Raw genomic sequence first — 197,157 nt, 5'->3', positions numbered from 1 at the left:
GAGCCTACTTTGTTAGGTGACTGCGTACCTTTTGTATAATGGGTCAGCGACTTATTTTCAGTGGCGAGCTTAACCGAATAGGGGAGGCGTAGCGAAAGCGAGTCTTAATAGGGCGTCTAGTCGCTGGGAATAGACCCGAAACCGGGCGATCTATCCATGGGCAGGTTGAAGGTTGGGTAACACTAACTGGAGGACCGAACCGACTACCGTTGAAAAGTTAGCGGATGACCTGTGGATCGGAGTGAAAGGCTAATCAAGCTCGGAGATAGCTGGTTCTCCTCGAAAGCTATTTAGGTAGCGCCTCATGTATCACTGTAGGGGGTAGAGCACTGTTTCGGCTAGGGGGTCATCCCGACTTACCAAACCGATGCAAACTCCGAATACCTACAAGTGCCGAGCATGGGAGACACACGGCGGGTGCTAACGTCCGTCGTGAAAAGGGAAACAACCCAGACCGTCAGCTAAGGTCCCAAAGTTATGGTTAAGTGGGAAACGATGTGGGAAGGCTTAGACAGCTAGGAGGTTGGCTTAGAAGCAGCCACCCTTTAAAGAAAGCGTAATAGCTCACTAGTCGAGTCGGCCTGCGCGGAAGATGTAACGGGGCTCAAACCATACACCGAAGCTACGGGTATCACGTAAGTGATGCGGTAGAGGAGCGTTCTGTAAGCCTGTGAAGGTGAGTTGAGAAGCTTGCTGGAGGTATCAGAAGTGCGAATGCTGACATGAGTAACGACAATGGGTGTGAAAAACACCCACGCCGAAAGACCAAGGTTTCCTGCGCAACGTTAATCGACGCAGGGTTAGTCGGTCCCTAAGGCGAGGCTGAAAAGCGTAGTCGATGGAAAACAGGTTAATATTCCTGTACTTCTGGTTATTGCGATGGAGGGACGGAGAAGGCTAGGCCAGCTTGGCGTTGGTTGTCCAAGTTTAAGGTGGTAGGCTGAGATCTTAGGTAAATCCGGGATCTTAAGGCCGAGAGCTGATGACGAGTTACCTTTTAGGTGACGAAGTGGTTGATGCCATGCTTCCAAGAAAAGCTTCTAAGCTTCAGGTAACCAGGAACCGTACCCCAAACCGACACAGGTGGTTGGGTAGAGAATACCAAGGCGCTTGAGAGAACTCGGGTGAAGGAACTAGGCAAAATGGCACCGTAACTTCGGGAGAAGGTGCGCCGGTGAGGGTGAAGGACTTGCTCCGTAAGCTCATGCCGGTCGAAGATACCAGGCCGCTGCGACTGTTTATTAAAAACACAGCACTCTGCAAACACGAAAGTGGACGTATAGGGTGTGACGCCTGCCCGGTGCCGGAAGGTTAATTGATGGGGTTAGCTAACGCGAAGCTCTTGATCGAAGCCCCGGTAAACGGCGGCCGTAACTATAACGGTCCTAAGGTAGCGAAATTCCTTGTCGGGTAAGTTCCGACCTGCACGAATGGCGTAACGATGGCGGCGCTGTCTCCACCCGAGACTCAGTGAAATTGAAATCGCTGTGAAGATGCAGTGTATCCGCGGCTAGACGGAAAGACCCCGTGAACCTTTACTATAGCTTTGCACTGGACTTTGAATTTGCTTGTGTAGGATAGGTGGGAGGCTTTGAAGCGTGGACGCCAGTTCGCGTGGAGCCATCCTTGAAATACCACCCTGGCAACTTTGAGGTTCTAACTCAGGTCCGTTATCCGGATCGAGGACAGTGTATGGTGGGTAGTTTGACTGGGGCGGTCTCCTCCTAAAGAGTAACGGAGGAGTACGAAGGTGCGCTCAGACCGGTCGGAAATCGGTCGTAGAGTATAAAGGCAAAAGCGCGCTTGACTGCGAGACAGACACGTCGAGCAGGTACGAAAGTAGGTCTTAGTGATCCGGTGGTTCTGTATGGAAGGGCCATCGCTCAACGGATAAAAGGTACTCCGGGGATAACAGGCTGATACCGCCCAAGAGTTCATATCGACGGCGGTGTTTGGCACCTCGATGTCGGCTCATCACATCCTGGGGCTGAAGCCGGTCCCAAGGGTATGGCTGTTCGCCATTTAAAGTGGTACGCGAGCTGGGTTTAGAACGTCGTGAGACAGTTCGGTCCCTATCTGCCGTGGACGTTTGAGATTTGAGAGGGGCTGCTCCTAGTACGAGAGGACCGGAGTGGACGAACCTCTGGTGTTCCGGTTGTCACGCCAGTGGCATTGCCGGGTAGCTATGTTCGGAATAGATAACCGCTGAAAGCATCTAAGCGGGAAACTAGCCTCAAGATGAGATCTCACTGGAACCTTGAGTTCCCTGAAGGGCCGTCGAAGACTACGACGTTGATAGGTTGGGTGTGTAAGCGCTGTGAGGCGTTGAGCTAACCAATACTAATTGCCCGTGAGGCTTGACCATATAACACCCAAGCAATTTGACTACTCTAACGAGCATCAGATTGCGGTGTGTGAAGACGAAATGAACCGAAAGTTCGACGTTCACAAAACACCGAAAGCTGTCACATACCCAATTTGCTGAAGCGAGGCCCAGGCCGCGACTCAGTACCCGAATTTCTTGACGACCATAGAGCATTGGAACCACCTGATCCCATCCCGAACTCAGTAGTGAAACGATGCATCGCCGATGGTAGTGTGGGGTTTCCCCATGTGAGAGTAGGTCATCGTCAAGATTAAATTCCAGAACCCCTGATTGCTAACGCAGTCAGGGGTTTTGTTTTGGGCGGTCGGAAAGTGCGCTGAGTGTGGCCTCCAGCTCTAAAGTCCAGCCTTTCTATGCAATGACCCTGCGCATGGCTATCATGCGTGCCTCATTGTAAGGCGATGCTTGCATGCTGACGTTGTTGAAACTTCTGAAAGATGGCCGATTCCATTCCGGAGAAGCACTGGGTGCCGCCCTTGGCGTCAGTCGCAGTGCTGTATGGAAGCAGCTGCAGCACCTGGAAGCAGAGTTGAATCTGCCAATTCATAAGGTGCGAGGCAAGGGGTATCAGCTGGCATCCCCATTGGTGTTCTTGAGTGCTGAAGAGATTTCGCGGAGTGCGCCATCGCTAAGATGGCCCGTTCATATCTCCGACTCCATTGACTCCACTAATGCTGAAGCTTTGCGGCTGGTAGACGCTGGATGCGCGGCGCCGTTCCTGGTGCTCGCGGAGCAGCAAACTGCGGGAAGAGGTAGGAGAGGGCGAAAGTGGGTCAGTCCGTTCGCGCAAAACGTTTATTACAGCCTCGTATTGCGTATTGAGGCGGGTCTGCGCCAACTGGAGGGACTAAGCCTGGTTGTGGGTTTGGCGGTTGTGCAGGCCTTGCGCGAGTCTGGTGTTCAGGGCCTGGCCTTGAAGTGGCCGAACGATGTTTTGGTAGGGCAGAAGAAAATTGCTGGAATTTTGCTGGAATTGGTAGGTGATCCCGCGGATATCTGCCACGTGGTCCTGGGAATAGGTATCAACGTGAATATGCAGAGGGCTGACGAGGTCGATCAACAATGGACCTCAGTGCAGCTTGAGACGGGGGTTCGGGTGGATCGCAACCTTCTGGTGTCGCAACTGGGGCGGCAGCTGCAAGGCTACCTTGAGCGGCATCGGGAAGGCGGTTTTGTCGCGCTTCAGGGAGAGTGGGAGCAAAATCACGCTTGGCAGGGGCGGCCGGTCTCCCTTATCGCGGGTGTCCACCAGGTCGATGGGGTTGTGTTGGGTGTAGATCGTCAAGGGGCATTGCGCTTGAGTGTTGATGGCGTTGAGAAAGTATACAGTGGTGGTGAGTTAAGCCTGAGGTTGCGTGATGATTCTTGAGCTCGACTGTGGGAATAGCTTTATCAAATGGCGTGTACTAGCTGATAGTCCCGGTGCCTCGTCGGAGGGGGTGGTTGGTTCGGACCTGGCATTGATTGAAAGCCTGTTAGCCCTTCCTGGATTGTTGCTGACGCGCTGTCGCTTGGTGAGCGTTCGTGCGCTGGAAGAAACCAGCAAGCTGGTCGCGGCTCTGCATGAGGCATTCGGTATTGCTGTTTCGTGCGCTGCTCCCGCGCGTGAAATGGGCGGAGTGCGCAACGGTTACGAAGATTTCGAGCGGCTCGGCCTTGACCGCTGGTTGGCGATGCTAGGTGGATTCAAGCTAGCGCGAGGCGCTTGCCTGGTGCTTGATTTTGGTACGGCAGCCACAGCGGATTTCATTGCGGCTGATGGCGAGCACTTGGGCGGGTTCATTTGCCCGGGTATGCCTCTCATGCGCAATCAACTGCGAACTCACACGCGTAAAATACGCTACGACGACGCAGCTGCTGAAAGGGCGCTTGAGCGCCTCTCCCCTGGCCGTACGACCGTCGAGGCAGTGGAGCGCGGATGCACACTGATGCTGAGAGGGTTTGTACTCACTCAGTTAGAGTTGGCGCGAAGCTACTGGGGTGATGACTTCATCGTGTTCCTGACTGGGGGGGATGCTGATTTAGTGGCTGATGCAGTGCCGCAGGCGCGGCTCGTGCCCGATCTGGTGTTTGTCGGTTTGGCGATGGCTTGTCCTTTGTCCTGAGGTGGTTATGCGTTGGTTGTTTTTGCTTTTGCTTGTCCTCAACGCCTTCTATTACATTTGGCATCAGCAAGAAGCGCCGCTGCGCGCCAAGGATGTCACGCCTCTAAGCCTGTACAGGGGGGCGCAGCAGGATATTCGGCTTCTCAGCGAATCTTCTGATGCCGTGGTGCGCAGAGACCGCGTAAAAGCATCTGAAGCGCAAAATACTTGCTTGTACATCGGTGGTTTTGCGGATCAGCGTCAAGCACAGTCTGTTGAGCAGCGGCTCACAAGTCTGGATATAAAGGTCAAGCTTCTATTGCTCAATACTACGGACGCCTCCGGCTATTGGCTTCGAGTAGCCCCTGAAAGCCGACGCCTGGCTGACGATCTGCCCTTTGAAAACCTTGCTAAGGAATTCAATGAGTTAAAACATAAAATAATGTTGTGCGAAGGCGTTGCAACTCTCGAATAGTTTGCATAGAATGGCGCCCGCTTCGCAGTGAAGACCTTATAGGTCAGCAGTGTGAAGCGAAGGTCAATGCAGCTAACCTCATATTTTTAAATGAGAAAATGCTTGACAGAAGGTCGGCGTAATGTAAAATGCCGGCTCGCTTAGGAGGGGTTCCCGAGCGGCCAAAGGGATCAGACTGTAAATCTGACGTCTACGACTTCGAAGGTTCGAATCCTTCCCCCTCCACCATTTTTAGCGTGAGCTGCAAGCTCCGCGGGTATAGTTTAGTGGTAGAACCTCAGCCTTCCAAGCTGATGATGCGGGTTCGATTCCCGCTACCCGCTCCAAGTTTGCAGGTTGTGCAGGTGTTTTGCTCTTGTAGCTCAGTTGGTAGAGCACACCCTTGGTAAGGGTGAGGTCAGCGGTTCAAATCCGCTCAAGAGCTCCATATAACAAGGCAGATATGAAAATATCTGCCTTTGTTTTAACAGCTGCCTCGGCTTGAAGGTGTTGAGTCTGGCGTTATTGTCAGGTGATTTCAGGTCTAGTGGGGTTGGTTGTTGTAAAGTCTTTTTCAGGTCTGCATAATGGTCGGCCTGATTTTGTTTTAGGTCAGTAGCTCAATTGGCAGAGCGACGGTCTCCAAAACCGTAGGTTGGGGGTTCGATTCCCTCCTGACCTGCCAGATTCACGTGGTGTGTCTGGCTTTCTTTTCACAGGATCTTCATAGATGACTCCTAAGGCTGAAGCTCAAAGCTCTCGTTTCGATCTGGTCAAGTGGCTTGCTGTAGTCGCCTTGGTGGTCGTAGGCGTTGTTGGCAATCAGTACTACTCTGCTTCGCCGATCCTGTACCGCGTGCTCGCATTACTTGCCCTTGCTGCTGTGGCTGCCTTTGTGGGCCTGCAGACCGCCAAAGGCAAATCTTTCGCGATCCTGGTAAAGGAAGCTCGCACCGAAATTCGTAAAGTCGTTTGGCCGACTCGCCAAGAAACCACGCAGACCACGTTGATCGTTGTGGCTGTTGTTCTGGTTATGGCGTTGCTGTTGTGGGGGCTTGATTCCCTGCTCGGCTGGCTTGTTTCCTTGATTGTTGGCTAAGGGTGTCCCGTGGCTAAGCGTTGGTACGTTGTTCATGCTTACTCGGGTTACGAGAAGCATGTTATGCGCTCTTTGCTGGAGCGCGTAAAGCTGGCAGGCATGGAAGATGGCTTCGGCGAAATTCTGGTTCCCACTGAAGAAGTGGTTGAAATGCGGAATGGCCAGAAGCGCAAAAGCGAACGCAAGTTCTTCCCTGGCTATGTGCTGGTTCAGATGGACATGAATGAAGGTACTTGGCACTTGGTCAAGGATACCCCTCGTGTCATGGGTTTCATTGGCGGTACCGCTGATAAGCCTGCTCCTATCACCGACAAAGAGGCAGAAGCGATTCTGCGCCGCGTTGCTGATGGTAGCGACAAGCCTAAGCCGAAGACGCTTTTCGAGCCGGGTGAGGTTGTTCGTGTCACAGATGGTCCGTTTGCTGATTTCAACGGTACTGTCGAAGAAGTTAACTACGAAAAGAGCCGGATCCAAGTGGCAGTGCTCATTTTCGGTCGCTCTACTCCGGTAGAGCTGGAGTTCAGCCAGGTCGAGAAGGTCTAGCTGACCAAGCATCCCAACCCCGCAGCCTTAGGCTGTGGGGTTTTGTCGTCACTGGGATAAACGCGCAAGTAACCGGGGAGCCTTTCGAGGCGTTTGAACCCGTAATTGGAGTGCCTCATGGCCAAGAAGATTACCGCTTACATCAAGCTGCAAGTGAAGGCCGCTCAGGCCAACCCTAGCCCACCCGTCGGTCCAGCTCTGGGTCAGCACGGCGTGAACATCATGGAATTCTGCAAGGCCTTCAACGCCCGTACTCAGGGTCTTGAGCCAGGTCTGCCGACTCCAGTGATCATCACTGTATACAGCGACCGTAGCTTCACTTTCGAAACCAAGTCGACTCCGGCTTCGGTTCTGTTGAAGAAAGCTGCTGGTCTGACTAGCGGTTCCGCTCGTCCTAACACCGTTAAGGTTGGCACCGTAACTCGTGCTCAGCTGGAAGAAATCGCGAAAACCAAAAACGCGGATCTCACTGCAGCTGATATGGATGCAGCCGTGCGTACCATCGCCGGTTCTGCTCGTAGCATGGGCCTTAACGTGGAGGGTGTGTAATGGCTAAGCTGACCAAGCGCCAAAAGGCTATCGCCGGCAAAATCGAAGCAGGCAAGGCCTACAACTTTGTAGACGCCGCTGCCCTGCTGACCGAGCTGTCGACTGTCAAGTTCAGCGAGTCTGTTGACGTTGCTGTAAACCTGGGTGTTGACCCACGTAAATCCGACCAGGTCGTTCGTAGCGCTACTGTGCTGCCACACGGTACTGGCAAGACTGTACGTGTAGCTGTCTTCACCCAAGGCCCAGCAGCTGAAGCTGCTCTGGCCGCTGGCGCTGACCGCGTTGGCATGGACGACCTGGCTGCCGAAATGAAAGGCGGCGACCTGAATTACGACGTAGTTATTGCATCCCCGGATGCAATGCGCGTTGTAGGTCAGTTGGGTCAGATCCTGGGTCCACGTGGCCTGATGCCTAACCCTAAAGTCGGCACCGTAACTCCAGACGTAGCTACCGCGGTTAAAAACGCCAAGGCTGGTCAGGTTCGTTATCGCACCGACAAAAACGGCATCATTCACACCTCCGTTGGCAAAGTCGGCTTCGATGCCGTCAAGCTGAAGGAAAACGTTGAAGCCCTGATCGCTGATCTGAAGCGTATCAAGCCAGCTTCTTCGAAAGGTATCTACGTCAAGCGCGTTACCCTGAGCACTACTATGGGCCCAGGTCTGGTCATCGACCAAGGCTCACTGGACGTATAAGACACAGATTGGTGCGAGCGATCGCGCCAATTGAAAAAAATTGGGGTCCCTGCCTGGCGGGGGCTATCCAAGACCGTAGGCGACGCAAGTCTTAAACCACAAGCCTACGCAGATGGTGCTCCCGGTTCCTTACCGAATCAGACACCAAAACGACATCCGGCTCCGGCCAGATGAAACGGTAACAAGCAGGAGTTAAACCCGTGGCAATTAATCTCGAAGACAAGAAGGCCATCGTCGCTGAAGTCAACGAGGCTGCCAAAGCTGCTCTGTCCGCTGTCGTGGCTGATGCCCGTGGTGTGACAGTAGGCGCTATGACCGGACTCCGTAAAGAGGCTCGTGAAGCTGGCGTATACGTACGTGTTGTACGTAACACCCTGCTCAAGCGCGCTGTTGCTGACACTGAATACAGTGTCCTCAACGACGTGTTCACCGGCCCGACTCTGATCGCGTTCTCCAAGGAACATCCAGGCGCTGCTGCCCGTTTGTTCAAAGAATTCGCCAAGAGTCAGGATAAGTTCGAGATCAAGGCAGCTGCGTTCGAGGGCAAGTTCCTCGCAGCTAACCAAATCGACGTACTGGCAACACTGCCGACCCGCGACGAAGCCATTTCGCAGCTGATGAGCGTGATTCAAGGCGCTACCAGCAAGCTGGCTCGTACTCTGGCCGCAGTTCGCGAGCAAAAAGAAGCTGCCGCAGCCTAAGGCTGAGCGACTTCTCTCGCGTATTTTTGTTTATTTCGATGGCCGAGTAGGCCGTCCCCCAATTCAGGAAATACAGCAATGTCTATCTCCCAAGACGATATCCTCAACGCCGTAGCTGAAATGTCGGTTCTGCAGGTTGTTGAGCTGATCAAAGCTTTCGAAGAAAAATTCGGCGTTTCCGCTGCCGCTGCTTCCGCTGGCCCAGCTGTTGCTGCTGTTGCTGCTGAAGAGCAAACCGAATTCAACGTCATGCTGGTAGAAGCTGGCGAGAAGAAAGTAAACGTGATCAAGGCAGTACGTGAACTGACCGGTCTGGGCCTGAAAGAAGCCAAGGCTGTAGTTGACGGCGCTCCTGCCCAGGTTCTGGAAGCAGTGTCGAAAGACGCCGCTGACAAAGCTAAAGCAGTGCTGGAAGAAGCAGGCGCTAAAGTCGAGCTGAAGTAAGCATCGACCTTGCGTCTCCAGCCCAAGCGTTAAGCTGAAGGCTGATGGCTGGTGGCTCTTGCCACCGGCCTTTTTCCGTTCTTGGCTGTCGACTCGGTCGCCGCCACTAACGCGCTGTAACCACCCGATGCGGTGGTGCAAACCATGGGGTTTGCAAGATTTTCTGGCTGCTCCCGTCGGAGGGGCCAAACAAGCAGGTGACCAAGCTGGGGAACGCTGATGGCTTACTCATATACTGAGAAAAAACGTATCCGCAAGGACTTTAGCAAGTTGCCGGACGTCATGGATGTCCCGTACCTTCTGGCTATCCAGCTGGATTCGTATCGTGAATTCTTGCAGGCGGGAGCGACCAAAGATCAGTTCCGCGACGTGGGCCTGCATGCGGCCTTCAAATCCGTTTTCCCGATCATCAGCTACTCCGGCAATGCTGCGCTGGAGTACGTCGGTTATCGCCTGGGCGAACCGGCATTTGATGTCAAAGAATGCGTGTTGCGCGGTGTTACTTACGCCGTACCTTTGCGGGTAAAAGTGCGCCTGATCATTTTCGACAAAGAATCGTCGAACAAAGCGATCAAGGACATCAAAGAGCAAGAAGTCTACATGGGCGAAATCCCATTGATGACCGAGAACGGTACCTTCGTTATCAATGGTACCGAGCGTGTGATCGTTTCCCAGCTGCACCGTTCCCCGGGCGTGTTCTTCGACCACGACCGCGGCAAGACGCACAGCTCCGGCAAGCTCCTGTACTCCGCGCGGATCATTCCGTACCGTGGTTCGTGGTTGGACTTCGAGTTCGACCCGAAAGACTGCGTGTTCGTGCGTATCGACCGTCGTCGCAAGCTGCCGGCCTCGGTACTGCTGCGCGCGCTCGGCTACACCACTGAGCAAGTGCTGGACGCTTTCTATACCACCAACGTGTTCAGCCTGAAGGATGAAACCCTCAAGCTGGAGCTGATCGCTTCGCGTCTGCGTGGTGAAATTGCCGTCCTGGACATCCAGGATGAAAAAGGCAAGGTCATTGTTGAAGCTGGCCGTCGTATCACTGCGCGCCACATCAACCAGATCGAAAAAGCCGGTATCAAAGAGCTGGAAGTGCCTCTGGACTACGTCCTGGGTCGTACTACCGCCAAGGTCATCGTTCACCCGGCTACAGGCGAAATCCTGGCTGAGTGCAACACCGAGCTGAACACCGAGATCCTGGCCAAAATCGCCAAGGCTCAGGTCGTTCGCATCGAGACCCTGTACACCAACGACATCGACTGCGGTCCGTTCATCTCCGACACACTGAAGATCGACTCCACCAGCAACCAATTGGAAGCGCTGGTCGAGATCTATCGCATGATGCGTCCTGGTGAGCCACCAACCAAAGACGCTGCCGAGACCCTGTTCAACAACCTGTTCTTCAGCCCTGAGCGCTATGACCTGTCTGCGGTCGGCCGGATGAAGTTCAACCGTCGTATCGGTCGTACCGAGATCGAAGGTTCGGGTGTGCTGTGCAAGGAAGACATCGTCGCGGTACTGAAGACCCTGGTCGACATCCGTAACGGCAAAGGCATCGTCGATGACATCGACCACCTGGGTAACCGTCGTGTTCGCTGTGTAGGCGAAATGGCCGAGAACCAGTTCCGCGTTGGCCTGGTACGTGTTGAACGTGCGGTCAAAGAGCGTCTGTCGATGGCGGAAAGCGAAGGCCTGATGCCGCAAGACCTGATCAACGCCAAGCCAGTAGCTGCGGCGGTGAAAGAGTTCTTCGGTTCCAGCCAGCTGTCCCAGTTCATGGACCAGAACAACCCGCTCTCCGAGATCACCCACAAGCGCCGTGTCTCCGCACTGGGCCCGGGCGGTCTGACCCGTGAGCGTGCCGGCTTTGAAGTGCGTGACGTACACCCGACGCACTACGGTCGTGTTTGCCCGATCGAAACGCCGGAAGGTCCGAACATCGGTCTGATCAACTCCCTGGCCGCTTATGCGCGCACCAACCAATACGGCTTCCTCGAGAGCCCGTACCGCGTGGTGAAAGACGCCCTGGTCACCGACGAGATCGTGTTCCTGTCCGCCATCGAAGAAGCTGATCACGTGATCGCTCAGGCTTCGGCCACGATGAACGACAAGAAAGTCCTGATCGACGAGCTGGTAGCTGTTCGTCACTTGAACGAGTTCACCGTCAAGGCGCCGGAAGACGTCACCTTGATGGACGTTTCGCCGAAGCAGGTAGTTTCGGTAGCAGCGTCGCTGATCCCGTTCCTGGAGCACGATGACGCCAACCGTGCGTTGATGGGTTCCAACATGCAGCGTCAAGCTGTACCGACCCTGCGCGCTGACAAGCCGCTGGTAGGTACCGGCATGGAGCGTAACGTAGCCCGTGACTCCGGCGTTTGCGTCGTGGCTCGCCGTGGCGGCGTAATCGACTCCGTTGATGCCAGCCGTATCGTGGTTCGTGTTGCCGATGACGAAGTTGAAACTGGCGAAGCCGGTGTCGACATCTACAACCTGACCAAATACACCCGCTCGAACCAGAACACCTGCATCAACCAGCGTCCGCTGGTGAGCAAGGGTGATCGCGTTCAGCGTAGCGACATCATGGCCGACGGCCCGTCCACCGACATGGGTGAACTGGCGCTTGGTCAGAACATGCGCATCGCGTTCATGGCATGGAACGGCTTCAACTTCGAAGACTCCATCTGCCTGTCCGAGCGTGTTGTTCAAGAAGACCGTTTCACCACGATCCACATTCAGGAACTGACCTGTGTGGCCCGTGACACCAAGCTTGGCCCAGAGGAAATCACTGCAGACATCCCGAACGTGGGTGAAGCTGCACTGAACAAGCTGGACGAAGCCGGTATCGTCTACGTAGGTGCTGAAGTAGGCGCAGGTGACATCCTGGTCGGTAAGGTCACTCCGAAAGGCGAGACCCAGCTGACTCCGGAAGAGAAACTGTTGCGTGCCATCTTCGGTGAAAAAGCCAGCGACGTTAAAGACACCTCCCTGCGTGTACCTACCGGTACCAAAGGTACTGTCATCGACGTACAGGTCTTCACCCGTGACGGCGTCGAGCGTGATGCTCGTGCACTGTCCATCGAGAAGACCCAGCTCGACGAGATCCGCAAGGATCTGAACGAAGAGTTCCGTATCGTTGAAGGCGCGACTTTCGAACGTCTGCGTTCCGCCCTGGTAGGCCATAAGGCTGAAGGCGGCGCAGGTCTGAAGAAAGGTCAGGACATCACCGACGAAATCCTCGACGGTCTTGAGCACGGCCAGTGGTTCAAACTGCGCATGGCTGAAGACGCTCTGAACGAGCAGCTCGAGAAGGCCCAGGCCTACATCGTTGATCGCCGCCGTCTGCTGGACGACAAGTTCGAAGACAAGAAGCGCAAACTGCAGCAGGGCGATGACCTGGCTCCAGGCGTGCTGAAAATCGTCAAGGTTTACCTGGCAATCCGTCGCCGCATCCAGCCGGGCGACAAGATGGCCGGTCGTCACGGTAACAAAGGTGTGGTCTCCGTGATCATGCCGGTTGAAGACATGCCGCACGATGCCAATGGCACCCCGGTCGACGTCGTCCTCAACCCGTTGGGCGTACCTTCGCGTATGAACGTTGGTCAGATCCTTGAAACCCACCTGGGCCTCGCGGCCAAAGGTCTGGGCGAGAAGATCAACCGTATGATCGAAGAGCAGCGCAAGGTCGCCGACCTGCGTAAGTTCCTGCACGAGATCTACAACGAGATCGGCGGTCGCAACGAAGAGCTGGAAACCTTCTCCGACCAGGAAATCCTGGATCTGGCGAAGAACCTGCGCGGCGGTGTTCCAATGGCGACCCCGGTGTTCGACGGTGCCAAGGAAAGCGAAATCAAGGCCATGCTGAAACTGGCGGACCTGCCAGAAAGCGGCCAGATGCAGCTGTTCGACGGCCGTACCGGCAACAAGTTCGAGCGTCCGGTTACTGTTGGCTACATGTACATGCTGAAGCTGAACCACTTGGTAGACGACAAGATGCACGCTCGTTCTACCGGTTCGTACAGCCTGGTTACCCAGCAGCCGCTGGGTGGTAAGGCTCAGTTCGGTGGTCAACGTTTCGGGGAGATGGAGGTCTGGGCACTGGAAGCATACGGTGCTGCTTACACTCTGCAAGAAATGCTCACAGTGAAGTCGGACGATGTGAACGGTCGGACCAAGATGTACAAAAACATCGTGGACGGCGATCACCGTATGGAGCCGGGCATGCCCGAGTCCTTCAACGTGTTGATCAAAGAAATTCGTTCCCTCGGCATCGATATCGATCTGGAAACCGAATAACACGTGACGCGAATCGAGAGCGGGGCTGTTTAGCCCGCTCTCTGCTCCGCCAGGAGGAAAGGCCTTGAAAGACCTACTGAATTTGCTGAAAAACCAGGGTCAAGTCGAAGAGTTCGACGCCATCCGTATTGGGTTGGCATCGCCAGAGATGATCCGTTCGTGGTCGTTCGGTGAAGTTAAAAAACCGGAAACCATCAACTACCGTACGTTCAAACCTGAACGTGACGGCCTGTTCTGCGCCAAGATCTTTGGCCCGGTTAAGGATTACGAGTGCCTGTGCGGTAAGTACAAGCGCTTGAAGCATCGTGGTGTGATCTGCGAGAAGTGCGGCGTTGAAGTTGCACTGGCCAAGGTTCGTCGTGAGCGTATGGCGCACATCGAACTGGCTTCGCCGGTTGCTCACATCTGGTTCCTGAAATCGCTGCCGTCCCGTATCGGCTTGCTGATGGACATGACCCTGCGTGATATCGAACGCGTTCTCTACTTCGAGAGCTATGTCGTTATCGATCCAGGCATGACCACCCTTGAAAAAGGTCAGTTGCTGAACGACGAGCAGTACTTCGAAGCGCTAGAAGAATTCGGTGACGATTTCGATGCCCGCATGGGTGCCGAAGCTGTCCGCGAACTGCTGCACGCTATCGACCTGGAACACGAGATTGGCCGCCTGCGTGAAGAAATTCCGCAAACCAACTCCGAAACCAAGATCAAGAAACTGTCCAAGCGTCTGAAGTTGATGGAAGCCTTCCAGGGTTCCGGCAACTTGCCAGAGTGGATGGTGCTGACCGTTCTGCCGGTTCTGCCGCCAGACCTGCGTCCGCTGGTACCGTTGGACGGTGGTCGTTTCGCGACGTCCGACCTCAACGACCTGTACCGCCGCGTGATCAACCGTAACAACCGCTTGAAGCGCCTGCTTGATCTGTCCGCTCCAGACATCATCGTGCGCAACGAAAAGCGTATGTTGCAAGAAGCTGTCGATGCCTTGCTCGACAACGGTCGCCGTGGCCGCGCTATCACCGGTTCCAACAAGCGTCCTCTGAAATCCTTGGCTGACATGATCAAGGGTAAGCAAGGTCGTTTCCGTCAGAACTTGCTCGGTAAGCGTGTTGACTACTCTGGTCGTTCGGTAATTACCGTAGGCCCGACCCTGCGTCTGCACCAGTGCGGTCTGCCTAAGAAGATGGCACTTGAGCTGTTCAAGCCATTCATCTTCGGCAAGCTGGAAATGCGCGGTCTTGCGACCACCATCAAAGCGGCCAAGAAAATGGTCGAGCGCGAACTGCCAGAGGTTTGGGACGTTCTCGCTGAGGTGATCCGCGAACACCCGGTTCTCCTCAACCGTGCACCGACCCTTCACCGTCTGGGTATCCAGGCGTTTGAACCGGTACTGATCGAAGGTAAGGCTATCCAGCTGCACCCGTTGGTCTGTGCTGCGTACAACGCCGACTTCGACGGCGACCAAATGGCCGTGCACGTACCGCTGACACTGGAAGCCCAGTTGGAAGCACGTGCATTGATGATGTCGACCAACAACATTCTGTCGCCAGCCAACGGTGAGCCAATCATCGTTCCGTCGCAGGACGTTGTATTGGGTCTGTACTACATGACGCGTGAAGCGATCAACGCCAAGGGCGAAGGTCGTGTGTTCGCTGACCTGCAAGAAGTTGACCGTGTGTTCCGTGCCGGCGAAGCCGCATTGCACGCCAAGGTCAAAGTGCGGATCAACGAAACCGTCAACGACCGTGATGGCGGCAGCGTGACCAACACTCGTATCGTCGACACCACTGTCGGCCGTGCGCTGTTGTATCAAGTTGTGCCAAAAGGTCTGTCGTACGACGTCGTCAACCTGCCGATGAAGAAAAAGGCGATCTCCAAGTTGATCAACCAGTGCTACCGCGTGGTTGGTTTGAAAGAGACCGTGATCTTCGCTGACCAGTTGATGTATACCGGTTTTGCTTACTCGACCATTTCCGGCGTTTCCATCGGCGTTAACGACTTTGTTATCCCGGATGAAAAAGCCCGCATCATCGGTGCTGCCACCGAAGAAGTGAAAGAAATCGAAAGCCAGTACGCCTCCGGCCTGGTAACCCAGGGTGAGAAGTACAACAAGGTAATCGACCTTTGGTCCAAAGCGAACGATGAAGTTTCCAAGGCGATGATGGCCAACCTCTCGAAAGAGAAAGTCATCGACCGTCATGGCGACGAAGTTGACCAAGAGTCCTTCAACTCGATGTACATGATGGCCGACTCGGGCGCACGGGGTTCTGCTGCGCAGATCCGTCAGCTCGCCGGTATGCGTGGCCTGATGGCCAAGCCGGACGGTTCCATCATCGAAACGCCGATTACTGCGAACTTCCGTGAAGGTTTGAGCGTACTTCAGTACTTCATCTCGACTCACGGTGCTCGTAAGGGTCTTGCGGATACCGCGTTGAAAACCGCTAACTCCGGTTACCTGACTCGTCGTCTGGTAGACGTTGCACAAGATCTGGTTGTAACCGAGATTGATTGCGGCACCGAGCATGGCCTGCTGATGACGCCGCACATTGAAGGCGGTGACGTTGTAGAACCGCTGGGTGAGCGTGTATTGGGTCGTGTGATTGCCCGTGACGTATTCAAGCCAGGTACCGAGGAAGTTATTGTTCCTGCCGGCACCCTGGTAGACGAGAAGTGGGTCGAGTTCATCGAACTCAACAGCATCGACGAAGTGATCGTTCGCTCGCCGATCAGCTGCGAAACCCGCTACGGTATCTGCGCCAAATGCTACGGCCGTGACTTGGCTCGTGGTCACCAGGTGAACATCGGTGAAGCGGTCGGCGTTATCGCTGCCCAGTCCATCGGTGAGCCGGGTACCCAGCTGACGATGCGTACGTTCCACATCGGTGGTGCGGCAAGCCGGACCTCCGCAGCCGACAGCGTTCAGGTGAAGAATGGCGGTACCGTCCGTCTGCATAACCTGAAACACGTTGAGCGAGTGGATGGCCACCTGGTTGCTGTGTCCCGTTCCGGTGAGCTGGCAATCGCTGATGACTACGGTCGTGAGCGCGAGCGTTACAAACTGCCGTACGGTGCTGTGATTTCGGTTAAAGAAGGTGACAAGGTCGACGCTGGCGCAATCGTGGCCAAGTGGGATCCGCACACTCACCCAATTGTTACCGAAATGAAAGGTACCGTGACCTACGTGGGCATGGAAGAAGGCATCACGATCAAGCGTCAGACTGACGAATTGACCGGTATGACCAACATTGAAGTACTCGACGCGAAAGATCGTCCAGCTGCCGGTAAAGACATCCGTCCTGCCGTGAAGATGGTCGATGACAACGGCAAGGACTTGTTGCTGCCAGGCACTGACGTAATCGCTCAGTACTTCCTGCCAGCCAACGCCCTGGTCGGTGTAGCGGATGGTGCGAAGATCGCGATCGGTGATGTTATCGCGCGTATCCCGCAAGAAACTTCGAAAACCCGTGACATCACCGGTGGTCTGCCGCGTGTTGCCGACTTGTTCGAAGCTCGTCGTCCGAAAGAAGCGTCGATTCTGGCTGAAGTCAGCGGCACCATCGCATTCGGTAAAGAGACCAAGGGCAAGCGCCGTCTGGTCATTACGCCGAACGACGGTAGCGATCCGTATGAAGAGCTGATTCCGAAGTGGCGTCACCTGAACGTGTTCGAAGGCGAACAGGTAAACCGCGGCGAAGTTATCTCCGACGGCCCGAGCGATCCACACGACATCCTGCGTCTGCTGGGTGTGAGTGCGCTGGCCAAGTACATCGTTAACGAGATCCAGGACGTTTACCGCCTGCAAGGCGTGAAGATCAACGATAAGCACATCGAGACCATCCTGCGTCAGATGCTGCGTAAAGTTGAAATCGCTGAATCCGGCGATTCCAGTTTCATCAAGGGCGACCAGATGGAACTGACTCACGTGCTGGTGGAAAACGAGCGCTTGGCGACCGAAGACAAATTCGTGTCCAAGTTCACTCGCGTGCTGCTGGGTATCACCAAGGCGTCGTTGTCGACTGAATCGTTCATCTCGGCGGCCTCCTTCCAGGAGACCACTCGCGTACTGACCGAAGCAGCGGTAACCGGCAAGCGCGATTACCTGCGCGGCCTGAAAGAAAACGTGGTTGTGGGTCGTCTGATCCCAGCCGGTACCGGTTTGGCTTACCACAGCGAGCGTAAACGCCGCCGTGATGCTGACAAGCCGTTGCGCGTAAGCGCCAGTGAAGTGGAAGCTGCACTGACCGAAGCGCTGAACTCCAGCGGTAACTGAGTTCTGCGATAAATAAGTCCGGGCCCTGGTAGCCCCCATTCGTCGGATCGAGGCAGTTTTGTCCCGGTTCGATGAGAGGGGATGTCGGGGCCTTGCCTTGACTGGGGGCAAGATCCTCTTTAGACTCTTGTACCCCTAAATTTGGCGGGAATTCGTTCCTGCCATTTTGCTTTTCTTGCAAGACAATAGCGTCGCAAGACAACAGTGGAGCTAGTAGATGGCAACTATCAACCAGCTGGTACGTCAGCCGCGTAAGCGTATCGTCGAGAAATCCGACGTGCCTGCGCTGCAGAACTGCCCGCAACGTCGTGGCGTATGCACTCGCGTGTATACCACTACGCCGAAAAAACCTAACTCGGCACTGCGTAAAGTATGCCGTGTGCGCCTGACCAACGGTTTCGAGGTTTCCTCGTACATCGGTGGTGAAGGTCACAACCTGCAAGAGCACAGCGTGGTACTGATCCGCGGCGGTCGTGTAAAAGACTTGCCAGGTGTTCGTTATCACACCGTTCGCGGCTCCTTGGATACTTCCGGCGTTAAAGGTCGTAACCAGGGTCGTTCGAAGTACGGTACCAAGAAGCCTAAGTAGTAGCGGCTTTTTGTAACACTGAATCATCTTATTTTCTGAGTCGATAAGAGTAAGGTCGGAGGCGTCCCGAAAGGGCACCGATTCCGAGCGAACCTGAAGACCGTTTGAGGGCTTATCCATGCCAAGAAGACGCGTAGCAGCCAAGCGCGAAGTGCTTGACGATCCAAAATACGGAAGCCAAATTCTGGCCAAGTTCATGAACCACGTAATGGAGAGCGGCAAGAAAGCCGTTGCCGAGCGTATCGTTTATGGCGCGCTGGAAAAGGTTAAAGAACGCAAGAACAGCGACCCCCTGGAAATCTTCGAGAAAGCTCTCGACGCCATCGCTCCGCTGGTCGAAGTGAAGTCGCGCCGTGTAGGCGGTGCTACTTACCAGGTTCCGGTTGAAGTTCGTCCGTCCCGTCGTAACGCTCTGGCAATGCGCTGGTTGGTAGACTTCGCCCGTAAGCGCGGCGAGAAGTCTATGGCTCTGCGTTTGGCCGGCGAGCTGTTGGACGCTGCTGAAGGTAAGGGTGCTGCTGTTAAGAAGCGTGAAGACGTGCACCGTATGGCTGAAGCTAACAAAGCTTTCTCGCACTACCGCTTCTAATCTTAGCTTCACTAATTTTGCGAGGGCTTTATGGCTCGTACTACTCCGATTAGCCGCTACCGTAACATCGGTATCGTTGCTCACGTGGATGCTGGTAAAACCACCACCACCGAGCGCGTACTGTTTTACACCGGCAAAAGTCACAAAATGGGCGAGGTGCATGACGGCGCCGCGACCACAGACTGGATGGTTCAGGAGCAGGAGCGTGGTATTACCATTACTTCTGCTGCTATTACCGCCTTCTGGAAGGGTTCCGAGAAGCAGTACAAAGACGAGCATCGCTTCAACGTAATCGATACACCGGGCCACGTAGACTTCACCATTGAAGTTGAACGTTCCTTGCGCGTACTCGACGGCGCTGTCGTTGTGTTCTGCGGTACCTCGGGTGTTGAGCCTCAGTCGGAAACCGTATGGCGTCAAGCCAACAAATACGGCGTTCCACGTCTTGTTTACGTAAACAAGATGGACCGTGCTGGCGCCAACTTCCTGCGCGTGATCGGTCAGATCAAGCAGCGTCTGGGTCACACCCCGGTGCCAATCCAATTGGCTATCGGTTCCGAAGACAACTTCCAGGGTCAGATCGATCTGATCAACATGGAAGCGGTTTACTGGAATGACTCCGACAAAGGCATGGTGCCTGTTCGTAAGCCTATCCCTGCAGAGCTGCAGGAGCTGGCTGACGAGTGGCGCAACAACATGGTCGAGGCTGCGGCCGAAGCCAGCGAAGAGCTGATGAACAAGTACCTCGAGGGTGAAGAACTCACCAACGTGGAAATCAAGGCTGCTCTGCGTCAGCGTACTATCGCTGGTGAGATCGTCCTGGCTGTTTGTGGTTCTTCCTTCAAGAACAAGGGTGTTCCCCTGGTTCTCGACGCCGTTATCGACTACCTGCCGGCTCCAACCGACATTCCTGCTATCAAGGGTACCAACCCTGATAACGAGGAAGAAGAAATGGAGCGTCACGCCGATGACAGCGAGCCGTTCTCGGCTCTGGCGTTCAAGATCGCTACCGACCCATTCGTGGGTACTTTGACCTTCGTCCGCGTTTACTCGGGCGTGTTGGCCTCCGGCGATGGCGTGATCAACTCGGTTAAAGGCAAGAAAGAGCGCGTGGGTCGTATGGTGCAAATGCACGCAAACGCCCGTGAAGAGATCAAGGAAGTACGCGCTGGTGACATCGCGGCCCTGATCGGCATGAAGGACGTCACCACGGGTGAGACTTTGTGCGACGCTGCCAAGCCAATCATCCTGGTTCGCATGGACTTCCCGGAGCCGGTTATTTCGGTTGCCGTAGAGCCTAAGACCAAGGATGACCAGGAAAAAATGGGTATCGCTCTGGGCAAGCTTGCTCAGGAAGATCCATCTTTCCGCGTCAAGACTGATGAAGAGACTGGTCAAACGATCATCTCCGGCATGGGCGAGCTGCACCTGGACATCCTGGTTGACCGGATGCGCCGTGAGTTCAACGTCGAAGCCAACATCGGTAAGCCTCAGGTTTCCTATCGTGAGCGCATCACGAAGAACTGTGAAATCGAAGGCAAGTTCGTTCGTCAGTCCGGCGGTCGTGGTCAGTTCGGTCACTGCTGGATCCGTTTTGCTCCTGCTGACGAAGGTCAGGAAGGTCTGCAATTCGTGAACGAAGTGGTAGGTGGTGTGGTTCCTAAGGAATACATCCCTGCTATCCAGAAGGGTATCGAAGAGCAGATGAAGAACGGTGTTGTTGCCGGCTATCCGCTGATCGGCCTGAAAGCAACCGTTTTTGACGGTTCTTACCACGACGTCGACTCCAACGAGATGGCGTTTAAGGTGGCTGCTTCCATGGCAACCAAGCAACTGGCCCAGAAGGGCGGTGGTGAGTTGCTTGAGCCAATCATGGCGGTAGAAGTTGTTACACCTGAAGACTATATGGGTGATGTCATGGGCGACCTTAACCGTCGTCGCGGCATGATCTTGGGTATGGAAGACACGGTTTCCGGCAAAGTGATTCGCGCCGAGGTTCCGTTGGGTGAGATGTTCGGTTACGCGACCGACGTTCGCTCCATGTCCCAGGGTCGCGCAAGCTACTCTATGGAATTCAAAAAATACAACACAGCTCCGGCGCACATCGCTGAAACTGTATCCAAAAAACAAGGCTGATTCAGTCCTTTAGGCAAGGAGTTAATTGTCGTGGCTAAAGAAAAATTTGATCGTTCCCTACCGCACGTAAACGTTGGCACCATCGGCCACGTTGACCACGGTAAAACTACTCTGACCGCTGCTCTGACTCGCGTCTGCTCCGAAGTTTTCGGTTCGGCTCGTGTTGACTTCGACAAGATCGACAGCGCACCAGAAGAAAAAGCTCGTGGTATCACCATCAACACCGCTCACGTTGAGTACAACTCGACTATTCGTCACTACGCTCACGTTGACTGCCCAGGTCACGCTGACTACGTGAAGAACATGATCACTGGTGCTGCCCAGATGGACGGCGCGATCCTGGTTTGCTCGGCCGCTGATGGTCCGATGCCACAAACCCGTGAACACATCCTGCTGTCCCGTCAGGTAGGCGTTCCGTACATCGTGGTTTTCCTGAACAAGGCTGACCTGGTAGACGACGCTGAGCTGCTGGAACTGGTTGAGATGGAAGTGCGCGATCTGCTGAGCACTTACGACTTCCCAGGTGACGACACTCCGATCATCATCGGTTCTGCTCGTATGGCTCTGGAAGGCAAAGACGACAACGAAATGGGCACCACTGCCGTTCGTAAACTGGTTGAGACTCTGGACAGCTACATCCCAGAACCAGTTCGTCTGACCGACAAGCCGTTCCTGATGCCAATCGAAGACGTATTCTCGATCTCCGGTCGCGGTACTGTTGTGACTGGTCGTATCGAGCGCGGTATCGTTCGCGTTCAAGATCCACTGGAAATCGTTGGTCTGCGTGACACTACCGTCACCACCTGCACCGGTGTTGAAATGTTCCGTAAGCTGCTCGACGAAGGTCGTGCTGGCGAGAACTGCGGTGTTCTGCTGCGTGGTACCAAGCGTGACGACGTTGAGCGTGGCCAGGTTCTGGTTAAACCAGGTTCGGTTAAGCCTCACACCAAGTTCACCGCAGAAGTTTACGTTCTGAGCAAGGAAGAAGGCGGTCGTCACACTCCGTTCTTCAAAGGCTACCGTCCACAGTTCTACTTCCGTACTACTGACGTGACCGGTAACTGCGAACTGCCAGAAGGCGTTGAAATGGTAATGCCAGGCGATAACATTCAAATGACTGTTACCCTGATCAAAACCATCGCAATGGAAGACGGTCTGCGCTTCGCTATCCGTGAAGGCGGCCGTACCGTTGGTGCTGGCGTTGTAGCTAAAATCATCGAGTAATTATCTCTTCTGAGATAGCTCGGTTTTTTTGAGAAGGCCCCCGCTTAGCGGGGGCCTTTTTTATTGGGTTGACACCCATCGGGGGCGTCTATAGAATTGCGCCTCCTTTTAACGGGCGCATTGCGCCCGGTGGGAATAGCAGCCGGAGTCTGAAATCCAATGCAAAATCAGCAAATCCGTATCAGGTTGAAGGCTTTTGACCATCGCCTGATCGACCAATCCACCCAGGAAATCGTGGAAACCGCGAAACGTACTGGTGCTCAAGTGCGTGGTCCAATTCCACTGCCTACCCGTAAAGAGCGGTTCACCGTTCTGGTCTCCCCGCACGTCAACAAAGACGCGCGTGACCAGTACGAGATCCGTACTCATAAGCGCGTACTGGACATCGTCCAGCCAACGGATAAAACCGTTGATGCACTTATGAAGCTCGATCTGGCGGCCGGTGTGGAAGTACAGATCAGCCTCGGCTAAGACTCGGGTCTTAGTCGTGTAACGCTCTGAAATGGGCGGCCATAGCGGGTGAAAGCCCCGTACACTCATGAGGTTTACAACATGACTATTGGTGTAGTCGGTCGTAAATGCGGTATGACCCGTATTTTCACCGAAGAAGGTGTCTCCATTCCGGTCACGGTCATTGAGATCGAGCCGAATCGCGTCACCCAGTTCAAAACTGAAGAAACCGATGGCTATCGTGCAGTGCAAGTCACTGTCGGCGAGCGTCGTGCTTCGCGTGTGACTGCTGCTCAAGCAGGCCACTTCGCTAAAGCAAACGTTGCAGCTGGTCGCACCGTTATGGAGTTCCGTCTTGAAGACGGCGACTACCAGGCTGGCGATCTGATCAACGCTGAAATCTTCGCTGCTGGTCAACTGGTTGATGTAACCGGTCAGTCCAAAGGTAAAGGCTTCCAGGGTACGATCAAGCGTTGGAATTTCCGTGGCCAAGACAACACTCACGGTAACTCCGTTTCCCACCGCGTCCCGGGCTCTATTGGCCAGTGCCAGACTCCTGGTCGTGTATTCAAGGGCAAAAAAATGTCCGGTCATATGGGCGCTGAGCGCGTGACCGTGCAGTCCCTCGAAGTAGTGCGCGTCGACGCTGAACGCAATCTGTTGTTGGTCAAGGGTGCTGTTCCTGGCGCTACTGGCGGCAACCTGGTTGTACGTCCAGCGGCCAAGGCTCGCGGTTAAGGGGAAGCTGACATGCAATTAAATGTAAATGACGCTCAAGCGATCGAAGTTTCCGAACTGACATTTGGCGGCGAATTCAACGAGACGCTGGTTCACCAAGCAGTCGTGGCCTACATGGCCGGCGGCCGTCAAGGTAGCAAGCAGCAAAAGACCCGTTCCGACGTACGTGGTGGCGGTAAGCGCCCTTGGCGTCAGAAAGGTACTGGCCGTGCTCGTGCCGGTACTATCCGTAGCCCAATCTGGCGTGGCGGCGGTACCACTTTCGCAGCTCGTCCGCAGGATCACTCGCAGAAGCTCAACAAGAAGATGTACCGCGCAGCTCTGCGCTCCATCCTTGCTGAACTCGTGCGTACTGACCGTCTGGTCGTGGTTCAGGACTTCGCTGTTGAAAGCCCGAAAACCAAAGATCTGCTGGGCAAGCTGAACAACATGAGCCTGACCGACGTTTTGATCGTGTCGGAAGCTGTTGATCAGAACCTGTACCTGGCTGCTCGTAACCTGCCACACGTTGATGTACGTGACGTGCAAGGTTCCGATCCAGTTAGTCTGATCGCATACGACAAGGTGTTGATCACCGTGTCGGCCGTGAAGAAATTCGAGGAGCTGCTGGGATGAACCAGGAACGCGTATTTAAAGTTCTGCTTGGCCCGCACGTTTCCGAAAAGGCTACGGTTCTGGCTGACAAGAAAGGCCAGTTCGTTTTCAAGGTTGCAACTGACGCAACCAAGCTGGAAATCAAGAAGGCCGTCGAAAGCCTGTTCAGCGTGAAAGTAGAGCGTGTTACTACCCTGAATGTTCTGGGTAAGAGCAAGCGCACTGCTCGCGGTCTGGGCAAGCGTAATGACTGGAAGAAGGCAGTTATCTCCCTTCAGCCAGGCCAAGATCTCGATTTCAGCAGCAGTGCTGAGTAAGGAAGGGGTGCATCATGGCAATCGTTAAATGCAAACCGACTTCCCCTGGCCGCCGTTTTGTGGTCAAGGTGGTCAACCAGGAGCTGCATAAAGGCGCTCCTCACGCACCGCTGCTCGAGAAAAAATCGAAGTCTGGTGGTCGTAACAACAATGGTCGCATTACCACTCGTCACATCGGTGGTGGCCATAAGCAGCATTATCGTCTGGTCGACTTCCGTCGCAACGACAAAGATGGCATCGCTGCCACTGTCGAGCGCATCGAATACGATCCAAACCGTACTGCTCACATCGCTCTGCTGTTGTACGCAGATGGCGAGCGTCGCTACATCATCGCCCCTAAAGGCGTGAGCGCTGGCGACCAGCTGATCGCAGGTGCCCTGGCACCGATCAAGCCGGGCAACGCTCTGCAACTGCGCAACATTCCAGTTGGTAGCACCGTACACGGCATCGAATTGAAGCCAGGTAAAGGCGCGCAAATCGCTCGTTCCGCTGGTGCTTCGGCTCAGCTGATCGCTCGTGAAGGTGTCTACGTGACCCTGCGTCTGCGTTCTGGTGAGATGCGTAAAGTGCTGGCTGAATGCCGCGCGACCCTGGGCGAAGTCTCGAACTCCGAGCACAGCCTGCGTTCGCTGGGTAAAGCTGGTGCCAAACGCTGGCGTGGCGTTCGCCCAACCGTTCGTGGTGTTGCCATGAACCCGGTTGACCACCCACACGGTGGTGGTGAAGGTCGTACCTCTGGTGGTCGTCATCCGGTATCGCCATGGGGCTTCCCGACTAAGGGCGCGAAGACTCGTGGTAATAAGCGTACCGACAAAATGATCGTCCGTCGTCGCAAGTAAATAGAGGGATACGACAGTGCCACGTTCTCTGAAAAAAGGTCCTTTTATTGATCTTCACCTACTGAAGAAGATCGAAGTGGCGGCGGAAAAGAACGATCGCAAACCAGTTAAGACCTGGTCGCGTCGTTCGATGATCCTGCCACAAATGGTCGGTCTGACCATCGCTGTACACAACGGTCGCTTGCACGTCCCAGTTCTCGTGAACGAAGACATGGTCGGCCACAAACTAGGCGAGTTTGCCGGTACCCGCACTTATCGTGGGCACGTGGCAGACAAGAAAGCCAAGCGTTAAGGGGTAAGGAAATGGAAGTAGCCGCTAAGTTGTCGGGCGCTCGAATCTCCGCCCAGAAAGCCCGCTTGGTCGCCGACCAGATCCGCGGGAAGAAGGTGGGCGAAGCGCTCAACCTGTTGGCTTTCAGCAGTAAGAAAGCCGCCGAGATCATGAAGAAAGTGCTGGAGTCGGCCGTAGCCAACGCCGAGCATAACGAAGGCGCAGACGTTGATGACCTGAAGGTCAGCACCGTTTTCGTCAACGAAGGGCGTTCGCTGAAGCGCATCATGCCACGTGCCAAAGGCCGTGCTGATCGCATCGTCAAGCGGTCTTGCCATATCACTGTCAAGGTTGCTGACAAGTAACGGAGTCGAAGAGATGGGTCAGAAAGTACATCCCATTGGCATTCGCCTGGGAATCGTCAAGGAGCACACCTCCGTCTGGTACGCAGACGGTCGGACTTATGCGGACTACTTGTTCGCTGATCTGAAGGTGCGTGAGTATCTCCAAGACAAACTAAAAAGCGCGTCCGTAAGCCGTATCGATATCCATCGTCCGGCGCAAACTGCACGTATCACCATCCACACCGCTCGTCCAGGTATCGTTATCGGGAAGAAAGGTGAAGATGTTGAGAAACTGCGTCAGGACCTGACCAAGCAAATGGGTGTGCCTGTGCACATCAATATCGAAGAGATCCGCAAGCCGGAGCTCGACGGTATGCTGGTTGCGCAGAGCGTAGCTCAGCAGCTGGAGCGTCGCGTAATGTTCCGTCGCGCTATGAAGCGCGCTGTACAGAACGCCATGCGCATTGGTGCCAAAGGCATCAAAATCCAAGTGAGCGGTCGTCTCGGCGGTGCTGAAATCGCACGTACTGAATGGTATCGCGAAGGTCGTGTGCCACTGCACACCCTGCGTGCCGACATCGACTATGCCAACTACGAAGCTCACACCACTTACGGTGTGATCGGTGTAAAGGTTTGGATCTTCAAAGGCGAAGTAATTGGTGGTCGCCAAGAAGAACTGAAACCACAAGCACCAGCGCCTCGTAAAAAAGCTGCTAAGTAAGGGGTACGCCAAATGTTGCAACCTAAGCGTACGAAGTTCCGCAAGCAGATGACAGGCCACAACCGTGGTCTGGCTCAGCGCGGTAGCAAAGTCAGCTTCGGCGAGTTCGCGCTGAAGTCTGTAGCTCGTGGTCGTCTCACCGCTCGTCAGATCGAGTCAGCGCGTCGTGCTCTGACCCGTCACGTAAAACGTGGCGGCAAGATCTGGATCCGTGTATTCCCGGACAAGCCGATCTCCAAAAAACCTCTCGAGGTTCGGATGGGTAAAGGTAAGGGTAACGTGGAGTACTGGGTAGCCCAGATTCAGCCAGGCAAAGTCCTGTATGAAATCGAGGGTGTTTCTGAAGAGCTGGCGCGTGAGGCTTTCGCCCTGGCTGCTGCAAAGCTGCCGCTCGCCACCTCCTTTGTTAAACGGACGGTGATGTGATGAAAGCGAATGAACTTCGTGAAAAATCCGCACAGCAGCTGAACGAGCAACTGCTCGGCCTGCTGCGCGACCAGTTCAATCTGCGTATGCAGAAAGCAACTGGCCAGTTGGGGCAGTCTCATCTGCTCTCGCAAGTTAAGCGTGACATCGCTCGCGTGAAGACTGTGCTCAACCAGCAGGCAGGTAAGTGATCATGGCTGAAGCCGAAAAGACTGTCCGTACGCTGACTGGCCGTGTTGTCAGCGACAAGATGGACAAAACCATCACCGTTCTGATCGAGCGTCGCGTTAAGCACCCGATCTACGGTAAATATGTTAAGCGTTCGACTAAGCTGCACGCGCACGACGAAACCAATCAGTGCCACATCGGCGACAAAGTCACTATTCGTGAAACTCGTCCGCTGGCCAAGACCAAGTCTTGGGCACTGGTTGATGTTCTCGAACGCGCTGTGGAAGTCTAAGGACTAGGGGTCGGAGAAATTATATGATTCAGACTCAATCCATGCTCGATGTGGCCGATAACAGCGGCGCTCGCCGTGTTATGTGCATCAAGGTGCTGGGTGGCTCCCATCGTCGTTACGCTGGTATCGGTGACATCATCAAAGTTACCGTGAAGGAAGCAATTCCTCGCGGTAAAGTGAAAAAAGGCCAAGTGATGACTGCTGTTGTAGTCCGCACTCGTCACGGCGTACGTCGTGCTGATGGCTCCATTATCCGCTTTGATGGCAACGCTGCTGTTCTTCTGAACAACAAGCAAGAGCCGATCGGCACCCGTATCTTTGGGCCAGTGACCCGTGAGCTTCGTACTGAGAAGTTCATGAAGATCGTCTCGCTCGCCCCAGAAGTGCTGTAAGGAGATCCGACATGCAAAAGATTCGTCGTGACGACGAGATCATCGTGATCGCCGGCAAAGACAAAGGTAAGCGCGGTAAGGTGCTTAAGGTTCTCGCTAATAACCGTCTGGTTATCGGTGGTCTGAACCTGGTCAAGCGTCATACCAAGCCTAACCCGATGTCGGGCGTGCAGGGCGGTATCGTCGAGAAAGAAGCTCCGCTGGACGCTTCTAACGTCGCCATCTTCAACGGCGAAACCAACAAGGCTGACCGCGTTGGTTTCAAAGTAGAAGACGGTAAGAAAATTCGTGTCTTCAAGTCGACCCAAAAAGCGGTTGATGCTTGAACACTGCTAGGTAGATTAGACCATGGCACGACTACAAGAGATTTACCGGAAGGAAATCGCCCCTAAGCTTAAGGAAGAACTTAAGCTTGGGAACGTGATGGAAGTTCCGCGCGTTACCAAAATCACCCTGAACATGGGTTTGGGCGAAGCGATCGGTGACAAAAAAGTCATCGAGCACGCTGTTGCTGACCTGGAAAAGATCACCGGCCAGAAAGTCGTTGTGACTTACGCTCGGAAATCCATCGCTGGCTTTAAAGTCCGTGAAGGTTGGCCGATCGGCGTCAAAGTGACCCTGCGCCGTGAGCGTATGTACGAATTCCTGGATCGTCTGCTGTCGATCTCCCTGCCTCGGGTTCGCGACTTCCGCGGCCTGAATGCCAAGTCCTTCGATGGTCGTGGTAACTACAGCATGGGCGTGAAAGAGCAGATCATCTTCCCGGAAATCGACTACGACAAGATCGATGCTCTCCGCGGTCTGGACATCACCCTGACCACCACTGCCAAGAACGATGATGAAGGTCGCGCCCTGTTGCGTGCTTTCAAATTCCCGTTCCGCAACTGATTGGAGTAGGACCATGGCCAAGATGAGCATGAAAAACCGCGAGCTGAAACGTCAGCTCACGGTTGCCAAGTACGCCAAGAAGCGTGCAGCACTGAAAGCAATCATCGTTGATCTGAACGCAAGTCCAGAAGCGCGTTGGGAAGCTACAGTTGCTCTGCAGAAGCAGCCACGTGATGCAAGCGCTTCGCGCATGCGTAACCGCTGCCGCCTGACTGGTCGTCCACACGGCGTTTACCGCAAGTTCGGCCTCGGCCGTAACAAACTGCGTGAAGCGGCAATGCGTGGTGACGTACCTGGTCTGGTTAAAGCCAGCTGGTAAGTACTTTCAACGTCCAGGTGGTCGATGTCGCAAGATACTGACCGCCGGTGACCTTGAATCTGGAACAAGCCCCTTTTGGGGCTTGTTTCATTTCTGGAGTGTGTCTAAAATACGCGGCTCGCCTGAGCCCGTGTGTTTTACCCGGAGATTCTCGGCGACATATGTAGCCGCAAGGCTAATTTTTTTGTATTAGGAGCGTCTAGCCCATGAGTATGCAGGACCCGTTAGCGGACATGCTAACTCGTATCCGTAATGCCCAGATGGCTGAAAAGTCCGTCGTAAGCATGCCATCTTCCAAGTTGAAGGTTGCTGTTGCCAAAGTCCTGAAAGACGAAGGCTACATTGCGGGTTATCAGATCAGCAGCGATGTAAAAGCACTGCTGTCCATCGAGCTGAAGTACTTCGAAGGCCGTTCGGTCATCGAGGAAGTGAAGCGCGTTAGCCGTCCAGGCCTGCGTCAGTACAAGTCCGCTGAAGATCTGCCGAAAGTTCGTGGCGGTCTGGGCGTGTCTATCGTCTCCACCAACAAAGGTGTGATGACGGATCGTGCTGCGCGCGCTGCCGGTGTCGGCGGCGAAGTTCTTTGCACTGTGTTCTAAGGGGGGATAAGCATGTCTCGCGTCGCTAAGAACCCCGTTAAGCTGCCAGCCGGTGTCGAAGTCAAATTCGCAGGCCAACAGCTTTCGGTGAAGGGTGCCAAGGGTACTCTTGAACTGAACATCCATTCGTCCGTTGAGATCGTTGAAGAAGCGGGTGAGCTGCGTTTTGCTGCTCGCAATGGCGATCAACAAACTCGCGCAATGGCCGGTACCACGCGTGCGTTGGTAAACAACATGGTCCAAGGCGTAAGCCAAGGCTTCGAGCGTAAGCTCCAGCTGGTCGGTGTTGGTTACAAAGCGCAAGCAAAAGGCACGGTTTTGAACCTGGCCCTTGGCTTCTCGCACCCTGTGGATTACGAACTGCCAGCGGGCATCACTGCTGAGACCCCTAGCCAGACCGATATCCTGATCAAGGGCATCGACAAGCAGCTGGTAGGTCAAGTGGCCGCTGAGATCCGCGACTTCCGTCCACCAGAGCCGTACAAAGGCAAAGGTGTGCGCTACGCGGACGAAGTCGTCCGTCGTAAAGAAGCCAAGAAGAAGTAGGGCATAGCAAATGACCGACAAAAAAGTTACTCGACTGCGTCGCGCTCGCAAAGCACGCCTGAAAATGCACGAACTCGAAGTCGTGCGTCTCTGCGTGTTCCGCTCGTCGCAGCACATCTACGCCCAGGTCATCTCGGCCGACGGCAACAAAGTCCTGGCAAGCGCCTCGACTTTGGATAAAGAACTGCGTGATGGTGCCACCGGCAACATCGACGCGGCCACAAAGGTTGGCCAGCTGGTCGCTACGCGTGCTAAGGCCGCTGGCGTCTCGCAAGTGGCTTTCGACCGCTCTGGCTTCAAGTACCACGGTCGCGTGAAAGCGCTGGCTGATGCTGCTCGTGAAGCTGGGCTGGAGTTCTAAGTTATGTCAAATAACGACCAAAAGCGCGACGAAGGCTACATTGAGAAGCTGGTTCAAGTTAACCGCGTAGCCAAAACCGTTAAAGGCGGCCGTATCTTCACTTTCACCGCGTTGACCGTGGTAGGTGATGGTAAAGGGCGTGTTGGCTTCGGCCGTGGCAAGTCACGTGAAGTGCCTGCTGCGATCCAGAAAGCAATGGAAGCTGCTCGTCGCAACATGATCCAAGTTGATCTGAACGGCACCACGCTGCAGTACGCAATGAAGTCCGCCCATGGCGCTTCGAAGGTGTACATGCAGCCTGCTTCTGAAGGTACCGGTATCATCGCTGGCGGCGCTATGCGTGCTGTCCTCGAAGTTGCTGGCGTTCAGAACGTTCTGGCCAAGTGCTACGGCTCGACTAACCCGGTTAACGTGGTTCACGCCACTTTCAAAGGTTTGAAAGCTATGCAATCTCCTGAGTCCATCGCTGCCAAGCGTGGTCTGACTGTCAAGGAGATCTTCTGATCATGGCTACCGTTAAAGTAACGCTGATCAAAAGCATGACCGGCCGCATCCCTAACCACAAACTGTGCGTTAAAGGTCTGGGTCTGCGTCGCATCGGTCACACTGTAGAAGTCCAGGATACTCCCGAGAATCGCGGGATGATCAACAAGGCTTACTACATGCTGCGTGTAGAGGGTTAATCGATGAAACTCAATGATCTGAGTCCAGCGCCGGGTTCCCGTCGCGAAAAGCATCGTCCGGGCCGTGGTATCGGTAGCGGTTTGGGTAAGACTGGTGGCCGTGGCCACAAAGGTCAAACCTCCCGCTCCGGTGGCACCATTGCTCCAGGCTTTGAAGGCGGTCAACAGCCGCTGCATCGTCGCCTGCCTAAGTTCGGTTTCGTATCCCTGAAAGCCATGGATCGCGCAGAAGTGCGTCTGTCCGAGCTGGCTAAAGTGGAAGGCGACATCGTTACTGTGCAGACCCTGAAAGATGCCAACGTGATCAACGTCAACGTACAGCGTGTGAAAATCATGCTGTCCGGTGAAGTGACTCGCGCTGTCACTATCGGCAAGGGAATCGGCGCCACCAAGGGTGCGCGTTCGGCTATCGAAGCAGCTGGCGGCAAGTTCGAGGAATAAATGGCTAAGCAAGGTGCTCTCTCAGCGCTCGGCAAAGGCGGTATGTCTGAACTTTGGGCTCGTCTGCGTTTTCTGTTCCTGGCGATTATCGTCTACCGAATAGGCGCACACATCCCGGTTCCAGGTATCAACCCGGACCGACTCGCAGACCTGTTTCGACAGAATGAGGGGACCATTCTTAGCTTGTTCAACATGTTTTCCGGCGGCGCGCTGGAGCGGATGAGCATCTTTGCACTGGGGATCATGCCGTACATCTCGGCATCGATCATCATGCAACTGATGACCGCCGTCAGTCCGCAGCTGGAGCAGTTGAAGAAGGAAGGTGAAGCTGGCCGTCGCAAGATTAGCCAGTACACCCGCTACGGCACTGTCATCCTCGCCCTGGTTCAAGCTATCGGCATGTCCGTTGGCCTGGCCGGGCAGGGTGTTGCGTTCACTGGTGACTTTGGCTTCCATTTCGTCGCGGTATCCACGTTTGTGGCTGGTGCGATGTTCATGATGTGGCTGGGTGAGCAGATTACTGAGCGTGGTGTTGGCAACGGTATCTCGATGTTGATTTTCGCAGGTATCGTCGCCGGTCTTCCGAGAGCGATTGGGCAGTCTTTCGAGTCTGCACGTCAGGGTGATATCAATATCTTTGCCTTGGTTGCCATCGGTTTGCTGGCAGTAGCGATTATCGGTTTTGTGGTGTTCATTGAGCGTGGTCAGCGTCGTATTGCTGTTCACTACGCCAAGCGTCAGCAGGGCCGTAAGGTTTTTGCTGCGCAGACCAGCCACTTGCCGCTGAAAGTGAATATGGCCGGTGTTATTCCGGCAATTTTCGCGAGCAGCATTTTGCTGTTTCCGGCTTCGTTGGGTACCTGGTTTGGTCAGTCTGAAAATATGGGCTGGCTGCAGGACCTCTCTCAGTCGATCGCTCCTGGTCAGCCGTTGAATATTCTGCTGTTTAGTGCAGGGATTATTTTCTTCTGCTTCTTCTATACGGCGTTGATGTTCAATCCGAAAGACGTAGCGGAAAACCTGAAGAAGTCCGGTGCCTTTATTCCGGGCATCCGTCCAGGTGAGCAGTCTGCGCGCTACATTGATGGCGTTCTGACTCGTTTGACCCTGTTCGGTGCTCTATATATGACGGCCGTGTGCTTGTTGCCCCAGTTCCTGGTGGTTGCAGCAAACGTTCCGTTCTACCTTGGCGGGACCTCGTTGCTGATCGTGGTCGTGGTTGTGATGGACTTCATGTCCCAAGTACAATCGCACCTCGTTTCGCACCAGTACGAATCCCTGATGAAGAAAGCCAACCTGAAGGGCTACGGCAGCGGCATGTTGCGCTGAGTACCCCATAAGGTTCGAGGAGTTGGTGATGAAAGTTCGTGCATCGGTGAAAAAGCTGTGCCGTAACTGCAAGATTATTCGCCGCGAAGGTGTTGTTCGAGTAATTTGCAGCGCGGAACCGCGTCACAAACAGCGCCAAGGCTGAGTGTGATCCGCTTGAAGCCCGGCAGCTAGTGCGCTGCCGGGTTGATTATTTGTTATTACAGCGATATTATCTCGCGCCCTATTTCTTGGCTTCCGGGGCGTAGGTAGCTGTCAATTGGAGTCCCACTGAATGGCCCGTATTGCAGGCGTTAACATTCCAGATAACAAGCACACTGTTATCTCGCTGACCTACATCTATGGTGTTGGTCGCACTACTGCGCAGAAAATTTGCGCAGTCGCTGGTGTAAATCCAGCCGCTAAGATCAAGGATCTGAGCGACGAGCAGATTGAACAGCTGCGTGGCGAAGTGGCGAAGTTCACCACTGAAGGTGACCTGCGTCGCGAAATCAACATGAAAATCAAGCGTTTGATGGACCTCGGTTGCTATCGCGGTCTGCGTCATCGTCGTGGTCTTCCAGTACGCGGTCAGCGTACCAAGACTAACGCGCGTACCCGTAAAGGTCCGCGTAAGCCGATCCGCAAGTAATCGCCCCAGCGAATCGACAGGAAAATTATCATGGCAAAACCTGCTGCTCGTCCTCGTAAAAAAGTTAAAAAGACAGTGGTTGATGGCATCGCCCACATCCATGCTTCTTTTAACAACACCATCGTGACCATCACCGACCGTCAAGGTAACGCGCTTTCTTGGGCTACCTCCGGTGGTTCGGGTTTCCGCGGTTCCCGCAAGTCCACCCCGTTTGCTGCTCAAGTAGCTGCTGAACGTGCTGGTCAAGCTGCGCTGGAATACGGCCTGAAAAACCTCGACGTTAACGTCAAAGGTCCAGGTCCAGGTCGTGAGTCTGCTGTCCGTGCTTTGAACGGCTGTGGCTATAAGATCGCCAGCATCACCGACGTGACGCCAATCCCGCACAACGGGTGCCGTCCGCCGAAGAAGCGCCGCGTGTAATCCAGGAGATTGTAAAGAATGGCTCGTTACATTGGTCCAAAATGCAAACTCGCTCGTCGCGAAGGCACCGATCTCTTTCTGAAGAGCGGCGTGCGCGCGATCGAATCGAAGTGCAACATCGAAGCAGCACCTGGTATCCACGGCCAACGCCGCGGTCGCCAGTCCGACTACGGCACCCAACTGCGTGAAAAGCAGAAGGTCCGTCGTATCTACGGCGTTCTCGAGCGTCAGTTCAGCGGCTACTACAAAGAAGCTGCTGGCAAGAAAGGTGCAACCGGTGAAAACCTGCTGCAACTGCTCGAATGCCGTCTGGACAACGTTGTATACCGTATGGGCTTTGGTTCGACTCGTGCCGAATCCCGTCAGCTGGTATCGCACAAGTCGATCAGCGTTAACGGTCAGACCGTAAACGTTCCGTCCTACCAGGTTCGTGCTGGTGACGTGGTCGCAGTTCGCGAGAAAGCAAAAAACCAACTTCGCATTGTCCAAGCTCTCGATCTGTGTGCCCAACGTGGCCGCGTAGAATGGGTAGAAGTAGACACTGAGAAGAAGTCGGGCGTTTTCAAGAACGTTCCTGCTCGCAGTGATCTGTCCGCCGACATCAACGAAAGCCTGATTGTCGAGCTCTACTCCAAGTAAGGGCTAGAAAATAGGTGCATCCATGCAGATTTCGGTAAATGAGTTCCTGACACCCCGCCACATTGATGTGCAGGTTGTCAGTCCAACCCGCGCTAAGATCACTCTCGAGCCTCTCGAGCGTGGTTTTGGCCACACCCTGGGCAACGCGCTGCGCCGCATCCTGTTGTCCTCAATGCCCGGCTGTGCAGTAGTCGAGGCCGAGATTGACGGTGTGCTCCACGAGTACAGCGCCATCGAAGGTGTACAGGAAGACGTAATTGAAATCCTGTTGAACCTTAAAGGTCTGGCTATCAAGCTGCACGGCCGTGACGAAGTTACGCTGACCTTGTCGAAGAAGGGTTCGGGGGTGGTTACCGCTGCCGATATTCAGCTGGATCATGATGTCGAGATCGTTAACCCCGATCACGTAATCGCTAACCTGGCGTCTAACGGCGCCCTGAACATGAAGCTCACCGTAGCTCGTGGTCGTGGTTATGAACCGGCCGACTCGCGTCAGAGCGATGAAGACGAAAGCCGCAGCATTGGTCGCTTGCAGCTTGACTCTTCGTTCAGCCCGGTTCGCCGCATCGCATACGTGGTGGAAAACGCCCGTGTCGAGCAGCGTACTAACCTGGACAAGCTGGTTATTGATCTGGAAACCAACGGTACTCTGGATCCTGAAGAGGCTATCCGCCGCGCTGCAACCATCCTGCAACAGCAGTTGGCTGCGTTCGTCGACCTCAAGGGTGACAGCGAACCAGTGGTAATCGAGCAGGAAGACGAGATCGATCCGATCCTGCTTCGCCCGGTTGACGATCTGGAACTGACTGTACGTTCGGCTAACTGCCTTAAGGCGGAAAACATTTACTACATCGGCGACCTGATTCAGCGTACCGAAGTAGAACTGTTGAAGACTCCGAACCTGGGCAAGAAATCCTTGACTGAAATCAAGGACGTTCTGGCCTCCCGCGGTCTGTCCCTCGGCATGCGCCTCGACAACTGGCCGCCTGCAAGTCTTAAGAAGGACGACAAGGCGACTGCCTGATCGTCGTAATCACCGAACGTGAGTTTGGTAAGGAATGAACCATGCGTCATCGTAAAAGTGGTCGTCACCTGAGCCGTACCAGCTCGCACCGCAAGGCCATGTTCCAAAACATGGCGGTGTCGCTGTTCGAGCACGAGCTGATCAAAACTACACTGCCGAAAGCTAAAGAACTGCGTCGCGTTGCTGAGCCGCTGATTACTTTGGCCAAGACAGACAGCCTGGCTAACCGCCGTCTGGCTTTCGACCGTACTCGTTCGAAAGCTATCGTTGGTAAGCTCTTCAACGACCTGGGCAAGCGTTACGCTACCCGTGAGGGTGGCTACCTGCGCATCCTCAAGTGCGGTTTCCGCGCTGGCGACAACGCGCCTATGGCGTACGTCGAGTTGGTTGATCGTGCTACTGCTGGCGAAGCTGTAAGCGCCGAGTAAGACGACAAGCTGTAACGAAGAACCGGGCCTAGTGCCCGGTTTTTTGTGCGCGTTAGAAAAGCGCGATTTGTACAAGCTTCCGTCGATTGTGCTTGGCACTATGCACGAGGGGAGTTTGGTAGTTATTTTCTATCGAGGCCTACAATTTAATGAATTTGTAGGCGTCATGTTGATGATCAATACTCCCTCCAAGCCGATTAGCCGGCAGTTTCAAGTCCGACCTGAGGGAAATTGAGCATGAGCCAGAATAAAATCCTTACGACCGCCAGCGGTGCTCCCGTTGCGGACAACCAGAATTCCCGTTCCGCAGGCCCGCGTGGCCCGTTGCTCCTCGACGATTTTCACCTGATTGAGAAGCTCGCTCACTTCAACCGTGAAAACATCCCTGAGCGCCGCGTACACGCCAAAGGCTCGGGTGCCTATGGCACTTTCACGGTCACCAAAGACATTACCCAATACACCAGTGCTAAGTTGTTCGAGTCAGTCGGCAAGCAGACGCCGACTTTCCTGCGCTTTTCTACGGTAGGTGGTGAGCGCGGTTCGGCTGATACCGAGCGCGACCCACGCGGGTTCGCCCTTAAGTTCTACACCGAAGAAGGCAACTGGGACATCGTGGGTAACAACACCCCTGTGTTCTTCATTCGCGATCCATTGAAGTTTCCTGACTTCATCCATACCCAGAAGCGCTTGCCGCAAAGCAACCTGAAAAGCGCGCAAATGATGTGGGACTTCTGGTCTCACTCCCCTGAGGCGTTGCACCAGGTCACCATTCTGTTTTCCGACCGTGGCATTCCCGATGGCTACCGCCATATGCACGGTTTTGGCAGCCACACCTATAGCCTGATCAACGCCAAGGGCGAGCGTCACTGGGTCAAGTGGCACTACAAAACCAAACAGGGCATCAAGAACCTTGCGCCGGCCGAAGCTGCACGTTTGGCCGGTACTGACCCTGATTACGCCCAGCGCGATCTCTTTGGCGCGATCGAGCGCGGTGACTTCCCGAAATGGCGCGTGTGCATCCAGATCATGACCGAGGCCCAGGCCAACGCTCATTACGAGAATCCTTTCGATGTGACCAAAACCTGGTCGCAGAAGGAATTCCCTTTGATCGAAGTCGGCGAACTGGAGTTGAACCGCAACCCGCAGAACTACTTTGCTGAAGTGGAGCAAGCCGCATTCGGTCCGAGCAATATGGTTCCAGGCGTAGGCCTGTCGCCAGACCGCATGCTGCAAGGTCGTGTATTCGCCTACGCAGATGCCCACCGCTACCGCGTTGGTACCAATCACCAGCAACTGCCGGTGAACGCCCCACGTAGCCCAGTAAACAGCTACCAGCGTGATGGCTCGATGGCATTCGGCAGTAACGGTGGTGCGGCGCCTAATTACGAGCCGAACAGCTACGCCGATGCACCGAAGCAAGCGCCACAGTATGCAGAGCCTGCACTGGCACTTAATGGCGCGGCTGACCGCTACGATCACAGAGAGGACACTGATTACTACAGTCACGCAGGTGCGCTGTTCCGCCTGATGAGCGATGAGCAGAAAGCGTTGCTCACCAACAACATTGCCGGCGCAATGGGTGGCGTTTCCAGCGACGTGGTTCAGCGCCAGCTGCAACACTTCTACAAGGCTGATCCTGCTTATGGAGAAGCAATCGCAAAGGCGTTGGGTGTATCGCTTAACTGACTCTAAACGATAAGCAGAACCGCCCTCATTTGGGCGGTTTTTGCGTTAAATCCGCTACTTTTCTCGGGAAATCTTCACTTTTCTGCCGTTGGTCCCGTGACCTTCGAGTCATCATGGTTCAAACTACAGACTTTCAAGCAGGGAGATGTAGGGCGATGCAAGGTCACCCCGACGTAATCGATTACCTCAACACGTTGCTGACGGGCGAACTGGCGGCTCGTGACCAATATTTCATCCATTCGCGCATGTACGAAGACTGGGGCTTTACCGAGCTCTACGAGCGTATCAACCACGAGATGGAAGAAGAGGCACAGCACGCCGACGCACTGATGCGCCGTATCCTCATGCTCGAAGGCACGCCGCGCATGCGTCCGGATGACCTGGATGTGGGTACTACGGTCCCTGACATGCTCGCTGCCGACCTGCGCCTCGAATACAAGGTCCGTGCCGCGCTTTGCAAAGGCATCGAGCTCTGTGAACAGCACAGCGACTTTGTCACTCGGGAAATCCTGCGGGTGCAGTTGAATGATACCGAAGAAGATCACACCTACTGGCTGGAAAAGCAGCTGGGCCTGATCAAGTTGATTGGCCTGGAGAATTACCTGCAATCGCAGTTCTGATTCCCGGCAGCAAAAAGCCCCTGTCACTGCAAAGTGACAGGGGCTTTTCATTGGGCCCGAAAAAGTCAGGCCCGGTCGCGTTCCAACAGTGGTTTCAAGTAGTAACCAGTGTGTGACTGCGGCATTTCGGAAACCTGCTCCGGCGTGCCCACGGCGATAATCTGACCGCCCTTGGAACCACCTTCCGGCCCCAGGTCTACCAGCCAGTCGGCCGTCTTGATCACATCAAGGTTGTGCTCGATCACCACCACGGTATTGCCGTGGTCGCGAAGGCGGTGCAGCACGTCCAACAGTTGCTGGATATCCGCGAAGTGCAGGCCGGTGGTCGGCTCATCGAGGATATACAGGGTCTTGCCGGTGTCGCGCTTGGACAGCTCACGAGACAACTTCACCCGTTGTGCTTCACCACCAGACAGCGTCGTAGCTGACTGCCCCAGCTTGATATATGAAAGGCCTACATCCATCAGGGTCTGTAGCTTGCGCGCCAGCGCCGGAACCGCGTCAAAGAACTCACGCGCTTCCTCGATGGTCATCTCGAGGGTTTCATGGATGCTCTTGCCTTTGTATTTGATCTCCAGCGTCTCGCGGTTATAGCGCTTGCTCTTGCACACATCGCACGGTACGTAGATGTCCGGGAGGAAGTGCATCTCCACCTTGATCAAGCCATCGCCCTGGCACGCTTCACAGCGGCCGCCCTTGACGTTGAACGAGAACCGGCCCGGTCCGTAGCCCCTTGAGCGTGATTCCGGAACGCCCGCAAACAGCTCACGAATCGGTGTGAACAGTCCGGTGTAGGTCGCCGGGTTGGAGCGTGGTGTACGGCCAATCGGGCTTTGGTCGATATCGACCACCTTATCCAGGTGTTCCAGGCCCTTGATGCTGTCATGGGCCGCCGCTTCCAGGGTGGTCGCGCCATTCAGCGCGGTGGCACTCAGCGGGAACAGCGTGTTGTTGATCAGCGTCGACTTGCCCGAGCCGGAAACACCGGTCACGCAGGTCAGCAGGCCCAGTGGAATTTCCAGGTCGACATTGCGCAGGTTGTTGCCACGCGCGCCCTTGAGGTGCAGCGCCAGCTTTTTGTTGCGTGGCGTACGTTTGGCGGGTACTTCGATCTTCACGCGGCCGGACAGGTACTTGCCGGTCAGCGAGTCCGGGTGCGCCATGACTTCGGCAGGCGTGCCCTCGGCGACAATATGCCCACCATGCACACCCGCACCCGGGCCGATGTCGACCACGTAATCCGCCAGGCGAATCGCGTCTTCATCGTGCTCGACCACGATCACCGTGTTACCGATATCCCGCAGGTGTTTCAACGTACCCAGCAGGCGATCGTTGTCACGTTGATGCAAACCAATCGACGGCTCATCAAGGATGTACAGCACACCCACGAGGCCGGCACCAATCTGGCTGGCCAGGCGAATCCTTTGGGCTTCGCCGCCGGACAAGGTATCGGCGCTGCGATCCAGCGACAGGTAATCCAGGCCTACGTTGACCAGGAACTGCAGCCGCTCGCGAATCTCCTTGAGGATCTTGTCGGCGATCTCCCCACGGCGACCGGTCAGTTTGAGCACGCCAAAGTATTCGCAGGCATCGCCGATCGGCAGGCTGGTCACCGCCGGCAGGGTCTTTTCGCCCACCCATACATGCCGCGCCTCACGACGCAGGCGCGTGCCGCGGCAATCCGGACAAGGCTGGGTGCTGAGGAATTTCGCCAGCTCTTCGCGCACGCTGGCCGATTCAGTCTCGCGGTAGCGACGCTCAAGGTTCGGCACAATGCCTTCGAACGGGTGGGAGCGCTTGACGATATCGCCACGGTCGTTCAGGTACTTGAAGTCGACGTTCTGCGAGCCGCTACCATGCAGGATGACCTTCTGCTGGTCCGCCGGCAGTTGGTTGAAAGGCACTTCCAGGCTGAATTTATAGTGCGACGCCAACGACCCCAGCATCTGGAAGTAATAGACGTTGCGCCTGTCCCAGCCGCGTATGGCCCCCTCCGCCAGCGTCAGGTCACCGTTGACCAGGCGCTTGATGTCGAAGAACTGCTTCACGCCCAGGCCATCACAGGTCGGGCAGGCGCCGGCCGGGTTGTTGAAGGAAAACAGCTTGGGTTCCAGCTCGCTGATGGCGTGGCCGCAGATCGGGCAGGCAAACCGGGCGGAGAAGATGATCTCTTCGCCTGGCTCGTCGTCCATCGGCGCCACCAGCGCAATACCGTCGGCCAGTTTCAATGCGGTTTCGAAGGATTCCGCCAGGCGCTGCTGCAGGTCGGCGCGCACCTTGAAGCGGTCGACCACGACATCGATCGAATGCTTCTTCTGCTTGTCGAGCTTCGGCGCTTCGTCCAGCTCATACAGCTTGCCGTTGATCCGCGCACGCACAAAACCTTGCGCACGCAGCTCTTCGAAAACGGAAAGATGTTCGCCCTTGCGCTCACGGATCACCGGTGCCAGCAGCATCAGCTTGGCACCTTCCGGCTGGGCCAGCACCAGGTCGACCATCTGGCTGACGGTCTGGGCTTCCAGGGGAATGTCGTGGTCCGGGCAACGAGGAATACCCACGCGTGCATACAGCAGGCGCAGGTAATCGTAGATTTCGGTAATGGTGCCCACGGTGGAACGCGGGTTATGGGAGGTCGACTTCTGCTCGATGGAAATGGCCGGCGACAGGCCTTCAATGGTGTCGACGTCGGGCTTCTCCATCATCGACAGGAACTGCCGGGCATAGGCCGACAGGGATTCCACATAGCGGCGCTGGCCTTCGGCATACAGCGTGTCGAACGCCAGCGAAGATTTGCCGGACCCGGACAAGCCGGTGATGACGATCAGTTTGTCCCGGGGCAGGGTCAGGTCGATGTTCTTCAGGTTGTGGGTTCTAGCCCCACGAATCAGGATCTTGTCCAAGATGGCCTCGCACGGCGGGCGTAAATAATGCCGGAGTATACGGCGAAAGACTGGATGAATATACACTGTCAAAAGGCCGCTTGCAGCCTTAGATGAAAGCTGCGCGGCAAAGCGCCGCATATACCCTCTCAATCGATGGGACTGGTAGAATCGCCGCCGGTTCACACGAGGTTTTTCCATGCACGATCCCCACAGCGAACGCATGAGTAGCGGCGAGACCCGAGCGGCAAGCGGTCTGGCCCTGGTGTTCGCCTTCCGTATGCTGGGCATGTTTATGGTGTTGCCGGTGCTGGCGACCTATGGAATGGATCTCGCAGGCGCAACCCCCGCGTTGATCGGCCTGGCGATTGGCGCCTATGGCCTGACCCAGGCGATTTTCCAGATTCCGTTCGGGATCATTTCCGACCGCATCGGTCGCCGCCCTGTGATCTACCTGGGGCTGATCGTGTTCGCCCTCGGCAGCGTGCTCGCGGCTCAATCCGATTCCATCTGGGGCGTGATCGCCGGGCGCATCCTGCAAGGCGCGGGCGCGATTTCCGCTGCGGTCATGGCGTTGCTGTCCGACCTGACCCGCGAACAACATCGCACCAAGGCCATGGCCATGATCGGCATGACCATCGGCCTGTCGTTTGCCGTGGCCATGGTGGTGGGGCCCTTGCTGACTCGCGCGTTTGGTTTGCACGGGCTGTTCCTGGCCACAGGCGGTATGGCACTGTTCGGCATCGTGATCGTGGCCTTCATGGTGCCGCGCTCCACTGGCACGTTGCAGCACCGTGAGTCAGGCGTTGCGCGCAAGGCCCTGTTGCCGACGCTCAAGCACCCGGACCTGCTGCGCCTGGATTTAGGTATCTTCGTATTACACGCCATGCTGATGTGCAGCTTTGTCGCCTTGCCTCTGGCCTTGGTAGAAAAAGCCGGCCTGCCCAAGGAGCAGCACTGGTGGGTCTACCTTACTGCGCTGCTGATTTCGTTCTTCGCCATGATCCCCTTCATCATCTACGGCGAAAAGAAACGCAAAATGAAACGAGTTTTGCTCGGCGCCGTCGCGACGCTGATGCTCACTGAGCTATTCTTCTGGCAGTTCGGCGACAGCCTGCGGGCGCTGGTAATCGGCACGGTGGTGTTCTTCACCGCGTTCAACCTGCTGGAGGCGTCGCTGCCTTCGCTGATCAGTAAAGTTTCACCGGCCGGCGGCAAAGGGACGGCGATGGGGGTGTATTCCACCAGCCAGTTCCTGGGTTCCGCACTGGGCGGCATCATGGGTGGCTGGATGTTCCAGCATGGCGGTTTGTCGGTTGTGTTCCTTGGATGCGCAGGTCTGGCTGCCCTCTGGCTGGCCTTTGCTGTTACCATGCGCGAACCTCCCTATGTGACGAGTCTGCGCTTGCCGTTATCGCCCGAAGCGATCCGCGAAGCCGGTCTGGTCGAGCGCCTTAAGGCCGTTACTGGGGTTACCGATGCCGTGGTTGTTGCTGAAGAAGCCGCCATCTACATCAAATTGGACACCGAATTATTGGATCGCGCGACGCTCGAGCAACTGGTCAACCCAGTGCCGACAGCGCGCCCAGCCTAGGAGAACGTTATGGCCCGTGGGGTTAACAAAGTCATATTGGTCGGTACGTGCGGCCAGGATCCCGAAGTTCGCTACTTGCCTAACGGTAACGCCGTGACCAACCTGAGTCTGGCGACCAGCGAACAGTGGACCGACAAGCAGACCGGCCAGAAGGTCGAGAAAACCGAATGGCACCGTGTGTCGATGTTCGGCAAGGTCGCAGAGATCGCCGGCGAGTACCTGCGCAAAGGTTCGCAGGTCTACATCGAAGGCAAGCTGCAGACCCGCGAGTGGGAAAAAGACGGCATCAAGCGTTACACCACTGAAATCGTGGTCGACATGCAAGGCACCATGCAACTGCTGGGCGGCCGTCCACAGGGCGACCAACAGGGCCAGGGCGGCATGTCCAACTCCGCTCCGCGTCCACAGCAGTCGCGCCCGCAGCCAAGCCAGCAGCCACAGCGTGAGTCGCGTCCAGCGCCACAACAGGCCGCGCCGCAACCGGCTCCGGATTTCGACAGCTTTGATGACGATATCCCGTTCTGAGGTTTAACACCCGGAACACACAGAACCCCCGCTGGCTCAGGCCTCGGGGTTTTTTTATCACCCGTGATCAGCTTCAGTCGAGGCGGCGGTGACAACCATCTCCTTGAACCGCTGCAGCATCGCCGAACCGTCATCGATCCGCGTCGCCAAATGCAACGGCGCCACCAGGCTGCGGCACTCCGTCAATTCCCGATAAACGATGCCATCCCCGCGCAAGCGCTGCATCGACGCTGGCACGATGGACACCCCAAGTCCAGCAGCCACCAGGCTTAGTGTGGCGGTCATGCGCGGAGCTTCCTGCACCACCTGCGGGCTGAACCCTGCTTCACGGCAGGCCACCAGAATTGCGTCGTACAAACCCAGCCCCACACGCCGGCGGTAGAGCACGAAGGACTCGGTCGCCAATGCCGACAAGGGCAGGGGAGATCCCGGATCGATTGCCAGAGGATGATCCGTGGGCAACGCCAGCAACATGGGCTCCACCAGAATCGGTTTGTCTTGCAGCGACTGGGTTGCGCTGAGGGGCGAGCGGATAAATGCTGCATCGAGCTTCTCATGGATCAACGCGTCCAGCAGTTCGCCGGTCCCGGCTTCCTCCAGCACCACTGTCACGCCGACAAAGGTTTCGCGAAACCGCCGCAATACACTCGGTACAAAGGGATGCAGCGCCGCCGAACTGGTAAACCCGATCGCCAGGCGCCCACGCTCGCCCCGTGCGGCGCGGCGCACCACCTCTGCAATACTGTCTGCCTGGGCGAGAATCTCACGTGCTTCGTCCAGCAATGCGAGCCCGGCCGTCGTGGGCCGCACGCCACGGGGCAGGCGCTCCATCAAGACCACACCCAGTTCGGCCTCAAGGCTTTGCAGCATCCGCGTCAACGGCGGTTGCTGCATGCCCAGGCGTTCGGCGGCGCGGGTGATATAGCCTTCTTCGGCGATGGCCACAAAAGCCTTGAGTTGGCGAAGTTCCAGCATAGGGATACTTTTCAGGTATGGGAGTGCATCAATCCTGGCATTTGTTCTCATGGCTCACAAGATTTAGGCTGTGGACAACCTCAAGAAGAAGGAAAGCCGTGATGACCTGGTCAGCCAAGCAGTACACGATGTTCGAACAGCAGCGCACCCGCCCTGTCCGTGACCTGGTCGCGGCCATTCCGAACGTTGAAGTGCACAATGCCGTCGATTTGGGCTGCGGTCCCGGTAACTCGACTGAGGTGCTGGCCGAGCGTTTCCCGCAAGCGCACATCACCGGTATGGACAGTTCCGATGACATGCTGGTCGACGCCCGCAAACGGCTACCGACATTGAACTTCGAACTGGCGGATATCGGTGCCTGGAACCCTGTGTGCGCCTTCGATGTGATCCTGGCCAACGCGTCCCTGCAGTGGCTGCCGGACCACGCCACGCTGTACCCGCACCTGGTCCGCCAACTGACGCCCGGCGGTACGCTGGCGGTGCAAACCCCGGACAACCTCGACGAACCCGCCCACCACCTCGCCCGCGAAGTCGCGGCAGAGGGTCCATGGTCGGCAAAGATCGGTGCGGTCAAACACAACGAGCGCCACACGGCGAGCTACTACTACGAACTGCTGAGCAAACATTGCAGTACGGTCGATGTGTGGCGCACCACCTACCAGCACCCGTTGGCGAGCCACGCGGCAGTAGTGGAGTGGTTCAAGGCATCGGCGCTGAGGCCCTTCCTCGCGCCTTTGGCCGACAGCGAAAAAACCGCTTTCCTGCAGGAATACCAGGCGCGAATGACCCGTGCCTATCCAGCCCTGGCTGACGGCACTGTACTACTACCGTTTCCGCGCCTGTTCATCATCGCGACCCGCTGACGTCCAAAGGACAAGTGGCGGTCATGCCGCCGCTTGCGCCTTCAAATACTCATCCGCCGACACCACGCTCGCATACCCAAACGCCAGCGACGCCATGTAAGCCCCATGCACCTGCGCCGCCGGAATCACCTGCCCATTGAACTCCAGGTCCCGCGTGGCGCACGCGTCATGAACCACCGTGACCGTGTAGCCCAGGTCCGCCGCCGCCCGCACCACCGCGTCGATGCACATGTGGCTCATGCTGCCGACCACTACCAGGTCCGTGATGCTGCGCTGTTCCAACAGGGCGCGCAGGTTGGTCTCGCGGAACGCATTCACGAAATGCTTGAGCACCACCGGCTCGTTGCCCTCGTTCAACACTTTGCCATGCAGGTGCGCACCCTCGGAGCCCGGCGTGAAGAACGGTGCGTCATCGGAGGTGAACTCATGGCGCACATGAATCACCGCATCGCCTGCCTGGCGAAACGCTTGCAGCACCTGCGCGGCTTTGTCCGCTGCGGCGTCCACGCCGTCAAGTGGCCACTTGCCCTGGGGGAAGTAGTCGTTCTGGATATCGATTAGGATGAGCGCTTGCTTGGCCATGTGTGTTGCCTCGTGATGGGTTGATGGGGCCAGTATCTTAGCTGGCGCCCGCACCTGGGATTGGCTGCACCGACAATAACAGGGGGAAAACTGACAATGGTCGTGGTTGAGCTGGGCGTGTTGATCTACCAGGGGGCGCAACTGGCCGCCGTGCACGGTTTGACTGATCTGTTTGGCGTGGCCAATCGCATCGCCGCCGAGCATCAATCCGCGCAGTTGCCATTGCTGCGGGTCAGCCATTGGCAGGTGGATAGCGCCGGCACACCGGTGCGTGTTTTCAGCAGCTATCCCGGTCCCGAGCAGCCGATGATGGCGGTGCTGGTGCCGCCGTCGATCGGCGAGTTTACAGAAGACCAGGCACCCCCGGCGCTGCTGGAATGGATTCGCCAGCAACATGCGGCAGGCACGGTACTGGGCGGTGTGTGCATTGGCTCGATCATGTTGGCGCGCAGCGGGTTGCTCGACGGGCGCAGCGCCACCACCCATTGGTCCTCCGCCAAATCCTTCGCCAGCCGCTACCCGGCGGTGCGCCTGGAGGCCGACAAGCCGATCGTCGATGATGGCGACCTGATCACCACCGCCGGCTTGATGGCCTGGTCCGAACTCGGCCTGCGCCTGGTCGACCGCCTGATGGGCCCAAGCATCGCAGCCGATACCGCGCGTTTCCTGGTGATCGAGCACAGTGACAGCGCCAGCCAGTGCGGCAGCAACTTCGCGCCGATTCTTGGCCACGGTGACACAGCCATCCTCAAGGTTCAGCACTGGTTGCAGGCCAGCGGTGCGGTGGATGTTTCCCTGGCGGCAATGGCCCAGGAAGCCGGTTTGGAAGAGCGGACTTTCCTGCGGCGTTTTCGCAGCGCCACCGGTTTGAAACCCACCGAATACTGCCAGCACCTGCGTGTGGGCAAGGCGCGGCAGATGCTGGAATTCACCAACGGCACCATCGACCATATCGCCTGGACCGTGGGCTACCAGGACCCCAGCGCCTTTCGCGCCACCTTCAAGAAAATCACCGGCCTTGCGCCCAGCGATTACCGCAGCCGTTTTGGCGTGTGAATCGTGCAGAACGCCGCTGCGTTAACGCGGCGTCGTGCAGAATAAAACAGGCTAACTGCCATCGGTTTTTTCGTAACACCTTGATTTGAAAAGCATCCTCCATGGAAGAGCCTTGGCCTGATCCCTGCAACCGTCTGCGTACACACATGGCGGGATGGCCAAGGGGGACGCATGACCCCGATTCAACGCAAGAAGCTGGTCGTTGCTCACTCCACGCGTGAGGGCGCGCCGCTGCATGAGGTCGAAACCAATCGTGCCTTGGCACGCTGGCTGGCGCAGATCCTCGGGCTGAAGTTCGGTGGAAGCTATGACGCTGATCTGCACGCGGGGAGGGCGTTATACCTGCTGCCCACACAAACCCTGGTCGGTCCCGGCCAGGCGCGGGCACTGAATATCCAAGGTCCGGAGGATTTGTGGGGCGGTTATGTCGACCACGACTTCATCTGCACCAAGGCGATCAGTCATGGCTTGCTCAGCCCTGAAGCCAAAGCGCCCGAAGGGTGGTCGGGGTTGTTTGGCGAACGTGTGCGAAAAGTCGTGCTGGAGGGCTTGAGCGTCTTTGCGCTGGAAGACGCGCGACCCGCCGCTGCACGCTTGCTGTCCAGCGGCCCCATTCGCCTGAAACCCGTGCACGCCTGCGCGGGCCGAGGCCAGGAAGTTATCCACAGTCTGGATGAATTCGAAGCGGTGCTGACGCGACCGGATGCCGCACAACTCTTCAACCTAGGCGTGGTGCTGGAGCAAGACCTGCACAACGTGGTCACCCACAGTGTCGGCCAGAGTTTTATCGGCGATCACGTGTTCAGCTACTGCGGCGAGCAATACCTGACGAAAGATGGACAGGGCGAAGAGGTCTACGGCGGCTCCAACCTGTTGGTGGTGCCCGGTTACTACGACGACCTGCTGCAACTCGAATTACCCGACGACGTTCGCGAGGCCATCGAGCAAGCCCAAGTCTTCGACGCGGCCGCCGATGAAGCCTATCCCGGCTTCTACGCATCACGGCGCAATTACGACATCGCCCAGGGTCTCGACAATAACGGCCAGCGTCGCAGCGGCGTGCTCGAACAATCCTGGCGCATGGGCGGGGCCAGCAGTGCCGAAGTCGCGGCCCTGCAAAGCTTTATCAACAATCCCGGCCTGCGTGCGATCCATGTGTCCTCCGTGGAAACCTATGTGGATCGACCCTTGCCGGCTGATGCCATCGAGGTGTATCGCGGCCCGGCGGAAAACAGCGAGTTCCTTCTCAAGTACGTGACGGTTGAATCTTATGACGGCTAGAAGCGAAAGCATTGCGATCGATATCGACGACGAACAGATGAGCGGCACCTTCCTGAGCCCCAAATCCAAAGTGCCTGGCGTGTTGTTTGTGCACGGTTGGGGTGGCAGCCAGGAGCGAGACCTTGAGCGCGCCAAAGGCATCGCCGGCTTGGGATGTGTATGCCTGACCTTCGACCTGCGCGGGCACGCTGGCACGGGTATTCCTTTGTCCCGCGTCACCCGCGAAGACAATCTGCGCGACCTGCTGGCGGCCTATGACCGGCTGCTGGCTCACCCGGCCATCGACACCTCGGCGGTGGCGGTAGTGGGCACCAGTTACGGCGGCTACCTCGCGGCGATCCTCACCTCGCTGCGCCCGGTACGCTGGCTGGCGCTGCGCGTGCCGGCGCTGTACCGCGACCAGGAATGGCTCAAGCCCAAGCGTGACTTGGATAAGGCCGACCTGATGGATTACCGCAGCACCCTGGTCCACGCCGAAACCAATCGCGCCTTGCATGCGTGTTCGGCATTTACCGGGGATGTATTGATCGTCGAATCGGAAACCGATGACCACGTGCCCCACGCGACCATCATGAGCTACCGTGCGGCGTGCCAGCAGACCCATTCCCTGACCCATCGCATCATCGATGGCGCCGACCATTCCCTCAGCGATCCGGTGTCCCAACAGGCGTACACCTCAATCCTGGTGGATTGGATCACCGAGATGGTGGTGGGCGAACGGTTGAGCATCATCCAGTCCCAGTAAGGGTTCAGGCGGGTGTTTTCTTCACCCGCAACGCCTTGGCCTTGGCCTCCACACCGAGGTACATCACCAGCGCGATCAGCAGCGGCAAGATGAAGTAAATCGCCCGATACGCGATCAATCCGGCGAGCAGACTGCCCCGCGACGCCTCATGCTGCAGCAGTGCAATAAACACCGCCTCCAGCACGCCCAGCCCGGCGGGAATATGGGTGAGCACCCCGGCAATCGCGCTGATCAGCAACACGCCCAACACCAGTGGATAGTCCAGCTTGGCCGGCAGCAGGGTGAAAATCACCGCCGCCATCAGCGACCAGTTCAACGCGCCGAGCAGCAACTGCAGGCACGCCATGCGCACCGACGGCAGGTTGATTTCCATGCCGCGAATCGTCCACGCGCGCTTCTTCGAAAACTGGCAGGCCACCAGATAGCCGAGGCTGGCCAGTACCAACAACGCGCCAATGCCCTGCAATGCCGTGGTGCTGACCTTCCACCCCGGCGGCATGGTCACCAGGCCGCTGCTGAACACCACCCCGGCAATCGCCATGTAGCCAAACCAATTGGTGGCCAGGCTCAGGCCGAGAATCTTGGCGATATTGCCGGTGCTCACGCCCAGGCGCGAATACAGGCGATAACGCATGGCGATGCCGCCCACCCACGCGCTCAGGTTGAGGTTGAAGGCGTAGCTGATGATGCCCACCGGCAGGATCTGCTTCCACACCAGGTTCTGGCGGATGTAGGTGCGGCCGATCAAGTCGAAGCTGGCGTATACCAGAAAGCTGCACAACGTCAGTGCGCCCGCGATCACCAGAGTGCGCACCTTGAAGTCACCCAGGGTCTGCAGCACTTCGCTCCAGTCGATACGCCGCGCCAGCAGAGTGAACAGCACGATCAGCACCAGGAAAAAGGCGATAGTCAGCGGTTTCTTCCAGCGTTTGAACCGGGATTCAGCGGTCATTGGCCTGGCTCTCGATGGGTTTCAATCGTGGCTTGTGCGCCGGCAGCCATCCCGTCAACGCTGGGAAGTGGCGCATCACATGAAATACCAGAAAGCCCACGGTCAATCGCCACAGCCACAAGCGCGGTTTGCGGTTTTCCGGCATGGTCTGGCAATGATTGTTGGCGAGTGTTTCCAGGCGTTCGTACAAGTGCTGGTTGAAGGCTCGGTCGCGTATCAACACGTTGGCTTCCAGGTTCAGCGACAGGCTCAACGGGTCCAGGTTGCTCGACCCCACGGTGCTCCATTCGTCATCCACCAACGCGACTTTGCCGTGCAGGGGGCGCTGGCAATACTCGTGGATCACCACCCCGTCCTTGAGCAGATAGTCGTAGAGCATCCGCGCCGCCAACTTGGCCAGCAGCACATCGGGCTGGCCCTGCATGATCAATTGCACCCTCACGCCACGGCGCGCGGCGTTGCGGATTTCCCGCAGCAAGCGGTAGCCGGGGAAGAAATAGGCGTTGGCAATCACCGCACGTTTTTGCGCCTTGCTCAGTGCGTGGATGTACGCCTCTTCAATATCATCGCGATGTTGCACGTTGTCGCGGTAAATCAGCCGCACCAGGCCATCGCCCTGGTCGGTGGACCACAACGAAGGCCGCTGCTGGCGCCGCCGCCAGCCACGTCGCGCGCGGACTTGGCGACCACTTTGCGCCAGGGCAAAATGATGCAGGTCCGCCACCGCCGGGCCCACCACCCGCACTGCATAATCCTGCTTGGCTTCTGGACCGAAATCTCCCAAATGATCGGCGGAGAAATTGATCCCGCCAATAAACGCCACCTGCGCATCCACCACCACAATCTTGCGGTGCAGGCGACGAAACCAGTTGGTGCGAAAGCCTAGTGTCTTGGACGCCGGGTCAAACATCTGCACCGTCACCCCGGCGTCCGCCAGCTCACCGAGAAACGAGGGCGTCAGCTCGCCGCAACCAAAACCGTCCAGGCTTGCCACCACTTTCACTCCACGCTGCGCGGCCTCGATCAGGATGCCGTGCAGCTCATGACCCACCTTGTCTTCGAAGAGAATGAAGGTCTCCAGCAGAATCTCACGCTGCGCCGCGCGCAGGGCTTCGAACACCTTGGGAAAATACGCCTCGCCATTTTCCAGCAACTCGATCTGGTTGCCACTCTGCCAGCCATAATCCAGGTCGCGGGCCTTGGTTTCGTCCGGCGGCTGGTCGGTGGAGATATGTTCCACGGCCACGTTCATAGCTCGATCTCCACCGATAGCGGCACATGGTCGGAGAGGTGGGACCATGGCCGCGTCGTCAGCACCCTGGGGTTATGCACCTTCAGGTTGCGTACATAAATCCGGTCCAGCGGCAGCAACGGCAAACGCGCCGGGAAGGTGCGCGCGGGTTTGCCCATGGACTCGATAAACACTTCCTTCAAACCCGCCTTGCTCAGGTCGGCCTTCTGGCGCCAATCGTTGAAATCACCGGCCACCACTAACGGTGCATCGGCCGGGATTTCGCTGATGCGCTGCTCGATCAAGCGTAATTGCTGCTGGCGGTGCACTTCACGCAAACCCAGGTGGATGCAGATCGCATGGATCTCCTGGCCGGTGCCCGGCAAGCGCAGCACGCAATGCAGCAGGCCCCTGTTTTCATGGCCGCTTTGGGAGATATCGAGATTGTCGTAACGCACAATCTGGAACTTCGACAGCAATGCATTACCGTGGTCGCCATGGGGATAGACCGCGTTACGACCGTAGGCGAATTGCGGCCAGATACTGTCGGCGAGGAACTCGTACTGCGGCATGTTCGGCCAGTCACTGAAGCGCTGGGGGTGGCGCTCGTGGGTGCCGTGGATTTCCTGCAGGAACACCATGTCGGCGCCCACGCTGCGCACGGCTTCACGCAATTCGGGCAGGATGAAGCGTCGATTCAGTGCGGTGAAGCCCTTGTGGATATTGACCGTCAACACCGTGAAGCGAGTGATGGCGACGCTGGGGGTGATGGGCACCCAGTCGGGAATCGCAGCCATAGTTGCTCCTGTGAAAAAGTGGTGGGGCCTGGCCCTCGTTTATGGCTGACTGTGATTTTTGACGGAAAGTTTCCAGCGTCCTACAGACGGCATAAAGATGCCGTTGAAGGGGAACGATCAACGCGCAAACCCGTCAGTTCCTTACAGACCCTTCTGAAGGAGCTCGGTGTTTTGCTGAATCTCAAGACTGCATTACTGCTCGGCGCGCTGCTGTTTTGCGGCAGCGGTGCGCTGCAAGCGGCGGCCACCGCGCCGGAACCTGAAGCGCCGGCCAAGCCGGAGTTGCTGGTGGAAGGCGGCCTTCTCGGTGCGATCAGTTCCAGCATTGATGATGTGCAGCAAAAACTGGACCTCAACCAGAACTTCATTGACGAATGGCGCCTGCGGGCCGACCGGGCTGCCAACGAAGTCGGTCGCCTGGTCAACCAGACCGCTGAGCGTTCGCCGTGGAGCGTGGCCGGGGACTTCCTGTTGCTGTCCGGTGTGTGGATCGGCGCCTTTACGCTGCTGACGTTACTGGGGCGCGTGATAGTGAGACGACTGGGGCAACGCAGGTTTTTCGAACGGCGCAAACGCCTCCTAGCGGTGCTGGGCTATGTGGTGCCTTACACGATCCCGGCGCTGATATGCCTGCCCCTGACCTTGTATGTCAGCCATTTCCTGCCCACCTCCGTGGGGCGGGCGCTGGCGCTGTGTTTTGCCTATGCCACCAGCAGTGGCATCTTCTCCACGTCAATGCTGCTGTGTGTGATCGTCATGTTCAATGTCGGCCACAAGCGCCCGGCGGTGCAGATCATTCGCGGCTACTGCCCCAAGCCGCTGTTCCTCATCGGCTTTCTCGCCGCCCTCAGCGACGCCTTGACCAGTCCGCAGATCGCACGCCAACTGGGCGGCAATATCACCAGCAGCATTGCGGTATTCACCGGCCTGCTTGCGACAGTAATCTTTGGCGTATTAGTGGTTCGCCTGCGCCGTCCGGTCGCCCACCTGATCCGCAACCGGCCGTTGGCGCAGCGCTTGAAACATCCGGCGCTCCAGCAATCTCTGCGGGTGTTTTCCGGGTTGTGGTACTGGCCGATCCTGTTGATGGTACTGGTCTCGGCAATCAACTTGATCGGTGCCGGCGACGATAATCAGAAGGCCCTGCGTTGCGCGTTGTTCACCACGATCCTGCTGATCGGCACGGTATTCCTCAGCACCGTATTGCAACACCTGTTCAAATCCCGCAGCCAGGTGGCGATCCAGCGCAGCAGCGCCTACAAGGAACGTTTTCTCAGCCTGTTGCACGCGATCCTGCGCATTGCCATGGCCATTGCCTTTATTGAAATCCTCGGGCGGATCTGGGGCGTGTCGCTGTTCGAGTTCGCCCAACGCAACTCGGTGGGCCGCGCGATCAGCGATTCGCTGAGCAGCATCGGCCTGATCCTGCTGATGACCTGGCTGTTCTGGGTGGTACTCGACACGGCGATCCAGGAAGCCTTGAAACCACCGGTCAACAAGCGCTCCAGTCGCCAACCGAGCACGCGGGTGAAAACCATCCTGCCGCTGCTGCGTAATGCGGTGAAGATCGTCCTGGTGGTGATCTGCGCGATCACCACCATGGCCAACCTCGGGATCAACGTCGCGCCGCTGCTGGCCGGTGCCGGGGTGGTCGGCCTGGCCATTGGTTTTGGTTCGCAACAACTGGTGCAGGATGTGATCACCGGCCTGTTCATCATTATCGAAGACACGCTGTCCATCGGCGACTGGGTGGTACTCGACTCCGGTCACGCCGGCACTGTCGAAGGCCTGACCATCCGTACCCTGCGCCTGCGCGACGGCAAGGGCTTTGTGCATTCGGTGCCGTTCGGGCAGATCAAGGCGGTCACCAACCAGTCGCGGCAATTTGCCTATGCGTTCTTCTCGGTACAGTTCACCTATGACACGGATGTGGACAAGGCGGTGGAACTGATCCGCGAGGCGGGGCAGTCGATCCGCGATGACGTGTTCCTCAAGTACAACCTGCAAGGCCCGCTGGAGGTGTTTGGCGTGGACAAGATGGACCTCAACGGCGTGGTGCTCACGGCACAGTTCCGCACGGTGTCGGGTGGGCAATATGCAGTGAGCCGCGCGTTCAACCAGCGCCTGAAAAAGCTTGTGGATAACTGTGACGAGGTGCATTTCGCGCAGACTTATCCACAGCAGGTGTTGCTGCCCAAACGTACGCCGCAGGTGGATGAGCCGGATGAAGACGTGCCCGCTTCGGTGGTGCTGACCGAGCAACCGCGAACGCAGTGACCCATGTGGTAAGCGGGCTTGGCCAACGCGGAACAAGCCTGCTCACCACAAAAGGTTCATCGTTTGATCAGTTTTTCTTGCAGCAGCGTGGTCTCGGGTGGACTCAGTTCCAGCAACATTTGTTGCGTGCCGCCGACCATTACCGCCGCCGGCAACCCATCCCGGTACACAATCCGATTACCGCTCACTGCCGGCACCTTGTTGCCGGGCAACAGTGTACCGACCAGGTTCAGCGGATCGGCCCCACACACTGCGATCAAACTCCCGTCATGGGGCCGCCGCCGTACTTCACGCAGCAACGGGATCGCCTCCGGCAGCGCAAACTGCTCACCTGCCAAACCACTGACAAACCGTCCGCCGCGAATTTCCCCGCGTGCTTCCAGCCGGTGAAACGTGCGCAGCAGCTCGCGCCAACTCGGCAGCCAATCTGCCTCACGCTCCAGCAAGCGCCAGAACACCACGCCATAGCGGCGCAGCAGGGTCATGGCGACATGCTCAAGTGCCTCGGCTGAATGGGGCCCGGCAGCCGTTGATGAACGTCGCACCAAGGCCCAGCGCCCGGCATCGTCCATGCCGCCGACAAACGCGCCGCGCCCGCGTCGGCTGCTGCGCGCCTGGCGTTTGCTGGCGGGGGTGGTCAGGGCGCGCAGGCCGGCGAAGCTGTCGGCGTTCACCAGCCCTGCGCCGACCAACTCCTGCAACGTGGTTTCCAGCTCGCTGCGCAACAGATGGGCTTCGTGGGACAGCTCATCAAAAAATAGCGCGCCGTGATCACACAGGGCCTGATGCACTTTCTGCGCCTTGGGCGACAGGGTGGTGACATCGGTAACTTCGGTCAATCCGCTCCATAACCCTACTTGGCTACGGGGCAGCAACACCACCGGCGTGCTGCGCAAGGCCATGGCGCTGGCCTTGTTGCTCAAGCGCAGCCACACCAGTTTGCCGCTGCGGCAGAGTTCGTCGAGCCATGTGGATGAATAATCCTTGAGGCGTGCGCTGAGCAGGTCGTTGTCCCAGGCGGACGTGGCGGCGGCATAGCCTTCAAACTGCCCGACGATTTGCGGCAGCATCGCGCTGCCCTGGCCACGGGTGCCGCCGGACAGGTGCTGCCAGTCGAACAGAAAACGCATGAAATCCTGTAACGCCACCGGTTCGATTTCCCGGCGCAGGCGCTTGACCGTGTAGCGATGAATGCGCGCCAGCAGGTGGCGTTCGCACCACTGCTCTTGTGTGGCCTCGGGGCTGAAATAGCCGCGTAACACGTAGCCTTCCTGTTCCAGGCGGGCCAGTGCTTGAGTGACCTGCGTGACCGACAACGCCAGGGGCGCGGCGATCTCGATCAGGCTCACCGGGCCGAACCCACCGAGGCGCGCGCGCAACACTTCCGTCACGGCATCCTCGTAGGTCCACGACTCATCGAAGCCGGGCAGCAACGGCAAGTTGCTCGGATAGATCGCCTGCAGGCAACCCAGGCGCTCAACGGCGACCCACAGGTTGGTGTGTAAGTGAGTGTACAGCTGATAGGCGCGGCCAGACTTGGCCAGGGCGTGCAGCCATTGCGCCCATTGCGGCGTGACTTCGTTGCCGGCGATACACGCCAGGCTCATCAGCGCCTCATGCATTTCATCCGGCCCGTTGGGCGCCGGCCAGGCTTCTTCGCGCACGGCGGCGATGGCATCGGCGTCCAGCGCACCGAGGTCGTCGGTGCTTTGCGGGTCGCTCCAGCGTCGTGTGAGCACGGCCTGGGTGCGGCGTTCCTCCAGCGGCGCATCGTCGAGAAAAGTGTACGGACGGGCGCTGAGAATCTCCGCCGCCATGGGCGAGGGTGCCGGCAGGTCGCGGCTGATCAGGCGCACGTCGCCGCGCTCCATGCGCCGCAGCAGGGCCAGCCAGGCGTCGCAGTCCATGGCTTCATGCAGGCAGTCGTCGAGGGTTTGTTCCACTAACGGGTGCTCGGGCACGTCGCGCTCACCGGCGAGGTTTTCCAGGCAGGCAATCTGGTCCGGGAACACGCTGGCGATCAGGTCTTCGCTTTTCATGCGCTGGATCTGCGGCGCGACCTTGCGCCCACCGGCATAACGCGGCAACGCCAAGGCCACACCGGCATTCCAGCGCCAGCGCACGCCGAACAGCGGCGCATCCAGCACGGCCTGGATCAGGATATGTTCGGCGCTTTGGCTGTTGAGGTAGCGCCACACCTCATCCAGCTCGAAGCTGTGGCTGGTGGACAGCGACAGCACGATCGCATTTTCGCTGGCCGCCGCCTGCAACTCGAAGTTGAACGTGCGGCAAAACCGCTTGCGCAGGGCCAGGCCCCAGGCACGGTTGACGCGGCTGCCGAACGGCGTGTGGATGATCAATTGGGTGCCACCGGACGCGTCGAAAAACCGCTCCATGATCAGCGTGTCCTGGGACGGCAATGCACTCAGGGCCAGGCGTGCGCGGGCGAGGTAGTCGAGGAGCTGTTCGGCGCTGGCGCGGTTCAGGCCGAGTTCGCCGGTCAGCCAGGCCTGTGCGGCTTGCAGGTCGCCGGGTGTGGCGCCGAGCAGCGTGTCCAGTTGACCTTGCAAACGCGCCACCGCCGCCGACAGCTCGTGACTGCGCCCAGGCGCTTCGCCTAGCCAGAAGGGGATGGTCGGCGGTTGGCCATGGGCGTCCTCGACCCGCACTTTGCCGGCTTCGACCCGCAAGATCCGATAGGAGGAATTGCCAAGCTGGAAGATATCCCCGGCGATGCTTTCCACCGCGAAGTCTTCGTTGACGCTGCCGATGTTCAGGCTCTGGGGTTCGAGCAACACGCTGTAGTCGGCGTTGTCGGGGATGGTGCCGCCGCTGGTCACGGCGGTCAGCTTGGCGCCGCGCCGACCACGCAAGGTGCGGGTCAGGGCGTCGCGGTGCAGGTAGGCGCTGCGCATGCCCTGGCGACCGTTGTAGCCGTCGCAGAGCATCTGCAACAGTGCCTGGTAATGACGTTCGTCGAGTTCGGCGTAGGGCGCGGCGCGATGGATCATCTCCAGCAAGCCTTGCTCCGACCATTCACGGGCGCTGACTTCGGCGATGATTTGTTGGGCCAGCACGTCCAGTGGCGCCACCGGTATATGTAGGGTGTCCAGTTCGCCTCGACGCACGCAGTCGAGCAGGGCGGCGCATTCGATCAGATCGTCGCGGGTGGTAGCGAACAGGCGCCCTTTGGGTGTGCCGCCAACCTGGTGACCGGAGCGGCCGACCCGTTGCAGAAAACCGTTGATGGAACCCGGCGAACCGATCTGGCACACCAGGTCCACATCGCCGATATCAATCCCCAGCTCCAGGGATGCCGTGGCGATCAGCACTTGCAGCTCGCCGCCCTTGAGGCGCTGCTCGGCATCCAGGCGCATCTCCTTGGCCAGGCTGCCGTGGTGGGCAGCCACCGCAGTTTTGCCCAGGCGCTCGCTCAAGTGCCGGGCCAGGCGTTCGGCCAGGCGTCGGGTGTTGACGAACACCAGAGTGGTGCGGTGCTCGCGCGCCAGTTCGGCGAGGCGGTCGTAGACCAGCTCCCACACGTCATTGGCCATCACCGCCGAGAGCGGCACGGGCGGCACCTCGATATCCAGATCACGTGGGCGGGCGTGGCCGATATCCACAATCGCGCAGTCCCGACCAGTGCCCACCAGGAACCGCGACACCGCGTCGATGGGCTTTTGCGTGGCCGACAAACCAATGCGCATCAGCGGCCCGGCGCACAAGCCTTGCAGGCGCTCCAGGCTCAGGGCGAGATGGCTGCCACGTTTGCCGGCGGCGATGGCGTGGATTTCATCGACGATCACCGTGCGTGTGCTGGCGAGCATCTGGCGACCGGAGTCCGAGCCCAGCAGCACGTAGAGCGATTCCGGGGTGGTCACCAGGATATGCGGCGGGCGCTTGCGCATCTGGGCGCGGTCTTTTTGTGGGGTGTCGCCCGTGCGCACGGCGGTGCGGATGATCAGCGGCGGCAGACCCAGGCGCTGCAGGTGCTCGGTGATCCCGGTCAGCGGGTTTTGCAGGTTGATCTGTATATCATTGGACAGCGCCTTGAGCGGCGACACGTAGACCACCAGCGTCTCATCCGGCAGCTCACCGCCGTTGGCCAGGCCTCGGTGGACCAGGTCGTCCAGCACCGCCAGGAACGCGGTGAGGGTCTTGCCGGAGCCGGTGGGCGCGGCGATCAGGGTCGATTGACGCTGGCGGATCAGCGGCCAGGCCTGGGCCTGGGCGCCGGTCACCGAGGGGAACGTGCTGCGCAACCAGGCGCTGACGGCGGGGTGGAAGCCGGTCAATGCGGTATCAGTGGATTCAGGAAGGCTCATGCAATGATTGATAGCCCCAGTTCCAACAAGTTGCAATGGCACAGTTAATCCGTGACGGTTGCGCGATGAACCCGCAAAATGCAACGATTCTGACAAATACCTGAATAACCTTCGTTCCAACAGACCGGGCCTGCTCAATCTATGCGAATGCGCCTTATGTTACTGGGCGGCGGGAATGCCCTCGGGCAGGCGCTGATTCGCCTCGGTGCAGAGGAAGACATCGGTTTCCTCGCACCCAAACCGCCCCAAGACGGCTGGGATGCCGCAAGCCTCACCCAATTGCTCGACGACACCCGTCCCGACGCGTTGATCAACCTCGCCTACTACTTCGACTGGTTCCAGGCCGAAGCGGTCAGCGAGCCCCGTCTGGCTGCCCAGGAGTTCGCCATCGAGCGCCTGGCCGAGCTGTGCCAGCACCACAGCATCACCCTGTTGCAGCCATCCAGCTACCGCGTGTTCGATGGCTCCCGCGCCACCGCCTACAGCGAAAAAGACGAGCCGGTACCCCTGGGCCTGCGCGGCCAGGCGCTGTGGCGTATTGAACAGAGCGTGCGCGCCACCTGCCCGCAACATGTGTTATTGCGCTTTGGCTGGCTGCTGGATGACAGCGTCGACGGCACCCTCGGGCGCTTCCTGGCCCGGGCCGAGAAGCCGGATGAGTTGCTGATGGCGGACGACCGTCGCGGCAACCCGACACCGGTGGATGACGCGGCGCGGGTGATCATTTCGGTGCTCAAGCAACTCGATTGCGCGGCGCCGCTGTGGGGCACTTACCACTACGCCGGCCATGAGGCGACCACGCCGTTGGCGCTGGGCCAGGCGATCCTCACTGAAGCGCGCAACTACCACCCGCTGGCAATCGAATCCCCCACCGCCCAGGCCCACGCGGCCCGACCGGATGCGAGCGAAGAACCGCAACACGCGGTGCTCGCCTGCAAGAAAATCCTCCACACCTTCGGCATCAAGCCTCGGGCGTGGCGAGCGGGGTTACCGGCGTTGCTGGACCGGTTCTACCGCCATGGCTGACCCAACACAAAACCCAATGTGGGCATGAGCTAAATGTGGGAGGGGGCTTGCCCCCTCCCACATTGGTTTTTGTGTTGTTGGTCAGGTCGGTGTCAGAACTTGTAGCCGATACCCACCATGTAAACCATCGGGTCCACGTCCACATTGACCTTGGCGCGAGTGCCAGGGGCGACCGCGTTGTTTTCCACGGTGGCCTTGGTGCTGATGTCGATGTAGCGCGCCTGGGCGTTGATCATCCACTTGTCGTTGATCATGTAGTCGGCGCCGATCTGCGCGGCCCAGCCCCAGGAGTTCTCAGCCTTGAAGTTGCTGAAGCCTGCGCCTTGGGCACGGCTGCCGACGTGCTCGTCGTAGATCCAGGTGTAGTTGATACCGGCGCCCACGTACGGTTGGAAGGCCGACTTGTTGTCCAGCGGGTAGTACACGACGCTCAGGGTCGGTGGCAGGTGTTTCAGGGTGCCGAGCTTGCCGTTGGCGGCGCCGAGGGCGGTGCCCTTGATCTTCACGTCATGCTCGAACGGCGTGGCGGCCAGCAGCTCGATACCCACGTGATTGGTCAGCATGTAGGCGAAGTTCAGGCCCAACTGAGTGTCGCTGCTCATGGTCGCCTTGCCGCCCAGGTTGGCGCCGGCCAATGGGCCTTGGTCAACCTTGACGTGGCCGCTGTCGGCCTTCGGGTTCACGGTGATTGCACCGGCGCGAACCAGAATGTCGCCCGCTTCGTGAGCGTGTGCGACGGGGGCAACGAGGGCGAGCGCGAAGAGGGACGCGCCGAGCAGAGACTTGTTCATGGGAGCTCCAAAGGACGTTTAAAAGTTGTACGTCCAATGGTAAAGATCGTTCCGTTCGGTCTTTTGACTCAGCTCAATGAAAGGGCGATAAGCGTTATTCGGGCAATTCGTACATGTAAATCTTCTCGGCCTCCATCTGGTAACCGGCATCGGCCAGTTCGCTGGTGGACGGTTTGACCTGCATCGCGCCCTCGATCCAGTACGGCTGATACAGCTCATCGAGCTTCACGCCGATTTCGCTTTTGACATGCACGATCTGGTTCGACGGCGGCGGTGGCACATGGATGCACGCGCCGAAATACGGCACCAGCAAGAACTCGGTGGTGCGGCCGTTTTCGCTGACCTCCAGTGGCACGATGTAGCCGGGCAAGCGAATGTGCTGGCCATCAAGCGCTGGCACCACCGGTGCGTTGGGCAGGTCCTGCTTGGCTGCGGGTGCCGATTCCAGTGCATCCGCCATGCTGGAGAGATTGTGCAGTGGTTGCATGTTCGGCACTTCTGGCGGGGCATCCGGCGGTATCAGTTCCGACCACGTCAGTTCTCTGGGCTCGGCTGCCCAGGCGGGCAGGGCAAGCAGCAGCAACAGTGCAAACAGGACGCGACGCATCAAAGCCTTCCTCATAAACGTATGGACAGGCCATCGGCCAGGGATTGCCGATAGGCGCGCCACGCGGGCACGCTGCCCATCAACAGCGCGGCGCCCAGGATACCGGCGAGCAGCGTCCATTCATATTCGCTCGGCCACGACATCGGCAGGTCCAGGCCGTAGTTGGCCTGCAGATACCCGCGCGACGCGGCGATGCACACGTAGAGCAAACCAACGCCCGCCACCACGCCGGACAGCGCCAGGGCGAAGGCTTCGAAGATCAGCAGCGTCGCGATATGCCAGGGCCGTGCGCCCACCGAACGCAAGATCGCCATTTCGCGGCGGCGCTCGTTGAGACTGGTGAGGATCGCCGTGAGCATGCCGATCAGGCCGGTAAGCACCACGAACAGCGAGATCACGAACAGCGCTTTTTCGGCGGTGCCCATCATGCTCCACAACTCTTGCAGCGCCACGCCTGGCAGGATCGCCAGCATCGGCTCGCCACGGAATTCGTTGATCTCCCGTTGCAGGGCGAAGGTGGAAATCTTGTTGTTCAGGCCGAGCATGAACGCGGTGATGGCTTGGGGCGTGAGGTCCATATTGCGCGCCTGGTCGGCGCTGATGCGGCCTTTGCCCTGGGCCGGTACGCCGTTGTGCCAGTCGATATGGATCGCTTCCATGCCGCCGAGGCTGATGTGCAAGGTGCGGTCCACCGGGGTGCCGGTGCGCTTGAGAATGCCGACCACGGTGAAGGGCTTGTCGTCGTGCTTGACCAGGCTGACCACTGCCACGCCATGGGCCAGCACCAGTTTGTCGCCAAGTTTGTAGTGCAACGCGTCGGCGACTTCGGCGCCCAGCACCACTTCGAACGGGTCGGTGGCGAAGGCACGACCGCTGGCCAGTTCGAGGTTCTGCTTGCGCCCGTACTGGTAGTGCTCGAAGTAGGACTCGTTGGTGCCCATCACGCGGTAGCCGCGATGGGAGTCGCCGAGGGAAATCGGAATCGCCCATTTCACCTGTGGGATGGCGGCGAAGTGTTCGAAGCTGTCCCAGCGGATGTTGTTGGTGGCGTTGCCGATGCGGAATACCGAGTACAGCAACAGGTTCACCGAACCGGAACGGGCGCCGACGATCAGGTCGGTGCCGCTGATGGTACTGGCGAAACTGTTGCGCGCTTCAACGCGTACGCGCTCCACCGCGAGCAGCAAGCAGACTGAAAGCGCGATGGCGAACGCGGTGAGGAGCGCGGTAAAGCGGCGGTTAGCCAGGCTGGCCATGGCTAGACGGAACAGATACATCTCAAACCTCTGCGGGCGTGGCGGCGCGATTGAGTTCGGCCAGCGACAGGTTGCGGTCGAACAGCGAGGCCAGGCTCTGGTCATGGCTGACAAACAACAGGCTGGCGCCCGCTTCGCGGCATTCGGCGAACAGCAGTTGCAGGAAAGCTTCGCGGGCGTCGTAGTCCAGGGCCGAGGTGGGCTCGTCGGCGATCACCAGCTCCGGTTGGCCGATCAGCGCCCGGGCGGCGGCGACACGTTGTTGCTGGCCGATGGACAGCGAGTCGGCGCGGCGTTCCAGCAGGTTTTTGTCTTTCAAACCCAGGTGCGCGAGCAGGGCGGCGGCGGCCTGATCCACGCTGCCGTGGCGCTGCTTGGCGCGTTGCGCCCGCAGTTTGGAGAAGTGGCAAGGCAACTCGACGTTCTCGCGCACCGACAGGAACGGCAGCAGGTTGAACTGCTGGAAGATATAGCCGGTGTGGTCGACGCGAAAACGGTCGCGAGCGCCGGCCGAGAGTTCGGTCAGCTCCTGGCCGAGCAGGCGGATGCTGCCCTGGCTGGGTTTCTGCACACCGCCGAGCAAGCCGAGCAGGGTGGTTTTGCCACTGCCGCTCGGGCCCTTGAGAAACAGGGTTTCCCCCGCTTCCAGGCGGAACGCGGGGATGTCCAGCAACTGCGGGTGGCCGGGCCAGTTGAAGCCCAGGCCGGACAGTTCGATCAATGCGTGGGTCATGTGAACTCAGAATTTCAGGGTGGCTGCGGTGGCCGTTGCTTCAACCCCTTGCTGGCCGCTCGGGCCGATCAGTTGTACCTGAATTTTCTGGGTGGCGGGGAAGGTCTTGAACACCTGGGTCAGGTCCAGGTTGCTCAGCGCAGTCGGCGTGGCGCAGGTGAACTGGTAGTGGGCGTGGATTTCGCTGTGGTCGTGATGATGCTCGTGGGCGCCGTCTTTGGCGTCATCATCATCGTCGTCGTCATGGTCGGCTTCGGGCTTGTCGCCAAACAGCGGGCTGTTGAGTTCCTGGCTGCTGACCACACAACCGGCGGCCTTGGGCAGGTTGAACAACGCTACGGGGTTTTCCAGTTGTTTGCGTGCGGCGGCGACCTTGGCTTTGTCGGCAGGCGTGGTGGCCTGGTGTTCAAAACCCACCAGGTTCATTGCCGGGCTGTCCAGTTCAAGCTCCAGGGCCTGGCCGTCGAGTACCGCGTTGAGGCGGCCGACGCCATGCTCGTGCGCGCCAAGGCTGCCATGTTCATGGTCGTGCTCGTCATGAGCATGGGCAACCGCCAATGGCAGCAGGGCGAACGGCAAAGCAAGCAACAGACGGCGCATGGGAAGACTCCAGAACATGAAAGTTTTGTTATGTGATCTTATAACAATAGCGTCAGAGTTTGACCGCCCGCTTGGCGTTGCGCAAGCCGCATGGGAGCATGCCCGTCAGAAAAAGTGCAGGAGTGAGGACGATGTTGCGAATTCGTGGAACCGTTGGCGACTTGCCGGTGGACTTGACCCTGGAGCTGGATGACGGCGACTGGGCCCGCCTGGGCGCGCAATTGCAGGCCACGCCCGTTGCCAGCGCGACCGCCGCGCCGGTGGCTCCGGTCAAACCCAATGACGACCTGTGGCAGGGCGCCCAGGACCTGTTGCGCAAGGCCGGCCAGCTCAGCGGTCTGGAGTTGCTCGATCAACTGGAAGGCTTGGCTGGCGACGCCTCGGCGGGCAAGCGCCTGCTGGTGCGCCTGCGTCATAGCGCCAAGGTGAAGGTCAGCAGCGGCGCGGATACGCCGCTGTACAGCTGGGTCGGCGACTAGTACAACGCGGCAAACAACTTGCGACGGTACACGCTCACCAGCGGGTGATCGTTGCCCAGCAATTCGAACACCTGCAGCAAGGTCTTGTGCGGCAGGCCTTCGCTGTAGCTGCGGTTGCGGATGAACAACTTGAGCAAACCTTCCAGTGCCGCGTCGTACTGCTGGCGCGCCAGTTGCTGGATCGTCAACTGGTAGGCCGCTTCATCGTCCTGCGGGTTTTGCGCCAGGCGGCTTTTCAGGTCGGCGGCGTCCGGCAGGTCGGCTGCCTGGCGCAGGAAGGTGATCTGTGCCTTGGCCCCGGCGAGGGCGGCCTTGTGATCGTCGCTTTTTACCGCGTCCAGCACGGTCTGGGCTTCGCCCAATTCACCGCGCTCGGCCAGGCAACGTGCGTACAGGATCAACGCGCCAGCGTTGGTGTTGTCTTCGCCCAGCAGCGCCACCAGCACTGCTTCGGCGTCGCTGATGCGACCTTCGGCAAACAGTGCTTGAGCCTGTTCCAGCGGATCGGCTGCAGCCGGCGGTGGCATCTGCACATGCGGCTCCAGCATCGCTCGCACCGCCGACTCCGGCTGCGCCCCCGCAAACCCGTCCACCGGCTGGCCATCCTTGAACAACACTACCGTCGGCAGGCTGCGAATGCCAAAACGTGCAACGATATGCTGCTCGGCCTCGCAGTCCACCTTGGCCAGCAGCAACTCCCCCTGATAACTCTCGGCAATCTGCGCCAGCAGTGGCATCAATGCTTTGCACGGCGCGCACCACTCGGCCCAGAAATCTACCAGTACGGGTTTTTCAAAAGAGTTCTGGATCACTGCCTGGTCAAAGTTGGCGGTAGTGACGTCGAAGATATACGGCGTGGGCTCACTCATGGGGCGTCTCGAATAAAGCGGGAATGGGGCAACTATAAGGGCTGGCGCCGCGAATGGTACAGGCTCACCTTGCGAAACTCCCAAGGCTCCGCCAGATCCGGCAACGTCAGCGCATCAAGGATCTCTAGCCTTTGATAATCCGGGTGCTGAAAGTCCCGCACCCGCGAATCCGCCACCAGCGCTTCGCGGCCACGGGTCAGGAACTGATCCAGCAGCGGCAGGTTCGCGCGGTCGTAGAGCACGTCGGCCACCAGGATCAGGTCGAAGCGATCGGCTTCGGCGAAGAAATCCGCCGAATAACCCAGCTCTACGCCATTGAGTTCGGCATTCGCCCGGCAGGACGCCAGCGCCAGTGGGTCCAGGTCGCAGGCCACCACTTCCAGGGCGCCTGCCTTGACGGCGGCAATCCCGGCGACACCGGAGCCGGCGCCAAAGTCCAGCACACGTTTACCGGCGACCCATTCAGGGTTCGCCGCCAGATAGCGCGCCAAGGCCAAGCCACTGGCCCAGCAAAAACTCCAGTACGGCGGTTCATGCAGGATGCGCCGGGTTTCTTCTGGGCTGAAGGCGCGGTCCATGTTGTCCGCATCCAGCAGCCATAACGACAACTCAGTACCTGGCAGCGGGCAGGGCACCAATTGCGCGTCGCCGATCAGTGCGCTGAGGGCGGCTTGCAGACCAAGCGGTGGTGTCATGGGGCCTTGACGAGTTGCAGGGGGCCGGTGGTCTGGGTGATCGCCTGGGTGATGCGCACGGCGGGCAGGTGCAGGATCAACTGGCCGGACTGGCTGGCGCGACCGCGCAATTCAACCCGGGCACCAGCCGGGAACGCTTCAGGATTGAAGCGCAGGCGGAAGGCCAGGGGCTTGCCGTTGCCGGTCAGCACGCTGCTGGCCAGCAATTGTTGCGGGCGCGAGCGGTCGTCGATCACCAACAGCGCCATCTCCACTTCGGCACCGGCCGGAATGTTGGTCAGGCTGCCGCTGATTTCACGCTGATAGGCGGGCAGGGGGCCGAGGTCTTCAATACCCGGGACTTTTTTCTCTTGCGCGGGCGTCGGTTGAGGCGTGGTCGGTTTGGGGGCTTCGCTGCTGCAGGCGACCAGGAAACTGAACAGGGTGAGCAAAACAAGTGGTCGTAACTGCATGTACGGCTCCAGAAAGGACAAAATCCGTGGCTTGAAAAATATGAAACATAATAGTCAGCCTATATACCGTAAAGGCTATGGCTTGTCTTGCCACGGGGATGCGCTACCATGGCCCTCCCTTTATTTGTTGCCTGCCTACCATGCACTGTCCCTTCTGCGGTGCCAACGACACCAAGGTCATTGACTCGCGTCTGGTCGCCGAGGGCGATCAAGTGCGTCGCCGGCGTGAATGCCTGGCCTGCGGTGAACGTTTCACCACCTTCGAAACCGCCGAACTGGTATTGCCGCGCCTGATCAAATCCGACGGCAGCCGCCAGCCTTTCGACGAAGAAAAACTGCGCGCCGGTATGCAGCGTGCCCTGGAAAAACGCCCGGTGAGTGTCGAGCGGCTGGAGGCGGCGCTGGTGCACATCAAGCACAAGCTGCGTGCGACCGGCGAGCGCGAGGTCAAGAGCCTGGTGGTGGGAGAGTTGGTGATGAGCGAGCTGCAAAAGCTCGACGAAGTCGCCTACATCCGTTTCGCCTCGGTGTATCGACGCTTCCAGGACCTCAATGAGTTCCGCGAAGAGATCGACCGCCTGGCCCGGGAGCCTGCCAAAGAATGAACCCACCGTCTGCCGAACAAGCGGTGCTCGACGCCCATTACATGGCCCGCGCCTTGGAACTCGCGCGCACAGGCTTGTACACCACCCATCCCAACCCGCGTGTAGGTTGTGTGATCGTGCGCGATGGGCAGGTTGTCGGCGAAGGCTGGCATGAGCGCACCGGCGAACCCCATGCCGAACCCAACGCCCTGCGTGCCGCCGGTGACAAGGCCCGTGGCGCCACGGTGTACGTAACCCTCGAGCCGTGCAGCCACCATGGGCGCACACCGCCCTGCGCCGATGCCCTGGTCACGGCCGGTGTCGCCCGTGTCGTGGCCGGCATGCAGGACCCTAACCCCGAAGTGGCCGGGCGCGGCATGCAGCGTCTGGCGCAAGCCGGGATCGAGGTCTTGAGTGGCGTGCTGGAAGCCCAGGCCCGCGCGTTGAATCCGGGATTCCTCAAGCGCATGGAGCACGGCCTGCCCTTCGTGCGGGTCAAGCTGGCGATGAGCCTGGACGGCCGCACTGCCATGGCCAGCGGCGAAAGCCAATGGATCACCGGCCCTGCGGCCCGCGCCGCCGTGCAGCGCCTGCGCGCCGAGGCCAGTGTGGTGCTGACCGGCGCCGACACGGTGTTGGCCGACGGCGCCCGCCTGACCGTGCGCGCCGCCGAACTCGGCCTGGACGAAGCCACCACTGCGCTGGCCATGTCGCGCCCGCCGTTGCGCGTGCTGATCGATGGCCGTTTGCGCGTGCCGCTCAACGCACCGTTCTTCAAGGCCGGGCCGGCGCTGGTCATCACCTGCGTGACCCCGGAAAACCAGTTTCCCCGTGGCCCCGAGTGCCTGGTGGTGCCCGGCGTCGATGGCCAGGTCGACCTGCGTTCGGCGCTGGTCGCCTTGGCCGCCCGTGGCGTCAACGAAGTGTTGGTAGAGGCAGGCCCAAGCCTGGCGGGGGCCTTTGCCCAGCAAGGCCTCGTAGATGAGTACGTGATATTCGTCGCCGGCAAGTTCCTGGGCTCCGCTGCCCGGCCTTTGCTGGACTGGCCGCTTGAGAAACTGGCCGATGCCCCCCAACTCAAGATCACTGAAATGCGCGCTGTAGGCGACGACTGGCGAGTCACTGCCATCCCGCTTCCACCCGCGAGCGTATAATTCTGACCGGGCGCTCAAGTGCCCGTCCCGTTTTCCAGGAGAAGGCCATGTTCACCGGCATTATCGAATCCATCGGCAGCATCCGCGCCATGACCCCCAAAGGCGGCGACGTGCGCCTGCTGGTTGAAACCGGCAAGCTGGACCTGGGCGACGTCAAGCTGGGCGACAGCATCGCCGTCAGCGGCGTGTGCCTCACCGTCATCGACCTGCCGGGCAACGGCTTTGCCGCCGATGTCAGCCGGGAAACCCTGGACTGCACCGCGATGAACGACCTCAAGGCCGGCAGCCCGGTGAACCTGGAAAAAGCCCTGACCCCGACCACCCGCCTCGGCGGTCACCTGGTCAGCGGCCACGTCGACGGCGTCGGCGAAGTGGTAGCGCGCAGCGAAAACGCGCGTGCCGTGGAATTCCGCATCCGCGCGCCCAAAGAGCTGGCCAAGTACATCGCCCACAAAGGCTCGATCACCGTCGATGGCACCAGCCTCACCGTGAACGCCGTGAACGGCGCCGAATTTGAACTGACCATCATTCCCCACACCCTCAGCGAAACCATCATGGCGTCTTACCAGCCAGGTCGCCGGGTGAACCTGGAAGTGGACTTGCTTGCCCGTTACCTGGAGCGCCTGTTGTTGGGCGAAAAGGCCGCAGAGCCTGCAACCGGGAACATCACCGAAAGTTTTCTGGCCGCTAACGGCTACCTGAAATCCTGACCAAGGGGGTGCCGCGTGGCGCTCAATAGCATCGAAGAACTGGTTGAAGACATCCGCCAAGGCAAGATGGTCATCCTGATGGATGACGAAGACCGCGAGAACGAAGGCGACATCATCATGGCCGCCGAGGCCTGCCAGGCCGAGCACATCAACTTCATGGCCAAGCACGCCCGCGGGCTGATCTGCATGCCAATGAGCCGTGAGCGCTGCGAATTGCTCAAGCTGCCGTTGATGGCGCCGCGCAATGGCTCGGGTTTTGGCACCAAGTTCACTGTATCGATCGAGGCCACTACCGGCGTCACCACCGGCATTTCCGCCGCCGACCGCGCCCGCACCGTGCAAGCCGCTGCTGCCAAGGACGCCAAGGCCGAAGACATCGTCAGCCCCGGCCACATCTTCCCGCTGATGGCCCAGCCGGGTGGCACCCTGGCCCGTGCCGGCCACACCGAAGCCGCCTGCGACCTGGCGCGCATGGCCGGTTTCGAGCCCTGCGGCGTGATCTGCGAAGTGATGAACGACGACGGCACCATGGCCCGTCGTGCTGAACTCGAAGCCTTTGCCGCCGAACACAACATCAAGGTGGGCACCATTGCCGACCTGATTCACTACCGCATGATCCACGAACGTACCGTTCAGCGGATTGCCGAGCAGCCACTGGACAGCGAACTGGGCCAATTCAATTTGGTGACCTACCGTGATTCCGTGGAAGGCGACGTGCACATGGCGTTGACCCTGGGCACCATTTGCGCCGAAGAGCCGACCCTGGTGCGTGTGCACAACATGGACCCATTGCGCGACCTGCTGATGGTCAAGCAACCGGGTCGCTGGAGCCTGCGCGCTGCCATGGCTGCCGTCTCCGAGGCCGGCAGCGGTGTTGTGCTGCTGCTCGGTCACCCGCTGGATGGCGATGTGCTGCTGGCGCATATCCGCGAAACGGCGGACCACACGCCGGTGAAAAAACCGACCACCTACAGCATCGTCGGGGCCGGTTCGCAGATCCTGCGTGACCTGGGCGTGCGCAAAATGCGCCTGATGAGCGCACCGATGAAATTTAATGCGATATCCGGTTTCGACCTGGAAGTAGTAGAATACGTGCCCTCCGAATAAAGGCCGGCGATTTTCGCCCCTTGTTCGCGGTTCAAATATCACTAAGGGACGCGTCATACACGCGTCCCGGCTCTTTAAGAGATTTGTCGAATGACCCTGAAGACCATCGAAGGTACCTTCATCGCTCCCAAAGGCCGCTATGCCCTGGTGGTTGGCCGCTTCAACAGCTTCGTGGTTGAAAGCCTGGTAAGCGGTGCCGTTGACGCCCTGGTTCGCCACGGTGTGAGCGAAAGCGACATCACCATCATCCGTGCCCCTGGCGCCTTCGAAATTCCACTGGTTGCGCAGAAAGTTGCTCAACAGGGTGAATACGCGGCGATCATCGCCCTGGGCGCGGTCATTCGTGGCGGCACGCCGCACTTCGAATACGTGGCTGGCGAATGCACCAAGGGCCTGGCCCAGGTGTCCATGGAGTTCGGCGTACCGGTTGCGTTCGGCGTGCTGACCGTGGATTCCATCGAGCAAGCCATCGAGCGTTCCGGCACCAAGGCCGGCAACAAAGGCGCTGAAGCGGCCCTGTCCGCCCTGGAAATGGTCAGCCTGCTGTCGCAGTTGGAGGCCAAGTGATTTCCGACGAGAGCGACAACTTCAACCCGCGCGAGCCACGTCCAGCCGATGCTGGCAAGCCTTCGAAGAACGAGAAGCGTCGCGCTGCTCGTCAGTTGGCGACCCAGGCGCTGTATCAGCGTCACCTGGCGGGCGCGTCGTTGAACGAGATCGAAGCACAGTTTCGCGTCGACAACGATTTCACCTTTGCCGACCTGCCGTATTTCCACGACATCCTGCACGGTGTGCACGCGCACCTGACCGAGATCGACACCGCCCTGGCGCCTTGCCTGGACCTGACCATCGAAGAGCTGGACCCGGTTGAGCTGTGCGTGATGCGCCTGTCGGCCTGGGAGCTGCTGTATCGCGTCGACGTGCCGTACCGCGTGGTGATCAACGAAGGTATCGAACTGGCGAAAGTCTACGGTTCGACCGACGGCCACAAGTTCGTCAACGGCGTACTCGACAAGCTGGCGCCGCGCCTGCGTGAAGCCGAAGTGAAGGCGTACAAGCGCTGAATCGCGCTTGAAACCTGAATGGGCGAGTTTGAGCTGATCCGCAACTACTTCGCCGCCGCGCCTTGTGCGCAGGGCGGCGAAGGCATTGCTCTGGGGATCGGCGATGACTGCGCCTTGCTGGCACTTCCCGCTGGGGAGCAATTGGCAATCTCCACCGATACCTTGGTCGCCGGGGTGCATTTTGCCGACCCCTGTGACCCGTTCCTGCTGGGTCAGCGCTCGTTGGCCGTGGCGGTGAGCGACCTGGCGGCCATGGGCGCCAACCCCCTCGCATTTACCCTTGCCCTGACCACACCAACCGTCGATGCCGATTGGCTGCAACGCTATGCCCAGGGGTTGAACCTCATGGCGCAAAACTGTGGCGTGGGTCTGGTGGGCGGCGATACCACCCGTGGCCCCCTGAGTTTGACGCTGACCGTGTTCGGCCGCGTGCCGGCCGGGCAAGCCTTGACCCGCAGCGGAGCACAGCCGGGTGACCTGCTGTGTGTCGGCGGCGAGCTGGGCAATGCCGCCGGCGCCTTGCCGTTGGTATTGGGCCAGCGCAGCGCCGACGCAGCCATCGCCGAGCCGTTGCTCGCTCATTACTGGTCGCCCCGACCGCAGTTGGCCCTGGGTCTGGCGCTGCGTGGCAAGGCTACGTCTGCGATGGATATTTCCGACGGGCTCCTGGCCGATTGCGGGCATATCGCGATGGCGTCAAAGGTCAGCCTGTTGATCGAACGCGAGCGGTTGCCAATGTCCCAGGCACTGTTGGCGTTTGTCGGCGATGATGACGCGCGCGTGGCAGCCCTGAGTGGGGGCGACGACTATGTGCTGGTGTTCACCCTGCCACCTGTCGAACTGGCGCCGTTGCTGGCCGATGGCTGGCCGATCCATGTGATCGGCCGGGTCGAAGCGGGGCAGGGCGTCACGTTGCTCGATGGCCGCGGGCAGGACATCACCCCGGCCATCCGTGGTTATCAGCATTTTCGCGAGACACCCTGAATCGGCAAGCTGCGCTACCCTTCGTAGCGTTATCACGGATGCAAGGCCCTGTAGGAGGTCGTCACCATGGATGTGCGCCGTTGGCTGCTGATCGTGCTGTGTGTCTTCACAGCGGTGGTCCAGGCGCAGGACGTGCCCGGCAAGGTCATGCTGGCGAGTGAGGAATGGAGCGACTACACCAACAAAGACGGCACGGGCCTGGCCTGGGACGTACTGCGTCAGGTCTTCGAGCCGGCCGGCATCAACTTGCAGACCCGTTCCGTGCCCTACACGCGCTCGGTCGGCCTGGCCCAGCGCGGCGAGGTGGATGGTTGGGTCGGTTCCTACCGCAATGAAGCCGAAGGTGTGTTGTACCCCCACTGGAACTTCGATTCCGACCACATCTACGCCCTGGGGCTGGCCAGCATACCGACGCCCACCGTAGCCACGCTGGGTAACTACCGCCTGGCCTGGGTGCGCGGCTACAAGTACGAGGAGTACTTGCCCAATGTGCGCCGTTTCAACCAGGTGGAGCGTCGCGATGGCATTTTGGCAATGCTGCTACACGGCCGTGCGGACTTCTACATTGATGCGTTGGCCGAGGCCAAGTACGTGCTCAGTCAGGCGGATGATCCCTCGAAGTTCACGCTGACGCCGATTGCCGAACTGCCGTTGTACATCGGGTTTGCCGATAACGAGCGGGGCCGGGGCTTGATGGCTGTCTTTGACCAGCGCATGGCGGCCCTGGTGAAAAGCGGTGAGTTAAAGCCGATATTCGAGCGCTGGAAACAACCCTATCCGTTCTGACGTGCATAGAACCAGGTCGAAGGCCAATCGAACCTATTGATCTTTATCAGCGATAATTCAGCTTAAGCGTCTGTAGGAACCTGCTGTTACAATGGCCGCCTCTGTAAAAACTGAAATCAGGAGCACACGGTGCCCGTCGTTTTCGTCGCCGCTTCCAAGCTGCCTACCCCTTTTGCCACGTTCACCATGAACGGCTTTCTCGAAGAAGCCACCGGGCGCGAGCACGTCGTGCTCAGCCTGGGCGATATCGCCGATGGCGCACCGGTGCTTGGCCGGGTGCACTCCGAATGCCTGACCGGTGATGCGTTGTTCAGCCAGCGTTGCGACTGTGGTTCGCAACTGGAGGCCGCCATGCGCGCGATCGCCCGTGAAGGCCGTGGTGTGCTGTTGTACCTGCGCCAGGAAGGCCGTGGCATTGGCCTGATGAACAAGATCCGCGCCTACGAGTTGCAAGATGGCGGTGCCGATACCGTCGAGGCCAACGAGCGCCTGGGCTTTGCCGCCGACCAGCGTGACTACGCGATCTGCCTGCCGATGCTCGAGCACCTGGGCGTCAAATCCCTGCGCCTGATGACCAATAACCCGCGCAAGGTCAAAGCCTTGACCGAGATGGGCATCACTGTGGCCGAGCGTGTGCCGCTGCACACCGGGCACAACCCGCACAACAAACTCTACCTGGCCACCAAGGCCAGCAAGCTCGACCACATGATGGGCAACGAGCACCAGGGCGAGGTCGACCGCGCGTGACCCGAGGCCAGGTGAAACGGCGACTGTCCTTCAATTGGTGGCAGTACCTGGCCCTGGCGCTGCTCCCCCTGTTTGTGCTCAACCTGGTGTTCGGCCAGGTCGAATCCCTGCTGCCGGTGCTGGCCATGCCGTTCTTCATTGCCGGCGTGGCCTCGATGTTCCTCAGCCTGCGCTACTTCAACGGCTATAAACACGCGTTGATTGCCACCTCCAAAGCCCTCGATACCCCCGAAGAACCGGCTGCCTGGATCACCCTGGCGGCGCGTCGGCGCACGGCGTTGCTGGTTGCTGCCGTACCGGCCTGGATCGGGGCGTTGTCGGTCTTCGTCGGGTTGGAAGCGGTGCCACTGTTTCTGTTGGCGCTGTCGACCGTGGTGCTGTTCTACCTCTACCGCATTCCCCGTCAACTGGGATGATTCGCCACTGGCTGGCCGTGTTGCTGGTATTCAGTGCCCAGGCGCTGGCGGCCGAGCGAGTGGTGAGCCTGGCGCCGTCCCTGTCTGAAATCGTGGTCGAACTGGGCGCAGCCGATGTGCTGGTGGGCGTGCTCGACGGCGGCGAACGCCCGGCGGCCTTGGCGCAGGTGCCGTCAGTGGGGCATTACGGTCAGTTGGACATGGAGCGCCTGATCAGCCTCAAGCCCGACCTGATCCTGCTCTGGCCCGGCAGCGTCGGCCCGGCCCAGCGTGAGCAATTGCAGCGCCTGAATATCCCGGTGTACGTCGCCGAACCCCATAGCCTTGAACAGCTCACCACCCAGGTCCAGGCCATTGCCGAGCAATTGGGCCGCGCTGACGCGGGTCGACAGTTGGCCGCGCAGTTGCGCCAACGCCTGGCCGAGCTGCGACAGCGCTATCAGCGCGCCGAGCCATTGCGCGTGTTTTACCAGGTATGGAATAAGCCGCTGTACACCGTGGGTGGCGGGCAGATCATCAGCGATGCGTTAAGGGTGTGCGGCGCGCGCAATGTATTTGATGACCTCAAGCTGCCGGCGCCGCAGGTGAGCATCGAATCAGTGTTGCAGCGTGACCCCGAGATGATTCTGGTGGGCGACCAGGCGCAGAAGGAGGCCTGGAAGGTCTGGCCGACGATGGCTGAGCGGGTGCGACGGGTGCCGGATAAAGGCCTGGAGCGGCCCAGCGGGCAGATGCTGGAAGCCGTAGCCCGATTGTGTGAGGTAATCGCGCCCCGCTAGAGGTCCGGCGTCCAGGTCACGCCAACCATCAGCGCCCGGCCTTCTTCCCGGTAGCCATATTGCTGGCCTTGGTACTGATACAGCGCCCGGCTGTAGGCCTTGTCCAGCAAGTTATCGAGCTTCATGCTCAGCGTGACTTCACGGTTCAGCGTCCAAGTGGCGCGCAGCCCGAGCAATCCATAGCCAGCCAACGGTTGCTGGTTCTTCGCGTCGTCGTAGCTGCTGCTGACCGCTTGCCAACTGGCGCCGACGCCGAATTGGTCGAATTGGCGATCCAGGTCCAGGCTCACGGTGCGCCTGGCGCGACGCGCCAGCGTACGTCCGGAATCGCGGTCTCGTGGATCAATCAGTGCCAGTCCCAGGCTGCCTTGCCAGCCGAACAGCTTTTGCTTGAGCGCTGCTTCGAAGCCGTTGATGCGCGCCGAACTGACGTTTTGCGGGCCGTCGCTGCCGAACACGATCGCATCCTGGATATCGGTGCGGTACAGCGAAGCTTCCAGGCGGCTGGTGTCGCTGAGTTGGCTACGCCATTGCACTTCGTAGCTTTTCGAGGTTTCGGGCTTCAGGTTTGGGTTGCTGTTCTTGAAGCCGTATTCGTCCGGGTAATACAGGTCATTGAACGTCGGGGCGCGGAAGCCCTCGCTGTAGCTCAGCAGCAGGTCGTTGTCCGGGTTGACTGGCAACGTGAGCGTGCCGCTCCAGCTGTTCTGCCCGCCAAACTGCTGGTTCTGGTCACGCCGCAGGCCCAGCTCGGTGGAAAACCATTCGCCATGGAAGCGATGCTGCACAAAGGCCGCGCGGTTCCAGCGACTGTTTTCGGTGAGGGTGGTGGAGCCGTGGAAGCGGTCCTCGTACCAGTCACCGCCGAGAATCAGGCTGTTCTGCTCATTCAGTGTCAGGTCGTTCTGCCAGTTGACCGAGTCGCGGTAAGTGTTGAACACACTGAAGTCATCACTGAGGGTGTCGCGCTTGGTGTCGCGGTTCTCGCTATGGCCCAGCTCCAGGCGCGATTGCCAGCGCTCGTTGAGCGTGGCGTCGACATAGCCGCTGGCGCTGCTCAGGGTGTAGTCGGTGTAGGGCTTTTGCCCCACCGTTTGCCCGGTGGCGACGTCGTAGCGGCCAAAGCTGTTGTCGTACTCCGACTTGCCGCGGTTATCTAACAGGTTGAACCCCGCCTCCAGCGCATCGCTGAAGGAATGGCTGAGGTTCAGGCTGAGGGACTGGTTGCGGTAGGCGTCATGATCGCCATCGCTGGGGAATGAGGTGTGCGTCGAGTTGATGCCGGCGGTCTCATCCAGGCTCGCGCCTAGGTTGAAGCGCGTGTATTCATCGCCACCGGACAGGCCGAGGCTGCGCTCCCAGGTCTTGTTGCTGCCAAACCCGAGCTTCAGACGCGGTTGCAGGCCTTGCCCGGCATTGCGCCGGGTAAACACCTGGATCACCCCGCCAATCGCATCGCTGCCGTAGATTACCGAACGTGAACCGCGCAGCACTTCCACCCGTTCGATCTGATCGACGTTCAGGTATTGCAAGCCGCTGTCGCCGGAGGTGGTATTGGCAATGCGCTGGCCGTCCACCAACACCAGGCTTTGTGCGGATTTGGTGCCACGGATATAAATTCCCGGCAGGCTGCCGCGACCACCGGTAGGCGCTACCTGCACGCCGGGTACGCGGCTGATCAGGTCAGTGAGGCTGGTGGGTTGCAGGCGGTCGATGTCGTCGCGGGTGAACACGGTGTTGGCGGCGCTGCTGTCGTTGCGCGCCTGGACCTGGCGGTTGGCGCTGATGACCACGTTGGGAAGTTTCAGTGCGTCGTCGCGGGTGTCGGCGAGTAGTTCCGGGGAGGTCAGCAGTAACAGGGGCAAGGTGAGACTAAGATGTTTCATCGGCTGTCCATGGCATTTGAAGGTGCCGCAAATCAAATGTGGAAGGGGGCAAGCCCCCTCCCACATGTTGATCCGGTTTCTACAGGCCCAGCAGTGCCATGCGCTCGCGCACCGATGCCTCAATGCCGGCCTCATCCAACCCACACTCGGCCAGCATCTGCGCCGGCTTGGCGTGTTCGACATACACATCCGGCAAGCCCAGGTGCAGCACCGACTTGAGGATATTCTCCCGCGCCAGGAACTCGCTGACCGCCGCACCGGCGCCACCCATTATTGCGTTTTCTTCGACGGTCACCAGCAGCTCATGGTTGCCGGCAATCTCGTGTACCAAGGCTTCGTCCAACGGTTTGACGAAACGCATGTCGACCACGGTGGCGTCGATCTTCTCGGCGACTTTCAGCGCTTCGGCCAATTGCACGCCGAACACCAGGAAAGCGGTCTTGCTGCCTTGGCGACGCACGATGCCCTTGCCGATCTCGATAGGCTCCAGGTCCTTTTCGATCACCGCATTCGGGCCATTGCCGCGCGGGTAACGTACGGCGGCCGGGCCGTTATACAGGTGGCCGGTGCTGAGCATCTTGCGCAGTTCGTTTTCATCACTTGGCGTCATCACCAGCATGCCGGGGATGCAACGCAGGTAGGACAGGTCGAAGCTGCCGGCGTGGGTCGGGCCGTCTTCGCCCACCAGGCCAGCGCGGTCGATGGCGAACAGTACGTCGAGGTTCTGCACTGCCACGTCATGCACCAACTGGTCGTAGCCACGCTGCAGGAACGTGGAGTAGATCGCTACTACTGGCTTGGCGCCTTCGCAGGCCATGCCGGCGGCAAACGTGACCGCGTGCTGCTCGGCAATTGCCACGTCGAAGTAGCGCAGCGGGAAACGCTCGCTGAACGCCACCAGGTCGGAGCCTTCCTTCATCGCCGGGGTAATGCCCACCAAGCGCGGGTCGGCGGCGGCCATGTCGCACAGCCATTCGCCGAACACACCGGAGTACTTCGGCCCGCTGGCCTTTTTCGGCGCGGCGGCAGGAGCGTCCAGGGGTTCCAGCTTGGTGATGGCGTGATAGCCAATCGGGTCGACTTCCGCCGGGGCGAAGCCTTTGCCTTTCTTGGTGACGATATGCAGGAACTGCGGGCCCTTGAGGTCACGCATGTTGCGTAGCGTGGCGATCAGGGTCGGCAGGTCGTGACCATCGATGGGGCCGATGTAATTCCAGCCCAGCTCTTCGAACAGCGTGCCGGGCACCAGCATGCCCTTGGCATACTCTTCGGTGCGCCGGGCAATTTCCCACGCGCCGGGCAGGCGCGAGAGCACCTTCTTGCTGCCTTCACGCATGCTCGCATACGTGCGGCTGGAGAGGATCTTGGCCAGGTAATTGGACAGGCCACCGACGTTGCGCGAGATCGACATATCGTTGTCGTTGAGGATCACCAGCATATTGGCGTCCACTTCCGGTGCATGGTTGAGCGCTTCGAAAGCCATGCCGGCGGTCAGCGCGCCATCACCGATCACCGCGATCGCCTTGCGGTCGCTGCCTTGCAGGCGGGCGGCAATCGCCATGCCCAGCGCGGCACTGATGGAGGTGCTGGAGTGGCCGACGCCGAAGGTGTCGTACTCGCTCTCGGCGCGGCGCGGGAAGGCGGCAATGCCGTCCTTCTGGCGCAGAGTGCCCATTTGCTCGCGGCGGCCCGTGAGGATTTTATGCGGGTACGCCTGATGGCCCACGTCCCACACCAGCCGGTCGTCCGGGGTGTCGAACACGTAATGCAGGGCGATGGTCAGCTCGATGACGCCCAGGCCGGCACCAAAATGCCCACCGGTCTGGCCGACCGTGTAGAGCAATTCCAGGCGCAACTCATCTGCCAGGGTTTCCAGCTCGGCTTCACCGAGTCGACGCAGGCCGGCCGGCGTGACAGCACGGTCGAGCAGGGGCGTGGACGGGCGCTTGCGGGGAATCTCTTGAAACGTCGTGGGCATCAGGCGAATCGTTATAGGTATAGAAGAGGCGGCAGTTTACCTCAAGCATCGCAAACTGCCCACGCGGAGCGCCGAACTTGGCCGATATGCGGCCGCAAAGGCCGCCGTTATCAGTGCCGACGTTCGACGATATACCGCGCCAGGTCACGCAGTGGCTCGGCCGCCGCGTCGAAAGGTCGCAGGGCATCCAGGGCCTGGTCGCGCAGTTCCAGGGCATAGGCCTTGGCGGCTTGCAGCCCGAGCAGCGCAGGATAAGTCGGTTTGTCCCGAGCGATATCGGCGCCTTGGCGTTTGCCCAGGGTGGCCGTGTCACTTTCTACGTCGAGAATGTCGTCCTGCACCTGGAATGCCAGGCCAATGGCCCGCGCGTAGGTCTTCAGCGAGGCCAACTGAGCGGCTTCGGCCCGCCCGCTGGCAAGTGCTCCCAGGTGTACGGCGGCCTCGATCAGGGCACCGGTCTTGTGGCGGTGCATGTATTCCAGCGCCTGTTGATCAAGCTTCTGGCCGACCGAGCCGAGGTCGATGGCCTGGCCGCCGACCATGCCGGCCGGGCCTGCCGCCATCGCCAGGGCGGTGACCATGCGCAAGCGGATCTCGGCATTCACGCTGCTCAATGCCGGGTCCAGCAGTGCGCTGAACGCCAGGCTTTGCAGGCCATCACCGGCGAGGATCGCGCAGGCTTCATCGAAGGCTTTGTGGGTGGTGGGCTGGCCGCGACGCAAATCGTCGTCGTCCATCGCCGGCAAATCGTCATGCACCAGGGAGTAGGCGTGGATCAACTCCACCGCACAGGCCGCGCCGTTGGCCTGTTCGGCGGCTGCGCCCAAGGCTTCGCACGCTGCATAGGCCAGCAACGGACGCACGCGCTTGCCGCCATTCATCACGCTGTAGCGCATGGCTTCATAAAGACGCTTGAGTTCGGGGCTTGGCGCAACAAACAAGGGTTCCAACGCCGCATTGACCCGGGCTTGGCTACTGGCCTGATACGCGTCGATCATTCGGGCTGTTCCGCATCGAAAGGTTCTTCGGCCAACTCCCCATCACGCTCCAGCAACACCTGCACCTTCTGCTCCGCCTGCGCCAGCGCGCTCTGGCAGTCACGGGTCAGGCCGATGCCTTGCTCAAACGCCGTCAGCGAGTCTTCCAGCGACAACTCGCCGTTCTCCAGCCGCTCGACCAGGGTTTGCAGGTCGGCGAGGGATTGTTCGAAATCGAGTGCAACTTTTTTGCGGGCCATGGCGGCTATTCCGGTAGACGGTAAACCGGCGGGACACTAGCAGACATGGGGATTCTGGGCAAATGAGCGGGGGAGGGTGTTCAGGCGGTGAGCCGAATAAGCGCCCTATTCGGCTCATCAAATGAGCCGTATACCCATTTTATTCGGCTCACCGCCGGTCAGGATCTTTGCGCCATTGACGAGCATTGTTCTTGTGATGTTTTCAACTGTGCTTCAAATGTCTGCAATCCCACGTGCATTTCCTGTAGCGCGGCAATTTTCAGGGCTAGTTCCTGCTTCTTGTCTGCGATTGCCTGGTCCGCCCGCTCCCAGGGCAATACATCGCCTACGTGACCTGCAAGAATCTCCTGCAACTCCTTGAGCTTGAACCCCAATTGCTGCGCGCACTTGATAAACATCAGCAGCTCAACGTTCTGCGCCGAATAGACCCGGTATTGGCCCTGACGCCGCGGTTCTGGCAGCAGTCCGATCGCCTCATAGTGACGAATCGCCTTGATGGTCGTGCCCGACAACTGCGCGGCTTTGCCGATGTACATGAAAACTCCTTTTTTCCGTTAAAGCGCCGGCCTGTTTCAGCCATTTATCCCGCTGCGCCGCAGTGGAGCCCAGCACCGGCCCGAACAGCAGCGTGTTTGCAGTCTTGACACCACAAAGCCCCAGCGTGGTCTTGCGCATCTGGTGAATGCCCGGCATGCGATAGAACCAACGGTAATACCATGGCGGCGTGTCCAGGGTCACCAGTAGATGTGCCGTTCGGCCGTGGAGCAGTTTGTCAGGAAAAGCCTTGCCCGCGCGGTATTTAAAGGCAAAACCGGGTAGGAAGATTCGGTCGATAAAGCCCTTCATCAACGCCGGGATGCCACCCCACCAGATCGGGAAGACAAATGTCAGGTGAGTGGCCCAGAGGATGTCGGATTGCGCGCTGAGCAGGTCGGGCTCCAGCGGCTGAATCTGGGTGTAACCGTGATGAAGGACGGGGTCGAAAGCCAGGTCGCCCAAGCGTACGACACGTACTTCATGGCCGGCGGTTTTTGCCGCCTGGATGTAGGTATCGGCCAGGGCTGAACAAAAGCTGGAGGCGGAAGGATGGCCGAGGATCACCAGGGTACGCGGGGTCATGGGGAGGTCCTGAACAGGGTGTTACAGGGTAAAGGCTGCTGTATAGGGGAGAGTCAAGTCAGTAGTCCGCAATGGCCAGCAGGACGTTTCTGTGGTTATTGAAGGGGCCTTCCTGGAACGACCTTCGCCCCTTGTGACCGTCAATGCGCCTGACTAGCCTGCCTCAAAACTCCAGAGTGACATGGCATGAGCGAACCCTGTATCGGCTTGACCGCACCACCAGCGGGCTACAGTGACTGGCTGACCGACCTGAAAGGCCGTATTCATGCGGCGCAACAGCGCGCAACACTGGCGGTGAATCGGGAATTGGTGTTGCTCTATTGGCAGATTGGTCACGACATTTTGACCCGCCAGGCGGAGCAGGGTTGGGGCAGCAAAGTCATTGATCGACTTGCCCAGGATCTGCGTGCGGCCTTTCCCCGAATGAAGGGGTTTTCGCCGCGTAATCTCAAGTACATGCGTGCTTTTGCCGAGGCGTGGTCAGATGCTGAATTTGTGCAACAGGCTGCTGCACAATTGCCTTGGGGCCACAATGTGGTGTTACTCGATAAACTCCCCGGCCCCGAAACCCGCCGCTGGTACATAGCCCAGGCGATAGAGAACAACTGGTCGCGTAACTCGCTGGTGATGCACATCGAAAACCGCTTGTTGGAGCGCAGTGGCAAGGCGGTCAGCAACTTCGAGACCCACCTGCCCAAACCGCAATCCGACCTGGCGCGTGAGTCGCTGAAAGACCCTTACCGTTTTGACTTCCTCAGCCTGGCCCTGGACGCGCAGGAGCGCGACATAGAAAACGCCTTGATCAAGCACGTCACCGACTTTTTGTTGGAGTTGGGCGCCGGTTTCGCCTTTGTCGGCCAGCAAGTACTGCTGGATGTCGGAGGCGATGAGTTCTTTGTCGACCTGCTGTTCTATCACGTGAAGCTACGCTGCTACGTGGTCATCGAACTGAAAGCCGGCAAGTTCAAACCCGAGCATCTGGGGAAACTGAGCTTTTATCTGGCTGCCGTCGATGCCCAGCTTAAACATCCACAAGACGGGCCCACCATCGGCCTGCTGTTGTGCAAGAGCAAGAACGAAGTCGTCGCCGAATATGCGTTGCGCGATAACAATCGGCCGATTGGTGTAGCGGAATATCAACTGGTTGAGTCGTTGCCCGCAGAGCTACGAACCAGCCTGCCAAGCATCGAGCAGATCGAGCGGGAGCTGGCGGGTTAAAACCGACTGATAGCCTCAAAACCCCGGCGGAATGTACCCCGGCACAAATGGCACATTCAGGCACTTGCCATGCAGGATCCGGCCATCCTCAATCCTGAACAGCACGATCTTCTTCGTCTTATCCACCGTGGCTTCCAGCTTGCAATCCGAACTGTGCCCGACCTGCTGGTAATACTCGGTGTACACCATCCCGTTCCCGGTGTGATTCATTGAAGTCCCGGCGGCTTCAGTGGTCGTCCATGAAGAGGATTTGTGCCAGGTCATCACCACCTGCGTGTCGCCATTGGGCGCATTCTGCTTCTTCATCGAGTCGGGCTTGCCGAACAAATCCAACGCCTCTTGCACGTCCCGGCCTTCCCAGCGCGATTGTGCAATAAGGTGGCACCCGTTGATAAACAGCACGGCGGGCAACCAAAGCCCAGCCAGCAACAGCCTTGTCCATTTAGGCATGGTGAATCCTTCTTGTAGGTGAGTGTTGCTCAGCGCTTGTTGCCCAGCATGTCGTCGAGGTCATCGATCATCTGGCTCTTCTCCTGAGTCGGCCCCAATTGCTGGAACATGGCCTTGGTGGTCTGGATCATCTGCAGGTGGGTCATCTTGCCCATGGCGATGGTGTCCTTGCTCTTGCCCGGTTCGCAGACATACGCGAGCGTGCGGTCGAGCCAGAACTCCTTCGGCGTCTGCCACGTGTTGGAGACCTTCAAGTGCGTAAGGGTGTAGGAAAATGGCGCAACCGACTGCCCGTTAAGAAAGCGCAGCTTGCGCGTGGAGCACTGCACTTCGATGTTGTACACATCGATCATGGGCTTGCCCGGTTCTTCATACACCACCGTGACGGCCACCAGTTTTGCGCCCTTGTTGTGGTTCGACGGCACCACCGAAGTGCGATCGGCCACATACATCACGTTTTTATGGGCCCGACCGCTGCCGTAGATGATCGACCAGTCGCCGATCGGTGTTTCTTCATCGGCCAATACCGACGGTGTGCTGGTCAGCAAGATGGGCAACAGTGCCAGGCAGCGCCCGATTTTGGTTAAGGTATTCAATAGCGTCCTTCCTTGAGACTCGAAATAAGCGAAGGACTTTAGTGGTGAGGCGGTGCCGTCTCAATTAGGGCGAGTGTGCTAATGGCGCATTGCTAGTTAACCAAAAAAGCCTGCGTTTCAAGGCAGGCTTAGTGTGTGCAGCGGTTGAATTAGTCCTTACGCGCCGTCAATGCCGCATACCCATTCATCAAGTTGCGATAGTTGGGAATGCGCTGGGACAACAGGTTCCCCAGGCCCTCGATATCGTTGCGCCAGTCGCGGTGCAACTCACACGCCACCGAGAACCAGTTCATCAATTGCGCACCCGCTTGCGTCATTCGGCTCCACGCCGCCTGCTGTACCGTGGTATTGAACGTGCCCGACGCATCGGTCACCACAAACACCTCAAACCCTTCCGCCAGCGCCGACAGGGTCGGGAACGCTACGCACACATCGGTGACCACGCCGGCAATGATGATCTGCTTACGGCCAGTGGCCTTGATCGCCTTGACGAAGTCTTCGTTATCCCACGCATTGATCTGGCCTGGGCGGGCGATATACGGCGCGTCCGGGAACATCTCTTTGAGCTCCGGCACCAACGGGCCATTGGGGCCTTGCTCGAAGCTGGTGGTGAGGATGGTCGGCAGGTTGAAGAACTTGGCCAGGTCAGCCAGGGCGAGCACGTTGTTCTTGAACTCGTTGGGCGAGAAGTCCTGTACCAGGGAAATCAGGCCGGTCTGGTGGTCGACCAGCAGGACTACGGCGTCGTCTTTGTTCAAGCGGTTGTAGGTTGCAGTGCTCATGGTTGAATCCTTTTTTGTTCAGGTTGGTAGGGCGTTGCGTTCAACATGGGCACAGATTAATGGGTGGGCTGTGAGGGATAAATCGGGTGAAACCGGTAATACCGTCAACTCATAGGGGACAATGGTAGCTGCGTCGCGGGTGCTTGGGGAGCCACTGGGTACGCCGCAGAGGGCGGTGTTGTATTTGATGGAGATGGAGAAGAGGGTGGCGAATCGGACTGTAAGCCGCCCGCTTTTGGTCATTCAATTGTCCAGCAGCTTGCTGGACAATTGACTTGGGATTTTCACGGGCATTAAAAAGCCGGCTTGTGGCCGGCTTCTCGGGGACTGCCTCAGCTTGTTTTTGACAAACCTCACCAGCCTTCAAATCGCTCAGCCCACAACACGTCTGGCTGAATAGTAGGGGCATCCGCGGGAACTCCTCCGCTTCGCCAGGCAAGGTGGATAGCGTAAAGCCACCCCCTGCCGAATGTGCGGCGCATGATACCCATATTCACCTCAGTTGCCCACCTCCGGGTCCGATTTAGAGCCTTCCCAGCCCAACAGATGCTCATCCAGCGGCACGGGCGGGCGTCGGTTATTCAGGGTGGACCACCAGAATACCCACCCCACAATCTGGAAGTTCTGCTCAAAGCGTTGTTCGTAGGTGAGGTATTCGTCGGGATGCTCGCCGGCATTGTGACTGCGCATGCGCAAACCTCCGCCGGGCCTGTTGTAGAGGTATTTGATACGCAGCATCCCGTCATGCTCTACCGCGTAGATTTCTCCGTCGATGATTTGCGTGCGGCCTCGGTCGATGGCGAGGGTGGCGCCTTGTTGGATGATGTCGATCATGCTGTTGTCGACCATGTAGGCGCCCAAAGCGCGGTCGGGGTTTACGTTCAGGGCCTGAAGGGTGTGCAGCGAGAGGCGGATGCGCTCGTTGGAGGTGAATGAAGGGTGGAGATCGATCTCCACGTCGGTTTTTTCCGGGAGGCAGGCGGGGCCTGTGAGGTATTTGCCGCTGGCTTCGCGGGTGGTGGGCAGTCCTTTTCGTGAGCTCGGGCCATCCAGCAGGAAGTTGGCCGGTGGGTGTTTGGGGCCTTCGCCGGTGCGCAGCCAACGGCTGGAGATGCACAGCAGTTCTGCGATCTCGTTGAGTCGGCCCATGGGTACACCGCGCTTGAACCAGTTGTTCACGTGCTGGGGCGTGACACCGCGGTTCTTGGCGAAGTCGGAGGCGGAAAGATGAACTTCCTGTAGTAGCGCTTTTAAACGATCACCTGATGTATTCATAAACGCAGAGTTTACTGGCCGGAATTACAGATCAAATAAACCATGCGTTGAGTTGCGCTTGTAGGGATTTACTTAGTTGTAGCCTGATACTTCGGATTTTGATTTAAATTAAACGTTATTTATAAAACATTGAACTTTCCGTTTAATTTTTCCCACAAAAAAAGCCCCGAATAATCGGGGCTTTTTCAATTGCCGGGGCAATGAGGAGCGGGTATCAGCCTTTGTAGGCGGCAACCGACTTCAGGATCTCGGCGCGGGCGGCGTCTGCGTTGCCCCAACCGTCGATCTTCACCCATTTGCCTTTTTCGAGGTCTTTGTAGTTCTCGAAGAAGTGTTTGATCTGCTCCAGCAACAGTGGCGGCAGGTCGGTGTATTCCTTCACGTCCACGTACAGCTGGGACAGCTTGTCGTGTGGAACCGCGATCACTTTAGCGTCGCCGCCGCCGTCGTCGGTCATGTTCAGGATGCCGACTGGACGCGCACGGATAACCGAGCCTGGGGTAACCGGGTAAGGGGTTACCACCAGCACGTCGAGGGGGTCACCGTCGTCAGCCAGCGTGTTGGGGATAAAACCGTAGTTGGCCGGGTAGAACATCGGGGTGGCCATGAAACGGTCAACGAACAGGCAGTCGCTGTCTTTGTCGATTTCGTATTTGATCGGCGCGTGGTTGGCCGGAATCTCGATGGCGACGTAGATGTCGTTCGGCAGGTCTTTGCCAGCCGGAATCTTGCTGTAGCTCATTGGGCGTTGCCCCCGTTAATTGGCCATGAAACATGGCCGGATTGGCCTAAAAGTGGCGGCGATTATAGGCACATTCTGACGCCGATGCCATGCGCCAGACGTCGTACGGTCATTCGCCCGGTGGCTGATAGCGCGGGTCGCTGGCTTGCAGTTGAATGAGGCGGGCCAGGGGATCCTGGCGATAAAAGCGGCTGAGTTGGGCGTACACCTGTGGATAACTGCTGACCAGCAAATCCGGGGCGCTGAAAAAATATTCGCTGGTGACGGCAAAGAATTCAGCGGGGTTTTCGGCGGCGTAGGGGTCGATCTCGGTCTCGGCATCCGGGTTGGCATCGAGTTGGCGATTGAGATCGTCGTAGGCGCTCTGCATCACGTTGGCCCACTCCTGCACGCGCATGTCATGGTGCAGCGGCGGCAGGCCGTTGGCGTCGCCGTTGAGCATGTCGAGCTTGTGGGCCAGTTCGTGGATGACCAGGTTGTAGCCTTCCCACTGACCGCTGGCCAGCACGCCGGGCCAGGCGAGGATCACCGGACCTTGTTGCCAGGCTTCGCCGCTGTGTTCGCCGTCCCACTCGTGTTCGACGCCGCTGCTGTCGCGGTGACGCTGGGGGCTGAGGAAGTCGTCGGGGTACAGCACGATTTCGTGGAAGCCCTGGTACCAGTCGAGGTCGCCCAGGTTCATCAGCGGCAATTGCGCCTGGGCGGCGAGCAGCAGGCGTTGTTCCTGATGCAGTTCGACGCCGGGCAGGGCGGTCAGGTGTTTTTCGGCGAGGAACAGCACGCAGGCTTCGCGCAGCCACTGGTCCTGCTCGGTGCTGATGCCGTCGAGGAAGGTCAGGTGATGGCGCACCCGTTGCCAGGTGTCATCGGCAATCGGGTGTTTGGCCAGCAAGCGCCGGCGACGCCAGGCGCTGAGCGACCACATCGCAGGTTACTGCGGCTTGGCTTCGGAGGATGTGCGGCCAAACCGGCTGCGGAACACCCCAATGATCATCGGCACGAGCGACAGCAGGATGATGAACACCACCAGCAGCGACAGGTTTTTCTTGATGAACGGCACATTGCCGAAGAAATAGCCCAGGGTTACCAGGCCGCCGACCCAGAGGATGGTGCCGAATACGCTGAAGCCGAAGAAGCGCGGGTAGGGCATTTTCGCGATGCCGGCAACGAACGGCGCGAACGTGCGCAGGATCGGCAGGAAGCGCGCCAGGGTCACGGTTTTGCCGCCGTGTTTGTCGTAGAAGTCGTGGGTCTTTTGCAGGTAGTCGCGACGGAAAATCTTTGAGTTCGGGTTGCTGAACAAGCGCTCCCCGGCCGTTCGCCCGATCACATAGTTGGTGCTGTCGCCGAGGATTGCCGCCAGCATCAGCAGGCCGGCCAACAGCACCGGGTCCATGCCGCCACCCGCAGCGACTGCGCCGGCGATGAACAGTAATGAATCGCCTGGCAGGAACGGCATGACCACCAGGCCGGTTTCGCAAAAGATGACCAGGAACAGAATGGCGTAGATCCACGGACCGTAATTGGTTACCAGCAGGTCGAGGTAGACGTCGAGATGCAGGATAAGGTCGAGCGGGTTGAAATCCATGGATGGCACCTGTGTGAATGGCCCGGCTCAGCAGGCCTGTGCGGAAGCTCGGGTAATAAGGCTACAAGTGTATGCCGCATTTCTTACAACCCTGAAAGGTCCGCATTATACGGATTGAGAGGTGAAAAGCGTGTTGGTTTTGTAGCGAAGGATGTCGTGGTAGTTTCAGGCAAACATCCAGTCTGAACGTGGGAGGGGGCTTGCCCCGATGGGGTAGTGTCAGTCAACACATCTGATACTGACCCACCGCAATCGGGGGCAAGCCCCCTCCCACAGGGGATTTATGGTGTTTTTGATAGCGGTGATCAATCCTCGCTGATCGGCAGCGTGTAGTTCTTGAACTCCGTGTCTTCGCGAAACCCAATGGACTCATAGGTCTTCTGCGCCACTTCGTTGTCGCTGCTGGTCGACACGCGCAGTCGCACCGCGTGGGTCTCCTTGGCCATTTTCTTCGCCGTGCGCATCAGGTTGTCCGCCACCAATTGCCGGCGGGCGTCTTCAGCCACATAGATGTCATTGAGGATCCACACCCGCTTGAGCGACAGCGACGAAAAGCTCGGGTACAGCTGGCAAAACCCCAGCAGCTTCTTGTCATCATCATCCGCCAGGGCCAGGTAGATCACCGACTCCTTGCGCCGCAGGCGCTTCTCCAGGAAGGCCCGCGACGAATCCGGGAACGGCAACGCCCCGTAGAACTCACGGTATTTGACGAACAGCGGGGTCAACAGGTCCAGGTGTTCCAGGGTCGCTTGAGTAATCCGCATGCCAGGCCTCAACTTCCAAATGGGGGATGACCACACAAGCGGCCGTGACTCGATGCTGCCTAATGGCGTGAAAAAGCGCAATCGTGCAGCGTTCAGTCATCCGGTGAACTGAGCAGGAAATTGCCTTTCATCAGGTCCGGATCATCCGACTCAAGGGTCTGCACCTGCGCCTCGTCCTTGAGATTGACCCCCGACAGCTGCCGGCGACACGCCTCTCGCATCAAGTAAAGCAGGCGGTGGGCGGCCATGCCGTAGCTCAGGCCTTTCAGGCGCACATTGGAGATGCAGTTGCGGTAGGCGTCGGTGAGGCCGACCTTGGGGTTGTAGGTGAAATACAGGCCCAGGCTGTCCGGCGAGCTGAGGCCGGGCCGTTCGCCGATCAGAATGACGGTCATCTTGGCCCCGAGCAACTGGCCCACTTCATCCGCCACCGCCACGCGGCCCTGTTCCACCAGAATGACCGGCGACAAGGACCAACCGTCTGCGCTGCTCTGTTCTTCCAGGCGCGTCAGAAACGGCAAGGTGTGTTTATGCACCGCCAGTGCCGACAGGCCATCAGCGACCACCACCGCCAAGTCCACGCCGCCGGGGTTGGCCGATGCATGATCGCGCAGCAACTGGGCTGACTCATCGCTCAGGCGCCGCCCCAGGTCCGGGCGTTGCAGGTAAAGGTGACGATCAGTGGCAGCACTGTGCAGCAACAGGCTGTCACGCCCGCGTTCGGCCAACTGACCGCGCAGGCCCGCATGGTCGAAGGGCAAGTGCACAGCATCCCGTGCCTGGGCGTGGGCAAATTGGAAATCCAGCTGCGCGCTAGTGGGGATGCTGGTGCCGGTGCGGCCCAGGGCTATTCGGGCTGGCGTCAGGCGGCGCAGTTCCAGCCAAGGGTTGTCAGGCAGGTCGAGTTGCACAGGCGGCTCCTTCATCCCAATTGCGCCAAGGCTTGGCGAAACGCCGGTGGCAGGCTGTTGCCGAAGTGCACCTTGCCGTCGGCTTGCGTGAAGATGCCCATCTTCGCCAGCCACTGTTCAAACTCCGGCGCCGGCTTTAAACCCAATGTTTGGCGGGCGTACAGGGCGTCGTGGAACGAAGTGGTCTGGTAGTTGAGCATGATGTCGTCGGAGCCGGGAATGCCCATGATGAAGTTGATCCCGGCCACACCCAGCAGGGTCAGCAGGGTGTCCATGTCGTCCTGGTCGGCTTCGGCGTGGTTGGTGTAACAGATGTCGCAACCCATCGGCACGCCGAGCAGCTTGCCGCAGAAGTGGTCTTCGAGGCCGGCGCGGATGATCTGCTTGCCGTTGTACAGGTACTCGGGGCCGATAAAGCCTACGACGGTATTCACCAAAAATGGTTTGAAATGTCGCGCCACCGCGTAGGCGCGGGTTTCGCAGGTTTGCTGGTCGACGCCAAAGTGCGCGTTGGCCGACAGGGCGCTGCCCTGGCCGGTTTCGAAGTACATCAGGTTCTGGCCCAAGGTGCCGCGATTGAGGCTCAGGCCTGCTTCGTAACCTTCCTGCAGCACACTCAGGCTGATGCCGAAGCTGGCGTTGGCCGCCTCGGTGCCGGCAATCGACTGGAACACCAGGTCCAGCGGCACGCCACGGTTGATCGCCTCGATGGAGGTGGTGACGTGGGTGAGTACGCAGGCCTGGGTCGGGATCTCGTAGCGCTGGATGATCGCGTCGAGCATCTCCAGCATGGCGCAGATGGAGGCGATGCTGTCGGTAGCCGGGTTGATGCCGATCATGGCGTCACCGTTGCCGTACAACAGGCCATCGAGAATGCTCGCGGCGATGCCGGCCGGCTCATCTGTAGGATGGTTGGGCTGCAGCCGCGTGGACAAGCGCCCGCGCAGGCCCATGGTGCCGCGAAACTGCGTGACCACGCGGATCTTCTGCGCCACCAGCACCAGGTCCTGCACACGCATGATCTTCGACACGGCGGCGGCCATTTCCGGTGTCAGCCCTGGCGCCAAGGCGCGTAGGGAATGTTCGTCGGCCGCGTCGCTGAGCAGCCAGTCGCGCAAGCCGCCGACGGTCAGGTGGCTGACCACGCTAAACGCCTGTTTATCGTGGGTGTCGATGATCAGTCGGGTGACTTCATCGCCTTCATAGGGGATCAGCACTTCTTCTAAAAAGTGTTTGAGCGGGATATTCGCCAACGCCATCTGCGCCGCCACGCGTTCACCGTCGTTCTGTGCGGCGACGCCGGCGAGAAAGTCACCGGAGCGTGCGGGGCTGGCCTTGGCCATCACGTCCTTGAGGCTGTCGAAGCGGTAGGTCTGTGCACCCACCGCGTGGGAAAAACTTGCCATACAGTGTCTCCTTGGCGACGCAGGCACGCGCCTGCGTCGAGGTTTACGGCTATCAGTGCAAGGCGGCCTCTGCGGCCTGGATCGCCGCGAATTCCTCTTCGGGCGTGCCCGCTACCAAGTGATGCCGGCTGTAGAAAGCAAAGTAAGCAATTAATACTCCATAGATGATCGCGGCGCCAATCACCACCCGTGGATCCACCAGAAAGCCCGCTACCACGGCCACGCAGGCCAGCACGAGGGCAACGCCGGAGGTGAAGACGCCGCCCGGCGTGCGGTACGGACGGTCCATTTTGGGGCGACGGATGCGCAGGGTGATGTGCGCGGCCATCATCAGCACGTAGGAAATGGTCGCGCCAAACACCGCCACCAGGATCAGCAGGTCACCCTGGCCGGTCAGCGATAGGCCAAAGCCGATGATGCCGGGGATCACCAACGCCAGCACGGGCGCCTTGCTTTTGTTGGTCTCGGACAGTTTGCGTGGCAGGTAGCCGGCACGCGACAGCGCGAAGATTTGTCGCGAATAGGCGTAGATGATCGAGAAAAAGCTGGCGATCAGGCCCGCCAGGCCTACCAGGTTGACGAAGCTGCCCATCCAGGTCGAGCCGCCATAGGACAAGGCCAGCGCCTCCACCAGCGGGTTGCCGGACTTGATCAACGCGTACGTGCCGGCGCCGCCCGGTGCTATTACCAGGATCAGCAGGGCAAAGCTGGTCAGCACCACAATGGCGCCGATCAGGCCGCGCGGCAGGTCGCGCTTGGGGTTCTTGGTTTCTTCGGCGGCCAGCGGCACGCCCTCGACGGCCAGGAAAAACCAGATGGCATAGGGGATTGCCGCCCACACACCCACATAGCCGAACGGCAGGAAGGTGCTGGCACCCTTGGCCTCGGTCACCGGGATGTCCAGCAGGTTGGCAACACTGAAGTGCGGCACCATCGACACCAGGAACACGCCCAGGGCAATCGCAGCCACGGCGGTAATCACGAACATCAGCTTCAAGGCTTCGCCGACACCCAAGATGTGGATGCCGATAAAAATGATGTAGAACGCCAGGTAAATCATCCAGCCGCCAATGCCGAACAGCGACTCGCAATACGCGCCGATAAACACCGCGATGGCGGCGGGGGCGATGGCGTATTCGATCAGGATTGCGGTGCCGGTGAGGAACCCACCCCACGGCCCGAATGCGCTGCGGGCAAAGCCGTAGCCACCACCTGCAGTGGGGATCATGGACGACAGTTCGGCCAGGGAAAAACACATGCACAGGTACATGGTGGCCATCAGCAATGTGGCCAGGAACATCCCGCCCCAGCCACCTTGGGCCAGGCCGAAGTTCCAGCCGGCGTAGTCGCCGGAGATCACGTAGGCGACGCCAAGGCCGACCAGCAGTACCCAGCCGGCGGCGCCTTTTTTCAGTTCGCGTTGTTGGAAGTATTGGGAGTCGACTTTTTCGAAGTCGACAGAAGATCCAGTCGGTTCGCTAGGCATGGGAAAGTACCTTTCATTCTTATTGTTTTTAATTTGGCGTCTTTGTGTCGAACGCAAAATGTGGGAGGGGATAAGCCCCTCCCACATTTGATTGCATTTCAAATGTGCGAGGGGGTAATTAGAAGAAGCCCAGCGGATTAATGTCGTAACTCACCAGCAAGTTCTTGGTCTGCTGGTAGTGATCCAACATCATCTTGTGGGTTTCACGGCCAACGCCGGACTTCTTGTAACCACCGAACGCGGCATGGGCCGGGTACAGGTGGTAGCAGTTGGTCCACACGCGGCCCGCCTTGATCGCGCGGCCCATGCGGTAGGCGCGGTTGATGTCGCGGGTCCATACGCCGGCGCCCAGGCCGAACTCGGTATCATTGGCAATCGCCAGGGCTTCGGCTTCGTCCTTGAAGGTGGTGATGCTCACCACCGGGCCGAAGATTTCTTCCTGGAACACGCGCATTCTGTTGGTGCCTTTGAGCAGGGTCGGTTGGATGTAATAGCCGCCAGCCATGTCTCCGGTAAGCTTCTCGACTTTGCCGCCGGTCAGCAGTTGCGCGCCTTCGCCCTTGGCGATTTCCAGGTAGGACAGGATCTTGTCGAACTGCTGCTCGGACGCCTGGGCGCCGACCATCGTGTCGGTATCCAGCGGGTCGCCGCGTTTGATCGACTCGATCTTCTTCATCACCACTTTCATGAAGTCGTCGTAGATCGATTCTTCCACCAGTGCACGGGAAGGGCAGGTGCACACTTCGCCCTGGTTGAAGAACGCCAGCACCAGGCCTTCGGCGGCCTTTTCGATGAACGAAGGTTCGGCTTTCATGATGTCGGCGAAGAAGATGTTCGGCGACTTGCCGCCCAGCTCAACGGTCGACGGAATAATGTTCTCGGCCGCCGCATGCATGATGTGCGAACCCACCGGGGTGGAGCCGGTGAAGGCAATCTTGGCGATGCGCTTGCTGGTCGCCAGGGCTTCGCCGGCTTCCTTGCCGAAACCGTGCACCACGTTCAGCACGCCCGGTGGCAGCAGGTCGCCGATCACTTCCAGCAGCACGTTGATGCCCAGCGGGGTTTGCTCGGCGGGCTTGAGCACCACGCAGTTACCGGCGGCCAGCGCCGGGGCGAGTTTCCACGCGGCCATCAGCAGCGGGAAGTTCCACGGGATGATCTGGCCAACCACGCCCAGCGGTTCGTGGAAGTGGTAGGAGGCGGTGTGTTCGTTGATCTCGGCGCTGGTGCCTTCCTGGGCGCGAATGCAGCCGGCGAAGTAGCGGAAGTGGTCGGCCGCCAGCGGGATGTCGGCGTTGAGGGTTTCACGCACGGCCTTGCCGTTGTCCCAGGTTTCGGTGATGGCCAGCAGTTCGAGGTTCTGTTCGATGCGGTCGGCGATCTTCAGCAGCACCAGCGAACGGTCCTGGGCCGAGGTCTTGCCCCAGGCGTCGGCGGCGGCGTGGGCGGCGTCCAGGGCTTTGTCGATGTCTTTGGCGGTGGAGCGTGGGAATTCGGCAATTGCCTTGCCGTTGACCGGCGAAGAGTTGGTGAAATATTTGCCATCGACCGGCTCAACGAATTCGCCACCGATGTAGTTGCCGTACTTGGCCTTGAACGAAACGATGGCGCCTTCAGTACCGGGGTGTGCGTAACGCATGGTGGGTATCTCCTGGCTTTTATGTTTATTGGGAGCGCAGCGCAACGAGCGCTTGATAAGCGTAGAGCAAAGGTTGGGCCACCGCTGTGTGAGCCAGCTAAATCAAGGGGTTGGGCATTGTTGCAAGGCGTTGCTGTGGCAGGGTTGATACAGCCTGTGTGACAGTTTGTGCCGTAAACGGTACAGCCCGTGACCGGCGGGTCGGCACGGGATTGCATTGCCTGGATGGCTGGGGGATGCTGGGGGTTCTCACGCAGGGAGAATAATAAGAAATGCACAACGATCATTTCAGTCGCCATGCCCAGCAAGTGCTCACCGTGGCCCATGGTCGCGACCCGTCCAGCGATCCCTCCATCGCCCGCTCCTGGCTGCGCTGCCTGGAGGACTATCACCTCGACCCTGCGCAAACCATTGCCCCCACCGTGCTTGAACATGGCCGCCTGCTGGAAAGCCGCGAGCGCCTGCAACAAGTGCTGCATATCGCCGGCAGTGAGATGAACAGCCTGCACCAGCAGCTCTCGGGCGCCGGCCATGCGGTGTTGCTGACCGATGCGCGGGGCGTGATCCTCAACTGTGTCACCGCGCCATCCGAACGCAAGATCTTCGAGCGCGCCGGGCTGTGGCTCGGTGCCGATTGGAGCGAAGCGTGCGAAGGCACCAATGGCATCGGCACCTGCCTGGTGGAGCGCCAATCCCTGACCATTCACCGTGATGAGCATTTTCGTGGCCGGCACACCGGGCTGACCTGTTCGGCCAGCCCGGTGTTTGATCCCCATGGCGATCTGCTGGCGGTGCTGGATGTGTCCTCGGCGCGCGAAGCGGTGTCGCGCCAGAGCCAGTTCCACACCATGGCGCTGGTCAACCTGTCGGCGAAGATGATCGAGAGTTGCTATTTCCTGCGCCACTTTGAAAATCACTGGTTGCTGCGCTTTCACCTGCAGGCTGAGTCGGTGGGGTTGTTCAGTGAAGGATTGCTGGCGTTCGATGGCGATGGGCGCATCTGCGCGGTGAACCAAAGTGCGCTGAACCTGTTGGGGCAGTTGCGTGGCGGCCTGCTGGGCCAGCCGGTGGAGGCATTTTTCGAATGCACCCTCGATCAGTTGCTCGGCCGCGCCAGCGCCAATGCCACCGCCAGTTGGCCGTTGCGTACCCGCGATGGCCGGCATTTGTTCGCGGCGCTGCGCGGTCAGGCGCGCAGTATTCCCACACCCGTTGCCAAACCTGCGGTGGTGGAACGGCCGCGCCTGCCCGGCATCTGCCTGGGCGATCCGGCCCTGCAACAGGACTTCAGCAAGGCGTTGCGGGTTTTCGAGCGCGATGTGCCGTTGCTGATCAATGGCGAAACCGGTTCCGGCAAAGAGGCCTTTGCCAAGGCCGTGCATCAGGCCAGCCAGCGGGCCGACAAGGCATTTGTGGCACTCAACTGTGCCGCCATCCCGGAAAGCCTGATCGAAAGCGAATTGTTCGGCTATCGGGGAGGCAGCTTTACCGGTGCGCGCAAAGAAGGCATGCAAGGCAAGTTGCAGCAAGCCGATGGCGGCACCCTGTTTCTCGACGAAATCGGCGATATGCCCCTGGCGCTGCAAACCCGTCTGCTAAGAGTGCTGGAGGACCGGCTGGTGGTGCCGCTCGGCGGTGAGCCCCAGGCGGTAAACGTACGAATTATCAGCGCCACCCATCGGAATTTGTTGGCGCGTGTGCAGGACGGCACCTTTCGCGAAGACTTGTACTACCGGCTCAATGGTCTGGAAATTTCCCTGCCGGCACTGCGTGATCGCGCGGACAAATCCCAGTTGCTGGATTTTCTGCTGGGCCAGGAGGCGGGTGAGCAACAGGTCGCGCTGGATCCTGCTGCACGCCGAGTGTTGTTGGCGTTCGCCTGGCCGGGCAATGTGCGACAACTGCGCATGGTGCTGCGCACGTTGATTGCGTTATGTGCGGACGGCCTCGTTCGGCTTGAAGACGTGCCCGCCCGTGTCCGTGATTCGCAGACCGCACAGGTAAACGACACCCTGCCATCGGCTGATTCATCGCTTGATGTTGCCGAACGTGGCGCGTTGCTGGCCGCCTTGGCGCAGCAACACTGGCACATGAGCCAGACCGCGGTTTTATTGGGCATCAGTCGAAATACGTTATATAGAAAGTTGCGCAAGTACGGAATCGCTCGTCAATTGCGCCAGGAGTGTTAGTTGCCGGTTGCTTATTAACTGCGGTGTGTAAGTCACGGTTATTACTCACCGTCCGAGGGATCGGCTTTGTTTGCGCGGCATTGGTTTTCTGGAACTGGTAGCTGGTTTTTCAAGACGCAGAGGATAAGGCCAATGTGCAATTTGGCCTTGCCTGTCTCAACAACTATCCGTTTCAGAAGCTATTAGGGTGAAGGTTATGCGCATAACAGGTCAGACTCCGTCAATACCTATGCAAACTGAACAACCGTCCACTGAGTTATCAAAAGAGCCCACTGCACCGACCATTAATTATCCCAGTGATGAAGCCCAAAACGGGCAAGAGGTACACAGTCGTCGCAAGAGGGACTTGTTTTTCAACCCATTCAGGCGGCGTCCGCCATCACCACCGACACGGGGATCCAGCGTTGGAGGCTCACCGCCACGCCTCAATCCCCCGCCTGCAAGCCCAGCGCCGCCGACGGGGTCTGTGGGAAGTGCCTTCAGGAGTATTTTGCCAAAGATCACTGGCCAGCCGGTGGCCAATGTGATTCCGTCCCAGAGCCATGCTGCTCCCAAGACCTTGGCCGAGGTGACGCAAAACCTGATCGTCGCGGACCGATTGCACAAGGCGGGTGTGTTTTCCACTTCCCCCCAACTCGGCACGGTTGCCCGTGATGCCTTTGTAAATGCGGGGATCAATGGGTTTGTCAGTGCGCCACTCAGTATTGCAACCTACGCAGGGTCCGCTTGGACAGGAGAGGCGATCAAAGGCCAGTACACCTCGCAGACCCCGATTCTGCCACCGGTGCACCAACCGGCCCCCAGCACTCAGGGAGCAACGTACGCGGGCAATGTTTCGACGCAGAATGCCAATGTGGACACGCGACTGGCCCTGGCCGAACTGCGTATCGAGGTCGTGGCGAATAACATCATGGCAATACGGGAGGGGACGGATGCGAAGGCCCTCAAATTGGTTGAACGTGATTCACAGTCTCCGGGTGAGCGACTCGCCGCGCTTGAGGCCTTGTATGACGTCGCCGAAAATCAACTCAAGATGATCGGTGAGGAAAACGACATGATCTTGCGACCTTACAAAGAAGCTTCCGGCGCAACGGCTGGTACCGACGGCAGCCGGCTGGACAGCCTGGATAAGCGTTTTGAGGCGGTGAACAAGTTCATCGGCAAACTCATCGTGCTCAAGGCCACCGACCTACCCGCTGAACCAATGGCTGATACGCCGACTGTCTGAGTTCCTGGGCGGCCTTCCGGGGCCGCCACCTGACAGCTAAAGAGTGCGATTTTCGCCCCCCTGCGCTAACCTGCCTCGATGTTTTACGAGGTCGACTATGCACATTCATATTCTCGGTATTTGCGGCACATTCATGGGCTCGATGGCCGTTCTGGCCAAAGAACTGGGCCACCATGTCACCGGCTCCGACGCCAACGTCTACCCGCCCATGAGCACGCAACTCGAGGCCCAGGGCATCGAGCTGACCCAAGGCTACGACCCGGCGCAATTCGACCCGGTCCCTGACCTGGTGGTTATCGGCAATGCCATGTCTCGTGGCAACCCGGCGGTCGAATACGTCCTCAATAAAGGTTTGCCTTATGTGTCCGGCCCGCAGTGGCTGGCGGATCATGTGCTGCAAGGTCGTTGGGTCTTGGCGGTCGCCGGCACCCACGGCAAGACCACCACCAGCAGCATGCTGGCCTGGGTACTGGAGCACGCGGGCATGAGCCCGGGCTTTTTGATCGGCGGTGTGCCGCAGAACTTTTCGGTGTCGGCGCGCCTGGGCGACACGCCGTTCTTCGTGATCGAGGCGGATGAATACGACAGCGCCTTCTTCGACAAGCGCTCCAAGTTCGTTCACTACCGCCCGCGCACGGCAATCCTGAACAACCTGGAATTCGATCACGCTGACATCTTCACCGACCTGGCGGCCATCGAGCGCCAGTTCCACCACTTGGTGCGGACCATTCCAAGCGAAGGCCTGGTGATCCACCCGACCACCGAGCCTGCCTTGCAGCGCGTGATCGAGATGGGCTGCTGGACCCCGGTACAAACCACCGGCGCGGGCGGGCAATGGCAGGTCAGGTTGCTCAGCGAAGACGGTTCCCGCTTTGAAGTGCTGTTCGAGGGCGAGGCCCAAGGCATCGTCGAGTGGGACATGACCGGCCAGCATAACGTCGCCAACGCTTTGGTGACCCTGGCGGCTGCGCGGCATGTAGGCGTAGTGCCGTCCATGGGCATCGCCGCGCTGAGTGCATTCAAGAGCGTGAAACGGCGTATGGAAAAGGTCGCCGACGTGAATGGGGTTACCATCTACGACGACTTTGCCCACCACCCGACGGCGATTGCCACCACCCTGGATGGCCTGCGCAAGCGCGTTGGCGATGCGCCGATCATTGCGATTGTCGAGCCGCGCTCCAACTCCATGAAGCTTGGCGCGCACCGCGACGGCCTGCCGGAAAGCGTCAACGATGCCGACCAGGTGGTCTGGTACGCACCGGCCAATCTCGGCTGGGACCTGCCGGCGATTGCCGCCCTGTGCACGGTGCCGTCCAGCGTCTGCGACTCCATCGAAGGCATCATCGAACACGTTAAGCACCAGGCCAAGCCCGGCACTCACGTAGTGGTCATGAGCAACGGCGGCTTTGGCGGCCTGCATGGCAAGTTGGCCGAGGCGCTGAAATGAGCGGCCCGGAGCGCGTCACCCTGGCGATGACCGGTGCATCCGGCGCACCCTATGGTTTGCGTCTGCTCGATTGCCTGGTGCGTGAAGACCGCGAAGTGCATTTCCTGATCTCCAAGGCCGCGCAGCTGGTGATGGCCACCGAGACCGACGTGGCGCTGCCGCCCAAGGTGCAGACCATGCAGGCCTTCCTCACCGAATACACCGGTGCGGCGGCGGGGCAGATCAAGGTCTACGGCAAAGAGGACTGGATGTCGCCGGTGGCGTCCGGCTCGGGAGCGCCGGCGGCGATGGTGGTGGTGCCGTGTTCCACGGGCACCTTGTCGGCGATTGCCACGGGGGCCTGCAACAACCTGATCGAGCGGGCGGCGGACGTCACGCTGAAGGAGCGCCGCCAGTTGATCCTGGTGCCGCGAGAAGCGCCGTATTCGAGCATTCACCTGGAGCACATGCTCAAGTTGTCGAACATGGGCGTGACCATTCTGCCGGCCTCGCCGGGTTTCTATCACCAGCCGCAGACCATCGATGACCTGGTGGACTTTGTGGTGGCGCGCATTCTCAACCTGCTGAACATTCCCCAGGACATGCTGCCACGTTGGGGCGAGCACCATTTGAGCAGCGATGAATAAGGCGCTGCTGGTCCTGCTGGCGCTGCAACTGACGGGCTGCGCCACCGCGCGTACGTTGGACGCGGCGCAACCGGGTGCGCCGGTGGTGTATGCCGGCACGCGGTTGGATTTGTATGCAATGAATGGTGGCTGCTGCGCCAAGGACAGGTTTGGTGCCGAGGCGCCGAGTTATCCTGGGGTGGATCTGCCGGCGAGTGCGTTGCTCGATACCTTGTTGTTGCCGCTGTCGGTGTTGACGGTGTTGGGCGTTGGTTTCAACGCCACGGGCGGCCTGTAACCCTGTGGCGAGCCCGCTCGCCACAGCAAGCCCTTCAGTGGGAAGGGACCGGTTATTTGCCGAGTTTGCGCAACTCGTCCGACTCCACCACCCGCACCCCATCCTGCTCTTCCAGCGCCAGGCGCCACATGGCGCGGGCCAGTTCGCACACTTCAATACCGTGGTATTTGCCCGGAATCAACCGCGACAGCGGCCCGGCCAATTGCTCCGCCAGGCGCGGTTGCAAGCGTTCCCCCAGCAACAACGACGGCCGCACGATGGTCAGCTGTGGCCAGTCCTGGGCCCTCAAGGCTTGTTCCATTTCCCCCTTGACGCGGTTGTAGAACACCGAGGATTTCGAGTCGGCGCCAATCGCGCTGATCACGATCAGGTGCCGCGCACCCATTTCCCGCGCACGCTTGGCGAAGGCCACGACCATATCCAGGTCAACCGCGCGAAAGGCGGCTTCGGAACCGGCTTGTTTGAGGGTGGTGCCCAGGCAGCAGAAGGCGATATCTACCCGGCCGCTCAGTTGTGGCAGGAGCACCGCCGGGTCGCCCACCGGGTTGTCCAAATGCGGGTGTTGGGCCAGCGGCTTGCGGCTGGGCGCAAGCACGCGGGTCACGGTGGGTTCGTTGAGCAGGCGGTCGAGCAGGTGTTCGCCGGTAAGGCCGGTGGCTCCGGCGAGCAAGATATGCTGAGGCGTCAGGTACATGGTGTTTCCCCCTTGTTACACGTTACAGCTTAGTTGCCTTTGGCTTCCTTGCTATTCATTGAGACGCTTTCCAGCGCCTTTCGTGCCTGCTGTTTGCGTAATAATTGCCAGTGGGCGATCACACCCTTGGGGGCCCAGATCTGCGGTTCGGAGGCTTCGAAGTTGTCCGCCTGTTCGCGTTCGGCCACATGCAGTTGCGCCAGCTTGAAGGCTTGCTGCAAGTCGTCGGTCTGGTTGAGGGCTTGGGCGAAGAGGGCGTCGCCGAAGTAGGTGAAGTCGGCTTCCTCGGAGCAGCCGAAGGACACGCGGTCGGCCCGGGACGCGGTCATGATCAGCGTGTGCTCATCCTTCAGGGCCGGGATGAAGCCGCCGGAGTAGCAGGCCGAAATCACCACGATCTTGTCGCGGTTCTTCAGCGGTGCCAGCACGGCCGCCAGCTCATCGGCTGGCAGGTCGGCCAGCTCCATACGCGGCTGGTCCAGCACCAATTCGTGTTCGTGGGTACCGTGGCTGGTCATGTAGATGAACACCAGGTCTTCCGGGCCGGTGCGCTCGGCCAGGGTTTGCACGGCGCGCCGCAGGCTTTCGCGGGTGGCCAGGGGGCGATCGGTGATGTGGTCGCGGTGATTGACCAGGCGAATCTGCCCGCGTGCTCCGAAGCGGGTGGCGAGCATATTGCTGACGTAATCGGCTTCGCGCAGGAACACGCTTTGTTTACCGTCGCCAGCCACGGCCAGGGTGTACAGCTCCACGGCGGGGGTGGAGGCGGGCACGGCGGCGAGGGCTGCATCCAGCAGGCGGCCTTGGGCCAGCACGCCGATTTCCAGGGGGTCGGGCAGCAGTTTGCCGTCGGCGTCACGCACGCGCATGCCATTGACCCAGGTACCGGCCTGCACGGTGCCGTCGGTGAGGACCAGGGTGCCTTTGCCTTGATAGTTGTCGCCGTCGAAACCGCCGATATAGAAGCTGCCATCGGTGAGGTTCAGGCGGCCTTCACCGGTAAAGCGCCAGTCGCTGAACTGGCCGACGTAGTGGCTGCCATCCACACCGATCAATTCGCCCTTGCCGCTGAGCGCGCCTTCCTTGAATTGGCCGATCCACACGTCGCCGTCGGCGTTCTCGTAGCGGCCCTTGCCGTTGAGTTGGTTCTGCTTGAACTGGCCGACATAGATGTCGCCGTCGGCGCTGTTGAAGGTGCCGTTGCCTTCCAATTGGCCATCGACGAAATGGCCGCTGAACTGGTTGCCGCTGTCGTCGTTGCGCTGGCCTTCGCCATTGGGCTTGCCGTGGGCGAACTGGCCCTGGTACTGGCTGCCGTCCGCCAGCTCCAGGCGACCAAGGCCGGAATACTGGTCGTCCTTGAATTCGCCGCGATAGGTCATCTGCCCCTCTTTGAGGGTGCCTTCGCCATTGCGTCGTCCGTTCTTGAAGCCGCCCACGTAGTGGCTGCCCGCCGTGGTCAGGCTGCCCTGGCCATCGAACAGGCCTTGCTGGAACCGGCCTTTATAGACTTCGCCGTTACTGCCATGCCATTCGCCCTGGCCGTGCCACTGGCCCTTGTCGAACTGCCCGGCGTACCAGCTGCCGTTGGGGTAGTCCACGCGGCCCTGGCCCTGCAGCAAGCCATCGACCACATCACCCCGGTAGCGGCCGCCATCAGGCAGGCGCGCATCGGGCGGCAACAGCGATTCGCCATCTCCGCAAGCGGTGAGCAACAGGGCAAGGGCGAGGGGAGCGAGTGGGCGCATAGCGGGATCCGGATAATTGAGCGCCGAGTATGCCGCAGCTGCGAGTTTCATACATAAATTTACATACGCTGTGGTGAGGTTTATTTCCCCACCACAGGCACGGCCTTATACAAAGCAGAGTGACAACGACTCGGCAATGTAAGCCGGTTTTTCCTGGCCTTCGATTTCCAGGGTGCAGGTTGCCTTGAGCAACCACTGGCCGGGCTTTTTCTCGGACACGTCGGTGAGGGTGACCGCCAGGCGCACGTTGGAGTTGACCTTCACCGGCTGGATGAAACGCACGCTGTCCAAACCATAATTGACTGCCATCTTCAGGCCTTCGGGCATGATCAGGATGTCTTCGATCAGCTTGGGAATCAGCGACAACGACAGGAAGCCGTGGGCGATGGTGCTGCCGAATGGCGTTTGCGCGGCCTTGACCGGGTCGACGTGGATGAACTGATGATCGCCCGTGGCCTCGGCGAACAGGTTGATGCGTGCCTGGTCGATGGTGAGCCATTCGGAACGTCCCAGTTCCTTGCCGACATAGTCTTTGAGCTGCGCTACGGGTACATGGGGCATTGCGTCTCTCCTTGGTTCATCGGTGCTGTTTTTATCGATTACAGAGAACCAATGTAGATCATCATGGCCAATCGGCTCGGTCAACCCACCATGCTTTTGGCGAATGCCGGTGCATAGGGCGGGCATGCTTATAATGCGGGCGAGTTTCGAGGGGGAAGAACGGATGCTGTTACGGGGCCTGACCTGGCTGGTGCTGTTTCAATTGATCGGCACCGCGATCAATCATTTGCTGTTGCCGGTACTGCCGGGGCCGATCATCGGGCTGCTGCTGATGCTGGGCTTCCTGGTCTGGCGTGGCGAAGTCGGCGAGCCATTGAGCCTGGCCGCCAGCAGCCTGTTGCGCTACTTGCCGTTGCTGCTGGTGCCGCCGGCGGTAGGCGTGATGGTGTATGCCAAGGACATCGCCGCGGACTTCTGGGCCATTGTCGGTGCGCTGGTGTTGTCACTGGTGATTGCCATGGGCTTTGTCGGCGTGTTGATGCAGCAGATGGTCAAGCGCAAGGAGAAGGATCAATGACTGTCGACTGGCAGGGCGCCTGGACGGCGGTGATCCATCACCCGCTGTTCGGCATCGGAATCACCCTGGGTGCCTATCAACTGGTACTGGCCGGTTTCGAGAAAACCCGCTGGATCTTCCTGCAGCCTGTACTGGTTTCCATGCTGCTGGTGATCGGCGTACTGATCAGCTGTGGCCTGAGCTACGCCGAGTACCGCAAGAGCACCGAGATCATGGGCATCCTGCTGGGCCCGGCGACGGTGGCCCTGGCGGTGCCGCTCTATTTGAACCTGCGGCGCATTCGCCAATTGTTCTGGCCGATTTTTACTACGCTGGTGATAGGCGGGGTGTTGGCCACCGGCCTGTGTGTACTGCTGGGCTGGTGGTTTGGCGCCGAACACAGGATGTTGATGACCATGGCGCCCAAGTCGGTGACCTCGCCGATCGCCATGCTGGTGGCCGAGCAGATTGGCGGTGTGGCGGCATTGGCGGCGGTGTTTGTGCTGATCACCGGGGTGATCGGCGCGATGATCGGCCCGGCATACCTGTCGCGCCTGGGCGTGCACAGCCCTGAGGCGCGGGGCATGGCCCTGGGCATGACCGCCCACGCGGTCGGCACCTCAGTGGCGTTGCAGGAAAGCGAAGAGTGCGGCGCCTTTGCGGCGCTGGCCATGAGTCTGATGGGCGTGGCCACGGCAGTGCTCCTGCCGCTGGCTGTGTCGGTGATCGTTTAAACCGGGTTTAAGGAAACCTTTATGAGTCTGGCGCTGTTCCCACTCAATACCGTGCTGTTCCCAGGCTGCACCCTCGACCTGCAATTGTTTGAGGCGCGCTATCTGGACATGGTCGCCCGCTGCATGAAAAAGGGCGAAAGCTTCGGCGTGGTGTGCATCCTCGACGGCAAGGAAGTGGGTCTGGCCCCGGACGGCTACGCGCTGATCGGCTGTGAAGCGCTGATCCGCGACTTCAAGCAGCAGGACAATGGCCTGCTGGGGATTCGTGTCGAAGGCGGTCGCCGGTTCCGGGTGCGTGACGCGGGCGTGCAGAAAGACCAACTGCTGGTGGCTGATGTGCAGTGGCTCGAAGAACTGCCGGATCAACCGCTGGAAGAAGAGGACGCCGACCTGCTGGCATTGCTCCAGGCGTTGGCCGAGCATCCGATGGTGGCCTCGCTGGACATGGACGCCCACGCCGACGGGCAGCAAGCCTTGGGCAATCAACTGGCGTATCTGCTGCCATTCACCGAGGCCGACAAGATCGACCTGCTGCAACTCGACGACCCGCAGCAGCGCCTGGATGCGATCCAGATGCTGCTCGATGAGTTGCAGGGTGAGTTGTTCACTTAATAGGCATAACGCAGCAGGGCGTGGGGCGTGCCGGTGAGGGCGATAAAGCTGAGCACCGCCACCAATGCTGGCAGCAACAGCCACCAGGCTTTTTGCGGCATCGCCGGTAGCGGGCTGCGGTACTGGCTGACCCCCAGGCTGAACGCACATACCGTCATCGCCAGCAGCGTGCCGGCCAGGATGTCTGTGGGCCAATGCGCGCCCAGGTAGACCCGCGACAATGCGATAAAGGCGGCGGGAATGCAGCCCAGCAGCATCCAGGTCAGGCGTAGTCGGATGGGTTGCCCGCGCCCGGCCAGGACCGCGAGGGCCAGGAAAAACGCAAACGCGCCGGATGCATGGCCGCTGGGCATACTGAAACTGGTCAGTGGGTCTGTGAGGATTTCCGGGCGGCCACGGGCGAAAAACAACTTGGTTCCGGTGTTGATCACCGCCGCACCGGCGAGGGTCGCGCCGACAAACACCGCATGGCGCCATTGCCGAGCCACTAGCAGCAAGCCGGTAAACACGGCGCTGGCGACGAACATCTTCTTGAATTCGCCCAGTTGGGTGATGCGCACCATCACTTCGTCCAGCCAGGGGCTGCGGTGCTCCTGTACCAGGGCGCTCAGGCCCTGGTCAAAGTCATTGAGGTGGGGGTAGCCGATAAACAAGGCGATCAACATCGTCAGGCTGGCGCAACCGATCCAAAGGGTGGCGCGACGATGGCCGCGCAGGCTGCTGTTCAAGCTCAGGCCCACCACCACCGCGATACAGGCTGCTACCACTCCCGCTTCAGGCCAGAAACCCTCCGGCAATGGCAGGCGGAACGCGGCGCCGGTCGCCCAGCCTGGCAGCAGGTACGCCACCGACCAGCCCGCCGCCGCCACGAGGCTGACAATCGCAAAACGCGGGAAGGGCATGTCGCACATCCCGGCCACCATCGGCAGCATGGGCCGCAGCGGGCCGATGAAGCGCCCGACCAGCAGGCTGGCAATGCCGTACTTGTGGAAGTAGGTTTCGGCGCCGTTCATCCATTCCGGGTGATGACGCAAGCCGGGCAAGCGCCGGATGTTCTGGTGGAAATGTCGCCCCAAGTAGTAGGAAACCCCGTCACCCAACAATCCGCCGAGGAAGCCCAGCAGCAGGGTCTCGCTCAGTGACAGCGCGCCGCTGCCGGCGAGGGCGGCAATGGCAAACAACAATACCGTGCCCGGCACGATCAGCCCGGCGATGGCCAGGCACTCCACGCAGGCGACAATAAACACCGCGACCGCCAGCCATTCGGGGTTCAGGGTCAACCAGCCGGTAATGCTATCGAGCCATTGGCCCATACAATCCACTCCATGCTCAAATCAAAAAATAATCGCGGCCTTCGACCTGGCCCCTGCGCAGCGGGTTCCGCGTGCAATAAGGCGCGTAGCCAGCATCGACGAAGCGGTACATCAGGTGTTCATCACGCCCGCTGGGGATCCCCAGGCGGGTGGTCTGGATGATCTGGGTCGGGGTCTGCCCCACATCCTCGACGTAGAGCCGTTCCTGATCGAAGCGCTTGGCATCCCACATCGGCACCTTCAGGCCCAAGGCCTTACACAGCAGGGTCTGGCCGGCGCACAGTTTTTGCGAGGCGCGGGGGCTGCCGTCGGGGTTCGGGTTGTTCAACAACATCTGTGCCAGGCTGGCCGGGCCTGATACGTCATCGACCCATGGATAGGCCGATTTGATCAACACGGCATTGCCTGGTCCATGGGCGCTGAAGTTCAGCGAATCGCCACCCCGGGCGTAGTACATGTAGATATGCCCGCCATCCAGAAACAAAGCCTTACGCTTTTCTGTGTAGCCCAATGAGGCGTGACTGCCTTTTTCCGCCACGTAATAGGCTTCGGTTTCAATAATCCGTGCTGAAAGCCAGGTTTCACCGACGCGATGGCGGATGACTTTGCCGAGCAATTCCTGCGCAAGCAGTTGCGCGTCACGGTCGAAGAAGCAGTGGGGCAGGGCGCTGGCGGGGAGTTGCGGCGATGAACTGGGCATGGCGGTCAGGGTAAATACGGCTAAATGTGACGGAATCATAACAACTCCCACCTTAATTACCGCTGAACCCAGGTTTTTACAGTTCATTTCGACCATCCGCCCCTCACCGCTGTCAGTCGGGCGGCGTCACAGCTATAATCTGCCGCTTTCCTCCCTGCCAAGACTCCCTGACCATGACTGAGTCCGTTCTTGACTACATGACCCGCCTGGGTCGCGCTGCCCGTCAGGCCTCGCGGTTGATCGCCCGTGCGAGCACTGCGCAGAAGAACCGCGCCCTGCTGGCCGCCGCCGATGCCCTGGATGCTTCGCGCTCCGAGCTCAGCGCCGCCAACGAGCAAGACCTGGCCAACGGCCGCGCCAATGGCCTGGAGCCGGCCCTGCTGGACCGCCTGGCACTGACCCCGGCACGTATCGACGACATGATCGAAGGCCTGCGTCAGGTGGCCAAGCTGCCTGACCCCATCGGTGAAATCCGCGACATGCGTTACCTGCCGTCCGGCATTCAGGTCGGCAAGATGCGCGTGCCCCTGGGCGTGATCGGTATCATTTACGAGTCGCGTCCGAACGTGACCATCGACGCCGCGAGCCTGTGCCTGAAGTCTGGCAACGCCACCATCCTGCGCGGCGGTTCCGAGGCGATCAATTCCAACCGTGCCATCGCGGCCTGCATCCAGCAGGGCCTGGCCGTGGCCGAGCTACCCGCCGAAGTGGTGCAAGTGGTGGAAACCACCGACCGCGCCGCCGTGGGTGCGCTGATCACCATGCCGGAATTCGTCGACGTGATCGTGCCGCGTGGCGGCAAGAGCCTGATCGAGCGCGTCAGCCGCGATGCCAAGGTGCCAGTGATCAAGCACCTGGACGGCGTGTGCCACGTGTACATCGACATCTCCGCCGACATCGACAAGGCGATCCGCATCGCCGACAACGCCAAGACCCACCGCTACGCCCCGTGCAACACCATGGAAACCCTGCTGGTGCACGTCGGCATTGCCGAGCGCGTGCTACCGCCGCTGGATGCCATCTACCGCGACAAGGGCGTCGAGCTGCGCGGTTGCGGGCGTACCCGTGCGCTGCTGGGCGCGGACGTGATCGAGGCGACCGAGCTGGACTGGTACACCGAATACACCGCGCCGATCTTGTCGATCAAGATCGTCGATGACCTCGACGAAGCCATCGAACACATCAACACCTACGGCTCGAAGCACACCGACGCTATTGTTTCCGAGCATTTCAGCGATGCGCGGCGCTTCCTCAACGAAGTGGATTCCGCCTCGGTGATGATCAACGCTTCGACACGCTTTGCCGACGGCTTCGAATACGGCCTGGGCGCAGAGATCGGCATTTCCACCGACAAGCTCCACGCCCGTGGCCCGGTCGGGCTGGAAGGCCTGACCAGCGAGAAGTACGTGGTGTTCGGCGACGGTCATGTGCGCACTTGATGGGTAAACGCATCGGGCTGCTCGGCGGTACCTTCGACCCCGTGCACATCGGCCATTTGCGCAGTGCCCTGGAAGTTGCGGATGCCCTCGCGCTGGACGAGCTGCGCGTGATGCCCAATGCGCGGCCGCCCCATCGCGATACGCCGCAGGTATCGCCGCAGCAGCGCCTGGAAATGGTGCGCCTGGCGGTGGAAGGCATAACGCCGCTGGTGGTGGACGACCGCGAGCTCAAGCGCGATAAACCGTCCTACACTGTTGACACCCTGGAGCTGATGCGCGCCGAGTTGGCCGCGGATGACCAGTTGTTTTTGCTTCTGGGCTGGGACGCTTTTTGCGGCCTGCCCTCTTGGCATCGCTGGGAGGAACTCCTCCAGCATTGCCACATCCTGGTTCTGCAACGCCCGGATGCCGACAGCGAACCGCCGGATGCCTTGCGCAACCTGCTGGCCGCGCGGTCGGTAAGTGACCCCTTGGCCCTGACCGGGCCGAACGGGAATATTGCATTCGTCTGGCAGACCCCGCTTGCGGTGTCCGCCACCCAGATCCGTCAACTGCTGGCCAGCGGGAAGTCGGTACGTTTCCTGGTGCCTGACGCGGTCCTGGCCTACATCGATGCGCACGGGCTTTACCGTGCGTCGAACTGAAAAGGCGCGCTTGAACGCACGAAAAATCGTACGGCAGGCGCCCAAACATACGAGCAAAACGAGTTTTATATGACGAACAAAGACGTAAGCAAAGTTAAGCGCAAAGGCACTTTCAAAAGCGCGCCGTTGCCGGTTGAAGCCCACGTAGGCCCGGAACTGGCCGGCGAAGAGCTGGTAAAGGTTGCCGTGGCTGCCCTGGAGGACGTCAAGGCCCAGGATATCCAGGTGCTGGACGTGCGCGACAAGCAGAGCATCACCGACTTCATGATCATCGCCACCGGTACCTCGAACCGCCAGATCGGCGCGATGCTCGACAAGGTCCGCGAAGCCGTCAAAGCCCAAGGCGTGAAGCCGCTGGGTGAAGAGGGCAAGGGCGACAGCGACTGGGTGCTGCTGGACATGGACGATGTGATCGTTCACATGATGACCTCCAACGCCCGCCAGTTCTACGACCTGGAGCGTCTGTGGAAAGGCGCCGAGCAGAGCCGTGCCGCCGATGGCAAGCACCACAGCCCGGAAGTGGGCCACGCGCACTTCGACAAGCTGAACAAAGACCAGGAATAAGGAACGGCTGTGCGCCTGCGTCTGATTGCTGTCGGTTCACGCATGCCCAAGTGGGTGGAAGAAGGCTGGCACGAGTATGCCAAGCGTCTGCCCGCCGAGCTGTCGCTGGAACTGGTAGAGATACCGCTCAATACCCGGGGCAAGAATGCCGACGTGGCGCGCTTTATCCGTCAGGAAGGCGAAGCCATGCTGGCCAAGGTCGGCCCCAACGAGCGCATCGTCACCCTCGAAGTGCACGGCAAGCCCTGGAGCACCGAGCAGCTGGCGGTGGAACTGGATCGCTGGCGCCTGGACTCGCGTACGGTCAACTTCATGGTCGGCGGCCCCGAAGGGCTGGCGCCGGAAGTCTGTGCGCGGGCGGACCAGCGCTGGTCGCTGTCGGCGCTGACGCTGCCGCACCCGTTGGTAAGGATCCTGATCGGTGAACAGCTGTATCGCGCCTGGACAGTCCTGTCCGGGCACCCTTACCACAAATAATCTGCGCCCCTCCCGATGACCCAACCGATCCGCATCAAGGACCACGAGAAAGACGCACGTCTCGTACGCGCACGCGTGGTGTTTGGCGCGATCATGGTGGTGGCGTTGTTGGGCGTGCTGATCGCCCGTCTGTATTTCCTGCAGGTGATCCAGTACGACTATCACTCCACGCTGTCGGAAAACAACCGGGTGCATGTGCAGCCGATCCCGCCGACCCGTGGGCTGATTTTCGACCGTAATGGCGTGGTGGTGGCGGACAACCGGCCCAGCTTCAGCCTGAGCATGACCCGCGAGCGCTCTGGCGACTGGCAGCAGATCCTCGATGTGATCGTCGAGGTGCTGCAACTGACGCCGGAAGACCGGGTGATCTTCGAGAAACGCATGAAGCAGGGGCGCCGGCCTTTCGAGCCGGTGCCGATCCTGTTCGAGCTGACCGAAGAGCAGATCGCGCGGATCGCGGTGAACCAGTTCCGCCTGCCGGGTGTGGAAGTGGTAGCGCAGTTGGTGCGGCATTACCCGCAGGGGCCGCACTTTGCTCACTCCGTCGGCTATATGGGGCGGATCAACGAGAAAGAGCTGAAAACCCTCGATCCGGTGAATTACAGCGGCACCCACCATATCGGCAAGACCGGCATCGAGCGTTTTTATGAGCCCGAGCTGCACGGCCAGGTGGGTTACGAGGAAGTCGAGACCAACGCCCGTGGCCGCGTGCTACGGGTGCTCAAGCGCACCGACCCGGTACCGGGCAAGGACATCGTGCTGAGCCTGGACATCAAGTTGCAGGAAGCGGCTGAGATGGCCCTGGGCGGGCGTCGCGGCGCAGTGGTTGCCCTGGACCCGGCTACCGGTGAAGTCCTGGCGATGGTCAGCCAGCCGAGTTTCGACCCCAACCTGTTTGTGACCGGGATCAGCTTCAAGGCCTACGCCGAGTTGCGTGATTCCATTGATCGTCCGCTGTTCAATCGCGTGCTGCGCGGCCTGTACCCGCCGGGTTCGACCATCAAGCCGGCGGTGGCGATTGCCGGCCTGGACGCGGGTGTGGTTACCGCTTCCAGCCGCGTGTTCGACCCGGGCTACTACATGCTGCCCAACTACGATCACAAATACCGTAACTGGAACCGCACCGGCGACGGCTTTGTCGACCTGGACACCGCAATCATGCGCTCCAACGACACCTATTTTTACGACCTGGCCCATAAGCTCGGGATCGATCGCCTCTCTGCCTACATGGGCAAGTTCGGCCTCGGCCAGAAAGTCTCCCTGGACATGTTCGAAGAGTCCCCCGGCCTGATGCCGTCGCGGGAGTGGAAGCGCGCAACCCGCCGCCAGGCGTGGTTCCCGGGCGAAACTCTGATCCTCGGTATCGGCCAGGGCTACATGCAGGCCACGCCGCTGCAACTGGCCCAGGCCACGGCGTTGGTCGCCAACAAAGGCATCTGGAACCGTCCGCACCTGGCCAAGACCATCGAGGGCGAGAAGCCCCTGGATGAAAACCCGATCCCGAACATCGTGCTGCGCGATCCGTCCGACTGGACCAAGGTCAACCATGGCATGCAGCAAGTGATGCACGGTGCACGCGGCACCGCACGCAAGGCGGCCATTGGTGCGCAGTACCGCATTGCCGGCAAGAGCGGTACTGCCCAGGTGGTGGCGATCAAGCAGGGCGAAAAATACGACCGCTCCAAGGTTCAGGAACGCCACCGCGACCACGCCTTGTTTGTCGGCTTTGCCCCGGCGGACGACCCGAAAATCGTGGTCGCGGTGATGGTCGAGAACGGCGAGTCCGGCTCCGGCGTCGCGGCGCCCGTGGTGCGCCAGGTGATGGACGCCTGGCTGCTGGCCGACGACGGCAGGCTCAAGCCCGAATATGGCGGCCCCCCTTCAAGCACCGAGGTTACGGCCCGTGAAGAGTAATTTTGACCGCATCCTCTCCAGTGAGGATGTGATGCGTCGCCGTGCGACGTTGCTGCAACGCATGCACATTGATGGCCCGCTGCTGATCCTGCTGCTGACCCTGGCGGCCGGCAGCCTGTTCGTGCTGTATTCGGCCAGCGGCAAGAACTGGGACCTGCTGATCAAGCAGGCGTCGTCGTTCGGCCTGGGCTTGTTGTCGATGGTGGTGATCGCTCAGCTCGAGCCGCGTTTCATGGCGCGCTGGGTGCCGTTGGGCTACGTCGCCGGGGTGTTGTTGCTGGTGGTGGTCGACGTGATGGGTCACAACGCCATGGGTGCGACCCGCTGGATCAACATTCCAGGGGTGATTCGCTTCCAGCCGTCGGAATTCATGAAGATCCTGATGCCCGCGACCATTGCCTGGTACCTGTCCAAGCGTACCTTGCCGCCGCAGCTCAAACATGTGGGCATCAGCCTGATCCTGATTGGCGTGCCGTTCATCCTGATCGTGCGCCAACCCGACCTCGGCACCTCGCTGCTGATCCTGGCGGGTGGCGCGTTCGTGCTGTTCATGGGCGGCTTGCGCTGGCGCTGGATCCTCAGCGTGCTTGCCGCTGCCGTGCCGGTGGCCGTGGCCATGTGGTTCTTCTTTATGCACGACTACCAGAAGCAGCGGATCCTCACGTTCCTCGACCCGGAAAGCGATCCGTTGGGTACCGGCTGGAACATCATCCAGTCGAAGGCCGCCATCGGCTCCGGCGGGGTATTTGGTAAGGGTTGGTTACTGGGCACCCAGTCGCACCTGGACTTTTTGCCCGAGAGCCACACCGACTTCATTATTGCGGTGATGGGCGAAGAGTTCGGCCTGGTGGGCATTTGCGCGCTGTTGCTGATCTATCTGCTGTTGATTGGTCGCGGCCTGGTGATCACCGCGCAGGCGCAGACGCTGTTCGGCAAATTGCTCGCCGGCGCCCTGACCATGACTTTTTTTGTTTACGTTTTCGTCAACATCGGTATGGTCAGTGGCCTGTTGCCGGTGGTTGGGGTGCCGTTGCCATTCATTAGCTACGGCGGAACTTCGCTGGTGACATTGCTGTCAGCGTTTGGGGTTTTGATGTCGATTCATACGCATCGCAAATGGATCGCACAGGTTTGAATAAGGTGAAGATGTCAATGCAAGTAATGCGCGGCTGGGCGACTCGGCACGCGTCCTGGATGGGCCTGATTGGGCTGCTGGGCGCAACGCAGGAGGCGCAGGCCGGTGACTATGATGGTTCACCCCAGGTCGCCGAATTTGTCGGTGAGATGACCCGCGACTATGGTTTCGCCGGTGAACAGCTGATGGGCGTGTTCCGCGAAGCCCAGAAAAAGCAGGCGATCCTCGACGCCATCTCGCGCCCCGCCGAACGTGTGAAGCAGTGGAAGGAATATCGCCCGATGTTCCTCACCGACGCCCGCGTGGCCCGTGGTGTGGACTTCTGGCGCCAGCACGAGGCCGTGCTGGCCCGCGCCGAGCAGGAGTACGGCGTGCCGGCCCAGGTCATCGTTGCGATCATTGGCATTGAAACCTTCTACGGGCGCAACACCGGCAGCTATCGGGTGATCGACGCCTTGTCGACCCTGGGCTTCGATTATCCGCCCCGCGCCGAGTTCTTCCGCAAGGAACTGCGCGAATTCCTGCTGCTGGCCCGCGAAGAGCAGGTCGACCCGCTGAGCCTCAAGGGTTCCTATGCCGGTGCGATGGGCTTGCCGCAGTTCATGCCGAGCAGCTTCCGCGCCTATGCAGTGGACTTCGACGGCGACGGGCATATCAATATCTGGAGCAACCCCGACGACGCCGTCGGCAGCGTGGCCAGCTACTTCAAGCGCCATGGCTGGGTCGCCGGCGAGCCGGTGGTGATCCGCGCCGATGTCAGTGGGGACCGCGTCGATGAAGGTCTGACTCAGGGCATCGAGCCGGCCAAGACGGTCGGGGAGTTGCGGGCGCTGGGCTGGTCGAGTCAGAATGCGCTGCCTGACGATATGCCGGTCACGGCATTCCGCCTTGAGGGCGAAAACGGCCCGGAATACTGGATGGGCCTGAAGAATTTCTACGCAATCACGCGTTATAACCGCAGTGTGATGTACGCCATGGCCGTGCATCAGCTGTCAGACATGCTGGTCCAAGCACGGGGCACTAAGTAATGCGGGCATCGCCGTTCAATCAACCGCTCAAGCTGGTGGCGTTCGTCGCGTTGTCCCTGCTGGTCGTCAGTTGCTCCACCAGCCGCGGTCCGGCGCAGAAGTCCGGGGGCACCGCAGTTCGTTCCCAGCCGGGCCTGGACATCAACCGTGCGCACAAAGACGGCGCGCCGTGGTGGGATGTCGATGTGTCGAAGATCCCGGACGCCACGCCCACCCTGCACACCGGTGCCTACAAGGCCAACCCGTACACCGTGCTGGGCAAGACCTATTTCCCGTTGCAGGACTCCAAGACCTACGTGCAATCGGGCACGGCGTCCTGGTACGGCACCAAGTTCCATGGCCAGAACACTGCCAACGGCGAAGTGTATGACCTGTATGGCATGAGTGCGGCGCACAAGACCCTGCCGCTGCCGAGCTATGTGCGGGTGACCAACCTGGACAACAACCGCACGGTGATCCTGCGCGTCAACGACCGTGGCCCGTTTTACTCGGACCGTATCATCGACCTGTCCTACGCCGCCGCGAAGAAACTCGGCTACGCCGAAACCGGCACTGCGCGGGTCAAGGTCGAAGGCATCGACCCGGCGCAGTACTGGGCCCAGCGCGGCAAGCCGGCGCCTTTGATGCTCAACGAGCCGCAGACACCACAACCGCAAATCACCGCATCGTCCGGCAAGGTCGAGCAGTGGACACCGCCGCCACAGCAGCACGCCCCGGACACCGTGGCTGTGCCGCAGGCTGCCCAGGGCGCGTCGCTGGCTGGCGGCCAATACTTGCAGGTGGGCGCTTTCGCCAACCCGGATGCGGCAGAACTGTTAAGGTCCAAGCTCAGCAGCATGGTCAACGCGCCGGTCTTCATCAGTTCCATCGTGCGTAACCAGCAGACATTGCACCGTGTGCGCATGGGCCCGATCGGCTCGCCGAGCGAAGTGGCGCAAGTGCAGAACAGCGTGCGCCTGGCCAACCTGGGGCAACCCAGCGTGGTCACCGCTGAATAAACAGAATTGATGGTTCTGGCCCGTGCGCGGGGCAGGGCTGTGGTTGTTGGCTCGTTGAACAATAAAAACCCGGGGGCAAGGGGTGAGCGGGCAACCGAACACGTGACAGTCTGGTAGCGGGCTGTCTGAATAAGTTTTGCCCGCGAGGGCAAGTTTCCATAAGCAATTTCGAGAGACGGATGAACATCACCACCTTAGCCAAACGCACGTGCCTGCTTCTTTCGCTGATCATCACCCCGGCCGCCTGGGCGGTTGAAATGGTGCCGGCTTCCCCGCAACTGGCTGCCAAGGCCTGGGTCCTCATGGATGCCGCCAGCGGCAACGTGCTGGTCGAGAACAACGGTGACCAGCGCCTGCCACCGGCCAGCCTGACCAAACTGATGACCGCCTACATCGCGACCCTGGAAATCCGTCGCGGCCAGATCGGCGAGAACGACCCGGTTACCGTCAGTGAAAACGCCTGGCGTACCGGCGGTTCGCGGATGTTCATCAAGGTGGGTTCGCAGGTGACTGTGAGCGACCTGCTGCACGGCATCATCATCCAGTCCGGTAACGACGCCAGCGTCGCCCTGGCCGAGCACATCGCCGGCAGCGAAGACGCGTTCGCCGACATGATGAACAAAACCGTGGCCGACCTGGGCATGACCAACAGCCACTTCATGAACCCGACCGGCCTGCCGAACCCGGAGCACTACTCGTCGGCGCACGACATGGCGATCCTGGCGCGCGCGATCATTCGTGTCGACCCGGTGCACTACGCGATCTACTCCCAGAAGGAGTTCTTCTGGAACAACATCAAGCAGCCTAACCGCAACCTGCTGCTGTGGCGCGACAAGACCGTCGACGGTCTGAAAACCGGCCACACCGAAGAAGCCGGCTACTGCATGGTGTCGTCCGCTGTGCGCGACGGCCAACGCCTGATCGCCGTAGTCTTCGGCACCAACAGCGAGCAGGCCCGTGCGGCCGAGACGCAGAAACTGCTGACCTACGGTTTCCGTTTCTTCGAAACCCAGACCTTCTACCAGAAGGGTACTGAGCTGGCGACCGCGCCGGTGTGGAAGGGCGCTACCTCCCAAGTCAAGGCTGGCCTGGCTGAAGACCTGACCCTGACCATGCCTAAAGGCCAGCTGAAGAAGCTGGCTGCCAGCATGACCATGAACCCGCAACTGGTTGCGCCCATCGCCAAGGGCGACGTGATCGGTAAAGTCGAAGTGAAGCTGGACGACAAGGTGGTGCACAGCGCCGACCTGATCGCCCTGGACGCCGTCGACGAAGGTGGTATCTTCCGCCGCGTGTGGGATAGCATCCGTCTATTCTTCTACAGCCTGTTCAACTGATTGTGTGCACCTGCAAAGCCCCGTGTTGATCCGACGCGGGGCTTTGCCCGTCGCCACGGCTTACGCTTACGAGGCCGTTACGCCATGACCGATAAAGAAGCAGAAGTAAAGGCGCCCAAGATCGAGTTCCCAGTGACGGATTATCCCGTCAAGGTGATCAGCGATACCGGCGTGGGCCGTAAGGACACGATTCTCGCGATCGTTCGCAAATACGCGACGATCAATGACAACCGCGTGGACGAGCGTCAAAGCTCCACCGGCAAATACACCACGATCCAGTTGCACATCGTTGCGACGGATCAGGACCAGCTCTACAACATCAACAGCGAACTGCGGGCCACCGGCTTCGTGCACATGGTGCTGTGATGTCACAGGTCCTGGGCTTTCGCGAGCTCGGCCGGATGGACTACGAGCCCGTCTGGCACGCCATGCAGCGCTTCACTAACAAGCGCGGCACGTCGGCCCCCGATGAGATCTGGCTGGTGGAACACCCGCCCGTGTTCACCCAGGGCCAGGCCGGCAAGGCCGAACATCTGCTGCTGCCGGGGGAAATTCCGGTGGTGCAGGTCGACCGAGGTGGCCAAGTGACTTACCATGGGCCCGGCCAACTCGTGGCTTATTTGCTGCTGGATGTGCGCAAGCTGGGGTTTGGCGTGCGCGACCTGGTCAGCCGCATGGAGGCTTGCCTGATCGAGCTGCTGGCCAGTTACGGAGTGACTGCTGCGGCCAAGCCGGATGCGCCGGGTGTGTACGTTGACGGCGCGAAGATCGCCTCCCTGGGGCTGCGGATCCGTCACGGTTGCTCTTTTCATGGCCTGGCCCTGAACGTGGACATGGACCTGGCACCGTTCCGGCGGATCAACCCGTGTGGCTATGCCGGGTTGGCGATGACGCAACTGAGCGACCACGCCACACCGATTAAATTTGCCGAGGTAAGTGCCCGGCTGCGTGCGCAGCTCGTCAAACACCTCGACTATGCTGAGCAGACGACCCTTACGGGCGGAATCGACTGATTATGACTACTGATGCAGTGCAAACCATGATCCCGACGGTGGACGTTACCGAACGCCCAGCCCCGGTCCCGCGTGCCAAGGTAGAAGCCGGCGTCAAGCTGCGCGGCGCCGAGAAGGTTGCACGCATCCCGGTGAAGATCATTCCGACCACCGAACTGCCGAAGAAACCCGACTGGATCCGCGTGCGCATCCCGGTTTCGCCGGAAGTCGACCGTATCAAGGCGCTGCTGCGCAAACACAAGCTGCACAGCGTCTGCGAAGAGGCCTCCTGCCCGAACCTGGGCGAGTGCTTCTCCGGCGGCACCGCCACCTTCATGATCATGGGTGACATCTGCACCCGTCGTTGCCCGTTCTGCGACGTTGGCCACGGCCGTCCGAAGCCACTGGACGTCAACGAGCCGGAAAGCCTGGCCATCGCCATCGCCGACCTGCGCCTCAAGTACGTGGTGATCACCTCGGTAGACCGCGACGACCTGCGTGACGGCGGTGCCCAGCACTTTGCCGACTGCATCCGCGAAATCCGCAAGCTGTCGCCGAACGTGATGCTCGAAACCCTGGTGCCGGACTACCGCGGTCGCATGGACGTGGCGCTGGAAATCACCGCAGCCGAGCCGCCGGATGTGTTCAACCACAACCTGGAAACCGTGCCACGCCTGTACAAGGCCGCGCGTCCGGGTTCGGACTACCAGTGGTCGCTGACCCTGCTGCAGAAATTCAAGCAGATGATGCCGCACATCCCGACCAAGTCCGGCTTGATGCTGGGCCTGGGCGAGACCGACGAAGAAGTCATCGAAGTCATGAAGCGCATGCGCGAACACGACATCGACATGCTGACCCTCGGCCAGTACCTCCAACCGTCCCGCAGCCACTTGCCGGTGCAGCGTTTCGTGCACCCGGACACCTTCGCCTGGTTCGCCGAGGAAGGCTACAAGATGGGCTTCAAGAACGTGGCGTCTGGCCCGCTGGTGCGTTCTTCGTACCATGCGGACGAGCAGGCCAAGCTGGTCAAGGCAAGCCTGGTTTCCTGATAGCGCTGTGAGCGGCACCGCAGGTTAATGTGGGAGGGGGCTTGCCCCCGATAGCGGACTGTCAGTCAACACTTCTGATACTGATACACCGCCATCGGGGACAAGCCCCCTCCCACAGTTGTTTCGCGTTAGCCAAGGAGAGTCGTGGATGACCGCTGCAGTACCTGCCCTCCGTAGCGAAGGCACCATCGCCCTGATCGCCCCCGCCGGCCCCGCGACCCTGGACGTTGAAAGAGCCGGCCAATGGATGCGCACCCGCGGCTACGACCTGCGCATCTTCCCGGGTGTCTATGAACGCGACGGCTACCTCGCCGGCAGCGATAAAACCCGCCTCAACGACCTGCACAAAGCTTTCGCCGACCCTGAAATCGACGCCATCTTCTGCCTGCGTGGCGGCTACGGCACGCCGCGCCTGCTCGATAGCCTGGACTTCGACCTGCTACGCGCCAATGCCAAACCCTTCGTGGGTTACAGCGACATCACCGCGCTGCACCTGGCAATCAGCCGTTACGCCGGCTTCGTGACCTTCCATGGGCCGATGCTCAACGCCGATCTCTTGGGCGACAAGCAACCACCTACCGAGTCTTCATTGTTCAGCATGCTGCGCGGCCAGTTGGGCGCTGGTAGCGAGTTGATGCACCCCGTGGCGTACCCGCTGACCACAATCGAGCCTGGCATTGCCTGTGGACGCTTGCTGGGTGGCAATCTGTCGATGATCGCGGCAGTCATGGGCACACCCTTTGAGATCGACGCAGATGGCATCATCCTGTTGATCGAGGACGTCAACGAGCCGATCTACCGTATCGACCGCCTGCTGACGCACCTGCGCCTGGCGGGCAAGCTGGAGCAGGTCGCCGGCGTGCTGGTAGGAGACGTGGCGGGTGTAGATCAGGGTGCGCTGGAGCGCTTGCTCAAGCAGACCTTCGAGCCATTGCGCATCCCGGTGTTGTCCGGTTGGCGCAGTGGGCATTGCGACCCGAACCTGACGTTGCCGATGGGCGCATTGGTGCGGTTGGATGCGGGGGAGCAGCGGGTGGTGTTGGAGCAGGATGTAGTGCTCAAAGCCTGAGTTTTTGTGGCCTGTCAGGCGTCATCGGGGCAAGCCCCCTCCCACAATGGAGTGCTGTTGGAATGTGGGAGGGGGCTTGCCCCCGATAGCGATAGCCGCCATAGGCAGATCTATCGATTCTGCAACGACTCCAGCAGCTTCACCGTCGGATACCCATCCGCCGGCCAGCCCAAGGCCTGCTGCGCCGCACGAATCGCCTTGCGCGTATTGGCGCCGATAATCCCATCCGGGTTGCCCGCGTCATAGCCGTTGGCACTCAAGGCCGTCTGCAAGTCGATGCGCTGCGAGCGGCTCAATGGCAGCTCATCCTTCGGCCAATCGCCACGAATCACTCCACCGCCACCAAAGCGTTCCGACAACAAGCCAACCGCCAGTGCATAGGACGAGGAGTTGTTGTACTTGAGGATCGCACGGAAGTTATCCAGCACCAGGAACGCCGGGCCACGGTAGCCGGCCGGCAACAGCAGCGCAGCTGAGAGTTGGTCGACGTTGGGCGGCATGCTTGCGCCTGGCGGCAGTTGGATACCCAGTTTCAGCCATTCTGCGACCGTCTTGCGGATGCCGCCATCGGCCAGGGCGTAATCGAAGTTCGCCGGCAGTTGTTTCACTTCGAAACCCCACGGTTGGCCTTTCTGCCAGCCGGAGCTCTGCAGGTAGTGTGCGGTGGAGGCGAGGGCGTCTGACGGGCTGTTCCAGATATCGCGGCGACCGTCGCCATCGAAGTCGACGGCGTGGGTGTTGTAGGTGGTCGGGATAAATTGGGTCTGGCCCATGGCGCCGGCCCAGGAGCCTTTCATCTGGTCGGCCTGGATATCGCCGTGCTGGATGATCTGCAGCGCCGCCAGCAATTGCGCCTGGGCAAATGCCGGGCGGCGGCCTTCGTAGGCCAGGGTCGCTAGGGAGCGGATCACCGAGTTGTTGCCCTGGAACTGGCCGAAGTTACTTTCCATGCCCCATACCGACACCAGCGCCTGGCGGTCGACGCCATAACGTTGTTCGATGCTTTGCAGGATGTCGGCGTACTTGACCAGCAACGCCTGGCCGTTGCGCACGCGCACGGGCGACAGGGCGCCGTCGAGGTATTCCCACACCGGGCGGGAAAACTCCGGCTGGCTGCGGTCGGCGCGGATCACCGCCATGTCGGGGGTAACGTTGGCGAATGCGTTGTCGAACACGGCGGCGGTGATGCCGGCCTGCAGGGCTTGCACGCGGAAGGCCGCCTGCCATTCGGCGAAGGTCTGGGTCGGCTGGATATCAAGATTATCCACAGCCAGCGGGGCCACGACAGCGGGCGCAACCACAGGGGCGGTCTGGAGCTTGGGCAGCGGTTGAGCGTCGGCGGCGGTGGGTTTCTCCGCACAGGCGACGAGCAGGATGAGGCTGGAGGCAGCGATCAGTTGGCGAAAGTGCCAACGACGGGAAAGACTAGAGGGCATGCACAGGTCCAGGGATTGCAAATCAGGTGCAGACCTTATCATGCCAGAGGGCTGCTTGCCTTCAGGCAGCCAGAAAGTAAGAAGCCTCCCAGCTTTTAGACTGGAAGGCTTCGCGGCGGTAGCTGCCTTTGCCCTTGCCGGCGCGTTCCTGACGGCTACGGAACAGTGGCTGGGCGATGATGGATTTGGCCTTGTTGGGGCCATGCTTGGATGGCTTTTTGCTCATGGTCGTTACTCTCGTTGGGTGGTTGAAGCGGTGCAAATCATCTGCCGATGTTGCGCCGCTGTAAAGCCCTTCGAGAGGTAGGACTATTCTGCCGGCAATGTCAGGCGCTGGCCGGCCATCAACAATGATAAACGGCTCAGGCTCATCCACGGCGAACCCGCCGCCTGGCCCTTGATCTGCGCGTCGATGCGTTGCGCTTCCAGCAGCAATTGCGCCCAGCGTTGCGCCGAGTGCCGCTGCAGTGCTTTGCTCATCAAGGGTTTGCGCTTGTCCCACACCGGTGGCTTGGCCTGGCTGAAGCATTTGTCCAGCGGCGTACCCTGGCTATATTGCAGGGCAATATTGGCCAGCACCCGCAGTTCCCGGGCCAGGGCCCAGAGAATCACCGGCGGTTCCACACCTTCGCCGCGCAGGCCTTCGAGCATGCGCAGGGCGTGGGCGGGCTCACCGTTGAGGATCGCATCCACCAGCCCGAACACATCAAAGCGTGCACTGTCAGCCACGGCGCCCTGGACGGTCTCGACGGTAATCTGCCCGTCTTCGGCCATCAGCTTGAGCTTTTCGATCTCCTGGGCAGCGGCCAGCAAATTGCCTTCAACCCGGGCGGCGATCAACTCCACTGCGTCCTGGGTCGCCGACAGTCCCGACTGCGACAGCCGCTGGCGAATCCATTGCGGCAACTGGCTGCTGTCCACCGGCCAGATCTGGATGAACTGGGTCTGCGCCCCTTCCACCAGAGCCTTGCCCCACTTGGTTTTCTGCGCGCTGCCATCAAGCTTGGGCAGGCTGATCAACAGCACGGTGTCTTCGGCGGGGCGCGAGCAGTATTCCATCAGGGCGGCCGCGCCTTTGTCGCCAGGCTTGCCCGAAGGCAGGCGCAGTTCCAGCAGGCGCTTCTCGGCAAACAGTGACATGCTCGCACCGGCCTGCAGCAGCGTGCCCCAGTCGAAGCTGGCGTCGGCGCTGAAGACCTGGCGTTCGTCGAAACCTTGCTGGCGTGCCGCCGTGCGAATGGCATCGGCGGCTTCCTGACACAGCAGCGGATCATCACCGCTGACAATGTAGACAGGCGCAAGGCCACCTTGCAGGTGTTTGGCGAGTTGGGCGGGGGCGAGTTTCATAGGCGGGATAAACGGGGCGCTTGGGGCGCCCCGTCCGGCTTACTCGACAGGGACTTCAACAGGCGACTGTTTCGGTGTGTTGTCTTCGTACTCTTGGGCAGCTTTCAGCGCGTCGGCGTCAGCCTTGGCCTTGTTGTCAGCTTGTTGCTGCAAGGCTTCCAGCTGCTGTGGCGTCAGGAACTGCAGGCGAACCATCATGCGCTGGATCAGTTCCCGGCGCATTTCCTTGCGCACCTGGACAACTTCCGAGTCCGAACCCACCAAGTTGTTGCCGTCGTGGCTGACAACCTTCTGCACCTGAACCTTGTCGCCCATCAACGGCTGGTTATTCAGGCCTTGCACTTCAAAATTGAGCACCGTGCTCAGCTCGATATCCGACGCACGGCCGGCGCTGGCGTAGCTCAGGCTGCGCTGGGTTTCTTTCTCATCCACCAGCACCAGTTTGTAGGTCGCGCCGGTGTAGACGTGCACGCCGCTGTTTTCCAGGACCTGACGCAGTTGCACCACAGTATCGCCGTAAGCATTGCGGGCGCTGACGTCCAGTTCCTTGATCGCCAGTTGATTGGTGCCGGTGCCGCGTAGTTGGAAGCCGCAAGCGCTCAGCAGCACGGCAAGGCCCATCACCAGCAAATTGCGTTTGATCATTTTGTTGCTCCCCTTGAAACCATGTGGGCCTTATAGAGGCCCTGAAGGCTTTATTCAGCGCAGAGCCCAAACCCTGCGCCCAATCCGATTAGCTAGCGACGATATTGACCAGTTTGCCAGGCACCACGATCACTTTGCGGATCGTCAGGCCTTCGGTAAAGCGCAGCACGTTTTCGTTGATGCGGGCAGCCGCCTCGACGTCTTCGCGGCTGGCCGTGGCCGGCATGTCGATCTGGCCACGCAGTTTACCGTTAACCTGGATGACCAGTTGCAGCGTGTCCTGTACCAGGGCGCTGTCATCCTGCACCGGCCAGCGCGCATCGATGACGGCGTCGCTGTGGCCCAGGCGGTTCCACAGGTCGTGGCTGATGTGCGGCGTGATCGGCGCCAGCAGCAGGGTGACCGTTTCCAGGCCTTCCTGTACCAGTGCACGATCCTGCTCAGTCACTTGTGGGGCTTTTTCCAGCACGTTCATCAGCGTCATCACCTGGGCGATAGCGGTGTTGAACTTGTGGTTCTGGCCCACATCCTGGCTGGCTTGCTTGATGGCCAGGTGGGTGCTGCGGCGAATGAGTTTCTGCTCGTCGCTCAAGGCGGCCACGTCCAGTTTGCCCGGCAGGCCCTGGCTGATGTGAGCGTGCGCCAGGCGCCAGACGCGCTTGAGGAAACGGTGCGAGCCTTCGACGCCGGAGTCGGACCATTCGGCGCTCATGTCAGGCGGCGAGGCGAACATCATGAACAGGCGGCAGGTGTCCGCGCCGAACTGATCGATCATCGACTGCGGGTCAACGCCATTGTTCTTGGACTTGGCCATCTTCTCGGTGCCGCCGATTTCCACCGGCAGGCCGTCGGCGATCAGCTTGGCGCTGACGACCTTGGCTTTGCTGTCGCGCTCAAGCTCGACGTCGGCCGGGTTGAACCAGGTATAAGCGCCGTTGGCTTCGCGGCGATAGTAAGTCTCGGCGACCACCATGCCTTGTGTCAGCAGGTTCTTGAACGGTTCATCGGAACTCACCAGGCCTTCGTCACGCATCAGCTTGTGGAAGAAGCGCGCGTACAACAGGTGAAGGATGGCGTGTTCGATACCGCCGATATACTGGTCAACCGGCAACCAGTGGTCGGCCGCGGATTTCTCTACCAGGCCGCCTTCATAGTGCGGCGAGGCGTAGCGGGCGTAGTACCACGAGGACTCCACGAAGGTGTCCATGGTGTCGGTTTCACGTTTGGCAGGTGCGCCGCATTTCGGGCAACTGCACTCGTAGAATTCGGGCATGCGCGCCAATGGCGAACCGGCGCCGTCCGGCACCACGTCTTCAGGCAGGACGACCGGCAGTTGGTCTTCCGGTACTGGCACGTCGCCACAGCTTTCGCAGTGGATGATCGGGATCGGGCAGCCCCAGTAGCGCTGGCGGCTGATGCCCCAGTCGCGCAGGCGGAACTGGGTGCGCGAGGCACCGAGGTTTTTCTTGATCAGGGCGACTTCAATAGCGTCGAAGGCGCCCTGGAAGTCCAGGCCATCAAACTCGCCGGAATTGATCAGCTCACCGTGCTCGCCGTAGGCGTCCTGCCACGGGGCCGGATTGGTGTCGCCCGAGCTGGTACGCACCACGGACTTGATCGGCAGGCTGTACTTGGTGGCGAATTCGAAATCGCGCTCGTCGTGAGCCGGCACAGCCATTACAGCGCCATCGCCGTAGTGCATCAGCACGTAGTTGGCCACCCACACCGGCAGCTTTTCACCGGTAAGTGGGTGCTCGACGAACAGGCCGGTCGGCAGGCCTTTTTTCTCCTGGGTGGCGACGTCGGCCTCGGCCACGCTACCGCCTTTGCATTCGGCGATGAACGCCTGCAACTCAGGGTTGTTCTGTGCAGCCTGGGTGGCCAGCGGGTGTTCGGCGGCCACGGCGACGTAGGTCGCGCCCATCAGGGTATCCGGGCGGGTGGTGAAGACTTTCAGTGCGCCCGCTTCGCCGATCGAGTCGACGTTGTACGGGAACTGCACTTCCATGCCCTTGGATTTGCCGATCCAGTTGCGTTGCATGGTCTTGACCTGCTCCGGCCAGCCCGGCAGGTCGTCGAGGCTCGACAACAGTTCATCCGCGTAGGCGGTGATCTTGAAGTAGTACATCGGGATTTCGCGCTTTTCGATCAGCGCGCCGGAGCGCCAGCCGCGACCGTCGATCACTTGCTCGTTGGCAAGGACGGTCTGGTCGATCGGGTCCCAGTTCACGGTGCCGCTTTTTTTGTAGATCACACCTTTTTCGAACAGGCGCGTGAACAGCCATTGTTCCCAGCGGTAGTAATCCGGCTTGCAGGTGGTGACTTCGCGGGACCAGTCCACCGCCAGGCCCAGGCTGCGCAGCTGGGTCTTCATGTAGGCGATGTTTTCGTAGGTCCACTTGGCGGGGGCCACGTTGTTTTTCATCGCGGCGTTTTCCGCCGGCATGCCGAAGGCGTCCCAACCCATGGGTTGCAGGACGTTCTTGCCTTGCATGCGCTGGTAACGGGAAATCACGTCGCCGATGGTGTAGTTACGCACGTGCCCCATGTGTAGTTTGCCGCTGGGGTAAGGGAACATCGATAGGCAGTAGTAAGTCTCCTTGCCTGGCTGTTCACTGACTTCAAAGGACTTGTGCTCGTCCCAGAAGGTTTGGGCGGCATTTTCTATTTCACGGGGCTGATATTGTTCGTGCATGGCTACTTTTGAACTGAATAGGGGTGGCCTAATCCTCTTCGGTGCAACATTCAGGTTGATCGACACCAAAAAGCGGCGCGTCCGTGCCCAAACCCTGCGGGAAGTGGAGTTACAGGAAGCGCCGTAGCATACATGACCCCACTCTATCGAGGGAAACCCTGATTGCTCTGGCAGGGCCGTCTGTCGCGGCGCCGGGCAGGCGCAGCCACGGGGGCTACGCTGTTTATTGGGGAGCAAGTCTTTCTTCAATGAGGTGAGGGGATGGTTGAATCGCAGCGAATCGTAACGAAACCGGAAATCTACGAAGGACTGATCGACCGATTGGGTCGTGCATTGGATGCAGCGAGGACAGCGGGCCGATTGCGTGATGAACGGCCTGTGGAGTTGGAACTGCGCGGTTTAACCCGTGCGGAGCTGGAACTGATCAAGGCTTTTCTGGAACGGAATGGGCGCGGTGCGCCTCCTCTGGTGGCAACCCCGCCACCCAAGGAGCCCACGCACTCTGCCAAGGTGGTGTGGCTCAAGGACTTGTCGGTCGGTCGCGGCCCGGAAAAACGCCGCTTCGTACGCTACAAGTAGTTCACTCCCCCAGAGCAACACCTTCGCGTCATGTCACGGTAAAGATTGTCGCTAAACCCCGTTACACCTTAGGCTTCGGGCATCTTTGGAGATGCCCGATGCCTATTCGTTACTTCATCAAACAACTGCTCCTGCCGCCCGGCATTCTTTTGCTGTTGCTGGCCCTTGCCTGGTGGTTTCGGCGCAGCCGGCCACGCTTGGCGGGTTGCTGCTTTGCGCTGGGGTTTGGCGGTATGTGGCTGATCAGCCTGCCGGTGATGGTGGAGTGGGGCGCGCGAGCCCTGGAGACCGAGCCGCCGTTGGCGCGGGAAGACTGGTCGACGCTGGCGCAGCGCGCCGATGCGATCGTGGTGTTGGGCTCCGGGCGGGAGCGCGGGGACCCGGCCTGGGGCACTGATCAGCCGACGGGTACCGGCCTGGAGCGCCAGCGCTATGCCGCACGATTGGCCAAGGCCTCCGGGCTGCCGGTGCTGACTACCGGCGGCCTGCATTACGGCACACCACCCAGCGAGGCGGAACTGATGGCGGTATCGATGCAGGATGACTTCGGCGTGACAGTGCGCTGGAAGGAAGAACGCAGCCGAACCACCTGGGAAAACGCGCAGATGAGCGCGGAAATTCTCTTGCCCGAAGGCATCAAGCGCGTGGTGGTGGTGACCCAGGCCTGGCACATGCCGCGTTCGGTGTGGAGCTTCGAGAAGGCCGGTTTCACCGTGGTGCCTGCGCCGGTGGGCTTCCTGGGCGTGGATAACGCCCGGCCACTGGGTGGCTGGATGCCGGAGTTCGTATCAGTGTGGCGCAGCGGGCAGTTGATCAACGAAGCGGTGGGGCAGCTGGGTTATCGGTTGTTCTATCGATAACACGGCAGATCAACATCTGGGAGGGGGGCAAGCCCCCTTCCACATTGGTTATGGGTTGTCTGTCAGACGGTTTTGGACATGCGGCCCGCCAGCAGCGCCCAACCGAACAGCCCCAGGCACAGGATAATCAACGGCCACGAACGCCATTGCAGGTACGGCGTGAGGTTGTGCATCGGCACCACTTCGCCGTAGAGAATGCCGCGTTCGAATTGCGGGATCTGCGCCGTGATCTGTCCAAACGGGTTGATCAGGCCGGTCACGCCATTGTTGGTGGCGCGGATCATCCAGCGCCCGGCTTCCAGCGCGCGCATCTGCGCCATTTGCAGGTGCTGCAACGGGCCGATGGAGCGGCCGAACCAGGTGTCGTTGCTGATGGTCAGCAGCAGATCGCTCTGGGCCGACAGGCCGGCGGCGAATTCCGGGTACACCACTTCGTAGCAAATGAACGGCGCAATCTGATAACCCTTGGCCTGCAGCATCGCCTGGTCAGAGGGACCGCGGGCGAAGTCCGACATCGGTAGATCAAAAAAGGCAATCAGGCCACGCAACATGTCCTGCAGCGGCACGTATTCACCGAACGGCACCAGCTTCTGCTTGAGGTAGGTACCGTCGCCTTCGCCGACCACGGTGATGCCATTGAAGTAGCGCTTCTGGTGGTGCACTTCCTGGCGAATCGGTACCCCGGTGATCAGCGCGGTGTGCCGGTCGGCGGCGAACTTGCCCATCATGCCCAGGTAGCCTTCGACAGACTCCTTGAGCACCGGCACCGCCGTTTCCGGCCATACCAGCAAGTCGACACGCTTGGAGCTGAAGCTCATGTCGCGATACAGCGCGAGCTGCGCGTTGAGCTGCTCCGGGTCCCACTTCATGCTCTGTTCGACGTTGCCCTGGATGGCGGCCACGCTCAGCGGCGCGCCGGACGGACTGGTCCAGGCGTGATGCTTGAGTGCCAGGCCGATCGCCCAGGGTGCTACCAGCAATACCAGGCCGGCACCGATAAAGGCGTTGCGCTTGCCGGCCAGCAGGCGCGGCAGGTTGCACAGCAGCGCGGCGGTGAGTGCCAGGGCAAAGGAGATCAGCCACATCCCGCCCAGCGGCGCGAGGCCGGTGAGCGGGCCATCGAGTTGGCTGTACCCGGAATACAACCATGGGAAACCGGTGAGGAACCAGCCACGAAATGCTTCCTGGCCCACCCACAACGCCGCGAAGGTCAGGGCATCGGCCAGCGGCGCTTCGTTGCGACGCAACCAGCGCGCCCACAGCCAGGCGGGGAGGGCGAAGAACCAGGCGATGGCAGCGGTGAACAGCAGCATCAGGAACCCCGCCAGCAACACCGAAGCGCCGCCGAAGTGGTGGATGCTGTAGTAGATCCAGCTGGTGCCGGCGCCGAACAGGCCGAAGCCGAAACACCAGCCACGGCCCAGGGCCTGGCGTGGGCTCAGTTCCCGCAGCCCGACATAGAACAGGCCGACCGCCACCAGCGCAAAAGGCCACAGGTCGAACGGCGCCAGCGCCAGGGTGGTGATGGCGCCGGCCACCACGGCCAGCAAATTACCGGGCCAGCCGGGGCGGGTTAGGCGCTGCATGTCATTCCTTAGCGGGCAATTGGTGTCAGGCGGATCAGGTGGATGCGACGGCTGTCGGCATTCAGGATGCGGAAGCGATACGCGCCGATCTCGGTGGTTTCGTTACGCTTGGGCAGGTGCCCGAACGCACTCATCACCAGGCCGCCAACGGTGTCGAACTCATCGTCGGAGAATTCGCTGTCGAAGAACTCGTTGAAGTTCTCGATCGGCGTCAGCGCCTTGATCAGGAAGTCACCGCTGGGCAGTGGCTTGATGTAGCTGTCTTCTTCCACGTCGTGTTCGTCTTCGATATCGCCGACGATCTGTTCCAGCACGTCTTCAATCGTCACCAGGCCAGCGACGCCGCCGTATTCGTCGATCACAATGGCCATGTGATTGTGGTTGGCGCGGAATTCGCGCAGCAGCACGTTCAGGCGCTTGGATTCAGGCACGAAGGTGGCCGGACGCAGCAAGTCCTTGATATTGAAGCTGTCGCCGTTTTCCTTGAGGATCAGCGGCAGAAGGTCCTTGGCCAGCAGGACGCCCATGACATCGTCATGGCTTTCACCGATCACCGGGTAGCGCGAGTGCGCCGAGTCGATCACGGCCGGGAGGAACTCCCGTGGGGTCTGGGTCGCCTTGATGCTGATCATCTGCGAGCGCGGGACCATAATGTCCCGTACTTGCAGGTCAGCCACCTGGATGGCGCCCTCGACAATGGCCAGCGCTTCGCTGTCCAGCAACTTGTTCTGATGGGCCTCGCGCAGCAGCTCCAACAGCTCCTGGCGGTTTTTCGGCTCGTGGGCAAAAGCCTGGGTCAGTTTACCCAGCCATGACTTCTGCCCGTTGCTCGATCGGTCTTCGCTCATAGCGATTACTCTGAATCCTTTATTGTTACAGTTGAGTGTTTTTAAGCTTCGTCGTCGGCATATGGGTCCGGATGACCCAATTCTGCAAGCAACGTTTGTTCCAGTGTTTCCATTTCCTCGGCTTCCTCATCGTCTATATGGTCGTAACCCAAGAGATGCAAGCAGCCGTGGATGACTAGATGGGCCCAGTGGGCTTCAAGTTCCTTGCCTTGTTCCTTTGCCTCGCGCTCCACCACGGCGACACAGATGACCAGATCGCCCAGCAACGGGATATCCAGCAGCTCATCCGGCACATCGGCGGGGAAGGACAGCACGTTGGTCGCGTAATCCTTCTGGCGCCAGGTGTGATTCAGTTCGCGGCCCTCGGGCTCGTCCACCAGGCGAATGGTCAGTTCCGAGTCGGCGGTGCGCTGGCGCAGGGCCAGGTCGCACCACTGACGGAACTGGGCTTCGCTGGGGGCGGGCGCTTCGGTGGCCAGCTGCAGGTCTAGCTCAAGCATCGCGGCGAATGTCCTTGGCCGGTGCATCGTCGCGATGGTCGAAGCGCTCGTAGGCTTCGACGATGCGCTGCACCAGCGGGTGACGAACCACATCCTTGGGCATGAAGTGCGTGAAGCTGATGCCCGGCACGTCCTTGAGCACCTCGATCACCTGGGCCAGGCCCGACTTGGTGCCTTTGGGCAGGTCGACCTGGGTGACATCACCAGTGATCACGGCGGTGGAGCCGAAACCGATGCGGGTGAGGAACATCTTCATCTGCTCGACCGTGGTGTTCTGGCTTTCGTCGAGGATGATGAAGCTGTTGTTCAAGGTACGACCACGCATGTAGGCCAGCGGGGCGATCTCGATCACCTGGCGTTCGATCAGCTTGGCCACGTATTCGAAGCCGAGCATCTCGTACAGTGCGTCGTAGAGCGGGCGCAGGTACGGGTCGATCTTCTGGGCGAGGTCGCCGGGCAGGAAGCCGAGCTTCTCGCCAGCCTCGACCGCCGGGCGTACCAGCAGGATGCGGCGCACTTGCTCGCGCTCCAGCGCATCGACCGCACAGGCCACGGCCAGGTAAGTCTTGCCGGTACCGGCGGGGCCGATGCCGAAGTTGATGTCGTTGCCGAGGATTTCCTTGACGTACTTCTGCTGATTCAAGCCGCGCGGGCGAATCATGCCTTTTTTGGTACGCAGGGCCACGCTGGCTTCGGCCACGGGGTTATTGGCTAGGTCTTCGACGGCCGATTCCTGCAGGTACAGGTGCACGGTTTCCGGCGACAGCTCGCTACCCTTGGTTTCACGGTAGAGGCGGCGCAGCAGGTTTTCTGCGGACGTGGTGTGTTGGGGTTCACCAATGAGCTCGAACTGATTGCCGCGATTGCGGATCTCGATGCTCAGGCGTTGTTCGATGAGGCGCAGGTGCTCGTCGAACTGTCCGCACAGATTGGCGAAACGGCGAGCCTCAAAGGGCTCGAGGAGAAAACGATGGGGTTCTGCTATGGGTGCGTTCAAGGTTGTTTTTAGCCGCCCTTTGGCTGTTGAGGTGAAAGAGAGAATAACGCCAGCTGCCCGTGCGCGAAAGCACTTACGTCATCGGAATGTTGCGCGGTCAGAATGTGGGAGGGCGCTTGCCCCCGATAGCGCCGGTTCAGATAAAACATCTGTATCTGACACGCCGTCAGCGGGGGCAAGCCCCCTCCCACCTAATCAGGCAATTATTGCCGCAATGACCCGCGCAACGAATGCGGCTGCGCCGCATCGATGTGCACATCGGCAAACTGGCCGATCAGGGTCGGATTATCGCAACGGAAGTTTACGATTCGGTTGTTCTCGGTACGCCCCTGCAATTCGCCCGGGTCTTTTTTCGAATAGTCGGTGACCAGGATGCGCTGGACAGACCCGACCATTTGTCGGCTGATCTCGAAACCCTGCTGGTTCAAGCGGTGTTGCAGCGCATTGAGGCGCTCTTTTTTCAGCGCTTCCGGGGTGTCGTCCGCCAGGTCGGCCGCCGGGGTACCGGGGCGTTGGCTGTAGACGAACGAATAGGAGAAGTCGAAACCGACGTCTTCGATCAGCTTCATGGTCTGCTCGAAGTCTTTCTCGGTCTCGCCGGGGAAGCCGACGATAAAGTCCGAACTGATGCAGATGCCCGGCACCGCTGCGCGCAATTTGCGCAGTTTGGATTTGTATTCCAGGGCGGTGTGGTTGCGCTTCATGGCCGCCAGGATGCGGTCCGAGCCCGATTGCACCGGCAAGTGCAGGTGCTTGACCAGTTCCGGCACTTCAGCGTGGGCCTGGATCAGGCTGTCGGAGAACTCCAGCGGGTGTGAGGTGGTGTAGCGGATGCGCTCGATACCGTCCACGGCAGCCACCACGCGGATCAGCTCCGCCAGGTCGGCCAGGCGGCCATCCTCGGTCAGGCCGCGGTAGCCATTGACGTTCTGGCCCAGCAGGGTCACTTCGCGCACGCCGTTTTCGGCCAGGTGGATGATTTCCGACAGCACATCATCAAATGGCCGGCTGACTTCTTCACCGCGTGTGTAGGGCACCACGCAGAAGGTGCAGTACTTGCTGCAGCCTTCCATCACTGACACGTAGGCGCTTGGCCCATCGATACGGGGTTCGGGCAAGTGGTCGAATTTTTCGATCTCCGGGAACGACACATCCACCTGCGGCAGCTTGGTAACGCGCGCGGCATCGATCATTTCCGGCAGGCGGTGCAGGGTCTGCGGACCGAAGACCACGTCGACATAAGGTGCGCGGTCGCGGATCGCGGCGCCTTCCTGGCTGGCCACGCAACCGCCGACGGCGATCACCATGTCCGGGTTGGCCAGCTTCAATTCGCGCCAGCGGCCCAGCTGCGAGTACACACGGTCCTGGGCCCGCTCGCGGATCGAGCAGGTATTGAGCAGGATCACGTCGGCATCTTCGGCGCGGGCGGTGACTTCCAGGGCCTGGTGTTCGCCCAGCAGATCGACCATGCGCGAGCTGTCGTACTCGTTCATCTGGCAACCGTGGGTTTCGATGTATAGCTTCTTGGCCATGGGAATCGTCAACTGGTGGTAAAGAACCGCGCATTATAGGGGGCATGCCCATTGGTTCCTAGCGTTGTGCATCGGGTGCCATGCTATAGTTCGCGCCCTCTTTTATATCCCCGATGTGTTGTTCGCCCACCATGACCAAACGTGAAGCTCCAATCTACAAGGTGATTTTCCTCAACCAGGGCCAGGTGTTCGAAATGTACGCCAAGCAGATCTATCAAAGTGATCTGTGGGGTTTCCTGGAGGTGGAAGAGTTCGTCTTTGGCGAGCGCACCCAGTTGGTCGTCGACCCGGGCGAAGAGAAGCTCAAGGCGCAGTTCGAAGGCGTGGTGCGCAGCTTTGTGCCGATGCATTCGATTGTGCGCATCGATGAAGTCGAGCGCCTGGGCACGCCGAAGATCAGCGAGGCGCGGGGCACCAGCAATGTGATGCCATTTCCGATGCCAATGCCGGAGAAGTAAGGCGGCTGTCAGGGCAGCGGTGAGAAGGGCGAACGCCCATCGGCGCTCTGCAGTTCCAGAAGGTAGTTGCGGAAAATCTGGCCCAGCACCTGGGTCGCCACTTCCAGTTCATCGCGCTGCATGTGCTCGGCGACTTCGTCGGCGGTGTCCAGCGCGTCTTCAGCGCCGTTGACCGCGGCCATTTTCAGCACGATGTAGGCCTGGACGTTGTTGGCCGGCACGCCTTCGCCTTTGAAGAACATGTTGCCCAACTGGAATTGCGCTTGGGCATGGCCCTGCAACGACGCTTTCTCGAAGTAGCTCAAGGCCTTGTTGAGGTCGCGGGCAGGGTTCTTGCTGTCGTGGAAGTACTCGCCCAACTCGTATTGCGCCTGCGCATCCCCGCCGTCGGCCTGCTTCTGGCACGCGCTCAGGGCTTCGGCCTGGCTGTCTGGCTGGGTATTGAGGGTGCAACGACCCATCGCTGGGATTAACAACGAGTTGCCGCCTGCTTGTGCATGTGCCAGCAGCGGCTGAAGGAGCAACAGGCAGCCCAGAACCAGGGTGCGGCCGGTGCGTTTCATGGGAATCGACTTACCTCTGACGGGGCACGCGGACCCTCGGGGGATCCAATAAGCGCGCATTATGAAATAAGCAGGCCTCTGCTTACAAAGTCTTTACTCGTTTTTCTGCTGCTTGGCCAAGTTATCTGCCGGATTGCAGGTGAATTCTCGGAAAAACTCGGAAATATCTGTAAGCAAAGTAGCAAATCAGACACCGTTTGCGGGGTGCCTGATGGTTGCGGCCTATTACTTCAGTGCGGCGAAGGCGCGTTCGGCGGCGTCGAGGGTCAGTTTCAGCTCGGCTTCGCCGTGGGCGATCGAGGTGAAGCCGGCTTCGAAAGCGCTCGGTGCCAGGTATACGCCGCCTTCCAGCATCAGGTGGAAGAAGCGTTTGAACAGATCGGCATCGCTGCCCATTACGTCGTCAAAAGTGACGATATCGTCGGCACCGCTGAAGTACAGGCCGAACATACCGCCCGCCTGGGTGGTGACAAACGGAATGCCGGCGGCATCGGCGCGCTGTTGCAGGCCGTCGAGCAGGCGCGTGGTGTAGTCGGTCAGCTCGGCGTGGAAGCCCGGGCGGCTGATCAGGCGCAGGGTGGTCAGGCCGGCGGCCATGGCCAGTGGGTTACCCGACAAGGTGCCCGCCTGGTACACCGGGCCCAGCGGCGCGATGTGCTGCATGATCTCGCGCTTGCCGCCGAAGCAGCCCACCGGCATGCCGCCGCCGATGATCTTGCCGAAGGTGCTCAGGTCCGGCGTGACGCCGTAGTGCGCCTGGGCGCCGCCGAGGGCGACGCGGAAACCGGTCATCACTTCGTCGAAAATCAGCACCACGCCGTGTTTGTCGCACTGTTCGCGCAGGCCTTCGAGAAAGCCCGGCGCGGGCGGCACGCAGTTCATATTGCCGGCCACCGGCTCGACGATGATGCAGGCCACGTCCTGGCCCACTTCATTGAGCATCTGCTCGACGGCGGCGATGTCGTTGAACGGCAGGGTCAGGGTGTGCTTGGCAAACGCGGCTGGCACGCCCGCCGAGCTAGGGACACCTTGGGTCAGCGCGCCAGAACCGGCCTTGACCAACAGGCTGTCGGAATGGCCGTGATAGCAGCCTTCGAACTTGATGATGCTGTCGCGGCCGGTGAAACCACGGGCCAGGCGGATCGCGCTCATGGTGGCTTCGGTGCCGGAGCTGACCATACGCACCATTTCCATCGACGGCACGATCGAGCAGACCAGGTCCGCCATCTCGGTTTCCATGGCGGTCGGCGCGCCGTAGGACAGGCCGTGTTCCAGTTGCTTGCGCACCGCGTCCAGCACGTCCGGGTGGCTGTGGCCGAGGATCATCGGGCCCCAGGAGCCGACGTAGTCCACGTAGCGCTTGTCATCTTCGTCGGTGACGTAGGCGCCTTCGGCATGCTTGAAGAACAGCGGCGTGCCGCCCACGCTCTTGAACGCACGCACGGGGGAGTTCACACCGCCGGGGATGTGTTTCTGGGCATTGGCAAACAGCGTTTCGGAACGGGACATGATCGGGCTCTCTAAACTGAAATTTTAAGAAGGTCGTTGAACGCACGGGCGCGGCGCGTGACTTCCTGGGTGCTATCGGCGCCAAACAGGCCGTGCACCACCGCCAGCAGGTCGGCACCGTGGGCCACCAGGGGTTCGGCGTTCTCCAGGGTGATGCCGCCGATCACGCAGATCGGCAGCTGCAGGCGCGCACGGGCCTGGGCCAGCATTTCGACGGTGGCGGCCGGGGCGCCGGGCTTGGTACTGGAATTGAAGAAGCGACCGAAGGCGACGTAGCTCGCACCCTCCTTGGCAGCCTGCTCGGCCAGTTCGATCTGGCTGTGGCAGGTGGAACCGATGATGGCCTTGGAGCCGAGCAGGGCACGGGCCGGAGTCAGCGGGCCGTCGGTCTGGCCCAGGTGCACGCCGACGCCGAGGCGCGCGGCCAGTTCGGCGTCGTCGTTGATAATGAGTTGGGTTTTGTAGCGCGAGCACAGCTCCCGCAGCTTTTCTGCTTCACGCAGGCGCCGGGCTTCGTCGCTGCTTTTGTCGCGGTATTGCAGCAGAGTCACGCCACCGTCCAGCGCCGCTTCGACGTAGGCGAGGAATTTGCCGGCCAACAGTTGGCTGTCGGTAATGGCGTAAAGGCCACGTAGTTTCATCAGGCAGGCCTCGTGCTGTTAAGAGCAGAAATCCAGCGGCAGACGGCGCGGCACGAACTGGCCCTGGCCGAGTTGTTCAGCGTCACGCAGGGTGCGCCAAGTGTAGTTGAGGGCCGATTGCACGGCGCTCACCAGGCCTTCGCCCTGGGCGATCCGGCCCGACAGGGCACTGGCCAGCGTGCAGCCCGAACCGTGATAACTGCCAGGCAGGCGCTGGCAGGTAAAGGTCTGGCGCGTGCCGTCGCGGCTGTAGAGGCGGTTGTGTACTTCGTGCTCGTCGCCATGCCCGCCGGTGATCAGCAAATGCCTGATATACGGCAGCAGCTTCTCGGCGCATTCGTCTGCCGAGCCTTCCGGCAGCTCGGCGAGGATGCGCGCTTCGGGCAGGTTCGGCGTGGCGATCAGCGACAACGGCAACAGCCGCTCGCGCATCGCATAACCGACCTCGTCCTTGCCCAGGCTACCGCCGCCACCGGCGCGCAGTACCGGGTCGCACACCACCGGCAGGTGCGGATGCGCCTGCAGCAGTTCGACCACGGTGTCGACCATCGCGGTGGAACCGAGCATGCCGAGCTTGACCGCCGCCACTTCGGAGTCGCCGAGCACGGCATTGGCCTGGGCCAGTACCCATTCGCGGTCGAGCACGCGGAAGTCGCTGACGTTGACCGTGTTCTGCACGGTCAGTGCGGTGATGGCCGGAGCCGCATGGCAACCCTGGGCGAGCAGGGCTTCGATATCTGCCTGCAAGCCGGCGCCACCACTGGGGTCATGGCCGGAGAGACAGAGGACAACGGGGCGAGAGCTGTAGATATTCATGGTGCGCGAGCTTACCACCAAACGCTTTTGGCGGGGCTGTTGCGCGAAAGAGGATTTTCACCGCGGGTGGAAGGTTTCAGCAACCCAGGTGAGTGCATGAACATTGCTGAAAGCACCGTTCTAGAGCCTTTCAAAAAATTATTTCAATGGTGTCTAATAGCCTTTAGTGGCTATGCTAGAGTGGATCCAAACTACTAACTGTATTGCCGGTGTACGTCTTCTCAAAAGGAATGGGGGGCTTTTTGACATAACCGGGCAGGCCACGCTGGGGCTCTATGCGCTATTTGCTGATTTTATTGTTGTGCGGGCTGCCGCTGCTCGCCAGCGCCATCGAGTTCAACCAGGACACGCGCAGCCTGCCGCTGGGTCGAGCCTTGCAAGTGCTCGAAGACCCGACCGATGCCCTCACGATCGCCGATGTCAGCGCACCCTCTGCCGTCACGCAGTTCAAGCCCCACGATAAAGACACGCTCAACGCCGGTTACTCACGTTCGGTGTTCTGGCTCAAGGTCAATCTGCACTACCTGCCTCAGAATCCTGAAGCCCAACGCACCTGGTTGCTGGAGCTGGCCTACCCGCCGCTCGACCATCTGGACCTGTACCTGCCCGACAGCACAGGCACCTATCGCCTCGCCGGGCGCACAGGGGATGCGCTGCCGTTTGCCGCCCGTGAGATTCGCCAGAACAACTACCTGTTCAAGCTCGACTTCACGCCGGGCGAAGCGAAAACCGTCTACCTGCGCCTGCAAAGCGAAGGCTCGATCCAGGCGCCCTTGACGCTGTGGTCCAGCACCGCCTACCTGGAACAACAGCCGCTGCGCCTGTATGTGTTGGGCCTGATCTACGGCGTGTTGCTGGGCATGCTGGTGTACAACCTGTTCATCTATCTCAGCGTGCGCGACACCAGCTACCTCTATTACATCCTGTATATCGCTTCATTCGGCATGTACCAGCTGTCGGTCAACGGCGCGGCAGTGGAGTACTTCTGGCCGGACAATCCCTGGTGGGCGAATGCCGCGACGCCGTTCCTGATTGGCTCGGCAGCGTTGTTCGGCAGCCTGTTTGCGCGCAGCTTTCTGCACACGGCCCAGCACAGCCGCTGGATCAACCGTCTGTTGCTGGGGCTGGTGGCGTGTGGCGGTGTGGTGATGCTGCTGTCGTTGATGACCAGCTACGCCCTGGCGCTGCGCCTGGCCACCGGCTTGGCGCTGGTATTTACCGTGACCATCTTTGTCGCGGCCATCAAGGCCTGGTATTGCGGGCAGCGGGTGGCGCGCTATTTCATCATTGCCTGGTCGGCGTTCCTGCTCGGCGGGGTGGTCAATACCCTGATGGTGCTGGGCTACCTGCCGAATGTGTTCCTGACCATGTACGCCAGCCAGATCGGTTCGGCGATCGAAGTAGCGTTGTTGTCCCTGGCCCTGGCCGACCGCATCAACGCAATGCGTGAGCAACAGGCGCAGATCCTGTTCGATGCCAGCCAGAAGCTCGAAGTGCTCAACCTCCAATTAGCCCGCAGCAACCGTCTCAAGGATGAATTCCTCGCCACCCTGACTCACGAACTGCGCACCCCGATGAACGGCGTGATCGGCTCCCTCGAACTCATGCAAACCGTGCCGCTGGATGCGGACCTGGCGCAGTACCAGCAAACCGCCGCCGGCTCGGCGCGGGACATGATGCGCATGGTCAACGGCATCCTTACCCTCACCGAGTTGCAGGCCGGGCGCCTGGTTGCGCGGCCCGAGGTGTTCAGCCTGCGCGGTACGCTCGACACCTTGCGCCAGCAGTTCAGCGCCAGCGCCCAGAGCAAGGGCCTGGCGTTTTCCATCGATGTAGCGGACGAGCTGCCGGACCGCGTGCTGGGCGATGCCGACAAACTGCTGCAGTGCCTCGATTGCCTGCTGGATAACGCCTTCAAGTTCACCCACGAAGGTTCGGTGCGCCTGCGGGTGGTCGGTGTGCCCCACAGCGATGGTCGCCTTCGCCTGAGTTTTATCGTCACCGACACCGGGATCGGCTTTGCTTTCCTTGATGAAGCCACCCTGTACCAGCGCTTTTTCCAGCTGGATGGCTCCACCACTCGCGAGTACGGCGGCCTGGGCATCGGCCTGGCCATCTGCCGGCAACTGGTCGAACTGCTGGGCGGGCGCCTCACCCATCATTCCGAGCCGCGCAAAGGCAGCCGCTTTCAACTGGAAGTGGAGGTCAGCCCGGTCCCGTCCGAGTCAAAGCCTGGACCGGACAAACAACGTGCGCCCCAGGAATGCTCGGTGCTGCTGGTGGATGACAACAGCGTCGGCCAGTTGGCGGTGCGCGGTATGTTGCTCAAGCTCGGTTACCGGGTGAAAACCGTGGACAGCGGCCCGAGCGCGTTGGCGGCGTTGCAGGCAGCGGATTTCGATGCAGTGCTGTTGGATGTTCCAGAAGGCGGTTTCTCGTTGTGCTGTCAGATTCGTGCGTTGCCTGGCTGCGGCGAATTACCGGTGATCGCCTTGAGCTCGTCACCGAATGTGTCGGAGCGCGAGGGCTGCCATGGCATCGGGATTTCCGAGCGCCTGGCCAAGCCTGTACGTTTCGAGGCGTTGCAGGTGGTATTGGAGCGTCGGTTGTTGTGTCCGTTAGAGGGCAAAAGCGCCGGACAATCGGCGGGTATGTCACTTTTTTAAGCGGTATGACGGTGCTTAACTGAAATGCAGGCCTCAACTGAACGTGGCCTTTTTTCTTGGAGGCCCGTCATGAACCTGCATCAATTTGCCGAAACCCACGACGTCACCAACCAGCCGCCGTCCCTGGACGGCACCAACCTGTACCGTATCGATCTGCCCCTGCAGGAATGGTCGCGCCGCTTTGGCGCCGGCTGGGCGCAGGCGCGTATCGATGCCTACGGTGTGTTGGCGGGCGGGCCATTGATGGAAGCCGGGTTCCTGGCCAACCATAACAAGCCGGTGTTCAACAGCCATGACCGTTATGGTCGTCGCATCGACCTCGTGGAATTTCACCCGGCTTATCACGAGCTGATGCGCACCGCCGTCGAACACGGCCTGCCGTCACTGCCCTGGGCCCATCCGCAGTCCGGCGCCCACGTGGCCCGCGCCGCCATGACCTACCTGCACAGCCAGGCCGAAGCGGGCACCGGCTGTCCGCTGACCATGACCTTCGCCTGTGTGCCGACGCTGCGTTTGCAGCCTGACCTGGCCGATATCTGGCTGCCGAAAGTCCTCAGCACCCAATACGATTCGCGCAACGTTGGCATCGCCCACAAGGCCGGTGCCACCATCGGCATGGCCATGACCGAGAAGCAGGGCGGCACCGATGTGCGTGCCAACACCACCCGGGCATATCCGGTGGGCGCCGGCGGGCCAGGGCAGGCTTATGAACTGGTGGGCCACAAGTGGTTCTGTTCGGCACCGATGTGTGATGCGTTCTTGACCCTGGCGCAAACCGACAAGGGCCTCACCTGTTTCCTGCTGCCCCGGCACCGACCGGATGACACACGCAACGAGTTCTACATCCAGCGCCTGAAAAACAAACTCGGCAACTGCTCCAACGCTTCCAGCGAAGTGGAATTCCGTGGTGCCCTGGCCTGGATGATCGGCGAAGAAGGCCGTGGCGTGCCGACCATCATCGAGATGGTCGCCATGACTCGCTTCGATTGCATGGTCGGCTCCAGCGCCCTGATGCGCCAGGCGCTGACCCAGGCCAGCCATCATTGTGCCCATCGTTCGGTCGGCGGCCGCGTGCTCAGCGAGCAGCCGTTGATGCAGAACGTGCTGGCGGACCTGGCGCTGGAAAGCGAATCCGCACTGGCCCTGAGCCTGCGCATGGGCCGTGCGCTGGATCATCTGGACGATGAACAGGAAGCCAAGTTCGCCCGGCTGGTGACGGCGGTGGGCAAGTATTGGATCTGCAAACGTGCGCCAGCGATGATCAACGAGGCCGCTGAGTGCATGGGCGGCGCGGGGTATGTCGAAGACAGCATTCTGCCGCGCCTGTACCGCGAGGCACCGGTGAACTCGACGTGGGAAGGGTCCGGCAATGTGCAGTGCCTGGACGTGCTGCGGGCGTTGTCGAAAGAGCCGGGCGTGCTGGAGGCACTGTTTGTCGAACTGGGCGATGGGCACGGCGACCGGCAGCTGGCGCGGCATATCGAGCAGTTGAAGTCGGCATTCATGGACACCCAGGACATCCAGTACCGTGCGCGGCAACTCACCGAAGACATCGCCGTGGCATTGCAGGCCAAGTTGTTGCTGGAGGCGGGGAATGCGGCGGTGAGTGATGGGTTTATTGCCAGTCGGTTGGGTGGCTCGTCTGGCCGTGTGTATGGAACCTTGCCACGCGGCGTAGATGTGGAGGCTCTCATCGCCCGCTCCACCCCCAATCTATCGGACTAAAATGCGGTAAACATGTGGGAGGGGGCTTGCCCCCGATAGCGGTGTGTCAGCGATAGATGTGTTGGCTGACAGTCAGCTATCGGAGGCAAGCCCCCTCCCACATGTTTACCGCATTCCAACTCTGGTGTTTCGGTGAGGCCGGGATACAGGCAAGATAAAGGCCTGCAAGTCAGAACACAGGATGCTTACCGTGACCGAAGCTTTTGTTGTCGTTCAAACCGCTGAAGAAGCCGTGGACCGGCTGGCGGCCCTGCATGAGCGTGCCACTGGCGCGCTCAATCAAGCCCTCAAGCAATACCTCAAAGATCGCGTCGAGCCCGACGCCGAACAACGTGCGCTGTTTCGCTACCCGGAACTGCGCCTGACCTACCACTGCCACGGTGAAGTCCCACAGACCACCCGGGCGTATGCCAAGGTCCAGTTGCCGGGAACCTACAGCGTCACCGTCACCCATCCTGCGGCGTTCCGTAAGTACCTGCTGGAGCAACTGGTGCCGTTGATGCACGACTTCACCGTGACCGTGGAAGTCGGCGTGAGCCAGCAGAACATTCCGTACCCGTACGTGGTGGAGCAGGGCGACGAACTGGCCGGTTCCGGCGTGACCGCCGCGACCCTGGCCCGTGTATTCCCCAGCACCGACCTGTCGGCCGCCACCGATGGCATCGCCGACGGCTTGTACGACTGGGAAAACACCGACCCACTGCCCCTGGCACTGTTCGATGCGGCCCGCGTGGACTTCTCCCTGCGCCGCCTGGTGCACTACACCGGCAGCGACTGGCGCCATGTGCAGCCGTGGATCCTGCTGACCAACTACCACCGGTATGTCGACCAGTTCATCCTGCATGGCCTGGAGCAACTGCGCAGCGACCCGCGCTTTATCCGCATGGTGCTGCCGGGCAACGTGGTGATCGACAAGAGCATGGATCACGGTGAGGCGTCGGCAATTGCCGCCGGTGTGGTGTGGCACCGTTACCAGATGCCGGCCTATCACCTGCAGGCCACTGATGGCCATGGCGTGACCCTGGTGAACATCGGCGTCGGCCCGTCCAACGCCAAGAACATCACCGACCACTTGGCCGTGCTGCGTCCGCATTGCTGGTTGATGATCGGCCACTGCGGCGGCCTGCGCCAATCCCAGACCATCGGCGACTACGTACTGGCGCACGCCTACATGCGCCGCGACGGTATTCTCGACCGCGTGGTGCCGCCGAACATCCCGATCCCGGCGCTGGCTGAAGTGCAGCTTGCGTTGCAGCAAGCGGCGGCTAACGTTACCGGCGAAAAAGGCGAAGAGCTGAAAAAACGCCTGCGTACCGGCACCGTGTTGACCTACGACGACCGTAACTGGGAACTGCGCTGGGCCCAGGAACGCCCACTGATCAACCTGTCCCGCGCCGTGGCCGTGGACATGGAGAGCGGCACCATCGCCGCGCAAGGCTATCGTTTGCGGGTGCCGTACGGCACCTTGTTGTGTGTATCGGACAAACCGCTGCACAGCGAAATCAAGCTGCCGGGTTCGGCCAACGCGTTCTATGAGCGTGCGGTCAGCCAGCACTTGAAGATCGGCATCGAGGCGGTGGACCTGTTGCGCACCGAACTCAACTCGCTGCACTCGCGCAAACTGCGCAGCTTCGACGAGCCGCCGTTCCGCTAAGCGGTTGGGATGGTCATTTAACGGTCAGGCCACTAGCATTGTCGGTCCTGACCGTTAGATGTTCCTTTGCCATGTCCCGTCCCACCCGTCCCGATTCGCGCCGCCCTGGCGTGAAACCCCCGTATTCCGCTGCGCGGCGTGTCGCCAAGGCACCTCCGGCCGAACCGAAGTTGATCCTGTTCAATAAACCGATCGATGTGCTGACCCAGTTCAGCGACGAAGGCGGCCGCGCGACGCTCAAGGATTTCATCGATATTCCCGGCATCTACCCGGCGGGCCGTTTGGACCGTGACAGCGAAGGCCTGCTGCTGCTGACCAATGACGGCCAGTTGCAGGCACGGATTGCCGATCCCAAACACAAGCTGGCGAAAACCTACTGGGTGCAGGTGGAAGGCGAACCCACCGAAGAACAGTTGCAACGCCTGCGCAAAGGCGTCGAACTGAACGACGGCATGACCTTGCCCGCCGAGGCTCGGCAGTTGGATGAGCCCGAGCTGTGGCCGCGCAACCCGCCCGTGCGCTTTCGCAAAAGCGTCCCGACGCACTGGCTGGAACTGGTCATTCGTGAGGGGCGCAACCGACAGGTACGGCGCATGACCGCTGCTGTCGGTTTGCCTACTTTGCGCCTGGTGCGCGTGCGGATTGGCGATTGGTCGATCGACGGCCTGGACCAAGGCCAGTGGAAGGAAGTGCCGGCGCGCTTATAACGCGCCGGACTCGATCAGGCCGATCACCACGCTCTTGATGATGAACGCGGCCACGCCCAGGCCCAGCACGAAGAACAGAATGAACGAGCCAAAGCGCCCGGCCTTGGACTTCTTCGCCAGGTCCCAGACGATAAAACCCATGAAAATGATCAGGATCGTGACCAGGCCGGTCATCATCCATTCTTCGAAGAGGGCGGGGTCGATGTTGTTCATGGGGGATTTTTCCGACAGGGCAGGCGGGCAGTATACGGCAGCGTTACCGACGCAACATTGACCTGGATCGAAGTGCAATCCAAATGTGGGAGGGGGCTTGCCCCCGATAGCGGTGGGTCAGTTGATAAATAACTGACTGACACTCAGCCATCGGGGGCAAGCCCCCTCCCACATTTGACCTTCACCGATCTTAAGTGCGCAGGTGGGTCAGGGGCAGTTCGGTGCTGTTCAATACCTGATTGAGCACAAAGCTGGAGCGCACGCTGGTCACCCCTTCGATACGGGTCAAATGCCCCAGCAGCAATTTCTGGTAGTGGTCCATGTCCGGCACCACCACCTTCAACTGATAGTCCGCATCCATTCCCGTCACCAAACTGCACTCCAGCACCTGGGGCAGGGTGCGGATCGCCGCCTCGAAGTTCTCGAAACGCTCGGGGGTATGGCGGTCCATGCCGATCAGCACGTAGGCGGTCAGGCTCAGGCCGAGCATCTTTCGGTCGAGCAACGCGACCTGGCGGGCGATGTAGCCGTCATCCTCCAGTTGCTTGACCCGGCGTGAGCAGGGCGACGGCGACAGGCCGATGCGTTCGGCCAACTCCTGGTTGGAGATCCTCGCGTCGCGCTGCAATTCCGCCAAAATACTCAGGTCGTATCGGTCAAGCTTGCTCATTGGGTTGGCCTTTGTCGTAACTATTGCGGCGAATTATCCATGAAGGGTTAAAAATTGCGCAAGCACTGTTTATTGACGCAATCTTCGCAATCATCTGTCGGCCATCTACGGGTATCTTTATCAACAGAATCACCGCCTGGACAACAGTCCACAGCAGCCCGCCCAATCAGGCTCGCTGCGGCCGCTACCCCAGCAGGGTTGAGCCGGCCTCCAGGCTGCACACTGTCCACAAGACGGCGTGAGGTGAGCCAACGTCAAAAGCGTTGAGCCAGGACGAAGTTCTCAAGGGGTGGCCGACGGGTCGCCCCTTTTCTTTTGCCTGCTGATAACCTGTGCGAGAACCGGGCCTGGCTTTTCCAGTCTCATGGACAGGCCCTAATCCGCAGTGAGGAATAGCATGAAGCGCATCTGGCGTATGGCAGGTGTAGGTTTGCTGGTGGTCACCGTTGGCGCCCAGGCAGTAGCCGACGAACGTGACAACGGGCCGCGTGGTGAAGGCGGTGGTCAGCATGAAAGAGGGCCGGAGGGCGGACGGCCAGGGGGCAATGAACAGCCGCGCCCGCAGAGCAACCCGCCACGGCCGGAAAACAATCAGCCACGCCCGCAGAATCAGCACTTTGATCGCGGCGGCCAGAACGGTGGCGGCCAATGGCAGGGACGTCCCCAGGGCAATGAGCAGGGGCGGCCGGTGCAACCCCCACCGCCACAACCGTCGAACAACCTGCCGATCCAGGGCCGCCCCGACACCGTACGCCAGACCCAGGAGCCCCGTCAGGGCTACTACCGCGACATCCCGCGCCGCAATGACGGCAATCAACACTGGGAAGCCGGCGGGCCCGGCTCGCGTCCCGGCGACAACCGCTGGCCAGGGCGCCCCGACGGTCATGGCAATGGCTGGGGCCCCGGCCCGCAACATCGCCCAGGCTATGTGATCGACCGTTTCCCCGACCGCAACTACCGTGTGCCTTACCGTGGCCAGGATTACTTCTACTCCGGCGGCTATTGGTATCGCCCGCAAGGCCCGCGTTATGTGGTGGTGACGCCACCGTACGGCATCCGTGTGCATTACCTGCCGGACTACGCGCGTGAAGTGTGGGTGGGCGGCGCGCTGTTCTTCCTCGCCGCGGGTGCCTATTACACCTACGAAAGCAGCTCCCAGCAGTACGTGGTCGTGCAACCACCGACGCAGGTGCCGCCGCCGCCCGCGCCGCAAGGCAATGGCTATGACGTGGTGGCGTACCCCGTCAACGGCCAATCGCCGGCCCAGGTGCAGCAGGACGGTTATGACTGCTATCGCTGGGCGGTGCAGCAAAGCGGTTTCGACCCGCAGCAAGTGACCTACGCCCCCGACCCGGCAGTGGTGCAAACCTATCGCCAGGCCCAGGGCAACTGCCTGAGCAGTCGCGGCTATCAGGTGCAGTACTAGGGTTTATTGCCCGTGACCACTTCCCGTGGGTCGGCGTGCACCAGCACTTCGGCACGCGGGTAGGCTTTGTGAATGGCATCGGCGGCCTGGTCGCTGATGCCGTGGGCCACTGACAGCGTCAATTCCCCCGGCAATTCCAAGTGCAACTGTACGAACCAGTGGCTGCCGGAAATCCGCGTGCGCAAATCATGGGCGCCCAACACTCCGGGCACACCACGGGCCAGTTCCAGCATGTGCTGGCTGACCTCCGGCGGCAGCTCCTCGTCCATCAGTACCGCAAAACTTTCCCGGGCGATCTGGATCGCGCTCCACAAGATATAGGCGGCAATGCCCAGGCCGAACCAGGCGTCCACCTGATGGTAGCCAAACCCTGCCAGCACCAGCGCCACCAGGATGCTGCCGTTGAGCAGCAGGTCCGAGCGATAGTGCAGTGAGTCGGCGCGCACGGCGTTGGAGCCGGTTTCGCGGATCACCCGGTGTTGCAGCATCAACAAGGCCACGGTCAGGACCAGGGAAAACACAATCACGCCAATGCTCAGCCACGGTGCGCCGACCGGCTCCGGGTGTTGCAGGCGCTGGTAGGCCTGGAGCGCGATCAACACCGCACTGACGCCGATGAATAGCGCCTGGGCCATGCCGGACAGCGACTCAGCCTTGCCATGCCCATAGCGGTGATCGTCATCGGCCGGGCGCAAGGCGTAGTGCACCGCGAGCAAATTCAACAGCGAGGTCACGCCGTCCAACAGCGAATCGGTCAAGCCGGCGAGCATGCTCACCGAGCCGCTGAGCCACCAGGCGATGGCCTTGGTGATAATCAGCGCACAGGCCACGCCCACCGAAGCGCGGGTGGCCAGGCGCAAGAGCCTGGCGTGTTCGGGACTGCTGGTCATGGACGGTCCTTATGCGGCGGGTTGCAGGCCCAGGGACGCGAGTTGCTGCACACTCCCTTTGAACTGGATCATGCGCGGGTCGTCCAGCGGCAGGCTGCGGCCGGTTTCCTTCTGGATGATGCTTTGCAGCTTGGCATTGTCGACCTTGCCGTCGGCGCCAATGGCGTCGTGGAGTTTGGCCGGGTCGACCTGGGCAGTCTTGCCCGGTTCGAAATAGATGGCGCCGGTGGCGAAGTCCACGCCGAACGCGATCAGGCCGGGGATCACATAGAACAGCAGGCCCACGGCGTCGAGCACGGCAATGGTCGGGTCGATCTTGCCGTCGATCTGGCCACGGCGGTCGGGGTAGAAAATCGACCCGCAGGCGGTGAGTTGGCTCAGCAGGGTGACGGCGAGGACACCGCCGATGACACGGGAAGCGATACGCATGGGGACTCTCCTGAACACGGTGGATACGCGACTATATAGCAACGGCCTTACAGCAATGGCCTTGAGACCATCGTCGGCATTCGGCAGTTCGCCGTTATACTCGCCGCTCTGCTTTGGAGCCAGTATGAATTCGTTGCCGATCGATGAAGTTTTACCCGCGCTGCGTGACGCCTTGGCGAATCGCCATGAAGCCGTGTTGGAAGCACCGCCCGGCGCCGGTAAAACCACCCGTGTGCCTTTGGCGTTGTTGAACGAGCCCTGGCTGGCCGGGCAGACCATCCTCATGCTCGAACCCCGCCGCCTGGCCGCCCGTGCCGCCGCCGAACGCCTGGCCAGCGAGCTGGGTGAAAAGGTCGGCGAAACGGTCGGCTATCGCATCCGCCTGGACAGCAAAGTCGGCCCTGACACCCGTATCGAAGTGGTCACCGAAGGCATCCTCACCCGCCGTCTGCAGGACGACCCGGCGCTGGACGGTGTGGGCCTGTTGATCTTCGACGAGTTCCACGAGCGCAGCCTCGACGCCGACCTGGCGCTGGCCCTGAGCCTCAACGGCCGCGAACTGTTTCGCGATGAGCAACCGCTGAAGATCCTGCTGATGTCCGCCACTCTGGAAGGCGAGCGTCTGGCCAGCCTGCTGGATGACGCACCGATCCTGCGCAGTGAAGGCCGCATGTTCCCGGTGCAGATGCGCTGGGGCCGCCCTTATCAGCCCGGTGAATTCATCGAACCGCGGGTGGTGCAAACCATCCTCGAAGCCCTGCACGACGAAACCGGCAGCGTGCTGGTCTTCCTGCCAGGGCAGGCAGAAATTCGTCGGGTCCACCAGCAACTGGTCGACGTCCTCGGCGGGCGCCCCGATGTGCTGTTGTGTCCGCTGCATGGCGAGTTGGACCTCAACGCTCAACGCGCCGCCATCGACCCGGCGCCCGCCGGTAAACGCAAAGTCGTGCTGGCGACCAACATTGCCGAGACCAGCCTCACCATCAACGGCGTGCGCGTGGTGATCGATGCCGGGCTGGCACGCGTACCGCGTTTCGACCCGGGCAGCGGCATGACTCGCCTCGACACCCAGCGCATCTCCCGCGCCAGCGCCACCCAGCGCGCCGGTCGGGCAGGGCGCCTTGAGCCGGGCGTGTGTTATCGCCTGTGGTCCGAAGACCAGCATGAAGGCCTGGCCGCCTACGGCAGTGCGGAAATCCTCGCCGCCGACCTGGCCGGCCTGGCCCTGCAGCTGGCGCGCTGGGGCGTTACACCCAATCAATTGGTGTGGCTGGATGTGCCGCCGACCGCCGCGTATGCCCAGGCCCAGGATTTGCTGGTGCGCCTCGGTGCATTGAATGACGACGCACTCACCGCCCACGGCCAGAAAATGGCCGAACTGCCGGCCCACCCGCGTATCGCCCATCTGCTGTTGCGCGGGCAGGACCTGGGGCTGGCAAGCACCGCGTGCGATGTCGCCGCGCTGTTGGGCGAGCGCGATATCTTGCGCGGCGGCGGTGCGGACTTGCACAGTCGCCTGGCGCTGCTGTCCGGTGAAGAGCGCTCGCGCGGTACGCAAGGCGGCGTGCAACGGGCCAGGCAGTTGGCCCGGCAATACCGCGGCTATTTAAGAGCGCAGGCGACTCAAGCAGTGGCCGACCCCGATCATCCGCGCTGGCTCGGCGCCTTGCTGGCACTGGCCTACCCGGACCGCGTCGCCCAGCAACGTCGCCCAGGCGGTGCCGAGTACCGCCTGGCCAACGGCCGCGCGGCGCTGTTCGCCGAGGCCGATAGCCTGATGAAACAACCCTGGCTGGTCATCGCCGACCTGGGCAGCCGCCAGGGCCAGCGTGAAGAGCGCATCTACCTGGCGGCGGATTTTGACCCGGCGCTGTTCGACACGGTGCTTGCCGAACAAGTGCGCAACGTCGATCAACTCGACTGGGATGAGCGCGAAGGCGTGCTGCGCGCCGAGCGCCAACGCAAAGTTGGTGAGTTAGTGCTCAGCCGCGAACCCCTCACCGGCCTCGATGAGTCCGCGCGCAGTCAGGCACTGGTCAACCTGGTGCGTCGCAAAGGCCTGGAACTGCTGCCGTGGACGCCGGAACTGCGCCAATGGCAGGCCCGCGTCATGCTGCTGCGCCACCTTGACGCCGGCAAAACCAGTGAATGGCCGGATATCAGCGACAGTGCCTTGCTCGCCAGCCTCGAACACTGGCTGATGCCCTACCTGGGCAAAGTGTCGCGCCTGAGTCATTTCGCCAACCTGGATATCTCCAGTTTCCTGCACAACCTGCTGCCGTGGCCGCTGCCCCAGCGTCTCGATGAACTGGCGCCGCAGCATGTGAAAGTGCCGTCGGGCTCGTCGGTGCGGCTGGACTACAGCGAACAGCCACCGATCCTCGCGGTGCGCTTGCAGGAGTTGTTCGGGCTGGTCGACACCCCGCGCATTGCCGGTGGGCGCCAGGTGGTGAAGCTGCACCTGCTGTCCCCAGCGCGACGGCCGGTGCAGGTCACCCAGGATCTGGCGAACTTCTGGCGCAGCACCTACGCCGAGGTGAAGAAGGATCTGAAGGGGCGCTACCCCAAGCATTACTGGCCGGATGATCCGTTGGTGGCCGAGGCAACGGCGCGGATCAAGCCCCGCAAGTCGTAACACCACAGGCTCCAAATGTGGGAGGGGGCTTGCCCCCGATAGCGTTCTGTCAGCTAGAGAGGTATTGGCTGGCACACTGTAATCGGGGGCAAGCCCCCTCCCACATGGGTTTGTGTTGTTGGTTATGGCGCGGGGGGGAGCAGGAACCGGGCGATCACGGGCAGGTGGTTGGAAATGCGCAAGGTATCTTCCTGCCGCACTTTCGCTTCGACCCGCTTGATCTGCGGGCTGTAGAACAGGTAATCCAGTGTTCGGTCCGGCCCTTCCACACTGGGGTCGTTGGGGAAGTGGGTCAGCCACTTCTCACGGTCGATGCCGCTGGATTGGCTGTTGCTCGGGACCATCGGGTATTTGTCCCACAGCAGATGCAGCTCGCTGTCCGGCGAATACTGCCCGCGCTTGCCGGCGTCCAGGCGCAGGAATTGGCCCAGGGGCAGCAGGTTGAAATCCCCGCCGATCAGCCAGGGCGTGCCGCGCCCTTCGAATTTATCCAGCAGTTTGACTGTGGTCTGTACTTGTTCCAATACCGCGCTGCGCCCTGGGGCGTCACCGTCCAGGCGTGTGTTGAGCACCGCCAGTTGGCCGCCGTCGCTCAGGGGCAGGTAAGTCAGCAGCAAGGCCGGCTTGGGCTGGAACTGGCGGCTGAGGATGTTGGCCTCGGACGCCGGCAATTGCAGGCGTTCGGCGTGTTCGATCTGATAGCGGCTGAGTGTCGCGAGCTTGCGGCCGACGCTGCCGAAGATATGCCAATCGGGCACGAAGTCGGCTTTCCAGTCGAAGGTCTGGGCGCTGCATGGGTACAGGTCGACCAGGCGTTCTTGCAGCAGGGCCAGTTGGTCCTGATAGTGGGAAGGCTTGGCGTTTTCGTCGAGCTCCTGCAAGAGCAGGATGTCGGGTTGTTCGTCGCGGATTACCCGCGCCACTTCGTCAAGGCTGGCGGCCATGTCTTCCACGGTAGGCCGATCATCCGGGCCGCTGCCATTGGCCGTGTCGTACCAGAACACGTAGTTCTTGCCGGCCAGGTATTGCACGTTCCAGGTCATGACCTTGAGCGCCTGCCCCGGCAGCAGCGTGGGCGCACGGGGCGCAACGCAACTCACCGGCAGGGTTTCCTTGGGCTCGGGACGCCAGGTCAGGCTGTAGACCATGGCTGCAAACAGCCCCGCGATGATCAGCAGGCTCAGCAAGGTGATGCGCAATAAACGGGTCATCGGCTCGGCTTATAGCGTTTCAGAAGTGGCACGGAGCATATCACCGCGCGTCGGCATCGCCACCGATCAGCATGAATAAACGGAACAGTACCACGCTGGTAAACAGCTGCAGGAAGCTGTGGGCGCTGTCCAGTAACAGGCCCAGCAGCGGCGCGGGCTCGGGGTAGGCCGCTACGCTGGCGCCCTTGAGCAGCCACAACGGCGTCATCACACACAGCAGGCACACCAGGATCCGCCAGAAATGCCCACGGCTCAGGCGGAAACTTTCCTTCATCGCCTCCAGCGCTGGCATGCCGCGCAGCACCAGCAGGTACTCGGCAAACGCCAGCACCACCATCAGCCACAGCCCCGGCAGGAAATACAGCGACAGCCCCAGCAGGATCAGCAGTGTGCTCATGGCCGTCAGCAGGGCAAAGCGCGGCCACAGGGTCAGGGCCATGGCCCAGACATCCTTGGTGCGCGGCGACTCGCCACGGGTGCGGGCATCCAGAAAAAGTATCAAGGCCCCGGTGTACAGCGGGTACACCAGCAACCCCACCACCACGCTGTAGCCGGGGAATGCATCCTCGCCCACCACGTGATTCAGCACCTGTTGCAGCAGGGCTTCGAAAATCACCAACGGCAAGCACAACTGGACGATGGCGCCCAAGTTGCGTTGGGTGAAACGGAAAGAGTCGCGCAGCACGTCTAACGGATTCATCAAGTTCATCGCAGGCCTGAAAGCAAGGGCAACACTTTAACCGATCATCACCGGCGGTGAGCAAACGTAAACCTTGAGTAAAGACCATTGAAACAACTCGTAACACCCCCATAACTAGAGCGGCGCCTGATGACAGGCACACCACGATTTCTACCGGCAATCTAACGAGGTCGCCATGAACAGCGAAGAGCAAACCCTGATCGATGGACTGTTTTCACGGTTGCAACAAGCCGAAACGGACTCAGCCCCCCGCGACGCCCAGGCCGAAGCGCGGATCAAGGAGCACATGACGCGCCAACCGGCGGCCGGGTACTACATGACCCAGTCGATCCTGGTGCAGGAACATGCGCTCAAGAGCCTCGACGCGCAGAACAAGCAGCAGGCGCAGCAGATCCAGCAATTGCAGGATGAACTGCAGAGGGCCAAATCCGCGCAGCCTGCTCCGGCGAGCAGCGGCGGTTTCCTGTCGAGCATCTTTGGCGGCGGTGGTTCCCGTGATCAGCAGCCGGCTCAAAGTGCACCGCCTTCTTCTGGTGGCGGCTGGCGCGAACCGGCGCGGCCTGGGTTCAGCCAACCTGCCCCGCAGCAGAATTATCAACAGCCTGCTCCAGCCGCTCCGGTGGGCAGCGGCTTCCTTGGCGGCGCGATGAAAACCGCAGCCGGCGTGGCCGGTGGTGTATTGCTGGCCGAAGGCATCAGCAGCCTGTTCAACCACAATTCGCAACAGCCGCAAGTCGTGGAAGAAATCATTCGTGAGGAGCCAGCGCCTGCCAGTGACAACGGCAACTGGGGCAATGATGACCAGAAGTACGCCGGCAACGACAGCTGGGGCAGCAACAATTCGGACAGCTTTGCCGACAGCGATTATTCCGACGATTCTTCCTCCTTCGGCGACGACGATTCCTTCGTCTGACCTACCTTGGCCCGGGGCGCTGCGTCGCCCCGGTCTGATTTTTCCCGGCAACCCTCTCGCGGCTGGCATACTTGCACCCTTTCCGGGCCCTGGCGCCTGGCTGTCATGAGGAAGTGCGGTGAAGAAAATTGCAGTGTTCGCCGATGTGCAAAACCTCTACTACACCGTCCGCCAGGCCTATGGTTGCCACTTCAACTACGCCGCGCTGTGGGCTGACATCAGCGCGCGCGGGCAGATCGTCGAGGCGTACGCCTATGCCATCGACCGTGGCGACAGCAAGCAGCAGCAATTCCAGCAGATCCTGCGCAACCTGGGCTTCACGGTAAAACTCAAGCCCTACATCCAGCGCAGCGACGGCTCGGCCAAGGGCGACTGGGACGTGGGCATCACCCTCGACATCATGGACGCCGCCGACCACGTCGATGAAATTGTGCTGGCCTCCGGCGACGGTGATTTCGACATGCTGCTCGACCGGGTTATCCACAAGCATGGCGTCGAGGCCGTGGCCTATGGCGTACCGGGGCTGACGGCCAATTCATTGATACGCGCCGCCAGCCGCTACGTGCCGATCGAAGGCGCTTTGTTGCTTAAATAGATCTTCAGATGGAGTTGGAACAGGTTTGGAACGTATAGCGGTCATCGACTTTGAAACCACCGGCATCACCCCGAGCAGCCGTTGCCGTGCCACGGAAATCGCGGTGGTCATCCTTGAGCGTGGCCAGATCGTGGACCGCTACCAGAGCCTGATGAAAACCGGCGTGCACGTGCCGGCGTTCATCGAACAACTCACCGGCATCAGCAACGCCATGCTGCGCAGCGCGCCGCCGGCGGAGCGGGTGATGAACGAGGTCAATGAGTTCGTCGGGACTACGCCGCTGATGGCGCACAACGCTGCGTTCGACCAGAAGTTCTGGGATTACGAATTGGGCTTGATCCGCCGCACGCGTTTGCAGAAGTTTGCGTGTTCTCTGTTATTGGCGCGACGCCTGATGCCGTCGGCGCCAAACCATAAGCTCGGCACGTTGAACGCCTTCGCTCAACTGCCCCACACCGGCCAGGCTCACCGGGCGCTGGCGGATGCGGAGATGGCGGCCAACCTCACGGCGCACCTGGCTCAGGAGCTGCGCCGTACCCACGGCCTGCGCGAACTGTCCCACGACCTGCTGTGCACCTTGCAGAAAGTGCCGGCGGCGAAGATCAATGAACACTTGAAGAAACATCGCGGGTTCTGACCTCGCCACACGCTCCAGAACACTGGGCTCTGAATGTGAAACTCAACATGTGGGAGGGGGCTTGCCCCCGATAGCGGTCTGACAGCTACAGATGTATTGGCTGACACACTGCCATCGGGGCAAGCCCCCTCCCACATGGGTTCTGCGGTGTTTAGCGAGGCTGCACACAGGCCAACGCCCGATCCACTACACCCTTGGCCATCTCTACTAAATGCATCACGGCCCGCTGTTGCGCCTTCATCCGCCTGATAAAGCAGGCGTTGGATGGTAGGGCTTTTGCGCATTTTCCACTGATCGGACTTGCACGTCCGGTCACCGGATATTCGATGACATAGCGAGACTAGCCACATGGCTCAATGGAAACAAGGCTGTGGAATTCTCTAGGAAACTTCCCGCAAATGAAAGGGATCGGTCTTGCTGGTCATCCACAGCATCAGTGCTGTGTAATTAATCCTGCGGGTGAGTGAGAAAATCTCATACGCTGGTAGGGCCTTACACGTCATTCAGCCACGGGGCAGTATTAAGTGAAAAAGAAGCCAATCCATCTCTTGAGTCTGGCGATCACATCAAAGATACTCGGTATAAATTAGTCGCTGCTCGATTATAGAGAGCTATCATGCTTACCAAACTCGAAGCTCATGGTTTCAAAAATCTTTTAGATTTTTCTGTGTCACTTGGTCCATTTAACTGTATTGCTGGTCTGAATGGCGTAGGAAAATCAAATATATTTGATGCTATTAAGTTCCTCTCGCTGTTAAGTGACAAGTCTATCGTAGAGGCGGCATTGGCAGTTCGGGATTCCGAATCTACTGATCCGCTAGATATTTTTTGGACAAATGGTGAGTATCGAGTCGAAAGTTTAAAGTTGGCTGTGGAGATGATTGTTCCGCTGGATATAGTTGATGATTTTGGCCGTAAGGCTCAAGCAACTTCAACATTTTTGCGTTATGAGGTCGAAATTGCTAGGGATCCTCTAGAGGAGAAGTCTGGCTCCTTGGGGTTGTATCTTTCGCGTGAAACGCTTGTGCATATAAATAAGGGGGAGGCTACCAAGTCTTTGCATTTTCCGCTAAGTGTTTCACAGTTTCGTGATAATGTTGTTTTGAATAAAAGAAAAGGTGCAGGTTTCATTTCTACTCAAAAGGTAGATGATGGGATTGTGGAGATTCACCTTCATCAGGATGGTGGGAGTAGTGGCCAACCTCAGAAAATTCCCGCTAGGTACATTCCTAAAACGGTTGTCGCGAACACGAATAGTGCTGTTTGGCCAACGATTTTGGCAGCTAGAAGAGAAATGCAATCTTGGAGATTCCTTTCTCTAGAGCCGACAGCGATGCGACGTTCAAACAAAATGCACGAAGACGCAAGTGTCGGTGCTGATGGCGGTCGTTTGGCTGCCGCATTACATAAGTTATATCGTAAAGACGAGAATGTCTATTCGCGTATAGCGAGTAGACTTTCTGAAATTGTTCCTACATCTGATGTGCGAGTCGATGTAGATCAAGTTAGGCAATTGCTCACTGTTGAGGTCAAAGAGCGCTCTGGTGCGTTTTTACCAGCAAGAGCTCTTTCCGACGGAACTCTTAGATTCATGGCTCTATGTATTATGGCCGAGGATCCGGATTTCAAAGGACTTCTTTGTTTCGAAGAGCCCGAGAATGGTATCCATCCTGCAAAAATGGGAGCGATGTTAGCGTTGCTTAAGGAACTGGCTGTTGATACCAGCTATCCAGTAGGGGAAGATAATCCAATGAGGCAAATATTGATTGCTACTCACTCCCCAGTTTTAGTGAAGCTAGAGTCTCCAGATGATTTGATATATGCAGATGTCGTAAAGGTTTTGGGGCCGGATGGAACGCCGGCGTCTACGATTCGCTGTAAAAGCTTGCGCGAAAGCTGGCGTTTTAAATCTGGTTCTGAATGCATTGATAAAGGATCGATTATTGCTTATCTGGCTCTGCCGCCGGATAGTCAAATCTCTATGGAATTTGAAGAGTAAATCCTGGGGTTTTTGCATATGAAGATAAGGTTCGTTCTCACTGGGGAAGGCTCTTCGGATTTGAGGCTGGTAGAGCATATACAAACAATACTAATCGAAGAGGGGTTTTCAGAGGTCAGTGGTGAGGTTCCTGATTTGGGTATGTTTAGGCCCGCTATAGGACGCTCCGTTCGTGATAAGTTGGTGGCGCTAGCGAAATATTATCCTCATGCAGACGTAATATTTGTGCATCGTGATGCTGATAACGTCGGCGTGGCAGTTAGAGAACTTGAAGTTTCTCAAGCGAGCGTAGGTGTGTTGGAATTGGAGAGAGTTATATCGGTGGTTCCAGTTACCATGCTAGAAACTTGGCTGCTCGCAGACGTGAACGCAATAAAACGTGTGGCGGGAAACGCGTCTTACCGTGGAGCCATCGGCTGTATTCCGTCCGTTCGGAGACTTGAAGATGCACGTGATACAAAGCAGATATTGATGGATGCCCTCTGTGAGGCGAGTGGAACTCAAGGTGCGAGGTTGAGCAAGTTCAAAAAAAGATTTTCCGAGATGCGGGCTCGTCTGACAGTAGATCTGGATCCTGCCGGTCCGGTTCGAGACCTGCCCTCCTATCAGCTGTTTCGAGAGAAAGTCAGTAGCTATGCAAGAAATAAACTTGATGCTTAGTGAAAACTGGTTGTTGAGGTGAGTTTAAGGGGGGCGCATGCCCCCACTTGACTTACTTAGTACTCCCCTCCAACTGCCCCAACGGCACCCGTCGCTCTATCGCACTCGACAAAATAATCGAGGTCTTGCTGAACCCGAACTTCGCCACGCGGTTGATCAAGCTCTCCAACTCCGGCATCGACCCCACCGCCGCCTGCATGATCACGCACGGGTCGCCGGTCACCCGATGGCATTCTGTCAGCTCGGGAATTTCCGCCAGCGCGTCGTACACCTTCTGACTGCCATGATTGGTCAACCGCAGTTCAATCACGCACTGGATCGGCAACCCCACCTTGGATAAATCCACCTTGGCCTGATACCCGGTGATCACCCCGCTGGCCTCCAATTTGGCCACGCGCTCGGCCACGGCAGGGGCGGAGAGGTTTACCGTGCGGGCCAGTTGCGCGTAGGACGCACGGCCGTCTTCGAGCAGGGCGCTGAGGAGCATGCGGTCGTATTTGTCCATGATAAGGCTCCGGTTGCGCGTGACTTTCGAAAGCACGGTTTATAGCCTTCACAACCATGCTTTGAAAAGTGTAACGGCGTTTTAAACAGGTTTTGTAACTTATGTTTAACGACCTGCCTTTTTAGAATAAGCCTCTCTTCTCTCTGCCTTAGAGCTGCCCAATGCCTGGCCCACGTCGCTTTCCCTTACCGTTGATCGCTGCCTTTTTTGCGCTGTATGTGATTTGGGGGTCCACCTACCTGGTGATCCGCATTGGTGTGGAGTACTGGCCGCCGCTGATGCTGGGTGGGATTCGCTTTTTGGTGGCGGGGTTGGCGATGTATGGCTTTTTGCGTTGGCGCGGGGCGCCGGCGCCGACCTGGGTGCAGTGGAAGGCTGCGGCGAAGATCGGCGTTCTGCTGCTCACCTTCGGCAATGGCGCGGTGACGGTGGCCGAACATACCGGCGTTGCGTCCGGTGTGGCCGCGCTGGCGGTGGCGACGGTACCGTTGTTCACCTTGTTGTGCGGCTATTTCTGGGGCGCGCGCAATACCCGCCTGGAGTGGGCCGGGGTGGTGCTGGGGATTATCGGCATTGCCATGCTCAACATGGGCTCCAACCTGCAATCAAGTCCGACCGGCGCGATGCTGTTGCTGTTTGCCGCCGCGTCCTGGGCGTTCGGTTCGGTGTGGAGCAAGCACTTGCCGTTGCCGGCGGGCGCGATGGCCAGCGCGGCGGAAATGATCATTGCCGGTGCGCTGCTGTTGGTGGGCAGTGCGCTGACCGGTGAGCGGCTGCACGCGGTGCCTCCGATCGAGGGCTGGTTGGCCCTGGTCTACCTGGCGGTATTCGGCTCGATCATCGCCTTCAATGCCTACATGTACCTGCTCAAGCACGTACGCCCGGCGGCGGCGACCAGCTATGCCTACGTCAACCCGGCGGTGGCGGTATTGCTGGGGATTGTGTTCGTGGGCGAGACCATCGGCCTGGAAGAAGCCCTGGCCATGCTGGTGATCATTAGCGCCGTCCTGCTGATCAGCCTGCCCCAGTGGCGCAAGCCCAAGCCGGAAATAAGGTAAACTGCGGCGCATTGCGACCTTGCGCTGAATTTTTCCTACGGTAAACACATGACTTTCGCCACCCTTGGCCTGATCGAACCCTTGCTGCGCGCCCTTGAGACGCTTGGCTACCAGACCCCGACGCCGGTGCAGGCGCAAGCCATTCCGGCAGTGCTGGCCGGTCGCGACCTGATGGCCGCGGCCCAGACCGGTACCGGCAAGACCGCCGGTTTCGCCCTGCCGCTCCTGCAACTGTTGACGATGGAAGGGCCGAAAGTCGCCGCCAACTCGGCGCGTGCGCTGATCCTGTGCCCGACCCGCGAGCTGGCCGAGCAGGTGCACGCCAGCGTCGCCGAGTACGCCCAACACCTGCCACTCACCACCTACGCGGTGTACGGCGGCGTGAGCATCAACCCGCAGATGATGAAGCTGCGCAAGGGCGTCGACATTCTGGTCGCCACGCCCGGTCGCCTGATCGACCTGTTCCGCCAGAACGCGCTGAAGCTCAACCAACTGCAAACCCTGGTGCTCGACGAAGCCGACCGTATGCTCGACCTTGGCTTCTCGGAAGAGCTGGCGAACATCTACCGCATGCTGCCGAAAAAGCGCCAGACCCTGCTGTTCTCCGCGACCTTCTCCGATGACATCCGCCTGCTGGCCGGGCAGATGCTCAACGACCCGCTGAGCATCGAAGTCAGCCCGCGCAACGTTGCTGCCAACACCGTGAAGCAGTGGATCGTGCCGGTGGACAAGAAGCGCAAGCCGGAGCTGTTTGTGCACCTGATGCGCAAAGGCCGCTGGAAGCAGGTGCTGGTGTTCGCCAAGACCCGTAACGGCGTGGATGCGCTGGTGGATAAGTTGCAGGGCCTGGGCATCAATGCCGACGGCATCCATGGCGACAAGCCTCAAGCGACCCGCCAACGTGCGCTGGACCGTTTCAAATCCAGTGAAGTGCAGATCCTGGTAGCCACTGATGTGGCTGCCCGTGGCCTGGACATCGAAGACTTGCCGCTGGTGGTCAACTTCGACTTGCCGATCGTGGCTGAAGACTACATCCACCGAATCGGCCGTACCGGGCGTGCGGGCAATACCGGTGAGGCGATTTCCCTGGTGTGTGCCGATGAAGTGAACATGCTGTCGGCCATCGAGATGCTCACGCGTCAGACCCTGACCCGCAAGATGGAGCCGGACTTCGAACCGGAGCACCGCGTGCCGGACACCGACGCCAGCGGGCAGGTGGTGAAGAAGCCGAAGAAACCGAAGAAGCCTAAAACGTCCGGTGGTGGCGGTAAGCGCAACCTGGGCAAGTGGGTGGACAGCGGTGAAGTGACGCCGGCGGAGCCTTCGATCAAGCCGGTGCGCAAGGTGCCCGTTTTTAATACCGGGCCACGCAAGAAGAAGTAAGTTCTTCAGCGCGGCTGATGGCCTCATCGGGGGCAAGCCCCCTCCCACATTTGACTGTATTCACAAATCAAAGTGTGGGAGGGGGCTTGCCCCCGAAGGCGGCTTTGAATTCACCGCAATCTCAGCGATTGAGCCACTCCAACATCCCCCGCCCAGCCGCCCGGCCGCTGGCAAAACACCCCGTCAGCAAATACCCCCCGGTCGGCGCCTCCCAATCCAGCATTTCCCCCGCACAAAACACTCCCGGCAACTGCTTGAGCATCAAGCGCTCATCCAGCGCCTCAAATGGCACGCCGCCTGCGGTGCTGATGGCCTCATCCATCGGCCGTGTCTTCACCAGCGTCAATGGCAGCGCCTTGATCGCCACCGCCAACTTCGCCGGATCGTTGAAGTGCTCAGCCGGCGCCAACTCGCGCAGCAGTGCCGCTTTGACCCCCTCCAACCCCAACTGACTGTGCAGGTGTTTGCTCATCGAGCGCGAACCACGCGGCTTGGCCAGGGCAGCCAGGACCTTGTCCAGCGGCTTGCTCGACAACAGGTCGATATGCACGGTGGCCGCACCGTCGCGGTTGATCGCTTCGCGAATCGGCGCTGACAGCGCGTAGATCAAGCTGCCTTCGATGCCGGTAGCGGTGATCACGCATTCGCCCAGCCGAGGCTTGTCGTCCCCCAGCCCGATGGCGACGTTTTTCAACGGCGCGCCAGCGAATTTGCTGACCATCAATTCGCTCCAGGCCGACACCTCGAAACCGCAGTTGCTCGGTTGCAGCGGGGCGTAAGGCACGCCTTTGTCCTCCAGCAACCTGAGCCAGGCGCCGTCAGATCCCAACCGTGACCAACTGCCGCCGCCCAGCGCCAGCAGCACGGCATCGCTGCGGACCGTTTTTTCGCCTTCGGGGCTGTGGATAAGTAAGTCGCCCTCGGCATTCCAGCCTACCCAACGATGCCGGGTGTGGATAACCACGCCCTGGTCGCGCAGACGCTTGAGCCAGGCGCGCAGCAGCGGGGCGGCTTTCATATCTGTAGGAAACACTCTGCCCGAGCTGCCGACAAAGGTCTCGATCCCCAAGCCATGAATCCACTCGCACAACGCCTCGGCCCCAAAACTACGCAGCAGTGGCGCCATGTGCGGCTCACGTTCGGCATAGCGCGACAGAAACGCCGGGTACGCCTCGGAGTGGGTGATGTTCATGCCGCCCACGCCGGCCAGCAGGAACTTGCGCCCCACGGACGGCATGCCGTCGTACAGGTCCACCCGTACGCCTGCCTGGCTCAGGACTTCGGCGGCCGTCAATCCGGCAGGGCCGCCGCCGATGATGATGACGTGTGGGGGAGGGGTATCGGGCATGGGCTGCGCTCGCATAAATTAGCCGAGCATTCTACCCGACGAGAGTGAAAACGCCTGATCAAAAAACGTACAGCTTCCTACAGGCCTTATGATTAGTAGCTCTCACACGCTTACACTCAAGTTATCCACAGGTGGTTCCACAGGCATTGTGGGTAACGCCCACAGTTCAGTGACAACCTGATGACGTCCATACCCGTTGCGCACTGTGGTGCAGAATGCCGTGGCGGCGGGCCAGGGCCGGGCGGTCCTTGCTGTAGCCGCCGCCGATCACGCCCATCACCGGGATGTCGCGGCCCAGGCAATGGCGCATCACGCTTTCGTCGCGGGCGGCGACGCCTTGGTCTGTCAGCTTGAGGTAACCGAGGGCGTCGTCCTTGTGCACATCGACGCCGGCGTCGTACAGCACCAGGTCCGGCTGGTAGAGCGGCAGCAGGTAGTTGAGCGCGTCGTCCACCACCTTGAGGTAATCGGCGTCGCCCATGCCCATCGGCAGAGGGATGTCCCAGTCGCTCTGGGCCTTGCGCGCGGGGAAGTTCTTTTCGCAGTGCAGCGATACGGTGATGGCGTCCGGCGTGTCGTGGAGGATGCGTGCCGTGCCATCGCCCTGGTGCACGTCGCAATCGAAGATCAGCACGCGGTTGACCCGGCCGCTGGCCAGCAGGTAATGGCTGATCACCGCCAGGTCATTGAAGATGCAGAAGCCCGCCGGGTAATCGTAGTGCGCGTGGTGGGTGCCGCCGGCCAAGTGGCAGGCCAGGCCGTGTTCCAGTGCTTGCTCCGCTGCCAGGATGGAGCCACCGACCGCGCGCACGGTGCGCCGGGCCAGGGCTTCGTTCCAGGGCAGGCCGAGGCGACGTTGGTCTTCGCGGGACAACTCGCCGCCCATGTAGCGTTCGATATACCCAGCGTCATGGGCCAGGGCCAGAATTTCTGGCGGGCACAGCTGCGGGCGCAGCAGTTGGCTGTCCTCGGTCAGTCCGGTGGACACCAGGTGGTCGCGCAGCAGGCGGAACTTGTCCATGGGGAACCGGTGGTCCGCCGGGAACTCGGGGCTGTAGTCATCGTGGTAGATCAATGGCAGAGGCATGGGATTTTCTGACGGGAACCTGCGACGCATCTTACCCGCGTTGTACACTCACGCACATGGCAAGGGAGGGGACCCATGGAGCCGATACTCGAATTGGAAAGCGCACGCCTTTTGTTGCGCCAATGGCGCGACAGCGACCTGCCGGACTTTGCGCGCATGTGCGCCGACCCGCAGGTGATGCGTTATTTCCCGGCCACACTGAGCCACCTGGAAAGCGCCGCGTTGATCGGCCGGATTCGCGGCCACTTCGCCGAATACGGCTTTGGCCTGTGGGCGTTGCAACGCAAGGACACGGGGGAATTCATCGGTCTCACCGGGTTGCTGAATGTCAGCTTCGATGCCGACTTTACCCCGGCGGTGGAAATCGGCTGGCGCCTGGCTCGCGAACACTGGGGCCTGGGCTATGCCAGCGAGGCCGCCTGGACCGCATTGCGCTGTGGTTTTGATCGTCTGAACCTGGACGAGATTGTCGCCTTCACCACCGAATCCAATCTGCCATCACAAAAAGTCATGCAGGCCATCGGTATGCATTACGATCCCCAGGCAGATTTTGAACACCCCAAGGTCGCAGCCGATGACCCGCTGCGCCATCATGTTTTGTACCGCATCACCCGCGCCCAATGGTTGGACACGCTGCACGGATAGGCAGCCCGGAATGCCCGATAGATTTTAGGAGTTGCTCTATGAGCCAAGTATTGGAAGATCTGGTGGACCTGCTGACCCTGGAGCCGATCGAGGAAAACCTCTTTCGTGGCCGCAGCCAGGACCTGGGTTTTCGCCAACTGTTCGGCGGCCAGGTGCTCGGCCAGTCGCTGTCGGCGGCCAGCCAGACCGTAGAAGAAGCGCGGCACGTGCATTCCCTGCACGGTTATTTCCTGCGCCCTGGCGACGCGAAGTTGCCGGTGGTGTACTCGGTGGACCGCGTGCGCGACGGCGGCAGTTTCAGCACGCGCCGGGTGACGGCGATCCAGAAGGGCCACCCGATCTTCACCTGCACCACCTCGTTCCAGTACGACGAACAAGGCTTCGATCACCAGACCACCATGCCCGTGGTGGTCGGCCCGGAAAACCTGCCGTCGGAGCTGGAACTGACCCAGCAACGCGCGCATCTGATCCCCGAGCACATGCGCGACAAGCTGCTGTGCCCCAAGCCGATCGAAGTGCGCCCGGTCACCGAGAAAGACCCGTTCAACCCGCAACCGTCCGACCCGGTCAAGTACGTGTGGTTCCGCGCCGACGGCGCCCTGGCCGATGCACCGGCGCTGCACAAATACCTGCTGGCCTACGCCTCGGACTTCGGCCTGCTGACCACTTCGCTGCTGCCCCACGGCAAGACCGTGTGGCAGAAAGACATGCAGGTCGCCAGCCTCGATCACGCGCTGTGGTTCCACGCCGACCTGCGTGCCGATGACTGGTTGCTCTACGCCATGGACAGCCCGTGGGCCGGCAATTCCCGGGGGTTCTCCCGAGGCAGCGTGTACAACCGCGCCGGGCAACTGGTGGCCTCGGTCACCCAGGAAGGCCTGATTCGCCATCGCAAGGATTGGGCATGAGCCTAACAGAGGTTAAACATTGGGTGTTCGACATGGACGGCACCCTGACGGTGGCCGTGCATGATTTCGCGGCCATTCGCGTGGCCCTGGAGATTCCACCCGAAGACGACATCCTCACGCACCTGGCGGCGTTGCCGAAGGAGGTTGCGGCGGCCAAGCATGCCTGGTTGCTGGAGCACGAGCGTGAGCTGGCGTTGGAGTCGGTGGCCGCCGAAGGCGCGGTAGAACTGGTGCGCGAACTGGCCGGGCGTGGCTATCGCCTGGGTATCCTGACGCGCAATGCGCGGGAGTTGGCGCATATCACCCTGGACGCGATTGGCCTGGCGGACTGTTTTGCCATGGAGGACGTGCTGGGGCGTGACGATGCGCAACCGAAGCCGGATCCGGACGGCCTGCTGAAACTCGCGGCGGCGTGGGATGTGGCGCCAAGCGAGATGGTGATGGTCGGTGATTACCGCTTTGACCTGGACTGCGGCCGGGCGGCGGGGACGCGAACGGTGTTGGTGAATCTGCCGGAGAACCCGTGGCCGGAGTTGGCGGATTGGCATGCATCGGACTGCGCGGTGCTGCACCAGATGATCCAGCCCAGACAATAGAGATCAACTGTGGGAGGGGGCTTGCCCCCGATAGCGGTGTATAAATCAGCACATGTGTAGTTGGCAGACCGCAATCGGGGGCAAGCCCCCTCCCACAGGTTATGGCGTGAACAGTACTTTCTGGCCCTCGGGCGACGTAAACATCCCGTCTCCGTCATGCCCCACCCCCGGCACTTCCACCAACTTATGACTCAGCTGCGGATGCCGCTGCTTGAGGTAGTCAAAGTAGTTGTGCCCACGAATCAGGCGGTACGCGCCCTGGGTCTCGGCGGCGCAGCTTTTGTCCAGCGCGGGGTGGTTCGGGTCGGTGTCCTGCTGGCCCAGCAGGTAGGTGATATTGCGTGACACGTAAGCCTGCTCGAGCTGTTGGGCGCTCTGGCCCTTGGCGTAGTCGGGCAGGTCTTGCAGGCCGTACTTCCAGTCGTTGAAGCCTGGGCAACGGGCGGTATCGAACTTCACCGGGCGTTGGGGGGTGAAGTAGGCGTAGGACGAAGGGTTGGCCACCACGTAACGCAGGCTGATGCCTTCGGTTTGCAGCAGCGGATGGTCGTGCCCGGTGAGGGCGAAGCGCTGCACCACCTGGCCGCCACCGGAGTGGCCGGCCACGACGATTTCCTTCAGCGCCGGGAACAGCGTGCGGTTGCCCAGGTGCTTGATGATCTGGTCGAGGGCGCCGTAGGAGCTGATGTGTCCCGGACCGGTGGAGGGCTCGCCGGCCATCCAGTCATTGCCGTTCCAGCGCAGTACCTGATTGTCCAGGTGGTTGCGCTTGACGTCGGACGCATTCAGAAACTGCGGCGCAATCACCAGTGTGTTGGCGCTCTGGCCTGCGTGCTCGGCGGCGTCTTCGGCGCTTTGCAGGTAGGTTTGCGCATTGCGCAGGCGGCCGTGCACGATGATCAATGCGCGGGTGACCTGGGGCAGTGGCTGGCGCCAATCCTGGCTCAAACCGAGGCTGAGATCGCCGGCCTCCAGGTGGAAACGATGGGGGCTGACGTCCTTGACGCCGTGTTCGGCGGCCCAGGTTGAACACGTGACTAACAAGCCCAGCAGCAATCCCAAGCGTTTATTCATTCAAAGACTCTTGGCGGTAAACGTGTCGCATTGAGTGATCTGGCCCTGGGCGAAGCCGGTCTTGAACCAGCGAACCCGCTGTGCCGAGGTGCCGTGGGTAAACGAGTCCGGCACAACACGCCCCTGACCCTGTTGCTGCAAGCGGTCATCGCCAATGGCGTTGGCCGCGTTCAGTGCTTCTTCGATATCGCCGGGTTCCAGCCAGTTGAGGCGCTTTTGCGCACGGTTGGCCCAGACCCCGGCGAAGCAGTCGGCCTGCAGTTCCTGGCGCACCAGCAGGCCGCCATCACCTTGCATCTGTCGACCCTGCTGGCGTGCGGCCTGGATTTTCGACGAGATGCCCAGCAAGGTCTGCACGTGATGCCCGACTTCGTGGGCGATCACGTAGGCCTGGGCGAAATCACCGGCGGCCTGGAAGCGCTGCGACATTTCCCGGAAGAAATCCAGGTCCAGGTACACCTGCTGGTCAGCCGGGCAATAGAACGGGCCGCTGGCCGAGGTGGCTCCCCCGCAGGCGGAATTGACCCGGCCACGGAACAGAATCAGTTTCGGATTCTTGTAGGCCAGGCCGTTTTCCTGGAACACCTGGCCCCAGGTGTCTTCGGTATCGCCCAGCACGGCGCGGACAAAGTCCGCTTGCTCGTCGTTGGCCGGCGGCGCCTGACGTGTCTGCGTACTCACCGAGGGTGCCTGTTCCATCTGGCCGGTCAGTTGGCCGAGGATCTGCAACGGGTCCTGGCCGGTCAACCAGCCGATGCCGACAATCAGCACGATGGCCGTGAGGCTCAGGCCCTTGCCGCCCCCAAAGCGCATACCGCCCCCACCACCGCCCCCACCACCGCCGCTGTCATCGCGGGCGTCGACCACGTTGTCGCTGCGTCGGCCTTTTTTCCATAGCATGGGGCAATCCTCTCGGTGAACGGTCCTACATTAATTGGGGAAGAGTATGGCCGTTAATCGCGGCAATAGCCTTCGCCGGTATCGACAATCAGGCAATCCTTTTTATCCGCCAACCATTTCAAACCGGTGGCTTCGCCGTCGCCGGCGCTCAATTGCTGGGGGCCGTCCGGGCGGGTAAAGGCGATGCCGTCTTCGTTGGCTTCACCTTTGAAGGTGCCGGAGTCGTCGTCATCAAGGCCATATTTCATGGTCAGAATGTAGTGACCACGGCCAATACTGTCGTCCTTGGCGATGGTGAGGTAGAGGCCTTCTACGCCGATCCACTTGCCGAGCCATTTGTCGGTGGGCGGCGTTGCCGGCACCAGGGTGGCCTGCACGGACGCCGGTGCCGGCTTGGGGGCTGGCTGCTCTTGCTGGTTGCACGCGGTGAGCAGGGCAAGGGCAGACAGGACAAAGAGGATTTTTTTCATAGCAGCAAGGCCTTGATTAAAAAGTGTGCAACACGGCGGTCAACGTGCAGCGTTGGACTCGAATCCCGTGATTTAGTGCGCTGTTCGCACGGTGTTTGGTTATGCTCTAGGGGCAGACGCAGGCCCGGCTGCTAGATTACCGGGTTGAGTGCCACGCGTTCAGCTCGCCACGCAAGAGAATTCCATGACTGTCAGCACCCCCCTTTCCGGCGTCAACCACCCCTTCAAAGGCATTTTGCTGATTGTACTGGCGACGTTCCTGTTCTCCAGCCATGACGCCTTGTCCAAATACCTGGCCGGGTTCTACCCGATCGTGATGGTGGTGTGGGCGCGTTACCTGGTGCACACCCTGTTGATGGCCGGCATCTTCCTGCCGCAATCGGGCTTGCGCGTGCTGCGCAGCAAACGGCCGGGTATGCAGGTGGTGCGGGCGCTGTGCCTGTTGGGCACCAGCCTGTTTTTCACCTCGGCGCTGCACTTCATCCCCCTGGCGGAAGCCACGGCGGTGAACTTCCTTGCACCGATCCTGGTAACGGCGCTCTCGGTGCCGCTGCTCGGCGAACATGTGACACGTGGCCAGTGGCTGGCGGTGATCTGCGGGTTTGTCGGGGTGCTGGTCATCATCCACCCGGGCGGCGAACTGTTCACCCCGGCGGTCTTGTTGCCCCTGTGTTCGGCGCTGTTCTTCTGCTTCTACCAACTGCTCACGCGCATTCTCAGCCAATACGACACGCCCACCACCAGCAACTTCTTCGCCGGCCTGTGCAATACCTTGGTGATGAGTGCGATGGTGCCGTTCTTCTGGCAAGTGCCGACGCTGTGGCACGGCGTGTTGATGCTGGCCCTGGGCACCTGCGGGATGACCGCGCACTTGATGCTGACCCAGGCGTTCCGCTTCGCGGCACCGGCCTTGCTGGCGCCGTTTGGCTATTGCCAGATCGTGTTCGCGGGGTTGTTGGGCTGGCTGGTGTTCAATCACACCCCGGACCTGACCACGGTGGTCGGTATCGGGGTGATCTGCATGAGCGGGCTGGCCGCTGCCTGGCAGCAGCGGCGCCGGTAGCTGAGACGGTAGATCAAACGTCCACGGTAGGGATCTTGCGCGGTGCCATGAAGTACATCCAGGTCAGCGCAATGAAGTACATCGCCGGGATCAGGGTGAACAACACGGTGTAGTTGTTGTTCGTGACCGTGAGGATGTGGCCGACGATCTGGGTCATGAACATGCCGCCGATGGCCGCGCACATGCCACCAAAACCGAACACCGTGCTCATCATGTGCTTGGGTGTGTAGTCCATCACCAGGCTCCAGATGTTGGCGGTCCAGGCCTGGTGTGCGCCAATCGCCAGGGAGATGGCAAACACCGCGACCCACAGCTGGCTGGAACCGGCGGCCATGATCACGCCGACGATGCAGCAGGCAAACAGCAGCATCGACAGCAGCCGCGCCTTGATCGAGTTCATGCCTCGGCCGATCAGGAACGACGACAGAATCCCACCCCCCACGCTGCCGAAGTCGGCGGTCAGGTAGATGATGATCAGCGGGATACCCATCTGGGTCACGTTGATGCCCAGGTTGTATTGCTGGTTCAGGAACGGCGGCAGCCAGTACAGGTAGAACCAGAACACCGGCGCGGTCATCGAGTAGGCGAGGGCGAAGGCCCAGGTGCCACGCATGCGCAGGATGCGGCTGAAGGGCACGCGGGGTTGTTCCGGTTCGACTTCCTGTTGCACGTAGTCCAGTTCGGATTGTTTGACGGTGGGGTGGTCTTCCGGGTTGAAGTACTTCAAGCCCCAGAACAGCAGCCAGATTCCGCCGAGCGCCGACATGCACAGGAACGCCGCCTGCCAGCCCCACACGTGCAGGATCAACGGCAGCAGCATCGGCGTCATCATCGCACCCACGTTGGTGCCGGCGTTGAAGATACCGGTGGCCACTGCCCGTTCACCGGCCGGGAACCACAGGCGCGTGGTCTTGACGCAGGCCGGGTAGTTGGCGGCTTCGGTCAGCCCGAGAATGAAACGACAGACCATGAAGCCCACCGCCGAGGTGGCCAGGCCATGGGCGCCGGTGGCCAGGCTCCACAACAGGACCGCGCAGAAGAACACGCGTTTCACACCGACCCGGTCGATCAAGCGGCCCTGCAGCACAAAGCCGATGGCATAGCCGACCTGGAACCAGAAGTTGATGTTGGCGTAGTCCATCGCCGTCCAGCTCATCTCCTTGGCGAGGATAGGCTGCATCACGCCCAATGCGGCGCGGTCGATGTAGTTGAGGGTGGTGGCGAAGAACACCAGGGCCAACATGCCCCAGCGCGTTTTACCCACGGCCAGGGCGCCGCGGATCTTGTCGCCGATGCCGGCGTGCGGTGTGCCCGGGCGGTCGGCCAGGACGGAGTTTTGCAGAGGCATGAGGTCGTACCCGTTTTTTGAAATTTTTATGGTGTGTTCTGGGTCTTGTTACTGAATCGATGGTGCGCAGCGGCTAAAAAATCGTCAATTCGCCAAAACGGCTTTGTGTTCGATAATCGCACCAAAAACTAACCGGTTCGTACATTTTAATTGCTGTGAACAGTTTAGCGGCCAATAATTTGCCGTAAACAAGACGCACCTAAATGCCGGGAGTCGCCCATGCAACGCTCCATTGCCACCGTTTCCTTGAGCGGAACCCTGCCGGAGAAACTCGAAGCCATCGCGGCCGCCGGGTTCGACGGCGTAGAAATTTTCGAAAACGATCTGTTGTATTACGATGGCAGCCCCCGTGAAGTCAGGCAAATGTGTGCCGACCTGGGCATTGCCATCACCTTGTTCCAGCCGTTTCGCGATTTTGAAGGCTGCCGTCGAGACCGCCTTGCACGCAATCTGGAGCGCGCCGAGCGCAAATTCGACTTGATGCAGGAACTGGGCACCGACCTGGTGCTGGTGTGCAGCAATGCCTCCGCCGATTGCGTGGGCGACGAGCGCATTCTGCTCGATGACCTCGGCCTGCTCGCCGAACACGCCGGCCGTCGTGGCTTGCGCATTGGCTATGAAGCGCTGGCCTGGGGCAAGCATGTAAATACCTGGCAACAGGTGTGGGACCTGGTGCGTCAGGTCGATCACCCGAGCCTTGGTGTATTGCTCGACAGCTTTCATACCCTGTCCCTCAAGGGCGACCCGAGCGCCATCGCCGAGATCCCCGGCGACAAGATCTTCTTCGTACAAATGGCCGACGCGCCGATCCTGGCCATGGACGTGCTGGAGTGGAGTCGGCACTTCCGCTGCTTCCCCGGCCAAGGCGAATTCGACCTGGCTGGGTTCCTCGGGCCGATCATCAAGAGCGGCTACACCGGGCCGCTGTCCCTGGAAATTTTCAACGACGGCTTCCGCGCCGCGCCCACCCGTGCGAACGCGGCGGATGGCCTGCGCTCCCTGCTGTACCTCGAAGAGAAAACTCGCGAACGCCTGAAACAGGAAGCGCCGGCGCAACCGGTCGAGATTCTGTTTGATACCCCGCCTGCCAGCGAATACGACGGCATCGAGTTCCTTGAATTTGCCGTGGACGAGAGCCTTGGCGCCAAGCTCACCCACTGGCTGGAACGCCTGGGTTTCGTCAAGGCCGGGCAGCATCGCTCCAAGAGCGTGAGCCTGTTGCGCCAGGGCGATATCAACCTGATCCTCAACTGCGAACCCTATTCGTTTGCCCACAACTTTTTCGAGGCCCATGGGCCGTCGCTGTGTGCCACCGCGATTCGGGTCAAGGACAGCGCCAAGGCCCTGGAGCGGGCGGTGGCGTACAAAGGCCAGCCGTATCGCGGCCTGGTCGGGCCGAATGAGCTGGAGCTGGCGGCGGTACGTGCGCCGGATGGCAGCCTGATTTACCTGGTGGATCAGAGTGAAGGCGGGCTGTACGACACCGACTTCAACCTGCAGCCCGGCGTGTCATCCAGCGGCGGCTTGCTGCGTATCGACCATATGGCCATGGCCCTGCCAGCCGACAGCCTCGACAGCTGGGTGCTGTTCTACAAGAGCCTGCTGGATTTCGAAGCCGATGACGAAGTGGTACTGCCCGACCCTTACGGCCTGGTGAAAAGCCGCGCGCTGCGCAGCCGTTGCAGCTCGATCCGTCTGCCGCTGAACATCTCCGAGAACCGCAACACGGCGATTTCCCACGCGCTGTCGAGCTATCGCGGCTCGGGTGTGCACCATATTGCCTTCGACTGCGCGGATATCTTTGCCGAAGTGCGCCGCGCCAAGGAGGCCGGTGTGCCGCTGCTGGATATCCCGCTCAACTACTACGACGACCTGGCGGCGCGTTTCGATTTCGACGATGAGTTCCTCAGTGAGCTGGCGTACTACAACGTGCTGTACGACCGCGATGCCCAGGGCGGCGAGTTGTTTCACGTCTACACCGAACCCTTCGAAGGGCGGTTTTTCTTCGAGATCATCCAGCGCAAGAATGGTTATGCCGGCTACGGCGCAGCCAACGTGGCGGTGCGCCTGGCCGCCATGGCCAAATCGCGCAGCGGTGCGGTGCGCCAGGCGCGTTTATAACGGCGGTGCGGTGCTTTCTTTCGGGGAGCGTCGCGGCCCATAATCACGGCCTGCATAACACTGGCCGTGAGCGCACCATGACCACCGAGGCACCTCGCAAGAGTCGTAAGAACAATCCGGAAAAGACCCGCGAAAACATACTCCAGGAAGCCATCGTCGAGTTTGTCCAGCAGGGCCTTTCCGGCGCTCGCGTGGACGCGATCGCCGAGCGTATCCACACCTCCAAGCGCATGATCTATTACTACTTCGGCAGCAAGGAGCAGTTGTACGTCGAGGTGCTGGAGAAACTCTACGGCGACATCCGCAACACCGAGACCCGCATGAACCTCACGGCCCTGGAGCCGCGTGAAGCGATCCGGCGGCTGGTGGAGTTCACCTTTGATCACCATGACCAGAATGTGGATTTTGTGCGCATTGTCAGCATCGAAAATATCCACAATGCCGAGTACGTGAAGCGTACAGACACCATCAAGGCGATGAACAGCAAGATCCTTGAAGGGTTGGGGGAGACCTTGCGCCGTGGCGCCGAGCTGGGCTTGTTCCGGGAAGGGCTGGAACCGTTGGACGTGCACCTGCTGATCAACTCGTTCAGCTTTTACCGGGTGTCCAACCGCCATACCTTCAGTGAGATTTTTCAGATCGACCTGTCGGATGAGGCGGTTAAACAGCGGCATCGGGACATGATTTGTGATTCGGTGATGCGTTACCTCCAGGCCTGAAGTCTCAGGTTGGAATGCATTTAAAATGTGGGAGGGGGCTTGCCCCCGATGACAGTGGGTCAGCTACAGATAAGCTGGCTGATCCACCGCTATCGGGGGCAAGCCCCCTCCCACATTTGGATTTTTATTCCAACTCAGTCAGGTATTCATGCACTGGAAGTGCGCCAGCATGCGCTGCGCATCCGGCACTTCCCCACAGAACAGCTCAAACGCCTTCACCGCCTGAAACACCGCCATGTTGCCGCCATCCAGGGTGCGACAGCCCAATGCGCGGGCATCGCGCAGCAGTTCGGTTTCCAGCGGGAAATACACGATTTCCGCCACCCACAGGTCTGCTCTTAGTAAAGCGGCGGGCACCGGTGTGCCGGGCAGCTTGGCCATGCCCATCGGCGTGGTGTTCACCAGCCCATCGGCCTCGGCCACGGCGTTTTCTACGTGGTTGCCCACTTGGGCGCGCCCTGGGCCGAAACGTAGCGTGAGGTTCTCCACCAGGTCGCGGGCACGGGCGGGGTCCACGTCGAAAATACTCAACTGTTGCACTCCCTCGGCCAGCAGCGCATGGGCCACTGCGGCACCTGCACCGCCGGCGCCCATCTGCACCACGCGTTGGCGGGCGACATCACTCAAGTTGCGCCGGAACCCTTCGGCAAATCCCAGGCAATCGGTGTTGTGGCCGATGCGCTTGCCGTCCTTGAACACCACCGTGTTGACCGCGCCAATGCCATGGGCCTCGTCGGACAGTTCATCGAGCAGCGGTAGGATAGCCTGCTTGCACGGGTAGGTAATGTTCAGCCCGGTAAAGCCCATGAGCTCGGCGGCGCGCAGCAGATCGGGCAAGGCGTCGATGCCCAACTGCCGGGGCTCAAGGTCAATCAGGCGGTACAAGTAACGCAAACCTTGGGCATCGCCTTCCTGTTCATGCAGCGCGGGCGTGCGGGAAGCCTGGATGCCAGCGCCGATCAGGCCGGCGAGGATGCGTGTTTTCATCGGGCCGATCCTTTGAGCAACTGGCTGAAGTGTTCCAGCGCCAGGTGGTAGCCGTGGCTGCCGAACCCCGCGAGCACGGCCTTGGCGATGGGTGACACAAAGGAGTGATGACGGAACGCTTCGCGGGCATGCACGTTGGAGAGATGCACTTCGATCACCGGCACTTCACTGGCCACCAGCGCATCACGGATCGCCACCGAGGTGTGGGTCCAGGCCGCCGGGTTGATCACGATCCCGGCGCAGCGGGCGCGGGCGCCGTGGATCCAGTCGAGCAGTTCGCCTTCATGATTGGTCTGGCGGAATTCGATTTTCAGGCCCAGATGTTCAGCGCTGCGGCCGCACAAGGCAGCCACATCGGCCAGGGTTTCATGGCCGTAGGTAGCGGGCTCGCGGGTGCCGAGCAGGTTGAGATTGGGACCGTTGAGCACCAGCACGATAGGCGGCATGGGGTGTTCTCCACAATTCTTGTTAGTTGTGCAGATAAAATGTACTGAATGGTTAATTTGGTCAATTGATGGTGGCGTATGTGTTCGATTATCGAACCGTTAATCAGGCCGTTCATAACGGCGGATCAGATTAGATATCAATTGAAAATCATTCTCGACAACGCTTAAGATGCCCGCCTGTTTCCTTAACATTCCAGGGAGTCGGTTTGTCGGACGTGGATCTCAAAGGCCTGTTTCTCAAGCATGCCGATGCCTTGCGCGGGTATCTGGCGCGCAAGGTACGGGACCCGCAGTTGGCCGCAGACCTGGTGCAGGAGAGCTTCCTGCGCCTGGCGGAAAAGCCGGCGGGCGAGCGCATCGACAACTCCCAGGGCTATCTCTATCGAACGGCAAGCAATCTGCTGATCGACCATATTCGCCAGGAAGCGCGGCGCAAGACTGACTCCGTGCCCCATGAGGCGCTGGCCGAGATTGAAGATGACGTGGCCGGGTTGGAGGTTCAGGCAATGGCGCAGCAACAGCGACAGGCATTGAAGCAGGCACTGGCGGAGTTGCCGGAGCGCACCCAGCAGATTTTCCGCCTCAACCGCATCGAAGGCATGACCCATGCCCAGGTCGCCCGGCACCTGGACATCTCTGACAGCTGCGTCCAAAAGCACCTGGCCAAAGCGTTGGCCTACGTGATGCAACGCTTGCAGGAAGGCGAGAGGGCGCCATCCGACGAATGAATTACCGAAAAACGCCCGTTCACTCGTCACAGCGTTATATAACGAAAAATTCGAGATTCACACGTGAATAGCCAGGGTCCGCAGCAGCACAGCATTACCGAGGCGGCCGCCGAGTGGGCGGTGCGCCTGCACGCCGGTGCCCTGACCGAACAGGAGCAGGCCGAGTTGCGGCATTGGATCGCCTGCGACAGCCGCCACGAAGCGGCATTGCGTTTTGCCGAACAGACCTGGGCGGCACTGGGCGAGGTGTACAAGGAACCCCCGGTGAACCGCCAGCGCCCGTCGACGGCGACGCAGCCTGTGCGCGGGACCAGGCGGCGCCGGCCATGGCAACGTGCGGCGGCCGTCGCGCTGGTCGTGGTGGTAGCCGGTGTCGGCTGGGTGCGTGGTCCGGACTTGTTGCTGCACATGCAGGCCGACTACATCACCGAGAAAGGCGAAGTGCGCACCGTGCACCTGGCCGATGGCAGCAAGGTCGAACTGGATTCCGCCAGTGCCATCCGCCTGGATTACGACAGTGTGCAACGCCGCATCAGCCTGCTGCAGGGCTCGGCGATCTTTGATGTGGCACCGAAGGTGGGCGAGGAAACCCGACCGTTCGTGGTGCAGAGCGCTGGCGGGCAGACCCGGGCGCTGGGCACGAAGTTTGTGGTGGAGCGCGAGGGCGACAGCCAGGCGTGGACCGGGGTGTTGGAACACAGTGTCGAGGTCACGCTGCAAGCCATCCCGAAAAAAGGCCCGGCCGACAAAGTGGTCAAACAAGGCCAGGCCGTACGCTACAGCACTCAGGAAGGCATCGTGCCTTTGGATCAGCTCGACGTCGCGCACGCCACCAGTTGGCGACGCGGTGTGTTGATCTTTGATCGCCAGCCGTTGGCCAATGTCATCGAACAACTCAACCGCTACCGTCCCGGGCGCGTGGTGTTGACTGACTCGGCCCTCGGCGAGCGTGAAGTCAGCGGCGTGTTCCGCCTTGACATGCTCGACACCGCCCTTGCCACGCTGACCCAGGAACTGCAGGTGCAACGCCTGGACCTGGCTGGCCTCAGCCTGATCTATTGATGACCCGGTGGGGGCCAGCTCCCACCGCCTGAAATCCCCCTTCCTGAAAAACTTTCAAAAAACCTTACTGACTTCGTGCGCGTCGCACGTCTTGCTAGGTGAGAAGCATTCGCATAAACAAGAAAGCGCTCAGCGCAGGGAACAACAGAAATGTCAGCACTCAACAAGGGGCGTATCACCGCAAGCCGGTTAGCCCTGGCCATCCACCTGGGCCTGTTCGCCGCTGTGGCTCCGGTATTCGCTGCTCAGTCTCAGGCGAATGCTGCACACCCTGCGGTGCTGATGCTGGATATCCCCGCGCAGTCCCTGGGCAGTGCTGTGCTGGCATTCGCCGACCAGGCCGGCCTGCAAGTGCTGTTCGACAGCCAGCGCCTGGCCGGTTTGCAGAGTACGGCCGTGAAAGGGCAATACAGCGTGCAGGAAGGTTTGGCGCGTCTGTTGGGGAATGCGCCGGTGGAGTATCGCTTCAATGGCGAGCGCCAAGTCACCCTGACCCGCGTCGAGCAGAGCGGCGCCGCGTTGGCACTGGCAACTACCACGATCACCGGCCTGCACCCCAACGACTGGGTGTATTCATCGCCACGGTCGGTGAGTGTGGTCGGGCGTGAGCAACTGGATCGAAACCCACCACGGCATGCCGCCGAGATGCTCGAAGAGGCGCCGGGCGTCTACTCGGCGGTCAGCCAGCAAGACCCCGGTTTGTCGGTGAATATTCGCGGCATCCAGGACTATGGCCGGGTCAACATGTCGGTGGACGGCATGCGCCAGAACTACCAGCAAAGTGGCCACCAGCAACGCAATGGCACGCTGTATGTCGACCCGGAATTGCTGTCGGAGGTGGTGATCGAAAAGGGCGCCACGTCCACGATGGGCGGCGCCGGGGTGATCGGTGGTGTGGCCAATTTTCGCACCGTGGAAGCCGCCGACCTGCTCAAGGGCGGCAAGGAAATCGGTGGGCGCATCCGCTTGACCACCGGGCTGGGTGGGCGCAGCAACGGCACGCATTTTATCGGCAGTTCGGCGTTTGCCGTGGGCACCGATGTGTGGGACATGTTGGTGGCTGCCAGTGAACGTCATCTCGGCGACTACAAACCCGGCACACGGGGCAGCATCGGCGAGTTGCGCACCGGCAGTTCTTTCCTGCCGGCCAGTGAAGACCGGATCAAAAACTCCACCGTCGAGTACACCGGCTCGGTGATGCGTTCACGCCTGCTCAAGCTGGGTCTGAACCTGCCGGTGGATCAGCGTCTGCAATTGAGCTACCTGACCACCGAGGTCGACTACGACGACGTCAACATGATGACCGCCGAAAAGGCCCAGCTCTGGGAGAAGCTCGGCAGCAGCAATGTCACGGCGCAGAACTTCGCACTGGACTACAGCTACACGCCGGACAACCCGCTGATCGATTTCAAGGCCAAGCTCTACTACGTCGACACCCGCAATGACCAGACCACACTGACCCGTGGCAGCAGCAAGGGCTACGACGTTACCTACCAGACCAACACCTATGGTTTGCAGGCGCAGAACATCTCGACCTTCGCCTTGAGCGAGCTGTCGGTGATCAAGGCCAACTACGGCCTGGAGTTTTTCTACGACAAGGTCCGGCCGGATTCCAATCAAATGGTGGCCGCCGATTCGGCGGTGACGGCCTCGGCGGCGGAAAGCATCACGCCTAAAGGTGACCGGGCGATGGGCAGCCTGTTCGCGCGCCTGGACTACGACTACGACAACTGGCTGAACCTCAATGCCGGGTTGCGTTACGACCGCTATCGGCTGCGCGGCGAAACCGGCCTGAACACCCGTACCTTCATCATCGGCACCACGCGACAAATCGGCTTGCCCATGACTTATGACGTGGATCGGGAAGAGGGGCACTTCTCGCCGACCTTCGGCCTGTCAGTCAAGCCCGGCGTGGATTGGCTGCAACTGTTCGCCACGTACGGCAAGGGCTGGCGCCCTCCGGCCGTCACCGAAACACTGGTCAGCGGCCGGCCCCACGGCGGCGGTTCGGAGTCGATTTTCCCCAACCCGTACTTGAAGCCCGAGACGTCCACGGCCTGGGAGGTCGGCTTCAACGTGCTCAAGGAAGACCTGCTGTTCGCCGAGGACCGCGTGGGCATGAAGGTGTCCTACTTCAACACCCGCGTGGATGACTTTTCCTATATGGCCCTGGGGGTGCAGCCGCCCGGTTATGGCATCGCCAATATCGGCAATGCGGCGTATGTGAACAACCTGGAAACCACCCGTTTTCGCGGCCTCGAATACCAGTTGGATTACGACGCCGGGTTCGCCTACGGCCAGTTCAACTACACGCGGATGCTCGGCAGTAATACGTTCTGCAGCAAGACCGCGTGGCTGGGTGGAGTCACCAAGATCCAGAAGGGGCCGGGCAGCCGAGCGCCGGTAGACGCGATGGTGCCGGACGACATGGCCAATGCGGGTCAGAGCTGCAGCGCGATCCTGGGTTCCTCCGAACACATGCCGATGGACCGCGGCACCGCGACGCTGGGCGCACGCTTGTTCGAGCGCAAGTTGGATGTGGGGGTTCGTGCGCGCTACAGCGGCGGTTACTACGTCAAAGGTGGCGCCGGCGTGACCACCTCGCAAACCGGCGTCTACCCGGCCGACTGGAAGCCCTACACCGTCTATGACCTCTACAGCAGCTACCGCGCTACCGAGCAGTTGACCCTGCGCCTGGCCATGGAAAACGTCACCGACCGCGCCTACCTGGTGCCGCTGGGCGACGTACTGGCCTTCACCCTCGGGCGTGGGCGCACCTTGCAGGGCACCGTTGAATATCAGTTCTGACCGATTTTGCCCAGTGACGGGCAAAACCACAGCAGGCACTGGCTTGCTGCGGAGATACCACCCCATGACTTGGAGTTTTGCATGAGCATTTCTATTTCATACAGCACCGCCTACGCCGCGAACACCGTTGCCGAGTACCTGAGCGACTGGTCGGCTTACTTTGGTGACCTGAACCACCGTGAAGGGTCGGTCAAAGAGGGTTCGAATACCGGTGGTTTCAATCCTGGCCCGTTCGACGGCACCCAATATGGCGTGTCGAGCACCGTCAGCAATGCCGCGGTGGTGGCCAACGGCGACCTGCATTACACCTTGTTCAACCCGCCGTCGCACACCTTGTGGGGTTCGATCGACTCGCTGGACCTGGGCACCATTCTGACGGGCGGCGCGGCCGGCGGTAGCTATGCCCTCGCCGAGCAGGAAGTCAGCTTCGCCAACCTGGGCCTGTCGAGCCAGCAGTCCGAAGGCCGCGACGGCCAGGTGCACAAAATCGTCTACGGCCTGATGAGCGGCGACAGCTCGGCACTGGCGTCGGCGATCGACTCCCTGCTCAAGGACATCGACCCAAGCCTGTCGATCAACTCGACGTTCGACCAACTGGCCGCTGCCGGTGTGGCGCATGTGGACTCGGCTGCTGTCGCCGCCTCCGACGTGGCGCTGGTGGGCGTACAAGACGTGCCTCAGGACTTCGCCCTGGCCGCTTAAGCAAAAAAGCGAATGGAAGATCGCTCTCCCATTCGCCGCATGACACACCGCCGTCGCCCAAGCCTTCTATCTCTTCAGCGACGGCGGTGCCGAATTCTGCGCAGCGTCGTACAGCCTGTCAACGCGACGGCGCTGCCCGCTCAACCCTTTGAGAATCCCCAGATGCGCCACGCCGGCAACGAAACCCTGGCTGCCCTCACGGCCTATAAAAGTGGCTTCTTCAACATCGGCCTGTTCTCGGCGGTGATCAACCTGCTGATGCTCGCCCCGGCGCTGTACATGCTGCAGGTGTACGACCGGGTGCTGGCTTCGGGCAACCAGATGACCCTGCTCATGCTGACGCTGATGATCCTTGGCCTGTTCGGCCTGATGGGCGCGTTGGAGTGGGTGCGCAGCCAGGTGGTGATCCGTCTCGGCACGCAGATGGACATGCGTTTGAACCAGCGGGTGTACGACGCCGCGTATGAAGCGCAACTCAAGGGCGGCACCCAGGCGGCCGGCCAGGCGTTGCATGACCTGACCACGCTGCGTCAGTTCGCCACCGGCCAGGCGTTGTTCGCGTTTTTCGATGCGCCTTGGTTTCCGGTGTACCTGTTGGTGATCTTCCTGTTCCACCCCTGGCTCGGGCTGTTGGCGCTGGTCGGCGCAGTGCTGTTGATCGTGCTGGCGTGGGTCAACCACCACGTCAGTCAGGCGCCGATGGCGCTGGCCAGCCAACTGTCGATCAGCGCCAGCCAGCAGGCCACGGCTAACCTGCGCAATGCCGACACCATCGAAGCCATGGGCATGCTCGCTACCTTGCGCGCGCGTTGGTTCGGCCAGCACCAGGCGTTCCTGGCGCAGCAGAACCTGGCCAGTGAAAAGACCGCGACGGTCACCGCCTGGTCCAAGGGCGTGCGCCTGGCATTGCAGTCGCTGGTGCTGGGCCTGGGCGCGTTGCTCGCGGTGCAGGGCGACATCACGCCGGGGATGATGATCGCCGGTTCGATCCTCATGGGCCGCGTGCTCAGCCCCATCGACCAGTTGATCGGCGTGTGGAAGCAGTGGGGCTCGGCGCGCCTGGCGTTTGATCGCCTGTCACAGATGCTGGAGGCCAACCCGGCCCGGCCCGAACGCATGAGCCTGCCGGTGCCCAAGGGCCAACTGAGCGTCGAGCAAATCAGCGCCTGCGCCCCCGGCAGGCGTCGACCGGCGCTGGCCAACCTGGGTTTCAGCCTGGCGGCGGGCGAGGTACTGGGGGTGATCGGGCCGTCAGGCTGCGGCAAATCCACCCTGGCCCGGATCCTGGTGGGCGCCTGGGAACCCTGGGCCGGCAAGGTGCGGCTGGACGGCGCCGACCTGGCCTTGTGGGACAAACAGCAACTGGGCCCGCACATTGGCTACCTGCCGCAGGACATCCAGCTGTTCGCTGGCAGCATCGCGCAAAACATCGCGCGGTTTGCCGAGGTCGACGCGGACAAGGTCCTTGCCGCCGCACAAATGGCCGGCGTGCATGAGCTGATCCTGCAACTGCCGCAAGGCTACGACACGCCGTTGGGCGAAGGCGGCGCCGGGCTGTCCGGTGGCCAGAAACAGCGGGTCGGCCTGGCGCGTGCGCTGTACGGCCTGCCTGCGCTGATCGTGCTGGACGAGCCCAACGCCAACCTCGACGAAGTGGGCGAACAGGCCCTGCTCCAGGCCATCGGCCAGCTCAAGCAACAGCGTCGCACGGTGATCCTGATCACCCACAAGCCCAACGTACTGACCCTGACGGACCAGTTGCTGATCCTCAAGGACGGCCAGTTGCAGGCCTTCGGGCCGACGGCCCGCGTGTTGGAGGCACGGCAGAAACCGGCAGCGAGCAAGCCAGTGTCGACCCTGAACATGAGTTACCGCCTTGGTGAAGGAAAACAGGCATGAGCCAGAGCAAACCCGTGCTGATCAGTGACGCGCCGAACAATGTGCTGGCGCTGGATGATAAAAAATATTCGCGCCTGGGTTGGCTGCTGGTGCTCGGCGGTTTTGCCGGGTTCCTTGGCTGGGCAGCGTTGGCGCCGTTGGACAAGGGTGTTGCGGTGCCGGGCAAGGTCATGGTCTCGGGCCATCGCAAGACGGTGCAGCACCCGGCCGGGGGGATCGTGGAGCGCATCGAGGTGCGCGACGGTGATGTGGTCAGCGCCGGCCAGGTCCTGCTGCGCTTGAAAGAAACGCCTTTGCGCGGGCAGATGCAGTCCCTGCGCAGCCAGTACCTGGCATCCCTGGCCAGTGAGGCGCGCTTGAGTGCCGAAAGCGAAGGGCTGGCGGCGATCAGCTTCGGCCCCGAGCTGCTCAACGATCCCGAGGCGGCGGGCACGCTGAGCCTGCAACGGCAACTGTTCCAGAGCCGGGCCCAGGCACTGGCCACCGAGCAACAAGGCCTGCGCGAAACCATCGCCGGCGCCGAGGCGCAGTTGCGTGGCACGCGGGATTCGCAAGCGAGCAAAGTCCGGCAGCGGGCGGCGTTGAATGAGCAACTGCAAGGCCTGCGCGAGTTGGCGCGTGACGGTTACATCCCGCGCAACCGCCTGCTCGACAGCGAGCGGCTGTACTCCCAGATCGACGGCGCCATCGCCGAAGACGACGGGCGCATCGGCCAATTGCAGCGCCAGGTGATGGAACTGCGCCTGCGCATCCGCCAGCTTGGCGAAGACTTCCAGAAAGACCTGCGCGGCCAGTTGGCCGAGACCCGCACCCGCAGCGACGACCTGCGCAATCGCCTGGCCTCGGCCGAGTTCGAACTGGCCAACAGCCTGGTGCGAGCGCCGGCGTCGGGCGTGGTGGTGGGGTTGGACGTGTACACCGAAGGTGGCGTGATCAAGCCCGGCCAGGCGTTGATGGACATCGTACCCCAGGGCGAGCCCTTGCTGGTGGAGGCGCGGGTGCCGGTGCAGATGGTCGACAAAGTGCATCCGGGCTTGCCGGTGGAGTTGATGTTCTCGGCGTTCAACCAATCCACCACGCCACGGGTGGCCGGTGAGGTGACCCTGGTTTCGGCGGACCGCCAGGTCGATGAGCGCACCGACGAGCCGTATTACACGCTGCGTGCCCAGGTCAGCGCGGCGGGCATGCAGCAACTGGACGGCGTGCAGATCCGCCCGGGCATGCCGGTGGAAACCTTCGTCAAGACCGGGGAGCGCTCGATGCTCAACTACCTGTTCAAACCGTTGATGGATCGCACCCACATGGCGCTGGTGGAAGAATGAAGGCGCTGCTGTTTATCTTGTGTTTGGGGTGTACCTCGGCGCACGCCTTGGGTTTGCTGGATGCCTACGACCTGGCCCTGCGCAATGACCCGACCTTTCAGGCCGCGATCCAGGCGCGTGAAGCCGGTGAAGAAAACCGCGTGATCGGCCGCGCGGCGCTGTTGCCGAACCTATCGTGGAGCTACAACAACTCGCGCAACGAATCCGAAGTGACGGCGGGTGATGTCACCAGTGACCGTGACTACCGCAGTTACGCGTCGACCCTGACCTTGCAACAACCGCTGCTGGATTACGAGGCCTACGCGCGCTTTCGCCAGGGCACCGCCCAGGCGTTGATGGCCGATGAACGCTTTCGCGGCAAGAGCCAGGAGCTGGCGGTGCGGGTGCTCAACGCCTACAGCCAGGCTTTATTGGCCCAGGAGCGAATCGAGCTGAGCCGCGCACAGAAACGTGCGTATGCCGAGCGCCTGCAACTCAATGACCGCCTGCTCAAAGGCGGCGAAGGCACGCGCACCGATGTGCTGGAAACCCAGGCGCGCCTGAGTCTGGCCCAGGCCGAAGAGATCGAATCCCAGGATGCCCAGGACAGCGCCCTGCGCGAGTTGGAAGCCATCGTCGGCCAACCGTTGCAGATCGAAGAACTGGCGCCACTGACGCGCCAATTCGAGATCCCGCCGCTGGAACCCAACCGTTTCGAAACCTGGCGCGAACTGGCCATGGCCAACAACCCGGAACTCCAATCCCAGCACCACGCCCTGGACGTGGCCGCCTATGAAGTGGAGCGCAAACGCGCCGGGCACCTGCCCAAGGTCAGCCTGTACGCCACCAGCCGCCAGACCCACTCCGACTCGGAAAGCAGCTACAACCAGAAGTACGACACCAACACCGTTGGCATCCAGGTCAGCCTGCCGCTGTTTGCCGGTGGCGGCGTATCGGCCTCCACGCGGCAGGCGGCGAACCAGCTGTCTCAAGCCCAGTACGAGCTGGACGCGCAAACCTCGGCCACGCTGGTGGAGTTGCGCAAACAGTTCAACCTCAATACCAGCGGCGCGGCCAAAGTGCGTGCTTATGAAATGGCCGTCAGCTCTGCCACGGCTTTAGTCGCTGCGACGAAAAAAAGTGTGGCCGGCGGTGAACGGGTCAACCTCGACGTACTCGACGCCGAGCAGCAACTGTTCACTGCCCGCCGCGACCTGGCGAATGCGCGGCATGCGTATCTGCTGGCGAGGATTCAGTTGAAGTATTACGCGGGGTTGCTGAGCGAGCAGGACTTGCGGGCCTTGGCGGGGTATTTCCAGCCCTCGGCATGAATGGTTACAACCCGGCATTCGCCGGGTTTTTTGTGCTTACTAATCTGTGAATCAGCTTCGGGAAATGGGGCCGGTTGTCGGGTGACAGGGGAAAATTGTTACCTGGCGGAAAATAACCTAACGGATGGGTTGCGATGCGAGTAGGCAATTACAAAGGATATGTGATTTCGGTGTTTATCAGGGATGAGCATTGCCCGCCCCATGTGCATGTGCGGGGGAAGGAATGGGATGCGCGTTTTCGTTTCAGCTTTCTGGACGGGGACGTGGAGTTGTGGGACGTAGAGCCTGAGCGGCGGCGGCCACCCATGGCGGTTTTGAAAGAAATACGCTGGGCGATCATGCAGCGGCATTACTTGGCGCGGGCACGTAGGCTCTGATGGGAATACCCGCAAACGGTCTGCCTCGAGAATCATTCCTGGGATTGGGAGGCCGGTGAGTGGGTGCCAGGGTTGGTTATTCGACGTGGAGTCCACGTCATCGCAAGTGCTCGGCACGATGTCGTAGCGCAGAGGACAATTTTGAATCTGGTACGAGCACCAGACTGCGTGGGGATTGATCTATGAAAATCGTAAAAGCCAAAGTTGTACCCTATAAACCGCTCACTGAGGCCGACGTCGAAAAGGCGATAGCCCGAGGGCGCAAGACACGGCACCTTTATGCCCGTGCCAGCGCTGTGCGTTATGAAGACAACTGCATTTCCATCGGCTTCAGCGACGGTAGTCGCGTTGTACTGCCGGTAGCGGGTCTGCCCGAGTTCGCAGGGTTTTCCCTGGAGGACTTTGAGCAACTGGAAGTCGGCTTTGGCGGAAAGGCGCTGTGCTGTGAGGCCCAAGACCTGGATGTTTCGATCACGGGCCTGATTGCCACCAGCAAACCCCTGATGGACCTGGCGATCAGCCTGGTTGCTTCGCGCAACGGTCGCAAAAGCAGCGCCGCCAAAGCCGCCGCCGCCCGCGCCAATGGCAAGAAGGGCGGGCGGCCGCGCAAGAAGGAACCGGAGGACGTCGAGTTACCGCCGAGTCAATAACACCCCGGATTCCATATGGTGCGTCCACGGAAACTGGTCAAACATCGCGCATTTCGTAATCTTATGCGTGTCATGCAGTTGCGCGATGTTCGCCGCCAACGTCTCCGGGTTGCAGGAGATGTACAGGATGTTGTCGAAACGTCGGGTCAGTTCGCAGGTGTCCGGGTCCATGCCGGCGCGCGGTGGGTCGACGAACACGCTGCCGAATTCGTAGCTTTTCAGGTCGATGCCGTGCAGGCGGCGGAACGGGCGCACTTCGTTGAGGGCTTCGGTGAGTTCTTCGGCAGAGAGACGCACCAGCGTGACGTTACCCACCGCGTTTTCATCGAGGTTGCTCAGGGCCGCATTCACCGAGGTCTTGCTGATTTCGGTAGCCAGCACGTTGCGCACGCGCGTCGCCAGGGGCAGGGTGAAGTTGCCGTTGCCGCAGTACAGCTCCAGCAAATCATCCGGGCGATCGCCCAGGGCGTCGTAGGCCCAGTTGAGCATCTTCTGGTTCACCGTGCCGTTGGGCTGGGTGAAGGCACCTTCGGGCTGGCGGTAGCTGAAGGTACGGCCGCCGACTTCGAGCTTTTCCACCACGTAGTCATGGCCGATCACATCGCGCTTGCCCTTGGAGCGGCCGATGATGCTGACATTCAAGTCGGCAGCCAGCTGGTTGGCGGCGGTGTGCCAGTCCTCGTCCAGCGGGCGGTGATAGCACAGGGTGATCATCGCGTCGCCGGCCAGGGTGGTGAGGAACTCCACCTGGAACAGCTTGTGGCTCAGGGCAGCACTGGCTTGCCAGGCGGCCTTGAGCTGCGGCATCAACTGGTTGATGCGCTGGCTGGCGATGGGGAACGCTTCGATCAGGATCGGCGTGCGCTTGTCGTCCTGGGAGAACATCGCGTAGTGGCGTTCACCGCCTTCGCGCCACAGGCGGAACTCCGCGCGCAGGCGGAAGTGCTGCATCGGCGAGTCGAAGACCTGCGGCTCGGGCGCGTCGAACGGTGCCAACAGGTCACGCAAGCGCGTGACCTTGTCTTGCAGTTGAGCGGTGTAGCGTGCGGCGTCAAAAGTCATGCGTTGAACCAGCCCAGCTTGATCACGAACAGAATCGACAGAATCACCAGCGCCGGGTTCAGCTCACGGTAGCGGCCCGAAAGCAGCTTGATGGCGGTCCAGGCGATGAAACCGAAGGCGATGCCGTTGGCGATGGAGTAGGTGAAAGGCATTGCCAGGGCGGTGATCACCACCGGCGCTGCTACGGTAATGTCGTCCCAGTCGATTTCGGCCAGGCCCTGGGTCATCAGCACCGCCACGAACAGCAGGGCCGGCGCGGTGGCGAAGGCTGGGACGCTGGCGGCCAGTGGCGAGAAGAACAACGCCAGCAGGAACAGGATCGCGACCACGATGGCGGTCAAGCCGGTGCGGCCGCCGGCGCTCACGCCCGCCGCCGACTCGATGTAGCTGGTGGTGGTCGAGGTGCCGAGCAGGGAACCGGCCATGGCGGCGGTGCTGTCGGCGATCAGCGCACGGCCCATTTTTGGCATGTGGCCATCCTTGCCCATCAGGCCGGCACGCTTTGCCACGCCGATCAGGGTGCCGGAGTTATCGAACAGGTCGACGAACAGGAAGGCGAAGATCACGCTGACCAGGCCGATATCCAGCGCGCCCTTGATATCCAGCTGCAGGAAGGTCGGGGCCAGGGACGGTGGCATCGACGTGACGCCGCCAAAAGGCGTGACGCCCAGCAGGATGGACACGAGGGTCACCGCCAGGATGCCGATCAGCACCGCGCCGCGCACGGCCAGGGCTTCCAGGGCCACGATCAGCACGAAGCCGAGGGTGGCGAGAATCGGTGCCGGTTGTTTCAAGTCGCCCAGGCCCACCATGGTGGCCGGGTTGCTGACCACGATGCCGGCGTTGTGCAGGGCGATCAAAGCCAGGAACAGGCCGATACCGGCGGCAATCGCCGAGCGCAGGGGCAGGGGGATGGCGTTGATGATCCACTCACGGATACGGAAGATCGACAACAGGAAGAACAACACCGCCGAAATGAACACCGCACCCAGCGCCACCTGCCAGGTGTGGCCCATGTGCAGCACCACGGTGTAGGTAAAGAAGGCGTTGAGGCCCATGCCCGGCGCGAGGGCGATCGGGTAGTTGGCGATCAGGCCCATCACGGTCGAGCCGATGGCGGCTGCCAGGCAGGTCGCGACGAACACCGCGCCCTTGTCCATGCCGGTCTCGCCGAGGATGCTCGGGTTCACGAACAGGATGTAGGCCATGGCCAGGAATGTCGTGATGCCCGCGAGGATCTCGGTGCGCACGTTGGTGTTGTGTGCCTTGAGTTGAAACAGCTTTTCCAGCATGCCTGCTCCCTGTGACGCTCTGTGGCGTCGTGATTTGTTGACCTCTAAGTCAAAGCACAAACTGCGCCAAGCGCCTTTGGTTTCAGAGAGGATCGGAAAAAGCGGCGCATCATACCAGCAGCCGAGGCCTTGAGGCATACTGCGCCGACGTTTAAACCAAGGTCATCTGCAACATGAAAAACGCCAGCCCGTGGAGTCTAGCCCTGATCCCCTGTATCAGCCTGTTGCTCGGCGCAGCACCGGCCTGGGGCGCGACTGCACCGCCGTTGAGCGAAGTGCGCGTGTTCAAGGTTGAATCGGCGGCGTGCACGGAAACCATCCCCGAGCGCGCACAAAGCACGCAGATGTGCACGCACCGTGGGCCCACCAAGGTGTCAGTCATGGAAGTCGGCCTGGGCAACAACCCCATGGGCCGCTTTGATGGCGCAGAGCTCAATGGGCAGCGCACGGCGGTCTGCCAGGTCGGCAACATCAGCGAAGCCTGCAACGGGGCCGGCACACTGATGGGCTACATCTATGTATTTGACCTGAACGTGGAGGCCCAGGGCTGGTTCCAATACAGCAATTCCTCGATCAACCCCCCGCAGAACACCCTGACGACGCTGCTCAATATCCGCTGATCAATCACCTTGAACGCTCATTACCCCGGGAAGTCGTACCCCTGAGACGGCGATTTCCCTGAACGCCGCGGATGTCCACCAACCCGTGAGGTGTTTATGAGCGCAACCCCCAATGGCGCGGCGGCCCAACCGTTCGTCAGCCACTCGATACGCCTGAGCCTCAACGGCCAGGACCGCCAACTGGATGTGTTGCCGTGGACCACACTGCTCGACCTTCTGCGCGAGCAACTTGACCTTGTCGGTAGCAAAAAAGGCTGCGACCACGGCCAATGCGGCGCCTGCACGGTATTGCGCGACGGCAAGCGGATCAATGCCTGTCTGACCCTGGCGGTGATGTGCGACGGCGCCGAGCTGACCACTATCGAAGGCCTGGCCGACGTCGACCAACTGCACCCGATGCAGCAGGCGTTTATCAAGCACGACGCCTTCCAGTGCGGCTACTGCACCCCCGGCCAGATCTGTTCCGCCGTGGGCCTGGCCAATGAAGGCCGTGCCCACGACACCGCGCAGATTCAGGAGCTGATGAGCGGCAACCTTTGCCGTTGTGGCGCCTACAGCAATATCCGCGCTGCCATCGAGGAAGTCCTGGAGGGCAAACCATGAACCCCTTCCATTACAGCAGGCCGACCGGCGTACAGGAGGCCGTGCACCTCAGCAGCGCCGCATCGCGCTTTATCGCCGGCGGCACCAACCTGCTGGACCTGATGAAAGAAAACATCAGCCGCCCCGAACACCTCATCGACATCACCGGCCTGCCGCTGCATGACATTCAGCAAACGTCCAGTGGCGGACTGTTGATCGGCGCCCTGGTGAGCAATGCCGACCTGGCCTGGCACCCGTTGATCGAACAGCGTTACCCGTTGCTCTCCCAGGCCATCCTCGCCGGTGCCTCGCCGCAACTGCGCAATATGGCCAGTACCGGCGGCAACCTGTTGCAGCGCACCCGCTGCTACTACTTCTATGACGCCACGGTACCGTGCAACAAGCGCGAGCCCGGCAGTGGCTGCCCGGCGCGCACCGGCTTGAACCGCATCCATGCGATCCTCGGTGCCAGTGAGCAGTGTGTCGCTACCCATCCTTCGGACATGTGTGTCGCCCTGGCGGCATTGGCGGCGCGGGTGCATGTCGAGGGCCGTGGCGGTGCGCGGATCATCGAGTTCGCCGACTTCCACCGCCTGCCCGGTGATACGCCGCAACGGGACAACCTGCTGGCCGACGATGAGCTGATCACCGCCGTCGAACTGCCTGCCGACAACCTGGCAAGCCATAGCAACTACCTGAAGATTCGCGACCGCGCCTCTTACGCCTTCGCCTTGGTGTCTGTCGCTGCAGCCCTTGAGCTGGACGGCGACCGCATCATTGATGCGCGCCTGGCGCTCGGCGGCGTGGCCCACAAACCCTGGCGCGACCGCGCGGTGGAAGCCGGGCTGATCGGCCAGGTTGTCAGCCGCGAAACCTTCAGCCAAGCCGCCGACGCCCTGTTGCAAGACGCGGAACCCTTGGAACACAACGGCTTCAAGATCAAGTTGGCGCGCCGGGGCATCATTCGTGCCCTGAGTGACGCCGCTGTTGCAGGAGAACGCCCATGACTGCCATCGGCAAACCCTTGGACCGGGTCGACGGTCTGCTCAAGGTTACCGGCCAGGCGCGTTACGCCGGTGAGTTTCCCGAGGAGGGCCTGCTGCATGGCAGCGTGGTGTCCAGCACCGTCGCCAAGGGCCGCGTGCTGCGTATCGACGCTTCCAGGGCGTTGGCGCTGCCGGGGGTGGTGGCGGTAATTGATCACCTCAACCGGCCAAGAATCGCCAGCTACGACGACGCTTTCCAGGACGACGACGCGGCCGACGGCTCGCCGTTCCGCCCGCTGTACAACGACCGTGTGCTGTACAGCGGCCAACCCCTGGCCTTGGTGATCGCCGACAACCTTGAATTGGCGCGGCATGCCGGCTCCCTGGTGGAGATCGAGTACGCAACCGAAGCCTTCGAAACCGACCTGCTGGCCATGCAGGAACAGGCCTATGCCTCGCCGCAAACCCCGCCCAAGCCGCGCGGCAACTTCCAGGCCGAGTGGAGCGGCGCCGCCGTCAGCCTGGACCTGCACTACAGCACGCCCGTCGAACATCACAACCCGATGGAGCCCCACGCCAGCACCGTGCTGTATCAGCCGGACGGCACCCTGCATATCCATGACAAGACCCAGGGCCCGCAGAACTGCCAGGCCTATGTGCAAAAAGTCTTCGGCCTGGATAAAAGCCAGGTGCGCATCTTTGCCGCGTTCGTCGGCGGTGCGTTTGGCTCCGGTTTGCGCCCGCAGTACCAATTGCCGCTGGCGGTGATGGCGTCCCTGGCGCTCAAACGCTCGGTGCGCGTTACCCTGACTCGCCAACAGATGTTTACCTTCGGCTACCGCCCGCGCACCCTGCAGCGTTTGCAAATGGGCGCGGCCGCCGACGGTCGTTTGCTCGCGCTGGGCCACACCGCTATCGGCCAGACCTCGCGCTTCGAGGATTTCAGCGAACATGTGGTGGAGTGGAGCGGCATGCTCTATCACTGCGACAACGTGCAACTGACCTACAACCTGGTGCCCCTGGACGTGTTCACGCCCCTGGACATGCGCGCACCTGGCGCAGCGCTCGGGGTGATCGGCCTGGAGTGCGCCATGGATGAACTGGCCTGCGCCTTGGGAATCGACCCGGTGCAACTGCGGCTGATCAACTACGCCGAGCGCAACCAGAACGAAGACAAACCCTGGTCAAGCAAGGCCCTGCGCGAATGCTACAGCGAAGGTGCCGAGCGTTTCGGCTGGAGCCAGCGTAACCCGGAACCGCGCAGCATGCGCGACGGTCGCCAGTTGATCGGCTGGGGCATGGCCGGCGGGGTGTGGGAAGCCATGCAGATGAAGGCCAGCGCCAAGGCGCGGATCGACGCGCAGGGCAAGTTGACGGTCAGCAGCGCCACCACCGATATCGGCACCGGCACTTACACGGTGATGACCCAGATTGCCGCGCAGGCCAGTGGCGTGGCGGTCGAGGACGTGGTCTTTGTGTTGGGCGATTCCTCATTGCCTACCGCGCCACTGCAGGGCGGCTCGTTTACCGTGTCTTCGGTGGGCACGGCGGTGCAGCAGGCCTGCGAAGCGTTGACCGGCAAACTGCTGGCTATTGCTCGGCAGACTTACCCGGTCTTCACGCAGGCCGAATCCGTACGCTTTGAAGACGGCCAGTTGCACACCGGTGACGTGAGTGTGTCGTTGGCGCAATTGGTCAAGGACAGTGGCGAAGACGCGCTGGAGGTGCAGGTCGACAGCGAACCCGGCAAAAAACGCGAGGGCTACAGCACCGCCACCCATTCGGCCGTCTTCGTCGAGGTGCAGGTGGATGAGGACCTGGGCACCATCAAGGTCAGCCGCGTGGTCAGTGCGATTGCCGCCGGGCGCGTGGTCAACCCCAAGATGGCCCGCAGCCAGATTCTCGGCGGGGTGGTGTGGGGCATCGGTATGGCGCTGCATGAGGAAACCCAGACGGATCATCAGTTGGGGCGCTTCATGAACCACAGCCTGGCCGAGTACCACATCCCGGTGAACGCGGACATCGGCGAGATAGACGTGGTGTTTGTCGAGGAGCATGACGAGATCGTCAACGCCCTCGGGTCCAAGGGCGTGGGGGAGATCGGCATCGTCGGCGTCGCGGCGGCGGTGGCCAATGCGATTTATCACGCCACCGGCAAACGGGTGCGGGAATTTCCCATCACCCTCGATAAGGTGCTCTGACAAGCTCTAGCCAGCACTGGTTATCCAAGTGTGGGAGGGGGCTTGCCCCCGATGGGGGGTGTCAGTCAACGATGCTATGACTGACATGGCGCTATCGGGGGCAAGCCCCCTCCCACATGGGTTATACGCTGGTTTTTTGAATAGGCTCTTCCACCGGCACGTGCATGCGATCCCGATTCGCCAGGGTCGGGAACAGCTTGATCCACACGCCTGTTACCACCAGGGTACCGAGCCCGCCCATGACCACGGCGGGCACGGTGCCGAACCAGTGGGCCGTGATCCCGGATTCGAATTCGCCCAACTGGTTCGACGCTCCGATAAACAGGCCATTGACCGCACTGACCCGACCGCGCATTTCATCCGGGGTTTCCAGCTGCACGAAGGACGCACGGATGACCATGCTGATCATGTCCGCCGCCCCCAGCACCACCAGCACCGCCAGGGAAAACCAGAAGGAGGTGGACAGGCCGAAGGCGATGGTCGCCACGCCGAACACACCGACAGCGGTGAACATCACGCGGCCCACATGGCGCTCCACCGAGAACCGCGCCAGCCACAGCGACATCAGCAACGCCCCCACCGCCGGCGCCGAGCGCAGCAGGCCCAGGCCCCAGGCGCCGGTCAGCAGGATGTCCTTGGCGAACACCGGCAACAGCGCGGTCGCACCGCCCAGCAGCACCGCAAACAGGTCGAGGGAAATGGCGCCGAGAATGTCCGGGCGGCTGCGGATAAACCGAATGCCGGCCAGCAGCGAATCCAGGGTGGCCTTGCCTTTATTCAACGGGGTCTGGCGGGCGGGCAGGTTGAGGGTCAGCACGCAGGCAATGAGGTACAGCACCACGGTAGGGCCATACACCCACACGCTGCCGAACGCGTAGAGCAAACCGCCGAGCGCCGGCGCGACAATGGTCGCCAGTTGCTGGGCTGACTGCGACGAGGCCACGGCGCGTGGGAACAGCGCGCTGGGCACGATGCTTGGCAGCAGTGCCTGAGTGGTGGGCATTTCGAACGAGCGCGCGGCACCCAGCAGGAAGGCGAGGATAAAGATCATCTCGCGGGTCACGTTGCCGGTCAGGCCGCCGATGGCCAGGCTCAGGGCAATCAGCGCCTGCACGGTCTGGCAGATGGCGGCCACCTTGCGTCGCTCATAGCGGTCGGCCACATGCCCGGTGTGCAGCATGAACAGTACGCGCGGTACGAACTCCACGAGGCCGACCAGCCCCAGGTCCAGCACATTGCCGGTCAGTTGGTAGAGGTTCCAGCCGATGGCCACGGTGAGCATCTGGAAGCCGCTGGCGGTGAAGATGCGCGCCAGCCAGAACGCGATGAAAGGGCGGTGGTGACGCAACAGCAACGCGGGTTCACTAGGCATCGGGGAATTCAGATCAGAGCCAAAGGAAGCGCCGAGATTATCATTAAGTTGTAACAGATAGTTGCAACAACTGAGCTGAGGCAGTCTGTCACGCGGCAAAAGACCACACAGTTCATTCCTGAAAATGGGACTACTCTTTCAGCAATGCTTGATCCAGATCAATGCCCGCCCGGGCATCGGCCTGGCGGCCTCCGGGCCAGATTCCCTACGCGGTTGGCTAAAAAAAGAAACGAATCGAAATTCGCCAGACTCCATATCCGTGGGGGCAGTGGGTGCAGGCTCCCGCCAGCAGCCGGTATTACCTGACAGAGGAAGACTTATGTTCGGTTTGGAGGCGCTCGATCTCGCCCGAATTCAATTTGCGTTCACCATCTCGTTCCACATCCTGTTCCCGGCGATCACCATCGGCCTGGCCAGTTACCTCGCGGTGCTGGAAGGCTTGTGGCTCAAGACCCACAACGACACCTACCGCGATCTCTACCACTTCTGGTCGAAGATCTTTGCCGTCAACTTCGGCATGGGCGTGGTATCCGGCCTGGTCATGGCCTACCAGTTCGGCACCAACTGGAGCCGCTTCTCGGACTTTGCCGGCGCCGTCACCGGCCCGCTGCTTACGTACGAAGTGCTCACGGCGTTCTTCCTCGAGGCGGGTTTCCTCGGCGTGATGCTGTTCGGCTGGAACAAGGTCGGGCGCAACCTGCACTTCTTCTCCACCGTGATGGTGGCCGTGGGGACGTTGATTTCCACGTTCTGGATCCTCTCGTCCAACAGCTGGATGCAGACGCCCCAGGGGTTTGAAATCATCGATGGCCGTGTGATCCCGACCGACTGGTTCGCCGTGGTCTTCAACCCGTCGTTCCCCTATCGCCTGGCGCACATGGCCACGGCGGCCTTTGTGGCCACGGCGTTCTTCGTCGGCTCCTCGGCAGCCTGGCACTTGCTGCGCGGCAAGGACAACCCGGCGATCCGCAAGATGCTCTCCATGGCAATGTGGATGGCCCTGATCGTTGCGCCCATCCAGGCGGTGATCGGTGATTTCCATGGCCTCAATACCTTGAAGCACCAACCGGCGAAAATTGCCGCGATTGAAGGCCACTGGGAAAACATCGGCAACGAACCAACGCCATTGATCCTGTTTGGCTGGCCCGACATGAAGGCCGAGAAAACCAAGTACGCGGTGGAGATCCCTTACCTGGGCAGCCTGATCCTCACTCACTCCCTGGATAAGCAAGTGCCGGCCCTCAAGGAATTTCCACCGGAGGACCGCCCCAACTCGACCATCGTGTTCTGGTCGTTCCGGGTCATGGTCGGCCTGGGCTTCCTGATGATCTTCACCGGCCTGTTCAGCCTCTGGCTACGCCGGGGCGACAAGATGTACACGTCCAAACCGTTCCTGTACTTGGCGTTGTGGATGGGGCCGTCCGGCCTGATCGCCATACTTGCGGGTTGGTTCACCACCGAGATCGGCCGCCAGCCGTGGGTGGTCTACGGGCTGATGCGCACGGCGGACGCGTCCTCCGGGCATAGCCTGGCGCAGATGACCATCACCCTGGTGTTGTTCGTGGTGGTGTACTTCGCGCTGTTCGGCGCAGGCCTGGGCTACATGATGCGCCTGGTGCGCAAAGGGCCTCAGACCCACGAAGGCAGCGAGCCCACCCATGGTGGCCCGGGCCAGAAACGTACACCGGCCCGTCCGTTGTCCGCCGCCGATGATGGCAGCGACGACGATCACGCGCACATCCAGCACAAGGGGCATTGAGATGGGTATTGATCTTCCGCTGATCTGGGCCGTGATCATTATCTTCGGCATCATGATGTACGTGGTCATGGACGGCTTCGACCTGGGTATCGGCATCCTGTTTCCGTTTATCCCGGGCAAGACCGACCGTGACGTGATGATGAACACCGTGGCCCCGGTGTGGGACGGCAACGAAACCTGGCTGGTACTGGGCGGCGCAGCGTTGTTCGGTGCGTTCCCGCTGGCCTATTCGGTGGTGTTGTCGGCGCTGTACCTGCCGCTGATCCTGATGCTGATCGGGCTGATCTTCCGCGGTGTGGCCTTCGAGTTCCGCTTCAAGGCCAAGGACCACAAGCGTCATCTATGGGACAAGGCCTTTATCGGCGGTTCACTGGCGGCCACGTTCTTCCAGGGCGTGGCGCTGGGCGCATTCATCGATGGCATCCCGGTGGTGAATCGCCAGTTTGCCGGCGGTTCGCTGGACTGGCTCACGCCGTTCACGATGTTTTGCGGCGTGGCGCTGATCGTGGCCTACGCGTTGCTCGGCTGCACCTGGTTGATCATGAAGACCGAAGGCCCGCTTCAGGAAAAAATGCACAACCTGGCGCGACCGTTGGCCTTCGTGGTGCTGGCGGTGATCGGCATCGTGAGTATCTGGACGCCGCTGACGCACCCGGAAATCGCCTCGCGCTGGTTCACCCTGCCGAACCTGTTCTGGTTCCTGCCGGTGCCGATCCTGGTGCTGGTGACCCTGTACGGGTTGTTCCGTGCAGTGGCGCGTAATGCGCACTACACGCCGTTCCTGCTGACGCTGGTGCTGATCTTCCTGGGCTACAGCGGCTTGGGTATCAGCCTGTGGCCCAACATCATTCCGCCATCGGTGTCGATCTGGGACGCTGCCGCGCCGCCCCAGAGCCAGGGCTTCATGCTGGTGGGTACGCTATTCATTATCCCGTTCATCCTGGGCTATACCTTCTGGAGCTACTACGTGTTCCGCGGCAAGGTCACCCACGAAGACGGTTACCACTAGGAGGGGCGTTCCATGTCCGGCAAACCTTCGTTGCACGAGATTGAACAGGCCGAGAAGCAGCCGTTGTGGCGGCGCCTGGGGTGGCTGGCGATGATCTGGACGGGCAGTGTGCTGGCCCTGTTCGTCGTGGCGAGCCTGATGCGCATGTTTATGAGTGCGGCTGGCCTGACCACCCACTGACATCCCGATCCGGGCTTTGCGGCCCGGCTTTCCAGCCCTGCTTTTCGCCAGAGAAGCAGGGTTTTTTTATTTGCGCGCCTTGAGGATCACGAATTTTGGCGTGGTGGCGACTTGCTCGACACCCCGGAACAGGCGCGCCAGTTTGGTGTGATAACCGAGGTGGCGGTTGCCGACGATATAAAGGGCGCCGCCCACCACCAGGGCTTCCCGTGCCTGTTGGAACATGCGCCAGGCGAGGAAATCGCCGACCACCTGCTGCTGGTGGAACGGTGGATTGCACAGCACCACGTCCAGGGATTGCGGCTCTTGCCCTGCCAGGCCGTCGGCGGCACGCACGACCACATCACGCTCACCGAGGGCCGCTTGCCAGTTTTCGGCCGCCGATTGCACCGCCATGTAGGACTCGTCCACCAAGGTGTAATGCGCTTCGGGGTTTTGCAGGGCGCTGGCAATCGCCAGTACGCCGTTGCCGCAACCCAGGTCTGCCACGCGGGCGTTGCCCAGGTTTTTCGGCAGGTGGGGCAGGAAGGCGCGAGTGCCGATGTCCAGGCTTTCGCGGCAGAACACGTTGGCATGGTTCAGCAGTTCGATCGCCGGTGCGTCCAGGGTGTAGCGGGTGGGGTAGGGCGACACGGCAGCGGGGCGATCTTCAACGGTGGCGATCAGCAATCGCGCCTTTTTTACCGCGAGCGATGCGTGCATCGGGCCAATGTAACGCTCCAGCAACTCGCCCGCCGCCCGTGGCAAATGCTTGATCATCGCCCCGGCGATCACCTCGGCACCCGGGGCCAACTGGCCTTGCAAGCGAATCAGTTGTTCTTCCAGCAATGCCAGGGTTTTGGGTACGCGGATCAGCACCCGGTCGAACGGCCCGGTGGGGATGTGGCTGGCCGGGATGAACGCAACGGCGTCAAACGCCTTGCCGTTGCGCACCAGGTTTTTTTCCAGGCCTTGCGCCGCCAGGAACGAATCGCCACTGGAGGTCAGTTGCACCTTGCCTTGAAGGCTGGCGGCAAGGGCGCCGAAGCTGTCGTTGAGCACCAGCACCCGGGTTTGCGCGCCCGGCTGCTGTTCGGCCAAGTGGCTGAGCAGGTACTCGTCGGCGGCATCGAAGGCTTGCAGCGGATCGTTGTGTTGCTCTGGCTGGCGGATCAGATCGAGCTGGGCAAAGGGGCTTTCGAGCAGGGGCATGGCGGGGGAGACTCTGGGTAAACGATGGGTGTTCGACAGCGGTTGCCGAACCGTCTGAGTGAACCACGGGCGACTCCCCGAAAGGGGCTGCTCAGCACTCAGAATGCGCGGTAAATGTTACGTTTTTTTCAAGAGAATTACATGGCGTGTTTTAAATGATCCCGGCCCGAGCGGCGCGAAGCACGGCGGCGATTTTGTTGTTGACGCCCAGTTTCTTGAGGCAACTGCTGATATGAAAGCCTACCGTACGCTCGGACAAACAAAGGATGGTGGCGATATCTGCTGCGGTCTTGCCCATGCCAGACCACATAAGGACTTCCGTTTCCCGCTCAGTCAATTTGCTGGTTGGGTGGATACTGGGTTTTTCGTCAAACTTCTGCGCCAGCACGGCATGCATGGCGTGGCAGAGCCATAGCGCCATTCCTGCTTTTTCATACAATTCTTCCGGGCTGATGTCACCCTTGCCACGGCTCAACGTCAGCATGCTGAAGACCCCCCGGAAATCATGCACGCTGATGGTCAACGCCTTGTGTACCTCCAAGGTTGCGGCCAAAGTCCAAAGGCTGGGCACGTCTTTGAATGTTTCCTCCTTCCAGACAAGGGGTAACACGCCCTCCCTACAATGTTTCACTACAGGGTCTACATCGGAGTAGTGCGCTTGGTTGTATAGATTTTTCCATTCAATTGGATAGTTTGTAAGCTCTACGGGTTTGATTTGACCCTTGGTGAGTTGAGAACTCATCTTGAAGGAACAGTATTGGAAGCCGAGTTCGTAGGCCTTGTTGATGGTCATTTCAAATACGCTGGTGACCTCGTCCTCACCTTCGAGCGAGTGGAGTCGTGTATTTCGCCAGTTAAGTATGGGTAAATCTCCATGGGATCTCCGTGACTTGAGGTACGTCCTTTATCCCCAACGTTGCACGAAAATCAGTGTAGGACACGTACTACATGGCGAGAGGAAAATTTCGTTCTTGCGCTGTAAGGTTTAAGAATTTTTCCACAGGAAGGTAGTTAGCCAAGCAACTGGCAAGTTTGAAACTCGCGATTTACTAGGGGGTTGAAGCTCCTGTAACAACCCACTAACAGCGGCTATATGAGGTAGTTTTTAAAACTAATAGCGAATTGATCGAAGGTGAAATTAATTTGCCATCATTGAGTACTGGTGTGATGCCACTCCCTATCGTGGGTGTTTCCGCGCACGACTTTGAGCGACACTAGGGCACCTGTAGAACGGAGCCCCCCATGACGGCCAGTGCTGAGAAATTTACCCGCCAGATCTTGCTCGACGTGCAATCGCTGACCCCCAGCCTGTTTACCCTGCGCACCACCCGCGACCCGGGCTTTCGTTTTACTGCGGGCCAGTTTGTACGCCTGGGTGTCACCAAGGCGGATGGCAGCACGGTATGGCGTGCGTATTCCTTGGTGTCCTCGCCGTTTGATGAGCACCTGGATTTTTTCTCGATTGTCGTCCCGGACGGTGAGTTCACCAGCGAGCTGAGCCGTCTGCGAGTCGGCGATACCTTGATGGTGGAGCGCCAGGCCACGGGGTTCCTGACCTTGAACCGCTTCGTCGACGGTCGGGATTTGTGGATGCTTGGCACCGGCACCGGGGTGGCGCCGTTTTTGTCGATCCTGCAAGACTTCGAGGTCTGGGAGAAATTCGAGCGCATCATCCTGGTGTACAGCGCACGGGAAGCCAAAGAGCTGGCTTACCAGGCGCTCATCAACACATTGGGTGAACGCGAACACCTGGCCGAATACGCACACAAACTGACCTACATCCCCATTGTTACCCGCGAACAACACCCCGGCGCATTGAATGGACGCATCACCACGCTGATCGAAAATGGCGAACTGGAACGCGCGGCCGGCGTCGGACTGACCCCGGAACACTCCCGCGTGCTGATTTGCGGCAACCCGCAGATGGTCGATGACACGCGCCAACTGCTCAAGCTGCGCGATATGAACCTGAGCTTGAGCCGGCGACCCGGCCAGGTGGCGGTGGAGAACTACTGGTAATAAAAAAGGCGCCTCAAACAGGCGCCTTTTCATGCCGGCTCGATTAGAGCGGCTTGTCGTTCTGTGCCTTGAGCAGATCGCGGATCTCACCCAGCAGCACTTCTTCCTTGGTCGGCGTCGGCGGCAGGCTTGGCGCCACGG

The 197,157-nt window shown here is 60.4% G+C and carries 198 protein-coding genes, 4 tRNA genes, 2 rRNA genes and 2 pseudogenes (2 of these 206 cut by a window edge); 132 read left to right on the top strand and 74 right to left on the bottom strand.

Annotated features, from left to right (window positions below):
• The 51 genes from K5K89_RS26315 to bfr form a co-directional block, all read left to right on the top strand.
• Positions 1–2,365, top strand: a 23S ribosomal RNA gene (locus K5K89_RS26315); it begins 527 nt to the left of the window's first position.
• Positions 2,366–2,520: 155 nt separating this feature from the next.
• Positions 2,521–2,636 (top strand): 5S ribosomal RNA (gene rrf / locus K5K89_RS26310).
• A gap of 159 nt (positions 2,637–2,795) precedes the next feature.
• Positions 2,796–3,755 carry a bifunctional biotin--[acetyl-CoA-carboxylase] ligase/biotin operon repressor BirA gene (gene birA, locus K5K89_RS26305; protein WP_071489827.1) on the top strand — a complete coding sequence of 320 codons (960 nt, stop codon included), beginning with the start codon at positions 2,796–2,798 and terminating at the stop codon, positions 3,753–3,755.
• Positions 3,745–4,491: a pantothenate kinase gene (locus tag K5K89_RS26300; RefSeq protein ID WP_071489828.1), complete on the top strand. Its 747-nt coding sequence runs from the start codon at positions 3,745–3,747 to the stop codon at positions 4,489–4,491. The genes birA and K5K89_RS26300 overlap by 11 nt, the downstream gene beginning before the upstream one ends.
• 7 nt (positions 4,492–4,498) lie before the next feature.
• Positions 4,499–4,945 (top strand): hypothetical protein, encoded by a 447-nt coding sequence (locus K5K89_RS26295; protein ID WP_092250509.1) that lies wholly within the window; start codon positions 4,499–4,501, stop codon positions 4,943–4,945.
• Between the two features lie 143 nt (positions 4,946–5,088).
• Positions 5,089–5,173, top strand: a tRNA-Tyr gene (locus K5K89_RS26290).
• Positions 5,174–5,197: 24 nt separating this feature from the next.
• Positions 5,198–5,271 (top strand) — tRNA-Gly (locus tag K5K89_RS26285).
• Between the two features lie 25 nt (positions 5,272–5,296).
• A tRNA-Thr gene (locus K5K89_RS26280) sits at positions 5,297–5,372 on the top strand.
• Positions 5,373–5,533: 161 nt separating this feature from the next.
• Positions 5,534–5,609 (top strand) — tRNA-Trp (locus tag K5K89_RS26275).
• Between the two features lie 45 nt (positions 5,610–5,654).
• Complete coding sequence (gene secE, locus K5K89_RS26270; protein ID WP_071489830.1) at positions 5,655–6,023, top strand: preprotein translocase subunit SecE; 369 nt, start codon at positions 5,655–5,657, stop codon at positions 6,021–6,023.
• Positions 6,024–6,032: 9 nt separating this feature from the next.
• On the top strand, positions 6,033–6,566 hold the full coding sequence (nusG, locus tag K5K89_RS26265; RefSeq protein WP_003176436.1) for a transcription termination/antitermination protein NusG: 534 nt from the start codon (positions 6,033–6,035) through the stop codon (positions 6,564–6,566).
• A 117-nt stretch (positions 6,567–6,683) separates the two neighbouring features.
• Complete coding sequence (rplK, locus tag K5K89_RS26260; RefSeq protein WP_003176435.1) at positions 6,684–7,115, top strand: 50S ribosomal protein L11; 432 nt, start codon at positions 6,684–6,686, stop codon at positions 7,113–7,115.
• Positions 7,115–7,810, top strand: a complete 696-nt coding sequence (rplA, locus tag K5K89_RS26255; RefSeq protein ID WP_003232403.1) for a 50S ribosomal protein L1 — start codon at positions 7,115–7,117, stop codon at positions 7,808–7,810. The genes rplK and rplA overlap by 1 nt, the downstream gene beginning before the upstream one ends.
• Before the next feature lie 200 nt (positions 7,811–8,010).
• Positions 8,011–8,511: a 50S ribosomal protein L10 gene (gene rplJ, locus K5K89_RS26250; protein ID WP_016969477.1), complete on the top strand. Its 501-nt coding sequence runs from the start codon at positions 8,011–8,013 to the stop codon at positions 8,509–8,511.
• Positions 8,512–8,589: 78 nt separating this feature from the next.
• Positions 8,590–8,955, top strand: coding sequence for a 50S ribosomal protein L7/L12 (gene rplL / locus K5K89_RS26245; RefSeq protein ID WP_071489831.1), 366 nt, complete (start codon positions 8,590–8,592; stop codon positions 8,953–8,955).
• A gap of 219 nt (positions 8,956–9,174) precedes the next feature.
• Positions 9,175–13,248 (top strand): DNA-directed RNA polymerase subunit beta, encoded by a 4,074-nt coding sequence (gene rpoB / locus K5K89_RS26240; protein ID WP_222540509.1) that lies wholly within the window; start codon positions 9,175–9,177, stop codon positions 13,246–13,248.
• A gap of 64 nt (positions 13,249–13,312) precedes the next feature.
• Entirely contained in the window at positions 13,313–17,512 is a 4,200-nt protein-coding gene (gene rpoC / locus K5K89_RS26235) for a DNA-directed RNA polymerase subunit beta' (RefSeq protein ID WP_071489832.1), read from the top strand.
• Positions 17,513–17,729: 217 nt separating this feature from the next.
• Positions 17,730–18,101 (top strand): 30S ribosomal protein S12, encoded by a 372-nt coding sequence (rpsL, locus tag K5K89_RS26230; protein ID WP_002555494.1) that lies wholly within the window; start codon positions 17,730–17,732, stop codon positions 18,099–18,101.
• Positions 18,102–18,219: 118 nt separating this feature from the next.
• Positions 18,220–18,690 carry a 30S ribosomal protein S7 gene (gene rpsG, locus K5K89_RS26225; protein ID WP_002555493.1) on the top strand — a complete coding sequence of 157 codons (471 nt, stop codon included), beginning with the start codon at positions 18,220–18,222 and terminating at the stop codon, positions 18,688–18,690.
• A 30-nt stretch (positions 18,691–18,720) separates the two neighbouring features.
• Positions 18,721–20,826, top strand: a complete 2,106-nt coding sequence (gene fusA / locus K5K89_RS26220) for an elongation factor G (protein ID WP_010206921.1) — start codon at positions 18,721–18,723, stop codon at positions 20,824–20,826.
• A 30-nt stretch (positions 20,827–20,856) separates the two neighbouring features.
• Positions 20,857–22,050: an elongation factor Tu gene (gene tuf, locus K5K89_RS26215; protein ID WP_010206920.1), complete on the top strand. Its 1,194-nt coding sequence runs from the start codon at positions 20,857–20,859 to the stop codon at positions 22,048–22,050.
• A 159-nt stretch (positions 22,051–22,209) separates the two neighbouring features.
• On the top strand, positions 22,210–22,521 hold the full coding sequence (gene rpsJ / locus K5K89_RS26210; protein ID WP_003186070.1) for a 30S ribosomal protein S10: 312 nt from the start codon (positions 22,210–22,212) through the stop codon (positions 22,519–22,521).
• A gap of 81 nt (positions 22,522–22,602) precedes the next feature.
• Positions 22,603–23,238, top strand: coding sequence for a 50S ribosomal protein L3 (gene rplC / locus K5K89_RS26205; protein ID WP_003194649.1), 636 nt, complete (start codon positions 22,603–22,605; stop codon positions 23,236–23,238).
• A 12-nt stretch (positions 23,239–23,250) separates the two neighbouring features.
• Positions 23,251–23,853 (top strand): 50S ribosomal protein L4, encoded by a 603-nt coding sequence (gene rplD / locus K5K89_RS26200; RefSeq protein ID WP_003176424.1) that lies wholly within the window; start codon positions 23,251–23,253, stop codon positions 23,851–23,853.
• Positions 23,850–24,149, top strand: coding sequence for a 50S ribosomal protein L23 (gene rplW / locus K5K89_RS26195; protein ID WP_002555488.1), 300 nt, complete (start codon positions 23,850–23,852; stop codon positions 24,147–24,149). The genes rplD and rplW overlap by 4 nt, the downstream gene beginning before the upstream one ends.
• Positions 24,150–24,163: 14 nt before the next feature.
• On the top strand, positions 24,164–24,988 hold the full coding sequence (gene rplB / locus K5K89_RS26190; protein WP_003186055.1) for a 50S ribosomal protein L2: 825 nt from the start codon (positions 24,164–24,166) through the stop codon (positions 24,986–24,988).
• A gap of 16 nt (positions 24,989–25,004) precedes the next feature.
• Positions 25,005–25,280, top strand: coding sequence for a 30S ribosomal protein S19 (gene rpsS, locus K5K89_RS26185; protein WP_003232420.1), 276 nt, complete (start codon positions 25,005–25,007; stop codon positions 25,278–25,280).
• 11 nt (positions 25,281–25,291) lie between these two features.
• Positions 25,292–25,624 carry a 50S ribosomal protein L22 gene (gene rplV, locus K5K89_RS26180; RefSeq protein WP_003103908.1) on the top strand — a complete coding sequence of 111 codons (333 nt, stop codon included), beginning with the start codon at positions 25,292–25,294 and terminating at the stop codon, positions 25,622–25,624.
• 13 nt (positions 25,625–25,637) lie between these two features.
• On the top strand, positions 25,638–26,324 hold the full coding sequence (gene rpsC, locus K5K89_RS26175) for a 30S ribosomal protein S3 (RefSeq protein WP_003176422.1): 687 nt from the start codon (positions 25,638–25,640) through the stop codon (positions 26,322–26,324).
• Positions 26,325–26,336: 12 nt separating this feature from the next.
• Positions 26,337–26,750 (top strand): 50S ribosomal protein L16, encoded by a 414-nt coding sequence (gene rplP / locus K5K89_RS26170; RefSeq protein WP_003176421.1) that lies wholly within the window; start codon positions 26,337–26,339, stop codon positions 26,748–26,750.
• Positions 26,750–26,941 (top strand): 50S ribosomal protein L29, encoded by a 192-nt coding sequence (gene rpmC / locus K5K89_RS26165; protein ID WP_002555481.1) that lies wholly within the window; start codon positions 26,750–26,752, stop codon positions 26,939–26,941. Before rplP ends, rpmC begins: the two co-directional genes overlap by 1 nt.
• A gap of 2 nt (positions 26,942–26,943) precedes the next feature.
• Positions 26,944–27,210 (top strand): 30S ribosomal protein S17, encoded by a 267-nt coding sequence (rpsQ, locus tag K5K89_RS26160; protein ID WP_003176419.1) that lies wholly within the window; start codon positions 26,944–26,946, stop codon positions 27,208–27,210.
• 23 nt (positions 27,211–27,233) lie between these two features.
• Entirely contained in the window at positions 27,234–27,602 is a 369-nt protein-coding gene (gene rplN / locus K5K89_RS26155; protein WP_002555479.1) for a 50S ribosomal protein L14, read from the top strand.
• 11 nt (positions 27,603–27,613) lie between these two features.
• Positions 27,614–27,928, top strand: coding sequence for a 50S ribosomal protein L24 (rplX, locus tag K5K89_RS26150; protein ID WP_003176416.1), 315 nt, complete (start codon positions 27,614–27,616; stop codon positions 27,926–27,928).
• A gap of 22 nt (positions 27,929–27,950) precedes the next feature.
• Positions 27,951–28,490: a 50S ribosomal protein L5 gene (gene rplE / locus K5K89_RS26145; RefSeq protein WP_003194642.1), complete on the top strand. Its 540-nt coding sequence runs from the start codon at positions 27,951–27,953 to the stop codon at positions 28,488–28,490.
• Positions 28,491–28,503: 13 nt separating this feature from the next.
• Entirely contained in the window at positions 28,504–28,809 is a 306-nt protein-coding gene (gene rpsN, locus K5K89_RS26140; RefSeq protein ID WP_003176414.1) for a 30S ribosomal protein S14, read from the top strand.
• Positions 28,810–29,015: 206 nt separating this feature from the next.
• On the top strand, positions 29,016–29,408 hold the full coding sequence (gene rpsH / locus K5K89_RS26135; RefSeq protein ID WP_010206883.1) for a 30S ribosomal protein S8: 393 nt from the start codon (positions 29,016–29,018) through the stop codon (positions 29,406–29,408).
• A gap of 12 nt (positions 29,409–29,420) precedes the next feature.
• Positions 29,421–29,954 (top strand): 50S ribosomal protein L6, encoded by a 534-nt coding sequence (rplF, locus tag K5K89_RS26130; protein WP_003194640.1) that lies wholly within the window; start codon positions 29,421–29,423, stop codon positions 29,952–29,954.
• Between the two features lie 10 nt (positions 29,955–29,964).
• Entirely contained in the window at positions 29,965–30,315 is a 351-nt protein-coding gene (gene rplR, locus K5K89_RS26125) for a 50S ribosomal protein L18 (RefSeq protein WP_003186037.1), read from the top strand.
• A gap of 3 nt (positions 30,316–30,318) precedes the next feature.
• On the top strand, positions 30,319–30,819 hold the full coding sequence (gene rpsE / locus K5K89_RS26120) for a 30S ribosomal protein S5 (protein WP_003176409.1): 501 nt from the start codon (positions 30,319–30,321) through the stop codon (positions 30,817–30,819).
• A gap of 2 nt (positions 30,820–30,821) precedes the next feature.
• Positions 30,822–30,998 carry a 50S ribosomal protein L30 gene (gene rpmD, locus K5K89_RS26115; protein ID WP_003176408.1) on the top strand — a complete coding sequence of 59 codons (177 nt, stop codon included), beginning with the start codon at positions 30,822–30,824 and terminating at the stop codon, positions 30,996–30,998.
• A 3-nt stretch (positions 30,999–31,001) separates the two neighbouring features.
• A complete protein-coding gene (gene rplO / locus K5K89_RS26110) occupies positions 31,002–31,439 on the top strand; it encodes a 50S ribosomal protein L15 (RefSeq protein ID WP_003176407.1) in 438 nt (145 codons plus the stop codon).
• Complete coding sequence (gene secY / locus K5K89_RS26105) at positions 31,440–32,768, top strand: preprotein translocase subunit SecY (RefSeq protein ID WP_003176406.1); 1,329 nt, start codon at positions 31,440–31,442, stop codon at positions 32,766–32,768.
• A 28-nt stretch (positions 32,769–32,796) separates the two neighbouring features.
• The gene (gene rpmJ, locus K5K89_RS26100) at positions 32,797–32,913 is read left to right on the top strand and encodes a 50S ribosomal protein L36 (protein WP_002555468.1); all 117 of its coding nucleotides are present in this window, start codon (positions 32,797–32,799) and stop codon (positions 32,911–32,913) included.
• 129 nt (positions 32,914–33,042) lie between these two features.
• Positions 33,043–33,399 carry a 30S ribosomal protein S13 gene (gene rpsM, locus K5K89_RS26095; protein ID WP_003194635.1) on the top strand — a complete coding sequence of 119 codons (357 nt, stop codon included), beginning with the start codon at positions 33,043–33,045 and terminating at the stop codon, positions 33,397–33,399.
• 30 nt (positions 33,400–33,429) lie between these two features.
• Entirely contained in the window at positions 33,430–33,819 is a 390-nt protein-coding gene (gene rpsK / locus K5K89_RS26090; RefSeq protein WP_002555466.1) for a 30S ribosomal protein S11, read from the top strand.
• 18 nt (positions 33,820–33,837) lie between these two features.
• Positions 33,838–34,458 (top strand): 30S ribosomal protein S4, encoded by a 621-nt coding sequence (gene rpsD, locus K5K89_RS26085; protein WP_003176404.1) that lies wholly within the window; start codon positions 33,838–33,840, stop codon positions 34,456–34,458.
• Positions 34,459–34,480: 22 nt separating this feature from the next.
• Positions 34,481–35,482 (top strand): DNA-directed RNA polymerase subunit alpha, encoded by a 1,002-nt coding sequence (locus K5K89_RS26080; RefSeq protein WP_003176403.1) that lies wholly within the window; start codon positions 34,481–34,483, stop codon positions 35,480–35,482.
• A gap of 41 nt (positions 35,483–35,523) precedes the next feature.
• Entirely contained in the window at positions 35,524–35,910 is a 387-nt protein-coding gene (gene rplQ / locus K5K89_RS26075; protein ID WP_003176402.1) for a 50S ribosomal protein L17, read from the top strand.
• A gap of 237 nt (positions 35,911–36,147) precedes the next feature.
• On the top strand, positions 36,148–37,596 hold the full coding sequence (locus K5K89_RS26070) for a catalase (RefSeq protein WP_222540508.1): 1,449 nt from the start codon (positions 36,148–36,150) through the stop codon (positions 37,594–37,596).
• A 155-nt stretch (positions 37,597–37,751) separates the two neighbouring features.
• Complete coding sequence (bfr, locus tag K5K89_RS26065) at positions 37,752–38,216, top strand: bacterioferritin (protein ID WP_033900044.1); 465 nt, start codon at positions 37,752–37,754, stop codon at positions 38,214–38,216.
• Positions 38,217–38,281: 65 nt separating this feature from the next.
• Here bfr and uvrA read toward each other — a convergent pair whose 3' ends face one another.
• Entirely contained in the window at positions 38,282–41,116 is a 2,835-nt protein-coding gene (uvrA, locus tag K5K89_RS26060; protein ID WP_071489834.1) for an excinuclease ABC subunit UvrA, read from the bottom strand.
• Between the two features lie 178 nt (positions 41,117–41,294).
• On the opposite strand from uvrA, the gene K5K89_RS26055 reads away from it, so the two are divergent.
• Positions 41,295–42,689: an MFS transporter gene (locus tag K5K89_RS26055; protein ID WP_071489835.1), complete on the top strand. Its 1,395-nt coding sequence runs from the start codon at positions 41,295–41,297 to the stop codon at positions 42,687–42,689.
• Positions 42,690–42,698: 9 nt separating this feature from the next.
• Complete coding sequence (locus K5K89_RS26050) at positions 42,699–43,214, top strand: single-stranded DNA-binding protein (protein ID WP_003232445.1); 516 nt, start codon at positions 42,699–42,701, stop codon at positions 43,212–43,214.
• Positions 43,215–43,271: 57 nt separating this feature from the next.
• On the opposite strand, the gene K5K89_RS26045 is transcribed toward K5K89_RS26050, so the two are convergent.
• Positions 43,272–44,189 (bottom strand): LysR family transcriptional regulator, encoded by a 918-nt coding sequence (locus tag K5K89_RS26045; protein ID WP_222540507.1) that lies wholly within the window; start codon positions 44,187–44,189, stop codon positions 43,272–43,274.
• A 101-nt stretch (positions 44,190–44,290) separates the two neighbouring features.
• Here K5K89_RS26045 and tam point away from each other — a divergent pair, with 101 nt between their 5' ends.
• On the top strand, positions 44,291–45,052 hold the full coding sequence (gene tam / locus K5K89_RS26040) for a trans-aconitate 2-methyltransferase (RefSeq protein ID WP_222540506.1): 762 nt from the start codon (positions 44,291–44,293) through the stop codon (positions 45,050–45,052).
• 21 nt (positions 45,053–45,073) lie between these two features.
• Here the strand turns inward: tam and K5K89_RS26035 are convergent, their stop codons facing one another.
• A complete protein-coding gene (locus K5K89_RS26035; protein WP_071489839.1) occupies positions 45,074–45,634 on the bottom strand; it encodes a cysteine hydrolase family protein in 561 nt (186 codons plus the stop codon).
• Positions 45,635–45,730: 96 nt separating this feature from the next.
• Between K5K89_RS26035 and K5K89_RS26030 the strand changes: the two genes are divergently transcribed.
• The 3 genes from K5K89_RS26030 (at position 45,731) to K5K89_RS26020 (ending at position 48,716) form a co-directional block, all read left to right on the top strand.
• Complete coding sequence (locus K5K89_RS26030) at positions 45,731–46,690, top strand: GlxA family transcriptional regulator (RefSeq protein WP_071489840.1); 960 nt, start codon at positions 45,731–45,733, stop codon at positions 46,688–46,690.
• Between the two features lie 171 nt (positions 46,691–46,861).
• A complete protein-coding gene (locus K5K89_RS26025) occupies positions 46,862–47,971 on the top strand; it encodes a DUF3182 family protein (RefSeq protein ID WP_222540505.1) in 1,110 nt (369 codons plus the stop codon).
• Positions 47,961–48,716 carry an alpha/beta hydrolase family protein gene (locus K5K89_RS26020; RefSeq protein ID WP_092250535.1) on the top strand — a complete coding sequence of 252 codons (756 nt, stop codon included), beginning with the start codon at positions 47,961–47,963 and terminating at the stop codon, positions 48,714–48,716. Before K5K89_RS26025 ends, K5K89_RS26020 begins: the two co-directional genes overlap by 11 nt.
• 4 nt (positions 48,717–48,720) lie before the next feature.
• Here the strand turns inward: K5K89_RS26020 and K5K89_RS26015 are convergent, their stop codons facing one another.
• The 3 genes from K5K89_RS26015 to K5K89_RS26005 are packed head-to-tail and all read right to left on the bottom strand — an operon-like array spanning position 48,721 to position 51,696.
• Entirely contained in the window at positions 48,721–49,668 is a 948-nt protein-coding gene (locus K5K89_RS26015) for a lysylphosphatidylglycerol synthase domain-containing protein (protein WP_071489843.1), read from the bottom strand.
• Positions 49,658–50,920 carry a cardiolipin synthase ClsB gene (gene clsB, locus K5K89_RS26010; protein WP_071489844.1) on the bottom strand — a complete coding sequence of 421 codons (1,263 nt, stop codon included), beginning with the start codon at positions 50,918–50,920 and terminating at the stop codon, positions 49,658–49,660. Before clsB ends, K5K89_RS26015 begins: the two co-directional genes overlap by 11 nt.
• Entirely contained in the window at positions 50,917–51,696 is a 780-nt protein-coding gene (locus K5K89_RS26005; protein ID WP_071489845.1) for an endonuclease/exonuclease/phosphatase family protein, read from the bottom strand. The genes clsB and K5K89_RS26005 overlap by 4 nt, the downstream gene beginning before the upstream one ends.
• A gap of 171 nt (positions 51,697–51,867) precedes the next feature.
• On the opposite strand from K5K89_RS26005, the gene K5K89_RS26000 reads away from it, so the two are divergent.
• Positions 51,868–53,973 carry a mechanosensitive ion channel family protein gene (locus K5K89_RS26000; protein ID WP_222540504.1) on the top strand — a complete coding sequence of 702 codons (2,106 nt, stop codon included), beginning with the start codon at positions 51,868–51,870 and terminating at the stop codon, positions 53,971–53,973.
• A gap of 56 nt (positions 53,974–54,029) precedes the next feature.
• On the opposite strand, the gene K5K89_RS25995 is transcribed toward K5K89_RS26000, so the two are convergent.
• Complete coding sequence (locus K5K89_RS25995) at positions 54,030–58,298, bottom strand: DEAD/DEAH box helicase (RefSeq protein WP_222540503.1); 4,269 nt, start codon at positions 58,296–58,298, stop codon at positions 54,030–54,032.
• Between the two features lie 141 nt (positions 58,299–58,439).
• Here K5K89_RS25995 and K5K89_RS25990 point away from each other — a divergent pair, with 141 nt between their 5' ends.
• Entirely contained in the window at positions 58,440–59,324 is an 885-nt protein-coding gene (locus K5K89_RS25990) for a sugar nucleotide-binding protein (RefSeq protein WP_083351508.1), read from the top strand.
• 92 nt (positions 59,325–59,416) lie between these two features.
• On the opposite strand, the gene K5K89_RS25985 is transcribed toward K5K89_RS25990, so the two are convergent.
• The 5 genes from K5K89_RS25985 to K5K89_RS25965 all read right to left on the bottom strand — a co-directional run bounded on the left by K5K89_RS25985 (position 59,417) and on the right by K5K89_RS25965 (position 63,311).
• Positions 59,417–60,115, bottom strand: coding sequence for an OmpW/AlkL family protein (locus K5K89_RS25985; protein WP_071489849.1), 699 nt, complete (start codon positions 60,113–60,115; stop codon positions 59,417–59,419).
• Between the two features lie 94 nt (positions 60,116–60,209).
• Positions 60,210–60,722, bottom strand: a complete 513-nt coding sequence (locus K5K89_RS25980; RefSeq protein WP_071489850.1) for a DUF3299 domain-containing protein — start codon at positions 60,720–60,722, stop codon at positions 60,210–60,212.
• A gap of 11 nt (positions 60,723–60,733) precedes the next feature.
• Entirely contained in the window at positions 60,734–61,999 is a 1,266-nt protein-coding gene (locus K5K89_RS25975; RefSeq protein ID WP_222540502.1) for an ABC transporter permease, read from the bottom strand.
• Between the two features lies 1 nt (position 62,000).
• Positions 62,001–62,711, bottom strand: a complete 711-nt coding sequence (locus K5K89_RS25970; RefSeq protein WP_071489852.1) for an ABC transporter ATP-binding protein — start codon at positions 62,709–62,711, stop codon at positions 62,001–62,003.
• 6 nt (positions 62,712–62,717) lie between these two features.
• Positions 62,718–63,311 carry a DUF2796 domain-containing protein gene (locus tag K5K89_RS25965; RefSeq protein WP_222540501.1) on the bottom strand — a complete coding sequence of 198 codons (594 nt, stop codon included), beginning with the start codon at positions 63,309–63,311 and terminating at the stop codon, positions 62,718–62,720.
• Positions 63,312–63,442: 131 nt separating this feature from the next.
• Here K5K89_RS25965 and K5K89_RS25960 point away from each other — a divergent pair, with 131 nt between their 5' ends.
• Entirely contained in the window at positions 63,443–63,790 is a 348-nt protein-coding gene (locus tag K5K89_RS25960; protein ID WP_071489854.1) for a hypothetical protein, read from the top strand.
• Here the strand turns inward: K5K89_RS25960 and trxA are convergent.
• Genes trxA through K5K89_RS25945 form a run of 3 tightly spaced genes read right to left on the bottom strand, consistent with a single transcriptional unit; the run spans position 63,787 to position 65,806 of the window.
• Complete coding sequence (gene trxA / locus K5K89_RS25955; RefSeq protein ID WP_222540500.1) at positions 63,787–64,659, bottom strand: thioredoxin; 873 nt, start codon at positions 64,657–64,659, stop codon at positions 63,787–63,789. The genes K5K89_RS25960 and trxA overlap by 4 nt on opposite strands.
• Positions 64,660–64,691: 32 nt before the next feature.
• On the bottom strand, positions 64,692–65,354 hold the full coding sequence (locus K5K89_RS25950) for a class I SAM-dependent methyltransferase (protein WP_071489856.1): 663 nt from the start codon (positions 65,352–65,354) through the stop codon (positions 64,692–64,694).
• Entirely contained in the window at positions 65,351–65,806 is a 456-nt protein-coding gene (locus K5K89_RS25945) for a YbaY family lipoprotein (protein ID WP_058424585.1), read from the bottom strand. The genes K5K89_RS25950 and K5K89_RS25945 overlap by 4 nt, the downstream gene beginning before the upstream one ends.
• Before the next feature lie 140 nt (positions 65,807–65,946).
• Here K5K89_RS25945 and nrdR point away from each other — a divergent pair, with 140 nt between their 5' ends.
• From nrdR to K5K89_RS25890, 11 genes are all read left to right on the top strand, one after another.
• Positions 65,947–66,411, top strand: a complete 465-nt coding sequence (gene nrdR / locus K5K89_RS25940; protein WP_222540499.1) for a transcriptional regulator NrdR — start codon at positions 65,947–65,949, stop codon at positions 66,409–66,411.
• Positions 66,408–67,544, top strand: coding sequence for a bifunctional diaminohydroxyphosphoribosylaminopyrimidine deaminase/5-amino-6-(5-phosphoribosylamino)uracil reductase RibD (gene ribD / locus K5K89_RS25935; RefSeq protein ID WP_222540498.1), 1,137 nt, complete (start codon positions 66,408–66,410; stop codon positions 67,542–67,544). Before nrdR ends, ribD begins: the two co-directional genes overlap by 4 nt.
• A gap of 47 nt (positions 67,545–67,591) precedes the next feature.
• Positions 67,592–68,254, top strand: a complete 663-nt coding sequence (locus K5K89_RS25930) for a riboflavin synthase (RefSeq protein WP_071489859.1) — start codon at positions 67,592–67,594, stop codon at positions 68,252–68,254.
• A 15-nt stretch (positions 68,255–68,269) separates the two neighbouring features.
• On the top strand, positions 68,270–69,361 hold the full coding sequence (ribBA, locus tag K5K89_RS25925) for a bifunctional 3,4-dihydroxy-2-butanone-4-phosphate synthase/GTP cyclohydrolase II (protein ID WP_071489860.1): 1,092 nt from the start codon (positions 68,270–68,272) through the stop codon (positions 69,359–69,361).
• 90 nt (positions 69,362–69,451) lie between these two features.
• Complete coding sequence (ribE, locus tag K5K89_RS25920) at positions 69,452–69,928, top strand: 6,7-dimethyl-8-ribityllumazine synthase (RefSeq protein WP_003176356.1); 477 nt, start codon at positions 69,452–69,454, stop codon at positions 69,926–69,928.
• Complete coding sequence (gene nusB, locus K5K89_RS25915; protein WP_010206836.1) at positions 69,925–70,425, top strand: transcription antitermination factor NusB; 501 nt, start codon at positions 69,925–69,927, stop codon at positions 70,423–70,425. Before ribE ends, nusB begins: the two co-directional genes overlap by 4 nt.
• Positions 70,426–70,443: 18 nt before the next feature.
• Entirely contained in the window at positions 70,444–71,409 is a 966-nt protein-coding gene (gene thiL, locus K5K89_RS25910) for a thiamine-phosphate kinase (protein ID WP_222540497.1), read from the top strand.
• Positions 71,410–71,475: 66 nt separating this feature from the next.
• Complete coding sequence (locus K5K89_RS25905; protein ID WP_222540496.1) at positions 71,476–72,195, top strand: substrate-binding periplasmic protein; 720 nt, start codon at positions 71,476–71,478, stop codon at positions 72,193–72,195.
• A gap of 129 nt (positions 72,196–72,324) precedes the next feature.
• Positions 72,325–72,942 carry a GTP cyclohydrolase II gene (gene ribA / locus K5K89_RS25900; RefSeq protein WP_016978544.1) on the top strand — a complete coding sequence of 206 codons (618 nt, stop codon included), beginning with the start codon at positions 72,325–72,327 and terminating at the stop codon, positions 72,940–72,942.
• Positions 72,939–73,358 (top strand): nuclear fragile X mental retardation-interacting protein 1, encoded by a 420-nt coding sequence (locus K5K89_RS25895; RefSeq protein ID WP_222540495.1) that lies wholly within the window; start codon positions 72,939–72,941, stop codon positions 73,356–73,358. Before ribA ends, K5K89_RS25895 begins: the two co-directional genes overlap by 4 nt.
• A complete protein-coding gene (locus tag K5K89_RS25890; protein WP_222540494.1) occupies positions 73,355–74,137 on the top strand; it encodes a cobalamin-binding protein in 783 nt (260 codons plus the stop codon). Before K5K89_RS25895 ends, K5K89_RS25890 begins: the two co-directional genes overlap by 4 nt.
• Here K5K89_RS25890 and K5K89_RS25885 read toward each other — a convergent pair.
• From K5K89_RS25885 to K5K89_RS25860, 6 genes are all read right to left on the bottom strand, one after another.
• The gene (locus K5K89_RS25885; protein WP_222540493.1) at positions 74,134–76,023 is read right to left on the bottom strand and encodes a TonB-dependent receptor domain-containing protein; all 1,890 of its coding nucleotides are present in this window, start codon (positions 76,021–76,023) and stop codon (positions 74,134–74,136) included. The two genes, K5K89_RS25890 and K5K89_RS25885, sit on opposite strands and share 4 nt — an antisense overlap.
• Positions 76,024–76,102: 79 nt before the next feature.
• Positions 76,103–78,001, bottom strand: a complete 1,899-nt coding sequence (dxs, locus tag K5K89_RS25880) for a 1-deoxy-D-xylulose-5-phosphate synthase (protein ID WP_071489866.1) — start codon at positions 77,999–78,001, stop codon at positions 76,103–76,105.
• A gap of 110 nt (positions 78,002–78,111) precedes the next feature.
• Positions 78,112–78,999: a (2E,6E)-farnesyl diphosphate synthase gene (gene ispA / locus K5K89_RS25875; protein WP_222540492.1), complete on the bottom strand. Its 888-nt coding sequence runs from the start codon at positions 78,997–78,999 to the stop codon at positions 78,112–78,114.
• Positions 78,996–79,238, bottom strand: coding sequence for an exodeoxyribonuclease VII small subunit (locus K5K89_RS25870; RefSeq protein ID WP_003176346.1), 243 nt, complete (start codon positions 79,236–79,238; stop codon positions 78,996–78,998). Before K5K89_RS25870 ends, ispA begins: the two co-directional genes overlap by 4 nt.
• A 158-nt stretch (positions 79,239–79,396) precedes the next feature.
• Positions 79,397–79,774, bottom strand: a complete 378-nt coding sequence (locus K5K89_RS25865) for a MerR family transcriptional regulator (RefSeq protein ID WP_071489868.1) — start codon at positions 79,772–79,774, stop codon at positions 79,397–79,399.
• Entirely contained in the window at positions 79,713–80,357 is a 645-nt protein-coding gene (locus tag K5K89_RS25860) for an NAD(P)H-dependent oxidoreductase (protein WP_071489869.1), read from the bottom strand. Before K5K89_RS25860 ends, K5K89_RS25865 begins: the two co-directional genes overlap by 62 nt.
• A gap of 186 nt (positions 80,358–80,543) precedes the next feature.
• Here K5K89_RS25860 and K5K89_RS25855 point away from each other — a divergent pair, with 186 nt between their 5' ends.
• Complete coding sequence (locus tag K5K89_RS25855; protein WP_093514302.1) at positions 80,544–81,575, top strand: YhcG family protein; 1,032 nt, start codon at positions 80,544–80,546, stop codon at positions 81,573–81,575.
• Positions 81,576–81,590: 15 nt separating this feature from the next.
• Here the strand turns inward: K5K89_RS25855 and K5K89_RS25850 are convergent, their stop codons facing one another.
• The 12 genes from K5K89_RS25850 to K5K89_RS25795 form a co-directional block, all read right to left on the bottom strand.
• On the bottom strand, positions 81,591–82,025 hold the full coding sequence (locus K5K89_RS25850) for a hypothetical protein (protein ID WP_071489871.1): 435 nt from the start codon (positions 82,023–82,025) through the stop codon (positions 81,591–81,593).
• Between the two features lie 29 nt (positions 82,026–82,054).
• On the bottom strand, positions 82,055–82,621 hold the full coding sequence (locus K5K89_RS25845) for a hypothetical protein (protein ID WP_093125643.1): 567 nt from the start codon (positions 82,619–82,621) through the stop codon (positions 82,055–82,057).
• Between the two features lie 149 nt (positions 82,622–82,770).
• Positions 82,771–83,403, bottom strand: a complete 633-nt coding sequence (gene ycaC / locus K5K89_RS25840; protein WP_071489873.1) for an isochorismate family cysteine hydrolase YcaC — start codon at positions 83,401–83,403, stop codon at positions 82,771–82,773.
• 498 nt (positions 83,404–83,901) lie between these two features.
• On the bottom strand, positions 83,902–84,678 hold the full coding sequence (locus K5K89_RS25835) for a helix-turn-helix transcriptional regulator (protein WP_071489874.1): 777 nt from the start codon (positions 84,676–84,678) through the stop codon (positions 83,902–83,904).
• Between the two features lie 214 nt (positions 84,679–84,892).
• Positions 84,893–85,420, bottom strand: coding sequence for an inorganic diphosphatase (gene ppa / locus K5K89_RS25830; RefSeq protein WP_003219382.1), 528 nt, complete (start codon positions 85,418–85,420; stop codon positions 84,893–84,895).
• Between the two features lie 109 nt (positions 85,421–85,529).
• On the bottom strand, positions 85,530–86,345 hold the full coding sequence (locus K5K89_RS25825; RefSeq protein ID WP_222540491.1) for a zinc-dependent peptidase: 816 nt from the start codon (positions 86,343–86,345) through the stop codon (positions 85,530–85,532).
• Positions 86,346–86,351: 6 nt separating this feature from the next.
• Positions 86,352–87,008 carry a DedA family protein gene (locus tag K5K89_RS25820; protein WP_028618093.1) on the bottom strand — a complete coding sequence of 219 codons (657 nt, stop codon included), beginning with the start codon at positions 87,006–87,008 and terminating at the stop codon, positions 86,352–86,354.
• A gap of 305 nt (positions 87,009–87,313) precedes the next feature.
• Positions 87,314–87,772, bottom strand: a complete 459-nt coding sequence (locus K5K89_RS25815) for a GNAT family N-acetyltransferase (RefSeq protein WP_017528964.1) — start codon at positions 87,770–87,772, stop codon at positions 87,314–87,316.
• Positions 87,773–87,864: 92 nt separating this feature from the next.
• The gene (gene eutC / locus K5K89_RS25810; RefSeq protein ID WP_222540490.1) at positions 87,865–88,698 is read right to left on the bottom strand and encodes an ethanolamine ammonia-lyase subunit EutC; all 834 of its coding nucleotides are present in this window, start codon (positions 88,696–88,698) and stop codon (positions 87,865–87,867) included.
• The gene (locus K5K89_RS25805) at positions 88,695–90,089 is read right to left on the bottom strand and encodes an ethanolamine ammonia-lyase subunit EutB (protein WP_222540489.1); all 1,395 of its coding nucleotides are present in this window, start codon (positions 90,087–90,089) and stop codon (positions 88,695–88,697) included. The genes eutC and K5K89_RS25805 overlap by 4 nt, the downstream gene beginning before the upstream one ends.
• A gap of 52 nt (positions 90,090–90,141) precedes the next feature.
• Complete coding sequence (gene eat, locus K5K89_RS25800) at positions 90,142–91,575, bottom strand: ethanolamine permease (protein WP_092248114.1); 1,434 nt, start codon at positions 91,573–91,575, stop codon at positions 90,142–90,144.
• Between the two features lie 118 nt (positions 91,576–91,693).
• On the bottom strand, positions 91,694–93,214 hold the full coding sequence (locus K5K89_RS25795) for an aldehyde dehydrogenase family protein (RefSeq protein WP_222540488.1): 1,521 nt from the start codon (positions 93,212–93,214) through the stop codon (positions 91,694–91,696).
• Positions 93,215–93,486: 272 nt separating this feature from the next.
• Here K5K89_RS25795 and K5K89_RS25790 point away from each other — a divergent pair, with 272 nt between their 5' ends.
• From K5K89_RS25790 to K5K89_RS25770, 5 genes are all read left to right on the top strand, one after another.
• Entirely contained in the window at positions 93,487–95,403 is a 1,917-nt protein-coding gene (locus tag K5K89_RS25790; RefSeq protein WP_222540487.1) for a sigma-54-dependent Fis family transcriptional regulator, read from the top strand.
• Between the two features lie 490 nt (positions 95,404–95,893).
• Positions 95,894–96,631, top strand: a complete 738-nt coding sequence (locus K5K89_RS25785; protein WP_261400795.1) for a hypothetical protein — start codon at positions 95,894–95,896, stop codon at positions 96,629–96,631.
• A gap of 97 nt (positions 96,632–96,728) precedes the next feature.
• Entirely contained in the window at positions 96,729–98,078 is a 1,350-nt protein-coding gene (gene mpl / locus K5K89_RS25780) for a UDP-N-acetylmuramate:L-alanyl-gamma-D-glutamyl-meso-diaminopimelate ligase (RefSeq protein ID WP_222540486.1), read from the top strand.
• Positions 98,075–98,704, top strand: coding sequence for a flavin prenyltransferase UbiX (gene ubiX, locus K5K89_RS25775; protein ID WP_028618086.1), 630 nt, complete (start codon positions 98,075–98,077; stop codon positions 98,702–98,704). Before mpl ends, ubiX begins: the two co-directional genes overlap by 4 nt.
• Positions 98,697–98,981, top strand: a complete 285-nt coding sequence (locus tag K5K89_RS25770) for a YceK/YidQ family lipoprotein (RefSeq protein WP_071489882.1) — start codon at positions 98,697–98,699, stop codon at positions 98,979–98,981. Before ubiX ends, K5K89_RS25770 begins: the two co-directional genes overlap by 8 nt.
• 52 nt (positions 98,982–99,033) lie before the next feature.
• Here the strand turns inward: K5K89_RS25770 and K5K89_RS25765 are convergent, their stop codons facing one another.
• From K5K89_RS25765 to K5K89_RS25755, 3 genes are all read right to left on the bottom strand, one after another.
• Positions 99,034–99,675, bottom strand: coding sequence for an oxidoreductase (locus K5K89_RS25765; protein WP_071489883.1), 642 nt, complete (start codon positions 99,673–99,675; stop codon positions 99,034–99,036).
• 29 nt (positions 99,676–99,704) lie between these two features.
• The gene (locus K5K89_RS25760; protein ID WP_071489884.1) at positions 99,705–101,423 is read right to left on the bottom strand and encodes a C13 family peptidase; all 1,719 of its coding nucleotides are present in this window, start codon (positions 101,421–101,423) and stop codon (positions 99,705–99,707) included.
• Between the two features lie 105 nt (positions 101,424–101,528).
• Complete coding sequence (locus tag K5K89_RS25755) at positions 101,529–101,984, bottom strand: MaoC family dehydratase (RefSeq protein ID WP_071489885.1); 456 nt, start codon at positions 101,982–101,984, stop codon at positions 101,529–101,531.
• A gap of 163 nt (positions 101,985–102,147) precedes the next feature.
• On the opposite strand from K5K89_RS25755, the gene K5K89_RS25750 reads away from it, so the two are divergent.
• The 3 genes from K5K89_RS25750 to K5K89_RS25740 are packed head-to-tail and all read left to right on the top strand — an operon-like array spanning position 102,148 to position 103,826.
• A complete protein-coding gene (locus K5K89_RS25750) occupies positions 102,148–102,501 on the top strand; it encodes a CidA/LrgA family protein (RefSeq protein ID WP_015886074.1) in 354 nt (117 codons plus the stop codon).
• On the top strand, positions 102,498–103,214 hold the full coding sequence (locus K5K89_RS25745; RefSeq protein WP_222540485.1) for an LrgB family protein: 717 nt from the start codon (positions 102,498–102,500) through the stop codon (positions 103,212–103,214). The genes K5K89_RS25750 and K5K89_RS25745 overlap by 4 nt, the downstream gene beginning before the upstream one ends.
• 21 nt (positions 103,215–103,235) lie before the next feature.
• Positions 103,236–103,826, top strand: coding sequence for an LON peptidase substrate-binding domain-containing protein (locus K5K89_RS25740; protein WP_058427778.1), 591 nt, complete (start codon positions 103,236–103,238; stop codon positions 103,824–103,826).
• On the opposite strand, the gene K5K89_RS25735 is transcribed toward K5K89_RS25740, so the two are convergent.
• Positions 103,823–105,139, bottom strand: coding sequence for a bifunctional DedA family/phosphatase PAP2 family protein (locus K5K89_RS25735; protein WP_071489886.1), 1,317 nt, complete (start codon positions 105,137–105,139; stop codon positions 103,823–103,825). The two genes, K5K89_RS25740 and K5K89_RS25735, sit on opposite strands and share 4 nt — an antisense overlap.
• A 16-nt stretch (positions 105,140–105,155) precedes the next feature.
• Positions 105,156–105,839, bottom strand: a complete 684-nt coding sequence (locus K5K89_RS25730; protein WP_222541754.1) for a DNA-3-methyladenine glycosylase — start codon at positions 105,837–105,839, stop codon at positions 105,156–105,158.
• A 173-nt stretch (positions 105,840–106,012) separates the two neighbouring features.
• On the opposite strand from K5K89_RS25730, the gene K5K89_RS25725 reads away from it, so the two are divergent.
• The 13 genes from K5K89_RS25725 to K5K89_RS25665 all read left to right on the top strand — a co-directional run bounded on the left by K5K89_RS25725 (position 106,013) and on the right by K5K89_RS25665 (position 118,485).
• Positions 106,013–107,278 (top strand): glutamate-5-semialdehyde dehydrogenase, encoded by a 1,266-nt coding sequence (locus K5K89_RS25725; protein WP_222540484.1) that lies wholly within the window; start codon positions 106,013–106,015, stop codon positions 107,276–107,278.
• A complete protein-coding gene (nadD, locus tag K5K89_RS25720; RefSeq protein WP_071489888.1) occupies positions 107,278–107,922 on the top strand; it encodes a nicotinate-nucleotide adenylyltransferase in 645 nt (214 codons plus the stop codon). The genes K5K89_RS25725 and nadD overlap by 1 nt, the downstream gene beginning before the upstream one ends.
• Before the next feature lie 69 nt (positions 107,923–107,991).
• On the top strand, positions 107,992–108,486 hold the full coding sequence (rsfS, locus tag K5K89_RS25715; protein ID WP_003176298.1) for a ribosome silencing factor: 495 nt from the start codon (positions 107,992–107,994) through the stop codon (positions 108,484–108,486).
• A gap of 9 nt (positions 108,487–108,495) precedes the next feature.
• Positions 108,496–108,963, top strand: coding sequence for a 23S rRNA (pseudouridine(1915)-N(3))-methyltransferase RlmH (gene rlmH, locus K5K89_RS25710; protein ID WP_003176297.1), 468 nt, complete (start codon positions 108,496–108,498; stop codon positions 108,961–108,963).
• A 15-nt stretch (positions 108,964–108,978) separates the two neighbouring features.
• Positions 108,979–110,877 (top strand): penicillin-binding protein 2, encoded by a 1,899-nt coding sequence (gene mrdA / locus K5K89_RS25705; protein ID WP_071489890.1) that lies wholly within the window; start codon positions 108,979–108,981, stop codon positions 110,875–110,877.
• A gap of 31 nt (positions 110,878–110,908) precedes the next feature.
• Positions 110,909–112,012, top strand: coding sequence for a rod shape-determining protein RodA (gene rodA / locus K5K89_RS25700; RefSeq protein WP_042570827.1), 1,104 nt, complete (start codon positions 110,909–110,911; stop codon positions 112,010–112,012).
• 17 nt (positions 112,013–112,029) lie between these two features.
• Complete coding sequence (gene mltB, locus K5K89_RS25695; protein ID WP_071489891.1) at positions 112,030–113,040, top strand: lytic murein transglycosylase B; 1,011 nt, start codon at positions 112,030–112,032, stop codon at positions 113,038–113,040.
• A complete protein-coding gene (locus tag K5K89_RS25690) occupies positions 113,040–114,038 on the top strand; it encodes a septal ring lytic transglycosylase RlpA family protein (RefSeq protein ID WP_222540483.1) in 999 nt (332 codons plus the stop codon). The genes mltB and K5K89_RS25690 overlap by 1 nt, the downstream gene beginning before the upstream one ends.
• A 179-nt stretch (positions 114,039–114,217) precedes the next feature.
• Positions 114,218–115,375 (top strand): D-alanyl-D-alanine carboxypeptidase family protein, encoded by a 1,158-nt coding sequence (locus tag K5K89_RS25685; protein WP_071489893.1) that lies wholly within the window; start codon positions 114,218–114,220, stop codon positions 115,373–115,375.
• A gap of 84 nt (positions 115,376–115,459) precedes the next feature.
• Positions 115,460–115,741, top strand: coding sequence for a DUF493 domain-containing protein (locus K5K89_RS25680; protein ID WP_071489894.1), 282 nt, complete (start codon positions 115,460–115,462; stop codon positions 115,739–115,741).
• A complete protein-coding gene (lipB, locus tag K5K89_RS25675) occupies positions 115,741–116,388 on the top strand; it encodes a lipoyl(octanoyl) transferase LipB (RefSeq protein ID WP_222540482.1) in 648 nt (215 codons plus the stop codon). The genes K5K89_RS25680 and lipB overlap by 1 nt, the downstream gene beginning before the upstream one ends.
• 26 nt (positions 116,389–116,414) lie before the next feature.
• On the top strand, positions 116,415–117,416 hold the full coding sequence (gene lipA, locus K5K89_RS25670) for a lipoyl synthase (protein WP_162276411.1): 1,002 nt from the start codon (positions 116,415–116,417) through the stop codon (positions 117,414–117,416).
• Positions 117,417–117,564: 148 nt separating this feature from the next.
• Positions 117,565–118,485, top strand: a complete 921-nt coding sequence (locus K5K89_RS25665; protein ID WP_222540481.1) for an LD-carboxypeptidase — start codon at positions 117,565–117,567, stop codon at positions 118,483–118,485.
• Positions 118,486–118,595: 110 nt separating this feature from the next.
• On the opposite strand, the gene K5K89_RS25660 is transcribed toward K5K89_RS25665, so the two are convergent.
• The 5 genes from K5K89_RS25660 to leuS form a co-directional block, all read right to left on the bottom strand.
• On the bottom strand, positions 118,596–119,921 hold the full coding sequence (locus K5K89_RS25660) for a lytic murein transglycosylase (RefSeq protein WP_093529649.1): 1,326 nt from the start codon (positions 119,919–119,921) through the stop codon (positions 118,596–118,598).
• A 61-nt stretch (positions 119,922–119,982) separates the two neighbouring features.
• On the bottom strand, positions 119,983–120,147 hold the full coding sequence (gene arfA / locus K5K89_RS25655; protein ID WP_071489899.1) for an alternative ribosome rescue factor ArfA: 165 nt from the start codon (positions 120,145–120,147) through the stop codon (positions 119,983–119,985).
• Between the two features lie 83 nt (positions 120,148–120,230).
• Complete coding sequence (holA, locus tag K5K89_RS25650) at positions 120,231–121,268, bottom strand: DNA polymerase III subunit delta (protein ID WP_058427766.1); 1,038 nt, start codon at positions 121,266–121,268, stop codon at positions 120,231–120,233.
• A 39-nt stretch (positions 121,269–121,307) separates the two neighbouring features.
• Positions 121,308–121,913, bottom strand: coding sequence for an LPS assembly lipoprotein LptE (gene lptE / locus K5K89_RS25645; protein ID WP_071489900.1), 606 nt, complete (start codon positions 121,911–121,913; stop codon positions 121,308–121,310).
• Between the two features lie 88 nt (positions 121,914–122,001).
• Entirely contained in the window at positions 122,002–124,608 is a 2,607-nt protein-coding gene (gene leuS, locus K5K89_RS25640) for a leucine--tRNA ligase (protein ID WP_222540480.1), read from the bottom strand.
• 261 nt (positions 124,609–124,869) lie between these two features.
• Between leuS and K5K89_RS25635 the strand changes: the two genes are divergently transcribed.
• Complete coding sequence (locus K5K89_RS25635) at positions 124,870–125,187, top strand: hypothetical protein (RefSeq protein WP_092248154.1); 318 nt, start codon at positions 124,870–124,872, stop codon at positions 125,185–125,187.
• Positions 125,188–125,285: 98 nt separating this feature from the next.
• Entirely contained in the window at positions 125,286–126,047 is a 762-nt protein-coding gene (locus tag K5K89_RS25630) for a YdcF family protein (protein WP_071489903.1), read from the top strand.
• A gap of 62 nt (positions 126,048–126,109) precedes the next feature.
• Here K5K89_RS25630 and lnt read toward each other — a convergent pair whose 3' ends face one another.
• From lnt to miaB, 5 genes are all read right to left on the bottom strand, one after another.
• Positions 126,110–127,633 (bottom strand): apolipoprotein N-acyltransferase, encoded by a 1,524-nt coding sequence (gene lnt, locus K5K89_RS25625; RefSeq protein WP_092248159.1) that lies wholly within the window; start codon positions 127,631–127,633, stop codon positions 126,110–126,112.
• Positions 127,634–127,641: 8 nt separating this feature from the next.
• Positions 127,642–128,481: an HlyC/CorC family transporter gene (locus K5K89_RS25620; protein WP_010206772.1), complete on the bottom strand. Its 840-nt coding sequence runs from the start codon at positions 128,479–128,481 to the stop codon at positions 127,642–127,644.
• Between the two features lie 41 nt (positions 128,482–128,522).
• Entirely contained in the window at positions 128,523–128,981 is a 459-nt protein-coding gene (gene ybeY / locus K5K89_RS25615; protein ID WP_071489905.1) for an rRNA maturation RNase YbeY, read from the bottom strand.
• A complete protein-coding gene (locus tag K5K89_RS25610; protein ID WP_222540479.1) occupies positions 128,974–129,978 on the bottom strand; it encodes a PhoH family protein in 1,005 nt (334 codons plus the stop codon). Before K5K89_RS25610 ends, ybeY begins: the two co-directional genes overlap by 8 nt.
• 203 nt (positions 129,979–130,181) lie before the next feature.
• Positions 130,182–131,510, bottom strand: a complete 1,329-nt coding sequence (miaB, locus tag K5K89_RS25605) for a tRNA (N6-isopentenyl adenosine(37)-C2)-methylthiotransferase MiaB (RefSeq protein ID WP_071489907.1) — start codon at positions 131,508–131,510, stop codon at positions 130,182–130,184.
• A 131-nt stretch (positions 131,511–131,641) separates the two neighbouring features.
• Between miaB and K5K89_RS25600 the strand changes: the two genes are divergently transcribed.
• Positions 131,642–131,968, top strand: coding sequence for a DUF1820 family protein (locus K5K89_RS25600; RefSeq protein WP_003194436.1), 327 nt, complete (start codon positions 131,642–131,644; stop codon positions 131,966–131,968).
• A gap of 8 nt (positions 131,969–131,976) precedes the next feature.
• Here K5K89_RS25600 and K5K89_RS25595 read toward each other — a convergent pair whose 3' ends face one another.
• The 4 genes from K5K89_RS25595 to K5K89_RS25580 form a co-directional block, all read right to left on the bottom strand.
• Positions 131,977–132,531: a tetratricopeptide repeat protein gene (locus tag K5K89_RS25595; RefSeq protein WP_071489908.1), complete on the bottom strand. Its 555-nt coding sequence runs from the start codon at positions 132,529–132,531 to the stop codon at positions 131,977–131,979.
• Between the two features lie 225 nt (positions 132,532–132,756).
• Positions 132,757–134,040: a glutamate-1-semialdehyde 2,1-aminomutase gene (gene hemL / locus K5K89_RS25590; protein WP_071489909.1), complete on the bottom strand. Its 1,284-nt coding sequence runs from the start codon at positions 134,038–134,040 to the stop codon at positions 132,757–132,759.
• 11 nt (positions 134,041–134,051) lie between these two features.
• Positions 134,052–134,681, bottom strand: coding sequence for a thiamine phosphate synthase (gene thiE, locus K5K89_RS25585; protein ID WP_093125718.1), 630 nt, complete (start codon positions 134,679–134,681; stop codon positions 134,052–134,054).
• 18 nt (positions 134,682–134,699) lie between these two features.
• Positions 134,700–135,497 (bottom strand): hydroxymethylpyrimidine/phosphomethylpyrimidine kinase, encoded by a 798-nt coding sequence (locus K5K89_RS25580; protein WP_093125722.1) that lies wholly within the window; start codon positions 135,495–135,497, stop codon positions 134,700–134,702.
• A 275-nt stretch (positions 135,498–135,772) separates the two neighbouring features.
• On the opposite strand from K5K89_RS25580, the gene K5K89_RS25575 reads away from it, so the two are divergent.
• The 4 genes from K5K89_RS25575 (at position 135,773) to K5K89_RS25560 (ending at position 142,249) form a co-directional block, all read left to right on the top strand.
• Positions 135,773–138,163: a hybrid sensor histidine kinase/response regulator gene (locus tag K5K89_RS25575; protein ID WP_071489912.1), complete on the top strand. Its 2,391-nt coding sequence runs from the start codon at positions 135,773–135,775 to the stop codon at positions 138,161–138,163.
• Between the two features lie 69 nt (positions 138,164–138,232).
• Complete coding sequence (locus tag K5K89_RS25570; protein ID WP_222540478.1) at positions 138,233–139,888, top strand: acyl-CoA dehydrogenase family protein; 1,656 nt, start codon at positions 138,233–138,235, stop codon at positions 139,886–139,888.
• Positions 139,889–140,069: 181 nt separating this feature from the next.
• Complete coding sequence (gene amn / locus K5K89_RS25565; protein ID WP_161630243.1) at positions 140,070–141,542, top strand: AMP nucleosidase; 1,473 nt, start codon at positions 140,070–140,072, stop codon at positions 141,540–141,542.
• 71 nt (positions 141,543–141,613) lie between these two features.
• Positions 141,614–142,249: a pseudouridine synthase gene (locus K5K89_RS25560; RefSeq protein ID WP_261400793.1), complete on the top strand. Its 636-nt coding sequence runs from the start codon at positions 141,614–141,616 to the stop codon at positions 142,247–142,249.
• On the opposite strand, the gene K5K89_RS25555 is transcribed toward K5K89_RS25560, so the two are convergent.
• Together K5K89_RS25555 and K5K89_RS25550 are read right to left on the bottom strand one after the other, a co-directional pair.
• Entirely contained in the window at positions 142,244–142,453 is a 210-nt protein-coding gene (locus tag K5K89_RS25555; protein ID WP_025999909.1) for a DUF2788 domain-containing protein, read from the bottom strand. The genes K5K89_RS25560 and K5K89_RS25555 overlap by 6 nt on opposite strands.
• A gap of 199 nt (positions 142,454–142,652) precedes the next feature.
• Complete coding sequence (locus K5K89_RS25550) at positions 142,653–143,132, bottom strand: Lrp/AsnC family transcriptional regulator (protein WP_003194418.1); 480 nt, start codon at positions 143,130–143,132, stop codon at positions 142,653–142,655.
• 397 nt (positions 143,133–143,529) lie between these two features.
• Here K5K89_RS25550 and K5K89_RS25545 point away from each other — a divergent pair, with 397 nt between their 5' ends.
• Complete coding sequence (locus K5K89_RS25545) at positions 143,530–144,558, top strand: DUF6515 family protein (protein ID WP_071489915.1); 1,029 nt, start codon at positions 143,530–143,532, stop codon at positions 144,556–144,558.
• Here the strand turns inward: K5K89_RS25545 and K5K89_RS25540 are convergent.
• Entirely contained in the window at positions 144,555–145,448 is an 894-nt protein-coding gene (locus K5K89_RS25540; RefSeq protein ID WP_222540477.1) for a cation diffusion facilitator family transporter, read from the bottom strand. The genes K5K89_RS25545 and K5K89_RS25540 overlap by 4 nt on opposite strands.
• Before the next feature lie 9 nt (positions 145,449–145,457).
• Positions 145,458–145,877, bottom strand: coding sequence for a polyribonucleotide nucleotidyltransferase (locus tag K5K89_RS25535; protein ID WP_071489917.1), 420 nt, complete (start codon positions 145,875–145,877; stop codon positions 145,458–145,460).
• Positions 145,878–146,001: 124 nt separating this feature from the next.
• Between K5K89_RS25535 and hrpB the strand changes: the two genes are divergently transcribed.
• Positions 146,002–148,512 (top strand): ATP-dependent helicase HrpB, encoded by a 2,511-nt coding sequence (gene hrpB, locus K5K89_RS25530; RefSeq protein ID WP_222540476.1) that lies wholly within the window; start codon positions 146,002–146,004, stop codon positions 148,510–148,512.
• Between the two features lie 122 nt (positions 148,513–148,634).
• Here the strand turns inward: hrpB and K5K89_RS25525 are convergent, their stop codons facing one another.
• Complete coding sequence (locus tag K5K89_RS25525) at positions 148,635–149,723, bottom strand: endonuclease/exonuclease/phosphatase family protein (protein ID WP_222540475.1); 1,089 nt, start codon at positions 149,721–149,723, stop codon at positions 148,635–148,637.
• Between the two features lie 40 nt (positions 149,724–149,763).
• The gene (locus tag K5K89_RS25520; RefSeq protein ID WP_071490028.1) at positions 149,764–150,423 is read right to left on the bottom strand and encodes a YciC family protein; all 660 of its coding nucleotides are present in this window, start codon (positions 150,421–150,423) and stop codon (positions 149,764–149,766) included.
• Positions 150,424–150,598: 175 nt separating this feature from the next.
• Here K5K89_RS25520 and K5K89_RS25515 point away from each other — a divergent pair, with 175 nt between their 5' ends.
• From K5K89_RS25515 to K5K89_RS25505, 3 genes are all read left to right on the top strand, one after another.
• The gene (locus K5K89_RS25515) at positions 150,599–151,336 is read left to right on the top strand and encodes a DUF2076 domain-containing protein (protein WP_068932002.1); all 738 of its coding nucleotides are present in this window, start codon (positions 150,599–150,601) and stop codon (positions 151,334–151,336) included.
• Positions 151,337–151,454: 118 nt separating this feature from the next.
• Complete coding sequence (locus tag K5K89_RS25510; RefSeq protein WP_025858209.1) at positions 151,455–151,931, top strand: NYN domain-containing protein; 477 nt, start codon at positions 151,455–151,457, stop codon at positions 151,929–151,931.
• A gap of 25 nt (positions 151,932–151,956) precedes the next feature.
• On the top strand, positions 151,957–152,568 hold the full coding sequence (locus K5K89_RS25505; RefSeq protein ID WP_092248204.1) for a PolC-type DNA polymerase III: 612 nt from the start codon (positions 151,957–151,959) through the stop codon (positions 152,566–152,568).
• 151 nt (positions 152,569–152,719) lie between these two features.
• On the opposite strand, the pseudogene K5K89_RS28765 reads toward K5K89_RS25505, so the two are convergent.
• Positions 152,720–152,809: pseudogene (locus tag K5K89_RS28765) on the bottom strand (DUF3077 domain-containing protein); the annotation flags it as partial.
• Positions 152,810–153,184: 375 nt separating this feature from the next.
• On the opposite strand from K5K89_RS28765, the gene K5K89_RS25500 reads away from it, so the two are divergent.
• Together K5K89_RS25500 and K5K89_RS25495 are read left to right on the top strand one after the other, a co-directional pair.
• Positions 153,185–154,567, top strand: a complete 1,383-nt coding sequence (locus tag K5K89_RS25500) for an AAA family ATPase (RefSeq protein WP_222540474.1) — start codon at positions 153,185–153,187, stop codon at positions 154,565–154,567.
• Between the two features lie 18 nt (positions 154,568–154,585).
• Complete coding sequence (locus tag K5K89_RS25495; RefSeq protein WP_222540473.1) at positions 154,586–155,227, top strand: hypothetical protein; 642 nt, start codon at positions 154,586–154,588, stop codon at positions 155,225–155,227.
• A 52-nt stretch (positions 155,228–155,279) separates the two neighbouring features.
• Here K5K89_RS25495 and K5K89_RS25490 read toward each other — a convergent pair whose 3' ends face one another.
• Positions 155,280–155,732 (bottom strand): Lrp/AsnC family transcriptional regulator, encoded by a 453-nt coding sequence (locus tag K5K89_RS25490; protein ID WP_222540472.1) that lies wholly within the window; start codon positions 155,730–155,732, stop codon positions 155,280–155,282.
• Between the two features lie 161 nt (positions 155,733–155,893).
• Here K5K89_RS25490 and yedA point away from each other — a divergent pair, with 161 nt between their 5' ends.
• Entirely contained in the window at positions 155,894–156,790 is an 897-nt protein-coding gene (gene yedA, locus K5K89_RS25485; protein WP_222540471.1) for a drug/metabolite exporter YedA, read from the top strand.
• Between the two features lie 48 nt (positions 156,791–156,838).
• Positions 156,839–158,173: a DEAD/DEAH box helicase gene (locus K5K89_RS25480; RefSeq protein ID WP_071489925.1), complete on the top strand. Its 1,335-nt coding sequence runs from the start codon at positions 156,839–156,841 to the stop codon at positions 158,171–158,173.
• Between the two features lie 121 nt (positions 158,174–158,294).
• Here K5K89_RS25480 and K5K89_RS25475 read toward each other — a convergent pair whose 3' ends face one another.
• Both K5K89_RS25475 and K5K89_RS25470 read right to left on the bottom strand, forming a co-directional pair.
• Positions 158,295–159,521 (bottom strand): TIGR03862 family flavoprotein, encoded by a 1,227-nt coding sequence (locus tag K5K89_RS25475; protein WP_222540470.1) that lies wholly within the window; start codon positions 159,519–159,521, stop codon positions 158,295–158,297.
• Positions 159,522–159,687: 166 nt separating this feature from the next.
• Positions 159,688–160,608 (bottom strand): histone deacetylase, encoded by a 921-nt coding sequence (locus K5K89_RS25470; RefSeq protein WP_071489927.1) that lies wholly within the window; start codon positions 160,606–160,608, stop codon positions 159,688–159,690.
• 75 nt (positions 160,609–160,683) lie between these two features.
• Here K5K89_RS25470 and K5K89_RS25465 point away from each other — a divergent pair, with 75 nt between their 5' ends.
• The 3 genes from K5K89_RS25465 to K5K89_RS25455 are packed head-to-tail and all read left to right on the top strand — an operon-like array spanning position 160,684 to position 162,757.
• Positions 160,684–161,253 carry a GNAT family N-acetyltransferase gene (locus K5K89_RS25465; RefSeq protein WP_071489928.1) on the top strand — a complete coding sequence of 190 codons (570 nt, stop codon included), beginning with the start codon at positions 160,684–160,686 and terminating at the stop codon, positions 161,251–161,253.
• A gap of 38 nt (positions 161,254–161,291) precedes the next feature.
• Positions 161,292–162,161 (top strand): acyl-CoA thioesterase II, encoded by an 870-nt coding sequence (gene tesB, locus K5K89_RS25460; RefSeq protein WP_025858197.1) that lies wholly within the window; start codon positions 161,292–161,294, stop codon positions 162,159–162,161.
• A complete protein-coding gene (locus tag K5K89_RS25455; protein ID WP_092248221.1) occupies positions 162,158–162,757 on the top strand; it encodes an HAD family hydrolase in 600 nt (199 codons plus the stop codon). Before tesB ends, K5K89_RS25455 begins: the two co-directional genes overlap by 4 nt.
• Positions 162,758–162,856: 99 nt before the next feature.
• On the opposite strand, the gene K5K89_RS25450 is transcribed toward K5K89_RS25455, so the two are convergent.
• Genes K5K89_RS25450 through K5K89_RS25440 form a run of 3 tightly spaced genes read right to left on the bottom strand, consistent with a single transcriptional unit; the run spans position 162,857 to position 165,201 of the window.
• Positions 162,857–163,831 (bottom strand): alpha/beta hydrolase, encoded by a 975-nt coding sequence (locus K5K89_RS25450; protein WP_222540469.1) that lies wholly within the window; start codon positions 163,829–163,831, stop codon positions 162,857–162,859.
• Complete coding sequence (locus K5K89_RS25445; protein ID WP_222540468.1) at positions 163,832–164,731, bottom strand: neutral zinc metallopeptidase; 900 nt, start codon at positions 164,729–164,731, stop codon at positions 163,832–163,834. It abuts the gene before it with no gap.
• A 53-nt stretch (positions 164,732–164,784) separates the two neighbouring features.
• On the bottom strand, positions 164,785–165,201 hold the full coding sequence (locus K5K89_RS25440) for a membrane lipoprotein lipid attachment site-containing protein (protein WP_071489932.1): 417 nt from the start codon (positions 165,199–165,201) through the stop codon (positions 164,785–164,787).
• A 184-nt stretch (positions 165,202–165,385) separates the two neighbouring features.
• Here K5K89_RS25440 and K5K89_RS25435 point away from each other — a divergent pair, with 184 nt between their 5' ends.
• Positions 165,386–166,264, top strand: a complete 879-nt coding sequence (locus tag K5K89_RS25435; protein WP_071489933.1) for a DMT family transporter — start codon at positions 165,386–165,388, stop codon at positions 166,262–166,264.
• Positions 166,265–166,277: 13 nt separating this feature from the next.
• Here the strand turns inward: K5K89_RS25435 and K5K89_RS25430 are convergent, their stop codons facing one another.
• The gene (locus K5K89_RS25430) at positions 166,278–167,612 is read right to left on the bottom strand and encodes an MFS transporter (RefSeq protein WP_092248230.1); all 1,335 of its coding nucleotides are present in this window, start codon (positions 167,610–167,612) and stop codon (positions 166,278–166,280) included.
• Between the two features lie 219 nt (positions 167,613–167,831).
• Between K5K89_RS25430 and quiC the strand changes: the two genes are divergently transcribed.
• Both quiC and K5K89_RS25420 read left to right on the top strand, forming a co-directional pair.
• Complete coding sequence (gene quiC, locus K5K89_RS25425; protein WP_071489935.1) at positions 167,832–169,733, top strand: 3-dehydroshikimate dehydratase QuiC; 1,902 nt, start codon at positions 167,832–167,834, stop codon at positions 169,731–169,733.
• A 77-nt stretch (positions 169,734–169,810) separates the two neighbouring features.
• Positions 169,811–170,452 (top strand): TetR/AcrR family transcriptional regulator, encoded by a 642-nt coding sequence (locus K5K89_RS25420; RefSeq protein WP_033897904.1) that lies wholly within the window; start codon positions 169,811–169,813, stop codon positions 170,450–170,452.
• A gap of 138 nt (positions 170,453–170,590) precedes the next feature.
• Here K5K89_RS25420 and K5K89_RS25415 read toward each other — a convergent pair whose 3' ends face one another.
• The gene (locus K5K89_RS25415; protein WP_071489936.1) at positions 170,591–171,439 is read right to left on the bottom strand and encodes a shikimate dehydrogenase; all 849 of its coding nucleotides are present in this window, start codon (positions 171,437–171,439) and stop codon (positions 170,591–170,593) included.
• Entirely contained in the window at positions 171,436–171,885 is a 450-nt protein-coding gene (gene aroQ, locus K5K89_RS25410) for a type II 3-dehydroquinate dehydratase (protein ID WP_222540467.1), read from the bottom strand. Before aroQ ends, K5K89_RS25415 begins: the two co-directional genes overlap by 4 nt.
• 206 nt (positions 171,886–172,091) lie before the next feature.
• Here aroQ and K5K89_RS25405 point away from each other — a divergent pair, with 206 nt between their 5' ends.
• From K5K89_RS25405 to K5K89_RS25365, 9 genes and pseudogenes are all read left to right on the top strand, one after another.
• Positions 172,092–172,613, top strand: coding sequence for an RNA polymerase sigma factor (locus tag K5K89_RS25405; protein WP_092248238.1), 522 nt, complete (start codon positions 172,092–172,094; stop codon positions 172,611–172,613).
• 63 nt (positions 172,614–172,676) lie between these two features.
• Entirely contained in the window at positions 172,677–173,675 is a 999-nt protein-coding gene (locus tag K5K89_RS25400) for a FecR family protein (RefSeq protein ID WP_222540466.1), read from the top strand.
• A gap of 150 nt (positions 173,676–173,825) precedes the next feature.
• Positions 173,826–176,483, top strand: coding sequence for a TonB-dependent receptor (locus K5K89_RS25395; protein WP_222540465.1), 2,658 nt, complete (start codon positions 173,826–173,828; stop codon positions 176,481–176,483).
• An 81-nt stretch (positions 176,484–176,564) separates the two neighbouring features.
• Entirely contained in the window at positions 176,565–177,185 is a 621-nt protein-coding gene (locus K5K89_RS25390) for a heme acquisition protein HasA (RefSeq protein WP_222540464.1), read from the top strand.
• Positions 177,186–177,347: 162 nt separating this feature from the next.
• Positions 177,348–179,084 carry a type I secretion system permease/ATPase gene (locus K5K89_RS25385; protein WP_222540463.1) on the top strand — a complete coding sequence of 579 codons (1,737 nt, stop codon included), beginning with the start codon at positions 177,348–177,350 and terminating at the stop codon, positions 179,082–179,084.
• Complete coding sequence (locus K5K89_RS25380; protein WP_071489942.1) at positions 179,081–180,406, top strand: HlyD family type I secretion periplasmic adaptor subunit; 1,326 nt, start codon at positions 179,081–179,083, stop codon at positions 180,404–180,406. Before K5K89_RS25385 ends, K5K89_RS25380 begins: the two co-directional genes overlap by 4 nt.
• Entirely contained in the window at positions 180,403–181,716 is a 1,314-nt protein-coding gene (locus K5K89_RS25375; RefSeq protein WP_222540462.1) for a TolC family outer membrane protein, read from the top strand. The genes K5K89_RS25380 and K5K89_RS25375 overlap by 4 nt, the downstream gene beginning before the upstream one ends.
• 134 nt (positions 181,717–181,850) lie before the next feature.
• Positions 181,851–182,279, top strand: a pseudogene (locus K5K89_RS25370) (DUF4160 domain-containing protein).
• Positions 182,276–182,743 carry a DUF2442 domain-containing protein gene (locus tag K5K89_RS25365; protein ID WP_071489945.1) on the top strand — a complete coding sequence of 156 codons (468 nt, stop codon included), beginning with the start codon at positions 182,276–182,278 and terminating at the stop codon, positions 182,741–182,743. Before K5K89_RS25370 ends, K5K89_RS25365 begins: the two are co-directional and overlap by 4 nt.
• Here the strand turns inward: K5K89_RS25365 and trmA are convergent.
• Positions 182,726–183,805 carry a tRNA (uridine(54)-C5)-methyltransferase TrmA gene (gene trmA / locus K5K89_RS25360; RefSeq protein WP_222540461.1) on the bottom strand — a complete coding sequence of 360 codons (1,080 nt, stop codon included), beginning with the start codon at positions 183,803–183,805 and terminating at the stop codon, positions 182,726–182,728. The two genes, K5K89_RS25365 and trmA, sit on opposite strands and share 18 nt — an antisense overlap.
• On the bottom strand, positions 183,802–185,097 hold the full coding sequence (locus tag K5K89_RS25355) for an NCS2 family permease (RefSeq protein ID WP_058427718.1): 1,296 nt from the start codon (positions 185,095–185,097) through the stop codon (positions 183,802–183,804). Before K5K89_RS25355 ends, trmA begins: the two co-directional genes overlap by 4 nt.
• Positions 185,098–185,270: 173 nt before the next feature.
• Here K5K89_RS25355 and K5K89_RS25350 point away from each other — a divergent pair, with 173 nt between their 5' ends.
• The 4 genes from K5K89_RS25350 to K5K89_RS25335 all read left to right on the top strand — a co-directional run bounded on the left by K5K89_RS25350 (position 185,271) and on the right by K5K89_RS25335 (position 189,486).
• Positions 185,271–185,717 (top strand): DUF4879 domain-containing protein, encoded by a 447-nt coding sequence (locus K5K89_RS25350; protein ID WP_071489947.1) that lies wholly within the window; start codon positions 185,271–185,273, stop codon positions 185,715–185,717.
• Positions 185,718–185,813: 96 nt separating this feature from the next.
• A complete protein-coding gene (locus K5K89_RS25345) occupies positions 185,814–186,320 on the top strand; it encodes a (2Fe-2S)-binding protein (RefSeq protein ID WP_261400792.1) in 507 nt (168 codons plus the stop codon).
• Complete coding sequence (locus K5K89_RS25340; RefSeq protein ID WP_071489949.1) at positions 186,317–187,306, top strand: FAD binding domain-containing protein; 990 nt, start codon at positions 186,317–186,319, stop codon at positions 187,304–187,306. Before K5K89_RS25345 ends, K5K89_RS25340 begins: the two co-directional genes overlap by 4 nt.
• Complete coding sequence (locus K5K89_RS25335; protein ID WP_222540460.1) at positions 187,303–189,486, top strand: xanthine dehydrogenase family protein molybdopterin-binding subunit; 2,184 nt, start codon at positions 187,303–187,305, stop codon at positions 189,484–189,486. The genes K5K89_RS25340 and K5K89_RS25335 overlap by 4 nt, the downstream gene beginning before the upstream one ends.
• Before the next feature lie 121 nt (positions 189,487–189,607).
• Here K5K89_RS25335 and K5K89_RS25330 read toward each other — a convergent pair whose 3' ends face one another.
• Complete coding sequence (locus tag K5K89_RS25330) at positions 189,608–190,858, bottom strand: MFS transporter (protein ID WP_071489951.1); 1,251 nt, start codon at positions 190,856–190,858, stop codon at positions 189,608–189,610.
• Positions 190,859–191,177: 319 nt separating this feature from the next.
• On the opposite strand from K5K89_RS25330, the gene K5K89_RS25325 reads away from it, so the two are divergent.
• The 3 genes from K5K89_RS25325 to K5K89_RS25315 are packed head-to-tail and all read left to right on the top strand — an operon-like array spanning position 191,178 to position 193,806.
• Positions 191,178–192,617 carry a cytochrome ubiquinol oxidase subunit I gene (locus K5K89_RS25325; protein ID WP_071489952.1) on the top strand — a complete coding sequence of 480 codons (1,440 nt, stop codon included), beginning with the start codon at positions 191,178–191,180 and terminating at the stop codon, positions 192,615–192,617.
• Position 192,618: 1 nt separating this feature from the next.
• Positions 192,619–193,626, top strand: a complete 1,008-nt coding sequence (gene cydB / locus K5K89_RS25320; protein ID WP_222540459.1) for a cytochrome d ubiquinol oxidase subunit II — start codon at positions 192,619–192,621, stop codon at positions 193,624–193,626.
• Between the two features lie 12 nt (positions 193,627–193,638).
• Positions 193,639–193,806 carry a DUF2474 domain-containing protein gene (locus tag K5K89_RS25315; RefSeq protein ID WP_071489954.1) on the top strand — a complete coding sequence of 56 codons (168 nt, stop codon included), beginning with the start codon at positions 193,639–193,641 and terminating at the stop codon, positions 193,804–193,806.
• A 66-nt stretch (positions 193,807–193,872) separates the two neighbouring features.
• On the opposite strand, the gene K5K89_RS25310 is transcribed toward K5K89_RS25315, so the two are convergent.
• Positions 193,873–194,997, bottom strand: a complete 1,125-nt coding sequence (locus tag K5K89_RS25310; protein ID WP_071489955.1) for a methyltransferase — start codon at positions 194,995–194,997, stop codon at positions 193,873–193,875.
• Between the two features lie 151 nt (positions 194,998–195,148).
• Positions 195,149–195,859, bottom strand: a complete 711-nt coding sequence (locus K5K89_RS25305; protein ID WP_222541751.1) for a helix-turn-helix transcriptional regulator — start codon at positions 195,857–195,859, stop codon at positions 195,149–195,151.
• Positions 195,860–196,239: 380 nt separating this feature from the next.
• Between K5K89_RS25305 and K5K89_RS25300 the strand changes: the two genes are divergently transcribed.
• Positions 196,240–197,016, top strand: a complete 777-nt coding sequence (locus K5K89_RS25300; RefSeq protein WP_222540458.1) for a ferredoxin--NADP reductase — start codon at positions 196,240–196,242, stop codon at positions 197,014–197,016.
• 43 nt (positions 197,017–197,059) lie between these two features.
• On the opposite strand, the gene mscL is transcribed toward K5K89_RS25300, so the two are convergent.
• Positions 197,060–197,157: the end of a large-conductance mechanosensitive channel protein MscL gene (gene mscL, locus K5K89_RS25295; protein WP_071489958.1), read on the bottom strand. The gene runs 319 nt beyond the window's last position; 98 of the gene's 417 nt are visible here — the last part of the coding sequence; its start codon lies beyond the right edge, outside the window; the stop codon is at positions 197,060–197,062.

Origin of the sequence: Pseudomonas sp. DR208 (assembly GCF_019823005.1) — a bacterium.
Lineage (GTDB): Bacteria > Pseudomonadota > Gammaproteobacteria > Pseudomonadales > Pseudomonadaceae > Aquipseudomonas > Aquipseudomonas extremorientalis.
Note: the sequence above shows the minus strand (reverse complement) of the source record. Positions and strands in the feature narration are given on the sequence as shown.

Bases quoted from the DNA above. Each gene is read 5' to 3' on its own strand.
- mpl (WP_222540486.1), top strand. From the start codon at position 96,729: ATGCACATTCATATTCTCGGTATTTGCGGCACATTCATGGGCTCGATG.
- K5K89_RS25350 (WP_071489947.1), top strand. From the start codon at position 185,271: ATGAAAAACGCCAGCCCGTGGAGTCTAGCCCTGATCCCCTGTATCAGC.
- mltB (WP_071489891.1), top strand. From the start codon at position 112,030: ATGCAAGTAATGCGCGGCTGGGCGACTCGGCACGCGTCCTGGATGGGC.
- K5K89_RS25470 (WP_071489927.1), bottom strand. From the start codon at position 160,608: ATGCCTCTGCCATTGATCTACCACGATGACTACAGCCCCGAGTTCCCG.
- eutC (WP_222540490.1), bottom strand. From the start codon at position 88,698: ATGAAGGAGCCGCCTGTGCAACTCGACCTGCCTGACAACCCTTGGCTG.
- K5K89_RS25325 (WP_071489952.1), top strand. From the start codon at position 191,178: ATGTTCGGTTTGGAGGCGCTCGATCTCGCCCGAATTCAATTTGCGTTC.
- amn (WP_161630243.1), top strand. From the start codon at position 140,070: ATGCTTACCGTGACCGAAGCTTTTGTTGTCGTTCAAACCGCTGAAGAA.
- K5K89_RS25535 (WP_071489917.1), bottom strand. From the start codon at position 145,877: ATGCGTATCGCTTCCCGTGTCATCGGCGGTGTCCTCGCCGTCACCCTG.
- K5K89_RS25580 (WP_093125722.1), bottom strand. From the start codon at position 135,497: ATGAATATCTACAGCTCTCGCCCCGTTGTCCTCTGTCTCTCCGGCCAT.
- K5K89_RS25960 (WP_071489854.1), top strand. From the start codon at position 63,443: ATGTTGCGAATTCGTGGAACCGTTGGCGACTTGCCGGTGGACTTGACC.
- trxA (WP_222540500.1), bottom strand. From the start codon at position 64,659: ATGAGTGAGCCCACGCCGTATATCTTCGACGTCACTACCGCCAACTTT.
- bfr (WP_033900044.1), top strand. From the start codon at position 37,752: ATGCAAGGTCACCCCGACGTAATCGATTACCTCAACACGTTGCTGACG.
- K5K89_RS25520 (WP_071490028.1), bottom strand. From the start codon at position 150,423: ATGAATCCGTTAGACGTGCTGCGCGACTCTTTCCGTTTCACCCAACGC.
- rplX (WP_003176416.1), top strand. From the start codon at position 27,614: ATGCAAAAGATTCGTCGTGACGACGAGATCATCGTGATCGCCGGCAAA.
- K5K89_RS25380 (WP_071489942.1), top strand. From the start codon at position 179,081: ATGAGCCAGAGCAAACCCGTGCTGATCAGTGACGCGCCGAACAATGTG.
- rpsK (WP_002555466.1), top strand. From the start codon at position 33,430: ATGGCAAAACCTGCTGCTCGTCCTCGTAAAAAAGTTAAAAAGACAGTG.
- K5K89_RS25495 (WP_222540473.1), top strand. From the start codon at position 154,586: ATGAAGATAAGGTTCGTTCTCACTGGGGAAGGCTCTTCGGATTTGAGG.
- K5K89_RS25930 (WP_071489859.1), top strand. From the start codon at position 67,592: ATGTTCACCGGCATTATCGAATCCATCGGCAGCATCCGCGCCATGACC.
- rplD (WP_003176424.1), top strand. From the start codon at position 23,251: ATGCAATTAAATGTAAATGACGCTCAAGCGATCGAAGTTTCCGAACTG.
- K5K89_RS25620 (WP_010206772.1), bottom strand. From the start codon at position 128,481: ATGAGCGAAGACCGATCGAGCAACGGGCAGAAGTCATGGCTGGGTAAA.
- dxs (WP_071489866.1), bottom strand. From the start codon at position 78,001: ATGCCCACGACGTTTCAAGAGATTCCCCGCAAGCGCCCGTCCACGCCC.
- K5K89_RS25480 (WP_071489925.1), top strand. From the start codon at position 156,839: ATGACTTTCGCCACCCTTGGCCTGATCGAACCCTTGCTGCGCGCCCTT.
- K5K89_RS25765 (WP_071489883.1), bottom strand. From the start codon at position 99,675: ATGTACCTGACGCCTCAGCATATCTTGCTCGCCGGAGCCACCGGCCTT.
- K5K89_RS25820 (WP_028618093.1), bottom strand. From the start codon at position 87,008: ATGGATTTCAACCCGCTCGACCTTATCCTGCATCTCGACGTCTACCTC.
- lipB (WP_222540482.1), top strand. From the start codon at position 115,741: ATGTCACAGGTCCTGGGCTTTCGCGAGCTCGGCCGGATGGACTACGAG.
- secE (WP_071489830.1), top strand. From the start codon at position 5,655: ATGACTCCTAAGGCTGAAGCTCAAAGCTCTCGTTTCGATCTGGTCAAG.
- K5K89_RS25500 (WP_222540474.1), top strand. From the start codon at position 153,185: ATGCTTACCAAACTCGAAGCTCATGGTTTCAAAAATCTTTTAGATTTT.
- K5K89_RS25430 (WP_092248230.1), bottom strand. From the start codon at position 167,612: ATGCCTCTGCAAAACTCCGTCCTGGCCGACCGCCCGGGCACACCGCAC.
- hemL (WP_071489909.1), bottom strand. From the start codon at position 134,040: ATGTCCCGTTCCGAAACGCTGTTTGCCAATGCCCAGAAACACATCCCC.
- rpsD (WP_003176404.1), top strand. From the start codon at position 33,838: ATGGCTCGTTACATTGGTCCAAAATGCAAACTCGCTCGTCGCGAAGGC.
- leuS (WP_222540480.1), bottom strand. From the start codon at position 124,608: ATGCACGAACAATATCAGCCCCGTGAAATAGAAAATGCCGCCCAAACC.
- K5K89_RS25335 (WP_222540460.1), top strand. From the start codon at position 187,303: ATGACTGCCATCGGCAAACCCTTGGACCGGGTCGACGGTCTGCTCAAG.
- rplN (WP_002555479.1), top strand. From the start codon at position 27,234: ATGATTCAGACTCAATCCATGCTCGATGTGGCCGATAACAGCGGCGCT.
- K5K89_RS25545 (WP_071489915.1), top strand. From the start codon at position 143,530: ATGAAGCGCATCTGGCGTATGGCAGGTGTAGGTTTGCTGGTGGTCACC.
- K5K89_RS25965 (WP_222540501.1), bottom strand. From the start codon at position 63,311: ATGCGCCGTCTGTTGCTTGCTTTGCCGTTCGCCCTGCTGCCATTGGCG.
- miaB (WP_071489907.1), bottom strand. From the start codon at position 131,510: ATGGCCAAGAAGCTATACATCGAAACCCACGGTTGCCAGATGAACGAG.
- K5K89_RS25690 (WP_222540483.1), top strand. From the start codon at position 113,040: ATGCGGGCATCGCCGTTCAATCAACCGCTCAAGCTGGTGGCGTTCGTC.
- K5K89_RS25450 (WP_222540469.1), bottom strand. From the start codon at position 163,831: ATGAATAAACGCTTGGGATTGCTGCTGGGCTTGTTAGTCACGTGTTCA.
- rplF (WP_003194640.1), top strand. From the start codon at position 29,421: ATGTCTCGCGTCGCTAAGAACCCCGTTAAGCTGCCAGCCGGTGTCGAA.
- K5K89_RS25385 (WP_222540463.1), top strand. From the start codon at position 177,348: ATGCGCCACGCCGGCAACGAAACCCTGGCTGCCCTCACGGCCTATAAA.
- thiE (WP_093125718.1), bottom strand. From the start codon at position 134,681: ATGAAACTACGTGGCCTTTACGCCATTACCGACAGCCAACTGTTGGCC.
- rsfS (WP_003176298.1), top strand. From the start codon at position 107,992: ATGACGAACAAAGACGTAAGCAAAGTTAAGCGCAAAGGCACTTTCAAA.
- rplK (WP_003176435.1), top strand. From the start codon at position 6,684: ATGGCCAAGAAGATTACCGCTTACATCAAGCTGCAAGTGAAGGCCGCT.
- K5K89_RS25345 (WP_261400792.1), top strand. From the start codon at position 185,814: ATGAGCGCAACCCCCAATGGCGCGGCGGCCCAACCGTTCGTCAGCCAC.
- K5K89_RS25980 (WP_071489850.1), bottom strand. From the start codon at position 60,722: ATGCGTCGCGTCCTGTTTGCACTGTTGCTGCTGCTTGCCCTGCCCGCC.
- K5K89_RS25660 (WP_093529649.1), bottom strand. From the start codon at position 119,921: ATGCCCTCTAGTCTTTCCCGTCGTTGGCACTTTCGCCAACTGATCGCT.
- K5K89_RS25835 (WP_071489874.1), bottom strand. From the start codon at position 84,678: ATGAATACATCAGGTGATCGTTTAAAAGCGCTACTACAGGAAGTTCAT.
- K5K89_RS25570 (WP_222540478.1), top strand. From the start codon at position 138,233: ATGAACCTGCATCAATTTGCCGAAACCCACGACGTCACCAACCAGCCG.
- K5K89_RS25970 (WP_071489852.1), bottom strand. From the start codon at position 62,711: ATGACCCACGCATTGATCGAACTGTCCGGCCTGGGCTTCAACTGGCCC.
- K5K89_RS25755 (WP_071489885.1), bottom strand. From the start codon at position 101,984: ATGCCCCATGTACCCGTAGCGCAGCTCAAAGACTATGTCGGCAAGGAA.
- yedA (WP_222540471.1), top strand. From the start codon at position 155,894: ATGCCTGGCCCACGTCGCTTTCCCTTACCGTTGATCGCTGCCTTTTTT.
- K5K89_RS25865 (WP_071489868.1), bottom strand. From the start codon at position 79,774: ATGTACATCGGCAAAGCCGCGCAGTTGTCGGGCACGACCATCAAGGCG.
- K5K89_RS25365 (WP_071489945.1), top strand. From the start codon at position 182,276: ATGAAAATCGTAAAAGCCAAAGTTGTACCCTATAAACCGCTCACTGAG.
- ispA (WP_222540492.1), bottom strand. From the start codon at position 78,999: ATGATCGACGCGTATCAGGCCAGTAGCCAAGCCCGGGTCAATGCGGCG.
- rplV (WP_003103908.1), top strand. From the start codon at position 25,292: ATGGAAGTAGCCGCTAAGTTGTCGGGCGCTCGAATCTCCGCCCAGAAA.
- fusA (WP_010206921.1), top strand. From the start codon at position 18,721: ATGGCTCGTACTACTCCGATTAGCCGCTACCGTAACATCGGTATCGTT.
- rpmJ (WP_002555468.1), top strand. From the start codon at position 32,797: ATGAAAGTTCGTGCATCGGTGAAAAAGCTGTGCCGTAACTGCAAGATT.
- rplO (WP_003176407.1), top strand. From the start codon at position 31,002: ATGAAACTCAATGATCTGAGTCCAGCGCCGGGTTCCCGTCGCGAAAAG.
- K5K89_RS26030 (WP_071489840.1), top strand. From the start codon at position 45,731: ATGGTCGTGGTTGAGCTGGGCGTGTTGATCTACCAGGGGGCGCAACTG.
- rpoB (WP_222540509.1), top strand. From the start codon at position 9,175: ATGGCTTACTCATATACTGAGAAAAAACGTATCCGCAAGGACTTTAGC.
- K5K89_RS25515 (WP_068932002.1), top strand. From the start codon at position 150,599: ATGAACAGCGAAGAGCAAACCCTGATCGATGGACTGTTTTCACGGTTG.
- rpmD (WP_003176408.1), top strand. From the start codon at position 30,822: ATGGCTACCGTTAAAGTAACGCTGATCAAAAGCATGACCGGCCGCATC.
- K5K89_RS25525 (WP_222540475.1), bottom strand. From the start codon at position 149,723: ATGACCCGTTTATTGCGCATCACCTTGCTGAGCCTGCTGATCATCGCG.
- K5K89_RS25985 (WP_071489849.1), bottom strand. From the start codon at position 60,115: ATGAACAAGTCTCTGCTCGGCGCGTCCCTCTTCGCGCTCGCCCTCGTT.
- K5K89_RS25395 (WP_222540465.1), top strand. From the start codon at position 173,826: ATGTCAGCACTCAACAAGGGGCGTATCACCGCAAGCCGGTTAGCCCTG.
- K5K89_RS25825 (WP_222540491.1), bottom strand. From the start codon at position 86,345: ATGTGGTCGCTCAGCGCCTGGCGTCGCCGGCGCTTGCTGGCCAAACAC.
- ribD (WP_222540498.1), top strand. From the start codon at position 66,408: ATGAACCCACCGTCTGCCGAACAAGCGGTGCTCGACGCCCATTACATG.
- K5K89_RS25760 (WP_071489884.1), bottom strand. From the start codon at position 101,423: ATGCGCCCACTCGCTCCCCTCGCCCTTGCCCTGTTGCTCACCGCTTGC.
- K5K89_RS25445 (WP_222540468.1), bottom strand. From the start codon at position 164,731: ATGCTATGGAAAAAAGGCCGACGCAGCGACAACGTGGTCGACGCCCGC.
- K5K89_RS25390 (WP_222540464.1), top strand. From the start codon at position 176,565: ATGAGCATTTCTATTTCATACAGCACCGCCTACGCCGCGAACACCGTT.
- K5K89_RS25680 (WP_071489894.1), top strand. From the start codon at position 115,460: ATGACCGATAAAGAAGCAGAAGTAAAGGCGCCCAAGATCGAGTTCCCA.
- K5K89_RS25790 (WP_222540487.1), top strand. From the start codon at position 93,487: ATGCACAACGATCATTTCAGTCGCCATGCCCAGCAAGTGCTCACCGTG.
- K5K89_RS25600 (WP_003194436.1), top strand. From the start codon at position 131,642: ATGACCAAACGTGAAGCTCCAATCTACAAGGTGATTTTCCTCAACCAG.
- K5K89_RS25635 (WP_092248154.1), top strand. From the start codon at position 124,870: ATGGTTGAATCGCAGCGAATCGTAACGAAACCGGAAATCTACGAAGGA.
- K5K89_RS25435 (WP_071489933.1), top strand. From the start codon at position 165,386: ATGACTGTCAGCACCCCCCTTTCCGGCGTCAACCACCCCTTCAAAGGC.
- rodA (WP_042570827.1), top strand. From the start codon at position 110,909: ATGCGTCGCCGTGCGACGTTGCTGCAACGCATGCACATTGATGGCCCG.
- K5K89_RS25890 (WP_222540494.1), top strand. From the start codon at position 73,355: ATGATTCGCCACTGGCTGGCCGTGTTGCTGGTATTCAGTGCCCAGGCG.
- K5K89_RS25995 (WP_222540503.1), bottom strand. From the start codon at position 58,298: ATGAGCCTTCCTGAATCCACTGATACCGCATTGACCGGCTTCCACCCC.
- rplA (WP_003232403.1), top strand. From the start codon at position 7,115: ATGGCTAAGCTGACCAAGCGCCAAAAGGCTATCGCCGGCAAAATCGAA.
- rplW (WP_002555488.1), top strand. From the start codon at position 23,850: ATGAACCAGGAACGCGTATTTAAAGTTCTGCTTGGCCCGCACGTTTCC.
- K5K89_RS25815 (WP_017528964.1), bottom strand. From the start codon at position 87,772: ATGCGGATTACTCAAGCGACCCTGGAACACCTGGACCTGTTGACCCCG.
- K5K89_RS25870 (WP_003176346.1), bottom strand. From the start codon at position 79,238: ATGGCCCGCAAAAAAGTTGCACTCGATTTCGAACAATCCCTCGCCGAC.
- ppa (WP_003219382.1), bottom strand. From the start codon at position 85,420: ATGAGCTACAGCAAGATTCCGGCTGGCAAAGACCTGCCGAACGACATC.
- thiL (WP_222540497.1), top strand. From the start codon at position 70,444: ATGGGCGAGTTTGAGCTGATCCGCAACTACTTCGCCGCCGCGCCTTGT.
- ycaC (WP_071489873.1), bottom strand. From the start codon at position 83,403: ATGAGCACTGCAACCTACAACCGCTTGAACAAAGACGACGCCGTAGTC.
- holA (WP_058427766.1), bottom strand. From the start codon at position 121,268: ATGAAACTCGCCCCCGCCCAACTCGCCAAACACCTGCAAGGTGGCCTT.
- rpsM (WP_003194635.1), top strand. From the start codon at position 33,043: ATGGCCCGTATTGCAGGCGTTAACATTCCAGATAACAAGCACACTGTT.
- K5K89_RS25550 (WP_003194418.1), bottom strand. From the start codon at position 143,132: ATGAGCAAGCTTGACCGATACGACCTGAGTATTTTGGCGGAATTGCAG.
- K5K89_RS25415 (WP_071489936.1), bottom strand. From the start codon at position 171,439: ATGAAAACACGCATCCTCGCCGGCCTGATCGGCGCTGGCATCCAGGCT.
- tam (WP_222540506.1), top strand. From the start codon at position 44,291: ATGACCTGGTCAGCCAAGCAGTACACGATGTTCGAACAGCAGCGCACC.
- rplC (WP_003194649.1), top strand. From the start codon at position 22,603: ATGACTATTGGTGTAGTCGGTCGTAAATGCGGTATGACCCGTATTTTC.
- nadD (WP_071489888.1), top strand. From the start codon at position 107,278: ATGGGTAAACGCATCGGGCTGCTCGGCGGTACCTTCGACCCCGTGCAC.
- K5K89_RS25945 (WP_058424585.1), bottom strand. From the start codon at position 65,806: ATGCAGTTACGACCACTTGTTTTGCTCACCCTGTTCAGTTTCCTGGTC.
- rpsQ (WP_003176419.1), top strand. From the start codon at position 26,944: ATGGCTGAAGCCGAAAAGACTGTCCGTACGCTGACTGGCCGTGTTGTC.
- K5K89_RS25855 (WP_093514302.1), top strand. From the start codon at position 80,544: ATGAGCGAACCCTGTATCGGCTTGACCGCACCACCAGCGGGCTACAGT.
- K5K89_RS25770 (WP_071489882.1), top strand. From the start codon at position 98,697: ATGAATAAGGCGCTGCTGGTCCTGCTGGCGCTGCAACTGACGGGCTGC.
- K5K89_RS25750 (WP_015886074.1), top strand. From the start codon at position 102,148: ATGCTGTTACGGGGCCTGACCTGGCTGGTGCTGTTTCAATTGATCGGC.
- K5K89_RS26020 (WP_092250535.1), top strand. From the start codon at position 47,961: ATGACGGCTAGAAGCGAAAGCATTGCGATCGATATCGACGACGAACAG.
- K5K89_RS25990 (WP_083351508.1), top strand. From the start codon at position 58,440: ATGCGAATGCGCCTTATGTTACTGGGCGGCGGGAATGCCCTCGGGCAG.
- rplB (WP_003186055.1), top strand. From the start codon at position 24,164: ATGGCAATCGTTAAATGCAAACCGACTTCCCCTGGCCGCCGTTTTGTG.
- K5K89_RS25685 (WP_071489893.1), top strand. From the start codon at position 114,218: ATGAACATCACCACCTTAGCCAAACGCACGTGCCTGCTTCTTTCGCTG.
- rpsJ (WP_003186070.1), top strand. From the start codon at position 22,210: ATGCAAAATCAGCAAATCCGTATCAGGTTGAAGGCTTTTGACCATCGC.
- K5K89_RS25665 (WP_222540481.1), top strand. From the start codon at position 117,565: ATGACCGCTGCAGTACCTGCCCTCCGTAGCGAAGGCACCATCGCCCTG.
- rpsN (WP_003176414.1), top strand. From the start codon at position 28,504: ATGGCCAAGATGAGCATGAAAAACCGCGAGCTGAAACGTCAGCTCACG.
- K5K89_RS26050 (WP_003232445.1), top strand. From the start codon at position 42,699: ATGGCCCGTGGGGTTAACAAAGTCATATTGGTCGGTACGTGCGGCCAG.
- K5K89_RS26070 (WP_222540508.1), top strand. From the start codon at position 36,148: ATGAGCCAGAATAAAATCCTTACGACCGCCAGCGGTGCTCCCGTTGCG.
- K5K89_RS25375 (WP_222540462.1), top strand. From the start codon at position 180,403: ATGAAGGCGCTGCTGTTTATCTTGTGTTTGGGGTGTACCTCGGCGCAC.
- arfA (WP_071489899.1), bottom strand. From the start codon at position 120,147: ATGAGCAAAAAGCCATCCAAGCATGGCCCCAACAAGGCCAAATCCATC.
- K5K89_RS25950 (WP_071489856.1), bottom strand. From the start codon at position 65,354: ATGACACCACCGCTTGGTCTGCAAGCCGCCCTCAGCGCACTGATCGGC.
- birA (WP_071489827.1), top strand. From the start codon at position 2,796: ATGCTGACGTTGTTGAAACTTCTGAAAGATGGCCGATTCCATTCCGGA.
- K5K89_RS25795 (WP_222540488.1), bottom strand. From the start codon at position 93,214: ATGCGTTACGCACACCCCGGTACTGAAGGCGCCATCGTTTCGTTCAAG.
- rplP (WP_003176421.1), top strand. From the start codon at position 26,337: ATGTTGCAACCTAAGCGTACGAAGTTCCGCAAGCAGATGACAGGCCAC.
- rplQ (WP_003176402.1), top strand. From the start codon at position 35,524: ATGCGTCATCGTAAAAGTGGTCGTCACCTGAGCCGTACCAGCTCGCAC.
- K5K89_RS25905 (WP_222540496.1), top strand. From the start codon at position 71,476: ATGGATGTGCGCCGTTGGCTGCTGATCGTGCTGTGTGTCTTCACAGCG.
- K5K89_RS25725 (WP_222540484.1), top strand. From the start codon at position 106,013: ATGACTGAGTCCGTTCTTGACTACATGACCCGCCTGGGTCGCGCTGCC.
- K5K89_RS25465 (WP_071489928.1), top strand. From the start codon at position 160,684: ATGGAGCCGATACTCGAATTGGAAAGCGCACGCCTTTTGTTGCGCCAA.
- ybeY (WP_071489905.1), bottom strand. From the start codon at position 128,981: ATGCTTGAGCTAGACCTGCAGCTGGCCACCGAAGCGCCCGCCCCCAGC.
- K5K89_RS25975 (WP_222540502.1), bottom strand. From the start codon at position 61,999: ATGTATCTGTTCCGTCTAGCCATGGCCAGCCTGGCTAACCGCCGCTTT.
- rpsH (WP_010206883.1), top strand. From the start codon at position 29,016: ATGAGTATGCAGGACCCGTTAGCGGACATGCTAACTCGTATCCGTAAT.
- K5K89_RS26055 (WP_071489835.1), top strand. From the start codon at position 41,295: ATGCACGATCCCCACAGCGAACGCATGAGTAGCGGCGAGACCCGAGCG.
- lptE (WP_071489900.1), bottom strand. From the start codon at position 121,913: ATGATCAAACGCAATTTGCTGGTGATGGGCCTTGCCGTGCTGCTGAGC.
- K5K89_RS25310 (WP_071489955.1), bottom strand. From the start codon at position 194,997: ATGCCCCTGCTCGAAAGCCCCTTTGCCCAGCTCGATCTGATCCGCCAG.
- K5K89_RS26015 (WP_071489843.1), bottom strand. From the start codon at position 49,668: ATGACCGCTGAATCCCGGTTCAAACGCTGGAAGAAACCGCTGACTATC.
- K5K89_RS25730 (WP_222541754.1), bottom strand. From the start codon at position 105,839: ATGCCCAGTTCATCGCCGCAACTCCCCGCCAGCGCCCTGCCCCACTGC.
- rpsE (WP_003176409.1), top strand. From the start codon at position 30,319: ATGTCAAATAACGACCAAAAGCGCGACGAAGGCTACATTGAGAAGCTG.
- rpsL (WP_002555494.1), top strand. From the start codon at position 17,730: ATGGCAACTATCAACCAGCTGGTACGTCAGCCGCGTAAGCGTATCGTC.
- rpsG (WP_002555493.1), top strand. From the start codon at position 18,220: ATGCCAAGAAGACGCGTAGCAGCCAAGCGCGAAGTGCTTGACGATCCA.
- K5K89_RS25885 (WP_222540493.1), bottom strand. From the start codon at position 76,023: ATGAAACATCTTAGTCTCACCTTGCCCCTGTTACTGCTGACCTCCCCG.
- rpsC (WP_003176422.1), top strand. From the start codon at position 25,638: ATGGGTCAGAAAGTACATCCCATTGGCATTCGCCTGGGAATCGTCAAG.
- K5K89_RS26025 (WP_222540505.1), top strand. From the start codon at position 46,862: ATGACCCCGATTCAACGCAAGAAGCTGGTCGTTGCTCACTCCACGCGT.
- K5K89_RS26035 (WP_071489839.1), bottom strand. From the start codon at position 45,634: ATGGCCAAGCAAGCGCTCATCCTAATCGATATCCAGAACGACTACTTC.
- K5K89_RS25745 (WP_222540485.1), top strand. From the start codon at position 102,498: ATGACTGTCGACTGGCAGGGCGCCTGGACGGCGGTGATCCATCACCCG.
- quiC (WP_071489935.1), top strand. From the start codon at position 167,832: ATGCAACGCTCCATTGCCACCGTTTCCTTGAGCGGAACCCTGCCGGAG.
- K5K89_RS25805 (WP_222540489.1), bottom strand. From the start codon at position 90,089: ATGGCAAGTTTTTCCCACGCGGTGGGTGCACAGACCTACCGCTTCGAC.
- K5K89_RS25440 (WP_071489932.1), bottom strand. From the start codon at position 165,201: ATGAAAAAAATCCTCTTTGTCCTGTCTGCCCTTGCCCTGCTCACCGCG.
- K5K89_RS25475 (WP_222540470.1), bottom strand. From the start codon at position 159,521: ATGCCCGATACCCCTCCCCCACACGTCATCATCATCGGCGGCGGCCCT.
- clsB (WP_071489844.1), bottom strand. From the start codon at position 50,920: ATGAACGTGGCCGTGGAACATATCTCCACCGACCAGCCGCCGGACGAA.
- K5K89_RS26295 (WP_092250509.1), top strand. From the start codon at position 4,499: ATGCGTTGGTTGTTTTTGCTTTTGCTTGTCCTCAACGCCTTCTATTAC.
- K5K89_RS25860 (WP_071489869.1), bottom strand. From the start codon at position 80,357: ATGACCCCGCGTACCCTGGTGATCCTCGGCCATCCTTCCGCCTCCAGC.
- K5K89_RS26300 (WP_071489828.1), top strand. From the start codon at position 3,745: ATGATTCTTGAGCTCGACTGTGGGAATAGCTTTATCAAATGGCGTGTA.
- K5K89_RS25340 (WP_071489949.1), top strand. From the start codon at position 186,317: ATGAACCCCTTCCATTACAGCAGGCCGACCGGCGTACAGGAGGCCGTG.
- ribE (WP_003176356.1), top strand. From the start codon at position 69,452: ATGACCCTGAAGACCATCGAAGGTACCTTCATCGCTCCCAAAGGCCGC.
- nrdR (WP_222540499.1), top strand. From the start codon at position 65,947: ATGCACTGTCCCTTCTGCGGTGCCAACGACACCAAGGTCATTGACTCG.
- K5K89_RS25420 (WP_033897904.1), top strand. From the start codon at position 169,811: ATGACCACCGAGGCACCTCGCAAGAGTCGTAAGAACAATCCGGAAAAG.
- K5K89_RS25300 (WP_222540458.1), top strand. From the start codon at position 196,240: ATGACGGCCAGTGCTGAGAAATTTACCCGCCAGATCTTGCTCGACGTG.
- hrpB (WP_222540476.1), top strand. From the start codon at position 146,002: ATGAATTCGTTGCCGATCGATGAAGTTTTACCCGCGCTGCGTGACGCC.
- mrdA (WP_071489890.1), top strand. From the start codon at position 108,979: ATGACCCAACCGATCCGCATCAAGGACCACGAGAAAGACGCACGTCTC.
- cydB (WP_222540459.1), top strand. From the start codon at position 192,619: ATGGGTATTGATCTTCCGCTGATCTGGGCCGTGATCATTATCTTCGGC.
- K5K89_RS26080 (WP_003176403.1), top strand. From the start codon at position 34,481: ATGCAGATTTCGGTAAATGAGTTCCTGACACCCCGCCACATTGATGTG.
- aroQ (WP_222540467.1), bottom strand. From the start codon at position 171,885: ATGCCGCCTATCGTGCTGGTGCTCAACGGTCCCAATCTCAACCTGCTC.
- eat (WP_092248114.1), bottom strand. From the start codon at position 91,575: ATGCCTAGCGAACCGACTGGATCTTCTGTCGACTTCGAAAAAGTCGAC.
- rplL (WP_071489831.1), top strand. From the start codon at position 8,590: ATGTCTATCTCCCAAGACGATATCCTCAACGCCGTAGCTGAAATGTCG.
- K5K89_RS26005 (WP_071489845.1), bottom strand. From the start codon at position 51,696: ATGGCTGCGATTCCCGACTGGGTGCCCATCACCCCCAGCGTCGCCATC.
- trmA (WP_222540461.1), bottom strand. From the start codon at position 183,805: ATGACTTTTGACGCCGCACGCTACACCGCTCAACTGCAAGACAAGGTC.
- K5K89_RS25575 (WP_071489912.1), top strand. From the start codon at position 135,773: ATGCGCTATTTGCTGATTTTATTGTTGTGCGGGCTGCCGCTGCTCGCC.
- K5K89_RS25455 (WP_092248221.1), top strand. From the start codon at position 162,158: ATGAGCCTAACAGAGGTTAAACATTGGGTGTTCGACATGGACGGCACC.
- lnt (WP_092248159.1), bottom strand. From the start codon at position 127,633: ATGCAGCGCCTAACCCGCCCCGGCTGGCCCGGTAATTTGCTGGCCGTG.
- K5K89_RS25490 (WP_222540472.1), bottom strand. From the start codon at position 155,732: ATGGACAAATACGACCGCATGCTCCTCAGCGCCCTGCTCGAAGACGGC.
- K5K89_RS25355 (WP_058427718.1), bottom strand. From the start codon at position 185,097: ATGCTGGAAAAGCTGTTTCAACTCAAGGCACACAACACCAACGTGCGC.
- K5K89_RS25540 (WP_222540477.1), bottom strand. From the start codon at position 145,448: ATGACCAGCAGTCCCGAACACGCCAGGCTCTTGCGCCTGGCCACCCGC.
- rplE (WP_003194642.1), top strand. From the start codon at position 27,951: ATGGCACGACTACAAGAGATTTACCGGAAGGAAATCGCCCCTAAGCTT.
- K5K89_RS25315 (WP_071489954.1), top strand. From the start codon at position 193,639: ATGTCCGGCAAACCTTCGTTGCACGAGATTGAACAGGCCGAGAAGCAG.
- K5K89_RS25850 (WP_071489871.1), bottom strand. From the start codon at position 82,025: ATGCCTAAATGGACAAGGCTGTTGCTGGCTGGGCTTTGGTTGCCCGCC.
- rplR (WP_003186037.1), top strand. From the start codon at position 29,965: ATGACCGACAAAAAAGTTACTCGACTGCGTCGCGCTCGCAAAGCACGC.
- secY (WP_003176406.1), top strand. From the start codon at position 31,440: ATGGCTAAGCAAGGTGCTCTCTCAGCGCTCGGCAAAGGCGGTATGTCT.
- tesB (WP_025858197.1), top strand. From the start codon at position 161,292: ATGAGCCAAGTATTGGAAGATCTGGTGGACCTGCTGACCCTGGAGCCG.
- K5K89_RS25740 (WP_058427778.1), top strand. From the start codon at position 103,236: ATGAGTCTGGCGCTGTTCCCACTCAATACCGTGCTGTTCCCAGGCTGC.
- K5K89_RS26045 (WP_222540507.1), bottom strand. From the start codon at position 44,189: ATGCTGGAACTTCGCCAACTCAAGGCTTTTGTGGCCATCGCCGAAGAA.
- K5K89_RS25560 (WP_261400793.1), top strand. From the start codon at position 141,614: ATGTCCCGTCCCACCCGTCCCGATTCGCGCCGCCCTGGCGTGAAACCC.
- K5K89_RS25330 (WP_071489951.1), bottom strand. From the start codon at position 190,858: ATGCCTAGTGAACCCGCGTTGCTGTTGCGTCACCACCGCCCTTTCATC.
- ubiX (WP_028618086.1), top strand. From the start codon at position 98,075: ATGAGCGGCCCGGAGCGCGTCACCCTGGCGATGACCGGTGCATCCGGC.
- K5K89_RS25735 (WP_071489886.1), bottom strand. From the start codon at position 105,139: ATGGGCCAATGGCTCGATAGCATTACCGGCTGGTTGACCCTGAACCCC.
- K5K89_RS25630 (WP_071489903.1), top strand. From the start codon at position 125,286: ATGCCTATTCGTTACTTCATCAAACAACTGCTCCTGCCGCCCGGCATT.
- rpmC (WP_002555481.1), top strand. From the start codon at position 26,750: ATGAAAGCGAATGAACTTCGTGAAAAATCCGCACAGCAGCTGAACGAG.
- lipA (WP_162276411.1), top strand. From the start codon at position 116,415: ATGATCCCGACGGTGGACGTTACCGAACGCCCAGCCCCGGTCCCGCGT.
- K5K89_RS25595 (WP_071489908.1), bottom strand. From the start codon at position 132,531: ATGAAACGCACCGGCCGCACCCTGGTTCTGGGCTGCCTGTTGCTCCTT.